Below are 230,686 nucleotides of genomic sequence, written 5' to 3'. Positions count from 1 at the left end.
AGCTTGCTCGCGATGGCGGTTTATCCGTCGATATAGATGTTGCTTGTGTGGGCCTCATCGCTGGCAAGCCAGCGCCTACAGGGGGGGATAAAGTCGGTGGTGGGGCGGCCGGGATTCGTGCGGCGCAGACGCTGGTGGCGCATGGTGTGCGCCCGGTGCTGCTGGTCGAAACCGCGCGCGGAAGTTCGCCGGTTGCCGCCGATAGATCTGCCATCGCCAATAACACCCAACCGGAACTGGCGCAGAAACTCGCCGCGTTTCTGCTGACCCCCGAGGCGCAAGCCGCTGCGCTTGAAGATGGCGACCAGATCCCGTCCAACCCGAATACCCCGACCACTGAGAAAACCCGTGGCCAGGTCGAGGCGATGAAGCAGTATCTGACAACGGCGATTGCCATCGATTGGAACCAGGTCAACGAACAGCGCCCGGCGTGGAATGCGCGGTGGAATCGGAGTATCGAGCGGTAGTTCGCTGATCGATCAAACGCAACAAAACCTGTGGGAGCGAGCCCGGCTAACTGACAGAGTCCAAACCTCACCTCCAGTACCGCCCGTTTTGCGTCCCGTACCTGTCGACACAACTGGAAGCCAATTTACCGCATTGGTTACACTACGCCGCCGCAGCTCGGGGAGCCTGCCTGAAGATTACGGGGTGACATCAGTGGCCGTTCGACCGCCCAACCGTTCGCGATTCACACCACGCTGGCCCGCGCTGCGCCGTCTCTTCGGCAAGGCATCGACTGCCTCCGCCACTCATTCAGCGCTGGGGCGCGTGGTCCACGACTACTTCCGGCACAAGGCGCACGCACAGGGGTATACCCTCAGCCACAGCCAGCAGCGTGTGATCGACTGCATGGCGAATCACGCCGCAGCACTGCTCGGCACTTCGGCGAAACCGCTGCCGGGCCTGTATCTGTATGGGGCTGTGGGGCGCGGCAAGAGCTGGTTGCTCGACGGTTTTTTCCAGGCACTGCCGATCGCGGAAAAACAGCGCCTGCACTTCCATGAGTTTTTCGCTCGACTGCACCAGGGCATGTTCCGTCATCGCGATCACCCGGATGCGCTGGCGACGACCCTCGACGATTTGCTGAGCGATTGCCGGGTGCTGTGTTTCGACGAGTTTCACGTCCATGACATCGGCGACGCCATGCTGATCACACGGCTGTTCAAGGCCCTGTTCCGCCGAGACATCCTGCTGTTGGTGACCTCCAATTACCCACCCGAAGGCTTGCTGCCGAACCCGCTCTACCACGCACGTTTCAAACCGGTGATCGACTTGATCAACGCGCGCATGCAGGTCATGGAGGTCGGCGGCCCGCATGACTATCGCAGCCAGGCGAGAGCCCACGCCCAGCAGCTATTTACTCAGGGGCACTACGTCTGGCCGGCCACATTGGCGCAACGCCAGGCACTGAAACTGCCCGAGCCCGACGCGCCGGCCATTCCTTTGCCCGTCGGCAGCCGACATCTTCCTGCCCGATATTGCGCAGGACGAACCATCGGTTTCACTTTCGGCGATCTGTGCGACCACCCCACCGCGGTCATGGATTACCTGGAGTTGTGCCGGCGTTTCGACCACTGGATCATCGACAAACTGCCCAACCTCGCCGACTGCTCAATCGCAGCGCAGCAGCGCTTCATCAATCTGGTGGACGTTCTGTACGATCAGGACAAGCACCTGATCCTGCTGGGCCAGTGCTCGTTGCGCGAAAGCCTGGGTGGCGATGCCATCGACCTGGCGCGCACGCGCAGCCGGTTGGGGCAATTGGTGGAGGTCAGGGAGACGGTCTAGCGGGCGCTAAACCGGGTGATAGCAAAGAAGAAATCGCAGCCTGCGACAGAGCCTACAGATACATCCGAAATTCTGCCTAAGCCGCAGGTTGCGATGTTTTTTGAGGGTTAACCCGCCAACCCGACAAACATGTCCTGCACGTCATCGTGGTTGTCGAGGCCTTCCAGGAACGCTTCGACTTCAGCCATCTGTTCGTCGCTCAGGCCGCTGACCGGGTTCTTCGGCTTGTAGCCCAGCTTCGCCGACAACACGGTGAAACCCTGCTCGGGCAAGGCTTTCTGCACCGAATCCAGATCGGACGCTTCGGTGATGAACAGGGTCGCGCCCTCTTCGCCAGGTTCGAAATCCTGTGCGCCCGCTTCGATAGCGGCCATTTCCGGATCGGCATCCGGGCTGTCCGGGGACGCCTCGATCATGCCCACATGGTCAAAGTCCCAGGCGACGGAACCGGAAGCACCGAGCTGGCCCTTGCGGAACGCGACGCGGATTTCTGCGACGGTACGGTTGATATTGTCGGTCACGCATTCAACGATCAGCGGCACCTGGTGCGGCGCGAACCCTTCGTAGGTCACGCGATGGTATTGCACGGTTTCGCCGAGCTGGCCGGAGCCTTTCTTGATCGCACGTTCCAGGGTTTCGCGGGGCATCGAGGCCTTTTTCGCCTGTTCAACCACCAGACGCAAATGTGCGTTGGTGGCAATATCGGCACCGTTGCGCGCAGCAATGGTGATTTCTTTCACCAGTTTGCCGAAGATCTTGCCCTTGGCGTTAGACGCCGCTTCTTTGTGTTTAACCTTCCACTGTGCGCCCATTACTCACTCTCTATCTGTGGCGCCGAGACATCTATTGGCCGACGCTTTGCGCAAGTTTATACGGCCTAAAGTTGGCAATCGACCAAAAAATCCATCCTGTCGAATCGACATCTTCACCGCTGGTTGTAGGGCGATTCTGAAACGTCGGTTTGCGGTGACCACAAAGGGCCATCGTTTCGTACCCTTTGTACCCGTACTCCAAGGCAGAAGCGCGAACGATGCACAACGACAAGGAAAGTCCCTTCACCCTGACACTGCTGGACAGTGATTTGAGTTGGCAGGTGGTTCAGTTCAATGGCCGTGAAGCCCTCAACCAGCCCTACCGATTCGACATCGAAGTGATCGGCCTGTTGCCGGCGATGAACCCGGATCATTTGTTGCAACAACCGGTGTTCCTCAGCCTGACGCAAGGCCTTGGTGTTCATGGCATCGTCCACAGCGCCAGCCACGAACATCGCGGTCCGCACTGGATCGGGTACAGGCTGGTGGTGGTGCCTTGGTTGCAAAACCTCGACCGGCAACGTTGTCGCCGGGTGTTTCATCAACTCAATGTACCGGCAATCCTGCGCCAGTTACTCGCAGAAAACGCCGTCCCCGCAGACAGCTATCGTCTGGAGCTGCCGAACGGGCGCTACCCCGTCAGGCCGTTTTGCATTCAGTTCGACGAGAGCGACCTGACGTTCCTGCAACGCCTCTGCGAAGAGGAAGGCATCCACTATCACTTCGAACATCAACGCAACGGCCATGTGCTGGTGCTGGCGGATGACAGCCTGAGCTTCCCCCAGGAACCGCTGCTGACGCCGTTTCATGGCGACACGCCCAAGCACGCAGACGGGCCCGTCATCAACGAACTGTTCCAGCGACATAACTCGCCCCCGCTCACCACCCGCCCCGCCCCACCACCGCTCGATCGCGAACAACTCAGCCGCCGAATACTCGAGCGGCTGCGCTGCCGGCATCGGCAGATACAGGGTCAAAGCGACCAAAGTGAATTGCGCAGCGGCCGTATCGTGCAAGTGTCGGAACATCCGTTGCCGAACTTCAACGATCAATGGCTGCTGACCGAACTCCGTCACCAGGGCCAGCAGCTGTCGATGCTCGCGGGGACCACCACCGACATGACTCGTCGTTACAGCAATCGGTTCACCGCTATTCCGTGGTCAACAGTGTTCCGCCCCGCGCTGAGCCATGCCAGGCCCGGCATTCCGGGCTTGCAGACGGCGCGGGTGCTCGGCCCTGTCGGCCAGCCTGCGGTGCTGGATGAACACGGCCGGATACAGGTCAGGCTGTGGCCCACCCAAACGTCCGATAACGATGAATCCGTCGGCTTTTGGCTACCCCTGGCCCTCGCCACAGCGGACGGTCGGATCGATCCGGCGAGGCTGCCGGTCGCCGGCACCGAGGTGCTCATCAGTTTTCTCGACAGCGACCCAGACCGCCCGGTGTTATGCGCGACGGCGAGCCATCCGCCAGCGCCTCGAACCACCCGACAACCACGCGGCGATGACCGGCTGCTGCTCGATTGGCTGATCAACCGTCAGGCCTGATCAGCCCTTGTCCGCCTTGCCTGCCGCCGCCGCAAACTTCGCCAGGCGCACATCCAGATGCCGTGGCCGACGCCCGTGGTGGCGACGTTCCTGGAGATGGTTCGCGAGAGTCTGGTGTAGGCCGGTCCGGCCTCATCGCGGGCGAGCCCGCTCCCACAGGATCTATGGCGACCACCTATTTTGTGTACGACGCAAATCCCTGTGGGAGCTGGCTTGCCAGCGATTGCCGCACCTCGGTCTATCGACCTGGCGCCAACCCGAAAAACGCCTGGATCAAGCGCAAATCCCGCCGCCGCTCCATGCATCCGATCATATGCCGATTGACCAGGCCGTCACCCAGAATCGGCACCGCCGCCACCCGTGGGTCATGGCTGACCTCCACCGATGACACCACGCCAACCCCCAACTGCGCCGCGACGGCTTCGGTCACCGCCTCACGACTGTCCAGTTCCAGCAACACTCGCGGGTTCACCTTGGCCTGGACGCAAGCCTCATCGAACGTGCGCCGGGTGATCGAATTCGGTTCGCGCAACACCATGATCATCTGATCCAGTTCCTTCAGCGGCACCCCTTTCGAACGCTGCGCCCAAGGATGCCCCGCCGGCACCAGCGCACAAATCCGCGACTCGCTCAGCGCCTGCAAATGCAAACCCTTGCGCGGCTCGACTTCGGTCAACACCGCCACATCGGCATGTTCCGATAACAGCGCCGCCAGGGTTTCCTGTGCATTGCCCAGGCGCAGGTTCACGGTGATCCCCGGATACCGCGCGCGCAGGCTCGCGAGCATCGGCATGACCATGTGCGGCCCGTCCGCCGCCACTTCCAGACGCCCGGTGAGCAATTGCCGATTGGCTTCCAGCATCACTTGAGCTTCTTCGGCCAGGCCAAACATCGCCCGGGTGATCGCTGCGAGTTTGGTGCCCTCCTCCGTCAGTTCCACCCGTCGCGCGGTGCGCCGCAGCAAGGTGATCTGGTAGTGCTCCTCCAACGCCTTGATGTGCCCGGTGACCGCCGGTTGGCTGATGAACAGTCGCGCGGCGGCCCGGGTGAAGCTGCCCTCGCGGGCCACCGCGTCGAAGGCGCGGAGCTGGAACAGGTTCATGAATAACTCTCACTGATGGCTGGCATAACAACAAACAATTTGATTGATAGCACGGCAAATTGCAATTTAAGCCCCGTAGCTTCATCCCATCGATTGCGAGGACACGCGAATGAGTACTGCCGAACCCATCCTGCTCACCCCTGGCCCGTTGACGACATCGGCCCGCACCCGCCAGGCGATGATGGTCGATTGGGGTTCATGGGATGATCGCTTCAATCAACTGACCGCCAGCCTCTGCGAGCAACTGCTGGCGATCATCAACGGCGGTGCCAGCCACCACTGTGTGCCCCTGCAAGGCAGCGGCACCTTCGCGGTCGAAGCGGCAATCGGCACCCTGGTGCCTCGCGACGGCAAAGTCCTGGTGCTGATCAACGGCGCCTACGGCAAACGCCTGGCGAAAATCTGCGAAGTGCTCGGCCGCTCAGTCAGCACCTTTGAAACCGCCGAAGACGAACCGACCACCGCCGCCGACGTTGACCGTCTGCTGCGGGCCGACGCCCACATTACCCACGTCGCGCTGATTCACTGCGAAACCAGCACCGGCATCCTCAACCCGTTGCCGGAAATCGCTCAAGTCATCGCGCAACACGGCAAACGCCTGATCATTGATGCCATGAGCTCCTTCGGCGCGTTGCCGGTGGATGCGCAGCAGGTGCCGTTCGATGCGCTGATTGCCGCTTCGGGCAAATGCCTGGAAGGTGTGCCGGGGATGGGGTTTGTCTTCGCTCGCAAAGACGCGCTGGCGAATGCCGCCGGCAACTCGCACTCGCTGGCGATGGACCTGTTCGACCAGCACACCTACATGGCCAAGACCGGCCAATGGCGCTTCACCCCACCGACCCACGTGGTCGCGGCGCTGCACGAAGCCCTGCTGCAATACAACGAAGAAGGCGGTTTGCCGGCGCGGCATCAGCGCTACGCCGACAACTGCAAAGTGTTGCTCGATGACATGGCCAAACTCGGCTTGCGCAGCTTCCTGCCCGCCGCGATCCAGGCGCCGATCATCGTCACCTTCCACGCGCCGAAAGACCCGCGCTACCAGTTCAAGGAGTTCTACGAACGCGTCAAGGCCAAGGGTTTCATCCTCTACCCCGGCAAATTGACCCAGGTCGAAACCTTCCGCGTCGGCTGCATCGGCCACGTCAACCAGGCCGAGATGCACGCGGCGGTGGCGGCGATTGCCGAGGTGTTGCGCGAGATGGAAGTGTTAGAGATCTAAACCACACCGCCTTCCCCTGTGGGAGCGGGCTTGCCCGCGATAGCGGTCTGACATTCGCCATAGATGTCGACTGACACGACCTCTTCGCGGGCAAGCCCGCTCCCACAGTAAAAGCTGTCCTCCACTAGCCAGTTTTCTAAAGGAATTTGATCACCATGAACTACACAAACCCAACCAAACTCCAGGCCGCCATCCTCGACTGGGCCGGCACCGTAGTCGACTTCGGCTCCTTCGCGCCGACGCAGATTTTTGTCGAAGCCTTCGCTGAATTTGACGTCCAGGTCTCCATCGAAGAAGCCCGTGGCCCGATGGGCATGGGCAAGTGGGATCACATCCGCACCCTGTGCGATCAGCCGGCCGTCGCCGAACGTTATCGCAAGGCGTTCGGCCGCACGCCGACCGACGATGACGTCACGGCCATCTACCAACGCTTCATGCCGCTGCAGATCGAGAAAATCGCCGAGCACTCGGCACTGATTCCGGGCGCGCTGGACACCATCGCCAACCTGCGTGCGCAAGGGATCAAGATCGGCTCGTGCTCCGGCTACCCGAAACAGGTCATGGACAAAGTCGTCGAACTGGCCGCCACCAGGGGTTACGTCGCCGATCACGTGGTCGCCACCGACGAAGTGCCTAACGGTCGCCCATGGCCGGCGCAGGCCTTGGCCAATGTCATCGCCCTGGGCATCGACGATGTCGCCGCTTGTGTGAAGATCGACGACACCGTGCCCGGCATTCTTGAAGGGCGTCGCGCCGGCATGTGGACCGTGGCGCTGATCTGCTCGGGCAACGCGCTGGGCCTGGACTACGAAGGTTATCGCGCCCTCGACAGCGAGCAACTGGCCAGCGAACGCAAGCGTATCCACGCACTGTTCGAGGGCTCGCGCCCGCACTACATGATCGACACCATCACCGATTTGCCGGCAGTGATCGCCGACATCAACCAGCGTCTGGCCAACGGCGAGATGCCGCAAACCAACTGATTCACCCCCCTCCCCCTGCAGGAGCAAGCTTGCTCACGATGAGGTCCTGTCATTCGGTACAGATGCTGAATGGAAGACCACCATCGCGAGCAAGCTTGCGCCTACAGCGTACGCGGCGCGTAGGGAAGCCAAATAGCCGCAGGCAAACAGACCAAAACAGGCTTACAGTTAAAGCACACCGTCGACCAAGAACGGTGGCCTGACCCGACCTGTGAGGAACGCCGTATGCCCTGGAAGAATTCCGACTCACGCTACAGCACCGTATCGATCACGCTGCATTGGTTGATGCTGGTCTTGCTGATACTGGTTTACGCCTGCATCGAATTTCGCGGGATCTTTCCAAAAGGCAGTGGTGGCCGGGCGCTGATCACCGAAACGCATTTCATGCTCGGTCTGACGGTGTTTGTGCTGGTGTGGTTGCGGCTGTTCGCGCGCAGCCTCGGCCCGGCGCCGCAGATCTTTCCCGCCTCGCCGCACTGGCAGACAGTACTGGCAAAATTGATGCACTGGGCGCTGTACATTTTCATGATCGCCATGCCGATTCTGGGTTGGCTGGTCACCAGCGCCAAGGGGCATCAGGTGATGTTCTATGGCTTTGATCTGCCGCTGCTGGTCTCGGAGGACAAGGCGCTGGCCAGGCAAATCGAAGGCTGGCATGTGCTCGGCGGCACCATCGGTTACTGGCTGATCGGGCTGCACGCCGTGGCGGGGATTTATCACCACTATGTGGTGGGCGACAACACGTTGCTGCGGATGATGCCCAAACGCGGCTGAACGCCTTTTATTGAAACCCGCGGCGGCCCTGCAAGCCGCCGGTGTGGATGAAGATCAGGCGCGTGCCCTCTGCGAATCTGCCGTGTTCAACCTGCTGTTTGAGCGCCAGCAACGCTTTGCCCGTATACAACGGTTCAAGGGGAATGCCGCAGGCCTGTTCGGTTTGCGTAATGAACTCGAGTAACAGTGGATCGACTTTGGCGAAGGCACCACGACTGGCGTCGAACAGTTCGTAGACCGGCTGGTGCAAGCCGGCCTCCTGCACAATCGATGCGACTTGCTGCGCCACGCCATGATCGTCGGGCACCGCCAGCGCGCCATAAACCGGATGATCCCCCGCCTCGGCCAGCACCAGGCCGGCCAGTGTGGTGCCGGTTCCGCAAGCCAGCCACCAGCCGTCGTAGCCGCTCCAGCCCAGACCCTTCAGTTGCTCACTGACCATCACCTTCAACCGCATGCAGCCCTTTGCGCCCGGCAATCCGCCGCCACCTTCGGGCACCGGAAGCAGATCAGGGTATTGCACCCGCCAGGGTTCCCAGAAATTCGCGTCGTGCCGCGCGCGATATCCGCCGTAACCCAGCCAGTGCAACTGCATGCCGAACGCCCGCAAGTCCATCACGGTGGGCGTGTCCTGCGGATGACCGCGCAGTAACCCAACGGTGGTGAAACCGAAGCGTTTGCCGGCAGCAGCCAGTGCATGCAGATGATTGGAATGAGCACCGCCGAGACTGATGACGCCTTCGGCACCGGCGAGGTCAGCGGCTTTGAGGTGTTCGATGAGCTTGAACCATTTGTTGCCGCTGATCAGCGGGTCGATCTGGTCGAGGCGCAGGATGGCGACTTCGATGCCTGATCGGGTTAGCCAATCAAGCTGCAGAAGATCGAGCGGGGCTTGGGGAAGCCAGTCACTGGGAGGGAGACGCATCGATGCCGGCTCTGGGTAAAGAGCCGGCATCTTAGCAGCCTTGAGGACGCCTTCGCGGGCAAGTCGAACCGTCGCACCGCCGCTCCCACTGGGTTAGCGCCGATCCGCAATTGCGTGAACGACGCCGATCAGGTGGGAGCGAGCTTGCTCGCGATAGCCATTGGCACGCTTGGCCTGCTGTTACAACTGCGCAGCCAACCGCGAACCCTGGTTGATCGCCCGCTTCGCATCCAGCTCCGCCGCCACGTCCGCGCCGCCAATCAGATGCACGTTCTGCCCGGCCGCGACCAACCCGTCCTGCAACTCGCGCAACGGATCTTGCCCGGCGCAGATCACGATGTTGTCCACTGGCAGCACTTGCGGCTCACCGGTTTCGCCGATGCGGATGTGCAAACCTTCGTCGTCGATCTTCAGGTATTCAACGCTGTTGAGCATCTGCACCTGCTTGTTCTTCAGACCGGTGCGGTGAATCCAGCCGGTGGTCTTGCCCAGGCCGTCGCCGACCTTGGATTTCTTGCGTTGCAGCAGGAACACTTCACGGGCCGGTGCATGAGGTTCAGCCTTGATGCCGGCGACACCACCGCGCGCTTCAAGGTGCGTGTCGATGCCCCACTCTTTCCAGAACGCGTCACGGTCAAGGCTGGTGGCTACGCCCTGATGCACCAGGAATTCGGACACGTCGAAACCAATCCCGCCCGCACCGATCACGGCGACCCGTTTGCCCACCGGTTTACGCTCGAGGATCACGTCCAGGTAGCTCAATACCTTGGCGTTCTCGACGCCCGGGATCGCCGGTACACGCGGTGCGATACCGGTGGCGAGGATGATCTCGTCGTAACCGCCTTCCACCAGTTTCGCCACGTCGACGCGGGTGTTCAGGCAGACCTCGACATTGGTGGTTTGCAACTTGCGATTGAAGTAACGCAGGGTTTCAAAGAACTCTTCCTTGCCCGGCACACGCTTGGCGATGTTGAACTGACCGCCGATTTCACTGGCCGAATCGAACAGCGTCACTTGATGACCGCGCTCGGCAGCCACGGTCGCAGCGGACAGACCCGCAGGGCCAGCACCGACCACGGCGATTTTCTTGATCTGCTGCACCGGCAGGTAGTTGAGTTCGGTCTCGTGACAGGCGCGCGGGTTGACCAGGCAAGTGGTCAACTTGCCGCCAAAGGTGTGATCCAGGCACGCCTGGTTGCAACCGATACAGGTGTTGATTTCATCCGCACGGCCAGCGGCGGCCTTGTTGACGAAGTCGGCGTCGGCCAGGAACGGCCGCGCCATGGAAACCATGTCGGCATCGCCTTCGGCGAGAATCTGCTCAGCCACTTCCGGGGTGTTGATGCGGTTGGTGGTGATCAGCGGAATGCTCACCGAACCGCGCAGTTTGGCGGTGACTTTGCTGAACGCGCCACGCGGCACTTTGGTGGCGATGGTCGGAATCCGCGCTTCGTGCCAGCCGATACCGGTGTTGATGAGGGTTGCACCGGCCTGCTCGATGGCCTTGGCCAGGGTCACGATTTCTTCCCAGGTGCTGCCGCCTTCCACCAGGTCGAGCATCGACAGGCGGAAAATAATGATGAAGTTCGGACCGACCGCTTCACGTACCCGGCGAACGATTTCCACCGGCAGACGCATGCGATTTTCGTAGCTGCCGCCCCAGCGGTCGGTGCGGTGATTGGTGTGCGCCGCGAGGAACTGGTTAATGAAATAACCTTCGGAGCCCATGATCTCGACGCCGTCGTACTCGGCGGTTTGCGCCAGGGTCGAGCAGGTGACGAAATCGCTGATCTGCTTCTCGATGCCTTCCTCGTCCAGCTCTTTGGGCTTGAACGGGTTGATCGGCGCCTGAATGGCGCTCGGCGCGACTTGCTTCGGGCTGTAGGCATAACGGCCGGCATGCAGAATCTGCATGCAGATCTTGCCGCCCGCCTCATGCACCGCGCGGGTCACGATCTGATGCTTGAGTGCTTCATCGAGGGTGGTCAGCTTGGCCGCGCCGGAATACACGCCGCCTTCATCGTTAGGGCCGATACCGCCAGTCACCATCAGGCCGACGCCGCCACGGGCGCGCTCGGCGAAGAAGGCGGCCATGCGTTCGAAGCCGCCGGGCTTTTCCTCAAGACCGGTGTGCATCGACCCCATCAGGGTGCGGTTGCGCAACGTGGTAAAACCCAGGTCCAACGGAGCCAACAGGTGCGGGTAATGAGCGGCGGTCATCGGTAACTCCACAACGAGCGATCACGGAAAAAGTGTGGGCGCTCTTTGGCGCCCCTCTGCCATGTGTAACAGACTATGAGCAGTCACCCAGCCACTCAATGGCCGTAACTGACAACTTAATGATCAAAATGCGCAGCAGCGCTTGGCAAGCGCCGGCATGGGCCCTACCCTAGTCAGCGAACCCTGCACACGGCCGTCGACTGTTTTCCCATGCGCAAACTTCTGTACCTGTCTTTCTCCCTGGCATTGATTGCCGTCCTGACAACCTACGCCATGTGGGCCGCGGATCGTCCGGCGGGTCATTATCTGTCGGACCTGCGTATCGATCTCGCCATCGATCAGGGCCTGCCTGCCGATCGTGGCAATCTTCTGGGCATCCAGCCCGAACTGTTTCCCACCGACTACCAAAGCCCTGAACGCTTGCACCGCAAACTCGCGGCCTATTTGCAAAAAGCCCAGGAACAGGGCCTGTTGAATGAAAAAACCATCGTCGTGCTGCCTGAACATGTCGGCACCTGGCTGATGGTCAGCGGCGAGAAAGACGAGTTGTATCAGGCCACCACGCTCAAGGAAGCCATGAACTGGCTGGCGGTAAGCAACCCGCTGAAGTTCATCCGCGCGTTGATCAGCGCCAAGGGTGACAACCGCCTCGACGATGCGCACCTGCGCATGAAAGCCAAGAGCATGGCCAAGGACTACCAGGCGCTGTTTGGTGGTCTGGCTAAGGAGTTTCACGTGACGCTGGTGGCGGGCTCCATCGTGCTACCCGCGCCGAGCATCATCGACGGCACTCTGAAAATCGGAAGTGGTGCGCTGTACAACAGCAGCGTGGTGTTCGGCCGCGACGGCCTGCCGATTGGCCAGCCACAGCGGCAGATGCACCCGATCTTCGATGAAAAAGATGTGATCGAAGCCAATGGCGAACACACGCTCAACGTCGTCGACACCCCGGCCGGACGCCTGGGCGTGCTGATCGGCAGCGACAGCTGGTACCCGGACAACTACCGCAAACTCGACAATCAGGGCGCGCAATTGGTTGCGGTGCCGGCGTTTGTCATCGGTCGCGGAACCTGGGACAAGCCATGGCGCGGCTACAAGGGTTTATCGACACCCGGTTCCGTCAGTCTCAAGGCTGGCGAACTGAGCGAAGGTCAAGCCTGGCATCGCCTCACGCTGACCGCTCAACCGCCCAGCAGCCAGGCCATCGCTGGCATGAGCGTGTTCCTGCGCGGGCAATTCTGGGATCAGGGCAGCGCCGGGCAAAGCTTTCTCAGCCGCAACGGGCAGCATTTCGCCGGTGGAAATGTCCGTGGCGCGCGCCTGCTGAATCTTTGGTTGTGACTCATGAAACCGTTGCCGATGCGTCTGGGCGATCTGTCGGTGGGCTTTGTTCATAGCCTGGCCGACGCGGTGCGCAGTCACGGCATCGATCCTCAACCCCTGCTCGACCAGTATGGCCTCGACCCTGCCCGGCTTGGCGAAGCCTGCGCCCGGCTGTCGATCCCGCGCTACATGCGCCTGGGGCATGGTGCCATCCAACTGACCGCTGACCCGGCATTGGGTTTGCGCATGGGCCAGCTCAGCCGTCTGAGCCAGGCCGGCCTCGCCGGGGTTACTGCCGCGCAGGCGCCGACAGTGCGCGAAGCAGCGCGTTGTCTGATTCGCTTCGAAGCCTTGTACGGCTCCAACTATCGTGGCCAATCAAGCTTTCACGAAGACGCCCGGGGCGCCTGGCTGCGGTTCTATTCCATCAGTCCTTACAACGCCTATAACCGCTTCGTGGTGGACTCGATCATCGCCGGCTGGCTGCAACAATTGTCCAGCGTCAGCCCCATTCCCTTGAGCGCTGAGCGCATCGAGATCGAGTTCGAAGAACCGGATTACCGAGAGTCTTATGCGGTGCTGGGCGATTGTCCGATCCAGTTCGGCGCCGAACAGAATCAACTACGTCTGAGCCTGGCCAGCCTCGCCCAGCGCAACCCGCTGCACTGCCCGAGTACGTGGCGACATTTGCTGCAACTGTGCGAACGGGAACTGGAACAGCTGACACGCACCCGCAGCCTGCGTGAACGCATCACTCAGTTGCTGGGGCCGTTGCTCAATGGTGGCCGGGAACCCGACCTGGAAGAAGTGGCGGCACGCCTTAAGCTGCCTACCTGGACCTTGCGCCGCAAACTCGCCGAGGAAGGCACGCAGTTTCGTGCAATTCTCAACGACACTCGTCGCGACCTGGCCATGACCTACATTCGTGACACCGAACTGGCGTTCGGTGAAATCGCCTACCTGCTGGGCTTTGCCTCAGCCGAAGCGTTTCAACGTGCTTTCAAACGCTTGAGCGGTCAGACACCCGGCGAGTTTCGCCGCAGTCACCGCCAATTGGCCTGACGCTTACAACTCGGTAGCGTCTTCGGCCGGTTCCAGCGGGTCGAGTTCAAATGCCTGAAACTCGAGCAGTTCTTCTTGATAATCGTCCATTTTGCATCCCCCGCAGTTCATTGAAAAAGCGCCTGAATAAATGACCAGCTCCTTGAGCATAAAGTGCCTGCGTGAAAGAAAAATGACGCAGGCACGACGCTTCGTCGCTACTGAATAAAACGTAGCAGGTGGTCAGGAATTTATCACAGGATTTTTTCGATACAGGCCGTAGGAATGTGGCCTGGTTGATGCGGGTCAATCTTCAACACTGTTCCGGGATCGATGGGCTGCGAGCCGATCCCGGAACGTCAGTCAGCGATTACTGGCTGGTGACAGGCATGGCGTGAATCGGTTCGCTCGGCGGAGGCAAATTCGACGGCGCCGGTGGCGTGACGTTTTCGGTCGACGGCGCCGATTCGGCATTCTCGGCCGGGGCAACCGGTGCGGGCTCAGGCGGCGGTGCAACCGGTTCCGCAGCGGGTGCCGGTGCAGGCTCGGCTGCCGGTGCTGGAGCTGGTTCCGCGGGCGGTGCCGAAGTTGGCACTAACGGAGCAGGTACAGCCTTGGTTTCAGGTACGCCCAGATCGGTTTTCGGCTTCTCGACGATGTGCGCGGCTTTTTTCGCTTCCGGCGGCAGGAACAACTCCACCAGGGTGAAGAAGCGCTCATAGAACTTCGACGACGAAACGGTTTCGCTGGCGACCTTGACCATCGAGTCGTCGGACGAGCCGATCGGCATCGATACCGAACCCAACACGCCAACACCGAGGCTGGCGGAGTTGTTGGTCTTCTTCAGCGCATAGCGATCCTGCAAAGCGTTGGCGAACATGGTCGCGTGATGGCCTTCGCTGCCATCATCGGCACAAACCACGCTGAAGCTGATCTCCATGTGGGTCTCACCGGTCTGCTGGAAGCTCTTGTGACCACTGATCAGTTTCGGATCGCTGCTGGTGATGATGTAGCCCTGGCTGAGCAACGCGCGACGAGCGGCTTCGCAGCTCTGCGCATCGGTCACTGGGTAATTGCGCGAAAACGTTCCGGAGTCGTCGAAATTCTCATGCTCATAGATCGGGGCTTTTTTCGACGAGCAACCGGCCGCGACGGCCAGCATCAACGCCAGCCCCGCAACCCGCACGGAAAATGATTTAAACATTGAACATCCTGAAGAAAACGGTCCGGGGCGTATTGTGCAACAGATCGATGCTTAGCGTCGCACCGATTAGTGTCTTGAAACAGTTACAAGTGTAATGACTGCCATTGACAGGAAAAAGTCGTTCGAAAAACACCCCAAGCGACGGACAGCGCCTGTAAAACTTTCTCACGCCCACAAAAAACCCCGGCCTTTCAGCCGGGGTCTTTATGTCGCGGGAAACTCAATCAGGCATCAGAAACGCTTGATGTCCGCTTCCGCTTCCAACTGTTTGCGGTAAGCCGCAAAGTCTTGCTGGCCGATGCGCGAGGCGAGGAAGCGACGGTATTGAGCCTTCTCTTCTTCGGTCGGTGCAGCGGCTTCGTTGACGCCGTTCAGGCGCACGATCACCAGGCTACCATCGGCCAGGGTGACACTGCTGAAGGTCGGCTTGTCTTTGGCAACCGGTTTCGGCATGCGGAACAGCGCTTGCAGCACAGTCGGGTCAATCCCTTCCTGAGCACGCGTCGCTGCGGCGGTGACTTTCCAGCTCTGACCGTCAATCGCCTTGTCCAGCGGCGCCTTGCCCTCACGCAGGCTGGCGATCAGCTCATCAGCCTTGGTCTTGGCGGCAGCACTGGCGTGCTCCTTGGCCAATTGCCCACGGATGGCGGCAGACACGCTTTCCAGCGGCAATTGTGCAGGCTTCCGGTGTTCCTTGGCGCGCAACACGATCACGGTTTCCGGATCGAGTTCGATGGCGGTGCTGTTGGCACCCTCATCCAGCACTTCAGGACTGAACGCGGCGGTGATCACCGCACGGTTGGCGGCAACGCCGTCGCCACCTTCCCGGCCGAACGGCTTGGAGGTGTGAACGGTCAGTTTCAGGTCCTGTGCCGGCTGGGCCAGATCGGAAGATTCGAACGACGAGTCTTCCAATTGCTTGGTTGCCTCGACGAAACGCTGCTCGACCTGCTGGGCTTTAAGCTCTTTGGTCAGCTTGTCTTTCAGGCTGGCCAAGGTCGGAACTTCCGGCGCCTCGACACCCAGCAGCTTGATCAGGTGGAAACCGAAGTCAGTGCGAACCGGGGCCGAAACCTGATCCTTGGTCAACGCATACAACGCGGTTTCGAACGCTGGATCGTAGACGCCCGGACCTGCGTAACCGAGGTCGCCGCCGTTGTTCGCCGAACCCGGGTCCTGGGAGAATTCCTTGGCCAGGGCCTCGAACTTCTCGCCTTTGGCCAGGCGGGCCTGAACGTCTTCGATCTTGGCCTTGGCTTGCGCCTCGGTCACCTTGTCGTTCACTTCGATCAGAATGTGCGCCGCCCGACGTTGCTCGGACAGATTGGCGATTTCTTTCTGATACGCCGCTTGCAGGTCTTCGTCTTTCACCGCGACCTGATCAAAGAAGGAAGACTTCTTCAGTTCGAGGTAATCAATGATCACCTGATCCGGCGTCATGAATTCCTTGGCGTGCTCGTCGTAGTAGGCCTTGACCTCATCGTCGGTCAGCTTCACAGCCGCCGGGTCAGCCTTGACGTTCAGGGTAGCGATATCGCGGGTCTGTTTTTCCAGACGGGCGAAGGCCAGCACCTGTGCGTCGGTGACGAAACCGCTGCCTGCCAGGCCCGCGCGCAACTGACCGATCAGCATTTCCTGAGCCAGCATCTGGCGGAATTGCATGCGGCTGTAGCCGAGCTGACGAATTACCTGATCGAAACGCTCGGAGCTGAACTTGCCGTCCACCTGGAATTCAGGGGTTTGCAGGATCACCTGATCCAAAGCCGCTTCGGAAAAAGCGAATTTCGAGTTTTCTGCGCCTTGCAGCAGCAGTTTGCGGTCGATCAAGCCTTTAAGAGCCGATTCGCGCAGCATTTTTTCGTCGAGCAAGGAAGCATCGAAGTCCTTGCCCAGCTGTTGCATGAGTTGACGGCGTTGCATATCGACCGCCTGGCTCAGCTCGTTCTGGCTGATTTCTTCGCCGTTGACCTTGGCCGCATCGTTACGATGGGTGGTGGCTTGAAAAATGGCGTCGAAACCGGTCAAAGCCATCAGTGCAACGATGACCCCAATAATGGTCTTGGCAATCCAGCCTTGTGAATTGTCCCTGATATTCTGCAGCATGCGTCCCCCAGAAACGGTTGAACTTCAAAATTAGGCAACCGTGGAGCGTGGGTAGAATCCGGATAGAAGAAAGGCGCATCCGAGGATGCGCCTTCTCGTAACTGGCGGAGCGGACCAAGGGTTCGAACTTGCGACCCTCAGTGTCTCGGACCGGCAACCTGCCGACTGGACTACCGCTCCGCTGCCAGGTCAGGCATGACCCCGACCCGGATAGGCAAAAACCTGAATCGAACTTAGTTGACAGCTTCTTTCAGTGCTTTACCGGCTTTGAAACCTGGTTTTTTGGCTGCTGCGATTTCCAGCGTCTTACCGGTCTGTGGGTTACGACCAATGCGAGCTGGACGATCAGTCACGGAGAAAGTACCGAAACCAACCAGAACAACAGAGTCGCCAGCCTTGAGAGCGCCAGTGACGGATTCGATTACAGCGTCCAGCGCACGGCCAGCAGCAGCTTTCGGGATATCAGCGGATGCAGCGATAGCATCAATCAGTTCCGACTTGTTCACTCTAAGTCCCCTTATATCTATTTGAGTATGATTCTAAGTTTTTTGGTGAAAGCAAAAACGAGTGCTGAATGGCCTACAGACACTTAAGAGCCGCTTTATAACAAGGGCTCTAAAAAGCTGTCAACAAGCCCCCCAGGCAAATGCGTACTAATGCGTGCTAATTCTTTCCTTAGAGTCAGACTCGCGTTTTTCATCCTTTGCAACTATCTCCGGAGCGACATCGGGCAAGGGCTCCGGCGCGTATTGCAGCGCAATTTGCAGGACCTCGTCAATCCATTTAACCGGTTTAATCTGCAGATCTTGCTTGATATTGTCGGGAATTTCCTTCAGATCGCGTACGTTCTCTTCAGGAATGATCACCGTCTTGATCCCGCCACGGTGGGCAGCAAGCAGTTTTTCTTTCAGGCCGCCAATCGCCAGCACTTGACCGCGCAAGGTGATTTCACCCGTCATGGCCACGTCAGCGCGCACGGGAATCCCGGTCAATGCCGACACCAGCGCCGTGCACATGCCTACACCGGCGCTAGGGCCGTCCTTCGGGGTTGCCCCTTCCGGCATGTGGATGTGCGTGTCGCGCTTCTCGTGGAAGTCCAGGGGAATCCCCAAGCTCTTCGCGCGGCTGCGGACAACGGTCAAGGCAGCAGTGATCGATTCGACCATCACGTCCCCCAGCGAACCGGTCTTGATCAACTGGCCTTTGCCCGGCACGACAGCAGCTTCGATGGTCAGTAATTCGCCGCCCACCTGAGTCCATGCCAGCCCCGTCACCTGACCAATCTGATCCTGCGATTCAGCCAGGCCATAACGGAATTTACGCACGCCCAGGAAGTGCTCCAGCATCTCGGCAGTGACCTTCACCGAGAAGCGTTTTTCCATTGCATGCTCTTTGACCGCCTTGCGGCAAACCTTGGCAATCTGGCGCTCCAGCCCACGTACACCGGCTTCGCGGGTGTAGTAGCGGATGATGTCGCGGATCGCTTCGGCATCGAATTCCAGCTCGCCTTTCTTCAAACCGTTGGCCGTGATCTGCTTCGGCGAAAGATATTTGACGGCAATGTTGATCTTCTCGTCTTCGGTGTAACCCGGCAGACGAATCACTTCCATCCGGTCGAGCAGCGCCGGCGGAATATTCATCGAGTTAGAGGTGCACAGGAACATCACATCGGACAGGTCGTAATCGACTTCCAGATAGTGATCGTTGAAGTTGTGGTTCTGCTCCGGATCGAGCACTTCCAGCAACGCCGATGCTGGATCGCCACGCATGTCGCTGCCCATTTTGTCGATTTCATCGAGCAGGAACAGCGGGTTGCGCACACCCACTTTTGTCATCTTTTGAATCAATCTTCCTGGCATCGAACCGATATAAGTCCGGCGATGTCCACGAATTTCCGCTTCATCACGCACACCACCGAGGGCCATGCGCACGAATTTACGGTTGGTGGCGTGAGCAATCGACTCCGCCAGCGAGGTTTTACCCACACCTGGAGGACCGACCAGGCACAACACCGGACCACGAATCTTCTTCACGCGTTTTTGCACGGCGAGGTATTCGAGAATCCGCTCTTTGACTTCTTCCAGACCGTAGTGGTCGGCGTCGAGGATGTCTTCTGCACGTGCCAGGTCCAGACGCACTTTACTCTGAGCCTTCCACGGCACCTGAACCAGCCAGTCGATGTACGAACGCACCACGGTCGCTTCCGCAGACATTGGCGACATTTGTTTGAGCTTGTTCAGTTCTCCCTGGGCCTTGGCCAAGGCATCTTTCGGCAGGCCAGCGGCATCGATGCGCTTTTTCAGCTCTTCGATTTCGTTGTGGCCTTCGTCGCTGTCGCCGAGCTCTTTCTGAATGGCCTTCATCTGCTCATTCAGGTAGTACTCGCGCTGACTGCGCTCCATTTGTTTTTTAACGCGGCCGCGAATGCGTTTTTCGACCTGCAGCAAATCGATCTCGGCATCCAGCAACGCCAGGACGTGCTCGACCCGGGCCGACAAATCGATGATTTCGAGGATTTCCTGCTTCTGCTCGATCTTCAGGGCCATGTGCGCGGCCATGGTGTCGACCAGGCGGCCTGGCTCGTCGATGCTGTTGAGCGACGACAGAACCTCAGCGGGGACTTTCTTGCCCAACTGCACATATTGTTCGAACTGAGCCAGCAGGCTGCGGACAAACACTTCCGACTCGCGCTCAGGCGCGTCGACTTCGTCGATCAATGAGACTTCGGCACGGCAGTGGCCGTCCACTTCGCTGAAGCGCTCCACGGCGCCCCGCTGCTCACCTTCGACCAAAACCTTGACTGTGCCGTCAGGCAGCTTGAGCAACTGCAGTACGGTAGCAATCGTACCTACGCGATAAAGTGCATCTTCACCGGGATCGTCGTCAGCAGGGTTTCTCTGAGCCAGCAGAAGGATCTGCTTATCGCCCGTCATCGCTGCCTCGAGGGCTTCGATGGATTTCTCGCGCCCCACGAACAGCGGGATAACCATGTGCGGATAAACCACAACATCACGCAATGGCAGGAGAGGCAATTCGATGGTTGTCTTCATGATTTCGCCTCTACGGCGGCCATAAGGCCGTAAACAGATGGAAGTAAGCTTGAAACCAAGATGGGGGCTTGTTTAGAAAAAAACAAGCGCATAAAAGCAGTAAAAGGTCGCAGCCTGAAGAAGCTTGAGAAAATGGTCAGCTGTCAGGCCGCCATCGCTGCGGTGCGGCGATCCGACAGGCCAGCTCCCAAAAGCAAAGGGGCCCGAAGGCCCCTTCTTTATTCCAGCTGCGTGACGCTTAAGCGTCTGGCGCGGCCTTGGCTGCCGGCTCACTGTTTTCGTAGATATACAGTGGCTTGGACTTGCCTTCTATAACGCTTTCATCGATCACTACTTTACTCACCTCGGACTGCGAGGGGATCTCATACATAGTGTCGAGCAATACACCTTCGAGAATCGAGCGCAGTCCACGGGCACCGGTCTTGCGTTCCAGGGCACGTTTGGCGACCGATTTCAGTGCGTCGGCCCGGAATTCCAGGTCCACGCCTTCCATCTCGAACAGTTTGGCGTACTGTTTGGTCAGAGCATTTTTCGGCTCGGTGAGGATCTGCATCAGTGCAGCCTCATCAAGCTCGTCCAGCGTGGCGAGGACCGGCAGACGACCGACGAATTCCGGGATCAGACCGAACTTGACCAGATCGTCAGGCTCGACTTCACGCAGGGATTCACCGACTTTCTTGCCTTCTTCCTTGCTGCGCACTTCTGCGTTGAAACCGATCCCGCCCTTGGTGGAACGGTTTTGAATAACCTTTTCCAGACCGGAGAACGCACCGCCGCAGATGAACAGAATGTTACGGGTGTCGACCTGAAGGAATTCCTGCTGCGGATGCTTGCGACCACCTTGAGGCGGAACGGAAGCAACCGTGCCTTCGATCAACTTGAGCAGGGCCTGCTGCACGCCTTCACCGGAAACGTCCCGGGTGATCGACGGGTTGTCAGACTTGCGCGAGATCTTGTCGATCTCATCGATGTAGACAATGCCCATCTGGGCTTTTTCCACGTCGTAATCGCACTTCTGCAGCAGCTTCTGAATGATGTTCTCGACATCTTCACCCACGTAACCGGCCTCGGTGAGGGTGGTTGCGTCAGCGATGGTGAACGGAACGTTCAGCAAGCGGGCCAGTGTTTCGGCAAGCAGGGTTTTACCCGAGCCTGTCGGGCCGATCAGCAATATGTTGCTCTTGCCGAGTTCGACGTCGTCATTCTTTTTGTCACGCTGGTTCAGGCGTTTGTAGTGGTTATACACCGCTACGGCCAGAACCTTTTTCGCACGTTCCTGACCAATTACGTACTGATCAAGGATGCCGCTGATTTCTTTAGGCGAAGGCAATTTATGCGCGCTGCTTTCGGCCTGGGCTTCCTGCACCTCCTCACGGATGATGTCATTGCACAGGTCGACGCACTCGTCGCAGATAAAGACCGAGGGGCCGGCAATCAACTTGCGTACTTCATGCTGGCTTTTGCCACAGAAGGAGCAATAGAGCAGCTTGCCGTTGTCCTCGCCGTTGCGGGTGTCAGTCATTCGTTCGATCCAAATCCGATAGGCTTGCAACACAAGATGAAGGCTATTGCGGGCTTTTTCAAGCCCGCAAGTGATCGGACCAGCCGACCCACCTTATTTTGAGCTGCTTATTTTAAGCGGGGCGCTGGCTGATCACTTCATCGATCAACCCGTACTCACGCGCGGCTTCTGCACTCATGAAATTATCGCGGTTGGTATCACGCTCGATCTCTTCAAGAGTGTGCCCGCTATGCTTGGCCATCAGAGTGTTGAGACGCTCACGAATGAAGAGGATTTCCTTGGCATGAATTTCGATATCCGATGCCTGCCCCTGGAAACCGCCCAGTGGCTGGTGAATCATCACGCGTGAGTTCGGCAGGCAGAAACGCTTGCCAGGGGCACCGGCTGTCAGCAGGAATGCGCCCATGCTGCACGCCTGACCGATACAGGTGGTCGACACGTTTGGCTTGATGAATTGCATGGTGTCGTAGATCGACATACCCGCCGTCACCGAACCGCCCGGGGAGTTGATATAGAGATGGATGTCCTTGTCCGGGTTTTCCGCTTCAAGGAACAGCAGTTGCGCACAAATCAGGTTGGCCATGTAGTCCTCTACCGGGCCAACCAGAAAGATCACTCGCTCCTTGAGAAGACGCGAGTAAATATCGTAGGCGCGCTCGCCACGAGCGGACTGCTCGACAACCATCGGGACCAGGCCGCCAGCGGCCTGGATATCAGAGTTCTGCTGAATATACGAATTACGGAACATGCTCTGCAGTCACTCCCAAATAGTTATGTCTTGAATACGCATAAGCCAGCACGAAGGCTGGCTTATGGTGTGTGCTTCTTACCGCAAAAAAGATCAGTCGGCTTGTGGAGCTTCTACCGGCTTGACCGCTTCTTCGTAAGAGACCGATTTATCGGTCACGCTAGCTTTCTGCAGAACAGTATCCACAACTTGTTCTTCCAGCACAACCGAACGGACTTCGTTCAGTTGCTGGTCGTTCTTGTAGTACCAAGACACAACCTGCTCTGGCTCTTGGTAAGCCGAAGCCATTTCCTGGATCATTTCGCGAACACGGGCTTCGTCAGGCTTGAGGTCGAACTGCTTGACCACTTCAGCCACGATCAGACCCAGAACAACGCGACGCTTGGCTTGTTCTTCGAACAGCTCGGCCGGCAGTTGATCAGGCTTGATGTTGCCGCCGAACTGCTGAACAGCCTGCACACGCAGACGGTCAACTTCGTTGGACAGTAGAGCCTTTGGCACTTCAATCGGGTTGGTGGCCAGCAGACCGTCCATTACCTGATTCTTGACCTTGGATTTGATCGCCTGACGCAGTTCGCGCTCCATATTCTTGCGAACTTCGGCGCGGAAGCCTTCCAGGCCGGTTTCCTTGATGCCGAATTGAGCGAAGAACTCTTCGTTCAGCTCTGGCAGTTTTGGCTCGGAAACAGTGTTCACAGTCACGGTGAACTCAGCGGTTTTACCCGCCAGGTCAAGATTCTGATAGTCCTCTGGGAAGGTCAGGTTCAGAACGCGTTCTTCACCAGCCTTGGCGCCAACCAGACCGTCTTCGAAACCAGGGATCATGCGGCCGGAACCCAGAACCAGCTGAGTGCCTTTGGCGGAACCACCGGCGAACACTTCACCGTCGACCTTGCCGACGAAATCGATGTTCAGTTGGTCGTCGTTCTGAGCGGCGCGATCGGCCACTTCAAAACGGGTGTTCTGCTTGCGCAGCACGTCCAGCATTTTGTCCAGATCTGCGTCAGCCACGTCAGCGCTCAGGCGCTCAACGGTAATGCCTTCGAAACCGGCAACGGTGAACTCAGGGAACACTTCGAAAATCGCGACGTATTCCAGGTCTTTGCCAGCTTCCAGGGATTTCGGTTCAATCGAAGGAGCGCCAGCCGGGTTCAGCTTTTGCTCAACGACTGCTTCGTAGAAAGAGGACTGGATGACGTCGCCGACAGCTTCCTGACGTGCATCAGCACCAAAACGGCGCTTGATTTCGCTCATCGGCACTTTGCCTGGACGGAAACCAGCGATCTTGGCCTTTTGGGCGGTCTGCTGCAGACGCTTGTTGACCTGAGTCTCGATGCGCTCAGCCGGCACGGTGATGCTCATGCGGCGCTCAAGAGCAGAAGTATTTTCAACAGAAACTTGCATGGATATTCCTCGTTGCACAGACGTTGGCCGGCCGTTTCCGACCCCAGAATCAAGGGCATGCATTCTAGTAGGTCAAACTCAAGAAGTCACCCTACTGAAAACGGGTAACAACGCAGCAGGCAATTTATAGGGGTGAATGCACGAATGCATCTCGCCCCGGTGGCAAATACAGCCAATCATGCCAGGGCTCTGCGCCAACCCTTCTATATATAGAAGCGGTTGCCGGTAATCGCCCTGGCAGCCAATCTTGCGAGCAAGACCGACGGGCAGCACGGCATCATCGAGAAACAAAAATACGACGAAACGCCCTGCGCCTGCGACCCAGAACCTGCAGTCGCGGAACACTCAAACCACTAAAACAAAAAAGGCGCCAGACTGTTAAATCTGGCGCCTTTCGAAATATGGGGTGGACGATGGGGATCGAACCCACGACAACGGGAGTCACAATCCCGTGCTCTACCAACTGAGCTACGCCCACCATATTGCGTAACAAAGAAGCCAAACAACTTCTTTGTTGAGCCCCAACCAAGCCTGCGGCTTGAATGAAGCTTTATTTGGTGCGGATGAAGAGACTCGAACTCTTACGCCTCGCGGCGCTGGAACCTAAATCCAGTGTGTCTACCAATTCCACCACATCCGCGTGTAGCCGTTAAAGCAAAGGCGCCAGACTGTTAATCTGGCGCCTTTCGAAATATGGGGTGGACGATGGGGATCGAACCCACGACAACGGGAGTCACAATCCCGTGCTCTACCAACTGAGCTACGCCCACCATATCGCGTTACTTGTGCCAAAGCTGCCTAATGGCGCACCCGGCAGGACTCGAACCTGCGACCATCCGCTTAGAAGGCGGATGCTCTATCCAGCTGAGCTACGGGCGCCTTGTTAATCTGTACCCTTGAAGGACTACAAACTAAGTGCTTTCCAGTCTTGCAGAATCGTAATTCCACTCGACCTTCCTAACCAGTGCTAGGCTGTGCCCGACAAGTGCGACGAATAGTATAGAGCGCCCCGTAGGGCGTCAAATCCTTTTTAAAAAAAATTCATTTAATTAAAGGGGTTAGAGGAATTTGCAGACCAAGCGCCTTTGCCCTCACCTCATGACATGCGAGAATGCGTTCTCTTTTTTTCCCCTCTCGATGGTTAATCACGCGCAATGACTGCACAACTAATCGACGGCAAATCGATCGCCGCCAGCCTGCGCCAGCAGATCGCCAAACGCGTCACCGAGCGTCGCCAGCAAGGCCTGCGCACTCCCGGTCTCGCGGTGATTCTGGTCGGCAGCGATCCTGCCTCTCAGGTTTATGTCTCGCACAAGCGTAAAGACTGTGAAGAGGTCGGCTTTATTTCCCAAGCCTACGACCTGCCTTCCGAAACCACTCAAGAAGCGCTGACCGACCTGATCGATCGCCTGAACGACGACCCGGCAATCGACGGCGTTCTGCTTCAACTCCCGCTGCCCGAACACCTGGACGCTTCCAAATTGCTGGAACGCATTCGTCCGGACAAAGATGTCGACGGTTTCCATCCTTATAACGTCGGTCGTCTTGCCCAGCGCATTCCGCTGCTACGCCCATGCACTCCCAAAGGAATCATGACCCTGCTGGAAAGCACCGGGGCAGATCTCTACGGAATGGACGCCGTGGTCGTCGGCGCCTCCAACATAGTCGGGCGCCCGATGGCGATGGAGTTGCTGCTGGCCGGTTGCACCGTGACCGTCGCCCACCGTTTCACCAAGGACCTCGCGGGCCACGTCGGCCGTGCCGATCTGGTGGTGGTCGCCGCCGGCAAGCCGGGGCTGGTCAAAGGTGAGTGGATCAAGGAAGGCGCAATCGTGATCGACGTCGGCATCAACCGTCAGGAAGACGGCAAACTGGTTGGCGACGTGATCTACGAAACCGCCCTGCCCCGCGCTGGCTGGATCACTCCAGTGCCAGGTGGCGTCGGCCCGATGACCCGCGCCTGCCTGCTGGAAAACACGCTGTACGCAGCGGAAACCCTGCACAGTTAAGTTCACGCTTGAACATAAGCGACGAACAAAAGAACCCCGCCATTAGCGGGGTTCTTTTTGCCCAGAGAAATAACACTACCACTCGCCGGAAACCCGCTGTTTTGTAGGGGGTTTCAAGGACTTTCACCTGTTGAATGAACAACTATCGACAGTTCTTCAGCCATACTCCTAAAATGCGTCGGTTTTTAAGAAACAGCCCGTTACAAAACGGCTAATCCACACCTTATGAGTCTGCCAGCGTGAAAATCCGTCTTTCCATCCTGAGCCTCTTTTTTGCCTTTATAGGGACGTTCATCACGCCAGCCGCCAACGCCGCCGACACCACTGCGGCACCACGCGACACCACACAACTGAAGATCGCTTCCGGCAGCGCATTGCTGATGGATCTGCAGACCAACAAAGTCATCTATGCCAGCAACCCGGATGTGGTGGTACCGATCGCCTCGGTCAGCAAACTGATGACGGCGCTGGTTGTGGTTGAAGCCCGGCAGAATATGGATGAGTACATTTCCATTAACATCAGCGACACGCCGGAAATGAAAGGTGTGTTTTCCCGGGTCAAACTCAACAGCGAAATGCCGCGCAGGGAAATGCTGCTGATTGCGCTGATGTCCTCGGAAAACCGTGCTGCCGCCAGCCTGGCCCACCACTACCCCGGTGGTTATGTTGCGTTTATTGCCGCCATGAACGCCAAGGCCAAGGCGCTGGGCATGACCAGCACCCACTATGTCGAACCGACCGGTCTGTCGCCGCGTAACGTCTCGACGGCTCGCGACCTGAGCAAATTGCTGGTCGCTGCGCACAAGTACCCGATCCTGACCGAGCTGAGCACCACCAAGGAAAAAACCGTCTCGTTCCGCAAGCCCAACTACAGCCTCGGTTTCCGTAACACCGACCATCTGGTCGGCAAGCCGAACTGGGACATCAAGCTGACCAAAACCGGTTTCACCAATGAAGCCGGTCACTGCCTGGTGCTGGTGACCAGCATGGGTAATCGTCCGGTGGCGCTGGTGATCCTCGATGCGTTTGGCAAGTACACGCACTTCGCCGATGCCAGCCGCATTCGCAATTGGATCGAAACCGGCAAGGGCACCAACGTTCCGTCAGTAGCCCTGCAATACAAATCGGAAAAGAACCTCAAGCACCGTCAGAGCGGTGTGGTTGAAGCCTCGAAGTAACCACGCAGGAAGCAAAAGCCCCGATCAGTCGGGGCTTTTTTTCGTCCAGCGTTAATCATTCGGCAGCGGCATCTGGTCGTCATCCGGAATGCCATCGCCGGCACTAGGATCCCGCCTGCCCTGCGGATGTTCGGTCGGCACCACCGCAGGTCTGGCCAACGGGTCGCGCATCGGACTGTCCGGATCCATCACCGGATCAATGTCATCTTCCGGAGTTGTAGGAACACTGTCCGGACGCTTGTCATCAAAACTCGAATCGGTAGACATACGCACCTCACACTGAACGTCAGGGTTTCAAATCCGCGAGCGGGTCGTAAGGCTTGCCGGGAGCCTTGCCCGCCTCGCCCGGTTTCACATCTTTGGGCGCCTTGGCAGGCCCGATGGGGTCGACCTGAGGGTCGGCAAGGTCCGGCGAGTCCGGATCGAAACCCAACTCATTGCCAGAGGAATGCTCAGATGAGTGTGGGCCGGAGGTTGAAGTGGGATGTGTCATGTGTGCCTCCTTGGGACTGACCCGGAAACATCCGGGCCCTTATCCTTCAGAGGTCATTCGCGCGCGGCAGTGCCGGGCAAATGACGAACGGGAAGCTTACTGCGAGGCCAGCGCCTTCTTCGCACGGGCAGCGGCTTGCTCCTGACCGGCCTGAGCCAGATCGTTCGCCGCTTTCAACCAACGCGACTGATCAACGTTGGCCGGAATCTGCTCCGGTTTCTGGATCAGCACCGCCCAACCACCGGCATCCTTGAGCGACGATTCAAACGAACTGAAGCTCATCAATTCCCGACGATTCATACCCGCACGCAGCAGCACGGTCTGCTTCTTACGGTTGTACCCGGCAAGAATGGCGTAACGCGGTTCAGCCCAGAAGGCCGAGCCTTCAGTGAAACGCACCATCACCGGATAACCGGCTGCAACCTGGGTCAGCAGCGCGGGCAAATTGCTCTCGAGCGGGTAAACGACCATGCCGTACTCGCGGGCGAGGTTCTGCATGTTCTGCTGCAATTGCGCTTCGGCGCCCGGCACATGCAAGGGTTTTTCGAGCAACCCCGGGGTGATCACGATGCCCTGCTGGGCCAACAGACTGGCCAACACCTGAGGCCCGCTTTGAAAGCTTTGCCCACGGTAGAACGTACCGCTGAGCTCCACGCGCTCCGGCAGACGCTTGACCTCCGGCGCCACATTGCCCGCACAACCTGCCAGACCTGCAACACAGCCAACAATCAGTGCTGCCGTTCGAAATCGCGAAATTACCCGCACCATCATCACTCTCTTGTTCAGACGCCAGGTGTCCGTGCTCCCGGCTTGGCCGTTGATCATAGGACGCCGCGCGACAGCGGTATAGCCTTAAGCGGCAGTTGTTTGCTTTCGATAGAGCGAACGGGTTGGTCATCAACGACCTTTGGTCAATAGCCTGCAACATGGCTGCGACTAGACTGTCACTTGCAACGCGTGTGTATGCCCGCAGCAGGGCGAAGAGGAGGCACTGATGAGCCTGACAATGACCATAGTGATGTTGATTGGCGGCTGGCTGGCGGTTGCCGCCGCCATGTTGTGGGGAGTCCTGCGAATTGCCCGCCGACACCATCACCACCCCGTCCAGCTGGCTCGGGTAGTGAAAACCGATAAATCGAGTGCACGTCACGCCACTGCGCACTGACGGACACTTTTTAATACCCCGAACAAAAACGGCCGCCTGAACTCTCGCGAGTGCAGGCGGCCGTTTTCGTTTCAGCCCAGGTTACGCCTCAGCGGCGATGCGCTTCTGCCTGGCTCGTCGCGACATCATGTTCAAGCCTTCAATCGTTGCCGAGAATGCCATGGCTGCGTAGACGTAGCCTTTCGGTACGTGGGCGCCGAAGCCTTCGGCGATCAGCGTCATGCCGATCATGATCAGGAAGCCCAGCGCCAGCATCACCACCGTTGGGTTATCGTTGATGAACTTGGCCAACGGGTCAGCCGCGAGCAACATCACCAGCACCGACACCACCACCGCGATGATCATGATCGGCAAATGCTCGGTCATGCCGACCGCAGTAATGATGCTGTCGATGGAGAACACCATGTCCAGCATCAGGATCTGACCGATCGCGGCAGCGAAGCCCAGGGTCACGGTCGAGGTCGCCGACTTCGGATCTTCCGGTGCCGGGTCCATGCTGTGGTGGATCTCGGTGGTGGCCTTCCACAACAGGAACAGGCCGCCGGCGATCAGAATCATGTCCTTCCAGGAGAACGCGTGGCCGAGAAGCTCGATCACCGGCGCCGTCAACTGGACGATAAACGCGATGGTGCTCAGCAGTGCCAGTCGCAGGATCAGCGCCATGCCGATACCAATGCGCCGCGCCTTCTGCCGATGCTGCTCCGGCAGTTTGTTGGTCAGGATCGAGATGAAGATCAGGTTATCGATGCCGAGCACGATTTCCATCACCACCAGCGTGGCCAGGGCGACCCAGGCGGTGGGGCTTGCAGCAAGTTCTAAAAGGTATTCCATGGGTCAGTCCTGACTCGTTTTAAGACGGTTTAGATTTCCTGGGACGACGATTCGGTTTTCTCTTTGTCGTCGCCCGATGATTCTTTCTTGCTGATCAACCCGCCGGTGGCGTCGCTCATAGCTTGCTCGGCAGCTTTGTGGGTGTCGTCAATCGCCTGCTTGGCGGTTTCGGCAGCCTTGCCCATCAGTTGCTGAGCGCTTTTTTCGGCTTGGTCGCAACCGGCCAATACCAGTAAAGACGCAATCAGCAATGCCGTGGTTTTAAGCTTCATGATGCATTCCTCGATAGAACAGAACGGGCCGAAACGATGGCCCGTTGATAGCGAGGCATTCTAGGGAGGTGAACACTTCAGGAAAATTCGTATTTTCAGCGGTTATACTTCGGTTTTTACGAACTGTAGGTCGCCATGCTCAACTATCGACAACTGCATTACTTCTGGGTCGTGGCCAAGACCGGCAGCATCGTGCGCGCCTGCGAGCAACTGAACCTGACGCCGCAAACCATCAGCGGGCAGATTTCCCTGCTCGAACAAACCTACGGTATCGAGTTGTTTCGCCGGGTCGGCCGACAGCTGGAGCTCACCGAAGCCGGACGCCAGACCCTGCCCTACGCCGAGCAAATGTTTCAGCTCGGCGGCGAACTGGAATTGATGCTAAGGGCGCAACCGAATGAGCAGCAGATTCTGTTTCGGGTCGGCGTGGCCGATGTCGTGCCTAAATCTATCGTCTATCGCCTGATCGCGCCGACCATGGAGTTGAGCGAACCGCTGCGCATTACCTGTCGCGAAGACAAACTCGAACGCTTGCTCGCCGACCTGGCGATTCAGCGCCTCGACTTGGTGATCTCCGATAGCCCGATGCCGTCGCACCTGGACATCAAGGGCTACAGCCAGAAACTCGGAGAATGCGGGATCAGTTTCTTCGCCACCGCTGAACTGGCAGCGCAGTACGGCCAGGACTTTCCGCGCAGCCTGCACGGCGCACCGTTGCTGATTCCGGGGCCGGAAACCGTGGTGCGCAGTCGCTTGCAGCGCTGGTTTGCCGAGCAGCAGATTCAGCCGCACATCGTCGGCGAGTTCGACGACAGCGCGTTGATGCAGGCGTTTGGTCAATCCGGCAGCGGGATTTTCATCGGCCCGAGCGTGATTGCCGATGAAGTGAAACGTCAGTACGGCGTGGAATTGATTGGCCAGACCGACGCCGTGACCGAATCGTTCTACGCCATTTCGGTGGAACGCAAGGTCAAGCACCCCGGCATCGTTGCGATTACCGAAGGTGCCCGACGCGAACTGTTCACCGCGATGTGAAGCGTCAGGCGCAGACTTCGCGGGGTTTGAACGTCATCAGTGCCATGGCCAACAGGATCGAGATCAGAATAAAACCGGCCGCCGCAAAGCCAAGCCCACCCAGGCCAACGCTGTCGATCACCCGGCCGCCGACCATCGCACCCAAACCGATCCCAAGGTTGGCACCGGCAATGTTCAGCGACGCGGCAAACGCCGGTGCTTCAGGTGCAGCCTTCATCAAACGCACATGGCTGACCAGGAACAGCGCCGCTTGCGTCACGCCCCAGATCCCCATCGCCGCCGCCAGGCCCAGCGGCGAATGGATGTTCGGCACCAGCGCCACCATGCCGGCAATCATGAAGGCACAGAACGTCACGGAAGCGATCAGCGGATGACGATCCACCGCGCGACCGCCCAGCGAGTTGCCGATCAAACCGACCGCACCGAAGCCCATCAGGCACCAACCCACCACCGTGCCGTTGAAACCGGCCAGCCGTTCAAGAATGTCCGCCAGATAGGTGTAAGCGGTGAACATGCCGCTGAACACCAGGATCGATAGCAGCACATGCCCAATCATCAGCGGACTGCGCAGGATTTTGAACTGCGAGCGGAAGCTCACTTGGTGCTGATGCAAATTGGTTTTCGGCAAGTAGATAAACAGCAGCAACGCCTTGGCAAACGCAATCACCGCCAGAATGCCGAAGGCGCTGCGCCAGCCGAACGCATCGGAAATCAACGTACCCACCGGAATGCCGAACACCGTGGCGCAGACGATGCCGAAACCGATCTTGGCGATGGCGCGTCCGGCGTAGTCCGGCCCGACGATGTCCACCGCCGTCTCACTGGCCAGGGCCCAGAACACCGGCAGCCCGAGCGCGGGTATCAATCGCGCAACGGCCATCACCCAGATGTTCGGCGCAAACGCCGCGAGGGTGTTGGCCAGACCGAACATGATTAACACCGAGATGAACAGCTTGCGCCGTTCGAACCGGGCGAAGTACGCGGTCAGGAACGGCCCGAACGCCGCGACGGTGAAGGCGAACAAGGTCACCAGCAAACCCGCCTGCGGGATGGTGACTTCGAGATCGCGGGCAATTGCCGGCAACAGGCCGACAATGACAAATTCCGTGGTCAGCACCGTGAAGCCGGCGGCGGACAACAGAAGAATGGGCAACAACATGCAGAACTCCAGAAAACGACAACACCAGCGATAGCCCGAAGGCCCACTGGCAGAGATGAAAATGAGGATGGGCAATCTTAACAGAGTGTTTCCAAACACGGTTGCACGAACCTGCACATCGCGTTTAAGCGGCAGGTGGCCAATCGTCACAGGCCTGAAGGATGAAGCCGACGCTGTGATAAAGTCCGCGCCCTGCGATTCGTACACCCTGTTCATCCGCCCGTTAATGGCCGTGATGTCGCGACACCTCCGCACCTAATAAAATCAGAGATGCCGTTTTATGACTGCTTCATCCCCTTCGCTATTGCAACGTTTGAAACGCTTGAGCCTGGTTACGCAAATCGTCATCGGCCTGCTCGCCGGGATAGCCTTGGCGCTGGTTGCGCCTGAGGTGGCGAAGTCCACCGCGTTTATCGGCAAAGTGTTCGTCTCGGCGCTGAAAGCCGTCGCGCCGATTCTGGTGTTCGTGCTGGTCATGGCGTCGATCGCCAACCACAAGCACGGCCAGGAAACCCACATCCGGCCGATTCTCTTTCTGTACCTGCTGGGCACATTTGCCGCCGCAGTGGTCGCGGTCGTGGCCAGCATGATGTTCCCCTCGAACCTGGTGCTGTCCACCCACGACGTCGCGGTGACAGCGCCGGGCGGTATCAGTGAAGTGCTGCAAAGTCTGATGCTCAGCGTGGTCGATAACCCGGTCAGCGCCCTGATGAATGCCAATTTCATCGGCATTCTGGCGTGGGCCATCGGCATGGGCGTCGCCATTCGCCATGCCGGTGACACCACGCGCGAAGTCCTCGGCGACTTGTCCAACGGCGTGACCCTGATCGTGCGCCTGGTGATCCGTTTTGCGCCGCTGGGGATTTTCGGCCTGGTGGCATCGACCCTCGCCACCTCCGGTTTCGGCGCCTTGATCGGCTACGCGCATCTGCTGGCGGTGTTGCTGGGTTGCATGCTGTTTGTGGCGTTGGTGATGAACCCGGTGATCGTGTACTGGAAGCTGCGTCGCAACCCGTATCCGCTGGTGATCATGTGCTTGCGTGAAAGCGGCATTACGGCGTTTTTCACCCGCAGCTCGGCAGCGAACATTCCGGTCAATCTGGAACTGAGCAAGCGCCTGGGTCTGCACGAAGACACCTACTCGGTTTCGATTCCGCTGGGCGCGACCATCAACATGGCGGGCGCCGCGATCACCATCACCGTGCTGAGCCTGGCAGCCGTGCACACGCTGGGCATCGCCGTGGACATTCCGACCGCCATCCTCCTGAGCCTGGTCGCCGCAATCTGTGCCTGTGGCGCTTCGGGTGTGGCGGGCGGTTCGTTATTGCTGATTCCACTGGCGTGCAGCCTGTTCGGCATTCCGAGCGAAATCGCCATGCAGGTGGTGGCGGTCGGGTTCATTATCGGCGTGCTGCAGGACTCGGCGGAGACTGCGCTGAACTCCTCGACGGACGTGCTGTTCACTGCGGCGGCGTGCCTGGGTGAAGACAACAAAGCCCAACGGTTGGCGTAACGCTGACAATCCGGGGTTCGCGGCTTCAACACCGCACTGTAGGAGCCCGGCTTGCCGGCGATGGCGTCCATAAAATTGCCATCGCCGGCAAGCCGGGCTCCTACAAAGGCAAAAAAAAGCCCGCCAAGGCGTCAACCTTGGCGGGCTTTTTTGTACCCGGGCGGTTTAGAACGCGCCCATGTAATCGCGCTTGCCCACTTCCACGCCGTTGTGACGCAGCAATGCGTAAGCGGTGGTGACGTGGAAGAAGAACTGCGGCAGGCCGTAGCTCAGCAAGTAAGCCTGGCCACTGAAGCGCTTCTCTTTCGGCGTGCCCTGACGGGTGATGATCTCGATACCTTCCTTGCCGTTGATCTGCTCGGGCTTGATCTCGTCGATGTAGGCCAGAACCTTGGCGATCAGCGCTTGCAGCTCGGCGAAGGTGGTTTCGGTGTCGTCATATTTCGGCACTTCGATCTCGGCCAGACGCGAGGAAACGCCTTTGGCGAAATCAACGGCGATCTGCACCTGACGCACCAGCGGGAACATGTCTGGGTACAGACGGGCTTGCAGGAAAGCGTTCGGATCAATGTTCTTGGCGGTGGCGTGGGCTTCGGCCTTGTTCAGAACGTCGCTCAGGGCGTTGAGCATTTGTTTGAAAACCGGGACGGAAGCGTCATACAGGGAAATGGTCATGGCAGTCTCGTGTTGTGACAGGAGGGAAACGTGGGGCCGATTATAGCCATGCGCGACGCTCCTGCGGCTTGTCTTTTATCCAGCAAGGATTAGGCTAGGCGGCTTCGACGGCATGCTTCGACAGCAAAGGGAAAAGCGTGATGAGCACTGAGCAAGAGACCACTTTCGACGAGCCGCGGCTCAACAGCACGGAAATCCGCATTCTGGGCTCGTTGATCGAGAAACAGGCCACCAGCCCCGAAACCTACCCGCTGACCCTCAACGCTCTGGTGATTGCCTGCAACCAGAAAACCAGCCGCGAACCGGTGATGAACCTCACCCAGGGCCAGGTCGGCCAAAGCCTGCGCGCACTCGAAGGTCGCGGTTTTACCAAACTGGTGATGGGCAGTCGGGCCGACCGCTGGGAGCACAAGGTCGACAAGGCACTGGAACTGGTGCCGGCGCAGGTCATTCTGACGGGACTGCTGTTTCTGCGCGGCCCGCAGACGGTCAACGAACTGCTGACCCGCAGCGGCCGCATGCATGAGTTCGAAGATGCCGAACAAGTTGTACATCAACTTGAACGGCTGATTGCTCGCGGTCTGGCGTTGTTGATTCCGCGTCAGGCCGGGCAGCGTGAAGATCGCTACATGCACGCGTTGGGTGATCCGGAGGACATCGAAGCGATTCTGGCGGCCCGGCACAATCCGGTGGAGCGCGGTGCCGGCGGCGGTGTGTCGGTGGAGCGCATCGAAGAGCTTGAGGCGCGGATTGCCGCGCTGGAAGAGCGCTTGGCACGCCTCGAATAACCGCACAACACACATCAAACTGTGGGAGCGCGCAAGTCCGCCCCCACCGTTAGATAGTGATGTCAGTTACTACTCGCCATCCCAATAATCCACACCATCAGCCTGTCTGGCGATGGCTACGAAGCCTGAAGCATTGCCTTGGGCATCGACTTTGAAGTCGTCCATCACCGCGTACTTGCCGGAGTCCGGGTATTCGCATATTTCCGGCGACTGCTGGGTGCTGACCGCCAAATAGCGCAGTTCAGCGTCGCTGTTGTTGATGATCTGGTGTGCCGCTTCCGGACCGCCCGGCGGGCAGGCAATCACGTCACCGGCGCGGATCGGAAAACGCTCGGCGCCGAGACGAATCTGCCCTTCCCCAGCGACGACGTAGAACATCTCCTCGTTGACCCGATGGCTGTGAAACGGGCTACCGCGCATGCCCGGCTCGAGCACGTACAAGCGATAGCCGAGCTTCTGCGCACCCAGTTGCTGACCGACGCGCGCCATCCGCTGTTGATAGCGGCCGGCAGTTTCACCGGTGGGCGCCAGGGCTTCCGGCAGCGGTTCGAGATCGACCTGATTCAGGTTGAGGATGGCGGGATGCATGGAAAACCTCGGGCAGCCAGTAATAGTGAAGGATCAGCTTCGGGCAAACGCCACAGCTTTCTGAAACTGCTCATCCGTCGGCCGCACACCGGTGTACAAGACGAACTGTTCCAGCGCCTGGATGGCGATTACTTCCAGACCGGTGATCACCCGCTTGCCTTCGGCCCGACCACGCACGATCAGCGGCGTTTCCGAGGGGATCGCCACCACATCGAAGACAGTCTCTGCCGCTGTGATGGTTTCAGCAGCGAACGCCAGGTGATCGGCTTCAGGCCCGCCGGTCATGCCGATCGGTGTCACGTTGATCAACATTTGCGGGCGTCGAGCCCCCAGATCGGCCTGCCATTGATACCCCAGCGACTCCGCCAGGGCACGTCCGGCGCGCTCGTTACGGGCGACGATCAGGCCGTTTTTGTAACCGCCATCGCGCAACGCACTGGCCACAGCCTTGGCCATGCCGCCGCTGCCACGCAGGGCAAAGGTCGATTCCTTGGGCACCTGATGGGTTTCCAGCAATTGAGCGATGGCAATGTAATCGGTGTTGTAAGCCTTGAGGTGGCCGTCCGTGTTGACGATGGTGTTGATCGACTGAATCGCGGCAGCCGACGCGTCCAGTTCATCGACCAGCGCAATGCAGGCTTCCTTAAATGGCATCGACACACCGCAGCCGCGTATCCCCAAGGCGCGGATGCCACCGACAGCACCAGTCAGGTCCTGGCTGCGGAACGCCTTGTAGTAGAAGTTCAGGCCAAGTTGTTCGTACAGATGATTGTGAAAGCGCAGGCCAAAGTTCCCGGGGCGCCCCGACAGGGACATGCACAGCTGGGTGTCTTTGTTGGGGTTCATCTGCATGAAAAATCTCCTTCAATTGCACTTTCAGATGGGCGGGATTAGCCATGCCATCGCGTTCTGATCGATCATATCCGCGTGCCAGCTCGCCGCAGCGCACGTGGGTAAGGAAGCCGGTACAGACCTTACACAAAATTTACCCAACGGCTGTGCTGATTTTCCGAAATACGCTGTCTTAGAAATATCCCCGCGACAATCCTTGGGTCTATTGCAGACGCAAGCGCCGGGTCGAAGAACCGAGGAATTATCATGATCCGTAAAATCCCCACATTTGCCTTGCTGATCGGTGCTCTTGCTATCGCAGGGCAGGCAGAAGCGCACGGCGGTGGCGGTTGGCAAGGTCCTGCGGTATTTGGCGCGATCGTTGGCTCGGCCATCGTCGGTTCGGCCATCATCAACAGCAACCGGCCGGTCTATGTGCAGCAACCAGTCTATGCGCAGCCCCAGCCGGTGTATGTGCAGCCCCAGCCGGTGTATGTGCAACAACCGCCACCGGTTTATTACCCGCCGGCACCGGTTTATGTGCAACAACCGGGTTATTACGGCCCTCCGCCGGTCTACTACGGCCCTCCCCGTGGATACTACGGCCCGCCACGCGGCTATTACGGCCCTCCCCACGGTTACGGCCGCTGGTAACAGGCTTACAAAGCCCCGCCTGAAAAGCGGGGCTTTTTATGCCCGCTCGTCGGCGAAAGTCTGGATAAATCGCGTCAAGGTCGCTATCGGGACAGTCCTGGCGGTTTAAGTTGGCAAGATTGACTCAAGCACCCTTCCCCCGCCATGGGGATCACGGTCATATTTTTGTCATGTCAGGTCCGCAAGCTTGGGCCTGTCCGCCAACAACAGGTTGATAACAACAAGGACGACCACATGCCCACGCAAAACCCGCACCGCAACCTCGGTTTGTGTACCTCCAGCAAGGTCTACAACGCCCTGACCGAACTCAAGCACCTGGAAGGCCATCGCAGCGCCAAGTTTCTTTCGCTGCTGGCCGAAAACCTGGTGCGCAAAGGCCTGCTCAACGAGCAGGAAGTGGTCCATATGCTGGACCTGGTGGTCGACTGACCGACAAGCGGTCGTTTGCACGCGTTGCCGTCAATGTCGACTATCGAAAGCGTTGATTGTTCGTTCCAGCGGCGAGCCCGTAAGGTAGCTCCATAGATTGATGGAGGTACTTATGTCCCAGGTTCAGATCATGTCCGTTATCGGCAGCGCCGTTCCCGCCCCGCTTAGAGAGCTAGGATTGCTCGCCTGTTGGTATCTGGTCCAGGACGGAGAACAAATCAGCGGTCCGCTCCCCACGTTGACGGCCGCCAAGGCGCTGTCGCAGTGCTTCGACGCCGGTAGACTCAGCGCTTAAGGCAACTGCACCCGCGGCTTGGTTTCGATGAATATTGCCCAGCTCGACATGAACAGCGCGGCGATCAAGGGTCCGATGACAAAGCCATTGAGTCCGAAAATCGCCAGGCCGCCGAGGGTCGAGATGAGGATCAGATAGTCCGGCATCTTCGTGTCCTTGCCCACCAGGATCGGGCGCAGCACGTTGTCCACCAGACCGATCACGAACACCCCGAACAGCCCCAGCACCACGCCCTGCCAGATCGCCCCGCTGAACAGGAAAAACGCGGCCACCGGCGCCCAGACAATCCCTGCGCCAACCGCTGGCAACAGCGACAGAAACGCCATCAACACAGCCCAGAGCAATGAGCTCGGGATGTCCAGAAACCAGAAAATCAAACCGCCCAATGCACCTTGCGTGATCGCCACCAGCAGGTTGCCCTTCACCGTGGCGCGCACCACGCGGTTGAACTTGAGCTGCAAACGACGTTTCTGGTGCTCTTCCAGCGGCACGGCGGTACGCACTTTTCGCGCCAATTCTGCACCGTCGCGCAAAAAGAAGAACAGCAGGTACAGCATGATGAAAAACCCCACCACGAAATCAAACGTACCCTGACCGAAACTGAAAGCCTTGTTGGCGATGAACTCATTGCCCGTCACCGCACTCTTGATGATTTTTTCCCGCAGCCCATCCAGCTCGCCGATCCCGGCGCGATCGAGCAAATGCTGAAAGTACGGGGGCAGGCTGTGTTTGAAATGCGTGACGTACCCGGCAATGTCCAGCTCGCCGCTTTCGATGCTCTTGTAGAGCGCCGCCCCTTCCTGGACCAGCAGAATACTGAGGATGATCACCGGCAGGATCGCTATGACCAGGCAGATGCTCAATGTCAGCAGTGACGTCAGGTTGCGCTGCCAGCCGAACTTCAGTTGCAGGCGCCGCTGCAGCGGCGCGAAAAGAATGCCGAGAATCACCGCCCAGAACACCGCGCCGTAGAACGGCAGCAAAATCCAGATAAACGCGGCGGTCACCAGCCCCAGCAAAATCACCAGTGATTTGTCTTGTACCGTCTCTTCGTTCATGTCCGATCCATGTCAGTCCACAGGGGCGCAGGCCCTTGAAGCAAGCGCCGTCCAGATGCTTAGTCCGCCACGGTTCGCGCGAGTGCCATCGTTTATTCATCAAGCATAGATCCAGATCAAAGAATGCCGCGGGCAAGCCGATTACCCTCGGTGCTTTTTGCGATCGAACCGCCCATGACCCTTTTCACACCTGAGCTGCTCGCCCCCGCCGGCACCCTGAAAAACATGCGTTATGCCTTTGCCTATGGCGCCGATGCGGTGTACGCCGGTCAACCGCGCTACAGCCTGCGGGTGCGCAATAACGAGTTTGATCATGCCAACCTGGCGCTTGGCATTCTCGAGGCCCAGGCCCAGGGCAAGCGTTTCTACGTGGTGGTAAACATCGCCCCGCACAACGCCAAACTCAAAACCTTCCTCAAGGACCTGGAGCCGGTGATTGCCATGGCGCCGGACGCGCTGATCATGTCCGACCCGGGCCTGATCATGCTGGCGCGTCGGCACTTCCCGCAGATGCCGATTCACCTGTCGGTGCAAGCCAACACAGTCAATTGGGCGAGTGTCGAGTTCTGGCAGCAACAAGGCTTGAGCCGGATCATCCTGTCACGGGAACTGTCGCTGGAAGAAATCGCCGAAATCCACCAGCAAGTGCCCGCCATGGAACTGGAAGTGTTCGTCCACGGCGCGTTGTGCATGGCCTATTCCGGCCGCTGCCTGCTGTCTGGCTACATGAACAAGCGCGATGCCAATCAGGGCAGCTGCACCAATGCCTGTCGCTGGAAATACTCGGCGCAGGAGGCCACGGAAAATCATCTCGGCGAAATCGTGCAGACCTTCCAGCCCGAACCGACGCTGGGAATTGGCGCGCCCACCGACCAGGTGTTCCTGTTGCAGGAAGCCAACCGCCCCGACGAACTGATGCCGGCCTTCGAAGACGAACACGGCACCTACATCATGAATGCCAAGGACCTGCGCGCCGTGCAGCACGTCGAGCGTCTGACGCAGATGGGTGTGCATTCGCTGAAAATCGAAGGGCGGACCAAATCGCACTTTTACTGCGCACGCACCACTCAGGTTTATCGCCGGGCGATCGACGATGCAGTGGCCGGTCGCGAGTTCGACCGCAGCCTGATGACCGATCTGGAATCCCTCGCCCAGCGCGGCTACACCGAAGGCTTTCTGCGTCGGCATGTGCATGACGAATATCAGAACTATCAAAACGGCAGCTCGGTGTCGGAGCGGCAACAGTTTGTCGGTGAGTTGACCGGCGAGCGGCGGGATCGGCTGGCAGAAGTCAACGTGAAGAACCGCTTTGGCCTGGGCGATCACATGGAACTGATGACGCCCAAGGGCAACTTCCACTTCGATTTGCACCAGTTGCAGAACGTCAAAGGCCAGCCCATCGAAGTGGCGCCAGGGGATGGGCACACCGTGTACCTGCCGATTCCGGATGCGGTGGATTTACGCTTCGGGTTGTTGATGCGGGATGTGAGCGGGGTGTAATTTTCGATCTACACCTGTTCTTCTGAAACACCGCCAACCCTGTGGGAGCTGGCTTGCCAGCGATGAGGCCCTTGAGGCTTGCAGGGTTGCCGAAGCCGCCATCGCTGGCAAGCCGGCTCCCACAGAGGGCGCGGTGTTATTGAGTGAACTCTTCGCGCAACATCGCCACAAACGCTTCTCGCGCCGGGTGAACCCCGGCGTTTTCATGCCAGTAAAACAGGTTGTCGATGGCGGTCAGTTCGGCGAACTCATACCCAGCGCAACCGGCGCCTTTGGCGTACTGATCGAACACCCCCTTAGGCACCAGCGCGATCCCCGCACCCGCGCTGACGCACCCGACAATCGCGCCGTAACTCGCCAGGCTGACAATCGGCAGCGCCTGCCCCTGGCGCAACAACCAATGCTCCAGCGCCGCGCGGTAAGGACAACCTTGCGGCCACATGAACACGGTCTTGTCCTGCAAATCGGCGATCTCACGCAACGGCCCCAGCGATGTCGAGGCAATCAGCAGCAGCTCCTCGCGATACATCGGCGTGCGCTTGAGTTGTGAGCGCTCGACATCCACCGCGACAATCGCGCCGTCGAGCCGGTGACTGACAGTGTCATCGAGCAATTGGCCCCAAGTGCCGGTGGTCAGTTCCAGCGCCACCGCCGGATAACGCTTGTGGAATTTGGCGAGCAAACGCGGCAGGCGACCGGTGGCCGACGATTCGATGGCGCCGATGCGCAACGGGCCGGACGGTTCGGCGGCGGGGTCGACCGCCCGCTTGGCTTCCGCCGTCATGGCGAGAATCTTCGAGGCGTAGGCCAGAAAAGTCTGCCCCGACGGACTGATGCGCAATCCTCTGCCTTCGCGGATAAACAACGCGACGCCCAATTCGGCTTCCAGCGATTTGATCCGTGCCGTGATGTTCGACGGCACGCAATGCAACAGCTCGGCCGCACGGGCGATGCTGCCGACGTCGGCCACGGTCTTGAACATGCGAATCTGTGCCAGCTCCATACATCACCCAAAGTGAACGGTTGGCGCAGTATAAGTCAGTTTTGGCGAACGGTCCGGGTTCTGATACTCGAAGCATCTGCCCACAGGTGTCCGACCATGCCAGCGCTCTCAACCGCCACCTCTCCCCTCAAAATCATCCTGGCCATGGCCTTCGTCGTCGCGTGCTGGGGGTATTCCCCGACCGGTATCCACATCGGCTTGCAAGCCTATGACCCCGGACATCTGGCGTTGCTACGGTTTCTGGTCGCGTCATTGTTCATGGCACTGGTCGCGGGGTTCAAAGGCATCAGTCTGCCGAACCTGCGCGATCTGCCAATGTTGTTCGGCCTAGGTTTTTTTGCGGTGAGCCTGCATCACGTGGCGATCAACTTTGGTCAGCAAGGGATCAGCGCCGGAGCGTCCAGCGTGTTGGCGCAATCGACGCCATTGTTCAGCACGCTGCTGGCGCGCTTCGTGTTCAAGGACCGGGTGAGCGCCTGGCGCTGGGGCTGTGTTTTTCTCGGATTGATCGGCGTGGTGATCGTGGTCGCCGGCGATCGCGGGCTGGGCAGCATCGACGCCCATGGCGTGTTGATTCTGCTGGCAGCGTTGTCCTGGAGTTTCTACTTCGCCTTGCAGAAACATCACTCAGGGCGTCACGACGGGCTGACACTGGTCTGCTACACGGTGTGGTCGGGGACCGCGTTGTTGCTGGTTTATCTGCCGGGGTTGGCGGCGCAAGTGGTCAACGCGCCGATGCAGGTGCAACTGGCGGTGCTGGCGCTGGGCGTTTTCCCGAGCGCGCTCGCCTACCTGGCCTGGGCGTTTGTGTTGGCCCGCGTTGACTTGAGCCGGGCGACGATGACGCTGTATCTGGTGCCACCGACGGCCATGGCGATTGCCTCGTTTGCACTGGGGGAGCGGCCGACGGGGATGATCGTTGTCGGGGGGACGGTCGTGTTGGTCAGTGTGTTGGCGTTGAATCTGGAGCGGCGGTTTGTGGCGATTCGGGTAGCGGGTTTTTGATTGGAGTTTTTTGGTGATGGGGCGGACGCCTTCGCCGGCAAGCCAGCTCCTACTGGGTCTCGCTACCCGCGATCCGCCAGAAAGCGGTCACGGCTGTTGGTCAGGTGCAGCCACATAGCCGCCCGCGCCGCATCGGCGTCTTGACGTTTGATCGCGTTGAGAATCGCCTCATGTTCGAGATTGGCCAACTGCCCAAGCTTGCTCAGATCCGCCGCGCCGCGTTCAGCCGCGTTGACTCGGGTTCGGGGAATCATGGCGCTGCCCAGGTGCAGCATGATTTCCGTGAAGCAGACATTACCGGTGGCCTCGGCGATCAGCAGATGGAAGCGCTTGTCGGCTTCGACACAACTGTCGTTGTTGGCCAGCAGGCGTTGATAATCGTCCAACGCTTCGCGCATCTGCGCCAATTGCTGATCCGTGCGCCGAATCGCCGCCAGCGCGGCGGCCTGGGTTTCGAGACCCAGGCGCAACTCCAAAATGCTGCGCACGCCCAGCGCAGTATCGACATTCAGTCGCAGCCCCTGCTCCGGTGCGCGCTCGATAACGAACGTGCCGATGCCATGCCGGGTTTCCACCAGCCCCGACGCCTGCAACTTCGAGATCGCCTCGCGCACCACGGTGCGACTGACCCCGTGCTCCTGAACAATGCTGTTCTCCGACGGCAGCTTGTCCCCCGGCAGCATCTGGCCGAGCAAGATGCTCTGGGTCAGTTTCGCGACCAGGTCATGGGCCAGGTTGTGAGTGCGCTTGCGGGCAGGCGCGTCGAGGTCTTCTTGCATGGTGGTCATCCGAAAGCAGGGCTGAGCGGATCGTAGCACTGCGGCCGAGCGGACTCTCAAGAAAACCGCCCCCAACTTGTATGACAACACTCAACAAATCAGACATTAAAGACAATAACCAAGCGTACAAACGATCCCTAATACCGCAAAAAACAACCTGAATGACCCGATTTTGTTGAGAAACGCCTCTTGCAGAATAAAAAAATGTAGTTGTATGATGTCTATCAACAACGCGACACCTGCAACACCCCGCATAAAAATAATCAGTGGGAGAAAACCAAGTGAATACATCTGTACCCGGGATGCACGACAGCGCCGATTCGCCCCTGAAGTCCCCCATCTCGAAAGTGAAACGCCACGTTCTGCCGCTGTTCGTCATCATGTTCATCGTCAACTACATCGACCGCGTGAACATCGGCTTCGTCCGCGCCCACATGGAACATGACCTGGGCATTGGCGCTGCCGCCTACGGCCTCGGTGCCGGTCTGTTCTTCATCGGTTACGCGCTGTTCGAAGTCCCCTCCAACATCCTCCTGCAAAAAGTCGGCGCGCGAATCTGGCTGACCCGCATCATGCTGACCTGGGGTCTGGTGGCCGCTGGCATGGCGTTCATCCAGAACGAAACCCACTTCTATATCCTGCGATTCCTGTTGGGCGTGGCTGAAGCCGGGTTCTTCCCCGGGGTGATTTATTACTTCACGCGATGGTTGCCTGGTGTAGAACGCGGCAAGGCCATCGCGATTTTTCTCAGCGGCTCGGCCATTGCCTCGTTGATCTCCGGCCCGTTGTCCGGGTTGCTCCTGCAAATCAGCGGTTTCGGCCTGCACGGCTGGCAATGGATGTATTTCATTGAAGGCATGTTCTCGGTCGGACTGTGCGTATTCGTCTGGTTCTGGCTCGACTCCAAACCCCACGACGCCAAATGGCTGAGCCGCGAAGAGCAGGACGCGCTGGTCAAAGCCATCGACGACGAACAACTGGCCCGCGAAGCCGCGACGCCGATCAAACCGTCGCTGGGCACGTTGCTCAAGGATCGCCAGATCATCCTGTTCTGCCTGATCTACTTCTTCATCCAGCTGACCATTTACGCCGCGACCTTCTGGTTGCCGAGCATCATCAAGAAGATGGGCGACCTCAGCGACATTCAGGTCGGGCTGTTCAACTCGATCCCGTGGTTGTTGTCGATTGTCGGCATGTACGCCTTCGCGTCGCTTTCGGCGAAATGGAAACACCAGCAAGCGTGGGTCGCTGCGGCTCTGCTGATCGCTGCAGCGGGGATGTTCATGTCCACCACCGGCGGGCCGATCTTCGCGTTCGTGGCAATCTGCTTCGCGGCACTGGGTTTCAAATCGGCGTCGTCGCTGTTCTGGCCGATCCCTCAGGCATACCTGGATGCACGAATCGCCGCGGGCGTGATTGCGCTGATCAACTCGGTGGGCAACCTCGGCGGCTTCGTCGCGCCCACCACTTTCGGTCTGCTGGAAGAGCGCACCGGCTCGATTCAGGGCGGGCTTTACGGTTTGGCCGCGACCTCTTTCATCGCCGCAATCATTGTCTTCGCCGCTCGTAACACAGCGAAAACCGCACCGGCCGTTGCGCTGGACAAACCAATGCCCAAGCACGCCTGATCGCTGCTATTTAAGGAGCAGAAAATGAACCAGCAAGACACTGCAAAAGCCCCGATCATCACCAGCATGCAAGTGGTTCCGGTGGCCGGTCACGATGGCATGCTGCTCAACTTGAGCGGCGCGCATGGCCCGTTTTTCACCCGCAACATCGTGATTCTCAAGGACAACGCCGGGCACACCGGCGTCGGCGAAGTGCCGGGCGGCGAGCGCATTCGCCAGACGCTGGAAGATGCACGTTCCCTGGTGGTTGGCAGCCCGATCGGCACCTACCAGAGGATTCTCAACCAGGTGCGCCAGACCTTCGCCGACCGCGATGCCGGTGGCCGTGGTTTGCAGACGTTCGACCTGCGCATCACCATTCACGCGGTGACTGGCCTGGAAGCGGCGCTGCTCGATTTGCTCGGCCAGCATCTGGACGTGCCTGTCGCGGCACTGCTCGGTGAAGGCCAGCAACGCGATGAAGTGAAGATGCTCGGTTATCTGTTTTATGTCGGTGATCGTAACGCCACCGATCTGGCTTACCGCAGTGAAGCGGACGCCGACAACGACTGGTTCCGCGTGCGTCACGAGAAAGCCCTGAGCGCCGATGCCGTGGTGCGCCTGGCGGAAGCCGCCCACGCCCGCTACGGGTTCAAGGACTTCAAACTCAAGGGCGGCGTGCTCAGCGGCGACGAAGAAATCGAAGCGGTTACCGCACTGGCCGAACGCTTTCCCGATGCGCGCATCACCCTCGATCCGAATGGCGCCTGGTCGCTGAAAGAAGCGATCCGTCTGTGCCGCGATCAGCATCACGTCCTCGCTTACGCAGAAGACCCGTGCGGTGCGGAAAACGGTTATTCAGGCCGGGAAGTCATGGCCGAATTCCGCCGCGCCACCGGCCTGAAAACCGCGACCAACATGATCGCCACCGACTGGCGGGAAATGGGCCACGCCATTCAGTTGCAATCGGTGGACATCCCGCTGGCCGACCCGCACTTCTGGACGATGCAGGGTTCGGTCCGCGTGGCGCAGATGTGCCACGAATGGGGCCTGACCTGGGGCTCGCATTCCAACAACCACTTCGATATCTCCCTGGCGATGTTCACCCACGTCGCGGCCGCCGCACCGGGCGAAATCACCGCCATCGACACCCACTGGATCTGGCAGGACGGCCAGCGCCTGACCAAAGCGCCGCTGCAAATCGTCGGCGGTTGCGTGCAAGTGCCGAAGAAACCGGGACTCGGGGTTGAGCTGGACATGGATCAACTGGCCAAGGCCCATGAGCTGTACAAAGGCATGGGGCTGGGCGCGCGGGATGACAGCGTGGCGATGCAGTTTCTGATTTCGGGCTGGAAATTCGATAACAAGCGGCCGAGCCTGGTGCGCTAACCATCGGCACACCGCAATCCCTCCTGTGGGAGCGGGCTTGCCCGCGATGGCGGCCTATCAGTCAACATCCGTGTTGAATGTCAGTCCCTCATCGCGGACAAGTCCGCTCCCACAGGGTTTCGTATTAGCCCGAAGCGTGCAACAACCACCCCTTGAACGCCGCCATCGCTGACGTTTCGGGCCGCGACTGCAAGCGGGTCAGCCAGTAGCTGCCGGTGGTGATGCCAATGGCGAACGGTTGCTCGATGACTCCCGCCGCCAGTTGCCGGGCAAACATCAACGGCGGCGCCAGGGCCACGCCCGCGCCTTGCAGTGCTGCCTCCATCATCGCCAGCGAGGAATCGAAGACGATGCTCCGGGGCGGTGCGGCATGGGCCGGCAGGCCGGTGGCCTGAAACCATTCGGGCCACTCGTCGGTACGATAGGAACGCAGCAGCGTTTGCTGCAACAGATCGTCTGGCGTGCGCAGTTGCCGGGCAATGTCGGGCACGCACAACACCGACAATGGCGCCTCGATCAAACGCACCGCTTCAATCCCGTGCCACGCTCCGGCGCCAAACCGAATCGCGTAATCCAGCCCTTCAGCCGCCACGTCCACTCGATTGTTGTGGGTCGACAGGCGCAAATCTATGAACGGATGTTTCGCCTGAAAGTCCGCCATTCGCGGCAACAGCCAACCGACCGCAAACGTCCCCACCGCGCCCACCGTCAACACTTCGCGCAAATGCCCGCCCTCGAAACGCGCCAGGGTTTCGGCGATTCGATCGAAGGACTCGCGCAGCACCGGCAACAAGGTCTCCCCTTCACTGGTCAGCATCAACCCGCGCGGCAGGCGTTTGAACAGGGTGACGTTGAGTTGGGCCTCCAGGCTTTTGACCTGATGACTGACCGCAGCCTGCGTAACGCACAACTCCACCGCCGCCCGTGTAAAACTCAGATGTCGCGCCGAAGCCTCGAAGGCGCGCAGTGCGTTGAGCGGTAATTGCGGGCGGATCATGCCAACTCCCTAGTTTTTCTAATGGCTCAACCAAAATATTGTCGTTTGTCGAAGATCAGCAGACTGAATAGATTTGGCACGCTCAGCGGCGGCCCGATGTATAAACCGCTCGGAGTGTAGCGAGTTTAATCATCAAATCTCATGGACAGCGGCTTAATCATGCATAACTTAAAACTCGGCAAGGTCTTATCCTACAGCGCTTTCGGACTGCTCCTTGGTGCAGGTTACAGCGTCGCTGGGAATCAGACTGACGCGCAGATCGAAGCAGCGGTGAATGCTGCAGTTACCCCGATCATGCAGCAACAAAACATTCCCGGCATGGCCGTCGCGATCACACTGGATGGTAAACAGCATTACTTTAACTACGGCGTGGCCTCGAAGGAAACCGGCACGCCAGTCACCGAAAGCACCCTGTTCGAGATCGGCTCGGTGAGCAAAACCTTCACCGCCACCCTCGCCGCCTACGCTCAAGCCAGCGGCAAACTGTCCCTGTCGGACAAGGCCAGCCAAATTCTGCCGGCATTGCACGGCAGCGCGTTCGATCACGTCAGCGTGCTGCAACTGGGCACGTACACCGCCGGCGGCCTGCCGCTGCAATTCCCCGACAATGCCGATGCAGCGGACAAGATGATCGGTTATTTCAAACAATGGAAACCGACTTACACCGCCGGCAGCCATCGGCTGTATTCGAACCCGAGCCTGGGGCTGTTCGGGTATCTCGCGGCCAACAGCATGGGCCAGCCATTTGATGAGCTAATGGAAAAAACGCTGCTGCCCAAGCTCGGGTTGCAGCACACCTTCCTCAAGGTGCCGCAGGATCAGATGGCGCTTTATGCTCAGGGCTACAACAAGGAAGACAAACCGGTGCGGGTCGGGCCGGGAGCGCTGGACTCAGAAGCGTATGGAGTAAAAACCAGCGCCTCGGACCTGATGCGCTACGTCGAGGCGAACATCAAACCGTCAGGCCTTGAAGCACCGATGCAGCAAGCCATCGCCACGACGCATGCCGGTTACTACACGGTCGGCGACATGACCCAGGGGCTGGGCTGGGAGTTCTATCACTACCCGATCACCCTCGATAAATTGCTCGCCGGCAACTCGTCGCCGATGGCGATGCAGGCGCACAAAGTCCAGTGGATGAACCCGCCGCAACCCCAACCGGAAAACGTTCTGTTCAACAAGACCGGCTCCACGGGTGGCTTCGGTGCATACGTGGCCTACGTACCCTCGAAAAACATCGGCATCGTGATCCTCGCCAACAAAAACTACCCGAACCCGGAGCGAGTCAAAATCGCCCATGCGATTTTGAATTCGTTGTAGGAGCGAGCTTGCTCCTGCAAGGTTCGGCGCCGACAACAAAATGGGCGACCCATTGAGGTCGCCCATTTTCGTTATTGCACCTGCAATCGTCGCCCAATCACATCCATCAGATCACAGCCATCGCGCAGCGGCATCGCCAACACCCGCGCGAAGTCGCGCAGCAGTAACGCATCACAGCTGATGCCCTCTCATGCTGAAAGGCTTTCCAGTAATTGAGTCACGCTGCCGATGCGGTAGGCCGCCTTGTCATGCAACACATCCACCGGCGCGTCTGTATCAATCAGCAGCGACGGGATTTGGCAGTCAATGCCCGTTATCGGCATGTATCGAGCCATGGCTGAACCTCCCCTGCTCAATGTTGAGCCGTTGGTTGAACAGCAGGCGAACCGTCGGGCGGGTCGATATTGTCCAGTGCGCGGTTTACCAGCAGTTCGGCGACCACCGCCAGTTGCTGAATCGACAGCGCGACATTGCGATTGGAGCTTTCCAGATTGCAGGCCAGGTCCGTGACGAGGACATTCAGCGACGCGAGGGTCTCGCAGGCATGACACAGCAGGGTTGGCGTGTCGACGCCGGGGACGATGGCGAAGATATGGCTGACTGGGTCAGAGTGGTTGGGGTTACGCAGGCGAGCGCTGATGGCGGGTTCGGTGATTTCGCAGAGAGGGACGTCATCGAGAGGATCGGATGGGGATTCAGGATGGCTGGGGGTGTTTTTTTTCAACAGTAAAACTCCTTCTAAATTTAAGGAGCTACCCATCTCACTTCCACATGAGGGTGGCAGCTATACGCAGGTGTGGAAGACCAGGCCATCCCACCAAAACCCGGCGCACTCGAAAGTGCCCCCGCGCATAGCCGCCATAACGCGGCAATGTTGACATAAAAAATGTCGACATGCGCCTTTACGGGCATTGGTGAATAACTCTGACCACGGACTTCCACATCCGGCCACTGATTTTGCAGCGGCTGGAGAAGGGTATCGACGCCGCTCATTGAGCACCAGTTCATAGAGTGCGACACGTCTTGCAGGAAACGTCCGACGCAGTTGAGAGCCGTTGCCGCGACTCATTTTTGATGGGCATAAGCTCGCAACTTCTTTTTACGGATGATGGTTGTGATGTGACCGAAACCGTTGTATCTAAACGGCAGCGGATCAATCCGTGACCGGGAATGACATAATGCGCGCCAAAGCCTTCAAACCGACTGACCCTGAAAGGGCGTTGTAATGGAAATCAGCAGTTTCATGCTTAAGGATGTCGGTCGCTTCACCGACTTGCACATTGAATTGGCCCCTACAGCCAACCATCCCTCGAACGTAACAGTGCTGGTTGGGAACAACGGTGCCGGGAAAACCACCCTTTTAAAGTCGCTGGCCACGTCGCTGAGTTGGCTGGTTGCCAGAATTCGCACCGAAAAAGGCAATGGCAGCCACTTGGCAAATGAGACATTAGAAATGGCGCCTCATTCGCCGGCATTACGATTGCCGTAGTAGACCCATCACAGATAAGTTCAGATCTTACTGATACTGCCTCTGAAGACATGTTCATTTGGACCACTGCCCGCGGGAGACAAGGGCGAAAGAGCGTTATCCATAGCCAGTTGCAGGATGCCACCCGCCTGGCGGACCATTACCGCAACCAACTGACAGCAGACGATAAAGCCTCGCTCCCACTAATCGCCTACTACCCGGTAGAGCGCTCAGTCCTCGAAATCCCGCTAAAAATCAAAACCAAACACACCTTCGATCAACTCGACGGCTACGACAACGCGCTAAATCGCGGTGTCGATTTCCGCCGCTTCTTCGAATGGTTTCGCGAACGCGAAGACAGCGAAAACGAAACTGGCGTGTCCGACACTGCCTTGGCCGAGATTTCCAAAAAGTTCGGCAACGACAGTGACATCTGGAAAACCCTTTCCCAGCTGAAAGCCTCATCCCGTGATCGTCAGCTGACGGCCGTTCGCTCAGCCATCGCCGCGTTCATGCCAGGCTTCAGCAACCTGCGAGTACAGCGCAAGCCACGCTTGCACATGGCCATCGACAAAGATGGCGTCACGCTCAACGTGTCCCAGCTCTCGCAGGGCGAAAAGTCGATGATGGCCTTGGTCGGCGACATCGCTCGCCGGTTGGCGATGATGAATCAGTCGTTGGACAATCCATTGGAAGGCGACGGTATCGTACTGATCGACGAAGTAGATTTGCACCTGCACCCGAAATGGCAGCGCAGTTTGATTCGACAGTTGAGCGAAACCTTTCCCAACTGCCAGTTTGTGCTGACAACCCACTCGCCACTGGTTATCAGCGACGCAAAAGACGTGCTGTGTTACGTGCTGGACAACGGAGAACTACAGGAACGCAACGGCCTTTATGGGCTGGATGCCAATCAGGTTTTACTGGAAGTGATGGACACCGACATCCGCAACAGCGATGTGCAGCAGCGCTTGAATCGATTGTTGGAGCGCTTGCAAGACGGTGATCTGGACGAAGCCAAACAGCTTTTTTCCGAGCTTTCACTTGAGCTCCCGGAGGGTCATCTAGAGCTGGCGAAAGCCGCCTTGTTGATTCGCAAGCTGGAGCTGCGGCGTGCGTAAGATCGACAAAGGTATGGAGCCACAATCGCTGACTCGCTTGAAGCGCTCGGACAACACGATAAGTTACCGTGACCTGCCTCCAGAAGAGAGCCGGTCCATTCGCGCCTCGTGTATTTCGGAACAGTACGGTTTATGTGCGTATTGCTGCCAGTCAATCACGATTGACAACGCTCATAACGAGCATGTCGAGGCTCAGGATCGTGCACCGAATCGGGCCTTGGATTTTTCCAACATCGTCGCCAGCTGTCAGCGTGCGCATCAATGCGGTCATGGTCGAGGTACACAACCGTTGCCGCTCACACCATTAATGGCTGAATGCGAAACCGAGCTGAAATTCTACTTGTCCGGTCTTGTCACCGGGCACACCGAACGTGCCCAGGTTTCCATTGAGGCGTTGAATCTGGGTCATACCGAGGAAAGTAATCGAGGCCTTGTCGGTGCACGCAAACAGTTGGTTGATGCACTGATTTACAGTCAGAGCGGGCCACCCGAGGATTTGCGGTTTGAAGACGAAGAGATTCTGGAGTTGCTAATGGATGTTTTGAAAGTACCGGATGCAGAGCAGTGTCTGCAGCCGTTTTCCCCTGTACTGGTCAATGTGATCCATCATCTTCTGACGCTGCCTTGAAATAGCTTCAACGTCCCTATTCGACTGCTTCGTCCGATCGCGGTCCGAGCCAGACGCAAGGTGCGCCGGCTGCTGCCCAAGGTCACTGTTCAATCGTCAGGCATTTCCGGTGGCTTGGCGGGCTTCGCCGGTTTGCCCGGTTTCGTTGCCTTCGTGCCGTTAGCCGGTGCGGCTTCAGTGACGGGCGGCGGAGTCGGCACCGTGGCTTCTTTCTCGGTCGGCGGCAACTGGTCGACAGCACTGAAAATCGCCTTCAGATCAACCGCGTCCGATTGCTCAAGTTTCTTTTCGCCGTCCTTGCCGACCAGTATCACCTTGGTTTTGGCCCCTGCCCCCAATTTGAGCGAACGAATCAAGGCGGCCGTGTCTTGCGGCCCGAGGTCTTTGCCTTCGCGCTGACCCATCAGGTTGAGCACGGTGTACAGGACCATGTTTCGGTCGGTGAATTCTTTGCGATTGGCCGGCTCATCCAGCGACTTTTTCAGGCTGACCCACGCCGGGTCGACCGTGCTTGGCGCGATGACAATCAGCGGCCGGGACCTGCCCTTGTCCATGTCCAGCGGTGAGTCGCCATCGGCGGCGAGCAAGGGACCGGCAAGAGCCAGCAGGGTTGTCAGGGTCAATGACCTGATGAGCATGCGCATCTCCTTTTGATATCCACGCTCTAATGATTGCGCATCGCGGCGTTCGTTCCGGGGGTCGCACCGCAATTGTGTTTCGCCTTGACCCAAGCTTAGGTCAGGGCGGTCATTGCGCAACAGGCTGAGCTAATCTCATGACTCGATACACACTGAACCGCCGTGAGGATTACGCCATGAGCGCTCAGCTGAATCACACCATCGTCTGGTGCCAGGACAAACAGATTTCCGCGACGTTTCTGGTGGAGATTCTCGGTTTGCCCGCCCCTGAACACTTCGGGCCGATGCTGATCGTGAAGCTCGATAACGGCGTGTCGCTGGACTATTACGACAATGACCCGCCGATAGCCTCGCAGCATTATGCGTACCTGGTCGGCGACGACGATTTCGATGCTGCGTTCGCGCGCCTGCAAGCCAGGCAGCAAGCATGGTGGGCTGATCCCGGCAAACAGCGGTCGAAACAGATCAACGATTATGGAGGGGGCAGACGCGTGTACTTCGATGACCCGGACGGACATCTGCTGGAGATATTCACCCGGGAGTGACTCAGGCCTGCGGCAGAAATCAGAACGCCAGTTTGTAGCCGATCAGCACCAGCATCGTCGCCAGGCACGGGCGCAACACTTCATCGGAGATACGGCCCGTGAGGTGACTGCCCAGATAAATCCCCGGCAGCGAACCGATCAGCAAGTAGCCCAGCACATGCCAGTCCATGTTGCCCATGCTCGCGTGGCCAAGACCGGCGACCAGAGTCAGCGGCACGGCGTGGGCGATTTCCGTGCCGACGAGGCGCCGGGTAGGCAACAGCGGATAAAGGATGAACAGCGCCACCGTGCCCAGGGCGCCCGCTCCGATGGAGGTCAGGGCAACCATGGTGCCGAGGATCAGGCCGGTGATCACGGTCAGCCCATTCAAGCGTTTGCCGCTTGGGTTATAGGTGCCGCCGGCGCGTTTGTGGGCGAAGTCGAGCAGGCGTTTCTTGAAGAAGATCGCCAGGGCCGTGGCAAACAGCACGAAGCCCAGCGCCTGTTTGATGATGGCGTTCATCGCGTCGGGGGACGTTTGCAAACTGCTCAGGAACCACAACGTCAGCACCACGGCCGGCACGCTGCCGAGCGTCAGCCAACCGGTAATCGCCCAGTCGATGTTCTTGTTCTTGCGATGAACCAGCACACCACTGGATTTGGTAATCGCCGCGTACAGCAAGTCCGTTCCGACCGCTGTCGCGGGATTGATGCCAAACCAAAGCAGGATCGGCGTCATCAGCGAGCCGCCACCCACACCGGTCATGCCGACAATGAAACCCACCACCAAACCTGCCACAACCAAACCGAAGTTAACGAAATCCATTAACACGCCCACTGAAAACGCATAAAAATCTGGCCCGCAGCATAGCGATTTTTCTTATAACCACTTATATCGATGCGGTCTATCGTTATGCCTTGCAGGAGCCGGCTTGCCGGCGATGGCGGCAGACCTGCAACATTTATTTGACTGACACACTGCTATCGCCAGCAAGCTGGCTCTTACAAAGGGCTAGGGGTTACTGCACGGGCAGGAAATTGAGGAACAGCAAGCTCTGCGCGTAATTGAGGCCTATCCTCCGGTAGCGTTCGTCCAGCATTTGGGTCAGCAGGTCCAGGCGCGCGACGATCTTTCCGAACTCCACGGCGAAACTCAGGTTGCTGCCCTCTTCCGAGATCTCGTTGGAAAACAGCAAGGGTTCACCGTTTTTGTTTTGCCGCTGGCTGAGGATCCAGGTGGCTTTCTCGATGTTGCGCGCCGCGTTGCTGACGAAGACCGGGTTGATCGCATCGGTCATGTAAAACTCCAGCCGATTGCCGTGAGCGGTGACCAGCATGCTGCCGATGGCGTAGATGAAGGCGCCAACGCGGTCGCCGAGGAACTCCGGGCTCATGGCGTAACTCAGCGCCGCCAGATCCTTCTTGCCCCCCAGCGTCGGCAGCGGTTGTTGCTGTTCGATGGCCATGCGCACCTGTTTGCCGGCGGTGTGGGCGTCGAGAAATCCGGACTTTTTCAGCTCCTGCGGGTTGCGCAGGTAGAGCTTGCCCATCAGCAGGTAGAGGCTGTCGAGGTTGTCACGCATCGCCAGGGTGGCCATGCGGTCGACGCTGGTCTGGAGGAATTCCTGGGGCCGGCCTTCGCGAAACTGACTGACGATGTCCCGGCCCTGCTGCTGGCTGCAACCGGTCGTGACGAGCATCGACAACACGGCGAGCAGCAGACAATGGCGGCGAATGTGCTCAGTGGTGAGGGGTAAAACTGGGGCCATGGGCGCTTGAACTTGGCATGGGCCGGCGGGGGGATCGCCGCGGGCTGACCAAGGATAGAGCCATGGATGTCGAAAAAGTGCAGTGCCTGCCGTCCACAAACATGAGCGACCGCTTAATTAGTCATACTTTATTGTGACCGTATTGCAAATATAGTCTATAAATCCTTCCTTATCGATTTACAAATCGATAACTAGTATGACTATTTCACAAAAAACAAAAACAGGAAGGTCAACCATGCTTCTATCCCGATACCCACTTTGCGGGCTCGCAGTGTCCCTGATGATCGCCACCCTCACCTCCCAGGCCGCCGGCCTGGCCAGCGAACACAAAGCGTTCGGCAAAACCAATGACGGTACGCCCGTCGAGCAATATGTGCTGCGCAACAGCCACGGCATGCAAGCCACTGTCATCACCTACGGCGCGACGCTGCAGGCGCTTGAAGTGGCGGATAAAAACGGCAAGTTCGAGGACGTGGTGCTCGGCTTCGACGACGTACAGGGTTATCAGAGCGGCACGGCCTACTTTGGCGCAACCATCGGCCGCTTCGGCAATCGCCTGGCCAACGGCGCGTTCGAACTCGACGGCAAGCGCTTTCAGGTGCCGCTCAATGACGGCTCGAATTCGCTGCACGGCGGCCCGCTGGGTTTTGACAAAAAGGTGTGGAAAGCCGAACCGGCCAAAGGCAAGGACTCGGTTGGCGTGACCCTGACGTACCTGTCGGCGGACGGCGAGATGGGTTTCCCCGGCAACCTGAAAACCGAGGTCACTTACAGCCTCAATGACAAAAACGAGCTGCGCATCGAGTACAAGGCGTCCACCGATAAACCGACGGTCTTGAACCTGACCAACCACAGCTACTTCAACCTGGCCGGCGCGGGCAATGGCGACGTGTTGCAACAGGTCGCGACGCTGCATGCGAGCCATTACACGCCGGTCAACGGCACGTTGATTCCTACCGGCGAAATCGCGCCGGTGGCCGGCACGCCGATGGACTTCACCCAGCCCACTGCCATCGGCAAAAATATCAAGGCTAATCATCCACAGTTGAAATTCGCTGAACCGAAACACGGTGGCTTCGATTTCAACTGGGTGCTGGACGCCAAGGGTGACCAGGGCAAACTTGCCGCCGACGTCAGCGATCCACAGTCCGGGCGCCGTTTGCAGCTCTACACCACTGAGCCTGGTGTGCAGTTCTATACCAGCAACTTTCTCGACGGCTCGGTCAAGGGCAAGGCTGGCAAGACGTATGCGCACTGGAGTGCGTTTACCCTGGAGACCCAGCATTATCCGGATGCGCCGAATCAGCCGAACTTCCCCTCTACGCGGCTGGATCCGGGCAAGACGTATACCCAGAGCACTGTGTTGAAATTTTCTGCTGATTGACGCCGATCAACTGCAGGAGCTGGTTTGCCGGCGATGGCGTCCGTTCAGTCAATACACAGGTCGACTGACCACCGCCATCGCCGGCAAGCCGACTCCTGGAGGGGAAATGCGTCCGTGTCCGAAATGAGTGGGCTGCAGCAGAAGAGCCGGCGGGCCGCCTCACGATGCTTTGGCGGTACCCGCCACCTCGAACGTCTCGGCAATGAACGGAACCCATGGGCTATTCTGCTGCCAACCTAAGTATCCATCGAATACACAGGAGGTTTGCATGCGGACCCTCGAACTGGCCGGCATCCACGTACCGGTCATCGGCCAAGGCACCTGGCGCATGGGTGAAGATCCCGCTCGACACCGCGAAGAAGTCACCGCGTTGCGCCTGGGCATCGAGTTGGGCATGACCCTGATTGACACCGCAGAAATGTACGGCGAAGGGGGCGCCGAAGAAGTGGTGGGCGAAGCCATTGCCGGTCTGCGCGACAAGGTCTTTCTGGTCAGCAAGGTGTACCCGCACAACGCCAGCCGCAAGGGCATCCCCGAGGCCTGCGAGCGCAGTCTGCGGCGGTTGAACACCGATCACATCGATTTGTACCTGCTGCACTGGCGCGGCCAGTATCCCCTTGCCGAAACCGTTGAGGCTTTCGAACGCCTGCGCGAGGAAGGCAAGATCGGTCGTTGGGGCGTGTCCAATTTCGACGTCGATGACCTGCAAGAACTGGCCTCCCCGGCCTGCGCCACCAATCAAGTGCTCTACAACCTGGAGGAGCGTGGAATAGAATTTGATTTGCTGCCGTGGAGCCAACAGCATCGTCAGCCATTGATGGCGTACTGCCCGATCGGCCAGGGCGGACAATTGCTCACTCATCCGATGCTCACACAGGTGGCCGACCGTCACGCGGCGACCCCGGCCCAGGTAGCCTTGGCATGGATTCTGCGGCAGGATGGCGTCATTGCCATCCCCAAAGCGATCCGCCCTGAGCACGTACAATTGAATGCGCACGCCGCGCACTTGAAGCTTGAAGCCGGGGATCTGGAGGCGCTGGACCACGTGTTTCGCGCGCCACAACGCAAACAGCGACTGGCCATGGTCTGAGCCATCGCGGTTCTGTCAGAGGGCTTCTCATGAGAAGCACCGATCAGCTCGACGCCTTTAATCTGCAACGCTTTTTACAGGCGCAAGACCCCGTGTTCGAACGCGTGAAAACCGAACTCGGCGCGGGCCACAAACGCAGTCACTGGATGTGGTTCATCTTTCCGCAATTCATCGGCCTGGGCGGCAGCGCAATGTCGCAACGATATGCCATTCACTCGAGCGAGGAGGCCTCGGCGTACCTCAAGCATGCGCAGCTCGGCCCACGGCTGCGCACCTGCACGCAATGGGTGCTGGATATTCCGGAACGCTCGATCATCGAAATTTTCGGCCATCCGGACAATCTGAAATTCCGCTCATCGATGACCCTGTTCGCGCAGTTCGACCCGGGTGACAGCCTGTTCCACCAAGCACTAACGCGTTACTTCCACGGGATTCCGGATGACTGGACGTTATCGCTGCTGGATTCAAAACAGGCCCAACTGCCCCCCGATCAGGGTTGAGAAATCGTCATCCACGAACGGCAGAATCGCATCCGCCACCGGTTGCAGTTGCCGGGTGACGTAATGGTCGTAATCGATCGGCGCGCTGCGGATCTCCAGCGGTTCCGGCCCGGCGACGCTGATCACGTAGCTGATCCAGCCGCCGTTCTGGTATTGCCGCGGACGGCCCTGTTGATCGTTGTAGGCATCGGCGATCCGCGCCGCGCGAACATGCGGCGGCACGTTGCGTTCATAGTCATCCAGGGTGCGGCGCAGGCGCTTGCGATAGATCAGGCGATCATCGAACTCGCCCGCCAGGGTCTTGCGCACGTACTCGCGGACGTAGTCCTGATAGGGCTGGCGATGGAAGATCCGCGAATACAATTCCTGCTGAAATTGCCGGGCCAGCAGCGACCAGTCGGTGCGCACGGTTTCCAGCCCCTTGTAGACCATCTCGTCGCTGCCGTCGGCGCGCGTCACCAACCCGGCATAACGCTTTTTGCTGCCCTCCTCGGCACCGCGAATGGTCGGCATCAGAAAGCGTTTGTAGTGGGTTTCGAACTGTAATTCCAATGCGCTTTGCAGCCCGTATTCCTCTTGCACATGCGCGCGCCACCACTGGTTGACGTGATCCACCAGCGCGTGGCCGATCTGCGCCGCTTCCTGCTGACCATGGGCGCGGCGCAGCCAGACAAACGTCGAGTCGGTATCGCCGTAGATCACCCTATGCCCCTGGGCTTCGATCAGTTGCCGGGTGCGCAGCATGATTTCGTGGCCGCGCAAGGTGATCGACGAGGCCAGGCGCGTATCGAAGAAGCGGCAGCCACTGGAACCGAGCACACCGTAGAAGGCGTTCATGATGATCTTCAGCGCCTGGGACAACGGCGCGTTGTGTTCGCGCTTGGCGGTTTCGCGGCCCTCGGCGACCCGGGCGACGATGGCGGGCAGGCAATGCCGGGTTCTGGAAAAACGTGCCCCACGGAAACCGGGCACCGACTCGCTGTCGCCGGGATGCTTGAGCCCTTCAATCAGGCCCACCGGGTCGATGAGAAAGGTGCGGATGATCGATGGATAAAGGCTTTTGTAGTCGAGCACCAGCACCGATTCGTAAAGGCCCGGCTGCGAATCCATGACAAATCCGCCGGGGCTGGCCTGCGCCGGTTTGCTGCCGAGGTTGGGCGCAACAAAGCCCTGGCGGTGCATCAACGGCATGTACAGGTGCGTGAAGGCCGCCACCGACCCCCCGCTGCGATCCGCCGGCAACCCGGTAACGCTGGCCCGCTCCAGCAGGAAAGTGAGCAATTGGGTCTTGGCGAAAATCCGCGTGACCAGCTCGCAGTCCTTGAGGTTGTAGGTGGCGAGGGCCGGTTTGTCCTCGGCGAACATGCGGTTGATTTCGTCCATGCGCTGGTACGGCGTGCTGATCGCCTTGCCTTCGCCGAGCAGGGTTTGCGCGACGTTTTCCAGGCTGAACGAAGGAAAACTCCAGGTCGCCGAGCGCAGGGACTCGATGCCATCGATGATCAATCGCCCGGCGGCCGAGGCGAAGTAATGGTTGCGGCTGCCGTGCTCGCGCCACTGCATTTCTTCGCCGCCACGCCCCAGTTTCAGCGGCACCGCCAGGCGTCGGGCGTGTTCGTGCAGCACGCGTAAATCGAACTGTACGACGTTCCAGCCGATGATCGCGTCCGGGTCATGGCGGGCGAACCATTCGTTGAGCTTTTTCAGCAGCAGGGTGCGCGACTCGCAATATTCGAGCTGGAAGTCGACCCCGCAGTCGTCGCCGTTGGGCGGGCCGAGCATGTACACCTGGCGCTCACCGCAGCCCTCCAGCGCGATGGAATACAGATCGCCCTGCGCGGTGGTTTCGATGTCCAGCGACACCAGCCTGAGCGTCGGTCGATAATCGGGGGCGGGTTTCATCTGCGCGTCGAACAGCAGGCCTTCGGCATCGGGTGTACCACCGAAGATCACCGGCGCGGTGATGAAGCGCTCCATCATGTAGCGCTCCGGTGGGCGCACGTCGGCCTCGAACATCTCGACGCCGGCCTTGCGCAGCGCGGTTTCCAGGCGCATCAGTTGACCGTGCTGCTGGCAATACAGGCCGAGCACCGGACGATGTTCGAAATCCAGCAGGGCCAAGGGTTTTAGCTCGACGTTCTTTTCGCCGTGCAACACTTTTTCAGCCTGCTCGCGCTGCTCGGCCGGGATGAACGCCACCGACGGTTGATGCGGCAGACGAATACGCCGGGGCCCGGTGTCGGTCGCCAGCCAGAACTCGACTTCCGTACCGGTCGGGGTATCGCGCCAATGCCGGGTCAGGACGAAGCCCCGCTGTAAATCCACCACTGCAACCTCACCTCTGATTCAGGCCGCAATTCTACGCGTCATCGGACAACATAGGGATGCAAAGGGCTTGAAGCGTTCATTGACATGCCCTGCCACCTGTCATTTCTGACAGGTCACATCGCATTCCAACCTTGATAGCATCCCGTCCACTGTTCATCACCATGACCGACGCAACCAACGCAACCAACGCTGCAACGGAGGCGGAAGATGAGTCTCACCCTACATCGACACACGCCTTCAGTCAGTGCCATTGATGGGCGCGGCCAACGCGCTCGCGAGATTGCCTACCTGCGCAAGACCGCCGGTGCCTCAGTGGAAACGCTCGTTACCCGACAGCACCATGACGTCGCAGGCAGGCTGGTGGAACAATGGGATCCACGTCTATTCGGCTCCGCCCCCAAGCCAAACCTGACAACGGTCCATGCGTTGTCCGGTCAACCGCTCCTGATCGACAGCGTTGATTCCGGGTGGCGTCTGAACCTGTTCGGCATGGGCAGTGAAATCCGTAATCGCTGGGATGAGCGCGGTAACCGAAGTCGATACACCTACGATGCAAAAATGCGGTTGCTAAGGGTCGACGTCAACAATCAAACCAACGTCGAGGTGCTGACTTATGCGCAGGGTGATGCGGATCCTGGAGACAACTTGCGCGGGCAGTTGATCAAGAAAATCGATTCTGCGGGCTCGATGGAATTCAGTCGCTTTGGCTTGTACTACCAGCCTATGGAAGAAACCCGGACGTTGTTCGATGGTCGCACCTACATCACGCGATGGCTCTACGCCGCAGACGGCAAGCCCCTCAGCCAGACAGATGCCGGCAACCACCAGCAGCAGTCACGCTATGACATTTGCGGACAAATCAAGCGCGTGACGCTGCAAATTGACTCCAGCGGTTGCGTTCAGGACATCCTCAAGGACACCCATTACGACGCCAACGGTCAAGTCATTGAACGGCGCTTCGGTAACGGCATTGTCCAAACGTGGACCTACGACCGGGCTGATGGTCGGCTCACCAACATTAAGGCCGGTTTACCGACCCAGGCCTCAAGACAAAATCTGGAATATGAGTATGACAATGCGGGAAATGTGCTGCACATCAACGATCACACCTTCAAACCGGTGTTCTTTGCCAACCAGCGTATCGATGGAATCCGCGAGTTCAGATATGACTCGTTGTATCGATTGACCCACGCCACTGGTCATGACGCCCCCCCTCATTGCGGACTACCAGGCCGACCGTTGCCAAGCGATCCCAACAATCGTCTCAACTACAAACAGACCTACGAGTACGACAAGGGCGGCAACCTGATCAAGCTGGTTCATCGCCGCGCGGTGGGTGGTTACACCCAGGAAATGCGCATTGATCAGAACAGCAACCGTGGTGTGAGCTGGAAAGAGGGTGTGCCCGACTTCTCCAGAATGTTTGATCGCCATGGCAATCTACAGGCCTTGCAAACGGGGCAAACCTTACAATGGAACAACCGTGATGAGCTGACGACTGTCAGTTTGATCGTGCGCGAGACAGGGCTCGACGATAAAGAAACCTATCGCTACAGCAATGGCGAGCGCATCTACAAACATCATGAATGCCATACGCCAACACACACCCACTTTCACCAGGTACGTTACCTTCCCGGACTGGAAATACGCACCCGCGAGACGGGTGAAGAGCTTCATGTGATCCGACTGCCAGACGTAATCGGCAACGTGCGATGCCTGCACTGGACCCGTCGCCAGCCAGACGATATCGACCCCGATCAAGTACGCTACTGCCTCGAAGACAGCCAGAGTTCGGGCATCATGGAACTTGATCAACATGCCCGTCTGATCAGTCATGAAGACTATTACCCCTTCGGCGGCACAGCCTGTCTGACAGCGGATTCGAAACGGGAAGTCAGCTATAAAACCATCCGTTACTCAGGCAAGGAAATGGATGACAGCGGGCTTTATTACTACGGTCGACGGTATTACGCGCCTGGACTTCAGCGCTGGATCAGCGCCGATCCCGCAGGCGATGTGGACGGGTTGAACTTGTATGCAATGGTGGGTAACAACCCGATGAATTTTGTCGACAGGCTTGGGCTTAATGGTGACCTGAATCAAAAGGTAAGTAACCGAACTACCGCTATCATTGCCGCTCCAACCCTTTATCCGACGCCTAAAGTAAGCGGAGCAGCAAAACAAGAAGAAGCTAAAAAAAACAACACTGAAAGGAATCGGGATACGCAGTTTTCAACGAAATACAAAAATACAGTCGTTGTAGCACATGCGGGCGGTACGTTTGCTCAGCCTGACACCGACGCCCCTCTTTCCTTCACCGACTTTTTTAATATCCCTATAGAAAAGGAAGGCCTTACAGAAGAAAGACAGAGAGTGGTGGTAATCAGAGAGGCAGATGAAAGTCTTGGCCGAGACCACATGGCCTTTGGTGGCATCTTGAAAATCACTGATCCTGACAAATTTACCGGGTACATGAGTAACCGTTACATCGAACGGTTTCACGATACAACGCTTCCTGTCAGGATCTACCAAGGAGAGGCTGCTGCACCTATCATGTTGGGTGGCCTCGAATATGAAGTACCGGCTATTCATGAGCAAATACAGAGCCGTATCAAACAGCACATCGCCAGTGTGACCGATGGCCTGACACCTAAACAGTGGGGCCTCCCTGGTGCCCACGCAGAAGTTCAGGCGGCCAATTTTGCACTTTACCTCCAGAAAGAACTAACCGGCACGACCGACCCGGAACTGGTCCAACTGGTGACGCAATTATTGAAAGGAGCGAAACAAGCCATTGCGTTTGAAGCCTGCTTCAACTGTACGGGTATCTTGCTAGCCTCTACTCCAGCCTCAGGCCCTTTTGGAGTCCTGACCGGGAGTACGAACAATACTCCTGCCATGTGGAACGAAGTGGTTGAGCCATACAGACATCTTCAGTAATGAAAAATGGATAGACCTGAAATCGGCCTGTTGGCAACAACAGGCCGATCATTCAGTACCAGGCGAATGATTAAGCGATCTTCAATGCCTCCTGCGTCAACGTCTTCAACAACGTTTTACGTCCCTCTGACAACTGAAGGAGTTCATGTTCATACACCTCCTGCGAGATTTCGCCGGCTGATTGCCGATTGAGTAATTCCCCTGACTTTGCGTTGTACTCATTTGCATTCTGTTCGAACGCTTGAGTGAAACGACTCTTCAGGTACTTGCGCCAAAAACGCTGTTCTATTATCCGGTTCAGCAAACCATCGCCGACCTCCAGCGCCAAAATCGATTCATACGCCTGACCTATCTGCGCGTCACTCACCTCAGACATTTCTCGGAACAACATGCCACGCGATTGCCATGGCAGCTCCAGCCGATCCGCCAGACCGGTCTGAAACGCCAAATAAACTTCTACCTCGTCGATGGTGCCCGTGATATCCCCATCCTCATCAATTGCCATAAACGTTTCACCGGCCTGCAATCGGGTCTGGATTGTGGCTCGGGCGATTTCATTGACCTGGTCCAGACGGGATTTACCCTTCGCCAGCCTGACCAGGCCGGCTTCGATCTGCTCAGAGGTGCCTGCCCGCAATGCCTCATGGACCAGCACCTTGATTCCCATTTCGTTGAAAATCTGTGCGCCGGCGTCCGCGCATGAATCTGGATGGGTCGCCATGCGAAACAGTTCTTCGCGCAATGGCGTGTTCTCGGAAACAGCATCGAGCATTCTCCATACTCTTTGCGTAAGCCCCGTGCGGCTGGTGTCCTCAGCGTAATCGGCTGACTCGGTGAGTTGTTCCAGCACTTCGAAAAAACCTTGAGCATCCGGCTCCCTCTCCAGCTCATCCCAAGTCAATTGCCTGTTTTCTCGCTGTTCACCCGACAGACCTTCAAGCCAGTACACGCTGGTTTCCGTGCCCTTGGGCGGATAACTGCGTGCCGGGTCATAACCTACCGATCTCATGTAGTCATGAAATTGTTCACGACCCTGGTCAGATAACTGATCGCGGCTCAGACGGGTTCGGGCAACTAAACGTGCCTGTTCCGAACCGGCAGTCACCTGCGGAACGTGTTCGATCGGGTTACCTTGCAAATCCAACTCAAAGGTGAGCGGGCGCGGCAGCGTGAAGAGACCGGTGGGCCATTGCGCGATACCCGTGTCATGCAGATCCAACAGACTGAGTTCAGCCATTCGACTGATATCCGGCAGTTGCGACAGTAACGGGTTGCCACTCAATTTCAATGTTTGCAGTCGGGTCAGGCTGCCCAGGTCTGCCACACTTTCAGCGGTCAGTACCAGTTGATTATTGGAAAAGTCCAGGTTCTCAAGTGTCGACGAGTGATCCCGCAAGCGCGGGGGAGCGACCAAGGCGTTGTCACTCAAGTCCAATGCCCTTAATTTGGGAAAGTAATCCAGAAAATCGGAAATATCGGTACGCAGTTCGACATGGCGAAATTGCAGTGAACTGACGTGATCAAATTTTGCGTTCAATGCCGGCAGATACTCAAGAAAATCACTGGGCCAATGAAAGTCCAAATCCAGCGCGTAGCCTTGCGCCCCCGGACCTTCAGCCGCTTGCCAGCATTGCTTGAGTGCCTTGGCGAAGCGACCTTTGTGATAGCGCTGATCCATCGGCAAATGTTCACCTCTCTCAATCGCCACCCAGCTATCAAGTGCCTTGTTCAGCGCGGCGAACTCTTTTTCTCGCTCTCCGATGGCAGCCAGTGCAGTTTTTTCAGAAGTAAAGGACTGGATGAACGCTGCATAGGTCTCCTTCGTCGAACCTGGATAGAGTGTCTTGAAACGCTCCGCCAGGCTGGGCGCGACGTTTTGCTCAGTCTCCATCGCCTCGTATCCTTGCATGCCCCCCCGCAAGCGCATGACCGCAGGGTCATAGGCTGGCTTGCGAATGGGAAACCGCAAAAGCACCTTGCGAAAGTCATTCTGCGCCAGCGGATCCATTTGAAGGGCTTGCTTCAAACGAGCGCTCTGGCCGATCTGGAAGCCTAACTCCTTGCGACTGGAATCAGGCAGCGCCTGCAAGATTGACGTGTAGAAATCGTCGATGCCATGCAAGGAATTACCTTCAGCGTCATACGCTTCGAACCCCCCTTCATCGCTCAATACCAGGACTTTGCGAACAAATGAATCCGCAGGTCCGACGCTGTCGAGCAGCGGTCCATCGAACGTCAAGCCCCGGATCTCTATACGTAGATCCGGCGACCAACCCGGCAACCGCTCCACGCTGTGCAATGCCAATCGTACGGTATCGAGGTTTTCACTCGACTCCAGAAAAAGCCCCTCGTAACTTCGCAGGATACGTAACTCAAGCATCGCGGCACGGCCTGCCTGCCGCAGACGCAATGGTATTTGTCGACCTTCGCGCATTTGCAGCAATTCGGTAGGCGTCGCATTAATTAACAAGTCATCAATAACCGTTCGCGGCAACTGCACAAACTCATTACGCAATAGCTGAACAGCCTCACTGGTATCCGTATCGTCTGCACGTTCCATCAACCGATAGCGTGCGTCGACCGATGTGGACTTTCTATTCTTGGCCAATCCGGCAATCACCGCACGCAACCGGGCAGCCCGAACATCAAGGGCGATTCGACCGATACTCACTTCTTCATCAAGCAGACTTTTGATATTCGGCTCGTCCAGCCCAAGTAGCAGCGTTCTCGCCAAATCGTTGTTATCCGTTTGTGTCGCTCTGATAGGTAATGGCGGATTTGCGGCTGACTCCGGCAAATACTGCCAAAGCACATTCCCGTCACGGTCCAACAACTCGACCGCCCTCGACTCCGGCCATTTTCCATAACGCGTCAGCAGATCAAGTTGAGTTTTCCAATCAGCCTGGCCATACACGTTGGGAGCATCGCTACCTGTTTGCTCGATGAACGTCTGGACATCTTGGTCGGCCTTGAAGCGTCTGATGGTTTCGATCAGCAACGCCGGTGGCCTTTCGTGCTCGACATGCACTTTGCGCAACACATCATCTTCGACCCCACTGACTATTCGAATCCGCTCCAGGGTCTGATCAGTGAATGACTCGACACGGTGTCCCAGACGTCGCATGAGCGTGGCGCCTCGCCATGTCTCAGGGCGTTCGGACTCGTGAGTCCAGGCGCCGACGCCGTTATGGGCAAGCCGCGGGGAATAGGCATCGGCTCGAGTCGGATGTTGAATGCTGTACTTACCCAGCCGAGGTTCTTGCCTGACGACATAGTGCCTGGAATCAAGGGCGAGTACGTCTCGACCTTCATGCCGATATATCCCCTTGCTATCAGGCCGAACGCCATCTCCCAAGGTGATCGGCAGCTCATAGACGTCCAGGTCCGGTCGCCATAACTTTGATTGACCATTGCTCATCTCGACAACTTTCATGCGTTCGACGAATGGCGAGGGCTTGAATGGCAACAGTTCCCCCACTACTTTGCCGCCCACCGCGAAACCAGCGAGCTGGATGACGCTTTCAACCACCCCGACAAGATGCTCGGCCGCCTGGGTCCGCTGACCTTCGGACCATTCGATAATCCCTTCAAAAGTTTCATCCAGCACTTGATAAGCGGTATACGCCAGCATTAGCTCGCCCAACAAAGGCACAAAGGGCGCAGCCACAAAAGCGGCCACTTCAAGTATGCCCAGAGCAGTCTTCTGCAAGCTGTCCCAGCGTGCCCAACGGGACTTGGCATCCTCATCGCCAGTAGGAACCGCCATTGCCCTAGCGTCATTGAGTATTTTGTTGAGTTTCTGATGGAAGTCATAGGTCCAGAAATCCATGTCGATGCGTCCGAACCCCATCCTCAAGTGCGGATTACTAACCGGCTCGGCGCGCCATGCCGGTGCTTGATCAAACGGTATCGGTTGATGCCATTGCACTTTCGATAGCTTGTCATTGAGTTGAAAGAAAAACATTCCTCGCAACCTGTGAGGAACAAATCGACTGAAAAATCGTTGATACTCAGCGGTACGGAGTTGCGTGGCAAGTTCGGCGGCGAAAGCGACGGAAGACGAATATTGTTTGAGTGGGTGTTGCGGGTCGTGGGGCACATAAGCAATGATTTGTTCGGTCGTCCCGCTGCGGTCAGAGCCTGCCGTGATAAGTACGATATCCGACAGACCGATGTCCATCATCGTCAACCCAAAACACTGCATCGGTTTACCACGCAACATCAATGTGCGGTGCCCCTCAACCAACTTGAGAATCATACGGTGAACGTCAAGATCAATGTCTTGTTTCATAAGAGCCATAACGCTGGCAGCACGCATAGCATCTTTATGACTGCTCTGAATTCTATGTTTTAACAGCGCCTGCGCCACCGGATTAGACAGACCTATAAACTCTTTTATATAGGCCTGATATTTAGCGCCAATATCCAATTCCCGACACAATGCGATGAAGCCTTCGACAGACAGCCTGGATTTTATCGGCACGACCTCGAAATGACCGATTTCAGAAGGCTGGGTGATGAAATCGCTGGCCTTGTCAAAATAGCCTGCCCTGGTCTCCTTTAATTCGAAATTTTGCAAGGAGGCTTCAAGCAGCGACAGTGTCCGCACATCAAACCCGACGACAATGCCCTTCGGGCTATAAAGCCGCAGGCAAGTTGATCTGACATTCACATTGATGTTGTACCGGTCTTTCAATGCCGCTATCAAAATCGACTCGGCAAAAAATTCACTCCCCTGAAGTTTTTTCATGGCTTTATCACTCTCGCGGCGTGAAAACCACGCGAGTTCAAAAGCACGTTTCATTTCATCACGAAGTTGCACAGAGGCTTTGTCATACCAAGGCATCGCAGGTCCCGCAGCACTTTTTAAAGAACTGCGCTGTTCGGCGGTACTACTCGTCAGCCAGCCGGGAGCAACGTCGGTAATAAACGTTGCGTGTCGACTCTGATGAACCGCCCCAGGAATTGAATTGGGTGTTAAGTGACTTTCCGTTAGAGCATAAAGCATTATGATTTGTCATCCATGAACTATAAGAGCGCAAGCCTATCTGATCTTCCGACCCTCAACGCCCTGTATATGTTTCAAGGCTTTAGCCCTACTACTAAAATTCCGTAAACAATTAACTTATCCATCAGACTTTATGATTCAACTTCGCAGGTTGCGCGTCGTCCTTTCAACTGCGGCTCGATATCCTGCGTAGCCAGATAGCGCAACGGCTCTGTGCCGTCGTTGGCGACATCGAATATCACCAGCCGGTTGATCCGGATGCTGCAAGACTGGAACCGGCTTGCCCTGGTGTTGGCTTGATTACCGGGCCAGTCGACACATTCCCGCCGGGTAGCCCACGTTCCTCCACTGAATACGTGAGGTTTATCGAAGAAAAACTGCTGAATGACGTTTTTTGCGCGTTATCTGCCGCTTTCTCCCTTGCCCTCAGCGCTTGCGTCTACGATTCTTCAACAACAACGACAACACCCGAGAAGCCACCATGAAAACCGTCGCCCAACTGCTCAAGTTGAAAGATCAGAAAAATCAGGAAGTGCATCAGATCAAACCCGATCACATGGTGCTCGAAGCACTGATGAAGATGGCCGAGAAGAACGTCGGTGCCTTGCTGGTGGTAGAGAATGACGAAGTGCTGGGCATCATCAGTGAACGTGATTACGCACGCAAACTGGTGCTGCATGGCCGCTCTTCGGTGGGCACGCCGGTGCGCGACATCATGGTGTCTCCGGTGATCACCGTAGACACCCATCAAACCGTCGATACTTGCCTGGGCATCATGTCCGACAGGCGTCTGCGTCACCTGCCGGTGGTGGAGAACGGCAAGCTGATCGGCTTGCTGTCGATCGGCGACCTGGTCAAGGAAGCGATTGCAGAGCAGGCGGAACTGATTCGCCAACTGGAGCAGTACATCCGCGGCGAATAATGCGAGCCCTGTAGGAGCCGGCTTGCCGGCGATAGCGGCGCATCTGCAACAGACATGTGACTGACGCACCGCCATCGCCGGCAAGCCGGCTCCTACAAGGATCAATGGTGTTCAGTTTGGCCAATGCCGCGCAAAGACCGGTGCCAGTGCCGGGTGCCGGTCGATTCGCTCAAGCCAGGCAAAAAAACCGGGCCGGGCGCTGCGCAAATGCTCCCGACTGCCCGCCCACCGTGAGATCACCGCCGCCAGTAGATCCAACGCACCGGGTGTCTCGATGCCCAGGTACAACTCGCCCGAGAACTGATCGGCAAACACCTCCCAACTCCAGTGCAACCGTTCGCGAGCGCCGGCCATGAGGTTGTCCCGTGAGGGTTTGTCGGCCACCAGCAACCAGCGCTCGGGATAATCGATGATGCCGATCGCCGCATAACAATTGCTGACGATGTACACCAGCCCCCGAATCGCCTGATCGCGCTCGGCGGCGTCATCCGGCAGCAGTTTCGACTTGGGAAACGTTAGCCCGAGATGAATCAAAATCGCCGCACTTTCGCTGAGAATGCTGCCGTCAGGCAGTTGCAGGGTCGGAATCTGCTTCAGCGGGTTGAGCTTCTCCAGGGCGTCAGCCGCCTCGGTGGATAACTCGACGTCAATGAAACGGTAAGGAATCTCGCACAGCTCCAACGCGGCTTCGATGGCGGCGGCGCCGGAGTTCTGGTGTCCGTATAGCTGATACATATCGCGCTCCTGGCGAGACGAACAGGTAGTCAGTAGACGAGTGGGCACAGGTCACGTTCCCTGCCATTTGGCGGATCGATGCAGGTAAGATGCGCGATCCCGGGGCACTCTTTTAATACCCCCGCAGCCCACGTCAAGGAACGAACATGCGCCAACAGGATGGCCAACGCGCCGCACTTTTTCGGACCTTCGGGTTCATTCTGGCCTGCCTGGCCCTAAGTGCCTGCTCGCCTAGCGACCACTCGTCATCGGCCAGTCTAGCCGGTGAACAAGGGCGTGGCGGGGCCATGCTCGCCTACGAACACGAATTGCAGCTGTTGCTGCCCCAGGCACAGATTGCCCCGCGTTTGCAGGCGACGCGTGAAGCGTGCGAAACCACGCGCTTCGGCGCCTGCAACGTCTTGCGCATCGAACAAGGCGCTGGCCGCGCCGACATCACCTTGCGCATTGCACCTGCCGGTGTCGAGCCGTTGGTGGCGATGGCCGCCGAGGGTGGCGAACTGGGTCAGCGGATCACCAGCGCCGAAGACCTTGCCGATGCGGTGGACGACACCCGCCGACGCCAGGAACGACTCAAGGCTCAGCAACAGCGTCTGGACGAACTGGCGACCCGCAAAGACATCAGCGTCACCGATCTGATCACCCTGAGCAAAGAGCAGGCCGGGATCGAAAACGATCTGCAAGCCCTGGCGCAGATTGCCGCCGGGCACCAGCGGCGTCTGGACACCAATCGGGTCACGCTGTCGTTCCTGCCGACTGGCGCCAGCAGTCGCTCGTCGCACTTGAGCCAGGCGTTCAACAATTTGCTCGACAATCTGGCTGACGGTGCCGCCGACGCGCTGGAAAAAACCAGTTACGCGCTGCCCTTCCTGATCCTCGCGTTCCCGCTGTTCATGCTGTGGGTCTGGTTGTGGCGCAAGTTTGTTCGACGCCGGACCTGAGTCGGGCGTGTGCCACCTGCATTCAATTATTTTTTTTGGCCACTGCATCCAAATCGCTTTCCGCCGGGTAGTCCCTGTAGCAGCCCTTGTTGCTGCACAGCGGATGACTCATTAACGGAGAGAATGTCATGAACGCCAGACACCTGATTTGCCTTGCTGCTTTGTTCGCCGCCGTGCCTGCGGCCTTTGCCCAGACCGGTCTGCCCGACAGCATCAAGGTTCCGGACGGGCACAAGGTCGCCATGGAAACCACCGGCGTCGGCGAGATCACCTACGAATGCCGTGACAAGGCCAACATGGCCGGCCAGACCGAATGGGTATTTGTCGGGCCCAAGGCGGTGCTCAATGATCGCGCTGGCCAGCAAGTCGGCACTTACTTCGGCCCGCCTGCGACCTGGCAAGCGAAGGATGGCTCGAAAGTCACCGGCACCCAACTGGCCGTCGCGCCGTCGAGCCCGGGCAATCTGCCCTATCAACTGGTCAAGGCCAATCCGGCCGAGGGCAAAGGTGCGATGAGCGGCGTCAGTTACATCCAGCGCGTGGCCCTCAAAGGAGGTGTCGCCCCGAGCGCCGAGTGCACGGCGGCCAACAAGGGCAAGCAGGAAGTGGTGAAGTATCAGGCGGACTATATTTTCTGGGCGGCCAGCTAACCCCCCGGCCTGACGCGATCCTCTGTAGGAGCCGGCTTGCCGGCGATAGCGGCGCATCTGCAACAGACATGTGACTGACGCACCACCATCGCCGGCAAGCCGGCTCCTACGCGAAGGGGGATTGTTTGCTAGATTACATTCGGACTGCCCCCATAACGGCTGAGATCTTTGTCCTTGCCTGAACCCATATTCGACTATGAAGCTCACCTCGCCGCCTGCGGCCGGGGCGAGCGTCAGGCCCTGCGGGATTTGTATGTGCAGGAGAGTCCGCGTCTGCTCGGCGTTGCCAGGCGCCTGGTGCGCGACACCGCGCTGGCCGAAGACATCGTCCACGACGCGTTCCTCAAGATCTGGACCGGCGCTGCAGGTTTCGACCCGACGCGGGGGTCGGCAAGGGGCTGGATGTTCAGCGTGACCCGGCATCTGGCGCTCAACTTCATCCGTGACAACCGCCGCGAAATCCAGGGCGATATCGACGTGCAGAACGACGCTGAGACCTTCGATGCCCAGGTGCACTCCTCACGCATTCATCTGTGTCTGGAGCAGTTGGACCCTGCGCGGCGCAGTTGCATCCTGCACGCCTACGTCGACGGTTATTCCCACGCGCAAATTTCACACAAGCTCGGCACCCCGCTGGGCACCGTCAAAGCGTGGATCAAACGGAGCCTGACGGCATTGCGGGAGTGCATGGGATGACAATCAGGCCGGTGGATGAGACCCCGGAACAACTCGACGAACTGGCCAGCGAGTATGTGCTGGGCACGCTCTCGGCCGACCAGCGCAACGCCGTTCAGCAACGCCTGCCCGACGATGCCGAACTACGCACGGCGGTCGACACCTGGGAGCGTCGCTTGTTGGGCCTGACCGACTTTGCCCAACCCGAGACGCCCTCGCCCGCGCTGTGGCAACGTATCGAGCGCAACGTCAACGCCCTGACCCGACGGCCAACGGTCGAACCGTCATCCTGGTGGAATCGCTTACCGCTGTGGCGCGGGCTCGCCGGTGCGGGGCTGGCGGCCACGTTGCTGCTCGGCACGCTGCTGCTCACGCAAACCACGGTCAAACCGACCTATCTGGTGGTGCTGGTCGCGCCACAAGACAAATCGCCTGGCTGGGTGATTTCGGCCAGCAATCCCAGGGAAATCCAGTTGATACCGCTGGGGGTCGCGCAGGTTCCGGAAGACAAGGCGCTGGAGTTCTGGACCAAGGCCGAAGGCTGGCAAGGGCCGGTGTCGCTGGGCTTGGTCAAACCGGGGCAAACGCTGTCGGTACCTGTGGATAGACTGCCGCCGCTGCAACCCGACCAATTATTCGAACTGACCCTGGAAAACCGCACCGGCTCACCGATCGGCAAGCCTACCGGGCCGATTCAATTCATCGGGCGGGCGGTGAAGGTGATTTAAGCGCGATCAGCCCAGCGCCGCGATCCATCATTGCCGTCGATGTTCACCATCACGTCAATGAAGTTCTCTTAAAAACTCCGGGGCGTAACATCGCCTCCATACCAAACAACTACACCCCGGAGCACACCACCATGAAACGCCAACTCTTCCTCAGCATCGCTTTCTCGGTTTTTGCAGTTAACGCTTTTGCCGCTACCTCTGCTCACCCGGTTGTCGCTGAAGGCGGCTCGGATCGTCTGATTGAAAGTCGTGTGGCTGAGGGTGGTTCGGATCGTTTGATCGAAAGCCGCGTTGCCGAAGGTGGTTCCGACCGTCTGATCGAAAGCCGCGTTGCCGAAGGTGGTTCCGACCGTCTGATCGAAAGCCGCGTTGCCGAAGGTGGTTCCGACCGTCTGATCGAAAACCGCGTTGCCGAAGGTGGTTCCGACCGTCTGATCGAAAGCCGCGTTGCCGAAGGTGGTTCCGACCGTCTGATCGAAAGCCGCGTTGCCGAAGGTGGTTCCGACCGTCTGATCGAAAGCCGCGTTGCCGAAGGTGGTTCCGACCGTCTGATCGAAAGCCGCGCGGTATGAATGAATGGCTTTGCAGCAACACTCGACAAAAAACCCGGCCTCACCCGCCGGGTTTTTTTATGCGTGTTTTGCGACCGATCACTTCCCCGCCCGCGCCATGCAGCGCTGATAACGCTCGTCGACCCGTTTGGCAAACCACGCTGTGGTGAGTTTTCGGGTGATTTTCGGGCTCTGCAACACGATCCCCGGCAATACCGCACGCGGCAATGAACGGCCTTCGGCCTGCTCGGCCAATTCGAAAACCCGCTGATACAACGTGCTGTCCTCGAACTCGAGACTTTTGCCCTTCTCCAGTTGATCCCGAATGGTCGGATTACGCAGGTTCAGTTGCTTGCCGAGGGTGCGCACGGCCAGTTCCGTGGTGCCAGGCATGATCGAGTCGTAGCGCACCAGATCCCCGTCCAGCGCCAGGGGAATCCCCGAAGCACGGCTCACCGCGTTCTGAAACGCGGCGTTGCGACTGGCGTACCAACCGGCGTTGAAGTCGGCGAAACGGTACAGCGGCTGTTTGTAACTTACCGGATAACCCAGCAAGTGGGCGATGCCGAAATACAGACCGCCGCGACGGCTGAACACTTCATGCCGAATCGTGCCGTCCACCGGGTACGGATAATCCCGCGCCTGCTGCTCGGCGAAGTCGATGCTGACCTGCATCGGCCCACCGGTGTGCACCGGATTGAAGCCACCGAACAGCGTGCGGCCCATGGGCACCATGCCGATGAAATCATCGAAGATCGCGCTCAATTCCTTTTCACTGCGCGCGGCATTCAGCCGGTCGCTGTAGCTTGTTCCGGTGCTGGAACGCACTTGCAGCGCCGCGCTCACCAGCAGGCCCGGGATGTGGACTTTGGCGGCGCGGCGGTCGATTTCATCCCGGGCGATCTTGCCCAGGCCCGGCACCGGCGGGTCCACCTGAAAGGTCGACTCCTGTTCCGTGACCGCCAACACCGAGCACAGGTTTTGCGTGGACGGGTCAATTTTTTGTGCAGCAAACGCCGCGTAGATGTCCGTGGCCCAGCCTTGGCGATCGACGGTTTTCGCCGGCAGCAGGCGCACGATCTCGGCCCTGACCTCGTCGGGCTGACGGGCCGGGGCTTGCTGGGTGCGCTGAGTCCCGCAACCGGCCAGCACCAACAGCGCCGCGACGCTCGTGATCAATCGATTGGCTTGCATGGCGCTCCATCAGATCCGTTGAACCGGGTTAACCATACGATCAATCGCATGGCGCAGGCTATGACTGTGCCGACGCGGCACTGTTCCCGTGGGAACGAGCTTGCTCGCGGTGGCTGACTCGATTTTAACGGACAGACCGGCTGGCGCAGGCGCCATCGATAGCCTTCACTTAAAGCTCACCGCCTGATCCCACGGCGCCGGCCATTGCGCTGGAGATCCCATGAACCGTAGCGACGTCCTGATCATTGGCGCGGGGCCCACCGGGTTAGTCCTTGCGTTGTGGCTAAGCAAATTGGGGATCCGCGTGCGGATTCTCGACAAGACCTCGGCTCCCGGCACCACTTCACGGGCGTTGGCCGTGCAGGCCCGCACACTGGAACTCTATTGCCAACTCGACCTTGGCGCCGCCGTGATTAAGGGCGGTCATCGCGTGGCGGCGGCCAATTTCTGGGTCAAGGGTGAACCCGTGGCGCGCTTGCCGTTGAGTCGGGTTGGCGAAGGTCTGACGCCGTACGCGTTCCTCGAAATCTTCCCTCAGGACGAGCATGAGCGGCTGCTGATCGAGCGTCTGGACACCTTTGGCATCCAGGTCGAGCGCAACACCGAGCTGGAGAGCTTCGAGGAAACCGGCGACGGCATCACCGCACGGCTGCGCTTGCCCGATGGTCAACAGGAAACCTGTCAGGCCTGTTACCTCGCCGGTTGCGACGGTGCGCGCTCGCTGGTACGCAAAACCCTCGACAGCGGATTTCCCGGCGGCACCTACCAGCAGATTTTTTATGTGGCCGACGTGCGGGCCAGCGGTCCGGCGTTCAATGGCGAGCTGCACCTGGACCTTGATGAAGCAGACTTTCTCGCGGTGTTCCCTCTCGCGGGCGAAGGTCGCGCGCGGCTGATCGGAACGGTTCGTGACGAACGCGCCGAGCACGCCGAAACCCTGAAGTTTGAAGACGTCAGCCACCGCGCCATCGACCACTTGAAGGTGCAGATCGAACAGGTGAACTGGTTCTCGACCTATCGCGTGCATCATCGGGTGGCCGATCACTTTCGCAGCGGTCGCGCGTTTCTCTTGGGCGACGCGGCCCATGTCCACAGCCCGGCTGGCGGCCAGGGCATGAACACCGGGATTGGCGATGCCATCAACCTCGCCTGGAAACTCGCCGCCGTGTTGAGCGGCGCGGCTGCCGCGCATCTGCTCGACACGTATGAAACCGAGCGCATCGCGTTTGCCCGCAAACTGGTCGCCACCACCGACCGGGTATTCAGTTTCGTCACCGCCGAAGGACGCATGGCAGATTTGCTGCGCACGCGCCTGGCGCCGTTTCTGCTGCCGAAAATGGCCTCGTTCGAGACCTCCCGGGAATTCCTGTTTCGCACGGTGTCGCAGATCACCCTCAACTACCGTGGAATGCCGTTGAGCACCGGCGTTGCCGGGCATGTTCACGGTGGTGACCGCTTGCCTTGGGCGCACGACGGTGAAGGGGATAATTTCGGGCCGTTGAAGTGCCCGAGCTGGCAGGTGCATGTGTACGGCGACACCAGCGACGAAATGATTGCCTGGTGCAATGAACATCATCTGCCGTTGCATGTGTTTGACTGGCGGCCGGCGTTTGAAACGGCCGGCCTTGGGCGCAACGGGTTTTATTTGTTGCGGCCGGATACCTACGTGGCGATTGCCGAGACGTGCTCGGATCCGAAGGTGATCGCGCGGTACTTCCGGGATCGCGGGATACGGCCGTTTTTTGATGCTCACTGATTCAACACAGTCCAAATGTGGGAGCGGGCTTGCTCGCGATGGCGGTGTGTCAGTCGACAGTTGAATTGACTGATACACCGCCATCGCGAGCAAGCCCGCTCCCACAGAGGTTTTGTGTATTTTTTAGATCCCGGCCAGGGCCAGGTCCATCGCGAAGTAGGTGAAGATCAAATCCGCCCCCGCCCGCTTGATCGCCCCAAGGCTCTCACGCACAACGCGATCCTCATCGATTGCCCCGGCCTGTGCGCCGAACTTGATCATCGCGTACTCGCCGCTGACCTGATACGCCGACAGCGGCAGGCGCGAAACCTCGCGAATGTCACGGATGATGTCGAGGTACGCGCCGGCCGGTTTGACCATCAGTGCGTCGGCGCCTTCCTGCTCGTCCATCAGCGATTCACGCACCGCTTCGCGGCGGTTCATCGGGTTCATTTGATAGCTTTTGCGGTCGCCCTTGAGCGCGCTGCCGCCGGCTTCACGGAATGGGCCGTAAAGCGCCGAGGCGAATTTGGTCGAATAGGCCATGATCGCGGTCTGGGTGAAACCGGCGTCATCCAGCGCCCGGCGAATCGCCTGCACCTGGCCATCCATGGCCGCCGACGGCGCGATCACATCGGCACCGGCACGGGCCGCCGCGACGGCTTGTTTGCCGAGGTTGATCAGGGTCTGGTCGTTGTCGACTTCGTAGTTGTGCAGCACGCCGCAGTGACCGTGACTGGTGTACTCACAAAAGCAGGTGTCGGACATCACGATCATGTCCGGCACTGCGTCCTTGGCGATGCGCGACATGCGCGAGACCAGGCCATTGTCGCTCCAGGTGTCGCTGCCGCTGCTGTCCAGATGATGGGACACGCCGAAGGTCATTACCGACTTGATCCCAGCACGGGCATAGCGCTCGATCTCGCCGGCCAGTTTCGATTCCGGAATGCGCATCACGCCGGGCATGCTCTTGATCGGCACGAAGTCGTCGATTTCTTCCTCGACGAAAATCGGCAGCACCAGATCGTTCAGGCTAAATTCGGTTTCCTGGAACAGGCTGCGCAGGCTCGCATTGCGGCGCAGACGGCGTGGACGTGCTTCGGGGAACTGGCTGGACATGGGGGTTTCCTGAAAAAACGGGGACGAGACGAACGTCGTAGGGGGCGAAAGCTTATGCCCTGTGTGCTATCAGTGACAAACCTCGGCGGAGGAAAATCCATTACCTGTTGGCAACAATTACCGCATCCACACAAAACACTGTGGGAGCGAGCTTGCTCGCGACAGCGGTGGGTCAGTCAACATAGATGCTGGATGATCCGGCCTCATCGCGGGCAAGCCCGCTCCCACAGGTCATAGCGTCAGGGTTCCGGAGATACAGGTCACGACGGAACCGCCAATCCAGATCTCATCGCCCACCTGCTCGACCTGGATACGTCCCGCGCGACCCATGGTCAGACCCTGACTGACCACGTAGGACGCCGGCGCCAGCCCTTCGCTGAGCAGCCATTGCGCGATGCCGGCATTCAAGCTGCCGGTGGCGGGGTCTTCCGGCATGCCGTCGCCGGAGATGAACGCGCGCACTTCGAACTGTGCGTCATCGCCGTCACGCTCGGGATGCCACGGCGCGATCACGCCAACCGCGAGGCCAAGCATCTGCGTATGGTCTGGTTGCAGATCCAGCACCTGCTGGCGATCCTCGACCATCACCGCCAGCCAGCCCGCACCGTTATCAACCCACTGCGCCCGCACAATGGCGTCCGGTTCCAGCCTGAGCCCGCGCCGCACGCGCGCCATGACATCGGCCTCCACCGGCCCGGTCTTGAGCAGTGGTGGTGCGAGAAAAGCCAGCTCGACGCCTTGTCGACGCACCCGCACCAGGCCGACGCCGCATTCCTGAATGATCTCCTCGCCCTTGGGCACGCCACCGGCTTCGAGCCAGGCATGACAAGTGCCCAGGGTCGGGTGACCGGCGAACGGCAATTCGTTCAGGGTGGTGAAAATCCGCACCCGGTAATCGGCCCGAGGGTCCTGCGGCGCGAGGATGAACGTGGTTTCACTGAGGTTGGTCCACGTGGCGAACGCCGCCATGCGCTCATCGCTGAGCTCGTCGGCGCCGAACACCACGGCCAACGGATTGCCCTTGAGCGCGACGCGGCTGAAGACATCTACTTGCTTGAAATCGAATGCGTGCATGGCCTGCCTTGGTCTTGGTGGAATCGAAAGGTCCTACTTGGGAATTTCCAGCCCGCGCATCACTGCCGGCCGCGCCAGGAAGCGCTCCAGCACCCGCGTCACGTTCGGGAAATCCTTGATGCCTACCAGATCGCCCGCCTCATAGAAGCCGATCAGGTTACGCACCCACGGGAATGTCGCGATGTCGGCGATGGTGTAACGCTCGCCCATGATCCACTCACGTCCCTGCAGACGTCCATCAAGCACTTTTAACAAACGTTTACTTTCCTCGACATAGCGATCCCGAGGACGTTTGTCTTCGTAATCCTTGCCGGCAAATTTATTGAAAAAACCGAGCTGGCCAAACATTGGCCCGATCCCCCCCATCTGAAACATCAGCCACTGGATCGTCTCGTAACGCGCCGCCGACTCCTGGGCCAGCAATTGCCCGCTCTTGTCGGCGAGGTAAATCAGAATCGCCCCGGATTCGAACAACGGTAGCGGCTGGTCGCCCGGGCCGTGGGGGTCGAGGATCGCCGGGATCTTGTTGTTGGGGTTCAGCGACAGAAACTCGGGCGACAGCTGATCATTGGTGTCGAAGCCCACGCGATGCGGCTCGTAGGGCAGGCCGATCTCTTCCAGCATGATCGACACCTTGACGCCGTTGGGGGTCGGCAGTGAGTAGAGCTGAATCCACTCAGGGTATTGGGCTGGCCATTTTTGGGTGATGGGGAACGCAGACAGATCGGTCATCGCAAGGATCCACGAAGAGATTGAGAGACACGATCATAGTGTGAGTGACCGCAGGCTGCGATGTCCGGCGTATCGATATTGATGATTAGCAAGATCAATGGATTGCCGCCGTCCCCAGCGACCGCCCCGTGTACTGTGTCCATAAATCCGCAACATCCTGTCGATAACCTTTGCTCCAACCCGTTCATGGTTATCGGTAGATTGCTGCGCACGCCGCCGGAATCGAACCAAACGGGCCTCAGTGGACTCTGAGTGTTGCCCTTTCGGAAACGGACCGGATCATCGACATGGAAAACACCCGACGCTGGGAGCGCGGGGTGTAAAGGTTTGTCAGCCTTAACCGAATGCGCTGAAGAAACCCTTATTCCATGATGAACCTTATGAAACTGGTCCAACGCTTCAAGCATCGCGCGTATGTCGTGCTGCCCTCCCTGTTGGCAATCAGTGCGCTGTTCTTGTCGTTTGAAGTTCGTGAAAGCCGCGCCCAGCCGGCTGACGGCACCCAGACGCTGGTGTTCCTGCGCCACGCGGAAAAACCCGCCGGCGGCCTCGGCCAGCTCAATTGCCAGGGCCTGAACCGCGCCATCGATCTGGCCACCCTGCTCCCGGAAAAATTCGGCAAGGCCAACTACGTGTTTGCGGCCAACCCGACGCGCAATGTCGAGGAAGGCGAGCTGGATAATTCCTACAGCTACATTCGTCCCCTGATGACCATCAGCCCCAGCGCCATCAAGCTCGGTTTGCCGGTGAACATCAACTTCTCGGCCAACGACACCAGCGACCTGGCCGACGAGCTGCTCCATGACAAGTACCACAACTCGGTGATCTACACCGCGTGGTCACACGGCTACCTGCCCGAGCTGATCAACAAGGTCGCCGGCGAAGCGGTCGGCAAGAAACAGATCATCACCGATGACTGGGAGTCCAGCGACTACGACTCGCTGTATGTACTTACCCTGACCTGGCACAACGGCAAGGCCAGCCTGCAAAGCCACAGCTACAAGCAAGGCCTGGATAACGGTCGGGAAACCTGCCCGACTTGAGGGTTGATGGTTCAGATTTTTTAGCGTCTGTCAGGGCCTCATCGCGGGCAAGTCGAATCGTCGCACCGCCGCTCCCACAGTGATCGGTGGCGGAACGCAGATTTGTGTTCGACACAATCTCCCGTGGGAGCGGGCTTGCCCGCGAAGGGGCCCGCCGATACACCCTCACCCTCGCAGACTGCCCCGCTCGCACAGGTACTCAATAACCGCCCCTCGCTCCCCGGCAAACTCGATCCGTGCCCCCTTCTTCTCACGCTGAAACGCATACATCGGGTCGTAATACTCACCCAGCAACCCTTCAATCCAGCCTCGGTGCAAATCCACCGCCCCGCTGCGCGCCTGCTCCGCCAGCGCATCCTCCATCAGGATCAACATCCGCCGATGACGCTCGCCACCCAGTCGCTTCTGAACGTTGTTCAGGCTCGCCAGCAAGCGCTCGGAAAACAGCCCGAAACCTTCTTCGCTATGCACGTCGTTGAACTCGGCAGACAAGTCCACCACGTAGTCACGCAGGATGCGTTCAACGCGCCCTGCAAGGCTGTCTTCAAGCCAGACCATCGGAAAATGCTGCATGCCCTGATACAACGCCAACGGCAGCGCGCAACTGCCGATCGCACGGCTTTCGTCTTCCAGCACAAACTGCTCGATACCGCGGCTGCGCTTCTTCAGCACGGCCACGGCCAGGCGGTTTTCAAAATCGATGTTGGACGGCTGGCCCGTGGCGCGCTTGCCGAAACTGGAGCCGCGATGGTTGGCGTGGCCTTCAAGGTCCAGGCCGTTACGCAGCTGCGTGAGCACTTCGGTCTTGCCGGTCCCGGTCATGCCGCCCAGCAGGACGAAATCACATTGAGCCATCGTCTGATCGATCGTCTCCAACAGGAAACTACGCATGGCCTTGTAGCCACCGCCGACCCGCGGATAATCGATACCCGCCTCACTCTTCAGCCATTGCTGAACGATCTGCGAGCGCAAGCCACCGCGAAAACAATACAAAAGCCCCTCGGGATGAGCCCGGGCAAAATCGGCCCAGGCCTGAATTCGCGCGGCCTGGATCTCGCCAGACACCAACTGATGCCCCAACGTAATGGCCGCCTGCTGGCCCTGCTGCTTGTAGCAAGTGCCGACCCGCTGCCGCTCGCTGTCGTTCATCAGCGGCAGATTGATCACTCCGGGGAAGGAACCCTTGATGAATTCGACCGGCGCGCGGGTATCCATCATCGGCCGGTCATTGAGGAAAATGTCGCGGTAATCGGTGAAATCGCTGGACATCAAAACACCTCGACCGCGTTCGTCTGTCGCTCGACCAGTTCACCGATCGGCGCAAGGGTCAGGCCCAGTTCGGCAGCGACGCTGAGGAATTGATCGTTGCCCTCGGGCGTGACCGCCACCAGCAGACCACCACTGGTTTGCGGATCGCAGAGCACGAGTTTGTGCATTTCCTGCAGTCGCCCGAGTTTGCTGGCGTAGCTGTCGAAATTGCGCAGCGTCCCGCCCGGCACGCAACCCTGGTCGAGGTAGTACTCGACACCCGGCAGGCGCGGCACGCGGTCGTATTCGACGCGCGCCGTGAGGTTGCTGCCGTCGGCCATTTCCACCAGGTGCCCGAGCAGGCCGAAACCGGTGACATCGGTCATCGCGGTCACGCCGTCGAGCCTGCCGAAACGGCTGCCGGGTTTGTTCAGGGTGCACATCCAGTCGCGCGCCAGGCCGATGTCGGCGTGGCGCAACTTGCCCTTCTTCTCAGCAGTGGTGAGGATACCGATGCCCAGGGGCTTGGTGAGGTAGAGCAGGCAACCGGCGGTGGCCGTGTCGTTGCGCTTCATATGGCGCTTTTCCACCAGGCCGGTAACGGCCAGGCCGAAGATTGGCTCCGGCGCATCGATGGAGTGCCCGCCCGCCAACGGGATGCCGGCTTCATCGCACACCGAACGCCCACCGCGAATCACTTCCCGGGCAATCTCCGGTGCCAGCACATTCACCGGCCAGCCGAGGATCGCGATGGCCATCAGCGGATCGCCGCCCATGGCGTAGATGTCGCTGATGGCATTGGTGGCGGCGATGCGACCGAAATCGAACGGATCGTCGACGATGGGCATAAAGAAATCGGTGGTCGAGACCACGCCGCGCTCTTCATCGATGGCATACACCGCCGCGTCATCGCGCGAGGCATTGCCGACCCAGAGCCGGGGGTCAAGGTTCTGCGCCCCGCTGCCGGCCAGAATCACTTCCAGCACCTGGGGGGAAATCTTGCAGCCACAGCCTGCGCCGTGGCTGTATTGGGTCAAACGGATCGGCTCGCTCATCGGGTGCACCTTGTGAAGTCGGTGCGGACGAGTCTACAGCAAGGTCATTTTCAGGGGCTTTAACGAACGACAAAACCCTGTGGGAGCTGGCTTGCCAGCGATGAGGCGCTTGAGGCTTGCATCGCTGCCGAAGCCGCCATCGCTGGCAAGCCAGCTCCCGCAGGGGTTGAGTTACGGCAACAAAATCACCTTGTCGCCACTGCCCTGATTCACTTCCGCATAACGTTCCAGCCCTTCGGCCAATGGCGATTCGAGCAACCCTTGCGGCAACGGCAACAGGTCCTGATCGAAGAACCGGCCGAACTGATCGAGCATCGCCGCGCACGCTTGTACCCCGTACAGAAGCGAGTTGATCCCCACCACCGAACCGCCCTTGCGGTACAGCGCCAGGGCCGGCAACTGCACCAGGCCGTCCACCGGCGCGGCGATGATTGCGATGCGGCCGAACGTAGCCAACGCGGGGACGGAGGCCGGTAGCCAGAACCCGGTGGTGTCAAAAATCACGTCGGCGCCGCCGGTGTAGACCGCGTTGACCTGTGCTCCCAAGTCCTCGGGTTTATCCAGTTGCAACGTTTGATACCCCTGAGCCTGCAAGTCCTTGACCTGCTCCGGCCGCCGCGCCGCCGCCAACACCTGAGCGCCACGTACTTTGGCCAACGCCAACGCGGCACTGCCAACCGCCCCGCCGCCGATCACCAATAACCGCGTTTGTGCGTTCACCAGGCTGCGCTCCAGCGCATCCCAGGCCGTGGTGTAAGGCACGCCGAGGCTGGCGGCCTGGGCAAAACTCAGGTGCGTCGGTTTGCGCGCCACGCCGTTGGCCGGCAATTTGACGAACTGCGCATGGGAGCCGTCGGCGAAAAAGCCCAATTCACGGCCGGTGCCCCACACTTCCTGGCCGATCAACGCCTGCGGGCCTTCGACGACTACACCCGCAAAATCACGCCCGGGAATCCGCGGCAACGTGGTGTAGGGAAAACGCCCCAGCACATTCTTCACATCGCTGGGATTGAGGCCGGCGGCCTTGATTTGCACCAGCACGTCATCGACGCCGGGCACGGGGGTCGGAACCTCGACATAGCGCAGGGCCGAGAGGTCGCCGGTTTTATCGAACTGCAATGCTTTCATGGGAGTGTCCATCGAACAGGGGAAGGAGAATTCAGGAGATCCAGCCAGTGACCAGTTGCCGCCCCATGGGCCATAACTTTTCACCGGCGAGCATGCCCAAAAGGCCCACCAGCGCGATGGCCGGTGGTGCGGGGGAACGAAAATCCAGCGCGCCGTAAAGCAAACCGACGCCCAGACCGATGACCAGCGAGATGAGGTAGCTCATGACAGACTCCGTGGGCAATTGAGGTATGCCCAAAGTCTAAAGACCGGTATCAGCGAGCATCGGCCAAGTGCTTCTGAATATCGGCCAAAACACTACAGAGTCGTGCAGAACTGCGAAGGCGCAACCCCCAGTTCCCGACGGAACATGTCACTGAAGCTGCTCGGCGAATAGCCCAGCTCCCGGGCAATCGCACTGACCGGCACGCCCTGGATCAACTCCGCGACGGCGGTCGCCAGTTGCACCTGTCGCCGCCACTCGGCGAAGCCCATGCCCAGACTGTCCTTGAACAGCCGCGCCAGGGTGCGCACGCTGGCCCCGGCGTTTTCCGCGTGTTGTTCGAAGGGAACGTCCAGCGAGGGTGCGGCCATGACCGCCTGACACAGGTTCATCAGGCGCCGGTCGGAATCATCCGGCAACGGAATTTTCAGTAGAGAACGCTTGGCTCGCCTGAGCTCCAGCAACGCCAGGCCGACCAGCGCCTCGTAATACTCCGCTGCGCCTTTGTCGCCCTGCTCCACCAGCCCGACGATCAGTTCACGCAGCAAGCCGCCCACTTCGATCACCTGAACCGTGGCATCCAGCGTCGCCGCCAATGTCGGCCGCAGATAAATGTTGCGCATCTGCAGGTCCGAAACCACGCGAATGCCGTGGGGCACGCCCGGTGGCAGCCATACCGCCCGTTGCGGCGGCACCACCAGCGCCTCATGTGGCGTTTCGACCCACATCACCCCGCTCATCGCATATAACAACTGGCCCCAGGCATGCTCATGGGGCTCGATGAACAACCCGCGCGGATAGGTGCGCGCCAGCGGTTGCACGGGCACATCGGTGTCACTCAGGTCGGGGGGTGCGGCGAGGGCCATGGGCAGCAATCATTGGGGTTTTCAGAAAATGCATGGTAACCAGCCGCTCTCCTTGTCGCCACTGGCCGCAGCCGTCTGAAAATCCGACTGAATTTTCCGCCCCCCAAATGATCCTTTTAATACCACAGGGAGGAATACGGGTTTTATGAACAACGCAAAACTTTTCGTCATTGAATACACCCTTCATGGCGACCCCAGGTCTTTCATCATTCGCCTGGACAAAATGGACAATGCGGAGGCTTGGCATTGGGCGAGTTGCGACGCTGGCGTGGGCCGGATCCCGCGTTTTGGACGGGAGAAAGTGCAAAAGACCAGTAAACCGATGGCGGAAAAATTCGGCGTGGAAAACGTAACGTGGCGGCCAGCGAGTTAACGACCCTTCTTTTGTAGGAGCGAGCTTGCTCGCGATGGCCTTGAGAGTGGCGCGTACATTCAAAAAACACGCGTTATCGTTGACGCCTATCGCGAGCAAGCTCGCGCCTACAGTCAGCGCTGGGCGCACTTGCAGCCTTTGCTCGCGCATGCTTCACCGTGTTCATGGTGCTTGGCGCAGGCTTCGCAGCAGTAATGTTTGCCGTGGCGCGCAATCGGATGCTGGCCCAGCTTGCAGTTACATTTCGGGCAGTCGCAGGTACTTTCACTATCGATCATGAGTCTGACTCCTGAGGTGGTGGTCGTCGGGATCTGCCGCTTCGACCCGTCTTACCAGTGTAGGAGTTGCCACAAACGACGCATGACAACTGTAGGAGCAAGCTTGCTCGCGATGAACGATAACGCGGTATTCCTGAAACACCGCGGCGTCTGCATCGCGAGCAAGCTTGCTCCTACAGAAAATCAACAGCGGTCAGACCTGGCGGGAATTGCTGCGATACATCAACACCAACGCCAACCCGAGCAGCACCATCGCCAGAATCCGGCTGCCAGACAGCTCGATCTGCGGATTGCCCAGCCAACCGAAATTATCGATCAGCATCCCCATGCCCAACTGCCCGACGATCACCGCGACCGTCGCCACCGCCGTCCCCACCCGCGGTACCGCTCCCACCATCACCATCATGTACACCACGCCGAACAGCGCGCCGCTGAGTTGCCATTTCGGCACGTCCAGCAGGCTCATGGCCTGGGTCGGCTCGAAAAACAGGATCAGCAACCCGGTGCTCACCGCGCCAACCACGAACGTCAGCAAACTGCTGCGCAGCACACCGACCGTTTCACCCAGGCGCCCGTTAATGGCCGCCTGAACACTCAACACCGCACCGGCGGCCACGACCACCGCCAACAAAATAATCAGATTCATCATCAACCCCGCGCAATCAGAACAAGTGCCGCAACAATCAGCAGCAAGGCCAGCCAACGTTCACCGTTGACCTTTTTACGGGTGGCGCCGAACCAGCCGAAGTGGTCGATCAACACGCTTTTACCGACCTGCCCGGACAGGATCGCGATCATCGTCATCGCAATGCCGATGTACGGCGTGGCCAGGGTCAGTACCACCACGTACATCGGCCCGAGGAAACCACCGAGCAGTTGCCAGCGCGGCAAGTCGCTAAAGGCCGGACCTTTTTTCGGACCACTCAGCAACAGCAGGAAAAACAGGATTGCCGAGCCGACGCCGAAGATACTCAGCGTCGCCCACAAGTGCCCGACCTGGACGCCGAGGGGGCCGAGCAGACCGGCCTCCACGGAAAGCCCCATGCCGGCGAGGATCACCAGAGGCAACAGTAAAAGCCGCAACCCCGGTTTGGTCGCTGGTGTTGCAGCGATGTCGATTGAAGAAGATTGCATAAGGAACACCTGTGTTAATGATCAAAGCGCGGTCCCGTGCAGGAGCCGGATTGCTGGCTCCTACAGGTGATTCGCGTTGCCAGTGGAATAGGCGCGCATTATCGGCTGGCGCTGCTTTGCGATAAACGGGATCATACCGACAACACCTTTGCGTAACTCGCACAGCAGGAATCGTCATGCACGGCCTCAACGAATTGGGATTCAAGGCACTTCGGCTGTTTGTCGCCGTACTCGACCACGGCAGTTTCTCTGAAGTCGCCCGTCGCGAGGGCTTGGCGCCGTCGTCGATTTCGCGACAGATCCAATTGATGGAACAGGCGCTGAGTCAGCAATTGCTCTACCGCCACACCCGCGCCGTCTCGCCGACCGAAGCCGGACGAATGCTCGGCCACCATGCGCGGTTGGTGCTGGTGCAACTGGAGGAAGCCGAACAAGCCTTGCAGGAACAGCAAAGCGAACCCAGCGGGCTGGTGCGGATCAATGCGCCGGTGGTATTCGGCCAGCGCCACCTGACGCCGTGGCTGGGGCAACTGTGCGAGCGTTACCCGAAATTGCAGCTGGATATCCAACAGACCGACAGCTACGTCGCGCCGGTACAGGAAGGTGCCGACCTGCTGTTTCGCATCGGCCCGCTGCACGACTCGGGCATGCAGGCACGGATTCTGGCGCCGCAGCGCTTTCAGGTGGCGGCGAGCCCGACTTACTTGAAACGCCATGGCACACCGTTACATCCCGAAGACCTCGCGGCGCATCAGTGCCTGGCCTACAAAGGCGTGGCCGGCCAGCAGCGTTGGTTCTTTCGGCGTGATCAGCAGGACTGGACGCCCTACTCGGTGAAAGGCCCGATCACCGGCAACCATGCCGACACGCTCACCCAGGCCGCCGAACAGGGGCTGGGCCTGGTGATGTTTCCGTCATGGCTGATTGGTGAAGCGCTGCACAACGGCACGCTGGTGCCGGTGCTGGGGGCGTATCAGGTGTCCAACAGCCTCGAACCGCAACAGATCGCCGTGCTCTGGCCCGGGAGCCGGCGGTTGTCGGTCAAGGTGCGCACGGTGATTGATTTTTTTGTCGAATGCTTCGGCACCGTGCCGTATTGGGACAGGCCGTAGAACCTGCAACAACGCAATACCCTATGGGAGCGGGCTTGCCCGCGATGAGGTCCGCATAGCCAACATTGATATTGAATGTACCGCCGCCATCGCGGGCAAGCCCGCTCCCACAGGTTTTTTTGGGGTGTCAGATGCGGAACTGGCCGACCAGTTTGCCCAGGCGCTGACCCAGGTCAGCCAGGCTGCGGGAGGTCTGGGCGCCGAGTTGGGTTTCGTCGGCCACGTTATCCACGGCCACTGCGATCTGATGCACGCTGCGGTTGATCTCTTCGGCCACGGCGGTTTGCTCTTCGGCAGCGCTGGCGATCTGCGCGTTCATCGAGTTGATGGTGCCGATCAACTGCGCCATGGTGTCGAGCGACGCGCCGGCTTCGTTGGCCTGTGCGGACGTGCCGTCGCCGGCCTCGCTGGAACGGCGCATCGCTTCCACCGCCGACTGAGTGCCGGCCTGCAAGCGGTCGATCATGCCCTGGATTTCCTGGGTGCTGATTTGCGTGCGGCTGGCCAACGCCCGCACTTCGTCGGCCACCACCGCAAAGCCACGACCGGCCTCACCGGCACGGGCCGCTTCAATCGCAGCGTTGAGTGCCAACAGGTTGGTTTGCTCGGCAATCGAACGGATCACCCCGAGCACGCTGACAATCGAAGACACGTCTTTTTGCAGGCTATCGAGCGATACGCCGCTGCTGCGAATGTCGTCGACCAACGCATGAATCTTCACGATGCTGCCAGCCACCACACGCTTGGCCGTCTGGCCTTCTTCGTCAGTCTGCTGCGCCGCCACTGCCGCGTTTTGTGCACTTTTCGCCACTTCCTGCGCGGCCGCCGACATTTCGTTGATCGCCGTGGCCACCTGATCGGTCTCGTGACGCTGACGCTCCATCGCCTGATCCGAGCGCTGGGCCTGATCGGACACCTGATTCACCAGCCCCGTCAGTTGCGAAGTCATTTCGGTGATCTGGCGCACCAGGCCGTGGATCTTGTCGACGAACCGGTTGAACGAGCCAGCGAGTTGGCCGAGTTCATCCTGGCTGGTGATGGTCAGGCGCCGGGTCAGGTCGCCCTCGCCCGCCGCGATGTCATCGAGGTTGGCTTTCATCAGGTTCAGCGGACGCAGGATGGTGTTGGCCAGCAGCATCCCGGCGGCGGCGATCACTAACAGAACAACCACGGCGATGCCGATAATGCTCAGCAACACGCCTGCCATGCGCTCCTGGACCTTGGCTTCGACCACGGCCACCTGCGCTTCGATACCGTCGAGGTTGACCGAAGTACCAAAGGCCATGTCCCACTTCGGCAGGTATTCGGTGTAGCCGAGTTTCGGCACCAGCACCTGAGTGTTGCCAGGCAATGGCGAGCTGTACTGCAGGTAATGAGTGCCGTCCTTGGCGACTTTCACCAGGTCGCGGTTGACGTAGACACCGTTCGGATCGCGGTTGTCCTTGAAGCTCTGGCCCACGCCTTCGGGGCTGTTGGCCTTGAACAGGCGCACAGTGTTGGAGTCATAGCCGAAGAAGTAACCTTCCTTGCCGTAGCTGATGCTCGACAGCAATTTGATCACCTGGGCCCGCGCCGCGTCATCGCCAGGGGCTGCAGCGTCGTAGAGCGGTTTGATCGCGGTCATGGCCACGGCCACGTAACTTTGCAGGGTGGCCTTGGCGTCGCTGAGCAGGCGCTGGCGCGTCTCCTCGACTTCTTTGCGGGCCTGTTCCTGCAGAACGAACAACGTGGTCAGGCTGATGACCAACGCAAAGAGCAACACCGGGAGGACGGCAAGGGACAGGACTTTAGCCTTCAGGCTCATGCGCATGACGGTTCACTCTGTTGATTTTATTGGCGTGGTTAAAGGCTTTAACGGCACGCCAACGCAAAACTGTAGGCGTCCGGCTTGCCGGCGATGGCCTCTTTGAAATTGCCATCGCCGGCAAGCCGGCTCCTACAGATTGCGCGATCAAAGCTGATTCAACCGACACCTCGGACCTGTAGGCGTCCGGCTTGCCGGCGATGGCGTTTTCGCAGCCACCATCGTCGGGCAGGTTGGAATCAGAGGACCATCGCCGCCACCCAGCCAAACGCCAGCAGCGGCAGGTTGTAATGCAGGAAGGTCGGGACCACGGTGTCCCAGATGTGGTGATGCTGACCGTCGATGTTCAGGCCGGACGTCGGGCCCAGCGTCGAGTCAGAAGCAGGCGAACCGGCGTCGCCCAGCGCGCCGGCGGTGCCGACGATGCACACGATCGCGATCGGGCTGAACCCCAGCTGCACGCACAGCGGCACGAAAATCGCCGCCAGAATCGGCACGGTGGAAAACGACGAACCGATGCCCATGGTCACCAGCAGACCCACCAGCAACATCAGCAGCGCACCGACGCCTTTGCTGTGGCCAATCCACGACGCCGAAGCCTCCACCAGCGTCTGTACCTGGCCGGTGGCCTTCATCACTTCGGCAAACCCCGAGGCGGCGATCATGATGAAACCGATCATCGCCATCATCTTCATGCCTTCGGTGAACAAGTCATCGGTGTCGCGCCACTTCACAATGCCCGACACCGAGAAGATCAAAAAGCCGGCCAGGGCACCGATAATCATCGAGTCCAGCAGCAGCTGAATAATGAACGCCGCCGCGATGGCCACACCCGCAACCATCAGGCTCAGCGGGTTGTACTGCACCGCGACCTGTTCGACCTGTTCGATCTTTTCCAGGTCATAGACGCGTTTCTTGCGGTAGCTGATAAACGCTGCCGCCAGCCCCACCACCATGCCCAGCGCCGGAATGCCCATGGCATGGGTGACGTTGATGCCGCTGATATCAACACCGCTGCGGGCCACATTGGCCAGCAGGATTTCATTGAGGAAGATGTTGCCGAAGCCCACTGGCAGAAACATGTACGGCGTGATCAGGCCGAAGGTCATGACGCAGGCAATCAACCGCCGATCCAGTTGCAGCTTGGTCAGCACATACAACAGCGGCGGTACCAGCAACGGAATAAAGGCGATATGTATCGGCAGAATGTTTTGCGAGGCAATGGCCACTACCCACAGCAGGCCGATCAGCAACCATTTGACCGAACCGCCACCGTTGGCGTGCTGGCGGTCGACCATCGCCAGGGCCTTGTCCGCCAGCGCATGGGCCAGGCCGGACTTGGCAATCGCCACCGCAAACGCGCCGAGCAAGGCATACGACAAAGCCACCGTGGCCCCGCCACCGAGGCCGCTGTTGAACGCTTTCAGTGTGGCGTCGATGCCCAGGCCACCGGTCAAACCGCCCACCAGCGCGCCAATAATCAGCGCGATCACCACGTGCACGCGGGACAGGCTGAGGACCAGCATGATGCCGACCGCGGCAATTACAGCATTAATCATCGTTACCTCAAGGCAAGCGAAATGAGCCCGGCCGGCAGTCTGCACAGAGGCGCCAGCGGGATAAGGAATGGGTTTTATTAGAGGGCGCGCACTGTGCCGGACGGTCAGCGCCTTGTCAAAGCCAACGGCCAGAACGCTACGCGCACGCCCCCTGTAGGAGCTGGCTTGCCAGCGATGAGGCCCATGAATTATGCAGCGATCTCAAGCCCGTCATCGCCGGCAAGCCAGCGCCTACAGAGGTTTGCGTAAGGCTGGGATTTCGAACGTGCCTGTTATTCGTTTAACGGCATAAAGAAAGCGGATTTGCGGCCGCTATAGTGCAAAGTCTCAGATATTTATCGAATAAGGACGTCTCCATGTCGCTCAGACAACTTTCCATTCAATGGAAAATCACCCTGCTGGCCGGGCTTTGCCTGGCCGGTATCGTGACCTTGCTGGTAGGTCTTTCCCTGTATCGCATGGAGCACAGCTCCGAGCTGGTGAAAGCCTCGAGCATGGAGATGCTCAATGACGCCGCCCAGGCCCGGATCGAATCCCAGGGCGAAAACCAGGCGTTGAGTATTCGCCAGCAGTTCATGGACGCCTATCAATATGGCCACGGCTTTTCGCGTCAGGTGTTGTTCCTGCGCGACCAGGCCGAGAAGCGCTTCCTCGACGCCTTCGACCTGCGTGAAGACCTGACCCGCCAGGTCAAGTCTGCGCTGCAAGCCAACCCGGAACTGCTCGGCCTGTCGCTGGTGTTCGAACCCAATGCGCTGGACGGCAAGGACGACCTGTTCGCCGGCCAGGCTGAACTGGGCAGTAACGACAAGGGCCGTTTCGCGCTCTACTGGTCACAACCGACACCCGGCAAGGTGACGTCGATGGCGCTGCCCGAAACTGACATGGCCGATACCAGCACCGGCCCCAGCGGCGAGCCCGCCAACGCCTGGTTCACCTGCCCGCGCACCTCGCTCAAGCCCTGTGTGATCGAACCCTACTTCTATGTAATCGACGGCCAGAACGTGCTGATGACCAGCATCGTGTTCCCGCTGATGGTCAATGGCAAAGTCATCGCATCGCTGTCGGTGGACATCAACCTCAACAGCCTGCAAGCGGTCAGTCAGGGCGCGAGCAAGAAACTTTATGACGGCCAGACCAACGTCAGCATCATCAGCCCGGCCGGTTTGCTCGCCGGCTACAGCCCGGACGCCAGCAAACTCAGCCAGCGCCTGGACGCGGTGGATAAAACCAACGGCGCCGAACTGATCCGCCTGCTCGCCAACAGCAGCAAAACCACCAGCCTGCACAGCAACCGGCAATTGAAAGTGCTGTCGCCGTTCCTGCCGATCCCCGGTGGCAAGTCGTGGGGCGTGTTGCTCGACGTGCCGGAAAAAGTCCTGATCGGCCCCGCTGAAGCCCTGAAAAAACAACTCGATGAAAGCAACACCGCCGGCACCTTGGTCGAACTCGGCCTCGGTGTGCTGGCCGCATTGATCGGCCTGTTGCTGGTGTGGCTGATGGCGCGCAGCGTGACCCGACCGATCCTCGGCGTGGCGCACATGCTCGAAGACATCGCCAGTGGTGAGGGTGACCTGACCCGGCGCCTGGCTTACGACAAGAAGGATGAACTGGGCCAGTTGGCCGGCTGGTTCAACCGCTTCCTCGACAAGTTGCAACCGATCATCGCCGAAGTGAAACGCTCAGTGCAGGACGCGCGCAGCACCGCGGACCAGTCTTCTGCCATCGCCACGCAGACCAGCGCCGGGATGGAGCAGCAATACCGTCAGGTCGATCAAGTGGCGACCGCCTCCCACGAAATGAGTGCCACCGCCCAGGACGTTGCCCGCAGCGCCGCGCAAGCGGCACAAGCGGCGCGCGATGCCGATCACGCCACCCGCCGAGGCTTGACCGTGATCGACCAGACCACCACCAGCATCGACAACCTCGCCGCCGACATGAGCGCAGCGATGGTGCAGGTCGAAGGCCTGGCGGCCAACAGCGAGAAAATCGGCTCGGTACTGGAAGTGATCCGCGCCATCGCCGAACAGACCAACCTGCTGGCCCTCAACGCCGCGATCGAAGCGGCCCGAGCCGGTGAGGCCGGGCGCGGTTTTGCCGTGGTCGCCGACGAAGTGCGCAACCTCGCGCGGCGGACTCAGGAGTCTGTGGAGGAAACCCGTCTGGTGATCGAGCAGTTGCAGAACGGCACGCAGGATGTGGTGGGGTCGATGAACAACAGCCACCGTCAGGCTCAGGGCAGCGTCGAGCAAGTGGGCCAGGCCGTGACGGCGTTGCGCCAGATTGGCGACGCCGTGACGGTGATCAGCGACATGAACCTGCAGATTGCCTCGGCGGCGGAAGAGCAAAGCGCGGTGGCGGAAGAGATCAACAACAACGTGGCGACGATCCGGGACGTGACCGAATCGTTGTCGGGACAGGCGAATGAGTCGGCGCGGGTGAGCCAGTCGTTGAATAGCCTGGCGAATCAGCAGCAGAGTCTGATGGATCAGTTCCGCGTCTGATTTAACCGATTCTCGCCGATGACATGGAACCTGTAGGAGCTGGCTTGCCAGCGATGGCGATGTTGAGGACGCCATCGCCGGCAAGCCGGCTCCTGCAGTAAAGCGTTGATTTTGAGATTGGTATCAGCGTTTGGGCAATTCGATGACAACCTTCAACCCGCCCCACTCGCTCTCCTCCAGCCGCAACACCCCGCCCCATGTGTCGACAATGTCGCGCACAATCCCCAGCCCCAACCCATGCCCATCCGTCTGCTCATCCAGCCGCGTGCCCCGGCTGAACACTTGGTCGCGCTGCTCTTCGGGAATCCCCGGCCCATCATCTTCCACACTTAATTCAAACCCTGCGGCCGTCTCGACCACGCTTAAGCGAACCTCGGCATCCGCCCATTTGCAGGCGTTGTCCAGCAGGTTGCCCAGCAGTTCCAGCAAGTCTTCGCGATCCCACGGCAACTGCAAACCGGCCGGCGCGCGATAGCTCAGTTCAAGGTGTTCGCCGTGGATCATGTGCAACGTGGCGAGCAATCCTGGCAGTTGCGCATCGCAATCAAACAGCGCCCCCGGCAGGGCATCGCCGGACAGCCGCGCGCGGTTGAGTTCGCGATTGAGGCGTTGTTGAACCTGTTCCAATTGGTCTTTGAGGAGCTTGCGCAGCTCGGGATGGGCGTCGAGTTTGTCGCTGGACGCCACGCTCAACAACACCGCCAGCGGGGTTTTCAAGGCGTGCCCAAGGTTGCCCAGCGCATTGCGCGAACGCTTGAGGCTGTCTTCGGTGTGGGCGAGCAAATGGTTGATCTGCGCCACCAGCGGCTCAAGTTCCACCGGCACCTGATCATCCAGTTGCGAACGCTGGCCTTGCTGCAACTGAGCAATCTGCTCGCGAGCCTTTTCCAGTGGCCGCAAGGCGCGGCGCACGGTGATCCGCTGCAACAGCAGAATCAGCAGCAGTCCCGCCAACCCCAGGCCCAGGCCAACTTGCTGCATGCGCTTGAAACTGTCGCGCACCGGTGTGTAGTCCTGGGCGACGCTGATGGAGATCGACTGGCCGAGTCGGCGATAGTCCGAACGCAAGACCAACAACTGCTGGCCTTCCGGTCCCAGTTGCAGGTTGCTGTGCAGGCCTGGATGTTCGAGTCGCGGCAATTCCTGATCCCACAACGAACGGGAGCGCCAATGGCTGTCGGCAAAATCGATGCGGAAGTAATGCCCGGAAAACGGCCGCAGATAGGCTGGTGACAGATGTCGCTCATCCAGCTGCAAGCCCTGCGGCCCGCGCACCAGCGCCACCAGCAAGTCTTCGCTGTCATTGCGCAGTCCCGCCTCGAGGTAACGCTGCAAACCCATTTCAAACAGCCAAAGACTGGTTTGCGCCAGCACCAGGCCAACGACCACCATCACGCTGATCAGCCCCAGACTCAAGCGGCGCTGGATCGACCTCACTGCGCTTGCCCGCCGAACAGGTAACCCTGGCCGCGACGGGTTTCGATCACGCTGCGCCCGAGCTTGCGCCGCAGGTGATTGACGTGGACTTCCAGCACGTTGGAGTCGCGTTCGGTTTCACCGTCGTAGAGGTGTTCGGCGAGGTGGCTTTTGGAGAGGATCTGCTCGGGGTGCAGCATGAAGTAGCGCAGCAGGCGAAACTCCGCGGCAGTGAGCTGGATGTCGGCGCCGTCGCGAGTCACGCATTGGCGGCCTTCGTCCAGGTGCAATCCGGCCGACTGCAGCGTCGGTTGATTGACCTGGCCATGGGAACGGCGCAACAACCCCTGAATGCGCAAATGCAGCTCTTCAGGGTGGAAAGGTTTGGTCAGGTAATCGTCGGCACCGGCCTTGAGGCCTTCGATCCGTTCGGCCCAGGAACCGCGCGCGGTGAGGATCAGCACTGGCGTGGCCAGCCCGCCCGCGCGCCATTGCGCCAATACGTCGAGCCCCGGCAAACCGGGCAGACCGAGGTCAAGGATGATCAGGTCATACGGTTCGCTGCTGCCCTGATACACCGCGTCGCGACCGTCGGCCAGCCAGTCCACGGCATAGCCCTGGCGGTTGAGACCGGCCATCAGTTCGTCGGCCAGGGGCACATGGTCTTCCACCAGCAGCAATCGCATCGGTCAATCTTCCTTGTCTTTCAGTAACTGGCCAGTGGTGGCATCGAGGTCCAGTTCACGGACCACCCCTTCGGTGGTCAGCAGCTCGACTTCATAAATGTAGACGTCGTGTTTCTCTTCAAGCTCGGCTTCCAGCAGTTTGGACCCGGGATACAGGCCTAGCGCCTGCTGCAAGAGCTGTTCAAGCGGCAGGATCACGCCCTGCTGGCGCAGGCGCAGGGCTTCGTCCTGGTCGAGGTCGCGAGCCATGACGACCGAGCAAAACGCCAGGAGCACCAGCGCCATACGTGAAAATGCACACACCTTCATTACTTATCCTGATGATCCTTGAGTATTTGCCCGCTTACGGCGTCCAATTCCAGGTCCCACCCAATGCCTTGTGGGTCGCGCAGCTCCACCTGATAGATGTACTTGCCGTACTCTTCTTCCAGCTCGGTTTCGGTAACCGTCGAGCCTGGGTGTTTGGCCAATGCCGTGGCGTTGAGCTTCTCGAAAGACACAATGGTACCAGCGTCGCGCAGCCGCAGGGCTTCGTCGGGGCCCAGGTCGCGGGCATGGGCGAGGCTGGCGGTCATGGCAATGATGGAGGCGGTGAACAGGGCAGTCAGGGTTTTCATGGGGTGTCTCCGTATTTTTTATGTGTTGCGTACGGCGGCCACCTTAGCGATTCGAACTTAATTGAAACTGAATTGCCATCATTGGAATGGCTAACACCAAACCTGTAGGAGCCCGGCTTGCCGGCGATGGCGTCCTTGGAATTGTCATCGCCGGCAAGCCGGCTCCTACGGGTTCGGTGTTTGCAATACGCACAGCTGTTTATAATCCGCCCGCTTGCCAGACATCGAGACCGGTATGACCGCCATCCACATCAAATTCCCCTCCCTGACCCTCAAGGCCGGCCCGCGTGCCTTCGCGCGCATTCGTGAAAACGGTTTGAGCGCCGCCGATGTCGGTACGCTGCCCGGCGCCGCTGGCGGGCCGAAGGCATTGGGGATTCAAGGTCTGGACCTGGCGCTGTTCGGCGAATGGCTGCCCGCCGCGCCGCGTGAACGGTCGCTGATCGGCGCATCGGTCGGCTCCTGGCGCTTCGCCAGTGCGTGCCTGCCGGACGCGGCCGAAGGCATTCGCCGTCTCGGTCACCTGTACACCGAGCAGAATTTCGCCAAAGGCGTGACCATGGCGCAGATCAGCCAGAGCTCGCAACGCATGCTCGACGACCTGCTCGACGGCCGCGATGCGGCGATTTTGAGCAACGCCCATTACCGACTGAACATCATGGTGGTCAAAAGCCACGGCCTGCTCGCGGACGATCATCGCGGTCGTCTCGGGTTGGGCCTGTCGTCGATAATCGCAGACAACCTGCGCGGTCGTGCGCGGCTGTCGCGGCATTTCGAGCGGCTGATCATCCACGACCCGCGCCTGGCCCCACCGGTCAATGCGCTGAACGATTTCCCCTCGCGCTTCGTCGCGTTGAATGCCGGCAACCTGCGCCAGGCGCTGCTCGCCTCGGGCTCGATCCCGATGGTCATGGAAGGCGTGCGCGACCTGCCGGGCGCTGGCGCCGGCACGTTCCGCGACGGCGGCCTGCTCGACTATCACCTCGACTTGCCCTACAGCGGCAGCGACATCGTGCTCTATCCGCACTTCACCGACCGGGTGATTCCCGGCTGGTTCGACAAGACCCTGCCGTGGCGCCGCGCCTGTCCTGCACGGTTGCAGGACGTTTTGTTGCTGGCGCCGTCGAAGGAATACCTGGCGCGCCTGCCCTACGGCAAACTGCCGGACCGCAACGACTTCAAGCGTTTCATGGGCGATGCGCCGAGCCGGCAGAAATACTGGCGCGCGACGATGGAGGAAAGTCGCAGGCTGGGCGATGAGTTTCTCGAACTGGCCGCCAACGGTCGCCTTGGCGAACGCTTGCTGACCCTTTAGTCAGGACAAGCTGTTAAACTCGCCGCCTGCCCAAATCGCCGCGGCGATCGCCACCTGACAGAGCTGAAAACACTGTGGAAATCTTCAAAGAATTTACCTTCGAATCCGCCCACCGCCTGCCCCACGTCCCGGACGGCCACAAGTGTGGCCGCCTGCACGGTCACTCGTTCAAAGTGGCGATTCATCTGAGTGGCGACCTTGATCCGCATACCGGCTGGATTCGTGACTTCTCGGAGATCAAGGCGATCTTCAAGCCGTTGTATGAGCGCCTGGATCACAACTATTTGAATGACATTCCGGGGTTGGAGAATCCGACCAGTGAAGTGTTGGCCAAGTGGATCTGGGTTGAGTTGAAGCCCTTGTTGCCTGAGCTGAGTGCGATCCGTATTCACGAGACGTGCACCAGCGGTTGCATTTATCGCGGCGAATAAACCAGACGAACTCATTCCCTGTGGGAGCGGGCTTGCTCGCGAAAGCGGTGTATCAGTCGACATTTCTGCCGCCTGACAAACCGCTTTCGCGAGCAAGCCCGCTCCCACACGGGGGAATGCGTTTCGTCAGTGATATAAAAAACAGCCTTCATCGGCTGTTTTTTTATGCCTATGCTTTTGGGCTTGTACCCGCCAAGAGGACGTCCCCATGACTGACTGGCCGCTGGCTCAAACCTATCGCTTCAACGGGCACTCCGTCCGTTACGCCGTGCGTGGCGACGGCCCGCCATTGGTGTTTGTGCATGGCACGCCGTTCTCTTCGTATGTGTGGCACCGGATTGCGCCGCACTTCATCACGTCGCACCGGGTGCATTACTTCGACCTGCTGGGTTATGGGCTGTCCGAGAAGGTCGAGGGGGATGTGTCGCTGGGCGTGCAGAACGAACTGTTGACGCAGCTGCTGGAGCATTGGGGCCTGGACTGCCCGGATGTGGTGGCCCACGATTTCGGCGGCGCGACGGTGCTGCGCGCGCATCTGCTGAACGGCAAGGACTACCGCAGCCTGACGCTGATCGACCCCGTCGCGTTGACGCCGTGGGGTTCGCCGTTCGTGCAGCATGTGCGGCAGCATGAAGCGGCGTTCGGCGGCGTGCCTGATTACATTCAACGGGCGATTGTGCCGGCCTATGTGCGCGGGGCAATCAAGCGCGACATACCCGATGATGAGCTCGCGCCGTATGTGCAACCGTGGCTGGGCGATCCGGGGCAAGCAGCGTTTTACCGGCAGATCGCGCAAATGGATCAGCGCTATACCCGTCAGGTCGAGGGGCTATACCCGACGATTCGCTGCCCGGTGCAGATTCTGTGGGGCGAGGATGATCAGTGGATTCCCATCGAGCGTGGCCGCGCGCTGCAGCAGATGATTCCGGGGGCGCAGTTTCACCCGATCCCCAATGCCGGGCATCTGGTCCAGGAAGATGCACCCGAAGCCATCATTGCCGCACTGCTGCGCTTTTTGCCCCAATCCCCCTGAAAAAACACGATTTCTTGTAAGAGCAGGCTTGCTGCGGGCTCCTAAAAAGTACCGAGCTCCTTCAGTAGGTTCCGATCAATGGCGGGTTTTTCTTTCGCTGCCGTGGTCAATATTCACGTCCGGCCGATGCTCGATTGCCACTGCCGCGCTAACGTATGTGATAGACGGGCGTATTCGACACGCAAAGCGCCAACGCACCCTTACAAGATTTCTAAAAAGGATTCGCCTGATGCACATCATCAACGCCCGCCTGCGCAACCAAGAAGGCCTGCATGAGTTGCACCTGGAAAACGGCCTGATCAGCAACATTGCCCGTCAGACCGAAGCGCCGACCCTGGGCCCCGATGATCTGGACGCCGGCGGCAACCTGGTGGTGCCGCCCTTCGTCGAACCGCACATCCACCTCGACGCCACGCTGACTGCCGGCGAGCCGCGCTGGAACATGAGCGGCACGCTGTTCGAAGGCATCGAATGCTGGGGCGAGCGCAAGGTGACGATCACCGAGGAAGACACCAAGACCCGCGCCAGGAAAACCATCCAGACCCTCGCCGCCCACGGCATCCAGCATGTGCGCACCCACGTCGATGTCACCGACCCGCAGCTGACGGCGCTGAAGGCGATGCTCGAAGTGCGCGAGGAAAGCCGGCACCTGATCGACCTGCAAATCGTCGCTTTCCCCCAGGAAGGCATCGAGTCGTACCGCAACGGTCGCGAGCTGATGGAAGAAGCGATCCGCATGGGCGCGGACGTGGTCGGCGGGATTCCGCATTTCGAATACACCCGCGATCAGGGCGTGAGTTCAGTGAAGTTCCTGATGGACCTGGCCGAACGCACCGGTTGCCTGGTGGACGTGCATTGCGATGAAACCGACGACCCGCACTCGCGATTTCTCGAAGTGCTCGCCGAAGAAGCCCGCAGCCGCGACATGGGTTCGCGGGTCACGGCCAGCCACACCACGGCCATGGGCTCTTACGACAACGCGTACTGCGCCAAACTGTTTCGCCTGCTCGGGCATTCGGGGATCAGTTTTGTCTCATGCCCCACCGAAAGCATCCACCTGCAAGGGCGCTTCGACAACTTCCCGAAACGTCGCGGCGTCACCCGAGTGAATGAATTGCTCGAAGCGGGGATGAACGTGTGCTTCGGCCAGGATTCGATCGTCGACCCGTGGTATCCGCTGGGTAACGGCAACATCCTGCGGGTGCTCGAAGCGGGTCTGCACATCTGTCACATGCTCGGGTATCGCAACCTGCAAAGTGCGCTGGACCTGGTCACCGACAACAGCGCCAAGGCGATGAACCTTGGGGATCGGTATGGACTTGAGCCCGGGCGGCCGGCGAATCTGCTGATTCTTTCGGCGGACAGCGATTACGAGGTCATTCGCAGTCAGGGCTTGCCGCTGTATTCGGTGCGCGATGGGAAGGTGTTGATGCGGCGGCAGATGCCGGTCGTGGAATTTTTTGGCGATCAGTGCTGAAGGTTGCGTTGACAGGGCAGACGCCATCGCGAGCAAGCTTGTGCCCACAGGGTTTCATGTCGTACACAAATCTTTTGCACGCCACACAAACCTGTGGGAGCGGGCTTGCCCGCGATAGCAATTGTGCTATCAACCCATCAACCGCGCCGTACCAAACAGGTTGACCCGACTTAATTCACCCTGCTCCTCTTCCAACAAAATCGGCGCCGTACCACCGGGCATCACCACCCTCACCTCGCCTGCCGCCACCCAACCCACCCGCCACGCCGCGCACGCTACCGCACTCGCACTGGTGCCGGACGACGCCGTCGGGCCTTCCCCGCGCTCGAACACCCGAGCAGCGATCCGCCCTTCAGATTCACGCATCGCCCATTGCAGATTGACCCCCGCCGGACAGGGTCGACCCGCGCCGGTCGGCATGGCGTAGGCAATGCGCGTCAATCCTTCGGACAATCGCGCTTCGCGCATCTGTTCATTGGCCGGCAATGCCACGGCATCCTCCACAAGCGTCACGCAGTGCGGATTGCCAACCCGCACGAACTGACTGTGGGACCAGGCCGGATCAAGCGCCGCCAGCGGTGCTACGTGGCTGAGCTCGCGACCGTTGAACGCCACTTCGGCAACCCCATGAGCGCTGACCGCCCCCGGCCCGAACGATGGTTGGCCCAGATCCAGCCAGAAGCCCTGCACACCCTCGACCTGCGCGCGGTTCACCGATGTTTCACCGGGCGAAGGCGCATCAGCCTTGTCGTGATGAACCCTGAGCACACACGCCGCGCTGTGCGGAAAAAGCCCTTGGTCGCTGAGCGCCTGGGAGAAAATCGTCAGGCCGTTGCCACTGCGCTCGGCCAATGTGCCGTCGGTGTTGACGATCAACAGATCGAACGGCGGCGACGCTTGAAACGGGCCGACCAGCAGACCATCGCAGCGATGGTCCTTGCTGCCGGGCGGTTGCGTGCCCGGCGTCCAGGCACAGAACGCCTCGATGGCCGACAAAGCCCAAGCCTCGCGGGTTTGCGCCGCAAAACTCGCCTGCTCAGGCAAATCGATCCCTTCGCGACGCACGGCGTCAGGTGCAACCACCGCGTAAATATTGCCTCGAGCATCGTAGAACGACGTCATGGCGCCTCCCGTATAACCATCGCAGGCGTGCAACATATCGCGAAACCGCGACGGGCTGTGCAAGGATGTCACCCTGCCTGACCGCGAAACCGTCCGGACGCTGATCGAACCTCATGGGTGAGTCACTGTCCCTTGGGGGCGCGTCGTTTTTTGCCAAGGATAGATATGACCAACCTCACCACGCCAACCCCTTTCGTGCCCGGACGCCTGGAACAGATGTCCACGCGCATTGCCTTCTTCATCGCCGGTTTCGGGATTGCCGCGTGGGCGCCGCTGGTGCCTTACGCCAAGGCCCGGGCCGGGCTGGATGAAGGCACCCTCGGTTTGCTGTTGTTGTGCCTGGGGGTGGGCTCGATTCTGGCGATGCCGATGGCGGGACTGCTGGCCACGCGTTTCGGCTGTCGGCGTGTGCTGACGGGCGGCACGTTGTTGATCTGTCTGGCGTTGCCGCTACTGGCGACGGTGTCCTCGATCCCGGCGCTGATTGCGGCCTTGTTCATGTTCGGCGCCGGTCTCGGCACGGTGGACTCGACGGTGAACCTGCAAGCGGTGATCGTCGAGCGGGCCAGCGGCAAGACCATGATGTCGGGGTTCCACGGGCTGTTCAGCCTCGGCGGGATTGTCGGGGCGGCGGGTGTCAGTGCCCTGCTCGGCTTCGGGGTTTCGCCGTTGGGGGCGATGCTGGTGGTGATCGTCCTGCTGCTGATCGCACTGTGCAAAGCCGCGCCGCACCTGTTGCCTTACGGCAGCGAAAGTTCCGGACCGGCGTTTGCCGTGCCCCACGGCATCGTGCTGTTCATCGGCGGGATGTGCTTCATCGTGTTCCTCGCCGAGGGCGCAGCGCTGGACTGGAGCGCGGTGTTCCTGGCGCAGGAACGCGGAATCGACATGGCGTACGCAGGGTTGGGTTATGCGGCGTTTGCGCTGACCATGACGGTCGGGCGGTTGACCGGCGACAAAATCGTCCGGCGCCTGGGCGCGACACGGGTGATCGTAGTCGGTGGGCTGACGGCCGCTGCGGGCCTGTTTCTGGCGACGTTCGCCCCGAGCTGGGAGATGGCGCTGGTGGGTTACGCGCTGCTGGGCGCAGGTTGTTCGAACATTGTGCCGGTGCTGTATACCGCGGTGGGCAAGCAGACGGTCATGCCGGAAAGCATTGCCGTGCCGGCGATTACCACGCTGGGTTATGCGGGGATTCTGGCGGGGCCGGCGGTGATCGGGTTCATCGCCCACGGCAGCAGTTTGAGCTTTGCCTTTGGGTTGATGGCGGTGTTGCTGGTGGCTGTGGCCATTGGCGGGAAAGTGTTGAAGGTCTGAAAAGCATCGCCGGCAAGCCCGCTCCTGCAGGTTTCATGTCATTCACACAATTTGTGCACGACGCAAAACCTGTAGGAGCCGGCTTGCCGGCGATGCAGGCGACTCGGTCTATCAGAACCCGACGCTGGCCTGCACAAAGAACGTGCGCGGTGCGCCGACGTACATGCCGGAGTTGTTGTCGCTGGAGCGGGTGAAGTACTGCTTGTCGAAGATGTTTTTCACCCCGGCACCAACTTTCAGGTTCGATAGTTGCGCGCCAAAGTCATAACCCCCGCGCACGTTCCAGGTGACATAACCCGGAATGTCGCCGTACTGACCGTCGGCAGTGCCTTCGGTGACGTACTTGTTGGTGAAGCTGCCATTGGCATTCACGGCAACGCCCGGTGAACGTTGTTTGGACTGGGCAAACGCATCGACGTTGTAGGTCCAGCGGTCGATGTCATAACGCAGGCCGGCAGTCACGACCTGGCGCGAGTAGAACGGCAAGTCACGGCCCTTGAAGCCCGGAATCTCGCCTTCATAAACGGCACGCGTGTAGGTGAAACCGGCGTTGGCGGTCAGGCCATCGAGCCGTGGGTCCAGTGCCGTCATGTCATAGTGCACTGACGTCTCGATGCCCTGGTGCGTGGTCGCGCCGAGGTTGGTCCAGCCCGCATCGTTGCTGATGTACTGCAACTCTTTATCGAAGTCGATGTAGAACAGCGTCACTTCACCGCCCCACACATCATCGTTGTAGCGCGTGCCGATCTCGTAGGTCTTGGCTTTTTCCGGCTCCAGACCGTTGGCGGTGCTGTCACCCGTACCGCCCTGGCCGAGCTGGAAATACTGCAGGCTGCCGAACGAAGTCTCGTAGTTGGCGAACAGTTTCCAGGCATCGGAGAGGTGATACATCACACTCAAGGCCGGCAGCGGCTCGTTGCTTTCGATGCTGCGATTCTTCTCTGAAACACGCTTGCCATCGGCATCACGTCCGGGGCGCTCGTGCCAGTCGGTGCTGATGTGTTCAAAGCGGATACCGGGCGTAACGGTCCAGTTACCAACGTCGATTTTGTTATCGACATACACCGAGTTGGCCTCGGTACCGCCAGTGCGATCCTGATACACATGGCCGTCCGAGGCCTTGGTCACGACGGGCTCGTTGCTCTTGTTCAGCTCCAGACGGCTCGCCTGTTCGTGCATGCCTTCCTTGAGGTAGCGATAACCGACGCTGACTTCCTGGGTGGTCGGGCCCACGTCGAATACATGGGACACCCGCGGCTCGATACCAAAGGTGTAGTAGGTACGCGGAAACGAGCCGAGGGTCTTCTGGTCGCGGGCAGCGATGTTGCTGCCACGGAAACTGTCGGAGTAGTACGTCAGCACTTCCGCCTGCGTACGGTCATCGATTTGCCGCGCCCACTTGAACGAGATGTCCTTGCGGCGTCCGCTGAAGTTGTCGTTGTTGCGGTCGGACTGGAACGGATTGGCGTCGTATTGCGCCTGGGTCAGGCCGCCGGGCATGTCGGCGCTGGCGTCGTAGTAGTGCAGGTTGAGGCTGAAATCGTCGACATCGGTCGGTGCCCAATGGGTCTTGAGCAGCACGTCGTCGATGTCGTTGCCGTTGTTGCGCTCACGGTAACCGTTGCCGTTCACGCCCGAATACAACAGCGCCACGCCGATGCCGTTGTCTGCGGTACCGCCGACGAACGCCGTGTCGATGTGCTTCCAGCCACCGTGCTTGGAGGTTTCCAGGGTGGTGCCGATTTCGGCGGAGGCTTTTTCCGGAATGGCGCGGGTCACGAAGTTGATCACACCGCCGACGTTCTGCGGCCCGTAGCGCACGGAACCGGCACCGCGCACGACGTCGATGCTGTCGAGGTTGCCGGAGGAAATCGGTGCCATCGACAACTGTGGCTGACCGTAGGGCGCGAACGCGGCCGGCACACCGTCGATCAGCACCGTGGAGCGTGGCGACAGGCGCGAAGTCAGGCCACGCACGCCGACGTTCAGGGAGATATCGCTGCCGCCAGTGCCGTTAGCTTCCTGCACTTGCACACCGGGTATGCGCTTCAACACGTCGCCGACGTTCATCGCGCCTTGCTCGACCATGGCTTCGCGGCGAATCACCGTGCGGGCGCCGGGGTGGTTTTGCACCACAGCGGCATCGGCGTCACCCAGCCAGTCGCCGACGACCTTGATGTCGGTCACACCCAGTTCCAGAGGGCCATTGGTGGCGGAAGTCGGAACCTGAGTCAGGGTCACCGAACCTTCATCGATCTGATACTCAAGGCCGCTGCCTTGCAGCAACTGGCGCAGGGCCTGTTCCGGCGAAAGGTTGCCATCCACCGCCGGGGCCTGTTTACCGGCGACCAGTTCCGGATTGAAAAAAACCTGCAACGAGGTTTGCTGGCCGAGTTCACTCAGCGCCTGACCCAAGGGTTGCGCCGGGATGTGAATGGCATCGGCAGCAAAGGCCTGGGGCAGCGCAACGTTGACCGCCAGCGCAAGGGCCAGCGGTAACCTAAGGAATGTGTTGTTTTGGCAGTGGTTTTTTTCACGTCGAACCTAATCCTGTGGAGCGCAAAAGCATGCGTTTGTTAATGCAAACCAGTTGCAGTTAGGCTAGAAGACGTTGAACTCGAAAAAAACCTGAATTTATTGTGAAATTATTTCCTGACTACCGTCAGCGAGGGTGCGCACGGCCACCGGCAGGATGTTCGGCAAGGCCTTGAGCAGTGCGTCGGTGTTGTCGGATTTGAACACGCTGGTCAGGCGCAAATTGCCGACTTTGTCGTTGCCGACGGTGAGGGGTTTCTCCCGATAGCGCGACACTTCCTCGGCCACTTCGGCCAGGCTGGCATTGTTGAACACCAGTTTGCCGCTGCGCCAGGCGGTCAGTTCCGCCGGGTTGACGGCATACGCTGCCGCAACTGCACCTTGGGCGTCGACGCGAGTACCGAGGCCGGCGGTGAGGCTGATGAATTCGTTGTCGGCCGCCTCGCGCCCCTGAACCCTGACCGTGCCCTGCTCAACCACGACCCGGGTTTCGCTCACGCCGCGACGCACATCGAAACGGGTGCCGGTGACCGTGACCTTGCCGCTGCCCGCTTCGACCACGAACGGCCGATCGCTGTCGTGCGCGACGCTGAACATCGCCTCACCTTCCGCCAGTTCGACGTTTCGCTGGCCTTTTTCAAAGCGCACCTGAACGCGGCTGCGGCTGTTCAGATCGATCACCGAACCGTCCGGCAACGCCACCTGGCGACGTTCGCCCAAGGCCGTCGAAAACTCAGCGGTGTAAGGGGTGGGTTGATTCAAGCCGCTGAACACCCCCAGGCCGAGCGCCACGGCCAATACACTGGCGGCCACGGCATAACGCACCAACGGGCGACGTTTGTTGCGGGGCGGCGGGGTTTCGCACAAGGCTTGCAGGCGCTCACGCGGCACCAGGTCTGCGGCGGCCCACAGGCCCTGAAGCAATTGGAATTCGTCGCGATGCTGAGGGTGCTCGCTCAGCCAGAGCTCAAAACGCTGGCGCTCTTCGACGTCAATGGTCGGTTCCTGCAAACGCACAAACCACTGCGCCGCCTCATCGCGAACCGTTGTTTGCCCGCACGCACAATCACGAGTATCCATCATGGAAGTTCCTGTTTGGCCGGGGATGGCACGGCGCGGCCGATCATGATTGCAGTCCGTCGAGGCGCTCGCGCAGATGCCGCAGGGTGCGGATCATATACTTTTCCACCATATTCTTGGACAGTCCCAGGCGTTCGGCGATTTCGGCCTGGGTCAGCCCCTCGATCTTCTGCCACACAAACACTTTGCGACAATTGACCGGCAGCTCGGTGAGCGCCCGTTCAATGGAATCAGCCAACTGGATCGCCTGCATGAAATGCTCCGGGTCGCCGGACGACGACACTCTGTGATCGATCGCCTCCGACTCCATAGCGCCCCGCCGATCCTCACGCCGGTAACCATCCACCGCGATGTTGCGCGCGGTCTGGTGCAAATACGCCCGAGGTTGTTCGACCGCCGCCGAATCGGACTCAAGCACCCGCACGAAGGTGTCGTGGGCCAGATCCTCAGCCTGCTGACGATTTCTCAGGCGACGGGTCCAGGTGCCAACCAACTCTTCGTAATGCTCGAAAAAGCCGTGTCTGCGGGGCAACTTGGGGGTCATTGCGGTGTGCTGTGAAGACGAGGCGTGAATAGTAATGCTTCCTATTAACCGGAAGCAATGGGGCGCTGAAAGGCGCCCGCTTTCTATGCTGAAACCTGGCCCTGCAATCGTCGCCCGACAACATCCAGCAAATCACAGCCGTCGCGCAATGAAGTCACCAACACTCGCGCCAGTTCACTGTGCACACCCTCACCGCACGCAAAACTCTCCAGCAGTTGCGTTGCGGTACGAATGCGGTAGGCCGCCGTTTCGTGCAACACGTCCAGTGGTGCTTCAGTGTCGATCAACAGTGACGGGACGTTGCAGTCGATGCCGGTGACAGGCATGTATCGATCCATGACGAAAAACCTCCAGTGGTAAAAAACACACGATTATTCAGCGGTGGCCGTTGGACGACCTTCAGACGATCCCCGGGGCGGCTCAAGGTTTTCCAGGGCTCGATTGACCAGTAACTCACCAATTGCGGACAGTTGCTGGATGGTCAATATGATTTGGCGACGCGGTCCCTCGAGTTCCCGAGCGAGATCAGTGGCCATCACACTCAGGGAAGCAAGCGTTTCCGAGGCATGACAGAGCATGGCTCCCGTATCGGCATCCGGCACTACGGTGAAGAAATGGCTGGCTGATTCGGGGTATTTGTGAGTGCGCAGGGGCACGCTGACGAGTTGTTCGGTGGGTTTGGAACGTTTGGGTGAAGGGACGGTGGTACTGGCCGAAAGGCCTGGCGGTTCGGTTGCGATTGGGCTGGACTTTTTCACGCCGGAGCTCCTTGCAAGGTTTAGAAAGTGCCTGTCTCTTGCCTTCAACCAGATTTGATTGATGGTGATACATGACTGAACGGTAGATTTATTACCAGAAAATTCCATTTTATTAATCAAATAAATGAACATCTGTGTAATTAAATGATTCCTATCCCGAATAATTCATAGTTACTGTAAGAGAATTCTTTAATCTGAGTAGGTAACGTCTTACATGTAATGACGACACCCGCTCGCACAATGAAAACCCATTCAACCAGTGATGGATTATTCTCAGAATTATCATTTTTGTCCGAGCGACAGATGTGTAGGATGCTGCGCTCAATGAGAGCCACTACGCACGCGCAATCTATTGCAACAACCGGCAAATGGTAGATATTTTAATGCACAAAAAAGACAGAACAGAAAAACTAAAGAACAACATAAAATACCTGATAAAGAGCCGTGGAGAAACACGACTCTCCTTGTGCAACTCCAGCGGTTTGACCCGAACCACCATCTATAACATTTTGGAAGGGCGGGTTATCCATGTACAACAATCTACTATTCGGAAAATATCGGATTTCTTTGGCGTCTCATATAAGGAAATAGAGACGGTAAATTTTGAAGAAAAAGAAATAATAGAGAGTAGCGCCTCTCCGGATGGAAATATGAATCCGGCAGCGGTCCCGATTATTAGAGAGAGCTTGCTGATACAGAGTCTTGACAAAAGGATTGGCGAGTTGGCTATCACGCATCCGCTGACGTATTACTTCGGAACGGCCTGTAATTTGATTGCTGTGTCTCTCGATAATGCAATCAGTGAAATGAACGAGGCGGGGGACCTTCTGATAGTCAGAAGGGGCTTGTCAAATGGCAGCTCAGACAAGCTAGGATACAACAAAGTAACAAATCGATTAATCATAACCGCCGAAAACCACTTTGACTCCGACACCACTTATATTATTGGAGATATTTTAGAGGAAAGGTTTAATGAAAAACAGGAATGAACTCGAAAACAGCAAATACAAACTATTGGGATTTGAAAAAAATAAAAACCTTGTCATCATCATGATTATTTCCACAGGAAAAATCGTAAAAATAAAGTTAGGTGAAATACTAAAAAGCGAAATAATAGACAACTTGAACAAAGTAGAAATCAAGGACATTTATCGAAAACATTATTCTGGCGGCACTGCTTTAACCACCTACGAAATGAATGATCGCCACGAAAGGTCGTGGATGACATATGTGGCCCTCAACCTACTGCTTTTCGCACTTTACATCTTCACAAATGTTGCAGCAACGAAACTTGTATATATAAAACTATTTGACATAGTTATTACTCCCGGCGTTTTTCTATACCCACTGACGTTTTTAGTAGTTGACTTGCTAAATGAATCTTACGGCCTCAAGCTCGCAAGACGAGCCATACTGTTCGCTTTCGCAAGCAACGCTTTTATCATCATTTTACTAAGTGGAACTAGCTATCTTCCCGGTTTAGCCGGTTGGAAACTCGACGAACCCTATAGCGAGGTGATTACGCATGTGTCATCTGTATTAATAGCCTCCTGTATATCTTTCCTTTTCTCTGAATACGTCAACTCCTATCTTTTATGCAGGATAAAAGAACTAACAAATTCTAGGTTTCTATTCCTGCGAGTATTCTTCAGTACTTTTTTTGCAGTAATAATAGATAGCTTTTTGTTTTGTTTTATCGCATTTTATGGAGCCATGCAAAATAGTGAAATACTCCAAATCGTTTACGTTCAAATAGCTATAAAAATGTGCTTCGCAGTATTTAATATACTCCCTGCCTACGGAGCAAGATCACTATTTAAAAAATATATAGCTGTAGGTCAACCTGCATAAAGTCTGGAGGGAGTTAGCACTACCGGCCAACTCCCTCAGCCGTTACTTTATTTTTAGAGCCCTAGTTTTATTTTTAAACTGGTCCTGACCTGCGCTCCGTTTTCCAGAAACTCACTCAACCCTTTCCCACGAAGAGCACACGCATCACAGTCACCGCACCCACTTCCTGCTATACCGTTGTAGCAAGTCAATGTGTTGTAGCGAATCAAATCCAACCGGTTATGGTAATCAGCCAAGGCCCAAACCTCAGCTTTGTTCAGCCGCATAAGCGGAGTTTCGATCCGAAGCTTATAGTCCATCCCCAAGTGGATAGCACTGTTCAAAACCTTGACAAACTCATCACCACAATCGGGATAACCAGAGCTCTCCGTTTCACAGACACCTGTAATGACAGCCTCAGCGCCCACTTGATAGGCATACATTGAAGCCAGAGTTAAGAACAGAATATTCCTGCCAGGTACGAACGTATCAGGTACGCCCCCACCCGTACTCTTTGCAATCGGAATGTTGTCACACGTCAAACTGCTAACGGCCAGTTCATTCAGCAATGAAGTGTCCAATACTTTGTGCACCTTCACTCGCAGCTGTTTTGCAAGCTCTCGCGCCACTTCGATTTCCGCACGATGCCGCTGGCCGTAATCAAACGTAATGCAATGAATTTCATCGTATATCGGCAGCGCATGGATCAAGCAGGTGGTGGAGTCTTGTCCACCGCTGAAAACGATAACGGCCTTTCTCGTCATGGTTGGTTCTTCCTTGGGGTGTCACGGCAGAGTGCCGGGGCCGTTGACCCTACCGGGAAGCTCAATACCTGGCTGTGGGAAGCTTCCGAAAAGACCGTCTCCTTTTTCCGTTCGTGTCGTTTCTTTGCTGGATCACCCGACGAACCAGCGAGAAAAGTTGATTTAGGCACGGAGCCAAAGGATTCTGGCAGGAATCCCAAAGAAGCCAGTCACTGGCTGTAGCAAAGTTCAGTCATGCCCGCTCTCGGCGTTCGTTCAGGAATTCAGACATGTTTACCTCCTTTGCCTCACTGAAAAGAAAACCCCTCGCCCGCCTCGCTCTGGCCATCAGTCTTGGCACGCTCGGCCTGCCTTACTGGGCGGGCAACGCCCAGGCCCACGGCGGCGCCGCCGAAATGGTGCCGCTGCAAGCGGGCCTTGAGGAGTTTGGTGCCACGGTGAAATGGGACGACTACGCCGACCTGTTCGTGATTGCCAAGGACGGCGTTTATCTCAAGGTCAAACCGGGCAGCAAAGTGGCGGTGCTCAACGGCAAACGGATGGAGCTGAGCGTGCCGGTGGTGTTCAAGGGCAAGACCGCCTTCATGTCCAAGGACTTCATCAATCAGGTGTTTCAGTCCGGGCTGGACAAGACCTTTGTCGTCGAAACCCGTCCCAACCCGCTCAACCCGTTGAGCGCGGACGAGATCAACACCGCAGTCGAGATCATCAAGCAATCGGAGCACTACAAACCCGGTTTCCGTTTCACCGAAGTTTCGGTCAACGAGCCGCCGAAGGATCAGGTGTGGAATTTCGTCTACACCGGCCAGAACGTAGCCCAGCCGCGTCAGGCCAACATCGTGGTGCTCGACGGCAAGCATGTGATCGAGGGCCTGGTCGATCTCGACAGCAAGACGCTCAAGTCGTGGAAACCCATCGAAGGCGCCCACGGCATGGTCCTGCTGGATGATTTTGCGACAGTGCAATCGGCCATCGAAGCGAGCCCCGAGTATGCGCAGGCACTGGCCAAGCGCGGTATCAGCGATGTGAAGAAGGTCGTGGCCACGCCGTTGACGGTCGGTTACTTCGACGGCAAGGACGGCCTCGCGCAGGACAAGCGCTTGCTGAAAATCGTCAGCTATTTGAATACCGGGGACGGCAACTACTGGGCGCACCCGATCGAGGGGCTGGTGGCGATTGTCGATCTGGAACAGAAGAAGCTGATCAAGATCGAAGACGACGCGGTCATTCCGGTGCCGATGAAACCAACGCCGTACGACGGACGCGGACGCAAGGGCACGGCGGTCAAGCCGCTGGAAATTACCGAGCCCGAGGGGAAAAACTACACCATCACCGGCAACAGCATTCACTGGCAGAACTGGGACTTCCACGTTCGCCTCGACTCGCGCGTCGGGCCGATCCTGTCCACCGTCACCTATGACGACAAGGGCAAGAAACGCAAAATCATGTACGAAGGCTCGCTCGGCGGCATGATCGTGCCTTACGGCGACCCCGATGGCGGCTGGTATTTCAAGGCTTATCTCGACTCGGGCGATTACGGCATGGGCACGCTGACCTCGCCGATTGCGCGCGGCAAAGATGCCCCGGAAAACGCCGTGTTGCTGGACGCCACGATTGCCGACTACACCGGGGCGCCGACCTCGATTCCCCGCGCCATGGCGGTGTTCGAGCGTTACGCCGGCCCGGAATACAAACACCAGGAAATGGGCCAGCCCAACCTCAGTACCGAACGGCGTGAACTGGTGGTGCGCTGGATCAGCACCGTCGGCAACTACGACTACATTTTCGACTGGGTCTTCCAGCAAAACGGCACCATCGGCATCGACGCCGGTGCCACCGGGATCGAAGCGGTCAAAGGCGTGAAATCGAAAACCATGCACGAAGCCACCGCCAAGGAAGACACGCGCTACGGCACGCTGCTGGACCACAACATCGTTGGCACCACGCACCAGCACATCTACAACTTCCGCCTCGACATGGACGTCGACGGTGAGAACAACTCGCTGGTGGAAGTGAACCCGGTGGTTGCCCCGAACGACCGTGGCGGGCCGCGCACCAGCACGATGCAGACCGACACCAAAGTCGTCGGCACCGAACAGCAAGCCGCGCAAAAATTCGACCCTTCGACCGTTCGCCTGCTGAGCAATACCAGCAAGGAAAACAAAGTCGGCAACCCGGTTTCCTATCAACTGATTCCGTACGCCGGCGGTACGCACCCGGTAGCCAAGGGTGCCAATTTCGGCAAGGACGAATGGCTCTATCACCGCCTGAGCTTCATGGACAAACAGCTGTGGGTGACGCGCTACAACCCGGAAGAAAAGTACCCGGAAGGCAAATACCCGAACCGTTCGGACAAGGATGCGGGGCTTGGACAGTTCACCCACGACAACCAATCCATCGAAAACACCGACGATGTGGTCTGGTTGACCACCGGCACCACGCACATTGCCCGTGCGGAAGAATGGCCGATCATGCCGACCGAGTGGGTGCATGTGCTGTTGAAGCCGTGGAATTTCTTTGATGAGACGCCGACGTTGAACCTCAGCGCCCCGAAGTAATACACACAAAACCCTGTGGGAGCGGGCTTGCTCGCGAAGGCGGAGTGTCAGATAACATTGATGTTGACTGACACTCCGCCTTCGCGAGCAAGCCCGCTCCCACAGGGGTTATGCGTTAATTCCGTTGGATCTCAGACGTGCTTTTTGCGGTACTCACCGGGCGAAATACCGAACCGCGATTTGAACGCAGTGGAAAAGTAGCTCGAATCGGAAAAGCCCCACGAATACCCCAGCACCGACAACTTTTGCTCGGTGCGCGATTGGCGCAGGGACTCGGCGCACAAATCCAGCCGCCGATTCTTGATGTACCGCGCCACCACCAATCCCTTCTTGGCAAACATCCGGTACAAACCACGCGTCGACATCCCGACCTCCCGCGCCAGCCATTCAGGACAGAGGTCTTCCGAGCGTATGTGCTCATCAATGAAGTCCAGGGTCTTGCGGAAAAGACGCTCGTGCACATCCGCGCACGCTTCGCTGTGACTGATGGCCGGGCGCAGCAGGCTGACAATGGCCTCCAGCGTCGCTTCGCTTTCTGCCCGACTCAGGCATTGCTGGTGCGTGGCGTCCAGAATCAAACGGTGCGAGAACATCGCGATGGGGGATGTCGCGGCGATCCGGTGACCGCACTTGACCTGATTGAAGCGCAGGGTTTGCTCGACCAGTTGCGACGGCAGAATCAACGACAGCTGCCGGGAGTTTTCACTGTAGGTGAAGTCGCTGGGGCGCGAGGCGTCGATCAGCGTGATATCCCCGGCCGACAGCAACACTTTGCTGTCGCCCTGAGCCATGCCGGCGCTGCCATCGAGTTGAAACACCGCGAAGTATTTGCCGCCCTCGCCCGCCGCCACTTCGTGAGGCGTGCGGTACAGCCGTGCCTGGTGGGCATCGACAAAACTGAGCTTCAGCGCGCCGTCCTGGTGCTCGCGGATCTGCCCGGCAAACTCATCGCCCAGGGGCTGCGCATTGAAGGCGCCACAGATCTGGTTGATCTGATGAATCCACTGATCGAAGCCATCACGGCGCTGTGCAATTGAAGAAATCATGTCGGGCCTCACGCAGGCTTGTTTTTATTATCTACGCCAATCCACGGGCTCTCCTGAACAGTCACGCTCCCTGAACAGGCACGGGCTACTTCAGCCCGCCAAACCGCCGATAAAAACTTTCCCCCACGTCGGGCAACGGTCCATCGGCGGTTTCCAGTGCATTGTTCAACCACTCTTCGGCCTTGGCGTAGATCAACCGGTAAATGTTACGGCACAACTGGCGGGCGGCGCGTCCTTCCCAATCGCCGGGCAACAACTCGTCCGGCAATTGCGGGTCGCGTAACAGCAACTTGCGGTACTCATGAATAAGCAGGACCCGTGCCAGGAAGCAGTCCGATGGCTGCAGGTTTTCCTGCTCGCGAAGCGCTTGCCAGAGCGGTCGGAACAGTTGGATGAACTCGCTGTAATGGGCCGCCAGTTCCTCGATGTTCCAGCTCTCGCGCACCTGCAAACGCAGGGCCTTGGAGGCGAGCACGTCTTGTGCGGTGGTTTCGAAGACGATGGTTTCTTCCTGGGCGCCAAGGTCGAGCAACGTCGCGTTGACGTCCGCCCGATCACTGCGCGGGCAGGCCAGCACGGCGGGCGAGATCGCACCAAAACCTTGCCATTCCAGTTCTTCGCGCACTTGTTTGCGTTTGTCCTGGGTCAATTGCGTGAGCATCACCAGGCACCACGAACCGTCCCAGGCCGGCACGGTGGAGCTGTAGACGCGCTTGAAGGCCTTGTCGAAACGCCGACGACCGGCGCCGGTCAGGCTGTAATAGCTACGGCGCCCGACTTTTTCGGCGGTCAGCCAGCCTTCCTTGGTCAGGCGAAAAATCGAGGTGCGGATCAACCGTTCGTTGATGCCGATGGGCTCGAGCAGCTGAATCAGGCTGCCCAGCCACACCGTGCCGCCGTGAGGCTCGATGGCATCCCCGTACAACGTGATGATCAAGGAGCTGGCGCGGATCGGCGTCTGCTCCTGGAAACGGGTAATCAGATGGTTCAAAGGTGTCAGGGACGACATGGGCGTACCGAGCTGAAAAAAGAAAAGGAATATACCGAAAGTCCATCGGTTAATCGCAAATCCTGTAGGAGCCCGCAGCAAGCTGACTCCTACAGGGGGATTGCGTTCTCAAAGAGAATTGCCCTTGGGCCGCAAACCACTGTCGCTGATACGCGGGCGGTCGGGCTCCGGCTCGGTCAGCGGCTCGCAGACGCGCATTTGCTCAAGGCAACGCTTGGCCAGTTGCTGATACTCGCGAGTACCGGCCTGCTTCCACGACACTTCTTCATCGCTGAGGCTGCGCTTGACGCCGGCCGGAGCGCCCATCACCAGCGACTGTTCGGCGCACTCGAATCCGGCCTTGACGAACGCGGCGGCCGAGACGAATGAGCGAGCACCGATGCGCGCATTGTCCATCACCACCGCATTCATCCCCACCAGCGCGTCTGCGCCAATCCGGCAGCCGTGCAACACCGCGCCGTGGCCAATATGGCCGTTGCGTTCAACCACGGTGTCGCTGTCCGGAAAACCGTGCATCACGCAGGTGTCCTGAAGGTTGGCGCCCTCCTCCAGCACGATCCGGCCGAAATCCCCGCGCAGGCTTGCCAGCGGCCCGATGTAGCAATGGGGACCGATGATCACGTCGCCGATCAACACGGCGGACGGATGAACATAAGCACTGGGGTCAACCACCGGAGTCAGGCCATCGAGGCTGTAGCAGGTCATGGGGCGTTTCCTTATAGAGCATTCACAAAGCGATGCCGATGCAGGCCTATTTTGTATCACATCATTTTTACATTAACAAAGCACAAAAACCGTATCACTTATAAAGCCCTTGGCCCGCGGCGCTCCTTCAAGGCATAAAACCTCGGTAAAAACCAACAAAACAGGCGTAATTAGCGCTTAACCAATCCCATCAAGAGCGAAGCCATCAAACCACACAACCACCAATAAGACACATTAAATCAATTTTACTATTGCATTTGCGTATCACGTTACAGGTATACTCGGACAAAACCGGCCTACCGCGCCGATCCAATAATGAGCCGGCATCACAGCCGAGCGTGCACCGTGAGGGCATCCGCCATGCCTCTAACCCTTGCTGTCGAATTCCTCGAACCGGGCGTCCGCCTGATTACCCTGCAGCGTCCGCAAGCGTTGAATGCCCTGACCACCGAATTGCTCGGTGAACTGGCGGACGAACTGACAACTGCACAAGCCGATGCCGAGACCCGCGTCGTGGTCCTGACCGGCAGCCGCAAAGCCTTTGCCGCCGGCGCCGACATCAAGGAAATGGCCGAGCGCAATCTGGTCGGCATCCTCGACGATCCACGCCAGGCGTCGTGGCAAACCATCACCCGCTTCAACAAACCGCTGATCGCCGCCGTCAACGGCTTCGCCCTCGGCGGTGGCTGCGAACTGGCGATGCACGCCGACATCATCATCGCCGGTGAAGACGCCCGCTTCGGCCAGCCGGAAATCAACCTCGGGATCATGCCCGGCGCCGGTGGCACCCAACGCCTGCTGCGCGCCGTCGGCAAATCCATGGCCATGCAAATGGTCCTGACCGGCGAGCCGATCGACGCCCGCCAGGCACAGCGCGCTGGCCTGATCAGCGAAGTGACGCAGCCGGAATTCACTGTCGAACGCGCCTTGCAGATCGCCCGCAGCATTGCCACGAAAGCGCCACTGGCCGTGCGCCTGGCCAAAGAAGCGCTACTGAAGGCGATGGACACCGACCTCGCCAGCGGCCTGCGTTTTGAGCGCCACGCCTTCACCGTGCTGGCTGGCACCCGCGACCGCGACGAAGGCATCCGGGCCTTTCAGGAAAAGCGCACGCCGACCTTCACCGGGCAATAACCCGGTTAGCTAACGAATTTGATCGACCTCTCAGAGAGCGCCAAGACCATGAACTTCGAACACATCCTGTTTTCCATCGAGGCCGGCGTCGCCCTGCTCAGCCTCAATCGGCCGGACCAGCTCAACAGCTTCAACACGCAGATGCATGGCGAAGTCAAAGAAGCGCTGAAACAGGTGCGGCAGAATCCGGACGTGCGCGTTTTGTTGCTGACCGGTGAAGGTCGCGGCTTCTGCGCCGGGCAAGACCTCAGCGACCGCAATGTCGCGCCGGGCAGCGCCGTGCCGGATCTGGGCGAGTCGATCGAGAAGTTCTACAACCCGCTGATCCGCCAACTGCGCGATTTGCCGCTGCCGGTAATCTGCGCGGTCAACGGCGTGGCGGCCGGCGCCGGCGCCAACATTCCACTGGCCTGCGACCTGGTATTGGCAGCGCGTTCGGCGAGCTTCATCCAGGCCTTCTGCAAGATCGGCTTGATCCCGGACTCTGGCGGCACCTGGACCTTGCCGCGCCTGGTCGGCATGGCCCGCGCCAAGGCGCTCGCCTTGCTCGGCAATCGCCTGACCGCCGAGCAAGCCGAGCAATGGGGGCTGATCTACCGCGTGGTCGACGATGCCCAATTGCGCGAAGAAGCCCTGACCCTCGCACGTCATCTGGCCACGCAACCGACATATGGCCTGGCGCTGATCAAGCGCAGCCTCAACGCCAGCCTGAGCAACACCTTCGATGAGCAGCTGGAGCTGGAAAAAGACCTGCAACGCCTCGCCGGGCGCAGCGAGGATTACCGTGAGGGCGTCAGCGCCTTCATGGAAAAACGCAGCCCAAGTTTCAAGGGGCGCTGAGTCATGACGGCATTGAACGCTAACGCGCGCATCGCGGTGATCGGCGCCGGCGCCATGGGCGCAGGCATTGCCCAGGTCGCGGCGCAGGCCGGGCATCCGGTGTGGCTGCTTGACAATCGCCCCGGCGCTGCCGCCCAGGCCATTGAAGGCATTGATCGACAACTGGGCAAACGCGTCGAGAACGGCAAACTGTCCGCCGAGTCGCGCAGCGCAACGATTGGGCGCCTGCACGCCGTGGAAGCCATCGAAGCGCTGGCCGAGTGCGAGCTGATCATCGAAGCCATCGTCGAGAATCTTGAAGTCAAACGCGCCCTCTTCCGTCAGCTCGAAGGCATCTGCGGCGAGCACTGCATTCTGGCCAGCAACACCTCGTCGCTGTCGATCACCAGCATCGCCGCGCAACTGAACCATCCGCAACGCTTGCTCGGTTTGCACTTCTTCAACCCGGCGCCGGTCATGGCGCTGGTGGAAATCGTTTCGGGGCTGGCCAGCGATCCGCAGTTGGCCGAGTGCCTGTACGACACCGCCAAAGCCTGGGGCAAAAAACCCGTCCACACGCGCTCGACGCCGGGCTTTATCGTCAACCGTGTCGCTCGCCCGTTCTACGCCGAAAGCCTGCGACTGTTGCAGGAAGGCGCGGCGGATTGCCCGACGCTGGATGCGCTGATGCGTGAGGCCGGTGGTTTTGCGATGGGCGCCTTCGAGCTGACCGATCTGATCGGCCATGACGTCAACTATGCCGTGACCTGTTCGGTGTTTGATGCTTATTACGGTGACATGCGTTTCCTGCCGTCGTTGATTCAGAAGGAATTGGTCGACGCCGGGCGCCTGGGACGTAAAACCGGTCAGGGTTTCTATCGCTATGCCGAAGGCGCCGAGCGTCCGCAGCCAACCTCTATCAGCAGCGAACAAACCGTTGCAACCTGCGTTGTCGAAGGCGACCTCGGGATGGCCAACGGTTTGATCTCGCGCCTTCGTGAACACAACGTCGAGGTCATTGAGCGTGACGGCCAAGGTCTGCTGCGAGTTGGCGATGCGGTGCTGGCCTTGAGCGACGGGCGCATGGCGTGTCAACGCGGGAAAGAAGACGGCTTGCGCAATCTGATCCTGCTGGACCTCGCCTTCGACTACGGCACCGCCAGCCGAATCGCGATCAGCTACGCGGCCGACATCGAGCCATCCGCCCTGGAACAAGGCATTGCCCTGCTGCAACAGGCCGGATTCAGCGTCAGCCCACTCAGCGACAGCCCGGCGCTCGCGGTATTGCGCACCGTCGCGATGCTCGCCAACGAAGCCGCCGACGCCGTACTGCAAGGCGTGGCGTCGGCCGCCGACATCGATCTGGCGATGCGCGCCGGGGTCAATTACCCCCAAGGCCCGCTGGCCTGGGCCGACGCCATCGGCCTCGCGCACATCCTCAAGGTGCTGGAAAACCTGCAAGCAAGCTATGGCGAACAACGCTATCGACCGTCGCTGCTGTTGCGCCGCCGTGTTGCCGAAGGGAGGACGTTCCATGACTAACCACGAAGCGATGAACCTCGCCAGCGACTGCGCGCAGACACTGTTCAAGCGCGACGCCGCCAGCCAGGCCATGGGCATGCGCCTGCTCTCGGCGGCACCGGGCTGCGCCCGCGTCGGCATGAGCGTGCGCACCGACATGATTCAGGGCCACGGCACTTGCCACGGCGGTTACCTGTTCGCCCTCGCCGACTCGGCATTCGCTTTCGCCTGCAACAGCTACAACGACGCCACGGTGGCCATCGGCTGCAGCATCGACTACATCGCCCCGGCACGTCTGGGCGACACCTTGACCGCCGATTGCACCGAGCAAAGCCGCTCCGGTCGCACCGGCAACTATGACGTGCGCATTGAAAACCAACAGGGCCAGCTGATCGCGCTGTTCCATGGCAAATCCTACAAAGTGCGCGGCACTGTGCTCGCGCAGGAGAATCCGAATGAATGACGCCTTGATCATCGACGCCGTGCGGACCCCTATCGGCCGCTACGCCGGCGCCTTGAGCAGCGTGCGCGCCGACGACCTCGGCGCGGTGCCGCTGCGTGAATTATTGCGCCGCCACCCGCAGGTCAACTGGAACGCCGTGGATGACGTGATCTACGGCTGCGCCAACCAGGCTGGCGAAGACAATCGCAACGTTGCGCGCATGTCGGCGCTCCTGGCCGGCCTGCCAGTCAGCGTGCCGGGCACCACGCTCAACCGTTTGTGCGGTTCCGGGCTCGATGCCATCGGCACCGCAGCGCGGGCGATTCGCTGCGGCGAAGCCGGGCTGATGCTGGTCGGCGGCGTCGAATCGATGTCCCGCGCGCCGTTGGTCATGGGCAAGGCCGAACAGGCCTTTTCCCGTGACGCACAGCTCTACGACACCACCATCGGCTGGCGCTTCGTCAATCCGCTGATGAAAAAAACCTACGGCATCGACTCGATGCCGGAGACTGCCGAGAACGTCGCCGAACAGTTCAACATCTCCCGCGCCGACCAGGACGCCTTCGCCCTGCGCAGCCAGCAACGCGCCAGCGCGGCCCAGGCCAGTGGGCGTCTGGCCAGGGAAATCGTCGCGGTCGAAATCCCGCAGCGCAAAGGCCCGGCCAAAGTCGTCGAGCACGATGAGCATCCACGCGGTGACACCACCCTTGAGCAGTTGCAGAAGCTCGGCACGCCGTTTCGCGAAGGCGGCAGCGTCACCGCAGGCAACGCTTCCGGGGTCAATGACGGCGCCTGTGCGCTGTTGCTGGCCAGTCCGGCGGTCGCCAAACGCCACGGCCTCAAGGCACGTGGCCGGGTCGTCGCTATGGCCACGGCCGGTGTCGAGCCGCGCATCATGGGCATCGGCCCGGTGCCGGCCACGCGCAAGGTGCTGGAACTGGCGAACCTGAGCCTCGCCGACATGGACGTGATCGAACTCAACGAAGCCTTCGCCGCGCAAGGCCTGGCGGTGTTGCGTGAATTGGGTCTGAGCGACACCGATCCGCGGGTCAATCCCAATGGTGGCGCCATCGCCCTCGGTCACCCGCTGGGCATGAGCGGCGCACGGCTGGTAACCACCGCCCTGCACGAACTGGAAGAACGTCACGGCCGCTACGCCTTGTGCACCATGTGCATCGGCGTCGGCCAGGGCATCGCGCTGATCATCGAGCGCCTGCCCGACTAAAGAATCGCGATTCCCAAGGAGCCGAGAGGTATCCTTGGGGCATGCACTCAAAGCCCGGCTGCGGCCAGGCTGAAACACAAAAATAATTCGAGTGAAGTTATGAACATGCCAATTGCCAACGCCGTGCTTAATCCCGTGCTGGACCCGCTGGAAACCGCCAGCATCGACGAACTCCGCCAGCATCAGCTGGAGCGTCTGCGCTGGAGCCTCAACCACGCCTACAACAATGTGCCGCTGTACCGTCAGCGCTTCGATGCGCTGGGCGTACACCCGGATGACATCAAATGCCTGGAAGACCTGGCGAAGTTTCCGTTCACCACCAAAACCGACCTGCGCGACAACTACCCTTACGGCATGTTCGCCGTGCCAATGCAGGACGTGGTGCGCCTGCACGCGTCCAGCGGCACCACCGGCAAACCGACGGTCGTCGGCTACACGCAGAACGACATCGACACCTGGGCCAACGTGGTCGCACGCTCCATTCGTGCGGCGGGCGGTCGACGGGGTGACAAAGTGCACATTTCCTATGGCTACGGCCTGTTCACCGGCGGCCTCGGCGCGCACTACGGTGCCGAACGCCTGGGCTGCACGGTAATCCCGATGTCCGGCGGCCAGACCGAAAAACAAGTGCAACTGATCAAGGATTTCCAGCCGGACATCATCATGGTCACGCCGTCGTACATGCTCAACATCGCCGATGAAATCGAGCGCCAGGGCATCGACCCGCACAAACTGGCTTTGCGCCTGGGCATCTTCGGCGCCGAGCCGTGGACCGGCGAACTGCGCAACGCCATCGAGAACCGTTTGGGCATCACCGCACTGGACATCTACGGCCTCTCGGAAATCATGGGGCCGGGCGTCGCCATGGAATGCGCGGAAACCAAGGACGGGCCGACCATCTGGGAAGACCACTTCTACCCGGAAATCATCGACCCGGTCACCGGCGAAGTGCTGCCGGACGGGCAGATGGGCGAACTGGTGTTTACGTCGCTGAGCAAGGAAGCCTTGCCGATGATCCGCTACCGCACCCGCGACCTGACTCGCTTGCTGCCGGGCACTGCACGGCCGATGCGGCGGATCGACAAGATCACCGGGCGCAGCGATGACATGTTGATCATTCGCGGGGTCAACGTGTTTCCAACGCAGATCGAGGAGCAGGTGCTGAAAATCAAACAGCTTTCAGAGTGTTATGAGATTCATCTGTATCGCAATGGGAACCTGGACAGTGTTGATGTGCATGTCGAGTTGAAGGCCGAACACCAGCACTTGAGCGATGAGCAGCAGAAGGCTGTCTGCGGCGAATTGAGTCGGCATATCAAGACATATATCGGGATCAGTTCGCGGATTGTTTTGCAGCCCTTCCATTCGATCAAGCGCTCTGAGGGCAAGGCTTGTCACGTGATGGACAAACGCCCGAAAGCATGACTGCTGCACCCTTTAAGCCCCGCTTTTGCGGGGCTTTTTTTGGGGTGCCCGCGCACGAACTCTGTGGGAGCGAGCCAGCTCGCGAAGGCTTTATAGGCAACCCGATTCTCGCGGATGTACACGGTCCTTGTAGGAGCCGGCTTGCTGGCGAAAAGCGTCCAGACACCGCGCTCATCCAGACAACCCGCGTCATCGTTGACGCCCATCGCTGCGATGCGGCGACCCGACAAGCCAGCTCCTACAGGGTCATGTGAATCACAACGAACGAGTCAGAGATTACGCGAGAGCGCTCTGGTGACGACGCGTCTGGCAGTGGCGCGCCTGTCCAGCATGTAGATGTGGTTATCCAGCTCAGGCACCAGTCGTGCTTTGCGCCTGTCGTCGCGCTTTACCACTGTCATTAAATAGATCAACGGCAGCACGATCCCTCCCCACCACTGGCCGGACAGTAAAAAGATGAAAGGCCATGGGATCAACAGAACCGCCAAAATCCACCCGTTGCCGCGCATAGTCGGGATCAATTCCTGGTAGAGAAAATCACTCGATTCCAAGTCGAAACTGAGGGAAAGATGGTGATTGCGCAGAAGCACGGGGTACATGTCTTCCTTGTGTGAACTTCCGGCGTAGATCACGTAAACCTCATGACCTTTGCGTAAATGGAAATCTTCAAAAGCATATTCCAGACGGAGCTCATCGCCTTCCTTCGTTCTGATCCAGGCCACACGACGGCTCGGCGTGTTGCGGATCACCACTCCGTGCTCGATGTGAAAATGAATCCTGACCTTGCCGAAGGTGAAGTCCTGCATACCCACTCCTTGAAATTCTGTCACCGACGACGAGCCGTTCAGCCGGTAAGCGACGGATGCTACTAAGGCGCCATCAGCCTGTCCAGAAACCGGGCTTGCTCCACACATCAAAAGCGATACAAAAATACATACGACACGATGTTTTATGTTTGATATTAATTTCTGTATCGCTTATAAAGTTCTCCATGCCCTAGCATCAGATTCAAGGCGGGAGACCCCACATGTACGCACAGCTCGTAGAAACCGGCGTAAAGCGCATCAAAGACCTTTCGGAGATGTCCGAACAGGAACGCGCCTTCCAGGAAAAAATCGATTCAGAAATCAAGATCGAAGCCAAAAACTGGATGCCTGACGCCTATCGCCAAACCCTGATCCGGCAAATCTCCCAGCACGCCCACTCGGAAATCGTCGGCATGCTGCCCGAAGGCAACTGGGTCACCCGCGCGCCATCGCTCAAACGCAAACTGCAACTGATGGCCAAGATTCAGGACGAAGCCGGCCACGGTTTGTACCTGTACAGCGCGATGGAAACCCTCGGTGCCGACCGCGATGAAGAAATCGCCAAGCTGCACAGCGGCAAAGCCAAGTATTCGAGCATCTTCAATTACCCGACGCTGAACTGGGCCGACATGGGCGCGGTGGGCTGGTTGGTGGACGGTGCGGCAATCGTCAATCAGGTGGTCCTGCAGCGCACCTCTTATGGCCCCTACTCCCGGGCCATGGTGCGCATCTGCAAGGAAGAAAGTTTCCACCAGCGCCAGGGCTACGAAATCCTTTTGACCATGATGCGCCACGGCACTCAGGCGCAAAAAGACATGGTCCAGGACGCGATCAACCGCCTGTGGTGGCCGTCGCTGATGATGTTCGGCCCAAGCGACGAACACTCGCCAAACAGCGCGCAATCCATGGCCTGGAAAATCAAGCGCCAGAGCAACGACGAACTGCGCCAGCGCTTCATCGACCAGACCATCCCGCAACTCGAATTGCTCGGCTGCACCTGCCCCGACCCGGACCTGAAGTGGAACGCCGAACGCGGTCACTACGACTTCGGCGAAATCCAGTGGAGCGAATTCTACGAAGTGCTCAAGGGCAACGGCCCGTGCAACCAGGAACGCGTCGCCACCCGTCGCAAAGCCATTGAAGACGGTGCCTGGGTTCGCGAAGCCGCGGTCGCCCACGCACGCAAAAAACAGAACAAGAACGCCGCCTGATCGGCCACCTGATGTGGAGTCAATGAAATGTCTGAATGGACCCTCTTCGAAGTCTTCGTGCGCAGCAAGCACGGCCTCAACCACAAGCATGTCGGCAGCGTGCATGCCGCCGACACCACCATGGCCATCGAAAACGCGCGCGAGCTCTATACCCGTCGCAGCGAAGGCGTGAGCCTGTGGGTCGTGCCTTCGGCGCTGATCACCGCCTCCTCGCCGGATGAAAAAGACCCGCTGTTCGACCCGTCGGACGACAAGGTCTACCGCCACGCCAGCTTCTACGAGCTGCCGGCCGAAGTCGGGCACATGTGAGGTCGACCATGAACAACCAGACTGATTTGATCGAATACCTGCTGCGCCTCGGCGACAGCGCCCTGATCCAGGGTCAGCGCCTGTGCCAATGGTGCGGCAAGGCGCCGGCGCTGGAAGAAGAACTGGCGCTGATGAACGTCGGCCTCGACCTCGTCGGCCAGGCACGCAACTGGCTGGAATACGCCGCCGAACTGCTGGACGACGGTCGCGATGCCGATCACCTGGCGTTCCGCCGCGATGAGCGCGCCTATCGCAACCTGCTGCTGGTGGAACAACCCAACGGCGATTATGCGGTGACCATCCTCAAGCAATTTGTCTACGACGCCTGGCACCTGCAAGTGCTCAGCGGCCTGAGCCAGTCCAGCGACGAACGCATCGCCGGGATCGCCGCCAAAGCGGTCAAGGAAGTCACCTATCACCTGCGCCGTTCCGGCGAGTGGGTCGAGCGTCTGGGTGACGGCACCGAGGAAAGCCACAAACGCATGCTCGCGGCGATCCCTGAGGTCTGGCGCTTCACCGTTGAACTGACCAGTGCCGATGACAGCGAACAGCGTTTGCACGCAGCCGGGATCACCCCGAACGCCGCGCAGGTCGCTGCGGCCTGGCAAGCCAAGGTCAACGCGATTTTCGCCAGCGCCACCCTGCCCGTGCCTGCCGCGCCGAGCTATTTCTACCTGAATGCGCGCAAGGGGCTGCACACCGAACACCTCGGCATTCTGTTGGCCGAGATGCAATTCCTGCCACGAGCGTACCCCGATGCGACCTGGTGAGCTGATCGCCAGCGACCTCGGCGCCCGGCCGGCCCAACCGACTGACCTGGCCGCCGCGTGGGCGACCCTGGCGCAGGTCATGGACCCGGAAGTGCCGGTGGTCAGCGTGGTTGACCTGGGCATCGTGCGCGATCTCGACTGGCAGGCCGGGCATCTGCACGTGGTGGTCACGCCGACCTACTCCGGCTGCCCCGCCACCGAAGTGATCGAAAGCGATATTCGCGACGCGCTGGAGCTCGCTGGCTTCAGGGCACCGCAACTGGAACGCAAATTGACCCCGGCGTGGACCACCGACTGGATCACCGACAGCGGCCGCGAACGCCTGCGCGCTTATGGCATCGCACCGCCAGACGGCAGCACCAGCAAGCGCAGCCTGCTCGGCGAAAGCCCGGTGATCCTCTGCCCGCAATGCGGCAGCGCGCACACCGAAGTGCTCAGCGAGTTCGGTTCCACCGCGTGCAAGGCGTTGTACCGCTGCGTCGAGTGCCGCGAGCCGTTCGACTATTTCAAGTGCATCTGAGCGGCGATCGGCCGTCCCAGCTGGAGAACAATAATGAGCAAATTTCACAGCCTGACCATCAAGGACGTGCGCGCCGAGACCCGTGACGCGGTGTCCATCGCCTTCGAGATTCCGCAGCACCTGCAAGACAGTTTTCACTTCACCCAGGGCCAGCACCTGGTGATGCGCACGCAGATGGACGGTGAAGAAGTGCGTCGTTCGTATTCGATCTGCACCGGCGTCAATGACGGTGAACTGCGCGTCGCGATCAAGCGTGTGGCCGGTGGGCGGTTTTCCGCATTCGCCAATGAGCAGTTGAAGGTTGGGCACAACCTGGAAGTGATGCCGCCAGCCGGGCACTTTCATGTCGAGCTCGATCCGGCTCGTCACGGTCAATACCTGGCGGTTGCAGCAGGCAGCGGCATCACGCCGATCCTGTCGATCATCAAGACCACCCTGCAAACCGAACCGCACAGCCGCGTCACGCTGCTGTATGGCAACCGCTCAAGTTCCGGCGCGCTGTTTCGCGAACAGCTGGAAGACCTGAAAAACCGCTACTTGCAGCGCTTGAACCTGATCTTCGTGTTCAGCCGCGAGCAGCAGGATGTCGACCTGTACAACGGCCGGATCAACGCCGAGAAATGCGAGCAACTGTTCTCCCGCTGGCTGGACGTCAAAGCCCTCGACGCGGCGTTCATCTGTGGCCCGCAGGAGATGACCGAAACCGTGCGCGACAGCTTGAAAGCCAAAGGCATGGCGCCTGAGCGAATCCACTTCGAACTGTTCGCCGCCGCCGGCAGCCAGCAAAAACGCGAGGCCCGTGAAGCAGCCCGGCAAGTGGATGCCGCCGTCAGCCAGATCACCGTGATCAGCGATGGTCGTGCCCTGGCCTTCGACCTGCCGCGCAACAGCCAGAGCATCCTCGACGCCGGCAACGCCCAGGGTGCCGAGCTGCCCTATTCGTGCAAGGCCGGCGTGTGCTCGACCTGCAAATGCAAGGTCATCGAAGGCGAAGTGGAAATGGACAGCAACCACGCCCTGGAAGATTACGAAGTGGCTGCCGGTTATGTCCTGTCGTGCCAGGCATTCCCGATCAGCGACAAGGTTGTGCTGGATTTCGACCAGCTCTAAGACACAACGCAAAACCCCTGTGGGAGCGAGCCTGCTCGCGATGAAGGCAGCCCATCCAACATCAATCGCGGCTGGCCCACCGCTATCGCGAGCAGGCTCGCTCCCACAGGGGCCAGTAATCGACCGGGATACACCGTTTCACCCCACAACAAAAACAACAAACAGAGAGCGCGCCATGACACCCACAGACGTAGAACTCATCCGCCAGCACCCGGATTTCATCGAGCTGGTTCGCCGCAAACAGAACCTGTACTGGTCGCTGTCGCTGATCATGCTGGTGATCTATTTCGGCTTCGTGTTGCTGGTGGCGTTCTCCCCCGCCACCCTCGGCCAGTCCTTGAGCGGCGGCGTGACCTCGGTGGGCATGCTGGTCGGCGTGGTAATCGTGGTGCTGGCCTTCGCACTGACCGGTTTTTACGTCTATCGCGCCAATAACGTCATCGACCCTCTCAACGACAAACTGAAACAGGAGTGCGCCCGATGAGCCGCCTTCTCGCGTTGTTCCTGCTGCCTCTGGCCTTCGTCGCTGACTTTGCGGCAGCGGCCGACGGCGCGTCCCGCCCATTGAACTGGAACGCCATCGGCATGTTCCTGGTGTTCGTGCTGTTCACCCTCGGCGTCACGCGTTGGGCCGCGTTGCGCACCCGTTCCGCCAGCGACTTCTACACTGCGGGCGGTGGCATGACCGGTTTCCAGAACGGCCTGGCAATTGCCGGTGACATGATCTCCGCAGCGTCCTTCCTCGGCATCTCGGCGATGATGTTCCTCAATGGCTACGATGGCTTGCTCTACGCGCTGGGCGTGTTGGCGGGCTGGCCGATCATTTTGTTCCTGATCGCCGAACGCCTGCGCAACCTCGGCAAATACACCTTCGCCGATGTGGTCTCCTATCGCCTCGAACAAACCCCGGTGCGCCTGACCTCGGCGTTCGGCACGTTGACCGTCGCGCTGATGTACCTGGTGGCGCAGATGGTCGGCGCCGGCAAACTGATCGAGTTGCTGTTCGGCATCGACTACCTCTACGCGGTGATGCTGGTCGGCGTGTTGATGGTGTTCTACGTGACCTTCGGCGGCATGCTCGCCACCACCTGGGTGCAGATCATCAAAGCGGTAATGCTGCTGTTCGGCACCACGTTCATGGCGTTCATGGTGCTCAAGCATTTCGGTTTCAGCACCGAAGCGATGTTCGCCGGCGCCACCGCCGTGCACGCCAAAGGCAACGCGATCATGGCACCCGGTGGTTTGCTGTCGAACCCGATCGATGCAATCTCGCTGGGGCTGGGCATGATGTTCGGCACGGCCGGCCTGCCGCATATCCTGATGCGTTTCTTCACCGTCAGCGATGCCAAGGAAGCGCGTAAAAGCGTGTTCTACGCCACTGGTTTCATCGGCTACTTCTACCTGCTGCTGATCATTGTCGGCTTCGGCGCCATCGTGATGGTCGGCACCGATCCTGCGTTCCGCGATGCCAACGGCGCGATCATCGGCGGCGGCAACATGATCGCCGTGCACCTGGCGCAAGCCGTGGGCGGCAACCTGTTCCTGGGCTTCATCTCGGCGGTCGCCTTCGCCACCATTCTGGCGGTGGTCGCCGGTTTGGCGTTGTCCGGCGCCTCGGCGGTGTCCCACGATCTGTATGCCTGCGTGATGCGCAAGGGTCAGGCCAGCGAGCAGCAGGAAATCCGCGTGTCGCGCATTGCCACGCTGTGCATCGGCGTACTGGCGATCATTCTCGGCCTGCTGTTCGAATCACAGAACATCGCGTTCCTTTCCGGTCTGGTGCTGGCCATCGCCGCGTCGGTGAATTTCCCGGTGCTGTTCCTTTCGATGTACTGGAAGGGCCTGACCACTCGCGGTGCAGTCACCGGCAGCCTGGCGGGTCTGTTCTCGGCGATTGTCCTGCTGGTGCTGAGCCCGGCGGTGTGGGTCAACGTGCTGCATCACGACAAAGCGCTGTTCCCCTATTCCAACCCGGCGCTGTTTTCCATGAGCCTCGCGTTTTTCAGTGCCTGGCTGTTTTCGGTCACCGACACCTCGCCGCGAGCGGCCCTTGAGCGCGGCCATTACCTGGCGCAGTTCATCCGTTCGATGACGGGCATCGGTGCCTCCGGCGCCAGCAAGCACTAATCACGACCGACTGATGGCAGGGAATAAAAACAATGAAGCCCGCACGTTCTGCACCTTACGAATCACTGTTTTCGCTGGCCGCCGCATTGAGCCTGCCCATGGTCGCCCCCAGCGCCATGGCCGACTTCATCGACGACAGCAAGGCGCGCATTGAAATGCGCAACCACTACATCAATCGCGATTTCCGTCAGGACAACGCGGCGCAATCCAAGGCTGAAGAATGGGCGCAGGGCTTCACCGCGCGCATCGAGTCAGGGTTCACCGATGGCACTTTCGGCTTCGGTCTCGACGCGCTGGGGGAACTGGGACTGAAACTCGACTCCAGCCCGGATCGCCGTGGCACCGGGCTGTTGCCCTTCGGCCGGAACAGCCATGAGCCGGCGGACGAGTTCAGCGAGCTGGGGCTGACCGGCAAGCTGCGGGTGTCGAAAAGCGTGTTGAAGCTCGGCACCCTGCAACCCTTGCTGCCGGTGGCGACCTACAACGACACCCGCCTGCTGGGCTCGACCTTCGAGGGCGGCATGCTGACCAGCCAGGAAATCAGCGGCCTGACAGTCAATACCGGGCGCCTGACCAAGGCCAATCTGCGGGATTCATCCAGCAACGATGACATCGGTTACGGCGCCGCCAGCAGCGCTCACTTCGACTTTGCCGGCGGTAGCTACGCGTTCAGTCCGCAACTGAACCTGAGCTACTACTACGGCAAGCTCGAGCAGATTTATCGCCAGCAGTTCGTCGGGCTGGTGCATACCCAGCCGCTGGGCAACGGTTTTAATCTGCGCAGCGATGTGCGCTATTTCGACAGCCGGGGCGACGGCGCCGAGCGCGCCGGGCGTATCGACAACCGCAACTTCAACAGCATGTTCACCGTGTCCCACGGGGCCCACAAAGTCAGTGCCACGTACCAGCAATTGTCCGGCGACAGTGCCTTTCCGTTTCTCAACGGCGGCGATCCGTACGTGGTCAACCTGGTGACCTACAACACCTACACCCGCGCCGACGAGGACTCCTGGCAGCTGCGTTATGACTATGACTTCGCGGCGCAAGGCATCCCCGGCCTGACCTTCATGACCCGCTACACCGACGGCCGCCACGTCAAGGCCGGCACCGTCGACAACGGCCGTGAATGGGAGCGCGACACCGACATCGCTTATGTCATCCAGAGCGGCCCGTTCAAGGACGTCAGCCTGCGCTGGCGCAACGTGACCTTCCGTTCCGGCAATGGCTTGAGCACCGCCCTCGATGAAAACCGGCTGATCGTCGGTTACACCGTGGCGCTTTGGTAATTCCTGAAAGGCGCGGTCGCGGCCGCGCCAACACCTTTCATAACCTGGAGGAATCGTGATGCCTCACGCCCCTACCCTGCAAAGTTTCATCGCCGGTCGCTGGATCGGCCAACACGGTGCCCAGGTGCTGCGCAGCGCCATCGACGGCCACGAGATTGCGCGCACCCACGAGGAGCGTCCGGACTTTGCCGAAGCCATCGAGCACGGTCGTCGTCAGGGCATCAGCGGGTTGATGGCGCTGGATTTCCAGCAACGCGCCCAGCGTCTCAAGGCATTGGCCTTGTACCTGAGCGAACGCAAGGAACAGCTCTACGCGATCTCCCACCACAGCGGCGCCACCCGTGCCGACAGCTGGATCGATATCGAGGGCGGCAACAGCACGCTGTTCACCTACGCCAGCCTCGGCTCGCGGGAACTGCCATCGGGCAACATCGTCCATGAAGGCCCGGCGATGCAGCTGAGCAAACTGGGGACCTTCGCCGGCACGCACATTCTGGTGCCGCGCGGCGGCCTCGCGGTGCACATCAACGCGTTCAACTTCCCGATCTGGGGCATGTTGGAAAAGTTCGCGCCGAGCTTTCTCGCCGGCATGCCGTGCATCGTCAAGCCGGCCAGCGCCACCAGTTACTTGACCGAAGCCGTGGTGCGGTTGATGGACGAATCCGGTTTGCTGCCGGCGGGCAGTCTGCAATTGATCATCGGCAGCACCGGTGATCTGCTCGACCGCCTGCAAGGCCAGGACGTGTTGACCTTTACTGGTTCGGCCGACACCGCCGCCAAGCTGCGGGTCAATCCGAACCTGATCCGCAACTCGGTGCCATTCAACGCCGAAGCCGACTCGCTGAACTGCGCGATCCTCGCCCCGGACGTCACCCCGGACGATGAAGAATTCGAACTGTTCATCAAGGAAGTCGCCCGGGAAATGACCACCAAGGCCGGGCAGAAATGCACCGCCATCCGCCGCGCCATCGTCCCGGCCAAACACATCGACGCGGTCGCCAGCCGTCTGCGCGATCGACTGAAAAAAGTCGTGGTCGGCGACCCGTCGGTGGAAGGCGTGCGCATGGGCGCACTGGCCTCTCACGATCAGCAAAAAGACGTCGCCGAACGCCTGGAAAGTCTGCTGCAAAGCAGCGATATGCTGTTCGGTGCCCGCGACGGTTTCGAACCGCGTGGCGAAAACGTCAGTCAGGGTGCGTTCTTCGCGCCGACCCTGTTGCAGGCCCGCGATCCGCACGCCGAAGGCGGCGCTCACGACATCGAAGCGTTCGGCCCGGTCAGCACGCTGATGGCTTACGACGATCTGGACGAAGCACTGGTTTTGGCCGCTCGCGGTAAAGGCAGTCTGGTGGCCAGTTTGATCACCAAAGATCCGCAGATCGCGGCCAAGGCGATTCCGGTTGCCGCTGCCTGGCACGGTCGCTTGCTGGTACTGGACCGCGAATCCGCCGCCGAATCCACCGGCCACGGTTCGCCGCTGCCGCAACTCAAACACGGTGGGCCGGGTCGTGCCGGCGGCGGTGAAGAGCTCGGTGGTCTGCGCGCGGTGAAGCACTATTTGCAACGCGCCGCGGTGCAAGGCTCACCGACCATGCTCGCTGCGGTCACTGGCGAATACGTGCGCGGTGCCAAGGTCATCGAAACCGAAGTGCATCCGTTCCGCCGGTTCTTCCAGGACTTGCAGATTGGCGAATCGCTGCTGACCCACCGTCGCACGGTGACCGAGGCCGATCTGGTGAATTTCGGTTGCCTGTCCGGCGATCACTTTTACATGCACTTCGACGACATCGCCGCCAAGGAATCGCAGTTCGGCAAACGCATCGCCCACGGTTATTTCGTGCTGTCGGCAGCGGCCGGTCTGTTCGTCTCCCCGGCGCCAGGCCCGGTGCTGGCCAACTACGGCCTGGATACGTTGCGCTTCATCAACCCGGTGGGCATCGGCGACACCATCCAGGCGCGCCTGACCTGCAAACGCAAAATCGATCAGGGCAAAAAGAGCCCGCAGGGCATTCCGCAGGGCGTGGTGGCGTGGGACGTGGAAGTCACCAATCAGCTGGGTGAACTGGTCGCCAGTTACGACATCCTCACCCTGGTTGTTAAGCGCGAGGATTGACGCAACCCTGTAGCGGGCTTGCCGGCGATGACGGCCTGAGGATCGATGCAAATCCAAAGGCCGCATCGCCGGCAAGCCGGCTCCTACAGCGGTTTTCAGTGAACTCCAGTTTCACGTTGTGCATCGATCAATGCCCGAACGGCTTTTGGTGTGTGCCAACAGCATCGCCAACCCACCGCACACCATCAGGGTTTCACCCAACGCCTGTACCCACGCCACCAGCATCAGCCCGCCACCGATCAACAGGTAATACAACAAACCGAACAGCGCGCCTGCGGTGCCCAGTCGGTCCCCATAACGGGACAGTGCCGAAACTAGAATGTTCGGGATTGCCATGCCGAACGCCATCACCACCAGCAGCATCGGCCATACAAACACGGGGCTCTCTTCCAGCAGCCATACGCCGCTGGCCCCCACGCACACCAGCGCCGCCGCCACCTGAATCAGCTGCGAGCCTCTCACGCCTCGACGCAACAGCCGTTTGTTGAGCCAGGCGCCCAGACCGGAACCCAACGCGAGGATCACCCCGCTGTAACCGAACCACTGCGCGCTCAAGCCCAAGCGCTGGAACACGAAAGGACCGAGGCTGTAGTAGCTGAACAAGGCGCTATTGAACAACGCGACCAGCAACGTCGAGCGCCAGATGTCACGGTCGCCCAACATGCACCACAGCGTCTGGAACAGGGCGGGTGTCGCGACCTGTTGCGGTCGTGTCTCCGGCATGGCACGCAGGCACCACAACCATAGTGCCGCGGATAAAAACAACAGACAGCCCACCACACCTCGATACCCGAAACCTTCCACCAGGCTCGCCCCGGCGAACAAGCCAATCGCCGGACTGGCCGCCAGCGCAATGCCCATCAGCGAAAACACCTGCGCCAGTTCCGCGCCCTTGAAGCGGTCGCGCAGCACGGTTTGCGTCACCACCGAGCCCACCGCCGCACCGAACGCGCCCAGCGCTTGCGCCATCAACAACGCATCGAATGTGCGGACGTTCAGCGCCAGCAGCGATGCACCGGCGTAAACCCCCAGGCCAGCGAGCATCGACGGTCGACGGCCGATGCGGTCGCACATCCGACCCCACACCACCACGCCAAACGCAAAGGCCAGGAAATACACCGAGAGCATTTGCGCCGCTGCCTGCGGCCCAACCGCGAAGGCCCGGCCAATGTCCGCCAATGCCGGGCTGTAAAGGGTTTGGGCGATCTGCGCAAACATCAGCAACGCGATGGCCAACACCAATGATTTTTTGTAATTCATCACGACTTCTCACCCCAGGAAAACTGGCGAGCAGCTTATGAAACCGTGACTGACGTATTATCAAAACCCGGACAACTAATCGATGAAATCGGACAAACCATGGCTTGGCTCGATGCACGTGCGCAATTCGACCCCGACAGCTATCCCGCCAGCGTAATCGGTATCGCCGCCACCCTTGGCGATCACGACTCCGGGGTGCATCAACATCAACGGGGGCAATTGCTGTTTACCCGGCAGGGTTGCACGCGCATTACCCTCGCGCAGCAGCTGTGCCTGCTGCCGCCCTCCCGCGCCGCGTGGATTCCCCCCGGTGTGGCACATCGCGCGGTGATGCAACAGAGCGTCGACTACCGCTCGATTTACCTGACACCTTCGCTGTGCGCCGACCTGCCGCAACACGTCTGTGTGATTGAAGTCAGCCCATTGCTGCGGGCAGTGCTGGAGGCGATCGCCGAAACGGACTTCGACACCGATTGGCAGCACGGCAAATGCGTTCATTTACTGGGCCTGTGCCTCAGCGAAATCCGCGACGCCGCGCAGCAGCCAATGCTGCTGCCGTTACCTTGGGACAAGCGCCTGGCGCCGCTGCTCGCAACGCTCGATCAACTACCGCCCGAACTTCAGGTACTGGAAGCCCGGATCGGTGCCAGTGGCCGCACCATCGGGCGAATCTTCCAGCGTGAAACCGGCATGAGCTATCAGCAATGGCGCCAACAGTGGCGGTTGATGCGGGCCATCGAACTGCTCACGACCGGCAGAAACATCAGTTACACCGCCTTCGCGCTAGGTTTTGCCAGCGACAGTGCGTTTATTGCCTTCTTCAAGGACATGACCGGCAGCACCCCTGGCCACTGGCGTAAATAAGCACCTGACGATCGGCATCAGAAATCAATTGCGAGCAAATATTACATGCGTCATATTACGCACGTAATTAATAGCCGACCCGCACAGGTATCCCCTCCATGACCAGCATGCCCAGCCTTGAACCCGACGTCGCTGTTGCGGTGAGCACGCCCAAGCCTCCCCTGCTAAAGCGCCTGATTCTGCTGACGCTGGCCATCGCTGCCCTGTTATTTGCGGGCCTTTACACCGCTCACTGGTGGACCGCCGGGCGCTTCATCGAAGAAACCGACGACGCTTACATTGGCGGCGACGTGACCGTGATCGGGCCGAAGGTCGCGGGTTACATCGAAGAGGTGCTGGTGACCGACAACCAGAAAGTGAAGGCCGGCGATGTGCTGATCCGCCTCGATTCCCGTGACTACCGCGCCAACCTGGCCAAGGCCGAAGGCGCGGTGGCGGCGCAAGAAGCCTTGCTGGCCAATCTCGACGCCACCGAACAACTGCAGCACGCAGTGATCGGTCAGGCCCGCGCCGGGATCGACGCCACCGGCGCTGAAACGGCCCGTTCGCGGGATGACAATGCACGCTACAAACGCCTGGTCGGCAGCAACGCCGTCTCCGTGGAAAGTGCGCAACGGGCCGACGCGACTTTCAAGACCGCCCAGGCATTGAGTGCACGGGCCCAGGCTGAACTGCTCGCCACGCAACGCCAATTGGACGTGATCGACACCCAGAAACAGCAGGCACGCGCCGCGCTGATGCAAGCCCGGGCCGAACGAGACCTGGCGCAATTGAACGTCGGATACACCGAGTTGCGCGCGCCGATGGATGGCGTGATCGGCAATCGCCGGGCGCGGGCCGGTGCTTATGCGCAGGCCGGTTCGCAACAGTTGTCGGTGGTGCCGGCCCGCGGGCTGTGGGTCGATGCCAACTTCAAGGAAGATCAACTGGCGCACATGACACCGGGCCAACGGGTGATCATTCGCGCCGACGTGCTCTCAGGGCAGGTATTCCACGGTCATCTGGACAGCCTCGCACCGGCCAGCGGTTCGCAATTCAGCGTGTTGCCACCGGAAAATGCCACCGGCAACTTCACTAAAATCGTGCAGCGAGTGCCGGTGCGGATCGTGCTCGATCCCGCCGACGGCGTACTCGGGCATCTGCGTCCAGGTTTGTCGGTGACCGCTGAAGTCGATACGCGCAAGGCGCCTGAAACGCCTGCCTTGGCCAGCTCACCATGAGCCGCGCCCTCGCCGTCCCCGCACAGCCGTTCAACGCCGCGAACATGGCGACGGCGACCAAGGTGTTCGCCTTCGCCAGCATGTGCATCGGCATGTTCATTGCCCTGCTGGATATCCAGATCGTTTCGGCCTCGCTGCGCGATATCGGCGGCGGGCTGTCGGCAGGCACGGACGAAACGGCGTGGGTGCAGACCAGTTACCTGATCGCCGAAATCATCGTGATTCCGTTGTCCGGCTGGCTGTCCCGCGTGTTCTCGACCCGCTGGCTGTTCTGCGCGTCGGCGGTGGGTTTTACCCTGGCCAGCCTGCTCTGCGGCGCGGCCTGGAACATCCAGAGCATGATCGCCTTCCGCGCCCTGCAAGGGTTTCTTGGCGGTTCGATGATCCCGCTGGTGTTCACCACCGCGTTCTTTTTCTTCACCGGCAAACAACGGGTAATCGCCGCTGCGACCATCGGTGCGGTGGCGTCATTGGCGCCGACGTTGGGGCCGGTCATCGGTGGGTTCATCACCGATATTTCCTCTTGGCATTGGCTGTTCTATATCAACCTGGTGCCGGGAATTTTCGTTGCGGTGGCGGTGCCGATGCTGGTGAAGATCGATCAGCCGGAACTGTCGCTGCTCAAGGGCGCCGACTATTTGAGCATGCTGTTCCTCGCCCTGTTTCTCGGCTGCCTGGAATACACCCTCGAAGAAGGCCCGCGCTGGAACTGGTTCAGTGACCGCACGATTCTGACCACCGCATGGATCAGCGGCCTGGCCGGCCTGGCGTTCATTGGTCGAACCTTGCACGTGGCCAACCCGATCGTCGATTTGCGCGCCCTCAAAGACCGCAACTTCGCCCTCGGCTGCTTCTTCTCGTTCGTCACCGGCATCGGCCTGTTCGCCACGATTTACCTGACGCCGTTGTTTCTCGGCCGGGTGCGTGGCTACGGTGCGCTGGACATTGGTCTGGCGGTTTTCTCCACCGGGGTGTTCCAGATCATGGCGATTCCGCTGTACGCCTTTCTGGCCAACCGCATCGATCTGCGCTGGATCATGATGACCGGCCTCGGATTGTTCGCATTGTCGATGTGGGATTTCAGCCCGATCACCCATGACTGGGGAGGCAAGGAGTTGATGCTGCCGCAAGCACTGCGCGGGATTGCCCAGCAATTGGCGGTGCCGCCTGCGGTCACCCTGACCCTCGGCGGTCTGGCGCCAGCGCGCCTCAAACATGCTTCCGGACTGTTCAATCTGATGCGCAACCTTGGCGGCGCCATTGGCATCGCGGCTTGCGCGACCATCCTCAATGACCGGACCAACCTGCACTTCACCCGGTTGGCGGAAAACCTCAACAGCACCAACGAAGCGCTGAATCAGTGGCTGTCCCAGGTCGGCAACAACTTTGCCACGCTCGGCCAAAGCGGTGACGTGGGTGTCACCGCCAGCCTGCACCAGTTATGGCTGCTGACCTACCGCGAAGCGCAAACGCAAACCTACGGCGACGCGTTTCTGATGATCATGGTCTGCTTCATCATCGCCACGGCGATGGTGCCCTTGATGCGCAAGGTGCAACCACCGGCCGCGCCGAGTGCGGATGGTCATTAAGCCGTGTGGGTTACATCTGTCAGGAACGCTTTATCAGGACTCGTCTGCCATCGCAGGCCAGTAGCTGGACAGACTGAGAACATCCGACCCGCTAACATGAACATGCTGGACCTTTGCCGTCGGAGTCACCTCCTGATTATGATCATTTACAATTCGGCTGCGTCCGGGCTCCCTATGCATAACCGTCAACTTACTTCCGGGCACAAAAGGTAACTCCACGTCGAAGGCTTCGGCCGGCACGTCTCCGCGTAGTTCATGAAAATGAATGATTTCTCCCTCAGGCGATTTCAACAGGATCGATATATACACAGAATTGAAATACGCATGAGGGCGAACAGCATGTACAACCAGACGAACTTTCCCCGCCCAGGCATTCATTTCCATGTCAGCTACACTCTGCGTACCAAGGCCCCCAAGGCGCCATGTAAAGCGAGTACCGTAAATTATTTGATTGACCGGCGCAGGGTTGAATTCAAGCGTGCGATAGCGCTCCAGCAGCTGACTTTTAATCGGCTCCGCAAATGTGTTGAACGCTCGACGGAAGTTCTGTTTAAGCGGATGCCCATCGTGCAGAGCAAGATGGGGAAGCCGTTCAAAAATCGCCGAATTCTTATCAATTTCAAGCCTTAAGTTTTCGCTCGCATCGGTACCATAATTGATATTCACCAGCCCTTGATCAGTTATCTTCAATGCATTGTCTTCAATGTTTTCAATCACCGCCGACGCCGAACTATTAGACACGGATATACGACTGGATTCCTTATGAAATAATTCGACAACAAACCCCGCTGCAATCGGAACTTCCTCAGAGAACAATTCGGTGTGCTCGCCCTGCATCTCACGAGAAAAAACCACATTCCCCTGCTCATCCTTTACTATGACTCGGGCATACACATTTTCCTTGAAATAGACGTGTGGACTTGGGTAAACAACATCCATCAAAAGGCATCCAGTCGAAACATTTATGACAATATTACAAAAAACGCCAGCCAAGCCTCCCAAAGATATAGTTTGATCCGCCAAACCACTTGCATAAAATTTTGTGTAGACACAGTTAAATTCACCAGCCGTTTGTGTTACCGCCACATAAGCGCTAACGGACTGATATTCGCCTTCTTCAACAGACGGCAATTGCAAGACATAAAGCCCCACCGGCAACTTTTCTACGAAAACTGTTGCGTTCTCTATTTTTACAACCCTCGCCGCCCCCTGCCCATCCCTCAATAAAAACGACTTACCACTCAGTTTATTATAAACATCAGGATCAAAAACAAATGACATGTCAGCTGTCAACCCGGTAACGCTGAGCTGCTTACAGCTGACCAGGTCCAGAGGACTTCTCAGCCCCAGCTGCGCCTGGACAGGTTTGAGCTGATGTTGCTGAACAAGTCGATAAAGAGGGTAAAAGGGTATGGCGTTACTATATGTATTCTCAATCATCTGTCGCGGAGTCAGTGACACTTTTGCAAATGACATGAACTCGGAAATATTGACATTGGCCACATCGATGGCGACCGCACTCAATAAATCCATCGCAGGGTAATTCTCTGCGTTAAACCCAACGGCGTTACTCAAACGACGATAGCGCTGGTAAAACCCGATAATACCTTGCTCGCCAGTACGATCGAATATCAACAACAAGAAAAATAAAATCGCACTCAAATCCCCGCCAACCGTACCCGAATCAAAGTGATCCCTGAGTAACCCGTAAAGACGTTCCTCACCGCTGGCGTATAACCATCCAACTTTATAGTAATCCTCCCCCAACACCTTTTTCTGATAGTGTGCAGCCAGAACATTATTCCATACTTCCCGGAGATAGACGGTACTATAATTCGCGAACATCCCCTCGTACCCATGACCTATTTCATGAATACTCCCCCAATTGGATCCCTTGATATTCAGCCAAAAATTTGCAACGGAATCCGAGGACTCAGCAGTCCATGCGTGTCCATAATAGGCCGCACCACGCCCTGACTTATCGGCCTTCATAAAAAAACGATTAGGTATGTTTTTGTCGGTAAGCGCGACCGGATTGAATGAGAGACCCGCCAGGTAATTGAAGTACTCGAAAATACCGTCATAGTAATCGACCAGACTTTTCAACCCGGTTGCCTGATGCAATGCTTTCAAGGTGTTTTTATCTTTAGCAGGAATCAGAATCTTCGCATAAGCAGACTCAACCACTGCGTATTCGGCGTCTCGGGAATCCCAATCCTGAAAAAAAAGATCTGCGTCATACGCCACATTGTAAAAAGGAAGGCACGTTAAATCACCGAGCACCTCCACTTCAATATTGACGATTTCACCTGCTTTTTCGGTATAGGGAGTAGAAAAAAACGGGACAGATACGTGACTTACATAAACTTCTGCCCACTCGGTAGTTACCTCGTGATGAGCTTCAGTTTTCGAGTCATCGTTCAATAAATTTAATGTTACGCCACTGGTTGACGCCGGGAATGTTTGCCGAAATCGCATCTTCACCCCTGCCAGAACGATTGTCATCAAGGGGGTTCGATCGTGATAGATACCTTTACTTAAACCTGAGCCAAGCAACCAGTCAGGTCTTTCAAGGCTGCAAATCTCATAGAGACGAGATTTGAAATCTGCGTTGGTCATGATCATTCCTTCGACAGAGCGGTAATGGACGTCGAAGGAATACTAAAGCTGTCAGACAAGCCTAAGTAACTGTCACAAGTAACAGCTGACTAGAGCTTTTCCACATAAGCCGGCCAACTAATTAACCAGAAAAGCAAATTGTAGCGACACCCTGACCACGGCAAGTGGGACCTTGATGCGCAAGGAATAACCACCGGCCGCGGCATATTCAGCTAAAACATCAGGCTTGAGGCGTCTTGCGGAAACCGACAGCCAGGCGATTCCAGCTATTGATGGTGGAAATCGCCACGGTCAGGTCGACCATTTCCTTGGGGCTGAACTGCGCAGCGACCACTTCGTAGTCTTCGTCCGGGGCGTGGGTCAGGCTCAGTTGGGTCAGGGATTCGGTCCAGAGCAACGCCGCGCGCTCGCGGTCGGAGAAGAACGGCGCCTCGCGCCATGCCGTCACGGCGAACAGGCGACGCGGGGTTTCACCGCCCTTGATCGCATCGGCGGTGTGCATGTCGATGCAGAAGGCGCAGCCGTTGATTTGCGAGGCGCGCAGCTTGACCAGTTCGATCAGGGTCTTTTCCAGCGGCAGCTTTGAAACCGCGGTTTCCAGGGCGATCATGGCTTTGAGCGCATCAGGGGACGCGGTGTAGAAATCGGTACGAGGTTTCATTGCAGGCTCCAGGAGCAAGTGGGGGTGGAGCTAAGTTAATCCCGCGCGCCATCCGCTTAAATAGCCAATATTGCCGAAGTCGAGGAGGCCACTGCCCCCCCTTGTAGGAGCCGGCTTGCTGGCGATGCGCGCAACTCGAAGCAAATTGATGAGCGAGGTGACGCTATCGCCTGCAAGCCGGCTCCTACAGAGTGCGAAAAATAGTCTGCCGGGCTGATTGCCAGCGCTCGGTCCGCAGGGTTCGGCAACTTCTCCCAAGTGCTCATGATCCGCGGTTTGCCGCTGGCCTCCGATGACATTTCCTATAACGGCCTGTACGGCGTTTTGCCCCGGCAGATCATCGCTACCGAAGCGCTGGAACGGGTCGAGTTGTTCAAAGGCCCGAATGCTTTTGTGAATGGTGTTACGCCCAGCGGCAGCGGAATTGGCGGTGGCGTCAACCTGTAACCCAAACGCGCCAACGATGTGCCGACCCGCAGCGTTACCCTCGATTACGGCGCCGATGGCCGGGTCGGCGGGCATCTCGACCTGGGTCAGCGCTTTGGCGAAGACAACCGCTTCGGTGCGCGGGTCAATCTGATGCAACGCGAAGGCTCCACCGCCGTCGACGACGATGAAGACCAGCGTTCGTCGCTGATCAGCGTCGGCCTGGACTATCGCGGCGATCGCCTGCGCGTGTCGACGGACCTGGGTTACCAGAAACAGGTGATCAACCAGGGCCGCTCGGTGGTCTACGTGGACTCGGCGTTGCAGAAAGTGCCCAAGGTGCCGGACGCCAACGCCGGTTACGCGCAGAGCTGGAGCTATTCGCAGCTGGAAGACACCTTCGGCATGGCCCGCGCCGAATATGACCTCAGCGACAGCTGGACCGCCTACATCTCCGGCGGCGCCAAACACACCCGGGAAAACGGCGTGTATTCGTCGCTGACCGTCACCGACCTCAACGGCAACGCCCGGGGCGGCATGCTCTACCCGCGCCACGACGAAGACAATCAAAGCCTGATGGCCGGCCTCAATGGTCACTTCAACAGCGGCCCGATCAGCCATCAATTGAACCTGGGCCTGGCGGGTATCCGGGGGCAGCAGCGCTCGGCATTTGAAACCATTGCCACCGCCGGGCGCTACAGCACCAACCTCTATGACGTCACCGATAAACCGCGCCCACGGGCCACTTCTTACGGCAGCGACCTTCATGATCCGCGCATCGTCGGCAAGAACACTCTGCGCAGCGCGGCGGTGTCCGACACCCTGGGGTTCATCGATGATCGCGTCTTGCTCACCCTCGGCGTACGCCGTCAGACCCTGAACGTCGATGGCTGGAACACCACCACCGGCGCGCGCACTTCTAGCTATGAAGAGTCGATCACCACGCCGGTCTACGGCCTGGTGATCAAGCCGTGGGAACACGTTTCGTTGTATGCCAACCGCATCGAAGGCCTGGCCAAGGGGCCGACTCCGCCGACCCGTGCACTCAACCGCGACGAAACCTTCGCCCCGGTGCGCAGCAAACAAATCGAAGCCGGCGTGTGCCTGGACATGGACAGCTACGGTGCGAGCCTCGGTGTGTACCGCATCGAACAGCCGTCGAGCTACACCCAGAACGGCCTCTTTCGGGTCGATGGCCAGCAGCAAAACAAAGGTGTGGAACTCAACGTCTACGGCGAACCGCTCGATGGCCTGCGCCTGCGCCTGCGCCTGCTCAGCGGCGCGACGCTGATGAAGACCGAAATCGAAGGCAGCACCAATGGCGTCAACGACGGCAACCGCGCCGTCGGCGTGCCACGCTTTCAGCTCAACGTCGGTGCTGATTGGGATGTGCCGGCGACTTTGGATGTCTGATCTGAATCTGGCGGTGAGCCTGCAGCCGCCATCGCGGGCAAGCCCGCTCCCACAGTTGATCTTCAGTGAACCGGACATTTGCGTTCGACACCGATCCATTGTGGGAGCGGGTTTGCCAGCGATCCGCGCAGCGGCCATCCAACACGGATCGCTACGCCCGACTGCGCAACCACTGCAAAAACCCTTTCTTCGCCACCACCTTCGGTGCTTCCTCGGTCAACGTCTGCGCCTTGTGCAAACGGAAATCGAGCAATGCCTTCATCGCTTCGCCGATGTCATGCCGCGCATCCAGACACGGTTTGAGGTAGTCCTTCTCGATCCGGTACAGGCTGCAAGCGGTCTTGGCACTGAAGTCCGCCGGCAGCGCGGTGTCCGACAAGATCCCGCCCTCGCCGATCACTTCGCCCGGCCCCATGCGCCCGGATTCGAACTTGACCCCGGCGCGACTCAGCGTCACCGAGACCACGCCGGATTCGATGATGAACAGATGATCGCTGACCTCCCCCGCTGGCAGGATCACCTCGCCGGGGCGGAAGGTTTGCAGGGTCATGTGTTGTGCGAAGGTTTCTTTCTCGTCCTGACGCAACGTCGAGAAAATGGCCGAGCTTTCCAGCAACGCCCGTGGCCGTGACAGGCCCGCCGGTGCATTCGATTCGACGCTGGACAACAGGCTCACGCCGGACGCCTGCAAATGCCGGAAGGCCAGATCGAACAGCAGATTGCGCACCATGCGCTTCTGGTCCATCGAGACCACGAAACCACTGATTTCGTATTCCACACCGGTGGCGCTCGAGCCTTTGAGGGCAACGCACGGCGCCGGTTTGCTCAACAGATATCGGCACCCCTCCATCGCCCGCTCCAGCGCATCGATCACCGTTTGTGGCCGTGCATGCGGGCTGAGTTGCAGGCTGATCGACACACCGAAAATGTCACTCGGCCGGCTGAAGTTGATGATCTTGGCCTTGGCCGCCAGCGAGTTGGGGATCACCGCCATGCTGCCCTGGGACGTTTGCAGGCGCGTGGCGCGCCAATCGATGTCAGTGACCCGACCTTCGGTGCCGTCGATGGAGATCCAGTCATCCAGTTGATAGGGTTTGGTGGTGTTGAGGACGATCCCCGAGAACACGTCGCTGAGGGTGCTTTGCAGCGCCAGGCCGACGATGATCGCCAACGCGCCGGACGTCGCCAGCACGCCTTTAACCGGCAGGTCGAGCACATACGCCAGGGCCGCGATGATCGCGATCAGGAATATCACCGCACCGAGCAAATCCTGGAGCAAACGCCCGGTGTGCCCGACCCGCTGCATCATCACCGCGCCGATCAACACCGTCAGGGTGCGCGCGCCGAACAGCCACCAACCAATCTGCAAACCGGTCGCCGCCAGGTGCAACGGCACGTTGTCCGCCCAAGGCGCGGGCTCCAGCGGGTTCAGGCCTTCGTTGAACAACAGGACGCTGAACAACGAGAAAATCAGCAGCCGCACCACCAGCTTCCAGTTGCTGCCATTGGCACTGATCAAGCGCCACAGCCCCAGATCGATGAGGATCAGGATCAGGGCACAGACCAGCGGATGATTGGTAAGCAGTGACAGCATCGAGCGACTCCAGCCATGTACGGATGGGCACAGTGTAGGAGCAATTGATGCCTTCAGAACAACACAAAACACTGTAGGAGAGCGGCTTGCCGGCGATGGCGGTTTCGAGATCGCCATCGCCGGCAAGCCGGGCTCCTATAGAGAACGTGTGATGTTATTTGCTATTGGTCAGCGTGTTGTAGCTGGTCATCAGGTTGCGGTAGTCCGGGATGTGGTTGGAGAACAGGGTCGCCAGGCCTTCCACGTCGTTGCGCCAGTCGCGGTGCAGCTCACAGGCCAGGCCGAACCAGGTCATCAGTTGTGCGCCGGAGGACGACATGCGGTCCCAGGCCGATTGGCGGGTCAGCTCGTTGAACGTGCCGGAAGCGTCGGTCACCACGAACACTTCAAAACCTTCCGCCAGGGCCGACAGCGCCGGGAATGCCACGCACACCTCGGTCACCACGCCGGCGATGATCAGTTGTTTCTTGCCGGTAGCCTTGATCGCCTTGACGAAATCTTCGTTGTCCCAGGCGTTGATCTGGCCCGGACGGGCAATGTACGGCGCATCCGGAAACAGCGCTTTGAGCTCGGGCATCAGCGGGCCGTTGGGGCCGGTTTCGAAACTGGTAGTGAGGATGGTCGGCAGTTTGAAGTACTTGGCCAGGTCGGCCAGGGCCAGCACGTTGTTTTTGAAACGGTCGGGGTCGATGTCGCGCACCAGAGAAAGCAGGCCCGCCTGGTGATCCACCAACAGAACGGCGGCGTTATCCTTGTCGAGACGTTTGTAAGAAGTAGTCATGGGGTCATCCTCGCTTTTAATCGATGCCGAATCATTCGGCGAACAGGTTTTTTGATTGATCGTTCAGACGCGGCCAGACAAGCGTAGTCAGTCAAGCCTGGCGCGGTGCAACCGTATATCCGTGTATCAACCGCTCATCCGCCCGAACCGGCCCGACTGGAAGTCGGCAAAGGCCTGGTGGATTTCCTGCTCGCTGTTCATCACGAACGGACCGTGGCCGACGATGGGTTCGTCGATCGGCTCGCCGCTGAGCAGCAACACCACAGCGTCGTTATTGGCTTGCAGACTGATCTGGTCGCCATTGCGTTCGAACAACGCCAATTGCCCTTCGCGCACCAGTTCCAGACCGTTGACCTGAACCGTGCCACGCAGCACCACCAGTGCGGTGTTGCGACCTTCATGCAGATCGAGGGTCAGCAACTTGCCGCCGTTGAGGCGCAAATCCCAGACATCGACCGGGGTAAACGTCCGCGCCGGGCCGGTGTGGCCGTCAAATTCGCCAGCGATCAGGCGCAGGCTGCCGGCCTTGTCCTTGAGCGGGATGCGCGGAATGTCGCCATCGAGAATCGTCTGGTAACCGGCATCGGCCATTTTGTCTTTGGCGGGCAGGTTGACCCACAGCTGCACCATTTCCAGGGTGCCGCCGGTTTTGGCGAAGCCTTCGGAATGGAACTCTTCGTGGATAATTCCCGAGGCGGCGGTCATCCATTGCACGTCGCCAGGGCCGATCTTGCCGCCGCTGCCGGTGGAGTCGCGGTGCTCCAGTTCGCCCTTGTAAACGATAGTCACGGTTTCGAAACCACGGTGCGGATGCTGACCAACGCCACGACGCTCGGTGGTCGGGGTGAATTCAGCAGGGCCGGCGTGATCGAGCAACAAAAACGGGCTGATGTGTTTGCCCAGGTTGTCGTAGGAAAACAGCGTGCGAACCGGAAAACCGTCGCCGACCCAATGGGTCCGTGGGCTGGTGTAAATGCCGATGATGTTTTTCATGCTGCCTCCGAAATCTGTGGTTTGACGCGATGAACAAAGCTTAAAACCGCAGCCTTTGGTGCGCTAGACTGCAAAAATCAGCCTTAGCGTTCTATACGGAGAACGATGGTGGAAGACCTCAACACCCTCTACTACTTCACCCAAGTGGTGGAACACGGTGGTTTCGCCCCCGCCGGACGGGCGCTGGACATGCCCAAATCGAAGCTCAGCCGCCGCATCGCCGAGCTCGAAGAACGCCTCGGCGTACGTTTGCTGCACCGCACCAGCCGACACTGTTCGCTGACCGAAATCGGCCAGGCCTACTACCAGCGCTGCCTGGCCATGCGCGTGGAAGCAGAAAGCGCCGCCGAACTGATCGAACGCAATCGCTCCGAACCCCAGGGCCTGGTGCGCATCAGTTGCCCGACCGCGTTGCTCAACTCCTGGGTCGGGCCGATGCTGACCCGCTACATGCTCAAATACCCGTTGGTTGAGCTGTTCATCGAGAGCACCAACCGCCGGGTCGACCTGATCCATGAGGGTTTCGACATCGCCCTGCGCGTGCGCTTTCCGCCGCTGGAAAACACCGACATGGTGATGAAGGTGCTGGGCAACAGCACCCAATGCCTGGTGGGCAGCCCGACGTTTGCCGAGCGGCTGTCGTCGCCCGCGTCCCCGGCCGATCTCAGCGGATTGCCCAGCGTGCACTGGGGCGCGGCACAGCGTGAGTATCAGTGGGAATTGTTCGGTGCCAACGGCGCCAGTGCGCTGATTCGGCACGCGCCGCGCATGGTTACCGATGACTTGCTGGCCTTGCGGCACGCGGTGCTCGCGGGGATTGGCGTCGCGCACCTGCCCAGTGTGGTAGTGCGCGAAGATATTGCCGCCGGACGCCTTGTCGAGCTGGTGCCGGGTTGGGCGCCCAAGTGCGGGATCGTCCATGCGATCTTCCCTTCGCGCCGAGGGTTGCTGCCGTCGGTGCGGACGTTGATCGACTTTCTCGGGGAAGAATTCAGCTACGCCGATATTGCTTGAGCAGGATTTGTGTACACCCCAAATCCCCTGTGGGAGCGAGACCGGCTTGCCGAAGATGAGACCAAACCCTGCCCCCCCGAATCCCCAGACCGCCCCTATTCATGACTCGCGGTAAACATTGCTTTGCCCCACCAGCGGTTTTTCTCAAGGATGCGGGCGCGGATACTCCTGCCCATTCCCACCGCCCCCCCTGGAGTCATTGATGTCTATTCCCGCATTCGGTCTTGGTACGTTTCGCTTGCAAGGCCAGGTGGTCATTGATTCGGTGAGCACTGGCCTGGAACTGGGCTACCGCGCCATCGATACCGCGCAAATCTACGAGAACGAAGCCGAGGTCGGCGAGGCCATCGCGGCCAGCGGCATTGCCCGTGAAGACTTGTTCATCACCAGCAAGATCTGGGTCGCCAACTTCGCCCAGGATCGGTTGATCGACAGCCTCAAAGAGAGCCTGCAAAAACTGCAGACCGACTACCTCGACCTGACGCTGATTCACTGGCCATCGCCGCAAGACCAGGTGCCAGTCGAAGAATTCATGGGTGCGTTGCTCGAAGCCAAAAAACTCGGATTGACCCGGCAAATCGGCGTCTCCAACTTCACCGTCGACTTGATGAAACAGGCCATCGCCGCCGTCGGTGCCGAACACATCGCCACCAACCAGATTGAACTGCATCCGTACCTGCAAAACCGCAAAGTCGTCGAGTTCGCGCAACGCCAGGGCATCCGGATCACCTCCTACATGACCCTGGCGTACGGCGAAGTCCTGAAAGACCCGGTCATCCAGCAAATCGCCAATCGCCTGCAAGCAACCCCTGCGCAAGTCACCCTGGCCTGGGCCATGCAACTGGGTTACGCGGTGATCCCGTCGTCCACCAAACGCGCCAACCTGGAAAACAACCTGAAGACCTGCGCGTTGACCCTGAGCGATGCCGACATGGCGCTGATCGCCGGCCTTGAGCGCGGCCACCGGCTGACCAGCCCCAAAGGCATCGCACCTAACTGGGATTAAGCGTCAGGCCTGCGCCAGGTGTTGGTCCAGGCGCGTCATGGCCTGCAGCAACCGATCGACGGCTTCGTCGATCAGCCCTGTGCGGCCATCGCCGCAGGCACGCTCAAGGTTCTCGCAGCATTCGATCAGACTGACCGCCCGCACCATCAGCGCCCCGCCCTTGATGCGGTGCGCCAGCGTGCACAGGACGTGCTGTTCGCCGCTCGCATGGGCCTTGAGCAACGCCTCCCGATCCGTGCGATTGGTCGCGGCCAGGTCACTCAACAGTTGATTGATCAGCTCGTTGTCCTCGCCGATGTACCGCTCCAGACCGCTCAAGTCGATGTCAGCGGTTGAGGGTGTTTCGAGGGTCGGCACCGCTTCATCGGCAAATCTGGACGCCAACCAGGCGCCCAGATCCGCCAGCCGGATCGGTTTGAACAGGCAGTCGTCCATGCCCGCTTCCAGGCAACGGGTCTTCTCCTCGGGCTGCGCATTGGCGGTAAACCCAAGAATCAGGATCGGTTGCAATCCCTGAGCCCGCTCTTCATCGCGGATGGCCCCGGCCAATTCATACCCGCTGAGCACCGGCATGTTGCAGTCGGTAATCAGCACATCAAATTCATGCTCACGCCATCGCTCAAGACCTTGCTGTCCATCTTCAGCGTCCATCACGCAGTGGCCCAGGTAGCTCAACTGCCGTGAGAGCAGCAATCGATTGGCTGGGTAATCATCGACCACCAGAATCGTCAGCGACCGGGTCTGCGCCTCACGTTCAGGCAACTCGCTGGACGGCAACGGTTGCAACGCGGGCAGATCCAGACTGACCTCAATCCGCGTGCCCCTCCCCAACACGCTGTCGAGCTGCAATTGACCGCCCATCATTTCGCACAGCGTGCGGCTGATCACCAGCCCCAGCCCTGAGCCGTTCCGGCTTGATTGCCGGCTGTTTTCCGCCTGCACAAACGGGCTGAACAGTCGTTGCCGGTCAATCGCGCTGATACCGATGCCCGTGTCTTCAATGCGCACGGCGACCGCCAATTGCCCGGTCACACCGGGCTCGACCCGCAGCGTCAGACGCACTTCACCTTCATGGGTGAATTTGATCGCATTACTCAGCAGATTGGACAGCACCTGCTTGAAGCGTGTGGGGTCGATCAACACGTCGGCATCGCTGTGCTCGCCCAGTTCGACGCGCCACTCCAGGTTCTTCTGCCGGGCCAGGCCTTCAAACACCCGGCACACCGATTCGACCAACGTGCGCAGATTGGCCCGCTCCGGTGCCAGGGACAAATGCCCGGACTCGATGCGGGCGATGTCCAGAATGTCGCCAATCAACGCCAGCAATTGTTGCCCGGCATTGGCCGCTACCTCGATCGCCGGCCGGTCGATGACGCCTTCTTCCGCTCGCTTCAGCGCCAATTCGAGCATGCCCAGCAGCGCATTCATCGGCGTGCGGATCTCATGGCTCATGGTCGCCAGAAATGTGGTCTTGGCGCGGTTCGCCTCATCCGCGGCGTCTTTGGCGTCCTGCAGTTGACTGAGCAATTGCTGACGCAGGCGGATTTGCCGGCGCTGCCAGGCGATCCAGGCCAGCGCCAGCAGCAACAAGGCGCCAGCTACAATAAAGGCCTGGTAAATGTCCTGACGATGCCGCAGCCAAAAACTTTGCTCGACCATCAGGTCATTGCGCCAATAGAGGGTCAACGCATCGATTTCCTCGGGAGCGATACTGAGCAGCGCCTTGTCCAGAATCGAGTGCAGCTCAACGGCCTCGCGACTGGTCGCCAGGGTACTGCGGGCAGGATCGGTGCCGACGGTGCTGGTCACTTGCAGCCGGTCGTGGTACTGCCGGGAAATCATAATGCGGGCACCGATCAAAGAGTTGATAGCGCCATCCGCCTTGCCAGCGGCGACCATTTCCATCCCGTCCGCTGTCAGCGGTGCATTGACCAGTTTGACCTGTGGGAAATGCTGGCGAATGAATTCGCCGGCACTGTTGCCTTGGGTGAGTGCCAGGGTCTTGCCGGCCATTTCATCAAGGGTCCTGGGGCTGTCCGGCGCAATGCGAGTCACCAACACATTCGGGCTGGTCAAAAAGGGACGGGTGAAACGCAATTCTGTTTCGCGCTCGATGCTGGGGCTGATCCCGGCGACCACGTCAACCTGACCACTCCTGACCCACTCGAGCAATTCAGCCACTGACCGGGTAGGCTGAATGTCAAATTTCAGGCCTGTACGCAAACTGATTTTCGCAAGCACATCGATGCTGATGCCTCGATAATTGCCCCCACTGTCGACAAAGGAAATCGGCATGAGGTTTTTGTTGATCGCCACTCGCACACGCGGATGGTCATTGAGCCAGCGTTGCTCGGCGACACTGAACTGCAGGGCTTGAGTGCCTGCAATGGAAGCCCCGCTGCCTCCCCAGCGCCGCAGGATATTCATTCGTTCATTGGTCGGGATCGCCGCCAGCGCCCGGTTGACGATGCGTTGCAACTGGAGGTTGGCGAGGCTCATCGCAAACGCGAAACGACCGGACTCCATACGCGAAAAATCAGCCAGCTGAACGTTGTTGAGGTAGTTTTTGCTGATCAGGTGATTGACGCTGATGGCGTCCCCCAAGTACGCGTCCGACTGACCAAACGCAACGGCCCCCACCGCGCCCAGCGTCGAAGGGAACAGTTGGACATTCGCCTTGGGATAAAAAGCTTGTACCTGCTGCTCGGGTAGATAGTGGTACAGCATCGCCAGTCGCCTGTCGGCCAGGTCCGGGTCCAGAGGCGATGAATCGGTACGCGTGACCAGAACCGGTTGATCATCGGCATAGGCTCTGGACATCCGCAACTGCGGGTCCTCGACCTCATAGCGGTTGGCCGTTCCCAGCAGATCAGCCGCGCCGTCCTTGATCGCCCGCACCGCCTCGCCCCGCGATGCGTAACGGTGAACATCGATCTCCACGTGTAACAGCTGTTTGAGCAGCCCGGCATAGTCAGCCGTCAACCCTTCGTAGTCGGTGCCGGTGGTGGTGATGTCGAAGGGCGGATAATCCGGTGCCGAGACGGCCAGCACCAGCCGGCCCTTCTGGCGCAGCAGGCGCGAATCGGCATCCGACAGTTTGACGTCATAACCATCCACGCTGGAGCGCCCCAGCAGCGTGAGTGTTTGTGGCTGCGGCTGCGGCTGCGGCTGCGGCTGCGGCTGCGCGCAGACGCTGGAGATCCAGAGCCCCCCCAGCAATACCAGGTGGACCAGAGGGCGAAATCGTTGGAGAACACTCATTCAGATCAGATCATTGCGCTTGGCAAAATCCCTCAGGTGAACCTTGGATTCCACATTGAGTTTTTCAGTCAAACGGGTTTTGTAGGTGCTGACGGTTTTGTGGCTCAGGTTGGTGATTACCGCGATATCCATGTTTTTCATACCCTGGGCCACGTAGCGCAAGATGGTCAGTTCACGGTTGGAGAGTTTCTCGATCATCTCCTTTTCGCTGCGCTGCAACGAGTTCAGCGATACCGAACTCGTCGGCAACTCGACAAAATAAAGATAACCGGCCATTACCGCTTGCACGGCCTTGTGCAAATGTTGCAGGTCGTTGGTTTTGGAGACATACGCGGCAGCGCCGGCACGCATGCAACGGTCCTGATAAAACCGCGGTTCTTGTGAAGTGAAGACCAAGATCCGGCAGCGCACACCACTGGACTTGATCCGGTTCAGTACATCCAGCCCGTCGAGGCCCGGCAAGCCCAGATCCAGCACCACCAGATCCGGTTGATGCTCACGAATCATCGACAACACTTCGTTGCCGCTGGCCACCTTGTAAATCTGTTCAAACCCTTCCTGTTTGAGCAGGAGGGTGACGGCAGCGCAAACCACCGGATGGTCGTCCGCTATCAGCGCCGACTTCATGGCAACTCCCTGTGCAAATACACGACAATCGGACACTGAATATCCGTGGGCCGAACCCCGGTTAGACGCAGCAGCTGCGCGAATACTCTTGCATGGAAACACGCGCCCGCCTACCTGACAGAAATGACAGTGCCGACGAACGGTAGCTGAGGATCAACCTTCGCCATCTGTCGTTGAATGCACGGTAGATCGGGCAACGCCGCATCGCTCACCTGAACCTTCTGCTGCTCGCCGGCCAGGATCGGCGGCCATTCGGCCGGTTGCCAGTCATAGATCAAGGCATGGTGAACCTGCGGTTGATCAAGGAGAAAATCGCGCAGGTTCAATGTGCCGTCCGCCAGCGACGCATTGATGACCACCAGGTCGAAAGGCACGCCGCCGTAGTCGAACAGGGTCAGCAGTTCCGCAAGGTTTTGCACGGGGGCCACGCGGTAATAATCGAGCCGGTTGAATAGGCGCTCGATTCTCATCCGCTGAAAATGCTGCTCGTCGGCAATCAGGATACGTAACGCTTTGTTCGACAACCGGGGCCCCCAGGAGGGTTTCAGATTTGAGGCTGCAAGGCTACGGAAGACCCGCCGAGCTTTCTGTAGGACTATTCCTAAAAACCGGGGTGCACATCGGGCGCAGAGGGGAAAGCAAAGGCAAAAGCTCGCAGCAGGCGCGTACTTCGCAGGCTGCGATCCTTGATTCTCGACACCGATTATTCTGTGGTGCTCGGGCTCCAGAACGCCTGCACCACCCATGTCGATGCCGATATCCGGGTCACCAGCGCGTTCAGTTCGTCGCCGTCCACGGACGTCGTCGCGAGGGTCGCCTCCACTTCGATTTCATCCGCGCCGAATGCGTACACGTCCACATCGCTCGCCGGGTAATTGCTGCGCTCAATCCGCGTGAATGTCAGATCGCTATCGCGAGCAAGCTCGCTCCTGCACCCGGCAGCATTACTGCCAGCCGAACCGGCGGATGTAGAACCCCTTCACCGCCTGGGTCAGCGCCATGTACGCCAGCAGAATCACCGGCAAAAACACGAAGTACAGCGACGGCAGTGCCTGCAATTTGAAGTAGTGCGCCAAAGGCCCCATCGGCAGGAAAATGCCCACGGCCATGATGATCCCGGTCATCACCAGCAGCGGCATGGCTGCGCGGCTTTGCAGGAACGGGATCTTCGGCGTGCGGATCATGTGCACGATCAGCGTCTGTGTCAGCAACCCGACCACGAACCAGCCGGACTGGAACAGGGTCTGGTGGTCCGGGGTATTGGCGTCGAAGACGTACCACATCAAGGCAAACGTACTGATGTCGAAGATCGAACTGATCGGGCCGAAAAACAGCATGAAGCGCCCGACATCCGCCGGTTGCCAGCGCTGCGGTTGCTTGAGCATTTCCTCATCGACGTTATCGAACGGGATGGCGATCTGCGAAATGTCGTAGAGCAGGTTCTGCACCAGCAGGTGCATCGGCAGCATCGGCAGGAACGGGATGAACGCGCTGGCCACCAGCACCGAGAACACGTTGCCGAAGTTCGAGCTCGCGGTCATTTTGATGTACTTGAGCATGTTGGCGAAGGTCCGCCGCCCTTCAAGCACGCCCTCCTCCAGCACCATCAGGCTTTTCTCCAGCAGGATGATGTCCGCCGCTTCCTTGGCGATGTCCACGGCACTGTCCACCGAAATACCGATGTCGGCAGTGCGCAGCGCCGGCGCGTCATTGATGCCATCGCCCATGAACCCGACCACATGGCCGTTGCCCTTGAGCAGACGGACGATGCGTTCCTTGTGCGACGGCGTCAGTTTGGCGAAGACGTTGGTGGTCTCCACCGCCACGGCCAGCTCAGCGTCCGTCATGCGCTCGATGTCGTTGCCCATCAACAGGCCTTGCTGCTCCAGACCGACTTCGCGGCAGATCTTCGCGGTCACCAGTTCGTTGTCGCCGGTCAGCACTTTCACTGCCACGCCATGCGCGGCCAACGCGCGCAAGGCCGGTGCGGTGCTTTCCTTTGGCGGATCGAGAAACGCCACGTAACCGATCAGCGTCAGTGCCTGTTCATCCGCCAGGCTGTAAGTGTCGCGCCCCTCAATCATTGGCCGCGCCGCGACCGCCACCACCCGCAGCCCCTCGGCGTTGAACGAAGCGGTGACCTGACGAATCCGCACCAGCAGTTCATCGCTCAGTGCGTCATCGCGTTCGCCGTGACGCACCCGTGTGCACACCGCCAGCACCTCCTCCACCGCACCTTTGCAGATCAACAGATGCGGTTGACCACGCTCGGCGACCACCACCGACATGCGCCGCCGGGTGAAGTCGAACGGGATCTCATCGACCTTGCGAAACGCCGTGCCGACTTTCAGTTCACGGTGGACCTCGACGTGTTCAAGCACCGCCACGTCCAGCAGGTTTTTCAGGCCGGTCTGGTAGTAGCTGTTGAGGTAGGCCATTTCCAGCACGTCGTCGGCGTCGTTGCCCCAGACGTCGACGTTACGCGCCAGAAAGATTTTGTCCTGGGTCAGGGTGCCGGTTTTGTCGGTGCAGAGCACGTCCATGGCGCCGAAGTTCTGGATCGCGTCGAGGCGTTTGACGATGACTTTTTTGCGCGACAGGAACACCGCACCTTTGGCCAGGGTCGAGGTAACGATCATCGGCAGCATTTCCGGGGTCAGGCCCACGGCAATCGACAGCGCGAACAGCAGCGCTTCGGTCCAGTCGCCTTTGGTGAAACCGTTGATAAACAGCACCAGCGGCGCCATGACAAACATGAAGCGGATCAGCAGCCAGCTGACTTTGTTGACCCCGGTCTGGAACGACGTCGGCGCGCGGTCGGTGGCGCCGACCCGCTGGGCCAGCGCACCGAAATAGGTGCTGTTGCCGGTGGTCAGAATCACCGCAATCGCCGTGCCGGACACCACGTTGGTGCCCATGAACAGGAGGTTGTCGAGGTCCAGCGGATTGCGGGTGTCGCTGTCCTGCTGATGGCGGAATTTTTCCACCGGCATCGATTCGCCGGTCATCGCCGCCTGGCTGACGAACAAATCCTTGGCACTGAGCACCCGGCAATCGGCGGGAATCATGTCGCCGGCCGAGAGCACGACCAGGTCACCCGGCACCAGCTGTTTGATCGGCACTTCGCTGCGCAGGGCATCGCGACGCATGACCGTGGCGGTGTTGCTGACCATTGCCTGGAGCGCGTCGGCGGCCTGGTTGGATTTGGTTTCCTGCCAGAAGCGCAACAAGGTCGAGAGCACCACCATCGAGAAAATCACGATGGCGGCTTTCATGTCTTCGGTCAGCCAGGAGATGACCGCGAGCAATGTCAGCAGCAGGTTGAACGGGTTTTTGTAGCAGTGCCACAGGTGAATCCACCACGGCAGCGGTTGTTCGTGCTCGACTTCGTTGAGGCCGAATTGCACGCGCAGTGCATCGGCCTCGTCTTCGCTCAGGCCGTCGGTGTGGCTATTGAGGTTGTTCAGCAATTGGCCGGTGTCGCTGTTGGCGGCGCTCACCAGAGTTTGAGCCAGGGTCGGCGGCACCTCACGGCTGACCGTGGTGTCGGTGAAGGTTTCCAGCAGCGCCAGGCGGCGGAAGTGTCGGGCGATGTGGCGGGTGCGCAGGAATCCGGCGAAGAATTCCTTGAGCAGGTTCAGGTTCATGGCAGTTCCCCCAGGGTCAGCCGGGAAACCTTCCAGCAGGCGTGTCGGTGCGCCGCGATGACGACAACAAGTCGAACATCACGCACGGTTCAGCGTCGATGAGAGGACGTCGGGACACGGACCAGGACTGGCCGCAATCGGGATGCCGCTGCTCGCTTTTTCGGCGAGACAACGGCACAAAAAATGTGCGCGTTATCTTGCCGAGGATGTGCCGGTTATTGGAACCGGCCGACTACTGTCACTCGAACAAGTACCCACTGTGGGTCTCCGCTATTGATGAAAACGCGCGAAGCTTACGCCCCGATTTCTGGAGAGTAAACGAAGCAAAGGTGTGTTGCGGGGGAATTGCGGGGTTCTTCAGGAAGGGTTCAGCTTTGAAAATTTTCGGTGTTATTTCGGGCCCCATCGCGGGCAAGCCCGCTCCCACAGGGATCGTCAGTGAACACAGATTTTGTGTAAGACGGAGATCACTGTGGGAGCGGGCTTGCCCGCGATGACGGCCTCAAAGTTGCCGAGAATCTTAACTGGCTGTCGCTAGCAGCAGGTCCACCACCGAACGACCATGCCCACGGTGTTTGCCATGCTCATACAACGACCCGGCAATCTCATCCGCGCGAATCGGCAGGATCGACAACAGCGTGTCGCTCAACCCGTGGCTCGCCTGGCAGAAGCCCTGCATGTAGATGCCGGCCTTGCAGCGTTCATCGGTGATCAGTTTGTAATTGCGGTCCACCTCGAAATCACCCAGGTATTGCTCCAGCGGCGCCAGCAGTTTGCGGTGCATCTGGCGCTCGTAACCGGTGGCCAATACCACAGCGTCGTAATGCCGAACCGTGACTTCGCCGGTGGCGTTGTTGCGCACGGCCAGTTCGATGCCGCGTTCGGTGGCGGTGGCTTTTTCGATAGTGGTCAGGGTGCGGAAGGCATGACGGGCGATGCCCGAGACTTTCTGGCGATAGAAGATGCCGTAGATGCGTTCGATCAGGTCGATGTCCACCACCGAATAGTTGGTGTTGTGGTACTCGTTGACCAGGCGCTCGCGCTCGCTGCTCGCCTGCTGGAACACCAGGTCGGTGAACTCCGGCGAGAACACTTCGTTGACGAACGGGCTGTCATCCGCCGGTTTCAGCGCCGAGCCGCGCAGGATCATGTCGACCTGCACCGACGGGAAGCTGTCGTTCAAATCGATGAAGGCTTCCGCCGCGCTCTGCCCGCCGCCGATGATCGCGATGCTCATCGGTTGATTGTTCACGCACGGCTGCTTGGCCATTTGTGCCAGGTACTGCGAGTGATGGAACACGCGCCCGTCATCCTTCAACGCCTTGAACGCTTCGGGTATGCGCGGTGTTCCGCCAGCACTGACGACCACCGAACGAGCGGTACGCACGTGTTGTTGGCCCTGGGTATCGCGGGAGATCACGCGCAACGCTTCGACCTGCTGGTTGTGCAGCACCGGTTCGATGGTCAGCACTTCTTCGCCGTAGCGGCTCTGTTCGGCAAATTGCCCGGCGACCCAGCACAGGTAGTCGTTGTATTCCATGCGGCATGGATAGAACGTGCCGAGGTTGATGAAATCCACCAGACGACCGTGGTGCTTGAGGTAGTTGACGAAGGAATACGGGCTGGTCGGGTTGCGCAGGGTCACCAGGTCCTTGAGGAAGGAAATCTGCAATTCGCTCTGGGTCACCAGGGTGTTGCCGTGCCAGCGATAATCCGCCTGCTTGTCGAGAAACAGTACATCCAGCTCGCCCTGGCTCGGCCCGCGCTCTTGCAGTGCGATGGCCAACGCCAGGTTCGAAGGGCCGAAGCCGACGCCGATCAGGTCGTGAACGATGGGCGATGCAATTGCCTGTGTCATTTCCAGTGTCCTCTGGATGAACCCCTCAACAGTGGGGAGTAAGCCTAAGTGACCTGACCAGCCTTGAGCAGGACAGCAGGTCGTCTGTTGATAGGGAACGAGGACAATGAAAAAAAATTTAATGTTGTTACCTTCCGAAGAAGATCAGTGGGCATCCCACTGGCGCATCCGCACGCGGCAATGCTTCATCGCATTGACGATGTGCTTCTCCACCAGCGCCCGTGAAATTCCCAGGCGTTCGGCGATTTCCGGGTGCGACAGGCCATCGATCTTGCGCAGCAGGAAACTCTCGCGGCACAGCCGTGGCAATTCCGCCAGGGCACGCTGAAGCATCTCCAGGCGTTGGCCGTGGTCGAGGCTGCTGTGGGGCGAAGGGGTGAAGTAGCGCTCTTCGCTATCGAGCACTTCCAGCGACTCGACCTGACGCAAGGCATTGCGCCGATGGTCGTCGATCACCAGATTGAGCGCAGTGCGATAAAGGAATGCCCGGGGCTGCTCGATCGGCGTGTCGCTGGAACGTTCCAGAACCCGCACATAAGCGTCATGCACCACATCTTCAGCCACCTGACGGTTGCCCAGCTTGGCGTTGAGGAAACACACCAGCTCGCGATAGTAGTTTTCCAACCATGACTCCCGGCCGCAGGGATGCGGTTTCTATCCTTGAGCCACGTCGACGACCGCCGAAAATGGGCAGTGGCACGATAGTGGCAGTTCGAGCTGCGTAATTTATAGTAATTCTCATATAGATTTAAAGTATTGCTTCACCTTGCCCGGTAAATAGTCTTGAACTACAGGTGTAACCCTATATGTCCGCGCCTAAATTCCCCGCCGCGTTCCTCGTATAAAGGACAGCTCCCCGTCTCTGTCGGCTTCCCGACAGCGTTCAACTGTTGCCGGATTTCGTGCGCAGGCTGAACGGCGGGCCGATTTCCATTGGCCGGAACCCTGCATGAAACGTCCCCGACAGACCCGACGCGCCCTGCTTGTAGCCCTTTGTCTGATCCCCGTTATCGCCGTGGCTGCCTGGCAGGTCATCCCGCCCGGCCGAGACAAATTCGCCACTGTGCAAGTCAGCCGTGGCGACATCGAAAGCAGCGTCACCGCCCTCGGCACCTTGCAACCTCGACGCTACGTCGACGTCGGTGCACAGGCGTCCGGGCAGATCCAGAACATCCACGTGGAAGTCGGTGACGTGATCAAGGAAGGCCAGTTGCTGGTGGAAATCGACCCGTCCACGCAACAGGCCAAACTCGACGCCGGACGCTTCTCCATCGAAAACCTCAAGGCGCAACTCGAGGAACAAAGGGCACAGCACGCACTGGCCCGGCAAAAGTACCAGCGCCAGCAGAACCTCAAGGCCGGCGGCGCCACCCGCGAAGAAGACGTGCAAACCGCCCAGGCCGAGCTGCGCGCCACCCAGGCGCGTATCGACATGTTCCAGGCGCAGATCCGCCAGGCCCAGGCCAACCTGCGCAGCGATCAGGCCGAGCTCGGCTACACGCGAATCTACGCGCCGATGTCCGGCACCGTGGTCGCACTGGATGCCCGGGTCGGCCAGACCCTGAATGCGCAACAGCAAACGCCGCTGATTCTACGCATCGCCAAGTTGTCGCCGATGACGGTCTGGGCCGAAGTCTCGGAAGCCGACATCGGCCACGTCAAACCCGGCATGACGGCGTGGTTCACCACCCTCAGCGGCGGCAAGCGGCGCTGGAGCAGCACCGTGCGGCAGATTCTGCCGGTGCCGCCCAAGCCCTTGGATCAGACCAGTCAGGGCAGCGGCAGCCCCGCCAGTTCGAGCAAAAGCGGCAGCGCCCGCGTGGTGCTGTACACCGTGCTGCTCGACGTCGACAACGCCGATAACGCACTGATGGCGGAAATGACCACCCAGGTGTTCTTCGTGTCCGCTCAGGCGAAAGACGTGCTCACCGCCCCCATCGCCGCGCTGCAAGGCGGTACGCAACCGAACATTCAGAGCGCCCAGGTCGTCGCCAAAAACGGTCGTATCGAGCAACGTGAGGTGCGCACCGGCATCAGCGATCGCCTGCGGGTGCAGATCCTCGACGGCTTGCAAGAAGGCGATCACCTGTTGATCGGCCCGGTCGACGGGAGTGGCGGCTAAATGCTGACGCCCCTGATCGACCTGCAGGACATTCGCAAATCCTACGGCGGCGGTGATTCACCGCAGGTTCACGTGTTGCGGGGCATCGACCTGTCGATCCATGCCGGGGAATTTGTGGCGATTGTCGGCGCGTCCGGTTCCGGCAAGTCGACGCTGATGAACATCCTCGGCTGCCTCGACCGCCCGACCTCGGGCGAATACCGCTTCGCCGGGGAAAACGTCGCCGGGCTCGACAGTGATGAACTGGCCTGGCTGCGTCGCGAAGCCTTTGGTTTTGTGTTCCAGGGCTATCACTTGATTCCGTCCGGCTCGGCCCAGGAAAACGTCGAGATGCCGGCGATCTACGCAGGCACCCCGGCTGCCGAACGCCACGCCCGCGCCGCCGCCCTGCTCGACCGCCTCGGCCTGGCCTCGCGCACCGGCAACCGCCCGCACCAACTCTCCGGCGGCCAGCAACAACGGGTGTCCATCGCTCGCGCCTTGATGAACGGCGGCCACATCATTCTCGCCGACGAACCCACCGGCGCCCTCGACAGCCACAGTGGCGCCGAGGTCATGACGCTGCTGGATGAACTGGCGAGCCAGGGCCATGTGGTGATTCTCATCACCCACGACCGCGAAGTCGCGGCCAGGGCCAAACGCATCATCGAAATCCGCGACGGGCTGATCATCAGCGACAGCGCCCACAACAACCCCGACGTACAAAGCTCGGCCAACCCCGGCGCGCTGCAAGCCGTCGACTTGCGCAAGCGCCTGAGCGAAGGCGCTGAAGCCACCGGCGCCTGGAAAGGCGAACTGGTGGACGCGGTGCACGCCGCGTGGCGGGTGATGTGGATCAACAGGTTTCGCACCGCCCTGACGCTGCTCGGGATCATCATCGGCGTCGCATCGGTGGTGGTGATGCTGGCCGTCGGTGAAGGCAGCAAGCGTCAGGTCATGGCGCAGATGGGCGCGTTCGGCTCGAACATCATTTACCTCAGCGGCTCGGCCCCGAACCCGCGAACGCCGCTGGGCATCATCACCCTCGATGACGTCGCAGCCGTCGGCAGCTTGCCGCAGGTGACGCGCATCATGCCGGTCAACGGCCAGGAAGCCGGGGTGCGTTTCGGCAACCTCGATCACTTGAGCTACGTTGGCGGCAACGACACAAACTTCCCGGCAATCTTCAATTGGCCAGTGGTCGAAGGCAGCTATTTCACCCAGGAAGATGAGCGCAACGCGGCGGCCGTCGCGGTGATCGGCCACAAGGTGCGGACCAAATTGCTCAAGGACGTGGCCAACCCGATCGGCCAGTACATCCTGATCGAAAATGTGCCGTTCCAGGTGGTCGGCGTGCTCGCGGAAAAAGGCGCCAGCTCCGGCGATACCGACAGCGACGACCGCATCGCCATCCCGTATTCCGCCGCGAGTGTGCGGCTGTTCGGCACCCACAACCCCGAATACGTGGCCATCGCGGCGGCTGATGCGCGCAAGGTCAAAGAGACGGAAACCGCCATCGAGCAGTTGATGTTGCGCCTGCACGACGGCAAAAAGGATTTCGAACTGACCAACAACGCGGCGATGATTCAGGCCGAAGCGCGCACGCAAAACACCCTGTCGCTGATGCTCGGTTCGATCGCCGCGATTTCGCTATTGGTGGGCGGGATTGGCGTGATGAACATCATGCTCATGACCGTGCGCGAACGCACCCGCGAGATCGGCATCCGCATGGCCACCGGCGCCCGCCAGCGCGACATCCTCCGGCAGTTTCTCACCGAAGCGGTGATGCTCTCGGTGGTCGGCGGCCTCGCCGGCATTGCCCTGGCGCTGATCGTCGGCGGCGTGCTGATTCTCAGCGAAGTGGCCGTGGCGTTCTCTTTGATAGCGGTACTCGGCGCCTTCGGCTGCGCCCTGGTCACCGGTGTTGTCTTCGGCTTCATGCCGGCTCGCAAAGCTGCCCGGCTCGACCCGGTCACGGCCCTTACCAGTGAATGATCGATCTATGAAAGCGCCACTCAGCCTGTTGACCCTCTGCGTGTTGCTCAGCGCGTGCGCCAGCCCGGACCCGCGTCCGGACAGTGGCCTGCAGCCGCCGCCCACCTGGCATTCGGCGCACAGTGAAACCGCCGTGTTGCGCAACGCCCAGTGGTGGACGCACTTTGGCAGCCCACAGCTCGATCAATTGATTGAACAGGCCCGTGTCGGCAGTTATGACCTCGCGGCCGCACTGGCGCGCGTTCGTCAGGCCCAGGCGTCGACCGTGATTGCTGGTGGTTCGCTGTTGCCGGAAGTGAAGTCAGCGGTGAACGCCAATCGCCAGAAGCTGATGCGCGGCAACGGCTACAGCCAACTGGACGCCGACGACAGCAACAAGGCGGTGGACTACTTCGACGCCAGCCTCAGCGCCAGTTATGAAATCGATTTCTGGGGTGGCCTGCGCGCCTCCCGCGACAGCGCGCAATGGGGCTTGCGGGCCAGTGAGTTCGATCGCAACACGGTCGAGTTGACGCTGCTCAGCGCAGTAGCCAGCACCTATGCGCAAGCGTTGTCATTGCAGGAACAACAGCGCATCGCGCAGCTCAATCTGGCGAACGCGCAAAAGGTTTTGAACCTGGTACAAACCCGCTTCGACGCAGGCTCGGCCACCGCCCTGGAATTGGCGCAGCAAAAGAGCCTGGTGGCCGCGCAACAACGGCAACTGCCGCTGGTGCAGCAACAAGCCGACGAAGCGCGGATCACCCTCGCCGCCCTCCTCGGCCGCCCCGTTCAAGCATTCAAGCTCGACGATCAGCGCTTCGATGAGCTCAGTTGGCCGGTCATCGGCGTGGGCGTGCCCAGCGACTTGCTCAACCGCCGCCCGGACATCGCTCGCGCTGAAGCGCAGTTGGCGGCGGCACGCGCCGACGTGACCGTGGCCCGGGCGAAAATGCTGCCCACCGTGACATTGAGCGCCCAGCTCGGTTCTGGCGCCGACACCTTCAGCGATGTGCTGCGCAGCCCGTTCTACAACCTCACCGCCGGATTGGTCGCGCCGATATTCAACAACGGACGCCTGAGCGCCGAACGCGACAAAGCCACGGCGCGCCAGCAAGAGCTGCTGGAAACCTACCGTGGCGCGATCATCAACGGCTTTGCCGACGTGGAAAAAGCCCTGACCGGTATTCGCGGACTGGACGCCCAGCGCCAATGGCAGACTGAAGAATTGACTCAGGCGCAAACGGCTTTCGATATTGCGCAAAGCCGCTATCAGGCTGGGGCCGAGGATTTGCTGACGGTGCTGGAAACGCAGCGCACGCTGTACGCCGCGCAAGATCTGAATGTGCAGCTGCGGTTGTCGAGGTTGCAGGCGAGCATTGCGTTGTACAAGGCGCTTGGGGGTGGGTGGCAGGTGCTGTGATTTGCAGCGTTTCTGAGTCCGTCATCGCGGGCAAGCCCGCTCCCACAGGATTTAGGTGTGCCGCAGGATCGGGACACGACAGGTAACCTGTGGGAGTGGGCTTGCCCGCGATTGAACGATAACGCGGTATCTCTGGCTTAACGGGTCATCGGCTTGGCCTTCAGATTCCGCGCATACCACGGCCGTTGCGGCACCTTTCTAAACAGATCTGCCAATTTCTTCTCGTCTTCGCCAAAGGTAATCCGCAGCGCCAGCTTCATGGTTTCCGGGTCCATTTCCACCGATTTGCCCGCCTGCAACCCCGGCGTGGTGTTGCAGCCATGGGTGCTCGGGCCCAGCCACGGATCGTCGATCTCGACCCAGCGCCCGGGCGCAAACCAAGGCACGTCATTGACCTCCAGCCGACTGACTTCCCCCGGATGAAAGCGCTCGTGCGCACGGAACCAGTCTTCGAGCCGGTCGTCGATCCAGCCGTGGAAATGCCAGAACACCGGGTTCACATGGGATGAAAACGGGTCGCCAAGAAAGTCGTTTTCCGCCGCGAACCAACGGGCGGAAAAGTCTGCGGTGTCGCGGGCGAACGGCACGGGCTGACCGTTGGATGGATCGCGGGGCACCGATGCCCAGCGCATGTGCAGCCAGTCATGCAGGCCCAGTTCGACCTCGAAACCGAACTGCCCCAGGGTCAGTTTCGACAAGTAGCGCGGGTCACGGTAGCGCGATTCCCAGACCTGAAAATTACTGTGGTAAGTCTCGGCCGTCTTGAGATCGGCCACCCACTGCGAATATTCGTCATCGTCATCGGCGCGCCAGGCCGGCGGCAGCGCGGTACCGTCGTGGTTGTCGAAGTAACGGGCAAAGCCCTGGCGATCACGCACCAGCTCCGGTTGCGGCAGCGGAAATTGCTGCCAGGACGGCAAGTCTTGCAGGGAGCGCGCGATGCCGAGCATGTGCCGGTGCATAAAGAAAAAGTCGATGCCCGAGCCATTGCGGTCCTTGCGCGGCCCGCGCGCATCGCGCTCCTTGTCCCGCCGCCCCGGCTGCCAGCCGATACCACGCAAGGCGTTGCGCTTGTCTTCGGACAAGGTGTGCCATTTGTCTCGCGAAGCGTGCCAGAGCTGATGGAACAAGCGGTGCTCGGGCGAAATCAGCCACGCCAGCAACGCTGGGCCCAGGCCCGCACGCTCGCGCGCTTCAGGGAACACTTGTTTGACCGCGACGAAACGGTGGTCCTGAGCGGTCAAGGCCAACGGACGATCCAGACGCAGCACGCGCCCACTCAAGGTGCCGCTGCCAGCATTGCCGAATGCGGCCCAGACCTCGTCCAGCGTGAAGGTGAACTCGTAATCCGGCGTCCCGGTCGGGGAGCGGCAATCGATCAAGCGCCAGCTCAGCTCGGTGGTGTCGTTGCCGGCCAGATCACCGAGCACCCGATAGCGCGGCGGCGGCCCGCCACGCAGCGCCTCGAAGGTATCGAGAAAACCGTTGAGCCCACGGCCCTTGTGACCGATATCGAGCAGCAGTTGCAGCCCCTCGCGAGGCAAGCCGTCGAGCCCGGCGTCACGACCCTCGAAGCGAATGTCCCAGACGCCCTGCAAGGTGTTGGCCAACCGCTGCCCGGCCGCATCCGCGACGTCAAATGACGCTTCGCCTGGGGTAATGCTCGGGTCCGCTTTTGTCAGTTGGCGATGCCCGTAATACGCCGCAGGCAGGGCCGCGCCGGTCAGTGCCAGACCCGCCAGGAACCATCGTCGAGAAATCGTCATTGCCCTACCTGGGTCAGCCATGGAGCAGGCTTTATCCAAGCTAGAACGTTTATTACGACGACAAATTTAAAAGCTTCGCGAGCAAGCCCGCACACACCGATTGAGTGAACGCTGAAGATCACCTGTGGGAGCGGGCTTGCTCGCGAAAAGGCCATCAACCTCACTAAATTTCCTGACCAGCCACTCGTTCTTCCCAGATAGCAAAGGCCCCCGCGCCTGCACCCTCGACGGCGAACCTGACTGAGATGGCAATGACAAAACCTCGTTCGAAAAAGGCTCTTTTCATTGGCCTGCCCCTGGCGCTGGCCATCGCCGGCGCGGCCGGGTTTGCGGCTTGGGAGTATTGGCTCAACGACAACCCCGGCTACCCGGTCGCGGTGATGAAACAGGCCGATGAACTGCAAGAGCGCCTCCTCTCGTTCGACAGCCACATCACCGTCCCGATGGATTTCGGCACCGCCGAAAACGAGGCCGACAAGGACGGCAGCGGCCAGTTCGACCTGGTCAAGGCGGCACGCGGTCGCCTGTCCGGCGCGGCGCTGACCATTTTCGGCTGGCCGGAAATCTGGAACGGCGACAACGCCCCGCACCGCCCGACCGCCGGGTTCATCGACGAAGCCCGTCACGAACAGGAAACCCGCTACAAAATCATCAGCACCCTGGTGCGCGACTTCCCCAATCAGGTCGCCATTGCCTACACCCCGGACGATTTCCGGCGCCTGCATGGCGAGGGCAAGTTCGCTGTGTTCATCAGCATGCTCAACGCCTACCCGCTGGGCAACGACGTCAACGCCCTGGACAAGTGGGCCGCGCGCGGAATGCGCATGTTTGGCTTCAGTTACGTGGGCAACAACGCCTGGGCCGACTCGTCCCGGCCGCTGCCGTTTTTCAATGATTCCCGCGATGCATTGGATGGCCTGTCGGAGCTGGGCAAGCAAGCGGTGCATCGCCTGAACGACCTCGGCGTGATCATCGACGTGTCGCAAATGTCGAGCAAAGCGCTGGAGCAAGTCAGTCAATTGAGCCGCGCGCCGATGGTCGCCTCGCACTCGGCGCCCCGCGCGCTGGTGGACATCCCGCGCAACCTCAGCGACAGCGAAATGCAGTTGATCAAGAACAGCGGCGGCGTGGTGCAGATCGTCGGTTTCCCGACCTACATCAAGCCGTTGAGCCAGGCCACCCAGGACAAACTCAACGCCCTGCGTGCGCGTTTCGACCTGCAACCGCTGCAAGGCCTGGAGATGGCGCTGATGCCGGGCGACCCGGTGATCACCGTGTGGTCGGAACAGCGCTTCGGCGAATACGCCAGTCAGCTCTACGGCATCGTCGATGAAGAACCCAAGGCCACCCTCAAGGATTACGGCGACGCCATCGATTATGCGGTGAAAAAAATCGGCATCGATCACGTCGGCATCAGCTCCGACTTCAACGACGGTGGCGGCCTCAACGGCTGGAAAGACGTGAGCGAGGCGCGCAACGTGACCGCCGAACTGATCAGTCGCGGCTACAGCGAAGCCGACATTGCCAAGCTCTGGGGCGGCAACTTCCTGCGGGTCTGGGATCAGGTGCAGAAGTCCTCCAGACCCGTCGCCAAACACTGACATTCACCTTTGCCAAGCGAACCGCATTCATGACCAACCGTCGTACATTCCTCAAGCAGGCCGGTATTGTTGCGGCCGGCATCCCCCTGAGTTCTGCGGTCAACCTGCCCGCGCTCGCCGCCACGCCGGCGCCGCTGCCCAAAGACAAATGGGCGCAGTTTCGCCAGTTGTTCAATCAGGACCCCGACTACCTGCATTTCGCCAATTTTCTGGTGACCTCGCACCCACGGCCGGTGCGCGAGGCGATCGAGATGCACCGCGCCAACCTCGACCGCAACCCCGGTCTGGCGATGGACTGGCATCGTGGCGAAACCGAACGCCGCGAAGAAGAAGTCCGCGTGTGGGCCGGCCGTTACCTGAACGCCAAACCGTCGCAAATCGCCCTGACCGGCAGCACCACCGAGGGCCTGGCAATGATTTATGCCGGTATCCATGTGCGTCCAGATCAGGAAATCCTCACCAGCGAGCATGAACACTACGCGGCCAACAGCGTGTTCGAATTCCGCACGCAAAAGGACGGCACCCAGGTTCGCAAAATCAAATTGTTCGAAGACCCGTACAAGGTTTCGACCGACGAAATACTGGCTTCGATTGCCCGCAACATCCGCCCCGAGACCCGCGTGCTGGGCATGACCTGGGTGCATTCCGGCAGCGGTGTGAAGCTGCCCATCGGCGAGATCGGCAAACTGGTCGCCGAGAAAAACCGCGACCGCGAGGAAAAGGATCGCATCCTGTATGTGGTCGATGGCGTCCACGGTTTCGGCGTGGAAAACCTCGATTTCCCGGACATGCATTGCGACTACTTCATCGCCGGCACCCACAAATGGATGTTCGGCCCACGGGGCACCGGGATCATTTGCGCGCGCTCCGAGGAGATGAAAAACATCACGCCGACCATCCCGACGTTCTCCGAAGCGACCACGTTTTCAACCGTCATGACCTACGGCGGCTATCACTCGTTTGAACACCGCTGGGCGCTGACCGAAGCGTTCAAGTTGCATCTGGAACTGGGCAAGGCCGAGGTGCAGGCGCGCATTCACGAGATCAACAGTTACCTGAAAAAAAAATTGCAGGCGCATCCGTCGGTGGAGCTCGTCACGCCGCTGTCGCCCGAATATTCCGCCGGTTTCACCTTCTTCCGCATCAAGAACCGGGACTGCGAGGAAGTGGCCAATTTCCTGATGGACCAGCGCGTGGTCTGTGATGCCGTCGACCGCGATGTCGGGCCGATCATTCGCCTGTCCCCGGGCCTGCTCAACACCGAGGCGCACATCGACCGCGTCATGGCGCTGTTGGCCAGCAAGCTCTGAAACACTGATTTCCTTTAGCGAGAATGCTCATGAAAAACATCCTGCACAGACTCGGATCGTCGCGCCCACAATGGCGGGCGCTGACCCTGCTGGCGTTGCTCGGCGCCGCGTTGCCCGGCGCCGCCCAGGCCTCCACTGCGCCGCTGCCAGGCAAGGTGTTCAAGGATTGCCGCCACTGCCCGGAAATGGTGGTGCTGCCCGCCGGCACCTTCACCATGGGCACGCCGGAAGGTGAAGTCGGTCGCGAACCCGATGAAGGCCCGATGCACGAAGTGACGTTCGCCAAGCCATTCGCCATGAGCCGGTACCAGATCACCTCCGATGAATGGGACCACTACCTGAAAGAAACCGGGATCACCCTTCCCGATGGCGACACCCGCCCCGGCCGCGAGTGCATCAACAGCAAACCGCGTTATCCACAGGGCCCGCGCCAGCCGGCGGTGTGCATGAACTTTGCCGAGGTCAGCGCGTATGTCGCGTGGCTGTCGCTCAAGACCGGCCAGCACTACCACATCGTCAGCGAGGCTCAGCGCGAATACGCCGCCCGTGCCGGATCAACCGGACCGTTCCCGTTCCCGTTCGATGAGGGCACCGAGTACAGCATCGCCACCCATGCCAATACGTACGGGCCAACCGACGGCTATAGCTACACCTCCCCGGCCGGCAGCTACCCGCCGAACGCCTTCGGTATGTACGACATGCACGGCAACGTCTACGAGTGGATCGCCGACTGCGAACACAGCGATTACATCGGCGCCCCCACCGACGGCAGCGCCTGGGTCGAAGCCAACTGCGAAGCCCTGCAGATTCGCGGCAATGACTGGGGCGAAGCGCCGGTGTTCTCGCGCTCCGGCAACCGCAACAACATCTACCCGCAAACCCGTGGCGACTGGATCGGTTTCCGTGTCGTGCGCGAGCTGCCGTCCAAAGGCTGAGCCCCCTCCCCCTGCGGCCGCCGCCAGTCGGCGGCCGTCTAAATTAAACGCCTGACCACACGTTCTACTGGGTATGCCTCACGACCCAAGGGACCGTCCTCATATGCATCTCCTCAAGACCCACCCCACGCGCGGTGCAATTCATGAATTGTTCACCCTCCTGAAACCGTTCCGGCTGGTGGTCAGCCTGTCAATCATTCTGGGCATGGTGGGCGGTCTGAGCGTGACGGTGCTGCTGGCCACGATCAACAATGCGCTGCATTCGCAAAGTGGCCTGACCCAAGGTGTGGTCGCATTGTTCGGCGGCCTCTGCCTGTTGGCGCTGGCGAGTTCGATCTGCTCGGACATCGGCACCAACTACGTTGGCCAGCACATCATTGCCAAGCTGCGCAAAGAGCTGGGAGAAAAGGTGCTGTCAGCGCCCATCGAACAGATTGAACGCTATCGCAGCCACCGCTTGATCCCGGTGCTGACCCATGACGTCGACACCATCAGCGACTTCGCGTTTGCCTTCGCGCCGCTGGCCATTTCCCTGACCGTGACCCTCGGCTGCATGGGCTACCTGGCGCTGCTGTCGTGGCCGATGTTCCTGATGATGGTGTTGGCGATTGCCATCGGCACCGGCATCCAGTTCTACGCCCAGGGCAAAGGCATCAAAGGCTTCATGGCCGCCCGTGACGCCGAAGACGAACTGCAAAAACACTACAACGCCATCGCCGGCGGCGCCAAGGAACTGCGCATTCACCGGCCGCGTCGCCAGCGCATGTTCACCTCGGGCATTGAGGGCACGGCCGACTTCATCTGCAACACCCAGGTGCGTTCGATCAATACCTTCGTGATCGCCAAGACGCTGGGGTCGATGCTGTTCTTCGTGGTCATCGGCCTCGCGCTGGCCCTGCAATCGTTCTGGCCCAGCGCCGACAAGTCGGTGATGAGCGGCTTCGTCCTGGTGTTGCTGTACATGAAAGGCCCCATCGAGCACTTGGTCGGCACCTTGCCGGTGGTCAGCCGGGCGCGGATTGCCTTCCGCCGCATCGCCGAACTGTCGAGCCAGTTCTCCTCGCCCGAGCCGCACCTGCTGCTCAACGACACCGGCAAAAAACCGGCCGTGGTCAACAGCCTGCAACTGGACAACGTCAGCTATGCCTTCCCCGCCGCACCGGGCAGCGAAGCCTTCTGCCTGGGGCCGGTGAACCTGACCATCGAACAGGGCGACATCATTTTCATCGTCGGCGAAAACGGCTGTGGCAAGACCACGCTGATCAAATTGTTGCTGGGACTTTATGCGCCGCAACAAGGCGAAATCCTGCTCAACGGCGAAGGCATCGATGCGCAGAACCGTGACGACTACCGCCAATTGTTCACCACGATTTTTGCCGACTACTACCTGTTCGATGACGTGGTGCAGGGCGATCAGCACATTCCCGAAGACGCCAACACATACCTGCAACGCCTGGAAATCGCCCACAAGGTCAGCGTCAAGGACGGCAGTTTCACCACCACCGACCTCTCCACCGGCCAGCGTAAACGCCTGGCACTGGTCAATGCCTGGCTGGAAGAACGCCCGGTGCTGGTGTTTGACGAATGGGCGGCCGACCAGGACCCGACCTTCCGCCGGATCTTCTACACCGAGCTGCTTCCGGACCTTAAGCGTCTGGGCAAAACCATCATCGTCATCTCCCATGACGATCGCTATTTCGACACGGCCGATCAGCTGGTGCGCATGGAATCGGGCAGGGTGGTGACGGAGCGAGCGACCGCCTGAGCACCCTTGAATTCAACGACCTCGACGATTTTCGGAGTTTGTTTTCCGGTTTCGCCGGGGTGATGCGTCTAATAATAATTATCATTAACTAAAAAACTGCACACCTTAGGAGCGATTTGAGCAATGCAAAGCCCTACCCTGTCCCGCGCGCCGTTGGCACTGGCAATCGCGCCGCAAAAAAAATTCCGAACAGTCGTGCCGGGTGCGCTGCTGACCCTGTTGCTGCTGGGCACGTCTGAAGTCCAGGCAGCGCCGGTTAACGTCAACGTTCCTGCGCAATCGCTGGCCAGCGCGCTGCAGCAACTGGGTCAACAGACCGATCTGCAGATTCTGTACAGCCAAGACATGGTCAACGGCCTCAAATCGACGGCGGTCTCCGGCAATCTGGAGCCGGAACAGGCACTGAACACGTTGCTGCTGGGGAGCGGCATTACGTTTCAACTGACTGGCAACACCGTGTCGCTGATTCCGGTGGCGGGCAACTCCAGTGCGCTGCAACTGGGCGCGACCGCGATTTCCGGCGTGGCACCGGGGCCGACCACCGAAGGCACACATTCCTACACCTCCGATGAAGTCAGCATCGGCAAGGGCAACATCAAGCTCAAGGACATTCCGCAGTCAGTGTCCGTCGTCACGCGCCAGCGCATGGACGACCAGAACATGAACAGCCTGCAAGACGCGATGCGTCAGGTCACCGGCGTCACCATCAAGACGTACAACTCCGGTTCCAGCCTGAACGACGTCTACATGCGCGGCTTCCTCGTCGATCAGGTACAAGTTGACGGCGTGTCGCAACCGACCGGCCAGGGCGACTTGGGCACCAGCTTCGACCTTGCGATGTACGACCGCGTCGAAGTGTTGCGCGGCCCGTCGGGCCTGTATCAAGGCGCTGGCGAACCCGGCGGCACCATCAACGTGGTGCGCAAACGCGCGCTGAACAAATTCGCCCTCGGCGGCGAACTGGGCGCAGGCTCCTATGACCACTACCGTTCGATGGTTGACGTCACCGGCCCGTTGAACGATCAGGGCACCGTGCGCGGGCGCTTCATCACCGCTTACGAGAACAACAAGTCCTTCGTCGACTCCGCCCAGAACGAACGCCCGATGGTCTACGGTCGCCTGGAATTCGACCTCGACCCATCCACCACCCTGTCGGTCGGTGGCGCCTATCAGCAGAACCACTCCACCCCGGCGTTCGGTTTGCCGGCCTTTGCCGATGGCAAGTTGCTGGACGTGCCGCGCTCGACCTCCGTCGATGCCAAGTGGAACACCCTGAACGAGAAAGTCTGGGAGTCCTTCGCCGAGGTCGATCACGCGCTGGACAATGGGGGTCAGTTCAAGACCACCGTCACCTACCGCGACGCTGAAACGCCGCAGCGAAACTTCACCTGGGCGGACGGTACGGTCGATCCGGCTACGGGTGACAGCTCGGCCGTGGCGTACGACTACTACACCCACATCAAGACCATCGGCGTCGACAGCTTCGTGACCACGCCGTTCGAATTCGCCAATCGCAATCACGAGTTCACCGTAGGCGCCGAGTACCAGCACCTGGACAAGGACTTTGAATACGGTGGCGGCGAGTACTTCCCGATCAACGTCTACAACCCGGGCAGTATCGATATTCCCAAGAATGACTATGAGCGGGTCAACGGTAACTGGTCCAAATCCGACCAATACGGCCTCTACACCCGCGCCAAGTTCAACGTCACCGACTGGCTCGACGTGATCGGTGGCAGCCGGGTGAGCTGGTACGAAAGCGACGCGAAGAACTCCAACGCCTTCTTCAATAGCTTCGGCGAAGCCCACACCAGCATCAACCGCAAGGTCGTGCCGTACGGCGCCATCATCGCCAAGCTGACCCCGGAACTGTCGGCCTACGCCAGCTACACCGGTGTGTTCAAGCCACAAAGCGAGCTCGGCAGTGACCAAACGCCCATTGGTCCGCGCAAAGGCAAGCAATATGAAATCGGCCTCAAGCGCGAATTCTACGACGGCCGCCTGAACGCCAGCGTTGCGATGTTCCGCATCTACGATGAAAACCGTGCGGAGTTCAACGCCGATACGGGTGGAAACGAGGCACAAGGCAAGGCACGCAGCCAGGGCTGGGAAACCGAGTTGAGTGGCAACCTGACCGACAACTGGAGCATCGTCACCGGCTACGCCTTCACCAGCACCAAGTTGGTGAAATCTGACGACGCGACCGAAGGCAATACCTTCAGCACCATCACACCGAAACACAACTTCAACCTGTGGACCAAATACGAATTCGCCGACGGCCCGCTCAAAGACTTCAGCGTCGGCGGCGGTGTGCGCGTAGTCAGCAAGACCTGGTATCAGCGTGATGTGCGCTTCGAACAAAGCGGTTACGGCATTGCCACGGCACAGGTGGGTTACAAGTTCAACGAGAACCTGTCGACCACCCTCACCGGCAACAACCTGTTCGACCGCAAGTACTACGATCGAGTGGATGGGTCATGGGGTACCAACTTCTATGGCGATCCGCGTAACTTGACCCTGACGTTGCGGGCTAACTATTGATGGTTAAGCGAGTTGATTGCTGAACACCACCGGGCCGCTTGCGGCCCGGTTTGGTTTTTGGGGATTGGACTAGAAGCCGACTTGATTCCAACACAGCGCCAGGGGCGCTGCTGGCCAGAATGTTGCCTGCTATCCTCGAACATCTTCCGGAAAATACTGTGGAAGCTTGCAATCCGGCTCACCCGCAATACAGAGCGCACTGCCGGAATCCATATAGTCCTTGTGAGACCCCTGCCCAATGAAGGCGGAACCATCGCCACGGCAATTTGCGCCATCGGCCCCTTCATCCGCACAGTAAGCCGGCTGACCTTCCCACTGGAAAATAACGACCTGTTCAGGGCTCGGATTACCCGCGACGGTGCGGCTCTCGATTTGGCGAGCCTGCGGCGCATCTGCCTGAGTGTTTACTGCCTGAGTTGAGTGTTGGGCATTGGCCTGCGCAGAGCGGTCCCGTTCACCGGCACGTTCGTCCTCTTCGATTCTGGCGACATGCGCATCGAACCGTTGCACCATCCGATCGACGGACTCGACGCCGCCCTTTCCAGAGGGTTCGAACAACGTCCACAGATAGAGTTCATCAGACACGCCATTGATGATCCCCAGTGAATGCTTGCCATCGGTAATCTGGAAAGCAACGATACCTGCAACACCAGCAACACTTTTCAAAAAGCGCTTCGGCACGACGCCGAAAACGATCTTCAGTTGCTTGCCACCAGCGATATCTGCGGTTGCCGCCACGAGTTTGAGACCACTGGACAACTCGACCTGCCGCGCTTCATCGGTGTCCACGTAATCGATATCGACATTGGACAAACGATCATTGTCGTCCAAGGCATCCTCAAGCTCCATGGACGTATCGATGCCCATCCTTTTCAGCATGTTCTCCCGTTGTTCCGGGTCTTGGCCCTTCATCCCGGTCAACGGGATCAGGTCAATGGGAGTCAGCTCTTCGACAGCGTCGATGGCGTTGTTGGAGAACACATAGAACGGAAGATAGAGGGTCAGCGAAACGATCGTCGCGCCGAGCCAAAGCTTAAACAGAGTTCGCATAGAGCGTCCTTGCTTCTTGAGGTTGAAAAGTGTGCCGCCGCCGGAAATCAGCGTCGGCCGGGTAAAACTGGCTTCGCAGTTTGCGAGGTACTGGCTACCTGAGCCATCACTCGAAACAACATCATAATGCCATTACTCAAAATTGTCCGTTCCCCCGAAGTTTTGAGGGGAGCCTTCGCAGGAAGTAGAGTCCATAGGCTGCCTGGATCAGCGCCGAGGCCACCGGCATGAAAGACCTGTCACCTTCATCCATCCCCGACTGCCGGGCTGCAGAGTCAACAATCAACGTGTCGACGACAACCCATCAAGAGCACAACCGTTGGCCTTCTGCGATGGCTTGGCCTGAAGAACCCGGGCGCCGGAGTCCAGATCGAAGATGCTGAGTTGGCAGCCGCCGATTTCATCGGGGCCGTCGGCGATGCCGCCCTTGACAACGTAGCGAGCGCCGGGAGCGAACGCGGTGACGAAATCGACTGTGCAACGTCGATTGCCACTGGCCCAACCCTGCAAAACCAGGTGCAGCGGTTTGCCCGCTTCGACGGCACGAAAACCTTCAGGGCGGGTTGCCTTGTTATCGACCGAGAACAATTGTCCCCCTGGTGTCACCGCCACCGACCTCCCGAACTTACAATCCATAACCGGTGCTTGCGAAAGACTCGCGCCGTTACGACGGTTGTTGGTCACGTCCATTTCACTGCGGATCTGCGCTTGAGGGACGTTGGCGGGAACCACATATTGCGGGGTCTGCACGCAACCGGCGACCAGCAATAAAAAGGAGCTCGCGAAAAGCGGTTTCATGATCGTCTTTGTCCGTTTCAGGGTGAGGTGGGCACTCAACGGGACGATAGACGCAATAAGCGATCCTGCTCAGGGGTGATCGTCCTTGATGATTGCCCGGGCGCAATTGTAGCTGGAACCACGCTTGATATCTGCGGCCCCATCGGATGCCGCGGTGCGGTGTTCGCCCCACTCAAATTCTGCGAGTGGATGTGTCAGACGCGGAGCTGGTTGAATAGCTTTTGCAGAAATACATCGCCCGCCACTGAGTCTGAAAACAAGTAATGCCCAGACCAATTGTCCCAGCCGGCTGCGAGGCTGAACTCAGCACATTGGAAATTTTGGTGAATTTTTTCATCAACGCCTATGACAGGTGAACCCAATCGTTTGAACCCTCGGAGTTTGACCAGGTTTTCAGCTAGCGATAGCCAACAAGAGTCTGACAACTCGTTAAAGCTGAGTGCCAGATGTCCATTAGCTGCCGTGTCGAGAGTTGGATTCATCTACTGCCGTTTAAGGTTTGACGCGAAGGGAATGCCCATACGTGGCTGCGGGCGCGTATTTTAAGTGCCTGATCAAGCTTGAGAACACTTTATTGCGTTAGCAAGCTGTTCGGCTTTGTTGCGCAATTCAACGAGTTTTTCGTTTAGCTCGACATAACCTGGCTTCCAGGAAAGGACGCCATCGTTATAGCTTTGACCAAGAATGAGATCATTTAATGAGCCCATTCCGCCGTAGGCTGACAGTAGATACTCAATCCCAGAGTAATCAGAACCCAGCAATAGTGCCCTTGCCTTACTCATCCAAAAGCGCCAGTGGGTATCTCCATCGCTTTCAAGCAAGGTTGCAAGCTGATCAAGAATGCGGATCAGCTCTTCAGTTTTCGGTCCCATTTCTAGACATCGTCCAAAGTGAAGCGCGGCATGAGCGGGATGATCCGAAACAGTCGTCGTTTTGGCGAACATATACTGAGTAAGCTCCACACCCGATTGAACGCGTTTGTAATGGCGAACACATCGCTGCCATTCTCAAGCACTGCTGTTGTACGTTGCTTTCTCTGCCTCGAAATCATGGAGAGGCCGACCATACGGCTAGCTCATAGCCATCTGGGTCGATGAAGTGGAAACGGCGCCCACCTGGGAACGAGAAAACTTCACGGCTAATCGTAGCGCCTGCTGCCTTGAGCCTGAGCTCGGTACGGTCCAGATCTTCCGCGTAGAGGATGACCAATGGCCCGCCCGTTCGCACAGGTTCTCCTGTAGTGAATCCACCAGTCATACGACCGTCGCTGAACTCACAATAAGTCGGGCCGTAGTCGACGAAACTCCAGTCGAATACGCTCCCGTAAAAGGCCTTGCTTCGAGCTATGTCGACGACATTGAACTCGATGTTGTCGATCTGACGGTCTTTTCCTCGAATGCCCATTGACGCTTCCTTGTCTGATTGGGAGGAAGCGAGTTTAGGGTATTCGGCCATATATGTGTTCATGCACGAGGCTATCACCACCTCTGTGAACTGCTGGAGTTGATGAATGACAGCTTTTGGCCGCTTTGCTCCGATCATCACTGCGGCGACACTTCCCACACCGTTCTCTGGGAACCCCTTTGTAAGTGCTTCAATGGTCGCCGCTAGGGCGTGCTAGTTGTGTAGAAGTAGTGTGAGAGCGTCCGCTGCTGAACTTGCCGCTGACTGGAGCCATTTCTCCAGCCCTCCCCTAAATCCAGGGGAACTACATTGAGTGGACCGCCCATTTGCAGTGGATTTGACCCACCACCTTGTCAACGATTACCGGCAGTGAACGGCAGATGTATCCCTTCTGTTAGCGTCTAGACACTGCTTCTCATTTTTCGTACGTCCTCACCGCAGCGATGAGCATCTGCCGGATATGATCCCTCATGGCAATGGGCTCCAATACCTCTATATCCGCAGCGTTCGCCATAAGAAAGAGTCGCAGCCCTTGAGAGTCGCGAGTGTTGCATGTCAGCAACCACTTGTTCCCGCATGGCTCCAGCTTCTGGTCTTTTTCGAGCGGGTTTTCAGCAAGCCGGTTGTACAGGTTGTTACTTAGACGAAGGCGCGTTAGTTGCGGGGGGGTGTAAACGCTCACAAGGTCTTTCTGTGCTTCGTCTGAAAGAACATCGTAGCCTTCCGGGTCATTGATATTCCGCTTGCCAGGCTCGACCTTTGTGATTCGATGAAGCATGAGCGCGCAAAGTTTATTGGCCCATTGCTGCTGTATTTACCACGCGGCGATTCAGGATCAGGCTCTTTACCTAGCCACTTCTCTTCGACGACATAGGCGGAGAGATAAATGTTGGAGTCTTGGTGGGACAACCCCAGCGGCTTGAGTTGGTAGATGCACTCAACGCCGTCGGCATCGCGAGGAAGGTACCCAACCTCCAAGGGAGTGTCCTTCATGATTGCTGTCTGCAAACGTTTGAGATGTTCGGGGTTGTGCTTACCTGGCTGCAGTACCGTAAATCGGGTTCCGGAGGTAATACGCTTAGTGAAATCCAGCTTTCGTTCGCAGCCGTCCTGCATGGCCAGTTCAGCGTAGTCCCGCAGGCCCTTGAGCTCCTCAGTCGCTGACTGCAGGCCAAAACGTTCGGCGTGCTGGAAGATCGCAGTGAGTGACATTGCGTCTGAAGGTGACAGGACTAGCGAGTGGCTTCGGCCAACCGCTTTCCAGAACAACTCCCTCTTGTCATATTCCCCCTCTTCGGATTCGACGTAGCGAAGTTCTTTCAGCACCTTCAAGTCCCTGCGGGTGGTTCTTTCGTGATGAACATCACTGCCATCACCATTGCGCGAAACCCAGCCGACCAGTCGCTCGTGAAGGTAGGCGGTACTGACCGATTTGCCGGCTGCAAGAAGGATTTGCCGCAAGTAATCACGGCGGTGAGCACGATTTATCATTTTTTTTCGATAGGGACAGGAAGTGACCCTATTTGATTTCATGATGCTCCTCGTTGGCAAGGCAATCACATTGATCACGTCTAACCCCTCACGCGGGGCAGGCGGATGAAGGAGGCATCAATGAGCGACATCGAGATGTTAAAAACGCTGGTGTTTCAGGCCGCGACCGGGGGGATCAACGCAGTTGAACTGCGTCGGCGGGTAATGCAGGAGAAGGTCCACCCAAGCGAGGCTGAATTCCAGTCGATCATTCTGGGGTTACAGGAAGAAGAACGCCTGTGTGGCCAAGAGGTCGACGGTCAGTGGATTTACACCGCCATCGACAAGAACGATCCTGGCTTTACCCCTCTGGAGTACAGCCCACAATTTGCCGAACGGATCATCGCGGCGTCGTGTGGAGAATTCAAAGAGATTGATGTGGATGAGTTGATCAGCGAGCTTGACGACATGATCGCGAAGGCGCGATCACGCAAAAACAATAACGAGTAACCGCCTGCGACTGGGCAAATGTAAGCCAACCTCAGCACTCGCTACCCACTGAAAGGAAGTAGATTCCATGGTTACAGATGTGACGTCTGCCATTAACAACGCCAAACCAGGCATCAAGAAATACTTGGCGCTGATGGATCAAGTGGGGAAGGTGAATGTCTCGACTGACGCAGAGTTTCAGCGAGCCTATAACGGGTTCTATCGAGTACAGCGTCGGCAGGCAACCTGGTATTCCACCTATTACAACCTCATGGAGGAGTTGAAAGGTTCGAAGCCCACCTTTGGTGACGTTCTAGACCGTGTGTACGAAGTAACTGGACGCTACGAACCGTCTTTTTCCAGCAAACTGGTCGCGACGTTATGTGATGACAAGCCTGTATGGGACCAGCACGTCCTTAAAAATATCGGCCAGAAGGCTCCATCCTACGCTTCTCTCACCAAGATTCGTGACGCGAAACTCCGCTACGCGGATATCGAAAACTGGTACAAGATTTTTTTGACGTCCGACAAGGGTATCAATTGGATCAACCAATTTAACGACCTGATACCCGAGCACGGCAAGCTTACCGATCTCAAGAAAGTGGATTTAATACTCTGGCAGATGCGCGACTAGCGTTTTGATTCGATCAGCGCTCGCCTCTCAGCCATTACCCATTCGTGCGAGACGTTCAAACGTGGATCATTGAGCGAAGCTTGCACCTTGGCACGGAGCCAGCGGTCATAGCTGACGGCTTGATCTTCGTTTTCGAACGCTGAAACGATGGGGGAAAATTCGGCGTTCATGGCCTGCTCCCGTGAGATGAAAGCTCCCCCGATCTGCGGCCAGGGGAGCCACCACGCTACACACTGAACTTCCGACCGCTAAGCCTAAAAACACGTCGGAAATTTCCCCAATATTGACTCGATTTGAGCTCGCGCGTAGCAACCGCACAGCCGCTTACTAAAGCGGTTTTGCGTAGCTTGTTTAAGCGGCCTACAAGTTACTTCATGAAAGCTACATCACCTTGCGTCGTTGCCTACAGGTACGCCAGAATCCGCCGGCTTGTGCGTCTTGAGCACGGTCTCTATCGTTTCCCTGCCACTGCAAATCAGTGGTCGGGTTTGGTAGCCCGCTTCGTTTAGGCGCATTGAGTCACCTATACAGCCGCTTTCTCAGGGCTCTGATTTATGGTGGCCATGCGCAGGGCTCCTTCGGGAGCGCCGGGGTCCTAATGCGACCGGTCTACCAACCCGCGTATGGCCGCCACCCTTCGTTTGGTAGCGAGGGTGATGGCTCCTTTACTTTTCGCGTTAGGAGTTCCATCTATGCCCAAGGTCACACCCAACCCGCCGGAAACCGAACCGGCATCCCCCAACGAAAATATCGATTCCCCCACCGACCCCACCCCGGAATTCCAACCGCACTCAGCCGCTGACATCATGGCGACGCCTCGCACCTTGAGTACGATGTTCATCGTCAACCCGGACCTCGATATCGAAACCCTGCTCGGTTATGCCTGTGAGTCGCTGGCCTCCGCCGATGTGATGACAAACGATCTGGCTGATCATATGACGGGATCGTCGCGCAATTCGCTGCTGGGTATTTCGCAGGTGATCATGCTCGCGGAGTTGGCAGTGAATCGGGCGTTGGACCATCTGTATCCGATAGAGGGCGTGCATTAGTCCGGCAATGTGATCGTTCCCATGCGTGGGAACGATCACCACGAATGTATCAACTCAGGCTTTCAGTGATCTGCCCCGCCAGTTGCTCCAGCATCCCCGGCACTTCCTGCACCATCTCCCCCATCCGCGCGAAGTCGTGGGTCATGCCTGCCTTCACATCCAGCACCACAGGTTGCCCCGCTGCCCGCAATTTTTCCGCCCAGGCCAGGCCTTCGTCCAGCAGTGGGTCGTATTCGGCCAGCCACAGTATGGTCGGCGTCAGCCCTTGCAAGGTTTCGGCAAACAACGGGGAAAAGCGCCAGTCGCGACGATCATCAACGCTGTGTTGGTACTGTTGGTAGAACCATTCCAGCGTGGTCGCTTCCAGCAGATAGCCTTCAGCGAAACGCGCAAGCGACGGGCGTTTTTCCACGGCGTCGATCACCGGGTACAACAACACCTGCACCCGTGGCGTGAGCCGCCAGGCCTGCGGGTCCTGGGCAATAGCAATCGTCAAGGACGCCACCAGGCTGCCGCCGACGCTGTCTCCGGCCAATGCGATACGTGCCGGGTCCAGCCCGAGGGCACCGGCGCCGGTGGTCGCCAGCCAGCGCGTCACATCTTCGGCATCCTCGTAAGCGGTAGGAAAACGGTGCTCCGGGGCCAGTCGATAATCCGCCGACAGCACCGCAAAACCACCCGCCAATGCCAGTCGCCGGCACAGGGTGTCATGGGAATCGAGGCTGCCGACCACGTAGCCGCCGCCATGGAAATACAGCAGCACCGCGCGCTCCTGCGTGCCCAGCGACGGGCGAGCGTAGAGGCGCGCGTTGAGCAGATGGCCGTCGCGGGCCGGAATGCTGACCGCGGTCACGGTCAGCGCGCCCATCGGTGCCGCATCGAGCAACTGCGAGGTTTGTTCGAATTGCTGGCGCGCTTCGGTCGGGCTCAGCTCGTGCATGGGCAGGCTTTTGCCGGTGAGGCGGCCGAACTCGGCCAGCTCTAGAAAACCTTCGATGTCCGGGTGCAGTGCCATGGGCGGTGGTCTACAAAAAATAAAAAGCTCGCCCTATAAACGAACCGTGAGGACCGTTCATTAGGGCGAGCTTGTTTTGACGCGGTAAACGCTTAGTCCTGCGCCACCACCTCCCGACCGAGTGCCGTCACCACGGCGCTCAGGCATTCATCCCGTTGCAGGATATCGAAGTGGCTGGCGCTGACGGTCTGCACCTTGCGCAGTCGCGGTTGCTGACGCTCCAGCGTCGCCCGTTCGGCCGTCGGGTTGCCATCGGCCCACCAGCAGCACAGTTCGGCATGCGGCAGCGGCAAGGTCTCGACCTGCCGCGACAACGCCTTCAAGCGTGTGCTGACCATGAACGTCTGCGCCAACTCATCGGCACCGAGCAGCGCGTAGCCGCTGGCCTGCTCGCCTTCGGTGTCGATCACCGTGCGAATGATCCGCGCGATGGCGTCCTCATCACCCGAAGTCTCGACACTCAATGCCTGGGCAACGACATCGCTGTCCATGCTCAACGTTGCGCCGAGGAACTCGCGCAGGTCCGCGCGCCACTCATTGACACTGGCGGCGGCATTGGTTTGGGTCGGCACAAAACTGTCCACCAGGCCGACGAACGCCACACGCTGCCCCTGCTGTTCAAGCAGTTCGCCGACCATCAACGCCAGCGCTCCGCCCAACGACCAGCCCAGCAAGTGATACGGGCCTTGCGGTTGTTTGCGACGGATCGCCTCGACGTAGTCGGCGGCCATTTGTTGCAGCGACGTGTCGTGCCACTGGCGGTCCAGCAGCATGCGGCATTGCACGCCATACACCGTGCGCAGACCTTCCAGTCGGCGGGCCAACGGTTCGTAGTCGAACACCGTGCCGAACCCGGCGTGCAGGCAGAACAGCGCCGGTTGATCGTCCACGGGCTGGTTCAACAGCAGCAGCGGTTCAGGGCTCTGTTTGGGCGGTTGCTCATCGACACCGGACAACCCGGCGATGGTCGGCTTGGCCATCATGTCGCGCAGTTTCAGCTGGAAGTCCGGCTGATTCAGCGCCCGCACCTTCGAGATCACTTTGAGGGTGCGCAACGAATCGCCGCCCAACTCGAAGAAATTGTCGGTGATGCCGACTTTGTCGACGCCCAATACTTGCTGCCAGATCTCGGCCAGCGCCCATTCCAGCGGTGTGCGCGGGGCCACGTAATCGCGGCCCTCGAAGGTCGGGTCGGGCAAGGCCTTGCGGTCGAGCTTGCCGTTCGGTGTCAGCGGGAAGCGCGGCAACACCACGATCTGCGTCGGCACCATGTAATCCGGCAGGCTTTCACGCAAGGCTGCCTGGCAACGCAGGCCCAGACCGTTGTCTTCGGCCGCGACCACATAGCCCACCAGTTGCGGGCCCTGGCCGCTGTCACGGACCACCACCAGCGCATCGTTGACCCCGACTTGCTCGCGCAGACGGGCTTCGATTTCACCCAGTTCGATGCGGAAGCCGCGTACTTTGACCTGATGGTCGATGCGCCCCACATAATCGAACACGCCATCCTCGCGACGACGCACCAGATCACCGGTGCGGTACAGACGACCGCCGTCGCGGCTGAACGGGTCGGCGACGAAACGCTCGGCGGTTTGCCACGGGTGACGGTGGTAACCACGCGCCACGCCACGACCGCCGATGTACAACTCACCGACCATGCCCACCGGCAAAGGATTGAGGTCCATGTCCAGCACGTGCAGGCTGCGGGTGCCGACGCGGCGACCAATCGGCGCGTACATCGCCTCGCAGTGGCCGTCGGCAGCGATTTTCCACAGCAACGGCGTGACCACGGTTTCCGTCGGGCCGTAGCCGTTGACCAGGTATTGCGGTTTGAGCGTGTGCTTGACCCGCTCGAACGTGGCGTCCGGCACCGCATCGCCACCGAAGCAGTAGATGCGCACCGGCGGCGGATCACCGCCCTGCAATTCGGCGTGTTCGGCCAGTTGCAGCAGGTACGCTGGCGGGAAGCAGGCGACGCTGATGCGCTGACGGTGCAACACCGCCAGCGTCTGCTCAGCGGTCCACAAGGTGTTGTCGCGCACCACCAGGGTCGAGCCACTGATCAGCGCGGTGATCCAGCGTTCATGGGCACCGTCGAAGGCGAACGACATGAAATGCAGTTCGCGATTGCCCGGGTCCATTTCGTACAGCTCGGCAATCGCCTGCACGTGCATGCTCAACGGCCCGTGGGCCACGGCGACGCTTTTCGGTTTGCCGGTCGAGCCCGAGGTGTAAATCAGATAGGCCAGTTGCTCGGCGTGTACGTTGCTTTGCGGTGCCGGCACCTCAACGTCGAGGTTCAAGCGATCCACGGCGACCATCGGCGTGCCCGGATTGAGTTGCGCGGTGTCACGCAGACGCTCCTGGGTCAGCAGCAAACGCATGTCGCTGTCGGCCATCATGTAGCGCAGGCGTTCCTGCGGGTATTGCGGGTCCAGCGGCACATAGGCGGCGCCGCACTTCATCACCGCCAGCAGCGACACCACCAGTTCCAGCGAACGCTCCATGAACACGCCGATCACGTCTTCGGCCTGCACACCCTGCTCCAGCAGGTGCACCGCAAGCGCGTTGGAACGAAGATCCAGTTCGGCATAACTCAAGTGTTCGGCGTCGCGGTCGGCGTAACTCAGCACCAACGCGGTGTGCTCCGGTTGCAGGCGCGCCCGCTCGCGGATCAGCTCATGCACCGGCCGTTCATGGTCGTCGGCCAGCGTCGGCAACTCGCCGTCGAGGTGCCGGCCTTGGTCCAGGGTCAGCAAGCCCAACTCGCCCACCGCGCGCCCGGCGTTGTCGCACAGGCGCTGCATCAGGCTTTCCATGTGGCTGCGCAGCACTTCGACGGTGGCCAGGTCGAACTGATCGCGCTGATGCATGTACTCGATGCGCAGCCCCTCATCGAGGCTGACCATCAAGTCCATGGCGAAGCTGGTCAGGCCGAAGTCGGAGACGTCTTCGAAGCGCAGCGAATCGCCGTTCCACTCGCGCAACGTGCGGTCCACCGGCTGGTTTTCGAAGACGATGATGCTGTCGAACAGCGACTGCCCGCCCTGCCCGGCCCAGCGTTGAATATCGCTGAGCGGGGTTTGCTGGAAGTCGCGAATGTCGAGGTTGTAGGCCTGAATCTCGCGCAGCCAGTCACCGACGCTTGCTTCGGTCGGCACGCTGTTGACCACCGGCAAAGTGTTGATGAACAGCCCCAACATGTTCTCCGAACCGTTGAGGGTTTCCGGGCGGCCCGACACCGTGGCGCCGAATGTCACCGTGCGCTGACCGGTGTAGCGCTGCAACAGCAGCAGCCACGCGGCTTGCACCAGAGTGTTGAGCGTCACTTGCTGTTGCTGGGCAAACGCCTGCAAACGCGCGGTCTGCTGCGCATTCAGGTGCGTGTAGATCGCGTGATAACCCGCTTGCGGCGCCCTCACCGGCAACGCGCGGGCCAGGTGAGTGGCGCCTTCGAGGGCGTTGAGTTTGCTTTTCCAGAACGCCTCGCTGGCCTCGGCCACCTGTTGGCCGAGCCAGTCGATGTAGTCGCGATACGCGGCCACCGGTTCCTGCGCGTCGCCGCTGTAATGCCGCAGTACTTCACCGATCAGGCGCGATACGCTCCAGCCGTCCATGAGGATGTGGTGGTAAGTCCAGATCAGGCGATAGCGGTCGTCGTCCAGACGCACCAGCAGCAGGCGCAACAACGGCGCGCGGTTCAGCGAGAAGCCACGTTCACGTTCGTCGGCGGCCAGTTGGCGCACGCGCTCGGGCTGGTTATCCAGACCGCGCCAGTCCAGCTCGGTCAGCAGCGTCGGCGCTTGGCGCAGCACTACTTGCAGCGGCTCCTTGTCGCCCTCCCACAGGAACGCGGTACGCAGGATCGCGTGACGCTGCGCGGCGTCGGCCCAGACCTCGTGGAAACGCGGACCGTCAACGCCACGCACGCCCACTTCGATCTGGTTGACGTACAGCCCCGAGTCACCGTCCTGTACCGCGTGGAACAGCATGCCCTGCTGCATCGGCGACAGGGGATAAACGTCGTCCACCTCATCCGCCGTCAATGCCAGCGCCTGATATTGCGCATCGCTCAATTCGATCTTCAGCGCCGGGGAAGCCATCACCGGCGCCGCTTCCACGACGTCCACAGCCTGGGCGACAGTCGCCAGTTCAGCGATGGTCGGGTGACTGAAGACGTGTTTCGGCGAGATGCTCAGGCCGGCCTTTCGCGCCCGGCTGACCGCCTGGATCGACACGATGGAGTCGCCGCCCAGTTCGAAGAAGTTGTCCTGAATGCCGACCGGCACTTCGAACAACGCCTGCCACACGGCTTGCAGCGTCGTCTCCACGGCATTGCGCGGCGCGACATATTCGCGCACCTGCTGATCGGGTTGCGGCAAGGCGCGGCGATCTAGCTTGCCGTTCGGCGTCACCGGCAGTTGCTCAAGCATCAGCAGATGACTCGGCTGCATGTGCTCGGGCAAAGCGTTGCGCAGGTGCTGTTTGAGCGCGTCGAGCACCAACGACTGGCCGACCACGTAAGCCACCAATTGCTTGGATTTACCGACATCCAGCGCGATCACCACCGCCTCCCGTACCTGCGGATGTTCCAGCAGGCAGGCTTCGATTTCGCCCAGCTCGATACGCAAGCCACGGACTTTCACTTGATGATCGATGCGGCCGACGTATTCGATCACGCCGTCCTCGCGGTAACGCGCCAGGTCGCCGGTGCGGTACAGGCGCTCGCCCTGTACGCCGAACGGGCTGGCGACGAAACGCTCGGCCGTCAGGTCCGGACGACGGTGGTAACCCCGCGCCAGACCGATACCGCCCAAGTACAGTTCACCGACGCAGCCCGGCACTTGCGGTTGCAGGCTGTCGTCGAGGATGTAGGTCACCAGGTTGGCAATCGGGTAACCGATCGGCACGCTGATCGAACCGTCATCGACGCAGGTCCAGTGGGTCACGTCGATGGCAGCCTCGGTCGGCCCGTACAGGTTGTACAAACCAACGCCGGGCAGCACGCGGAACAAGCTGTTCTGCAAATCCGCCGACAGTGCTTCACCGCTGCACAGGATCTGCCGCAGGCTGGCGCAACGTTCAAAGCCTTCGCCCTGAACAAACGCCTGCAACATCGACGGCACGAAATGCAGGGTGCTGACCTGATACTGTTCGATCAAACGCACCAGTTGCGCCGGGTCGCGATGCGCGCCCGGTTCGGCCACCGCAAGACGCGCACCGACCATCAGCGGCCAGAAGAACTCCCACACCGAGACGTCAAAACTGAACGGCGTTTTCTGTAGCACGGTGTCGCGTCCGTCCAGCGGGTACGCGCCCTGCATCCACTCAATGCGGTTGTACAACGCATCGTGACGGTTGGCCGCGCCCTTGGGTTTGCCGGTGGAGCCTGAGGTGTAAATCATGTAGGCCAGCGATTGCAGCTCGACCACGCACGGCAGGTTTTCCTCGTTCAAACCTTCGACGAGTTGCGCGCTGTCATCCAGGCAAATCGCCGTAGTGCCGGGCGGAATCGGCAACTGCGCCAGCAGATGACGCTGGGTCAACAGCACCTGCACGCCGCTGTCCTCGAACATGTGCTCCAGGCGCTCGCGCGGGTAATCCGGGTCCAGCGGCACATACGCACCACCAGCCTTCATGATCGCGAGCAAACCGATCACCAGTTCCAGCGAACGCTCGGCGGCAATGCCCACCAGCACTTCGGCGCCAACACCGTGGGCGCGCAGGAAGTGCGCCAGGCGGTTGGCCTGCTGGTTGAGTTGACGATACGTCAGGCTCTGACCGGCAAACACCAACGCCGCAGCGTCCGGGGTTTTCAGCACTTGGGCTTCGAAACACAGGTGGACCGGGCGCACGTCGGGCCAGGTCACGGCGGTGTCGTTGAAGCCTTGTACTTGCTGCTCAGTCTGCGCGGCGTCGAGCAGGCTCAGACGGCCCAGGGCTTGTTGCGGCTCACGGACCATGGCATCGAGCAACGCCACCAGACGCTTGCTCAGGCCGTCGATGGCCTCGGCGGTAAACAGTGTGGTGTCGTAATTGAAGCGCAGGTCCAGGCACTCGCCCAGCTCGGCGGCGATGGCCAGCGGGAAACTGGTCTGATCGTGATTGCTGACAGCGGAGAACTTCAGCGCGCTCGGATTCCCACTCTCCAGCGCCTCGGCGACCGGGTAGTTTTCAAACACCAGCAGCGTGTCGAACAGCGCCTCGCCGGAACGCCCGGCCCAGCGCTGCACCTGCGCCAGCGGCGTGTATTCGACATCGCGCAATTTGAGGTTGAGTGTCTGCACCTCGTCCACCCATTGGCTGACCGTACGCTCGGGGTGCGGCGTGACGATCACCGGCAAGGTGTTGATGAACAGACCGACTTGCTGCTCGATGCCTTGCAACTCGCTCGGACGTCCCGACACCGTGGCGCCGAACGCGACGGTGCGCTGGCCGGTGTAGCGCTGCAACAGCAACAGCCACGCCGCTTGCAGCAAGGTGTTTGGCGTGACGCGGGCCTGACGGGCAAACCCGCTGAGGCGCTCGGTGGCCGCCCGGTCCAGGCTCAGGTGAACGGTGCGATGACCCTCGCCCTGCCCCGCGACGGGCCCCGGCATTGCGCCGGCCAAACGAGTCGGCTCGTTGAACGCCTGCAACTGCTCCAGCCAGAACGCTTCGCACGCAGCACGATCACGCCCGGCCAGCCACGTCATGTAATCGCGATAACGACCGCCGCTCGCCACCGGCATCACACCGGAGTAGCGCTGCAACACTTCGCCGAACAGCTGCGAGGTGCTCCAGCCGTCCAGCAGAATGTGGTGGTTGGTGAAAATCAGGTGATGGGTGTCGTGCGCGGTCTGCACCAGGGTCAGGCGCAGCAACGGTGCGGCGGTCAGGTTGAAACCGCGCAGGCGCTCGTTTTCGGCGAGACGTTCCAGAGCCAGTGCCTGATCTGCTTCGTTGCGCCAGTCGAGCACGGTCAACGGCAGCGTGGCATTGGCCAGAATCACTTGCAGCGGTCGCGAGCCATTGCTCTCGCTGAAGAACGCGGCGCGCAGCACTTCATGGTTTTCCAGGGTCTGCTGCCAGGCGCTGCGGAACGCTTCGACCTCGATGCCCTGCACGTCCACGCGCATTTGCGGGATGTAAGCGCCGGCATCCGGGGCGAACAGGCTGTGGAACAACATGCCTTCCTGCATCGGCGACAGCGGGAAGATGCTTTCAATATCACGCGCCGCCAGCGGCAGTGCATCGAGCTGCGCCTGATCGACGTTGACCAGCGGCACGTCACTCGCCGTCAGGCCACCGGCACCGCTGAGGCAGTGTGCGATCAGCCGTTGCAGTTCGGCGGCATATTCGTCGGCCAGACGCTGCACGGTGTGCTCGGCAAACATGTCGCGACTGAAGGTCCAGCTCAGGCGCAGTTGCCCGGCGTAGACCTGACCGTTAATGCTCAAACCACGGTCCAGCGACGCCGAAGCCCCTTGCTCGGCGCCACCGCTTTCCCGGGCGGGACGCCAAGGTGCCTGCTCGTCGAAGCTGGCATCGAACTGGCCCATGTAGTTGAAGGTGATTTGCGGCGGCGGCAAATCCTCAAGACCGGCGTGCGCCAGATACCGCAGGATGCCGAAACCGATGCCTTTGTCCGGCACCGCACGCAGCTGTTCCTTGACCGCCTTGATGCTGCCCGCCAGATCGTTGGCCGGGGTCAGCTTGACCGGGAAGATCGAGGTAAACCAACCCACGGTACGGGTCAGGTCGATGTCGTCGAACAGGTCTTCGCGGCCGTGACCCTCCAGTTTGACCAGGGTCGATGGCTGGCCGGTCCAGTCGCCCAGCACCCGCGCCAACGCCGTCAGCAACAGGTCGTTGACCTGCGTACGGTAAGCCGCCGGAGCCTCTTGCAGCAGTTGGCGGGTGAAGGTGCTGTCGAGCACGGTTGCCACGCTCACGGCATGTTGGCTGGCCAGACTGCCTTGCGGATTGTCGGCGGGCAGGTCCACCACCACGTCGTGGTATTGGCGCTGCCAGTAAGCCGCTTGGCTCGCCAGTTCGGGACTTTGCGCATGCAGCTGTAAACGCGCCGCCCACGCTTGATAGGCGCTGGATTTGGCCGGCAGGCACACAGGTTGAGTCTGACGCGCCTGGTCGTAGGCGGTTTGCAAATCTTCGAGCAGCAGACGCCAGGACACACCGTCCACCGCCAAGTGATGCACCACCAGCAGCAAACGCTGACCGGCCGCGCCCATGTCCACCAGCAAGGCGCGCACCAGCGGGCCGTCGTGCAAATTCAGGCTGGCCTGTGCGGCGTTGCAGTGCTCCAGCAATTCGTCAGCATTCGCCGCCTGCCGCTGCCACAACAGTTCGGTGCTGTTCCAGTGCTCGGCCTGAGCCTGCTGCCACACGCCATCCACCTGATGCAAACGCAGGCGCAACGCGTCGTGATGCTCCAGCAGCGCGGCCAATGCCTGTTGCAGGCACGCACTGTCGAGCGGTTCGCGAAGTTCCAGCAGCACCGACTGGTTCCAGTGGTCCCGGGCCTCGACGGCCTGCTCGAAAAACCAGTGCTGGATCGGTGTCAGCAGCACCTCGCCGCGCACCGGGCCCTGGTCGATGACCAGACCGGCGCTGCGCTGGGCGACCTTGGCCAGACTCTGCACGGTCTGGTGTTGAAACAGATCACGCGGAGTGATGCCGATCCCGGCCTGACGCGCACGGCTGACCACCTGAATCGAGATGATCGAGTCGCCGCCCAGTTCGAAGAAGTTGTCGTCGATGCCCACGCGCTCAAGCTTGAGCACGTCTTGCCAGATCGCCACCAACGCGGCTTGCAGGTCGTCCGCCGGCGCCGTGTAAACCTGCTGCGCCAGCGCTGCATCAGGCTTGGGCAACGCGTTGCGATCGAGCTTGCCGTTGCTGGTCAGCGGCCACTGTTCGAGCTTGAGCAAATGCGCCGGCACCATGTAATCCGGCAGACCCGCTTGCAGGTGTTCACGCAACGACTGGCGCAAATCGGCGACGTCCTGGGTGACGGTGAACCAGGCGACCAATTGCTGGCTGCCATTGATCTCGGGCGCCAATACCAGCGCTTGTTCAATGGCCGGGTGGCTTTGCAGGCGGTCCTGGATTTCTCCCAACTCGATGCGAAAGCCACGAATTTTCACTTGATGGTCGATGCGCCCGGCGTACTCGATGCTGCCGTCGGCGCAATAGCGCGCCAGGTCGCCGGTGCGATACAGGCGTGCGCCCGCCTCACTGGCGAACAGGTCCGGGACGAACCGGGTGGCGGTCAGGTCGGAGCGCTGGTGATAACCCCGCGCCAGGCCTGCGCCGCCGACGTACAGCTCACCGACGCAGCCCTTGGCCACCGGGTTCAGACGCGGATCGAGCACGTACCAGCGCAGGTCGGCAATCGGCTCGCCCAGCGGCGAACTGTTGGCGCCGTCGAGGTCAGCGCGGGACAACGGACGATACGTGACGTGCACGGTGGTTTCGGTGATGCCGTACATGTTGATCAGCAACGGCTGCTGGTCGTCGAAGGCGTCGTACCACGGACGCAGGCTCGCGACGTCCAGCGCCTCGCCACCAAACACCACGTAACGCAGGGCCATGCCCTGGGCATTGGCGCAGGCAAACGGCATCAGCTGACGGAACGCCGACGGCGTCTGGTTGAGCACCGTGACCTGTTCTTCGCACAGCAGGCGAGCGAAATCTTCCGGGGAACGGCTGATGGCGTGCGGCACCACCACCAGCTTGCCGCCGTAGAACAGCGCGCCAAAGATTTCCCACACGGAGAAGTCGAAGGCATAGGAATGGAACAGGCTCCAGACATCGTCCGCGTTGAAACCGAACCCGTGTTCGGTGGCGCTGAACAGGCGGGTCAGGTTGCTGTGCGGCAACAACGTGCCTTTGGGTTTGCCGGTGGAACCGGAGGTGTAAATGACGTACGCAAGGTTGTCCGGGTGGGTCAGGTTCGGCAGGTTTTCGGCAGATGCTTCGTTGAGCCAGTCACTGGCGTGGTCGAGGCAAATTACCTCGATGCCTTCGGACAACGGCAGTCGCGGCAGCAGCGCGGAGTCGGTCAGCAACAGGCGCGTGCCGCTGTCGGCCAGCATGTAGGCCAGACGGTCCTGCGGGTATTCCGGGTCCAGCGGCACATAGGCGCCGCCGGCCTTGAGGATCGCCAGCACGCTGACGATCATCTCCAGCGAGCGCTCCAGCGCGATCCCCACCAACACATCCGGGCCGACGCCGCGTTCACGCAAGCGATGGGCGATGCGGTTGGCCTGTTGGTTCAATTGCGTGTAGCTGAGGGTCACGCCGTCGCAGGTCACCGCGATGTTGTGCGGGTGCGCGGCGGCCTGGGCTTCGATCAGTTGATGCGCGCACAGCGTGTTTGTGGCCGGCGACGCGGCACTGCGGTTCCACTCCAGCAACGTAGCCTGCTGCTCGGTTGCAGCGAGCATGCTCAGGTCGGCCAAGGCGACCGAGCCGTCGGCGCAAATCGCCTGCAACAGGTTCAGCCAATGCTGGCCGAGGCGCTCGATGGTCGAGGCGTCGAACAATTCGGTGGCATAGACGAATGAGGCGTGGAGGCCCTCGTCGCTCTCCACGGTGTCGAGCATCAGCTCGAACTTAGTGGTCTTTTCGTCCCAGATCAGCGGTTCGACGCTCAGGCCCGGCAAGTCCCAGCGCTGCTGGCCGCCGGCATCGCGCTGGTGGTTGAACATCACCTGGAACAAGGGCGTGTGGCTCAGGCTGCGTTCGACATCCAGCCCATCGACCAACTGCTCAAAAGGCAAATCCTGATGCGCCTGCGCGCCCAGTGCTGCGGTTTTGACCTCGGCCAACAACTGCAGAAATGGCTGATCGGCATGAGGCTGGGTACGCAGCACTTGAGTGTTGACGAAAAAGCCCAGCAGGTTTTCCACGTCCTGACGGGTACGGTTGGCAATCGGCACGCCGACGCGAATGTCCTGTTCGCCGCTGTAGCGATGCAACAGGGTTTGCAACGAGGCCATCAGCACCATGAACAGCGTGCAGCCTTCGCGACGGGCGAGATCCTTCAGGTTGATCGCCAGATTGGCCGGCACTTTCAACTCGACGGCGGCGCCCTGCTGGCTCGGGATAGCCGGGCGACGGCGGTCCGCCGGCAGGTTCAGCGGCGGATGCTCGCGACCCAGTTGTTCACGCCAGTACGCCAGTTGACGCTCGGCTTCGCCGGCCTCCAGCCACAGGCGCTGCCAGCGGGAGAAATCGGCGTACTGAATGCCCAGCTCCGGCAATTGCGGCGCTTGCCCGGCACTCAGTTGCGCATAGAGCTGGGTGAATTCCTGCAACAGGATCGGCAGCGAACCGCCGTCGGTGACGATGTGGTGGAACGTCAGCACCAGCACATGCTGCTGCGCGTCGAGGCGGATCAATCGGCAGCGCATCAACGGGCCGTGCTGCAAGTCGAACGGCTGCTCAGCGTTGAGACCGACCTGACGTTGCAGTTCGCTTTCGTCAGCGGCGTCGACCTCGACCAGCGGTGCGTCCATCTGTGGATGGATTTTTTGCAGCACTTGCTGCTCGTCGAAGACGAAGGTGGTGCGCAGCACTTCATGACGCTGCACCAGCGCCGCGAGGGTTTGCGTCAGCGCTGCACGGTTCAGCTCACCGCTGAGGCGAAAGGCACCGGTCAGGTTGTACGCGGTCGCCTGCGGCTGCATCTGCCACAGAAACCACAAACGCTGCTGCGCGTAGGACGCCGGCAACGTGTCCACCGCCGGGTCCCTTGGCGGGATCGGCAGCAGTTCCAGGGTCAGGCCCTGCGCGCGCATCTTTTCTTGCAAGGCACGCCGCGCCGCCAGGCTCAAGCCGCAGAAACGCTGGGCCAGGGTCATCATTCTGTCCGGTGCAGCACTCATCGCGTGTGTTCCTCATCCACTTCGTCGAACAACGCTTCCAGCGCGTCTACATCGTTTTCTTTGTGTTCACTGTGCTGACGGAACTGCTCGATTTCCGCCGCCAGGCGCTCCAGCGTGTCGCCTTCGAAGAACAGCTTCAGCGGGATCGCCAGGTTCAGTTCTTCCTGAATCCGCGCACGAATCCGCGTCGCCAGCAGCGAGTGACCGCCGAGTTCGAAGAAGCTGTCGTGCACGCCGACCCGCTCCACGTGCAGCGCTTCGGCCCAGATCGCCGCGAGGACTTTTTCCAGGTCGGTGCGCGGGTCGACGAAGGCACTGCGGCGCACGTCGAGGTCGAGCAAGGCCTGGCGGTTGAGTTTGCCGTTGGGCATCAGCGGGAAGCGTTCCAGCACCTGCAAGCGCGCAGGTTGCATGTGTTCCGGTAGCGCTTCGCTGAGATGACTGCGCAATTCGTTGAGGCGGATGTCGGCGGTGTCGGCCGGCGAAATCACGAAGCCCAGCAGTTGCGGGCCGGTTGGCGTTTCACGGGCGATGACGGCCGCGTCTTCGATGCCGGGTGCGCTGCGCATGGCGGCTTCGATCTCGCCCAGTTCAATACGGAAACCACGGATTTTCACTTGATGATCGACCCGGCCCAGGTACTCCAACACCCCGTCGGCGCGATAGCGTGCGAGGTCGCCGGTGCGGTACAGGCGCTGGCCGGCCGGCTTCGCAAACAGGTCGGGGATGAAGCGTTCGGCAGTCAGCGTGGCGCGCTTGAGGTAGCCGCGAGCGATGCCGGCGCCGCCGACGTACAGTTCACCTTCGACGCCCACGGCCACCGGCATCAGGTCCGGGCCAAGCACATGAATGCGCATGCCCGGAATCGGTTGGCCAATCGGGATGGTGTCGTCATCCTGACCGAGCGGCAGTTCCCACGCCGAACACCAGACCGTACCTTCAGTCGGGCCGTATTCGTTGACCAGCACCACCTGCGGCAAGGCCTCGCGATGTCGCGCAACCAAGGCGTTGCTGCAGGCTTCGCCGGCGACGATCACGCAGGCCAGGGCATGGTCGCCGAGGTGTTCGAGAATCTGCGCGTGGTAGGACGGCAAGGTCAGGTAGTGGGAAACCTCTTCCCGCTGGATCAGCGCCGCCAGCAGCGCCGGGTCCTTGTAGCTGTCTTCGTCCGGCAGGCACAGGGTCGCGCCCTGCCCCAACGCCCAGAAAACCCCGGCCACGGAGCTGTCGAAGGAGAACGACGAGAGCATCAGGAAGGCGCGCAACGGCTGGCGATAGAACGCGCTGCGGGCGAGGGTCGAGGCCACCGCGTTGGCGTGGCTGATCATCACGCCCTTGGGTTTGCCGGTGGAGCCGGAGGTGTAAATGACGTAGGCCAGATGGGCGCTGTCGCCCAGCGCGGCCGGCTGCTCCGGTGAAGCGGTCCAGACCTCGGCATCGGCCATCAGCGAAATCACCCGCTCGCCGTGCAACGCTTCCGGCAGCGGCTGGCAGGCCAGCACCTGACGCGCGGCGGCGTCCTGCAACATGAACGTCAGACGATCAATCGGGTAGTTCGGATCGAGCGGCAGGTAAGCCGCGCCTGCCTTCAGCGTGCCGAGCAGTGCGATGACGATTTCCAGCGAGCGCTGACCGTAAACCGCAACGATCTCATCCGGCGCCACGCCTTGGGCGCGCAAGGTGTTGGCCACCTGGTTGGAGCGTGCATCCAGCTCGGCGTAACTCAGGCGTTGGCCGTTGACGCTCACGGCGATGCGTTGCGGATGCAGGCGTGCCTGTTCGCTGAACAGGTCTTGCAGGTAGCGATGCGGCAGTGCCTGCTCGGCGGCCAGCGGGTTGAAGTCTTCGATCAAGCGGGTCAGTTGCACCGCGTTGACCTGAGTGGCCTGGCCCAGGGTCAGCTCGGGCGAGGTCAGCAACTGGCGGCTGAATTCGACAAACTGCTCCAGCCAGGCGGCGAGCATCGACTCAGGCACCGCGCCGGCCAGGCACGACAGCTGCAAGTGTTCGCCCTGAACCCGCAGGCGCAGGACTTCCGGGTTGGCGTCGTCCACTTCGATATTCGCCTCGGCAGCGGCCTGATACACCAGGCCATAACGCAGCGGCGTTGCGACTTCGGCACTCAGTTCGAACTCGTTGAGGCAGTCGAGCCAGGACAGCGCTTGCTCGACGTTGCCAGCAAACGAGGCCAGCGCTTGCGCCAGGGTCTCGTGGCTGCGGTTGTCGAACGCCACCGGCAAACGCCGGGCGAAACGCCCGAGGGTCGCGTCGGTCTGCTCGTTGCGCCCCGCCACTTCCCAGCCCATCAGCAACTTTTCCTGGCTGCCGATGCGTGCCACGAACGCACTCCACAGCAACAACGCCACGCGCTGCGCTTCGACACCCTGAGCGGCGGCCACTCGCTGCACGTCGGCCAGCCATGGCGCGTCGTCGAGCGTGGCCTGATGGCGGGCGAGGGTCACTGCAACAGCCTTTTCGAAGGGCAAATGATGCGCCAGCGCGAACTGCTGTTGCAGGTTGCGCCAGAACGCGGCGCCTTGATGGCCGATGTCTTCCTCGCGCAGTTCTTCCTGCCACGCGGTGTAATCCAGGTACTGCAAATCGTCCTGATTGTCGGCCAGTGTTTCGCCGCGCAACAGGCTCGTCAGTTCCGCCGACAGCACCCGCAGCGATGCTTCATCGAGGCTGCTGGCGGGCGCCAGCAACGTGACGAAAAACTGCCCGTCTGCGGTGTCCACTTGCGCCACCACCAGCACTCGATCCGGTGCCTCAGCCATAGTTTCGCGGCTGCGACGCAGCGCTTCGTCCAACGAAGACACGCGCCCGAGCAGTGATACCGGCAATTCATCGCAAAGACTCTGTACCGGCCATTTCATCCCCGGCAAGCGACGATAAACCGTGCGCAGGGTTTCATGGCGCTGGCCCAGTTCATCCAGTGCTGCGCGCAATGCCTGCGTGTCGACAGCCTGGGCGACCGGCACGGTCAGGGCGGCGAACAGCGGCTGTCCGCCCAGCTCCTGAGCACGCAAATAAAAGGCCTGCTGAGCCGAAGTCTGAAAAACGTCTACCGAAGGTTCGAGGGCGGTGGTGTTCATGTCGAGTGTCCTTATTCCTGATCCAGGTCGGCGCTTTTCTGCGCGATGGCCATGGCCGTGAGGATTTTTCTGTAGCCAGTGAATTCGTTGCGCGCATGCACGCTGAGGATGTTGTCCAGCAGGACGACGTCGCCCTTCTCCCAGGCGAACTCGACCATCACGTCGCGATAGATGCCTTGCAGGTGGCGGATGACGTCGTCGGGAATGGCCGTGCCGTCACCGAAGAAGGTGTTCTGCGGAAGGTCCAGCGGGCCGAATTCACGCAGCAGGTTGTCGCGGATGCTCTCCGGCAGGGTCAGTGCGTTGAAGAAGGTGCCGTGGTTGAACCAGATGCGTTCGCCGGTGAGCGGATGGCGCACGATGGCCGGGCCGTTTTGCCGGGTGCGCAGGCGATTGCCCGACTTCCACTCCGCTTGTATGCCGATCTTGGCGCAGTAGGCTTCGACTTCGCCGCGATCTTCGCTCTGGAACACGGTCTGCCATGGCAGCCCCATGCCGTCGCCGTAGTTGCGCACGTACATGATGCGTTTGCGCTGAAACTCCTCGCGCACGGCCGGGTCGATTCGCGCGAGGATTTCGCGGGTGTCGCCAAACGGGGTTTCGCCGCCGGTGGTCGACGGCGTGTCGCAGTAGAAGTACAGGTGGCGCGGGAACACCGGCGAATAGGAGTGCTCGTTGTGCGGGAAGATTTTCTCCGCCGCCGGGTAATCGGTGGAGCTGTAGATCTTGAACTGACCGGTGATCTGGGTCCGTGGCGAAGCGCGGAACAGGTACTCCAGGGCACCGTCGGAAATTGCCGCCACGCAACGGTTGAACTCGGCGATATCAGCCACCTGGAAGCCACGGAACAAAATCACCGCGTGGGCCAGCAGCTTGCTTTCGATCAGGGCGCGATTCTCCGTCGCCCACTCCACCAGGCTCACGCCAGGCACCGCCGGGCGGCACACCAGCGGCATGCTGGCACCGTCGAACATCGGCGCAAAACTCACCAGCCGGGTCGGGTCGGTGGACAGGCTCTTGCGTGCACCGCGACCGATTTTGGGAATGGACTTGGTGGTTGAAACAGTCATAAACCCCTCCAGAAAATGATGACGACGGCGCCCGGTGGGCGCCGCTGCAATGAATCAGTCCGCCGTGCTGTGCGTTGCCGGCGTGCCGCGACGGCGCTTGATCGCCATGCGCCCGCCCAGCAATGCCTTGCGTTGTTCGTTCAGGCGCGCATCGGCGCGGCGCTGCACCTCGGTGGCCAGGTCCAGCAATTGGCTGACCGTCAGCTCGTCGGCGCGCAACAACGCTTGCAGCACCGCCTCGATTTGTTCGAACAGGCTTTCCAGCGTGCTCGGCAAGTACTGCCCGGCGGGTGTTTCGAAACTCAGGTGAATGTGTTCGGCCTCGTTGTAGAACGCAGCGACCATGCCGATCTCGGCGGCTTGCCGGCCCGACGGGAAATCCTCGACCAGCAAGCCATCCATGGACGGCAAACGACCGACGCCTTCCTGGTAGATCAACTTGATGTCGAACAACGGCGAACGCCCGGCCCGACGCGGCAGACGCAACGCTTCCACCAATCGCTCGAACGGCAGGTCCTGATGCTCCGAAGCCTCCAGAACCGCACGGCGACAGGCGTGCAACAGTTGCCCGACAGCCTCGTCAGCATTCACATCCACTTGCAGCACTAATTGGTTAACGAAGAAGCCGACCATTTGTTCAAGCTCAACTTGATTTCGGTTGGCGATATCGGTGCCGATACGCAAGCGACTGACCTCGGTGCGCTGGCGCAACACCAGGGTGAAGCCGGCCAATAGCACCATGAACAGCGACAATCCACGCTGTTGGGCGAAGTCGCGCAACTGCTGACTCAGGGTCGGATTCAAGGTGAAATGTTGGCTGGCGCCTTCCTGCGCCTGACGCTGATCGCCGTCGCCCGGCAGCTCCAATACCGTTTGCGGTTGGCCAAGGCGCGCGACCCAGTAATCGAGCTGACGTTGCAGCTCGCTGCCCTGCTCCAGCCACTGGCGCTGCCATCTGGCGAAGTCGGCGTACTGCACGGACTGTTCCGGCAACTGCGCGACGCCACCCTGGTTGAGGGTCGGATACAACGTCACGAACTCATTGATCAGAATTCGGAACGACCAGTCATCCGCAGCGATGTGGTGCACCGTCAGCAGCAACACGTGCTCGTGATCAGCGACCTGCAACACCCGTACCCGCAGCAACGGCCCATTACGCAGATCGAATGGCCGGGCAACTTCCTCACGAGCCAGTTGCGCGGCTTCGACGTCCGATGCCGGTAAATGCCTTAGATCGCTGATGGCGAAATCCAACGGCAGTTCGGCGTGTACCCGCTGCCAGGCCTGGCCGTCTTGCTCATGGAACGTGGTGCGCAACACGGCGTGGCGTTGCACCAGGGTTTCAAAGGTTTGCCGCAGCGCCGACAGGTTCAACGCGCCGCGCAACCGCAAGGCGCCGGGCATGTTGTACATCGAGCTGTCCGGTTCCAGATTCCACAGGAACCACAACCGCTGCTGGGCAAAGGACAACGGCTGGCGTTCGCCGGAGTGGTCCGCCACCAGTGCCGGGCGTTCGCAGACATTGGCGGCATGCCGCAGAGCGTGCACCTGAGCGGCGAAATCCTGCAGTCGCGGATGTTCGAACAGACTGCGCAAACTCACCGACAGGCCCAGACGCTGACGAATCTGCGAAACGATCTGCGTGGCCAGCAACGAATGCCCACCCAACTCGAAGAAGCTGTTTTCGCGATCGACACGGGCGACGTGCAACACCTGCTGCCAGATCTGCGCCAGTTCAATCTCCAGCTCACCTTGCGGCGCGGTGCCGGCCACAGCCTTCCAGACCTCTGGCGCCGGCAGCGCGGCGCGGTCGAGTTTGCCGTTGCGGTTGAGCGGCAACGCGCTCATCACCACCAGTTGCGCCGGCAGCATGTACTCCGGCAGACGCTCACCCAGGGCCTGGCGCACGACATCGGTGAGTTGACGCGAATCGGCATTCGGTAACACCGGCACGACATAGCCGATCAGTTGCTTGCCGCCGACGCCTTCGTGCACCAGCACCGCGGCTTCGCTGATCATCGGCAAGCCTTGCAGGTGCGCTTCCAGCTCACCGAGCTCGACGCGGAAGCCGCGAATTTTCACCTGGTGATCGATGCGCCCCAGGTACTCCAGCGCGCCGTCTTCGCGATAGCGCGCCAGGTCGCCGCTGCGGTACAAGCGAGCACCCGGCGTGGTGGAAAACGGATCGGCGATGAAGCGTTCGGCGCTCAGCCCCGGACGCTGGTGATAGTGCTGGGCAATGCCGGCGTCACCGCCGATGCACAACTCGCCCACGCAGCCGGTTGGCAGCAGATGGCCCTCAGTGTCCAACACGTACAGCGCACGACCGGGCAAGGCGCGGCCAATCGGCACTCCGAGCAGGTTTTGCGTGTCGGCCAAGGTGCACAGGTGAGTGCTGGAGACCACCGTGGCCTCGGTCGGCCCGTAGGTGTTGAGCAAGCGTACGTCGCCGAGACCGGCGGCATGCCAGAGCTTCAGGCCTTCCAGCGACATGGCTTCACCACCGACGTGGACCTGGCGCAGTCGACCTTTGTCACGCTGAGGTTGAGCGGCCCATTCCTGGGCCAGCAAGTACCAATAGGCTGCCGGCAAATCCGCCAGGGTCACGCCCTGTTCGATGATCTGCCGGTACAAGGTGTCGGTGTCCCACAGTTCATCACCGCGCAACACCAGCGCCGCACCCACGCACAGCGGCGGGTAGCACTGCTCGACAAAGCCGTCGAAGCTGAACGTGGCGAATTGCAGCACGCGGTCGTCGGCGCTGAGTTGCGAATAGTCCGCCGCCATCACGCAAAACTCGCGCAGCGCAGCGTGGGCCAGGCACACGCCTTTCGGCCGGCCAGTGGAGCCGGAGGTGTAAATCAGGTACGCGAGGTCTTCGGCACAGGCGAGGTTGACCGGATTGGCCGTGGAATAGCCGGCCAGCGATGCGCGGGTCAGCGCCAGGCGCGGCAAACCTGCGGGCAACGCGACATCGGTCAGCAGTTCCGGTTGCGCCAGCAGCAGGTCCATCCCGCTGTCTTCGATCATGTAGGCCAGGCGTTCGGCCGGGTAGTCCGGGTCCAGCGGCACATAACCGGCACCGGACTTGAGGATCGCCATGAGGCTGACGATCATCTGCGCATTGCGCCGCACCGACAGGCCGACTCGTTGTCCCGGCGCCACACCGTGCTCGCGCAGGCAATGGGCGAGCTGGTTGGCCTGGGCGTTGAGCTGGGCATAAGTCAGGCGTTCGTCGCCGGCGATCACGGCCAATGCCTCGGGCGTACGGGCCGCTTGCTGCTCGAAGCGTTGATGCGCCAGCAGCGGACTGTCCAGCAGCGGCGCGGCGGGACGCGAGCCGCGCAACACGTGTGCCTGTTGCTCGGCATCCAACAGGCTGACGGAGCCCAAAACCTTTTGCGGTTGCGCAACGAACTGCTCCAGCACATGCAACAGGTTGGCACTCAAACGCTCGATCTGCGCGGCGCTGAACAAGGCCTGATCGAAACTGAACTCCAGACGCAGGCTGGCGCCGACTTCAATACCGAGAGTCAGCGGGTAGCTGGTGATTTCGTGATTGCGCAATGCGCCGAAGGTCAGGCCCGCCGGTGCACCTTGCTTCAGCGCTTCGGCCACCGGGAAGTTTTCAAACACCAGCAGACTGTCGAACAGCGCGTTGCCCTGCTGCCCGGCCCAACCCTGAATGTCGTAGAGCGGCACATGCTCGAACTCGCGCAGGCTCAGGTTCAGGGCTTGCAGTTCGTTGAGCCATTGGCTGACCGGCTGCGTGGACGACGGCGCAGTAATGATCGGCAGGGTGTTGATGAACAGACCCAACTGCTGCTCGATACCCGGCAACGGTGCGGAGCGCCCGGCAATCGTCGCGCCGAACGCCACGCACGCTTGACCGGTGTAGCGCTGCAACAGCAGACCCCACGCGCCCTGCAACAAGGTGTTGAGGGTGATTTTCTGCTGCCGGGCAAACTCGGCCAGGCACTGCATGGCGGCGCTTTCCAGCGTCAGCTGATGCTCGCCCATGCCTCGCCCGTCGACCGGTGCCGGCACGGCGTGCGCCAGCAGCGTCGGGGTTTCGAGGTCGGCCAGCGCCTGTTTCCAGAACTGTTCACCCGCCGCCAGGGGTTGCTGCTGAATCCAGCCCAGGTAGTCGCGGTATTGCCCCAAGGGGTTGGCCAGTGTCTGCCCGGCGTAATGCTGAATCACCTCGCCGAGCAACTGCGCATTACTCCAACCGTCCATGAGGATGTGATGACTGGTGTAGATCAGGTGCCAGGCGTCGTTGCCTTTGCGCACCAGCATCAGGCGCAACAGCGGCGCGGCGCTGAGTTCGAAACCACGGCTGCGCTCTTCGGCGGCCAGCGCATCGAGGTCGATATCGGCGGCCTCGATCACCTGCAATTGCAGGTCGATCTGGCGATGAATCACCTGATGCGCAGATTCCAGACCCAACCAATGGAAGCTGCTGCGCAAAATGTCGTGACGGTTGATCGCTGCTTGCCACGCTCGACCGAAGGCCACCAGTTCCAGCCCCTGAACATCCAGGCGCAACTGGTTGATGTAGGCCTCGGCCTGCGGCTCATACAGGGTGTGAAACAGCATGCCCTGCTGCATCGGCGTCAGCGGATACATGTCTTCGATGGCCGCTGCCGCGACAGGCAAGGCGTCAAGCTGCGCCTGGTTGATCCGCGCCAGCGGGAAGTCCGAGGGCGTGACCTGCCCCGCCGGTGTGGCGCAGCAGTGTTCGATCAGCGCGGTGAGTTCTTCGGTGTAGGCAGCGGCCAGTTCCTGAACGGTGCTGTCGGCGAACATGTCGCGACTAAACCCCCATTGCAGCAAGAGTTGACCGCCATAGACCTGGCTTTCCAGCGTCAGCCAGTTGGCCAGCGGCGCGTCGGCATCCTGGGCCTGGCCGCCGCTTTCCAGCGCCGGTACAAACAGCGCGTCCTCATCGAATTGGCGGTCGAACTGGCCGAGGTAATTGAAGGTGATCCGTGGTGCCGGCAATGCTTGCAAGGCCTCACGCTGGGCCGACTCACCGAGGTAACGCAGCAGCCCATATCCCAGGCCTTTGTCGGGGATGGCGCGCAGTTGCTCCTTGATCGTCTTGATCGTATTCGCCGTGTCCGCGTGAGGTTGCAGGCGCACCGGGAACAGGCTGGTGAACCAACCCACGGTGCGCGTCAGATCAAGGTCGTCGAACAGGTCTTCACGGCCATGGCCTTCGAGCTGGATCAGCGTCGAGTGATGCCCGGTCCAACTGCAAATCACCCGCGCCAGCGCGGTCAGCAGCAGGTCGTTGACCTGAGTGCGATAGGCCGTCGGAGCCGTTTGCAGCAGCTGGCGCGTCAACCCGGCGTCGAGCTTCGATTCGATCTTGTGGCCGTGGCGATGCTGCAAGCTACCCAACGGATTTTCACAGGGCAGGTCGTGGGCATCGGCGAGTTGCGCCTGCCAGTAAGGTAGTTGCTCATTCAGCGTGCTGGCATGTTCTTGCAGGTGTTTGGCCCAGTGTTGATAGGCGCTGGTTTTGTCGGGCAACGTTGCGGCGCTGCCAACCGCCAGTTGCGCATAGGCCTGCTGCAGGTCTTCGAGCAGCACCCGCCAGGACACGCCGTCCACCGCCAAATGGTGGACCGCCAGCAACAGCCGTTGCGTGCCATCGTCAAGACTGAACAGCAATGCGCGCAGCAACGGCCCGTCGGCCAGATCGAGACTGCGTTGGGCTTCATCGCACAGGGCCGACAACGCCTCGGTTGACGCCGCGTGCCGCTGCCACATTCCCGCGGTCTCAACTGGCGATCCGTGGCGCTGCTGCCAGCCATCGACACTCGCGGTAAACCGCAGGCGCAAGGCATCGTGATGGTTGATCACCGCAACCAACGCGGCTTCCAGTGCTTGAGGGTTCAGCGCCTCGCGCGGCGTCAGCAGCAACGACTGGTTCCAGTGTTGCGGCTGCGCGATGGCTTGTTCGAAAAAGTAGTGTTGCGTCGGGGTCAGCACCACTTCACCGCTGACCGGGCCTTGGTCGATGGCATTGCGGTTGTCGAACGCCGCCACCAGCGCCAGGCTGCGCACAGTCTGGTACTGAAACAGGTCGCGGGGGCTGAGGCGGATGCCGGCCTGACGGGCGCGGCTGACCACTTGAATGGAGATGATCGAGTCACCGCCCAGCTCGAAGAAGTTGTCTTCAAGGCCCACGCGCTCCAGACCCAGGACGTCCTGCCAGATCTGCGCCAACGCGGTCTGCATGGCATCTTGCGGCGCGACGAAGGCTTGCTGCGGCGCCGCGTCCGGTAGCGGCAGGGCCTTGCGGTCCAGTTTGCCATTGGCGGTCACCGGCAAGGCATCGAGCGGCATCAGGTAGGTCGGCACCATGTATTCCGGCAAGCTGCTCAGCAGCCAGGCCTTGAGTGTTTCTGGCCACTGCGCCTCGGCGTTTTCCAGCACCAGGTAAGCCACCAGATGCTTGCCGCCCTGCACCAGCACCACGGCCTCGCGCACCAGCGAATGCTGCATCAGGCGGGTTTCGATTTCCCCCAGTTCGATACGCAGGCCGCGCAGTTTCACTTGATGGTCGAGGCGACCGAGGTATTCGATCACCCCGTCGGCACGCTGACGTACCCGGTCGCCAGTGCGGTACAGGCGCTCGCCGTCATGGAACGGGCACGGCACAAAGCGCTCGGCCGTCAGCCCCGGTCGGCGGTGATAACTGCGCGCCAGACCGGCGCCGCCCAGGTACAACTCGCCCGCCACGCCCGCCGGCACCGGCAGCAACTGTGCGTCCAGCACGTGGGTGCGCAGGTTGGCAATCGGCCGGCCGATGGGCACGCTGTCGGCGCCTTCGTCAACACAGGTCCAATGGGTCACGTCGATGGCCGCTTCGGTCGGCCCGTACAAGTTGTACAACCCGGCGCCCGGCAACTTGGCGAACACCTGAAGCTGGGCATCCAGCGGCAAGGCTTCACCGCTGCACGCGATGCGTTTGAGGCGGGTGCAGGCTTCAACGCCCGGCTCGTGGATAAACGCCTGAAGCATCGACGGCACAAAGTGCAAGGTGCTGATGCCGAACTCGCCGATGAGGCTGATCAACCGCGCCGGCTCGCGATGCGCGCCCGGCGGCGCCACCACCAGACGGGCGCCGGTCATCAGCGGCCAGAAGAACTCCCAGACCGACACGTCGAAACTGAACGGGGTTTTCTGCAACACCGAGTCGCTGCCATCCAGCCCATACGCCTGTTGCATCCAGCACAAGCGATTGACCAGCGCCGCATGACTGTTGCCAGCGCCCTTGGGTTTGCCGGTGGAGCCGGAGGTGTAAATCACGTAGGCCAGGTTCAGCGGATTCACCGAAGCCTGCGGGCAGGTTTCGCTGTAACCGTCCAGCCAGTCGCCGTCCTGATCCAGTGCGATGACCTGGATGCCCTCGGTCGGCAGCGTGCCAACCAGGGCGCTTTGGGTCAGCAACACGCCCATCGCACTGTCTTCGATCATGTAGGCCAGGCGCTCCGCCGGATAGTCCGGGTCGAGTGGCACATAAGCGCCGCCGGCCTTGAGAATCGCCAACAGGCCGATGACCATTTCCAGCGAACGCTCGACGGCGATCCCGACCAGCACATCGGCGCCGACACCGTGCTCGCGCAGGTAATGCGCCAATTGATTGGTGCGCGCCTCAAGCTGTGCATAAGTCAGCTGACGGTCGCCAAACACCAGCGCCGGCGCCTCGGGTGTGCGCAGGGCCTGGGCGTGAATCAGCTGATGAACGCATTGCTCGACGGGATACATTTCGGCGGTGCGGTTCCAGTCATGTACCAGTACTTGCTGTTCATCCGCCGCCAGCATCGGCAGCTCGCCGACCCGCTGATTCGAATCGACCACCATCGCCTGCAACAGGCGCGTCCAGTGCTGCGCCATGCGCGCGATGGTCGGCGCATCGAACAGGTCGCTGGCATAAGTCAGCGCGGCGTGCAGCTTGCCGCCCTTTTCATAGGTGTCGAGGGTCAAGTCGAACTGCGTGGTGCGCCCTTCCCACTCGATCGCGCCCAACACCAGGCCGGAGGCGGTGCTGATGCTGGACATGTCCGCGACCTGCGGCTGATGGTTGTACATCACCTGGAACAGCGGCGTGTGGCTGAGGCTGCGTTCCAGTTTCAGCGCTTCGACCAGACGCTCGAACGGCAAGTCCTGATGGGCCTGGGCGCCGAGGGCCGTTTCCTTGATGGCGCGCAGCAAATCGTCGACGCGGGTGTGGCCATCGAGCTGGGTGCGCAGCACCTGGGTGTTGACAAAGAAGCCGATCAGGCCTTCGATTTCCGCACGGTTGCGGTTGGCAATCGGCACGCCGACACGGATGTCGGTCTGCCCGGTGTAGCGATGCAGCAGCGCGTTGAACGCACCGAGCAACAGCATGAACAAGGTGATGTTGTGTTTCTGCGCAGTGGTTCGCAGCTGCTCGGCCAGTTGCGGGTCGACGGCGAACTCGTAGCGGGTTCCGCGATAGCTTGGCGTCGCCGGGCGCGAGTGGTCGGTGGGCAACTCCAGCACCGGGTGTTCGTCGCCGAGCTGCACTTGCCAGTAATCCAGTTGGCGCGCCTGCTCTCCCGCCTCCAGCCAGCGGCGTTGCCACAACGCGTAGTCGCTGTACTGAATCGGCAACGGCGCGAGTGGCGGTTGTGCACCGGCCTCGAAGGCGTCGTAGCAGCGGATGAATTCGTCGATCAGCACGTTCATCGACCAGCCGTCGGAAACGATGTGGTGCAGGGTCAGCAGCAGGACGTGTTCCTGCTCGACGAGCTTGAGCAAGGTCACGCGCAGCAGCGGGCCGACGGACAGATCGAAGGGCAACACTGATTGCTGTTCGGCCGCTTCGGCGACGGCGCGTTCGCGCTGCGAATCCGGCAAGGCACAGAAATCCATGTGCTTGATGACCAGCGGTGCGCTGGCCGGCACTTGTCGCAACGTGTCGTCGGCCTGGCGCTGGAACACCGTGCGCAGGGTTTCGTGACGTTCCACGAGGCTGGCGAAGGCCTGCTCCAGCGCTGGCAGGTTCAACCGCCCGGTCAGACGCACCGCGCCCGGCAGGTTGTAGGCGCCACTGTGCGCGTCCAGTTGCCAGAGAAACCACATGCGTTGCTGGGCGTACGACAACGCGTGACGATCCTCGGCCTCGACGCCGGCAGGAATCGGAAACCGGGCAAAATCAATGCCTTCCTTTTGCAAGGCCGCAAGGAACATCTGGCGCTTTTCCAGGGGCAACCCGATAAACCGGCGAGCAAGTTTCAAGGAGTCTTCAGCATTCATTTCTAAGCATCCGGATCAGTGGCGGGAAGCACAAAGGCACGTCGTCCCTGTAAAACGAATGCAGACCGGAAAAATTAGCGAATGAGAACAAGTGTCAGGAGGGAGGCGAACCGCAGGATGTAAGGTCGCTGCAAATAAAATGTGGGAGCGGGCTTGCTCGCGAAAGCGGTGGGTCAGCCAACATCAATGTTGAATGATTAACCGCTTTCGCGAGCAAGCCCGCTCCCACATTTGAAATAGGTGATCTTGAGAGTGTATTAGGCAGTGGCGGCCATGGCGTGCCGGCGATGGTGAACCTCGAGCTGGTCCTTGATCACCCGCAACACCTTGGCTTCGTGCTCATGGATGAAGAAGTGACCACCGGCCAGCATATCCACAGAGAAACTGCCGTGGGTTTCCCTGCTCCAGCCAATCAGTTGCTCGGTGGTGGCGCGATCAGCCTTGCCGCCGAGCACGTGCACCGGGCATTTCAGCAGTGGACGCCGGATCGGCTCGAAACGGCCGCACAGCAGGAAGTCTGCGCGCAGGATCGGCAGCGTCAGGCTCATCAGTTCTTCGTTGGCCAGCACTTCTTCGCGGGTGCCATTGAGGGTGCGCAGTTGCTCGATCAGTTCGGCATCGGTTTTCGGATCGGCGAAACCCTGGTCGTAATCAGCCCGCATCGTCGGTGCAGCGGTGCCCGAAGCGAACAGCGCCACCGGCTCCGGGCAACCCAGCGAACGCAAGGCATGGGCCATTTCGCAGGCCAGCAATGCGCCGAGACTGTGGCCAAACAACGCGTACGGCGCCTTGAGCGTGGCTTTCTGTTCCTGGGCGAGTTGCAGCGCAAGGCGCCGCATGTCGGTGTGCAACGGTTCGCCGAACCGCGCGCCACGCCCCGGCAGTTCCACCGGCTGCAGCTTGAGCCACCCCGGCAGTTTGCGCCGCCAGCGGCTGTAAACCATGGCGCTCGCGCCTGAATAGGGCAGGCACAGCAATGTCAGCTGGGTCACCGGGCTTACCTCGAAAAGTTGTCTGATAAGAGAACGGATGAGCGCCGGTTTGAATTAGTCGAAGATCCAATGTAGGAGCAGGCTTGCTCGCGAATGCGGTATATCAGTCGACATTAACGTTGACTGACCCACCGCTTTCGCGAGCAAGCCCGCTCCCACATTGGATCTCTATTTCAAATGGCGAAAGCTTTGGACCGCGGAACCGAGCACCACCGCCCCCGCCGCAATCGCCACCCAGAACCCGCTGCGCGCCCCGAACGCATCCACCAGCCAACCCGAACTGGCCGCGCCAATCGCCACGCCGACGCTCATCCCCGTCACCAGCCAGGTCAGGCCTTCGGTGAGTTTGGCCGGCGGCACGATGCGCTCCACCAACGCCATGGCGACAATCAGCGTCGGCGCAAAAGACAGACCCGCGACGAACACTGCCAGCGCCAACCCGGCAATATTTGTCGCCAGCAGCAACGGCAACGTGGTTACCGCCGTCGCCACTCCGCCGTACAGGAACAGTCGCGGCAACGGCACTTTCAAGCGCAACGCGCCGAACGCCAATCCGGCCAGGCATGAACCGATGGCATACACCGACAGCACAATACTCGCCGCCGCCGGTTGGCCCTGCTGCTGCGCGAACGCCACGCTGACCACATCGACCACGCCGACGATGGTGCCCATGGCGACCATCAACAGCATCAGCAACTGAATCTCGCTAGAACGAATGATCGAGCCCTGATGGTGGTCTTCATGGGGATGAATCGCCGGTTCCGTGTCCCGTTGCAGGACGAACGCGGTGACGCCAATCGCCAGCATCAACAGTGCCGCCAACGGCCCCGCTTCGGGGAACGCCACCACGCACAAGCCTACCGACAGCGGCGGTCCGACAATAAAACAGACTTCATCGAGCACCGACTCCAGAGCGTACGCGGTTTGCAGTTGCGGCTCGCCGCGATAAACCTCGGTCCAGCGTGCCCGCACCATCGCCGACATACTCGGCATGCAGCCGGCCAGCGCGGCGAACACAAACAGCGTCCATTGCGGCGCCTGCAAACGCGTGCACAGCAACACCAGCAACAGCGCCCCGCCACCGATCAGTGCCGACACCGGCAAAATCCGGCGTTGCCCGAACCGGTCCACCAAGCGTGAAACCTGCGGCGCGCAAAACGCCGTGGCCAAGGCAAACGTCGCCGCCACCGCACCGGCCAGTCCGTAGCCACCTTGCAGCTGCGAAAGCATGGTGATCAGGCCGATGCCGGTCATGGAAATAGGCATGCGCGCGATCAGACCGGCCAGCACAAAGGCTCGGCTGCCCGGGGCTTTGAACAGTTCGCGGTAGGGGTTGGCCATGGTTCGGGGTCTCGACAAGGGCCTGCAAGTTGCCATATGGCCGTTCAAGGTGGAAGGGGCGAAATGTTGGTTGAATGTGAAGGCCCCATCGCCAGCAAGCTGGCGCCTACAGTTGATCACGTTTCTTCTGCTGCAGGCGCCGGCTTGCTGGCGATGGGGCCCACACGGCCACCCCTTTCCCTCCGCCAAGTGAACTCTCCAGCGCCCAAGCCAGTCAGCTGATTAAGCCCTCACCTCAAGGCGTCAACCTTCATGCTGATTTCCCTCGACCTCGGCGGCCCCCTGATCATCGACCTTGGCATTAGCCTCTATCCGGAGTTTCGCGGCAATGGCTGATCATCATCCCGAACGACAAAGCGCCATCGACGCCCACGGCATCATCGGCGACATGCGCAGTGCAGCGCTGGTCAACGACAAGGGCAGCGTGGACTTTTTCTGCTGGCCGGAATTCGACAGCCCGTCGATCTTCTGTTCGCTGCTGGATACCCCCGAGGCCGGTATTTTCCAACTGGCGCCGGACCTGCCCGACGCCCGCCGCGAGCAGATCTACCTGCCGGACACCAACGTGCTGCAAACCCGCTGGCTCAGCGAACGTGCGGTGGTCGAAGTCACCGACCTGCTGCCGATCGGCGACAGTGAAAACGACTTTCCGATACTGATGCGTCGGGTGCGGGTCGTCAGTGGCCAAGCCACCTTCCGGATGCGTTGCGCCGTGCGTCATGACTATGCACGCGCCAAGACCCGTGCGCGCATGGATGAAAAAGACGTGGCCTTCGAGGCGGCCGACCAGCCGCCCATGCGCCTGTCTTCAGATCAGGCATTGCGTATTGATGGCGATGCAGCGGTCGCCGAGTTCACCTTGAAACAGGATCAGAGCGCCCGGTTTCTGCTCGGTGCCCTCCACGATCCGCGTTTCAAGGAAGGTGCCGCCGAGCTGTGCCTGGAGCGGACGTTGAAGTTCTGGCGCGACTGGATCGGCCAATCCAACTACCGGGGACGCTGGCGGGAAATGGTCAATCGCTCGGCCCTCGCGCTGAAGTTGCTGACCTCGCGCAAACACGGCGCAATCCTCGCCGCCGCAACTTTTGGTTTGCCCGAAACGCCCGGCGGCACACGCAACTGGGATTATCGCTACACCTGGATCCGCGATGCCTCGTTCACCGTCTATGCGTTCATGCGCCTGGGTTTTGTCGACGAAGCCAACGACTACATGCGCTGGCTGCGCGGACGCGTCAGCGATTGCCACGGCAAGTCGATGAAACTCAACATTCTCTACGCCATCGACGGCCGCCAGGAATTGCCGGAAACCGAGCTTTCGCACCTGTCCGGGCATGGCGGCGCGACACCGGTGCGCATCGGCAATCAGGCATACGATCAGGTGCAGCTCGACATCTATGGCGAGCTGATGGATGCGGTGTATCTGGTCAACAAATACGGCGACGCCATTTCCCACGAAGGCTGGAAGCACACCGCGCAAGTGGTGGATCAGGTCTGTGAAACCTGGCAGCAAAAGGACGTCGGCATCTGGGAAATGCGCGGCGAGCAGCACCACTTTCTGCACTCGCGATTGATGTGCTGGGTCGCGCTGGACCGCGCGATTCGCCTCGCCTCCAAACGCTCCCTGCCCGCCCCGTTTGCTCGTTGGGACCAGACGCGCCAAGCGATTTACGCCGACATTTGGGAAAACTTCTGGAACGAAGAGCACGGTCATTTCGTCCAGCACATCGGTGGCACAGCGCTCGACGGTTCGATGTTGCTGATGCCACTGGTGCGCTTCGTCAGCGCCAAAGACCCGCGTTGGCTCTCAACCTTGCAAGCCATCGAAAAAACCCTGGTGCGCGACGGCATGGTTTACCGCTACCGCAACGAAGACACGCGGATCGATGGCCTCGACGGCACGGAGGGCGCATTCGCCGCGTGTTCGTTCTGGTACGTCGAATGCCTGGCCCGGGCCGGTCAGGTGGAGAAGGCTCATCTGGAGTTTGAGCAGCTGCTGCGGTATGCAAACCCGCTGGGGTTATACGCCGAAGAACTCGACAGCCATGCGCGGCATCTGGGGAACACGCCGCAAGCGCTGACGCACCTGGCGCTGATCAGTGCGGCGAGTTTCCTGGACCGAAAATTGAGTGGGGAGAAAGGTTACTGGCAGCCTTGAGACCTCGTCGTCATTGCTTGCCAGCAAGCCGGCACCTACAGATGTGCGCTATGTAGGAGCCGGCTTGCTGGCGATCAACGTTAACTCGGCCCGCCGGCTTAAACACTCGGTTCCTGTAGGCCACACACCTACAAACACTCAACAACCCCGCACGCCCACCCGGAAAATCGTTTGTTGCCACCCATTACATCCCCACCTAACATCCCTCCTCAACGGGTACAGCGGAGCTGTCCAACAAAACCCGAATTCAAGGAACCCGAATGACCCAACGCATCCACCGCAGCATTGACACCCCTCTCCGCACAGGCCTGAACCGCGATGAACTGTGGGAAGGCCCCGACAAAGGCCTGATCAAATGCTGGGAAATCGGCCGCCAACGGGCCGCGCGTTTTCCCGAAATGGCCCAACAATGCCAGGCCGGTGAACTGCCGGTGCTGGGCTGGAAAGGTGGCGTCAGCCGCAGCCTGAAGAAACTCGAAAAGTATGGATCCCTCAAGTACCTCGCGCAGTGGCAGGGGTTGCGCGGGGAAGACCTGGAGGTTGATCTGGCTGAAGAACGCGCATTGACGTGCTCGCGAACCGGGATGGTGGTGACGTTTACGCCGGATCGGGCGAAGTACTTTAATCAGGTCATGGAAACGGACACTTGATCGGCCTCGGCGCTCACCGAAAACCGTTCGCGATAGGCTTGCGGCGTAACCCCCATGGCACGCAGGAAACTGCGCCGTAGCGTCTCTTCGCTACCAAACCCACACTGCACCGCGACCCGCTTGATCGGCACGCCGGTATCGCTGAGTAGCCGCCGCGCCGTCTCGACCCGAATCAGCTCGATGGCCCGCGCCGGCGTCTGGCCGGTGTCGGCGCGGTAGTGGCGGACGAAGCTGCGTTCGCTCATGCCCGCCTGCAGGGCGAGGGTTGGCACACCCAGGTCCACGGTGAGATGTTCGCTGATCCAGGCGTGAAGATCGTCGAAACGGTTACCTTGTTTTTGCAACGACAGGGTCACGCTGAATTGTGATTGACCGCCCGGACGCTTCAGAAACACCACCAACTGCTGCGCCACTTCCAGCGCCATAGTGCGCCCGAGGTCCTCTTCGACCATGGCCAGCGCAAGGTCGATACCCGCAGTGACGCCGGCCGAGGTCCAGACCGGGCCGTCATTGATGAAGATCGGATTGGGTTCGACATGCAAGCGCGGGTGTTTTTGCGCCAACTGCTCGCAACGGGTCCAATGAGTGACCACCCGCCGGCCATCGAGCCAGCCGCTGGCCGCCAGCAAAAACGCCCCGGTGCACACCGATGACACCCGTCGACACCCCGTCGCATGTTCACGCACCCAAGCCACCAGCGCCTCATCCTCCGCCGCCGCGTAAACGCCCCAGCCACCGGCAATGATCAGCGTGTCGCTGCTTTGCTCAGGCAACGGCTCGGCCAACAGCGCCAAGCCCGCCGACGACATCACCGCCCCGCCGCCGCTGGCAATCACTGTCGGTGCATAAGGCGGCAGCAAACCTTTCTGGCGGGCAATGTCGTTGGCCGAGGCGAACACCTGCAGCGGCCCGGTGACGTCGAGCAGTTGCACATTGCTGAAGGCGAGCACATGAATGGTCTTGGGCATGTTTGGCGTAATTCGTGGGGTAATTGGCGTATACGCCAAATCCTACGAGCCTACAGTGAAGCCGTCCACCCACTTCATGAGAAAAAACACCATGACGTTGCAGATCGGTTTTCTGTTGTTTCCACAGGTTCAACAACTGGACCTGACCGGCCCTTACGACGTGCTGGCCTCGCTGCCGGACGTGAAGGTGCATCTGATCTGGAAAGACCTGATGCCCGTCACCGCGAGCACCGGCCTGGTGTTGAAGCCCACCACCACCTTCGACGATTGCCCGGCGCTGGATGTGATCTGCATTCCCGGCGGTAGCGGTGTCGGGCCGTTGATGGAGGATGACGAAACGTTGGCGTTCATCAAGGCTCAGGCGGCCCAGGCGCGGTATGTCACTTCGGTGTGCACGGGAGCGTTGGTGCTGGGCGCTGCAGGCCTGCTCAAGGGTAAACGCGCGACCACTCACTGGGCGTATCACGAATTGCTCGCGCCATTGGGTGCGATCCCGGTGAAGGATCGGGTGGTGCGCGATGGCAATCTGTTGACCGGTGGCGGGATCACCGCAGGCATCGATTTTGCGCTGACATTAGCCGCTGAATTGTTCGATAAGGACACGGCGCAGCTGGTGCAGTTGCAGCTGGAATATGCGCCGGCGCCGCCGTTTGCTTCGGGCTGCCCTGAGACCGCGCCGGTCAGCGTGCTGGAGGATGCGCGGAAACGGGCTGCCGGGTCGTTGAAATTGCGCTCGGAAATCACCGAGCGTGTGGCGGCGAAGCTCGATCAGGTTTCAGTACGCTGATCCATTCCTCGGTGCAGACAATGCCCGGCTTCACCGAGGAATTCCCATCGCCCACAAAAAAACCCGCCTTAGCGGGTTTCTCAAGACCATTTTGACATCCTGTCAGCAGCCATCCAGGCCTATGGTCGATCATCCGTGATCCTGAGTGCATCCTGCGACTCAGTTGATGGACCCAGATTAACTACATTGTTGATGCGTAAACAGACGACATACCCGCCCTCTGGTGTAAGCCATTGACCATTTCATGAAGACTCATCCCAGAGCCTTTTCGACAGACGAAAAAAAACCCGCCAGAGGCGGGTTTTTCCCAAGACCATTGTCGACTTCCTGTCGGTAGCGAATCCTTGCTGATGGTCGATCATCCGTGATCCTGAAGCGCTTCCTGTGCTTCAGTTGATGTAGCCAGAATACGCATCGGATCCAATCTGCAACAGGCGACATCGTTACCACTGCGTGTAAGACATTCGCTATACCAGCCCTTCCGAAAACCCTTAGACACCTCAGGTGTCTAGCCTGCAAGCTACGAATTCAGGGGCCCTCAGGCCATTATTCTTGCTGATGCTCGCGAGCCTTGGTGTTGATCTTCAGAAATTCTTCGATGTTGTTCATCTGCTCATCCCAACCACGGCTGTCCATGCGGAACGCCTTGAGCCGCCGCGTCTGGGGAATGTGATCGAAGCCGGACTCGGTGACCTTGAGCAAGGTGCCGTTATCCATGTCTTCAAGTTCGAAGAGCACCAGCGTGGTGGGCTCCTGGGAGTAGTCGACTTCCGGCTCGACGGCATACGGGTGCCAGCGAAACGAAAACACGCGTTCCGGCTCGACTCGCTCCACCAGGACATTCCACAGCAAGTGTTCATAACCGGGGTAAGTAATCTGCCCCTGAGTCCACTCGCCGGCGACAAAACGCTTGCCTTCCAGTGCCACGCCAAACCACTGCCCGAACGCTTCGGCGTTGGCCAGCACACGCCAGACCTGCGAGCGCGGCGCTTTAAGCAGGATCTTCCTTTCGATGCGATCTGATGCTGGGTTCATAAGTCACCTCCTGTACTGAACAGTAGGCCTGTAAGACCACAAGACCAACCTTAAAGTTGTATCAATCGGGTTTCTCAATCAACCCTGCCTGAAATATTCGGCCGCACATCCGTGGCAAAGTTCGGGGTTGAGAACGAGAGAAGTTGTACAGGTGCGAGGACATCCAAGCGTTCGCAGATCACTTGCAAAGGGCTTGCAGCGCCACCGCAAGCCTATGAGGCTTCGCTACACTGCACCTCACTTTTCCAGTCACAGCGAGAATCCCCATGTACCCACGCGTGCTCCTGGCGCTGACGCCGTTGCTGTTCACCACCGTTGCTCATGCCGTCGATTGCGACAACGCCGCCGACCAGGCCACGATGAATCAATGCGCGGTGCAGCAAAACAAGGCGGCGGACAAGGAGTTGAATGTGCTTTACCAGCAAATCACCGAGCGCTTGAAAGGCAGTCCCGACAGCAAGAAGCTGTTGGTCGGCGCGCAGCGAGCGTGGATCGGGTTTCGGGATGCCGAGTGCAAGTTTTCGGCGTCCGGGGTAGAGGGCGGGAGTGTTTATCCGTTGATCTACAGCAATTGCGTCACGGACCTGACCAAGGCGCGGGTGGAGGCGTTGAAAACTTACTTGAAGTGTCAGGAGGGAGATTTGAGTTGCCCGGTGCCCGGGCAGTAAGTTCCCGTTGTTGCTGAAGGCCCCATCGCCAGCAAGCCGGCTCCTACGGATTCGGCGTGATCCCTTGTAGGAGCCGGCTTGCTGGCGATGGCGGCCGATCAGACGCCGCAATTACCGGACAAATATCTGCGCCGTGGTAATCGCCATATCCCCACCCGGCAATTTGATGCTGCCGATCTGCTTCATGCTCTCGGGATCGAAAATCGCCACGTCATTAAACGTACCGGCGAGATAGATCTTGCTGCCGTCCTTGTTGAAGGAAATGCAGTAGTAGGAATGATCCAGCGTCGCCGCCTGCAGCATTTTCTTTTCCTTGATGTCGTACTTTGCCAGGCGATTGAGCACGCCGAACATCAAGTTCGGATCCTTCGGCGAGCGCATGCCGCTGAAGTAGATTTCCGTCAAAGGGCCGAAGTCGGTGGTTTCGGTCTTGCCGGTTTTCAGGTCGATACTGAACAACCCGTACAGGTACTCGGCGGTCAACGGATCCTGTTTCTTGTCCTTGAATTTCGCCGCGGTGTAGAGCAGCGAGAAGTCATGGCGATAGGTCTGCTGGTTCCACACGTAGAGCACGTCCGGTGCGCTGTAGTTGGCCCGTTTCCAGTGACGGCTGGGGATCAGTACATCGAACTTGCCGGTTTTCACATCAACCTTGTAGACATCCGCCCCGGCCACATACAGCGTGCCGTCGTCGCCACTCTGCATGATGGTCAGCTGCCGTGGCGCCGGGAAACTGCGCAACGGTTTGGCGTCCATGCCGGCGTCGGTGGCGTAGACATCCAGGCGCGGCTGCTGCACTTCGTAGCGGTCGTTGAGCATCAACGTCGGGTTGGCAATGGCGAACAGTTCCTTGCCGTCATGACTGAGGGTAAAGGCGAACATCGACCGCGCTTTCTCCCCCGGCTTCTGGGTGATGCTGGCGTGGAACACCTGCTTGCAGCTGTCCAGTTCGACGCCGTAGACATCGGCGTAGTGATTGTTCAACACGTAAGCGGTCTTGCGGTCCGGCGACAACTGAACGGTGCCAGGACCGAAGGCATCCGGCATCTTGCAGGTCTTGAACAAGGTGTCCGTGGCCAGGTCGAGCACGTGCAGGTTGTTCGGGTAATTGGTGGTCACCATGTACTCGTGACCGTCTTGCAGGGCCGTGTTTTCATCGGCCAGAACACTGAGCGAACAGCTGCTCAGGAGGGCGAAAGCGGCCAGGCCGCAGGCTTTGATGCTGTGCATGCTGGAATCCTTCTTCTTATCTGATCACTTGTCTTTGGGGAAGACAGTGCCAAGGTTGCGCCAGTTTTCGTTGGACGCCTGGGCATCCTTGTTCCAGTCCGGGTAGGTGCTCATCATGTCGGGCACCTGGGCCGGCCACCAGCAAGGGTCAGAGCAGCCATAAAGGTCGGCTTCCATCGGCTGGCACAGCGACGACACACCGCCAAACGCATCGATCTCCCAACCCGGGTCGGTGGTCGAGGCGCAGCCCGCGACGGAGCTCATCGCCACCACTTCTTCGATACGGTTTTCGGCCGCGGCCTCATCGAGTTTCAACGCTTTGTTATTGATTGCCTTGAGATGTTTCATATCAGTGAGCCTTGCGCGGAGTGATGTAGCTGCTGATAAACGCAGGGTTGTTAGCCATGATCCGGGTGTAGACCTCGATGCCGAAGTCGACCCAGTCACGCATCAGTTCGCAGTAGTGATAGGTCGGGTGGGTCGGGTCGCCGTAGCGGGCGTAGCTCTCGTGGTAGCAACCGCCGGAGCACAGATTGCGGATCTGGCAGTCCTCGCAACCCGTGTTGGTACGGTCAAGGCGCTGGGACAGGAAGTCGTTCAACTCCACTTGTTTCACACCGCTGTGCACATTGCCGAAGGTCGGCAGCGAAGAGCCGGTAAAGCGGTGACACAGGTTCAGTTCGCCCTTGTGATCCACCGCCAGCATCTTCAGGCCCGCGCCGCATGGCAGGGCTTTTTTGTGGCCTTCGTGGATGTCGGTGATCAACTGGTGCAGGTTGGAGAACCCAATGTTGCGATGCTCCAGCGCCGCTTCCAGATAACGCCGGCCAAGCCTCTTCATGCTGGCGAAGACTTCAATCAACTCGTCGCTGCTCAGGTTGAAGGTGCTGATGTCGCCGGAGGTCACCGGGGCAAACCCGACTTCGGCAAACCCCAGTTCATTGAACAGGTGATCCCAGATGGTTTCGACGTCGGTGACGCCGGTGGTCAGGGTCACCCGCGCACCGACAGGACGGCTGTTGTAGCGCGACAGCAGCATCTCGGCCTTGCGCCGCACCACGTCGTACGTGCCCTGCCCGCCCACGGTGATGCGATTGCGGTCGTGCACGGTTTTCGGCCCGTCGATACTCACCGAAAGCCCAAAGCGATGGGCGTTGAGGTAGTCCACGGTCTCTTCGGTGAGCAGCGTGGCGTTGGTGGTCATGACGAACTCGACGAACTTGCCGGCCTCGCGGAAACGCTTCTCGCAATAGTCGACCATGTACTCGATCAGCTTGCGATTGCTCAGCGGTTCGCCACCGAAGAACACCACGGTGAAACGCTCTTCGTCCGGGGATTCGCGCAGCAGCATTTCCACGGACGCAACAGCCGTTTCGACGTCCATTTTCTTGCCCGCCGACGGCTTGTCGAGGTCTTCCTTGTAGCAGTAGGTGCAGCTCAAGTTGCAGCCGGTGTTGACGTTTAGCACCACGGTATTGATCGCGGTGCGCTCGACCCGTTTGGTGCCGATGTCCGGGGTCAGTGGCGAGCCGTCGCTGACCAGTTCCAGGGCCATCAGCTCGCGCAGGGTCTCGGTGATTTCTTCACCGTTGAAGCGCGCGGCCAAACGCTCGATCAGGTCGTCCGACGAACAGCCGGGACCGCGCAAGGTGTCGATGATGGTGCCGGTCAGCTCATCGCTGGCGAACAGCGAACTGCTGGGGATATGGAACAGCATGCGGTCGGCATCGACATGCACTTCGTGCAGGTTCCGTTCGACCAGATTCAAAATAGCGCCCATTGCAACCTCCTGTGCAAACCCCGTTTTACGGGGCCTGCGGTCATTCCAAAAAGTGTCTGATTCGGTTAACGGTCAGCCAACTCATGGAATGGGTGGATTGTTCCAGCGTTGCACGGTGACGATCATGTGGCCTTCGCCGGTCAGGGATTTCCCTGCGTCGTCGACAGCGGCAATCACCTTGAGGTTGCCGGCATTGTTGGTGGACATTTTGCGTTGCGGGTTCGGCCCCGCATCGCCTGGGGTGAACACGCCGCTGTCGGCTTGCATGGTGCCGGCGAACTTGACGTCTTCGTCTTCCTTGGCACGGTCGTCGAAGGCTTCGACTTTCCATTGCGCCGGGAACACACCGATGCGATACGGCTTGCCGTCAGCGCCCTTGCCCCAGGCTTCAGCGTCGAAACGGCCCTGGACTTTCGGTGTCGAACCACCGCCCTCGCCGATCCGCGCCACCGAGAACTCGGGCACGACTTTGACTTCGGCGATTTTGCTGTAGACCGACAGGGTCGGGCCTTTCAGTGTGCCGACGGTGACATTGCGCAGCCCCGGTTGGGCGTTGCTGGCGGCCTTGAGCTTGACGCGCATGCGTTCCGGACTTTGCTCCAGCACTTCGACCACTTCCACGCCTTTGCCGAAGTTCGGTTTGCCGGTGAGGCCGCTGCCGATCAGGGTGACTTCGGTCTCGGCGCCAGCCTTCAGATAACCCGGTTGAACGGCCAGCAAGCGACTGCTGCCCTGCTTGGCCGCGACGAAGTCCAGACCGCGCTCGTCATGCTCGGCCTCGAACATCCGGCCTTGCATCGCATGGCCTTGAGCGGCGAACACCTGACGCATGGTCACGCCGTCGATGGTCACGTTGCCGCGCCATTCGTAGCCGCTGTAGAGAATTGCACTGCCGTCGCCATTGAACGCCGTGCCGTCGGCGTATTGGCCTTTGACGCTGACCTTGAAGGTGTCGTCGCCAGCGGCGCTGACGCTCATCACGCCGGCCAGTTCACCTTTGCCCGGCAGGTGGCCGCTGAAGCTCCAGTCGCCGACAAACGCTTCGGCTTTGGGGGCTGCGCTCAGCCATTTTTTCCAGGCCGGGTTGTCCAGCGGATAACGCTTGGCCAACAGCGGCACCATTTCTTTTCGAGCCAGATCGAACCAGTCACGGTCGCGAGACAGGGCCTGATATTCCAGCGACGGCCATTGACCAAGGTGAAAGTTCACCAGACGCTCCCATTCCTGGGCCGGACGCCGTTGCAGGGCGACCCGTGCCCCGGAGTGGCAACGGCCGCACATCTGGCTGGTCTGGTCGTCGAATTTCTCAACGGTATTGAGTCGGCGCTCCAACGCGTAACGCACGCCATCGGTTTCGCTCGGCGCCAGGCCTTGGGTGTCGGCCAGGTATTTGACCAGGGTGCGGCGGTCGTCATCGCTGATATGCAAACCGTGCATGGTCTGCATCCGGGCGATGCTCATCAGCCAGCCTTCCGGGGTTTTGCGCTGGTGACTGATGCGGCTCAGGGCGTTTTCGGCTTCAGGGGTGTGACAGCCCTGACAGGTTTCCTTGAGGATGGTCTGGGCGTCGCGGGCTGCCAGGCTGTAAGGCGAATGCAGCGCCACACACGCGGCTACGGCCAGCAGACTGGCGCTCAGGCCTGATCGGAGTTTTCTCTTCATCAACGTCGAACCTCGCACGGTGCTTTCTTATTTTTGTGGCTTATCGTTTTTATGGTTTCTGCCGCCGGCGGCGCACCGCAGACGGAGGCAAGAGAAACGTCTGCAATGAGCAATACACGGAGCGTGCCAGCTTGTTGGTTACCTTATTTATCAATAAGTTACGTAAAGTTGAGTGCTGTTGGCCCTGCCTGATCGAGTTTGCCTGCGTCTAATATCGCGACAGGTGTTGCAGTCTGAGACAAGCATAGTTGCCCCAGCCAAACGTGACTCACCGAGTCTGCCGAACCGCGCCAGCGCTCAAGTTTTCCCCCGGCCCGTCGATAACCTGCGTACACCAAACGTTAAGGGAATGACGACATGGCAATTTCTTTAAATTCTGCCTTGATCCAGCCATCGGCCGCTCAACTCAGCCAGTCCAGCCAACCGCTGACAGCGAAAACGCTGACTGAAGACCAGCAGAAAACCACGGTAAACATCAATCCGGCGGCGATTTACCATCCAAGTGATGAAGCACCTGCAACCAGCCTGCCCCTGGAGTCGATCGAGACCTGGATCGGCCGCTCCCAGTCACCCGATTTCCCGCAGGTTGCCGAGCGACACAAAAACGCCCATCAATCACTGAAATTTTCTTTCGAAGAGTTCCAGTCCGCGCTGACCCACGCCTATCCGGACCTCGCCGAGAAAAAATTCGGCTTCACCATTCAAGCGGATGGAAGCCTCAAGGCCCTCAACAGTTCAGGCGCGCTCAGTTCTTCCGACATGAATCGGCTGAACAATTTGCTGAATGCCTCCAGTTCGCTCAAATCGGCAGCGAGCAGTTACCGCGACGCCTCCATCGACCTGGTGGCCGCCGACTCCGTATGGGGGGGCGCCTACGTGGGCGGGTACAACCTGAACAAGGAGAACTTCGCCAGCACCATCGATCTGGGCGCGCTGTTCTTGAAAAAAGGCTCGGCGCCAAACGCTGAAACCCTGAACGGCTTCTTCTCTTCTCAGTTGTGGAGCAAAGGCGAACGGATGACGCAGGCGTCGGAAGTGCAGATGCTGAGCGAACGCAATAAGGTCGACGTGACGGCCTGATTTCGACAACAGGCGCGGATTGCCCGAATCAGCTCAGGCCTCACCCTCGGCCTGGGCTGAAAAACCCGTCTCTTGAATCTCAGGCGCAGTCGCGATTTGCGACAAAGCCTCGGTTGCTGTCGACCACGGATCCCACCCAGCGCCCGCCGCCAAAGGGCGATTCGGCCCTTCCGGACAGTTGGCACAGCCATTGCGAAAGCCTCGTTCTCACGAACAACAAGAGGCCTCGCCATGACGCTCCCTTACCTGCTTCCCGCCACCTCGGCATTCATCCAGCGCGCCCCGCGCATGCTTATCGGCGGCGACTGGGTCGAGGCTGCCGACGGCCAGACCATGCCCCTGCACAACCCGGCCACCGGCGAAGTGCTGTGCGTGGTGCCGCGGGCCACGCCCGAAGACGTTGACCGTGCGGTGCTCGCGGCGCGTCAGGCGTTCGATGATTCCGCCTGGACCCGCACCCGCCCCCGAGAGCGGCAGAACCTGTTGTGGAAACTCGCCGACCTGATGGCGCGCGACGCCGAACTGCTGGCGCAGCTGGAATGCCTGAACAACGGCAAAAGCGCGGCGGTGGCCCAAGTGATGGACGTGCAACTGTCCATCGACTTCCTGCGCTACATGGCCGGTTGGGCAACCAAAATCGAAGGCTCCAGCGTTGAAGTGTCGCTGCCGCTGATGCCGAACGATCAGTTCCACAGTTTCATTCGTCGCGAAGCGGTGGGCGTGGTCGGCGCCATCGTCGCCTGGAACTTCCCGCTGCTGCTGGCCTGCTGGAAACTCGGCCCGGCCCTGGCCACCGGTTGCACCGTGGTGCTCAAGCCTGCCGATGAAACCCCGCTGACTGCCTTGAAACTCGCCGAACTGGTGCTGGAAGCCGGTTACCCCGAAGGCGTGTTCAACGCGGTCACCGGCACCGGCATCACCGCCGGTTCGGCGCTGACCCACAACCCGCTGGTGGACAAGCTGACCTTCACCGGCTCCACCGCCGTCGGCAAGCAGATCGGCAAGATCGCCATGGACTCCATGACCCGCGTCACCCTGGAGCTGGGCGGCAAATCGCCGACCATCGTCATGGCCGACGCCGACCTGAAGACCGCCGCCGCAGGCGCTGCCAGCGCGATTTTCTTCAATCAGGGTCAGGTCTGTTGTGCCGGCTCGCGGCTGTACGTGCAGCGCAAGCATTTTGACAATGTGGTGGCGGACATCGCCGACATTGCCAACGCCATGAAGCTCGGTAGCGGGCTGGACCCGAGCGTGGAGATGGGGCCACTGATCTCGGCGCGTCAGCAGGAGCGCGTCTACGGGTACATCGAAAAGGGCCGGGAAAGTGGCGCGACGATTGCCTGCGGCGGTGAGCAATTCGGGCCGGGATTCTTCGTCAAACCGACGGTGATCGTCGATGTCGATCAGAAGCACTCGCTGGTGCAGGAAGAGATTTTCGGGCCGGTGCTGGTGGCGATTCCGTTCGATGATGAAGCCGATGCGTTGCGCATGGCCAATGACAGTCCGTACGGGCTTGGCGCTAGCATCTGGTCGAATGATCTGGCGGCGGTGCACCGGATGATTCCGCGGATCAAGTCGGGTTCGGTGTGGGTCAATTGTCACAGTGCGCTTGATCCGGCGTTGCCGTTTGGCGGGTACAAGATGTCGGGGGTCGGGCGCGAGATGGGGTATGCGGCGATCGAGCATTACACCGAGTTGAAGTCGGTGTTGATCAAGTTGTAACAGCGGCGCCCTACAGGCCGCCATCGCGGGCAAGCCCGCTCCCACAGTGATTTAAATCCCCTGTAGGAGCCGGCTTGCTGGCGATGAGGGCCGCCCAACCACCACAAAAATCAGGGTTTAAAACCCTGCCCCAACAACCAACTGCGAACCAGCCTGCCCTGCTCCGCCGTCAACCCCGCCAACGCCTGCCCGGCCGGTTCGGTCCGCAACCTGCGCAGCAACGGCGCCAGTTCAACCCCCTGCACATGCCAGATCCCCAACGGCTGATCTGCCGTAATCACCACCTCGGCCTCATCGACAAAACCATCTTTCAACACCGGCGCCCGCTCAATCCGCAGCGCTGCAAAATCCGCCTCGGCATGCGCCTCTTCAGCATCCGGCCACTGCCGCCGCGCCTGCCAGAACGGCTGATTCAGCCAACGCTGCTCATCGGCATAAAAATCCCGCCCGATTCGCGCAAAACGCAAAAACAACTGCTCGACCCGCTGCTGATGAAAGCGCTGCGCCAACGCCGCTCGCTCAGGTTTTCGCAACAAGGTGTTGATCACCGCAGGCGCTTGCAACGCCGAGGATAAGGACTGAAAAATCCCGTTGCCGGACAGCGGGTCCACCGCCATCGCCGCATCGCCGACCCGAATCCAGTTTTCGCCACACACCTGCGGGTTCAGAATCGCGGTGCTGCTGCGCGCATGCAGTTGCAGGTCGATTTCAGGTTCGCTCGCAAAAAACGCCCGTGCCAAGGTCGAGTCCTGGCGCCGCTGGCGACAGTAATCCAGCAATTGCGCCTTGCCCGGCAGCGCAGCGCTGGCGACGTCCACCGTCCACTGCCAATAACACTGACCGTCCGCCCGTCGCGCCATCCACGCCCAGCCGTCCGCAAGGCTTTCCACGGCACTGGCGGTGTCACCCGGCGCACCTTGCCAGCGATTGAGCAGGCTGACCGTCTCTGGCCCGCGCAGCCCCTTGCCGAGCGCCGGCGCCTGGCGTCCGCGCGCCTCTACGAGGAAGTCCGCAAGCAACGCTTCATGTCCCTCAATCTCGACCCGATGCCCCGTCGCCGAGGTCTGTACCGTCAGCACCCGGCCTTCAATCAACTCGACGCCCGCCAGGCGCAGGTCCTCCCGCAGACCGCGATCAAAGCTCGGCCGGTCGAGTAGAAATTCGATGTTTTGTGCATGTTGCTGACCGTTCCACGACACCTGCCGCTGCGACGGTAAGGCCGCATCCGCCAGCGCCTTATGCAAACCGGCACCGCGCAAGGCCTCCAGCACCCGCACCGACACGCCTTCCAGCGCGGCAAAGCGGCGCCACTCACTGACCAGCGTCACGGGGTAACCGAGCCGCCGCAAACCCAAGGCCACCGCCGCTCCCGCCGGCCCTGCGCCGATAATCAGGATCATGCGCCGAAGCGCCGTTCAGGGCCGCGATAACGGGCATTCTCCCGCAGCCACTCAATGACCTCTTCGTTGTTCGCCTCAGGCTGTGCAACGAGGAAACCGGCAATGTGCCCGCTCAACGCCGCACAGCCAAGGCTAGCGCCGGACTGCCCCGGATAGGTGCCATGCACACACGCGGCGAAATCTGCCTGAGCACTGTTGAGCCATGACCATTCCTGTTCGGCGCAACGGGCATCGCCGGTCACCCGCAGCACCTGTGGATAATTCGCCGGGAACACGCCCTCGCCCTGCGCCGGGCTCGACGCACATAGCAGGATGCCGTGCGCTACCGCTGCTGCGCAGGCTTCGCGCAATAGACTGCGGTCCTGGCGCAAACCGAGGCTCAGATTGATCAGCCGCACGTCCTGCGCCACCAGCCAGTCAATCGCCGTGGCGATCTGCAAGGCGCTGGTGACGCCACGCTGATCGAACACCTGAGCCACGCAGAACACCGCCGAAGGCGCCCGATGACTGATGGCTTCGATCACCGCGCTGCCGTGGCCCAGAGGGTCGTCGCGCAAGTCACTTTCGGCCAGGCCGTCTGCCAGCAACGAAAACCGCCGTCCGGCAATCACCTGCACCCGTTGCGCCGCCGAATGGCCGCTGTCGACCACACCGATTCGCAGTTCAGACTTCATGCAGCACCGTTTTCGATGTCAGCACGCCGTCGAGCAATTCAAAGCGCAGATCGGCATCCGCCAGGGTGGAGGGGCGATGGCTGATGAGGATGCGCGTGCGTCCGACAAACAGTCGGTCGATGGCCTGGATCACTTCGCGTTCGGTGGCTTCATCCACCGCCGAAGTGGCTTCGTCGAGCACCAGAATCAGCGGGTCCTGCAACAGCGCCCGGGCGATGGCGATGCGCTGTTTCTGCCCGCCGGACAACTGCTGCCCGCGTTCGCCCAACGGACTGTCGAGGCCTTCGGGCAATGAGGCGATCAGGCTGTCGAGTTGTGCCAGCCGCGCCACCTCGGCAATCGATTCACGGCTGGCGTCGGGCACGGCGTAAGCCAGGTTGTCGGCCAGGCTGCCGCGAAACAGCACGATGTCCTGACTGACCACGGCAATCCGCCGGCGCAACTGGAACAGGTCCAGTTCCCGCAGGTCCACGTCGCCGAGCAGTACCCGCCCGGACTGTGGGTCGTGATGCCGTTGCAGCAAATCGATCAGCGTCGATTTGCCGACCCCGGAGCCGCCGCTCAGAGCAACTTTCAAACCGTAGGGAATCCGCGCGTCGATGCCGCGCAAGGTGCTCGGGCGACCGGGATGGCTGAAGTGCACGTCGTCGAAACGCAGTTCGCCGCAGGTCGGCATGGGCTTGGGTTCAACGGGGGTCAGCACCGTCGGTTCTTCACCGCGCAATTCCATCACGCGCCCGAGACTGACGGTCATCCGCTGAATCGCAACATAGAGCCCAAGCAGACTTTGAACCGGCCCGACCGCCATCCCCAGATAGGTGGAAAACGCGATCAGCGCGCCCAGTTGCCAGGTCCCTTGCACCACCCAATAACCGCCAATCAAAAATGCACTGGCACGGGACAGAGACGTCAGCGTCCCCGGCACCGCCTGAGTGAAGAACTCGGTGACTTGCAGGCGCAGCAACTGACTCATGTAACCTTGCCCCAACGCCTCCAGCCGCTTTGATTCACGCTGCTGCTGACCGGCGGACTGGATGAATTTCATCACCGGCAGGGTCTCGACCATGAACGACGACATGTCCGCCGAACGCTCGCGCAACTGCCGTACATCGCGCTCGACCTTGCGGCGCATCCAGCGCAGCCAGAGCACATCGAGGGGAATCAGTACCAGCGCCAGCAGCGACAACTGCCACGACAACGTCAGCAACATCGCCACCGCGACCACCAGGCCGACCACGCTCGACACCGCCGAGAACAGCGAGTCCACCGCGAAGCGCTGGATCTCCGCGACGTCGCCATCGAGGCGCGACATCAGGTCACCGATGCGCCGTTGCCCGTAGAAACTCGGCGACAGGGTTTGCAAATGCCGATAGAGGTCGTCGCGCAGCGAGAACAGAATCCGCCCGGACAACCGCGTGTGCAGGTAACGATTGATCCCTGAAAGTGCCGTGCCGAGCAACCCGGCGACGATCATTAGCCCGGCGACCAGCACCAGCATGGGGAAGTTGCGTGCCAGCAAGCCATCGTCGATCAGCAGCTTGGTCAACCACGGCTGCACCAGCACCAGCGACGAGGCGCAGACTGACAAACCGAGCAGCCCGGCAATCGCCAGACGATGCGGGCGCACAAAGCTGTAGAGCCAGCGCAACGCCGCTTGCAGGGCTTCGGGATTCTGGCTGTCGATCAGCCGAACGATCAGGCGCTGCATCATGTACGCAACTGTTTGAGCTTGCGATACAGAGTTGCGCGGCTGATGCCCAAGGCATCGGCGGCGGCCGAAACGTTGCCCTGATGGCTGTCCAGGGACTGGCGAATCAACTCCAGTTCGTTTTCGCGAATGCTGCCCGACGGGCGGCGTTCGCTGGCGTTCAGTTCGTCGAGCATGCTGTCAGGCAAGTGGTCGAGGCTGAGCACCGTGTCCCCCGGCTCGCGCATGGCCAGCGCAGTGCGCAAGACCATTTCCAGTTGCCGAATGTTGCCCGGCCAGTGATAACCCGCGAGCAGGCGATTCAGATCGTCATGCAGGACCATGCCCGGTGCGTCGAGCCTGGCCAGCAGACGACCGACCAAAGCGCTGAAATCGTCGCGTTCGCGCAGGGCCGGCAGCATTACGCTGATGCCGTTGACCCGGTAGTACAGGTCTTCACGGAAGTGTTTTTATTCGACCAGGCGTTTGAGGTCGCGGTGGGTGGCGCAGATCAGGGCAACGTCAATGTCCTGTTCTTCACCGGCACCCAAAGGTGCGACTTTACGGTCCTGCAAGACGCGCAGCAGACGCGCTTGCAAGGCCAGCGGCATGTCGCCGATTTCGTCGAGAAACAGCGTGCCGCCGTGGGCCTGTTGCAGACGCCCGACCATGCCGCCGCGCCGCGAACCGGTGAACGCACCTTCGCGGTAGCCGAACAGCTCGGACTCGATCAAGCCCTCGGGGATCGCCGCGCAGTTCACCGCGACGAAAGGCTTGTCGCAGCGGCTGCCGGCCATGTGCAAGGCGCGCGCGATCACTTCCTTGCCGGTGCCGGTTTCGCCCAGCAGCAACACTGGCAATTCGTTGGCGAGCCCTTGACGGGCCATGCGCAGAGCGCGGGCATAACGGACATTGCTGCCGGCCAGGGCGTCGAGATCCGGTGGCGGTTTAGTGGTTTTGGCGGTGCTGCGCGGTGGTGTGCTGACGTTGATCGACCGCTGCGGCGCACGTAGGGTTTTGTAGAAGAACTCACCTTTGGCGGTCTGCAAACTGCCGACGCCGCCCTGCTGCAGACGCGACAACAGTTGCAGGCCGTCGACGCCGAGAAACTCTTCGCAACGACGACCGACCAGTGCCGAGCGTTCGGCGTGGAGCAACTGACACGCCTGGGCGCTGACCGCAAGAATCTGCCCGCCAAGGCTCACCGCCAACAGGCCCTGCCAAGGGGATTCGAGGTACTGCCGACGACTGTGGAACGCCAACACGATCTGCTCTGGAAAACTGGCGTTGAACACCCGGCTTTCAATCTGACTGACCGCCATGGCCAACAGTGCGGTGCTGTCGTGCACGCGGCCGAGCGGGCCTTCGCGGGTCAGGTCGAGGACGCCGAGGATGTCACCTTGCGGGCAATAAATCGGCACCGAGGTGCAGGAGAAATCGGTCAGGCGATCGAGGTAGTGCTCGCCGCAATCGATCATCGTCGGCCGGGCTTCCACCAGTGCGGTGCCTAGCGCGTTGGTGCCGCGAGCGGCTTCGCTCCAGCAGGCGCCAAGGGTGATGTCCTGCAGGCCGCTGCCCTTGAGGCGATCGGCGCGGCCTTCGACGGCGAGGATGGTCGCGTCGGAATTGGCGAGGATGATCAGGCCTTCCTTGCCCTGACGCTCGGCCAGGTAATCGATCGCCGGCAATGCTGCGTCGATCAGCAGGCGATTGCTCGCCAGCAGCACGTCGAGGCTCGCGCTCGATTCCAGCGCCAGTTCATGTTGGCTGTTGAAATGCACGCCATGGCTGAGGCTACGGCGCCACGATGCATCGATTTCCGCCCGTAACACGCCATCGGGGACTTCGCCCTCGAGATGGAGTTTTTCCCGGGCCAGCCTGGCTTCACGGTGCAGCTTGGGGGAAGTTGTTTTTATTAGCGTCATCAAGCGCTCCGGATCGGTCCGCCCTGCGCTTTTTTAAGTTCAGCGCCCTGCCGCAATCTTTACGTTAACGTCAGGGCGATGGCAAGTGCCTTATGGCGCTTGGGTTTTACGTTCTCACTTAAACGTGAGGATCGCCAGGCGGTTTACTCGGCGTGGCGTACTGCGGTTTCAAGTGACCGTCCTGATCGAGTAACCAGGCGTCCATGATTTGTCGCACCACAGGCCCGGCGACGCGACCGCCAGCCTCACCGTTTTCGATCATCACCGAGATCACAATCTTCGGGTGCTCGGCCGGCGCGAAGCCGACAAACAAGGCGTTGTCGCGGTTACGCTCAAGGGTTTTCGCCCGGTTGTAGCGCTCACCCTGTTTGATCGCGACCACTTGCGCGGTACCGCTTTTCCCGGCAATGCGGTACTAAGCGCCCTGCGCCGCCGCTCGGGCGATCCCGCGAGCGTCGTGCATGACCATTTGCATGCCGTGGTTGACCTGCTCCCAGTCACGCGGGTCTTTCAACAGGATGTTTGGCATCGGATGCTCATCCACTGGCGCCACACCGTCCACGGTTTTGGCCAGGTGCGGGCGGTTCCACACACCTTTGTTGGCGATCAGCGCAGTGGCTTGAGCCAGCTGCAACGGCGTGACCTGCATGTACCCCTGGCCGATGCCGAGGATCACTGTCTCACCGGGGAACCACGCCTGACGGCGAGTGGCGCGCTTCCACGCCTGGGACGGCATCAAACCGGCAGACTCCTCGAACATATCCAGCGAGACCTTCTCGCCGAGACCGAACATCGCCATGTAGTCGTGCAGTCGATCGATGCCCAGCTTGTGCGCCAGGTCGTAGAAGTAGGTGTCATTGGAGCGCATGATCGCCGCGTCCATGTCCACCCAACCGTCACCGCTGTGGTTCCAGTTACGGTACTTGTGATCGAAGTCCGGGAGTTGGTAATAACCAGGGTCGAAGACGCGGGTCTGCGGGGTCACGACACCCGCATCCAGTCCGGCAATCGCCACTTCAGGCTTGATGGTCGAACCGGGCGCATAGAGACCGCGCAGCACGCGGTTGAACAGCGGCCGGTCGATGGAGTCGTGCAGTGCCGCGTACTCCTTGAAGCTGATCCCGGTCACGAACAGGTTCGGGTCAAAGCTTGGCTTGCTGACCATGGCCAACACTTCACCGGTCGATGGATCGAGCGCGACCACTGAACCTCGACGATCACCCAAGGCTTCTTCGGCGGCTTCCTGAAGTTTGACGTCGAGGCTCAGGACGATGTTTTTACCGGGTACTGGATCGGTGTGTTTGAGCACTCGCAGCACGCGACCTTGAGCGTTGGTTTCGACTTCTTCGTAACCGACGTGGCCGTGCAATTCTGATTCATAAAACTTTTCAATCCCGGTTTTGCCAATGGATTGGGTGCCCCGGTATTCGACAGTATCCAGGGCCTTGGATTCTTTCTCGTTGATACGACCGACGTAGCCAATGGAATGGGCGAAGTGCGCGCCCATCGGGTAGTGGCGAACAAACTGCGGCTCAACGTCGATTCCTGGCAGGCGGAATTCGTTGACGGCGAGTACGGCGATTTGCTCTTCACTGAGTTCGTAGAACAGCGTGACGGGCACGAATGGATGGCGCGCCTGCTTCATCGCCTTGTCGAACAGCGTCCGGTCCTCTGCGGGCAGGTGCAGGAGGTTGACCACCTCATCCAGCTCTTCTTTGACGTCAGCGGCGCGCTCCCGGGTGATGGTCAGGTTGAAGCTGGGGCGATTGTCGGCGAGGACCACGCCGTTGCGGTCGTAGATCAAGCCGCGCGTGGGGGTGATGGGCAATACGTGGACGCGATTGTTTTCGGAGATGGTCGAGTGATAGTCAAACTCGACCACTTGCAGCACGTACAGGCGCACCACCAGCGCGCAGGTGATTGCGACGACGAACAAGGCGCAAGCCATCAGTCTTTTGTTGACCAGGCGCGTCTCTTTTTCGTGGTCCTTGATCGGTATCGGTTGGGGCATTTCTGCAGCTGCTCTTTAACTAAAAAGGGTCGCCGATCCGTAGGCTTGAAATCAGTCCGTTAAAAAACGAGCTGCACCATACCAAAAACCATACGGTCACTTTAGTGCGATTTCCTCTAACGGTTGTCCCTTGAGGGCCAAAACGATGGTTGGTTTTTTGTGGCTCGTGCGATTTGTTCAAAACTGATGTTCCGATTCATGCATTTTTCTTGCAGAGGGGCCTGTGGATACTGGGTGCATGTCATTCCCTTTGTTGGAGTCTTTTCATGCATCCACGATTTACACGATTACTCGGTTTGAGCGGTTTTTCCATTGGGCTGGAGTTGCCACTGGATAACGATTGGTCCAGCGACGGCCAGCGACGACGAATTGCCGAGGATCGCCCTTTCGGTGTTCCGGACCTGAAGCAACATGCGGCAATGGCGCGGCTGGCAGACAAGGCTGGGTTCCGCGCTCTATGGGTGCGCGATGTACCGGTTTACGACCCGAATTTCGGCGATGCGGCGCAGGTGTTCGAAACCTTTTCCTACCTTGGATACCTCGCAGGAATCACCGACAACATCATGTTGGGTACGGCGGCGGTGGTACTGCCATTGCGTCAGCCCTGGCTCACGTTAAAGTCAGCAAACAGTGTTGATGAGTTGAGTGATGGACGTTTATTGCTCGGCGTGGCCAGTGGCGACCGGCCGATGGAATATCCGTTGTTTGGAGTGGATTACGCTCAGCGGGGAGAGATTTTTCGCGACACGGTGGAGTTGCTGCGCGACCAGGGTGAAGGCCGTCTGCCTGAAGGTGCGGTCCTGCTTCCGCAGCGAGGTGAGCCTGTTCCATTGTTGGTGGCAGGTCTTGGTCAGCAATCACCCGCATGGATTGGTGAGCACATGGATGGCTGGCTCGCCTACCCGGGTACACCAGATGAACATCGGCGTCGGGTTGGGTTGTGGCGCGAGGTGGGTGGGGATAAGCCTTACATCAGCTTCGTCCACCTGGATTTGGCAGCCAATCCTCACACACCGATGCGACGTGTACGTTTCGGCGGCATTTGCGGGCGGTTGGCGTTGATTGATGAGCTTCAGGCATTGCGTGAGGCTGGGGTACAGCATGTTGGCCTGCATGTGCGTCGCAGTGAACGACCGGTTGCCGAGATTATTGAAGAGATCGCTGAACACGTTCTGCCGAAGTTTCACTGACAACGCAGTGGCTTCAAGGGCAGCCAATGAGGCTGCCCTTATTTCGCCACTTTCCT

Annotated in this window: 180 protein-coding genes, 4 tRNA genes and 10 pseudogenes; 88 read left to right on the top strand and 106 right to left on the bottom strand. The window is 59.9% G+C overall.

Annotation, left to right across the window (positions count from 1 at the left end; all coding sequences use genetic code 11):
• Positions 1-206 precede the first annotated feature (206 nt).
• Together ACI77H_RS07430 and zapE are read left to right on the top strand one after the other, a co-directional pair.
• Positions 207-467: pseudogene (locus ACI77H_RS07430) on the top strand (ABC transporter substrate-binding protein); the annotation flags it as partial.
• Between the two features lie 193 nt (positions 468-660).
• Complete coding sequence (gene zapE / locus ACI77H_RS07425) at positions 661-1,791, top strand: cell division protein ZapE (protein ID WP_407011252.1); 1,131 nt, start codon at positions 661-663, stop codon at positions 1,789-1,791.
• A 107-nt stretch (positions 1,792-1,898) separates the two neighbouring features.
• Here the strand turns inward: zapE and ACI77H_RS07420 are convergent, their stop codons facing one another.
• On the bottom strand, positions 1,899-2,603 hold the full coding sequence (locus tag ACI77H_RS07420; RefSeq protein ID WP_407011250.1) for a YebC/PmpR family DNA-binding transcriptional regulator: 705 nt from the start codon (positions 2,601-2,603) through the stop codon (positions 1,899-1,901).
• Between the two features lie 218 nt (positions 2,604-2,821).
• Between ACI77H_RS07420 and ACI77H_RS07415 the strand changes: the two genes are divergently transcribed.
• Positions 2,822-4,150 (top strand): type VI secretion system Vgr family protein, encoded by a 1,329-nt coding sequence (locus ACI77H_RS07415; protein WP_407011249.1) that lies wholly within the window; start codon positions 2,822-2,824, stop codon positions 4,148-4,150.
• A gap of 238 nt (positions 4,151-4,388) precedes the next feature.
• On the opposite strand, the gene ACI77H_RS07410 is transcribed toward ACI77H_RS07415, so the two are convergent.
• Positions 4,389-5,252, bottom strand: coding sequence for a LysR substrate-binding domain-containing protein (locus ACI77H_RS07410; RefSeq protein ID WP_407011248.1), 864 nt, complete (start codon positions 5,250-5,252; stop codon positions 4,389-4,391).
• Positions 5,253-5,361: 109 nt separating this feature from the next.
• Between ACI77H_RS07410 and ACI77H_RS07405 the strand changes: the two genes are divergently transcribed.
• From ACI77H_RS07405 to ACI77H_RS07395, 3 genes are all read left to right on the top strand, one after another.
• Positions 5,362-6,471, top strand: coding sequence for a 2-aminoethylphosphonate--pyruvate transaminase (locus ACI77H_RS07405; protein ID WP_407011246.1), 1,110 nt, complete (start codon positions 5,362-5,364; stop codon positions 6,469-6,471).
• Between the two features lie 155 nt (positions 6,472-6,626).
• Positions 6,627-7,454, top strand: a complete 828-nt coding sequence (phnX, locus tag ACI77H_RS07400; protein ID WP_407011245.1) for a phosphonoacetaldehyde hydrolase — start codon at positions 6,627-6,629, stop codon at positions 7,452-7,454.
• Positions 7,455-7,679: 225 nt separating this feature from the next.
• Positions 7,680-8,228, top strand: a complete 549-nt coding sequence (locus ACI77H_RS07395; protein ID WP_407011243.1) for a cytochrome b — start codon at positions 7,680-7,682, stop codon at positions 8,226-8,228.
• 7 nt (positions 8,229-8,235) lie between these two features.
• On the opposite strand, the gene ACI77H_RS07390 is transcribed toward ACI77H_RS07395, so the two are convergent.
• On the bottom strand, positions 8,236-9,153 hold the full coding sequence (locus ACI77H_RS07390) for a 1-aminocyclopropane-1-carboxylate deaminase/D-cysteine desulfhydrase (RefSeq protein WP_407011242.1): 918 nt from the start codon (positions 9,151-9,153) through the stop codon (positions 8,236-8,238).
• Between the two features lie 180 nt (positions 9,154-9,333).
• Entirely contained in the window at positions 9,334-11,373 is a 2,040-nt protein-coding gene (locus tag ACI77H_RS07385) for an FAD-dependent oxidoreductase (RefSeq protein WP_407011240.1), read from the bottom strand.
• 210 nt (positions 11,374-11,583) lie between these two features.
• Between ACI77H_RS07385 and ACI77H_RS07380 the strand changes: the two genes are divergently transcribed.
• The gene (locus ACI77H_RS07380; RefSeq protein WP_407011238.1) at positions 11,584-12,714 is read left to right on the top strand and encodes a carbon-nitrogen hydrolase family protein; all 1,131 of its coding nucleotides are present in this window, start codon (positions 11,584-11,586) and stop codon (positions 12,712-12,714) included.
• Positions 12,715-12,717: 3 nt separating this feature from the next.
• Positions 12,718-13,758, top strand: a complete 1,041-nt coding sequence (locus tag ACI77H_RS07375) for an AraC family transcriptional regulator (RefSeq protein ID WP_407011236.1) — start codon at positions 12,718-12,720, stop codon at positions 13,756-13,758.
• A gap of 3 nt (positions 13,759-13,761) precedes the next feature.
• Here ACI77H_RS07375 and ACI77H_RS07370 read toward each other — a convergent pair whose 3' ends face one another.
• From ACI77H_RS07370 to ACI77H_RS07315, 12 genes are all read right to left on the bottom strand, one after another.
• Positions 13,762-13,908: a hypothetical protein gene (locus ACI77H_RS07370; RefSeq protein ID WP_407011235.1), complete on the bottom strand. Its 147-nt coding sequence runs from the start codon at positions 13,906-13,908 to the stop codon at positions 13,762-13,764.
• Between the two features lie 199 nt (positions 13,909-14,107).
• Entirely contained in the window at positions 14,108-14,941 is an 834-nt protein-coding gene (locus ACI77H_RS07365; protein ID WP_407011234.1) for a DUF2242 domain-containing protein, read from the bottom strand.
• Positions 14,942-15,172: 231 nt separating this feature from the next.
• Complete coding sequence (locus ACI77H_RS07360) at positions 15,173-17,044, bottom strand: SurA N-terminal domain-containing protein (RefSeq protein ID WP_407011233.1); 1,872 nt, start codon at positions 17,042-17,044, stop codon at positions 15,173-15,175.
• A 233-nt stretch (positions 17,045-17,277) separates the two neighbouring features.
• The gene (locus ACI77H_RS07355) at positions 17,278-17,550 is read right to left on the bottom strand and encodes an HU family DNA-binding protein (RefSeq protein WP_002552737.1); all 273 of its coding nucleotides are present in this window, start codon (positions 17,548-17,550) and stop codon (positions 17,278-17,280) included.
• Positions 17,551-17,697: 147 nt separating this feature from the next.
• On the bottom strand, positions 17,698-20,094 hold the full coding sequence (gene lon / locus ACI77H_RS07350) for an endopeptidase La (protein WP_027926069.1): 2,397 nt from the start codon (positions 20,092-20,094) through the stop codon (positions 17,698-17,700).
• Between the two features lie 238 nt (positions 20,095-20,332).
• Positions 20,333-21,616: an ATP-dependent Clp protease ATP-binding subunit ClpX gene (gene clpX / locus ACI77H_RS07345; protein ID WP_007946893.1), complete on the bottom strand. Its 1,284-nt coding sequence runs from the start codon at positions 21,614-21,616 to the stop codon at positions 20,333-20,335.
• 112 nt (positions 21,617-21,728) lie between these two features.
• Entirely contained in the window at positions 21,729-22,364 is a 636-nt protein-coding gene (gene clpP, locus ACI77H_RS07340) for an ATP-dependent Clp endopeptidase proteolytic subunit ClpP (RefSeq protein WP_054053844.1), read from the bottom strand.
• A 93-nt stretch (positions 22,365-22,457) separates the two neighbouring features.
• Positions 22,458-23,768 (bottom strand): trigger factor, encoded by a 1,311-nt coding sequence (gene tig, locus ACI77H_RS07335; RefSeq protein ID WP_214377369.1) that lies wholly within the window; start codon positions 23,766-23,768, stop codon positions 22,458-22,460.
• A gap of 402 nt (positions 23,769-24,170) precedes the next feature.
• Positions 24,171-24,246 (bottom strand) — tRNA-His (locus ACI77H_RS07330).
• Positions 24,247-24,323: 77 nt separating this feature from the next.
• A tRNA-Leu gene (locus ACI77H_RS07325) sits at positions 24,324-24,408 on the bottom strand.
• A gap of 54 nt (positions 24,409-24,462) precedes the next feature.
• A tRNA-His gene (locus ACI77H_RS07320) sits at positions 24,463-24,538 on the bottom strand.
• A 32-nt stretch (positions 24,539-24,570) separates the two neighbouring features.
• Positions 24,571-24,647: transfer RNA gene (locus tag ACI77H_RS07315), tRNA-Arg, on the bottom strand.
• Between the two features lie 275 nt (positions 24,648-24,922).
• Here ACI77H_RS07315 and folD point away from each other — a divergent pair.
• Together folD and pbpG are read left to right on the top strand one after the other, a co-directional pair.
• On the top strand, positions 24,923-25,777 hold the full coding sequence (folD, locus tag ACI77H_RS07310) for a bifunctional methylenetetrahydrofolate dehydrogenase/methenyltetrahydrofolate cyclohydrolase FolD (protein WP_150632549.1): 855 nt from the start codon (positions 24,923-24,925) through the stop codon (positions 25,775-25,777).
• Positions 25,778-26,016: 239 nt separating this feature from the next.
• Complete coding sequence (gene pbpG, locus ACI77H_RS07305) at positions 26,017-26,955, top strand: D-alanyl-D-alanine endopeptidase (RefSeq protein WP_407011231.1); 939 nt, start codon at positions 26,017-26,019, stop codon at positions 26,953-26,955.
• 51 nt (positions 26,956-27,006) lie between these two features.
• Here pbpG and ACI77H_RS07300 read toward each other — a convergent pair whose 3' ends face one another.
• The 3 genes from ACI77H_RS07300 to ACI77H_RS07290 form a co-directional block, all read right to left on the bottom strand.
• Positions 27,007-27,222: a hypothetical protein gene (locus tag ACI77H_RS07300; RefSeq protein ID WP_407011229.1), complete on the bottom strand. Its 216-nt coding sequence runs from the start codon at positions 27,220-27,222 to the stop codon at positions 27,007-27,009.
• 19 nt (positions 27,223-27,241) lie between these two features.
• Positions 27,242-27,448: a DUF6021 family protein gene (locus tag ACI77H_RS07295; protein WP_407011228.1), complete on the bottom strand. Its 207-nt coding sequence runs from the start codon at positions 27,446-27,448 to the stop codon at positions 27,242-27,244.
• A gap of 96 nt (positions 27,449-27,544) precedes the next feature.
• Positions 27,545-28,273, bottom strand: a complete 729-nt coding sequence (locus ACI77H_RS07290; RefSeq protein ID WP_407011226.1) for a peptidase C39 family protein — start codon at positions 28,271-28,273, stop codon at positions 27,545-27,547.
• A gap of 169 nt (positions 28,274-28,442) precedes the next feature.
• Here ACI77H_RS07290 and ACI77H_RS07285 point away from each other — a divergent pair, with 169 nt between their 5' ends.
• Positions 28,443-28,613 carry a hypothetical protein gene (locus tag ACI77H_RS07285; protein WP_407011225.1) on the top strand — a complete coding sequence of 57 codons (171 nt, stop codon included), beginning with the start codon at positions 28,443-28,445 and terminating at the stop codon, positions 28,611-28,613.
• An 81-nt stretch (positions 28,614-28,694) separates the two neighbouring features.
• Here the strand turns inward: ACI77H_RS07285 and ACI77H_RS07280 are convergent, their stop codons facing one another.
• Together ACI77H_RS07280 and ACI77H_RS07275 are read right to left on the bottom strand one after the other, a co-directional pair.
• Positions 28,695-29,444, bottom strand: coding sequence for a TerC family protein (locus ACI77H_RS07280; RefSeq protein WP_150632545.1), 750 nt, complete (start codon positions 29,442-29,444; stop codon positions 28,695-28,697).
• Between the two features lie 29 nt (positions 29,445-29,473).
• Positions 29,474-29,716 carry a hypothetical protein gene (locus ACI77H_RS07275; RefSeq protein ID WP_407011224.1) on the bottom strand — a complete coding sequence of 81 codons (243 nt, stop codon included), beginning with the start codon at positions 29,714-29,716 and terminating at the stop codon, positions 29,474-29,476.
• Positions 29,717-29,851: 135 nt separating this feature from the next.
• On the opposite strand from ACI77H_RS07275, the gene nhaR reads away from it, so the two are divergent.
• Positions 29,852-30,751 (top strand): transcriptional activator NhaR, encoded by a 900-nt coding sequence (gene nhaR / locus ACI77H_RS07270; protein ID WP_407011223.1) that lies wholly within the window; start codon positions 29,852-29,854, stop codon positions 30,749-30,751.
• Positions 30,752-30,755: 4 nt separating this feature from the next.
• Here nhaR and ACI77H_RS07265 read toward each other — a convergent pair whose 3' ends face one another.
• The gene (locus ACI77H_RS07265; RefSeq protein WP_150640088.1) at positions 30,756-31,910 is read right to left on the bottom strand and encodes an MFS transporter; all 1,155 of its coding nucleotides are present in this window, start codon (positions 31,908-31,910) and stop codon (positions 30,756-30,758) included.
• A gap of 280 nt (positions 31,911-32,190) precedes the next feature.
• Here ACI77H_RS07265 and sstT point away from each other — a divergent pair, with 280 nt between their 5' ends.
• The gene (gene sstT, locus ACI77H_RS07260; protein WP_407011221.1) at positions 32,191-33,423 is read left to right on the top strand and encodes a serine/threonine transporter SstT; all 1,233 of its coding nucleotides are present in this window, start codon (positions 32,191-32,193) and stop codon (positions 33,421-33,423) included.
• 165 nt (positions 33,424-33,588) lie between these two features.
• On the opposite strand, the gene ACI77H_RS07255 is transcribed toward sstT, so the two are convergent.
• Complete coding sequence (locus ACI77H_RS07255) at positions 33,589-34,098, bottom strand: DUF1993 family protein (protein ID WP_407011220.1); 510 nt, start codon at positions 34,096-34,098, stop codon at positions 33,589-33,591.
• Between the two features lie 140 nt (positions 34,099-34,238).
• Here ACI77H_RS07255 and ACI77H_RS07250 point away from each other — a divergent pair, with 140 nt between their 5' ends.
• Positions 34,239-34,886 carry a YceH family protein gene (locus tag ACI77H_RS07250; protein WP_407011219.1) on the top strand — a complete coding sequence of 216 codons (648 nt, stop codon included), beginning with the start codon at positions 34,239-34,241 and terminating at the stop codon, positions 34,884-34,886.
• A 69-nt stretch (positions 34,887-34,955) separates the two neighbouring features.
• On the opposite strand, the gene ACI77H_RS07245 is transcribed toward ACI77H_RS07250, so the two are convergent.
• Both ACI77H_RS07245 and ACI77H_RS07240 read right to left on the bottom strand, forming a co-directional pair.
• Positions 34,956-35,474, bottom strand: a complete 519-nt coding sequence (locus ACI77H_RS07245) for a cupin domain-containing protein (protein WP_407011218.1) — start codon at positions 35,472-35,474, stop codon at positions 34,956-34,958.
• A gap of 33 nt (positions 35,475-35,507) precedes the next feature.
• On the bottom strand, positions 35,508-36,326 hold the full coding sequence (locus tag ACI77H_RS07240) for a shikimate 5-dehydrogenase (protein ID WP_407011217.1): 819 nt from the start codon (positions 36,324-36,326) through the stop codon (positions 35,508-35,510).
• A gap of 246 nt (positions 36,327-36,572) precedes the next feature.
• Between ACI77H_RS07240 and ACI77H_RS07235 the strand changes: the two genes are divergently transcribed.
• The 3 genes from ACI77H_RS07235 (at position 36,573) to ACI77H_RS07225 (ending at position 37,683) form a co-directional block, all read left to right on the top strand.
• On the top strand, positions 36,573-36,959 hold the full coding sequence (locus tag ACI77H_RS07235; RefSeq protein WP_407011216.1) for a hypothetical protein: 387 nt from the start codon (positions 36,573-36,575) through the stop codon (positions 36,957-36,959).
• Positions 36,960-37,193: 234 nt separating this feature from the next.
• Positions 37,194-37,388, top strand: coding sequence for a hypothetical protein (locus tag ACI77H_RS07230; protein WP_008033677.1), 195 nt, complete (start codon positions 37,194-37,196; stop codon positions 37,386-37,388).
• Between the two features lie 112 nt (positions 37,389-37,500).
• The gene (locus ACI77H_RS07225) at positions 37,501-37,683 is read left to right on the top strand and encodes a hypothetical protein (RefSeq protein ID WP_407011215.1); all 183 of its coding nucleotides are present in this window, start codon (positions 37,501-37,503) and stop codon (positions 37,681-37,683) included.
• On the opposite strand, the gene ACI77H_RS07220 is transcribed toward ACI77H_RS07225, so the two are convergent.
• Entirely contained in the window at positions 37,680-38,741 is a 1,062-nt protein-coding gene (locus ACI77H_RS07220; RefSeq protein WP_407011214.1) for an AI-2E family transporter, read from the bottom strand. The genes ACI77H_RS07225 and ACI77H_RS07220 overlap by 4 nt on opposite strands.
• 174 nt (positions 38,742-38,915) lie before the next feature.
• Here ACI77H_RS07220 and yegQ point away from each other — a divergent pair, with 174 nt between their 5' ends.
• A complete protein-coding gene (yegQ, locus tag ACI77H_RS07215; RefSeq protein ID WP_407011213.1) occupies positions 38,916-40,241 on the top strand; it encodes a tRNA 5-hydroxyuridine modification protein YegQ in 1,326 nt (441 codons plus the stop codon).
• 136 nt (positions 40,242-40,377) lie between these two features.
• Here the strand turns inward: yegQ and ACI77H_RS07210 are convergent, their stop codons facing one another.
• Positions 40,378-41,244 carry a LysR family transcriptional regulator gene (locus ACI77H_RS07210; RefSeq protein WP_407011212.1) on the bottom strand — a complete coding sequence of 289 codons (867 nt, stop codon included), beginning with the start codon at positions 41,242-41,244 and terminating at the stop codon, positions 40,378-40,380.
• Between the two features lie 96 nt (positions 41,245-41,340).
• Here ACI77H_RS07210 and ACI77H_RS07205 point away from each other — a divergent pair, with 96 nt between their 5' ends.
• Positions 41,341-42,249 carry a DMT family transporter gene (locus tag ACI77H_RS07205; protein ID WP_407011211.1) on the top strand — a complete coding sequence of 303 codons (909 nt, stop codon included), beginning with the start codon at positions 41,341-41,343 and terminating at the stop codon, positions 42,247-42,249.
• A 62-nt stretch (positions 42,250-42,311) separates the two neighbouring features.
• On the opposite strand, the gene ACI77H_RS07200 is transcribed toward ACI77H_RS07205, so the two are convergent.
• On the bottom strand, positions 42,312-43,028 hold the full coding sequence (locus tag ACI77H_RS07200) for a FadR/GntR family transcriptional regulator (protein ID WP_407011210.1): 717 nt from the start codon (positions 43,026-43,028) through the stop codon (positions 42,312-42,314).
• Positions 43,029-43,309: 281 nt separating this feature from the next.
• Between ACI77H_RS07200 and ACI77H_RS07195 the strand changes: the two genes are divergently transcribed.
• Positions 43,310-44,656, top strand: a complete 1,347-nt coding sequence (locus ACI77H_RS07195) for an MFS transporter (protein WP_407011209.1) — start codon at positions 43,310-43,312, stop codon at positions 44,654-44,656.
• 24 nt (positions 44,657-44,680) lie between these two features.
• Complete coding sequence (gene gudD / locus ACI77H_RS07190; protein WP_407011207.1) at positions 44,681-46,024, top strand: glucarate dehydratase; 1,344 nt, start codon at positions 44,681-44,683, stop codon at positions 46,022-46,024.
• A gap of 124 nt (positions 46,025-46,148) precedes the next feature.
• Here gudD and ACI77H_RS07185 read toward each other — a convergent pair whose 3' ends face one another.
• Positions 46,149-47,021: a LysR family transcriptional regulator gene (locus ACI77H_RS07185; RefSeq protein WP_407011206.1), complete on the bottom strand. Its 873-nt coding sequence runs from the start codon at positions 47,019-47,021 to the stop codon at positions 46,149-46,151.
• A 159-nt stretch (positions 47,022-47,180) separates the two neighbouring features.
• On the opposite strand from ACI77H_RS07185, the gene ampC reads away from it, so the two are divergent.
• On the top strand, positions 47,181-48,341 hold the full coding sequence (gene ampC, locus ACI77H_RS07180) for a class C beta-lactamase (protein ID WP_407011205.1): 1,161 nt from the start codon (positions 47,181-47,183) through the stop codon (positions 48,339-48,341).
• A gap of 71 nt (positions 48,342-48,412) precedes the next feature.
• Here ampC and ACI77H_RS07175 read toward each other — a convergent pair.
• Positions 48,413-48,676, bottom strand: a pseudogene (locus tag ACI77H_RS07175) (hypothetical protein).
• A 17-nt stretch (positions 48,677-48,693) separates the two neighbouring features.
• Complete coding sequence (locus ACI77H_RS07170) at positions 48,694-49,065, bottom strand: DUF6124 family protein (RefSeq protein ID WP_407011204.1); 372 nt, start codon at positions 49,063-49,065, stop codon at positions 48,694-48,696.
• Positions 49,066-49,566: 501 nt separating this feature from the next.
• Between ACI77H_RS07170 and ACI77H_RS07165 the strand changes: the two are divergent.
• Together ACI77H_RS07165 and ACI77H_RS07160 are read left to right on the top strand one after the other, a co-directional pair.
• Positions 49,567-50,930: pseudogene (locus ACI77H_RS07165) on the top strand (AAA family ATPase).
• A complete protein-coding gene (locus tag ACI77H_RS07160) occupies positions 50,923-51,558 on the top strand; it encodes a retron system putative HNH endonuclease (RefSeq protein ID WP_407011203.1) in 636 nt (211 codons plus the stop codon). The pseudogene ACI77H_RS07165 and the gene ACI77H_RS07160 overlap by 8 nt, the downstream one beginning before the upstream one ends.
• 89 nt (positions 51,559-51,647) lie before the next feature.
• Here ACI77H_RS07160 and ACI77H_RS07155 read toward each other — a convergent pair whose 3' ends face one another.
• Positions 51,648-52,196 carry a DUF4174 domain-containing protein gene (locus ACI77H_RS07155; protein ID WP_407011202.1) on the bottom strand — a complete coding sequence of 183 codons (549 nt, stop codon included), beginning with the start codon at positions 52,194-52,196 and terminating at the stop codon, positions 51,648-51,650.
• Between the two features lie 176 nt (positions 52,197-52,372).
• Between ACI77H_RS07155 and ACI77H_RS07150 the strand changes: the two genes are divergently transcribed.
• A complete protein-coding gene (locus tag ACI77H_RS07150) occupies positions 52,373-52,741 on the top strand; it encodes a VOC family protein (protein WP_407011201.1) in 369 nt (122 codons plus the stop codon).
• Positions 52,742-52,760: 19 nt separating this feature from the next.
• On the opposite strand, the gene ACI77H_RS07145 is transcribed toward ACI77H_RS07150, so the two are convergent.
• Both ACI77H_RS07145 and ACI77H_RS07140 read right to left on the bottom strand, forming a co-directional pair.
• A complete protein-coding gene (locus tag ACI77H_RS07145) occupies positions 52,761-53,546 on the bottom strand; it encodes a sulfite exporter TauE/SafE family protein (RefSeq protein ID WP_407011199.1) in 786 nt (261 codons plus the stop codon).
• Between the two features lie 193 nt (positions 53,547-53,739).
• Positions 53,740-54,489, bottom strand: a complete 750-nt coding sequence (locus ACI77H_RS07140) for a hypothetical protein (RefSeq protein WP_407011198.1) — start codon at positions 54,487-54,489, stop codon at positions 53,740-53,742.
• Positions 54,490-54,724: 235 nt separating this feature from the next.
• On the opposite strand from ACI77H_RS07140, the gene ACI77H_RS07135 reads away from it, so the two are divergent.
• The 3 genes from ACI77H_RS07135 to ACI77H_RS07125 all read left to right on the top strand — a co-directional run bounded on the left by ACI77H_RS07135 (position 54,725) and on the right by ACI77H_RS07125 (position 57,463).
• The gene (locus ACI77H_RS07135; RefSeq protein ID WP_407011196.1) at positions 54,725-55,873 is read left to right on the top strand and encodes an aldose epimerase family protein; all 1,149 of its coding nucleotides are present in this window, start codon (positions 54,725-54,727) and stop codon (positions 55,871-55,873) included.
• Positions 55,874-56,141: 268 nt separating this feature from the next.
• Positions 56,142-56,963: an aldo/keto reductase gene (locus ACI77H_RS07130; protein ID WP_407011195.1), complete on the top strand. Its 822-nt coding sequence runs from the start codon at positions 56,142-56,144 to the stop codon at positions 56,961-56,963.
• Positions 56,964-56,992: 29 nt separating this feature from the next.
• Positions 56,993-57,463, top strand: coding sequence for a DUF1810 domain-containing protein (locus ACI77H_RS07125; RefSeq protein ID WP_407011193.1), 471 nt, complete (start codon positions 56,993-56,995; stop codon positions 57,461-57,463).
• Here the strand turns inward: ACI77H_RS07125 and ACI77H_RS07120 are convergent.
• A complete protein-coding gene (locus ACI77H_RS07120) occupies positions 57,428-59,788 on the bottom strand; it encodes a DNA polymerase II (protein ID WP_407011554.1) in 2,361 nt (786 codons plus the stop codon). The genes ACI77H_RS07125 and ACI77H_RS07120 overlap by 36 nt on opposite strands.
• 210 nt (positions 59,789-59,998) lie before the next feature.
• Between ACI77H_RS07120 and ACI77H_RS07115 the strand changes: the two genes are divergently transcribed.
• Positions 59,999-62,731 carry an RHS repeat-associated core domain-containing protein gene (locus ACI77H_RS07115; protein WP_407011191.1) on the top strand — a complete coding sequence of 911 codons (2,733 nt, stop codon included), beginning with the start codon at positions 59,999-60,001 and terminating at the stop codon, positions 62,729-62,731.
• A 70-nt stretch (positions 62,732-62,801) separates the two neighbouring features.
• Here the strand turns inward: ACI77H_RS07115 and ACI77H_RS07110 are convergent, their stop codons facing one another.
• On the bottom strand, positions 62,802-67,739 hold the full coding sequence (locus tag ACI77H_RS07110) for an NEL-type E3 ubiquitin ligase domain-containing protein (protein WP_407011189.1): 4,938 nt from the start codon (positions 67,737-67,739) through the stop codon (positions 62,802-62,804).
• Between the two features lie 481 nt (positions 67,740-68,220).
• Here ACI77H_RS07110 and ACI77H_RS07105 point away from each other — a divergent pair, with 481 nt between their 5' ends.
• The gene (locus tag ACI77H_RS07105; RefSeq protein ID WP_007944798.1) at positions 68,221-68,661 is read left to right on the top strand and encodes a CBS domain-containing protein; all 441 of its coding nucleotides are present in this window, start codon (positions 68,221-68,223) and stop codon (positions 68,659-68,661) included.
• A gap of 111 nt (positions 68,662-68,772) precedes the next feature.
• On the opposite strand, the gene ACI77H_RS07100 is transcribed toward ACI77H_RS07105, so the two are convergent.
• The gene (locus ACI77H_RS07100; protein ID WP_407011188.1) at positions 68,773-69,396 is read right to left on the bottom strand and encodes a glutathione S-transferase; all 624 of its coding nucleotides are present in this window, start codon (positions 69,394-69,396) and stop codon (positions 68,773-68,775) included.
• A 146-nt stretch (positions 69,397-69,542) separates the two neighbouring features.
• Between ACI77H_RS07100 and ACI77H_RS07095 the strand changes: the two genes are divergently transcribed.
• The 5 genes from ACI77H_RS07095 (at position 69,543) to ACI77H_RS07075 (ending at position 72,962) form a co-directional block, all read left to right on the top strand.
• Positions 69,543-70,337 carry a DUF4349 domain-containing protein gene (locus tag ACI77H_RS07095; RefSeq protein WP_407011187.1) on the top strand — a complete coding sequence of 265 codons (795 nt, stop codon included), beginning with the start codon at positions 69,543-69,545 and terminating at the stop codon, positions 70,335-70,337.
• Between the two features lie 128 nt (positions 70,338-70,465).
• On the top strand, positions 70,466-70,987 hold the full coding sequence (locus tag ACI77H_RS07090) for a DUF3455 domain-containing protein (RefSeq protein WP_407011186.1): 522 nt from the start codon (positions 70,466-70,468) through the stop codon (positions 70,985-70,987).
• Positions 70,988-71,161: 174 nt separating this feature from the next.
• Complete coding sequence (locus tag ACI77H_RS07085) at positions 71,162-71,683, top strand: sigma-70 family RNA polymerase sigma factor (protein ID WP_407011185.1); 522 nt, start codon at positions 71,162-71,164, stop codon at positions 71,681-71,683.
• The gene (locus tag ACI77H_RS07080) at positions 71,680-72,390 is read left to right on the top strand and encodes an anti-sigma factor domain-containing protein (RefSeq protein WP_407011184.1); all 711 of its coding nucleotides are present in this window, start codon (positions 71,680-71,682) and stop codon (positions 72,388-72,390) included. The genes ACI77H_RS07085 and ACI77H_RS07080 overlap by 4 nt, the downstream gene beginning before the upstream one ends.
• A 131-nt stretch (positions 72,391-72,521) precedes the next feature.
• Positions 72,522-72,962, top strand: a complete 441-nt coding sequence (locus tag ACI77H_RS07075; protein WP_407011182.1) for a phage infection protein — start codon at positions 72,522-72,524, stop codon at positions 72,960-72,962.
• 78 nt (positions 72,963-73,040) lie between these two features.
• On the opposite strand, the gene ACI77H_RS07070 is transcribed toward ACI77H_RS07075, so the two are convergent.
• Positions 73,041-74,135 (bottom strand): DUF1615 domain-containing protein, encoded by a 1,095-nt coding sequence (locus ACI77H_RS07070; protein WP_407011181.1) that lies wholly within the window; start codon positions 74,133-74,135, stop codon positions 73,041-73,043.
• A 220-nt stretch (positions 74,136-74,355) separates the two neighbouring features.
• Between ACI77H_RS07070 and ACI77H_RS07065 the strand changes: the two genes are divergently transcribed.
• Positions 74,356-75,891, top strand: coding sequence for an FAD-dependent oxidoreductase (locus ACI77H_RS07065; protein ID WP_407011180.1), 1,536 nt, complete (start codon positions 74,356-74,358; stop codon positions 75,889-75,891).
• Between the two features lie 123 nt (positions 75,892-76,014).
• On the opposite strand, the gene hemB is transcribed toward ACI77H_RS07065, so the two are convergent.
• The 3 genes from hemB to ACI77H_RS07050 all read right to left on the bottom strand — a co-directional run bounded on the left by hemB (position 76,015) and on the right by ACI77H_RS07050 (position 78,795).
• Positions 76,015-76,989 carry a porphobilinogen synthase gene (gene hemB, locus ACI77H_RS07060; protein ID WP_407011178.1) on the bottom strand — a complete coding sequence of 325 codons (975 nt, stop codon included), beginning with the start codon at positions 76,987-76,989 and terminating at the stop codon, positions 76,015-76,017.
• Positions 76,990-77,220: 231 nt separating this feature from the next.
• Positions 77,221-78,063, bottom strand: coding sequence for a PhzF family phenazine biosynthesis protein (locus ACI77H_RS07055; RefSeq protein WP_407011177.1), 843 nt, complete (start codon positions 78,061-78,063; stop codon positions 77,221-77,223).
• A 33-nt stretch (positions 78,064-78,096) separates the two neighbouring features.
• Positions 78,097-78,795 carry a glutathione binding-like protein gene (locus tag ACI77H_RS07050; RefSeq protein ID WP_407011175.1) on the bottom strand — a complete coding sequence of 233 codons (699 nt, stop codon included), beginning with the start codon at positions 78,793-78,795 and terminating at the stop codon, positions 78,097-78,099.
• A gap of 368 nt (positions 78,796-79,163) precedes the next feature.
• On the opposite strand from ACI77H_RS07050, the gene ACI77H_RS07045 reads away from it, so the two are divergent.
• Entirely contained in the window at positions 79,164-79,838 is a 675-nt protein-coding gene (locus tag ACI77H_RS07045; protein ID WP_407011174.1) for a histidine phosphatase family protein, read from the top strand.
• A 165-nt stretch (positions 79,839-80,003) separates the two neighbouring features.
• Here ACI77H_RS07045 and mnmH read toward each other — a convergent pair whose 3' ends face one another.
• The 5 genes from mnmH to ACI77H_RS07020 all read right to left on the bottom strand — a co-directional run bounded on the left by mnmH (position 80,004) and on the right by ACI77H_RS07020 (position 84,337).
• A complete protein-coding gene (gene mnmH / locus ACI77H_RS07040) occupies positions 80,004-81,107 on the bottom strand; it encodes a tRNA 2-selenouridine(34) synthase MnmH (protein WP_407011173.1) in 1,104 nt (367 codons plus the stop codon).
• Positions 81,107-82,141 carry a selenide, water dikinase SelD gene (gene selD, locus ACI77H_RS07035; protein WP_407011172.1) on the bottom strand — a complete coding sequence of 345 codons (1,035 nt, stop codon included), beginning with the start codon at positions 82,139-82,141 and terminating at the stop codon, positions 81,107-81,109. Before selD ends, mnmH begins: the two co-directional genes overlap by 1 nt.
• Positions 82,142-82,312: 171 nt before the next feature.
• Entirely contained in the window at positions 82,313-83,269 is a 957-nt protein-coding gene (locus tag ACI77H_RS07030; protein ID WP_407011170.1) for a zinc-binding alcohol dehydrogenase family protein, read from the bottom strand.
• A gap of 31 nt (positions 83,270-83,300) precedes the next feature.
• The gene (locus tag ACI77H_RS07025; RefSeq protein ID WP_008035179.1) at positions 83,301-83,474 is read right to left on the bottom strand and encodes a DUF1427 family protein; all 174 of its coding nucleotides are present in this window, start codon (positions 83,472-83,474) and stop codon (positions 83,301-83,303) included.
• Between the two features lie 92 nt (positions 83,475-83,566).
• The gene (locus ACI77H_RS07020; RefSeq protein ID WP_407011169.1) at positions 83,567-84,337 is read right to left on the bottom strand and encodes an AraC family transcriptional regulator; all 771 of its coding nucleotides are present in this window, start codon (positions 84,335-84,337) and stop codon (positions 83,567-83,569) included.
• A 145-nt stretch (positions 84,338-84,482) separates the two neighbouring features.
• Between ACI77H_RS07020 and ACI77H_RS07015 the strand changes: the two genes are divergently transcribed.
• A complete protein-coding gene (locus ACI77H_RS07015; RefSeq protein WP_407011168.1) occupies positions 84,483-84,710 on the top strand; it encodes a DUF6555 family protein in 228 nt (75 codons plus the stop codon).
• 113 nt (positions 84,711-84,823) lie between these two features.
• Here the strand turns inward: ACI77H_RS07015 and ACI77H_RS07010 are convergent, their stop codons facing one another.
• From ACI77H_RS07010 to ACI77H_RS07000, 3 genes are all read right to left on the bottom strand, one after another.
• The gene (locus tag ACI77H_RS07010; RefSeq protein ID WP_407011167.1) at positions 84,824-84,988 is read right to left on the bottom strand and encodes a metallothionein; all 165 of its coding nucleotides are present in this window, start codon (positions 84,986-84,988) and stop codon (positions 84,824-84,826) included.
• 193 nt (positions 84,989-85,181) lie between these two features.
• Positions 85,182-85,637, bottom strand: a complete 456-nt coding sequence (locus ACI77H_RS07005; protein ID WP_407011165.1) for a DMT family transporter — start codon at positions 85,635-85,637, stop codon at positions 85,182-85,184.
• Complete coding sequence (locus ACI77H_RS07000) at positions 85,637-86,122, bottom strand: DMT family transporter (protein ID WP_407011164.1); 486 nt, start codon at positions 86,120-86,122, stop codon at positions 85,637-85,639. Before ACI77H_RS07000 ends, ACI77H_RS07005 begins: the two co-directional genes overlap by 1 nt.
• Positions 86,123-86,298: 176 nt before the next feature.
• Here ACI77H_RS07000 and ACI77H_RS06995 point away from each other — a divergent pair, with 176 nt between their 5' ends.
• Positions 86,299-87,234, top strand: a complete 936-nt coding sequence (locus tag ACI77H_RS06995; protein WP_407011162.1) for a LysR family transcriptional regulator — start codon at positions 86,299-86,301, stop codon at positions 87,232-87,234.
• 127 nt (positions 87,235-87,361) lie between these two features.
• Here the strand turns inward: ACI77H_RS06995 and ACI77H_RS06990 are convergent.
• The 3 genes and pseudogenes from ACI77H_RS06990 to ACI77H_RS06980 all read right to left on the bottom strand — a co-directional run.
• Positions 87,362-87,952: pseudogene (locus ACI77H_RS06990) on the bottom strand (methyl-accepting chemotaxis protein); the annotation flags it as partial.
• A gap of 315 nt (positions 87,953-88,267) precedes the next feature.
• Positions 88,268-89,038, bottom strand: a pseudogene (locus ACI77H_RS06985) (cache domain-containing protein); the annotation flags it as partial.
• 239 nt (positions 89,039-89,277) lie between these two features.
• On the bottom strand, positions 89,278-90,594 hold the full coding sequence (locus tag ACI77H_RS06980) for a Na+/H+ antiporter family protein (protein WP_407011553.1): 1,317 nt from the start codon (positions 90,592-90,594) through the stop codon (positions 89,278-89,280).
• Between the two features lie 359 nt (positions 90,595-90,953).
• Between ACI77H_RS06980 and ACI77H_RS06975 the strand changes: the two are divergent.
• Both ACI77H_RS06975 and ACI77H_RS06970 read left to right on the top strand, forming a co-directional pair.
• A pseudogene (locus tag ACI77H_RS06975) lies at positions 90,954-92,243 on the top strand (HAMP domain-containing protein); the annotation flags it as partial.
• Between the two features lie 102 nt (positions 92,244-92,345).
• The gene (locus tag ACI77H_RS06970; RefSeq protein ID WP_407011552.1) at positions 92,346-93,101 is read left to right on the top strand and encodes a methyl-accepting chemotaxis protein; all 756 of its coding nucleotides are present in this window, start codon (positions 92,346-92,348) and stop codon (positions 93,099-93,101) included.
• A gap of 123 nt (positions 93,102-93,224) precedes the next feature.
• Here ACI77H_RS06970 and ACI77H_RS06965 read toward each other — a convergent pair whose 3' ends face one another.
• Genes ACI77H_RS06965 through ACI77H_RS06950 form a run of 4 tightly spaced genes read right to left on the bottom strand, consistent with a single transcriptional unit; the run spans position 93,225 to position 95,820 of the window.
• Positions 93,225-94,538: a sensor histidine kinase gene (locus ACI77H_RS06965; RefSeq protein ID WP_407011160.1), complete on the bottom strand. Its 1,314-nt coding sequence runs from the start codon at positions 94,536-94,538 to the stop codon at positions 93,225-93,227.
• A complete protein-coding gene (locus ACI77H_RS06960) occupies positions 94,535-95,203 on the bottom strand; it encodes a response regulator transcription factor (protein ID WP_407011159.1) in 669 nt (222 codons plus the stop codon). The genes ACI77H_RS06965 and ACI77H_RS06960 overlap by 4 nt, the downstream gene beginning before the upstream one ends.
• A 3-nt stretch (positions 95,204-95,206) precedes the next feature.
• Positions 95,207-95,512: a PepSY domain-containing protein gene (locus ACI77H_RS06955; RefSeq protein ID WP_407011157.1), complete on the bottom strand. Its 306-nt coding sequence runs from the start codon at positions 95,510-95,512 to the stop codon at positions 95,207-95,209.
• Positions 95,512-95,820 carry a PepSY domain-containing protein gene (locus ACI77H_RS06950; RefSeq protein ID WP_407011155.1) on the bottom strand — a complete coding sequence of 103 codons (309 nt, stop codon included), beginning with the start codon at positions 95,818-95,820 and terminating at the stop codon, positions 95,512-95,514. The genes ACI77H_RS06955 and ACI77H_RS06950 overlap by 1 nt, the downstream gene beginning before the upstream one ends.
• Before the next feature lie 235 nt (positions 95,821-96,055).
• Here ACI77H_RS06950 and ACI77H_RS06945 point away from each other — a divergent pair, with 235 nt between their 5' ends.
• The 4 genes from ACI77H_RS06945 (at position 96,056) to codA (ending at position 100,076) form a co-directional block, all read left to right on the top strand.
• Entirely contained in the window at positions 96,056-97,135 is a 1,080-nt protein-coding gene (locus ACI77H_RS06945; protein ID WP_407011154.1) for a patatin-like phospholipase family protein, read from the top strand.
• 74 nt (positions 97,136-97,209) lie between these two features.
• Positions 97,210-97,566, top strand: a complete 357-nt coding sequence (gene queD, locus ACI77H_RS06940; RefSeq protein ID WP_065884039.1) for a 6-carboxytetrahydropterin synthase QueD — start codon at positions 97,210-97,212, stop codon at positions 97,564-97,566.
• Positions 97,567-97,774: 208 nt separating this feature from the next.
• Entirely contained in the window at positions 97,775-98,599 is an 825-nt protein-coding gene (locus ACI77H_RS06935) for an alpha/beta fold hydrolase (RefSeq protein WP_407011153.1), read from the top strand.
• Between the two features lie 229 nt (positions 98,600-98,828).
• Entirely contained in the window at positions 98,829-100,076 is a 1,248-nt protein-coding gene (gene codA / locus ACI77H_RS06930; protein ID WP_407011152.1) for a cytosine deaminase, read from the top strand.
• Positions 100,077-100,205: 129 nt separating this feature from the next.
• On the opposite strand, the gene ACI77H_RS06925 is transcribed toward codA, so the two are convergent.
• Entirely contained in the window at positions 100,206-101,198 is a 993-nt protein-coding gene (locus ACI77H_RS06925; RefSeq protein WP_407011151.1) for a diaminopimelate epimerase, read from the bottom strand.
• Positions 101,199-101,363: 165 nt separating this feature from the next.
• Between ACI77H_RS06925 and ACI77H_RS06920 the strand changes: the two genes are divergently transcribed.
• Positions 101,364-102,515: an MFS transporter gene (locus ACI77H_RS06920; RefSeq protein ID WP_407011150.1), complete on the top strand. Its 1,152-nt coding sequence runs from the start codon at positions 101,364-101,366 to the stop codon at positions 102,513-102,515.
• A gap of 111 nt (positions 102,516-102,626) precedes the next feature.
• Here ACI77H_RS06920 and ACI77H_RS06915 read toward each other — a convergent pair whose 3' ends face one another.
• The 5 genes from ACI77H_RS06915 to ACI77H_RS06895 all read right to left on the bottom strand — a co-directional run bounded on the left by ACI77H_RS06915 (position 102,627) and on the right by ACI77H_RS06895 (position 107,432).
• The gene (locus ACI77H_RS06915; RefSeq protein ID WP_407011551.1) at positions 102,627-105,008 is read right to left on the bottom strand and encodes a TonB-dependent siderophore receptor; all 2,382 of its coding nucleotides are present in this window, start codon (positions 105,006-105,008) and stop codon (positions 102,627-102,629) included.
• A 141-nt stretch (positions 105,009-105,149) separates the two neighbouring features.
• Positions 105,150-106,133: a FecR family protein gene (locus ACI77H_RS06910; protein WP_407011149.1), complete on the bottom strand. Its 984-nt coding sequence runs from the start codon at positions 106,131-106,133 to the stop codon at positions 105,150-105,152.
• A 40-nt stretch (positions 106,134-106,173) separates the two neighbouring features.
• On the bottom strand, positions 106,174-106,674 hold the full coding sequence (locus tag ACI77H_RS06905) for a sigma-70 family RNA polymerase sigma factor (protein WP_407011148.1): 501 nt from the start codon (positions 106,672-106,674) through the stop codon (positions 106,174-106,176).
• Positions 106,675-106,757: 83 nt separating this feature from the next.
• The gene (locus ACI77H_RS06900) at positions 106,758-107,012 is read right to left on the bottom strand and encodes a hypothetical protein (RefSeq protein ID WP_407011147.1); all 255 of its coding nucleotides are present in this window, start codon (positions 107,010-107,012) and stop codon (positions 106,758-106,760) included.
• A gap of 33 nt (positions 107,013-107,045) precedes the next feature.
• Positions 107,046-107,432 carry a DUF6124 family protein gene (locus tag ACI77H_RS06895; protein WP_407011146.1) on the bottom strand — a complete coding sequence of 129 codons (387 nt, stop codon included), beginning with the start codon at positions 107,430-107,432 and terminating at the stop codon, positions 107,046-107,048.
• Between the two features lie 383 nt (positions 107,433-107,815).
• On the opposite strand from ACI77H_RS06895, the gene ACI77H_RS06890 reads away from it, so the two are divergent.
• Both ACI77H_RS06890 and ACI77H_RS06885 read left to right on the top strand, forming a co-directional pair.
• Positions 107,816-108,421, top strand: a complete 606-nt coding sequence (locus ACI77H_RS06890; protein WP_407011144.1) for a transcriptional regulator — start codon at positions 107,816-107,818, stop codon at positions 108,419-108,421.
• Entirely contained in the window at positions 108,405-109,283 is an 879-nt protein-coding gene (locus ACI77H_RS06885) for a queuosine precursor transporter (RefSeq protein WP_407011143.1), read from the top strand. The genes ACI77H_RS06890 and ACI77H_RS06885 overlap by 17 nt, the downstream gene beginning before the upstream one ends.
• A 53-nt stretch (positions 109,284-109,336) precedes the next feature.
• On the opposite strand, the gene queC is transcribed toward ACI77H_RS06885, so the two are convergent.
• Entirely contained in the window at positions 109,337-110,026 is a 690-nt protein-coding gene (gene queC / locus ACI77H_RS06880) for a 7-cyano-7-deazaguanine synthase QueC (RefSeq protein ID WP_407011141.1), read from the bottom strand.
• 269 nt (positions 110,027-110,295) lie between these two features.
• Between queC and tynA the strand changes: the two genes are divergently transcribed.
• Positions 110,296-112,584: a primary-amine oxidase gene (gene tynA, locus ACI77H_RS06875; RefSeq protein WP_407011140.1), complete on the top strand. Its 2,289-nt coding sequence runs from the start codon at positions 110,296-110,298 to the stop codon at positions 112,582-112,584.
• Between the two features lie 131 nt (positions 112,585-112,715).
• Here the strand turns inward: tynA and feaR are convergent, their stop codons facing one another.
• The 3 genes from feaR to paaY all read right to left on the bottom strand — a co-directional run bounded on the left by feaR (position 112,716) and on the right by paaY (position 115,344).
• Entirely contained in the window at positions 112,716-113,630 is a 915-nt protein-coding gene (gene feaR, locus ACI77H_RS06870) for a transcriptional regulator FeaR (RefSeq protein ID WP_407011138.1), read from the bottom strand.
• A gap of 85 nt (positions 113,631-113,715) precedes the next feature.
• Positions 113,716-114,639: a phenylacetic acid degradation operon negative regulatory protein PaaX gene (gene paaX, locus ACI77H_RS06865; RefSeq protein WP_407011136.1), complete on the bottom strand. Its 924-nt coding sequence runs from the start codon at positions 114,637-114,639 to the stop codon at positions 113,716-113,718.
• A gap of 108 nt (positions 114,640-114,747) precedes the next feature.
• Entirely contained in the window at positions 114,748-115,344 is a 597-nt protein-coding gene (paaY, locus tag ACI77H_RS06860) for a phenylacetic acid degradation protein PaaY (protein WP_407011135.1), read from the bottom strand.
• A gap of 360 nt (positions 115,345-115,704) precedes the next feature.
• Between paaY and paaF the strand changes: the two genes are divergently transcribed.
• From paaF to paaK, 6 genes are all read left to right on the top strand, one after another.
• Positions 115,705-116,478, top strand: a complete 774-nt coding sequence (gene paaF, locus ACI77H_RS06855; RefSeq protein WP_407011133.1) for a 2,3-dehydroadipyl-CoA hydratase PaaF — start codon at positions 115,705-115,707, stop codon at positions 116,476-116,478.
• A gap of 48 nt (positions 116,479-116,526) precedes the next feature.
• Entirely contained in the window at positions 116,527-117,318 is a 792-nt protein-coding gene (gene paaG / locus ACI77H_RS06850) for a 2-(1,2-epoxy-1,2-dihydrophenyl)acetyl-CoA isomerase PaaG (protein WP_407011132.1), read from the top strand.
• 3 nt (positions 117,319-117,321) lie between these two features.
• Positions 117,322-118,839, top strand: a complete 1,518-nt coding sequence (gene paaH, locus ACI77H_RS06845) for a 3-hydroxyacyl-CoA dehydrogenase PaaH (RefSeq protein WP_407011131.1) — start codon at positions 117,322-117,324, stop codon at positions 118,837-118,839.
• On the top strand, positions 118,832-119,281 hold the full coding sequence (paaI, locus tag ACI77H_RS06840; RefSeq protein ID WP_407011130.1) for a hydroxyphenylacetyl-CoA thioesterase PaaI: 450 nt from the start codon (positions 118,832-118,834) through the stop codon (positions 119,279-119,281). The genes paaH and paaI overlap by 8 nt, the downstream gene beginning before the upstream one ends.
• Positions 119,274-120,485 (top strand): 3-oxoadipyl-CoA thiolase, encoded by a 1,212-nt coding sequence (pcaF, locus tag ACI77H_RS06835; protein ID WP_407011128.1) that lies wholly within the window; start codon positions 119,274-119,276, stop codon positions 120,483-120,485. The genes paaI and pcaF overlap by 8 nt, the downstream gene beginning before the upstream one ends.
• 99 nt (positions 120,486-120,584) lie before the next feature.
• Positions 120,585-121,910, top strand: coding sequence for a phenylacetate--CoA ligase PaaK (gene paaK, locus ACI77H_RS06830; protein ID WP_407011127.1), 1,326 nt, complete (start codon positions 120,585-120,587; stop codon positions 121,908-121,910).
• Positions 121,911-122,179: 269 nt separating this feature from the next.
• Here paaK and ACI77H_RS06825 read toward each other — a convergent pair whose 3' ends face one another.
• Entirely contained in the window at positions 122,180-122,716 is a 537-nt protein-coding gene (locus ACI77H_RS06825) for a hypothetical protein (RefSeq protein ID WP_407011126.1), read from the bottom strand.
• A gap of 221 nt (positions 122,717-122,937) precedes the next feature.
• On the opposite strand from ACI77H_RS06825, the gene paaA reads away from it, so the two are divergent.
• The 9 genes from paaA to paaZ all read left to right on the top strand — a co-directional run bounded on the left by paaA (position 122,938) and on the right by paaZ (position 132,162).
• On the top strand, positions 122,938-123,927 hold the full coding sequence (gene paaA, locus ACI77H_RS06820; RefSeq protein WP_150703178.1) for a 1,2-phenylacetyl-CoA epoxidase subunit PaaA: 990 nt from the start codon (positions 122,938-122,940) through the stop codon (positions 123,925-123,927).
• A 27-nt stretch (positions 123,928-123,954) separates the two neighbouring features.
• Positions 123,955-124,236, top strand: coding sequence for a 1,2-phenylacetyl-CoA epoxidase subunit PaaB (gene paaB / locus ACI77H_RS06815; protein ID WP_007943393.1), 282 nt, complete (start codon positions 123,955-123,957; stop codon positions 124,234-124,236).
• A gap of 8 nt (positions 124,237-124,244) precedes the next feature.
• Positions 124,245-125,006, top strand: coding sequence for a 1,2-phenylacetyl-CoA epoxidase subunit PaaC (gene paaC, locus ACI77H_RS06810; RefSeq protein WP_407011124.1), 762 nt, complete (start codon positions 124,245-124,247; stop codon positions 125,004-125,006).
• Positions 124,993-125,526: a 1,2-phenylacetyl-CoA epoxidase subunit PaaD gene (paaD, locus tag ACI77H_RS06805; protein ID WP_407011122.1), complete on the top strand. Its 534-nt coding sequence runs from the start codon at positions 124,993-124,995 to the stop codon at positions 125,524-125,526. The genes paaC and paaD overlap by 14 nt, the downstream gene beginning before the upstream one ends.
• A gap of 33 nt (positions 125,527-125,559) precedes the next feature.
• A complete protein-coding gene (paaE, locus tag ACI77H_RS06800; protein WP_407011121.1) occupies positions 125,560-126,636 on the top strand; it encodes a 1,2-phenylacetyl-CoA epoxidase subunit PaaE in 1,077 nt (358 codons plus the stop codon).
• 175 nt (positions 126,637-126,811) lie between these two features.
• Positions 126,812-127,120, top strand: a complete 309-nt coding sequence (locus ACI77H_RS06795; protein WP_407011120.1) for a DUF485 domain-containing protein — start codon at positions 126,812-126,814, stop codon at positions 127,118-127,120.
• Positions 127,117-128,763, top strand: coding sequence for a cation acetate symporter (locus tag ACI77H_RS06790; protein WP_407011119.1), 1,647 nt, complete (start codon positions 127,117-127,119; stop codon positions 128,761-128,763). The genes ACI77H_RS06795 and ACI77H_RS06790 overlap by 4 nt, the downstream gene beginning before the upstream one ends.
• 32 nt (positions 128,764-128,795) lie before the next feature.
• On the top strand, positions 128,796-130,049 hold the full coding sequence (locus tag ACI77H_RS06785; protein ID WP_407011118.1) for an OprD family porin: 1,254 nt from the start codon (positions 128,796-128,798) through the stop codon (positions 130,047-130,049).
• A gap of 58 nt (positions 130,050-130,107) precedes the next feature.
• Complete coding sequence (paaZ, locus tag ACI77H_RS06780) at positions 130,108-132,162, top strand: phenylacetic acid degradation bifunctional protein PaaZ (protein ID WP_407011117.1); 2,055 nt, start codon at positions 130,108-130,110, stop codon at positions 132,160-132,162.
• A gap of 111 nt (positions 132,163-132,273) precedes the next feature.
• Here paaZ and ACI77H_RS06775 read toward each other — a convergent pair whose 3' ends face one another.
• On the bottom strand, positions 132,274-133,422 hold the full coding sequence (locus ACI77H_RS06775) for a multidrug effflux MFS transporter (RefSeq protein ID WP_407011115.1): 1,149 nt from the start codon (positions 133,420-133,422) through the stop codon (positions 132,274-132,276).
• A 99-nt stretch (positions 133,423-133,521) separates the two neighbouring features.
• Here ACI77H_RS06775 and ACI77H_RS06770 point away from each other — a divergent pair, with 99 nt between their 5' ends.
• From ACI77H_RS06770 to ACI77H_RS06760, 3 genes are all read left to right on the top strand, one after another.
• On the top strand, positions 133,522-134,286 hold the full coding sequence (locus tag ACI77H_RS06770; protein WP_407011114.1) for an AraC family transcriptional regulator: 765 nt from the start codon (positions 133,522-133,524) through the stop codon (positions 134,284-134,286).
• A 98-nt stretch (positions 134,287-134,384) separates the two neighbouring features.
• Positions 134,385-135,506: an HlyD family secretion protein gene (locus tag ACI77H_RS06765; protein ID WP_407011113.1), complete on the top strand. Its 1,122-nt coding sequence runs from the start codon at positions 134,385-134,387 to the stop codon at positions 135,504-135,506.
• A complete protein-coding gene (locus tag ACI77H_RS06760; protein WP_407011112.1) occupies positions 135,503-137,095 on the top strand; it encodes a DHA2 family efflux MFS transporter permease subunit in 1,593 nt (530 codons plus the stop codon). The genes ACI77H_RS06765 and ACI77H_RS06760 overlap by 4 nt, the downstream gene beginning before the upstream one ends.
• A 33-nt stretch (positions 137,096-137,128) precedes the next feature.
• Here the strand turns inward: ACI77H_RS06760 and ACI77H_RS06755 are convergent, their stop codons facing one another.
• Together ACI77H_RS06755 and ACI77H_RS06750 are read right to left on the bottom strand one after the other, a co-directional pair.
• A complete protein-coding gene (locus tag ACI77H_RS06755; protein ID WP_407011111.1) occupies positions 137,129-139,714 on the bottom strand; it encodes a putative mucin/carbohydrate-binding domain-containing protein in 2,586 nt (861 codons plus the stop codon).
• A gap of 220 nt (positions 139,715-139,934) precedes the next feature.
• Complete coding sequence (locus tag ACI77H_RS06750) at positions 139,935-140,375, bottom strand: carboxymuconolactone decarboxylase family protein (RefSeq protein WP_407011110.1); 441 nt, start codon at positions 140,373-140,375, stop codon at positions 139,935-139,937.
• Between the two features lie 228 nt (positions 140,376-140,603).
• Between ACI77H_RS06750 and ACI77H_RS06745 the strand changes: the two are divergent.
• Positions 140,604-142,196: pseudogene (locus ACI77H_RS06745) on the top strand (TonB-dependent receptor); the annotation flags it as partial.
• A 169-nt stretch (positions 142,197-142,365) separates the two neighbouring features.
• Here the strand turns inward: ACI77H_RS06745 and ACI77H_RS06740 are convergent.
• The 3 genes from ACI77H_RS06740 to ACI77H_RS06730 all read right to left on the bottom strand — a co-directional run bounded on the left by ACI77H_RS06740 (position 142,366) and on the right by ACI77H_RS06730 (position 145,582).
• Positions 142,366-143,808, bottom strand: coding sequence for a mechanosensitive ion channel domain-containing protein (locus tag ACI77H_RS06740; RefSeq protein WP_407011108.1), 1,443 nt, complete (start codon positions 143,806-143,808; stop codon positions 142,366-142,368).
• A 154-nt stretch (positions 143,809-143,962) separates the two neighbouring features.
• Positions 143,963-144,589: an isochorismate family cysteine hydrolase YcaC gene (ycaC, locus tag ACI77H_RS06735; protein ID WP_123357471.1), complete on the bottom strand. Its 627-nt coding sequence runs from the start codon at positions 144,587-144,589 to the stop codon at positions 143,963-143,965.
• 126 nt (positions 144,590-144,715) lie between these two features.
• Positions 144,716-145,582 (bottom strand): pirin family protein, encoded by an 867-nt coding sequence (locus tag ACI77H_RS06730; RefSeq protein WP_407011106.1) that lies wholly within the window; start codon positions 145,580-145,582, stop codon positions 144,716-144,718.
• Positions 145,583-145,687: 105 nt separating this feature from the next.
• On the opposite strand from ACI77H_RS06730, the gene ACI77H_RS06725 reads away from it, so the two are divergent.
• Together ACI77H_RS06725 and dkgB are read left to right on the top strand one after the other, a co-directional pair.
• Entirely contained in the window at positions 145,688-146,596 is a 909-nt protein-coding gene (locus ACI77H_RS06725; protein WP_407011104.1) for a LysR substrate-binding domain-containing protein, read from the top strand.
• 202 nt (positions 146,597-146,798) lie between these two features.
• Entirely contained in the window at positions 146,799-147,602 is an 804-nt protein-coding gene (dkgB, locus tag ACI77H_RS06720; protein WP_407011103.1) for a 2,5-didehydrogluconate reductase DkgB, read from the top strand.
• A 3-nt stretch (positions 147,603-147,605) separates the two neighbouring features.
• Here dkgB and ACI77H_RS06715 read toward each other — a convergent pair whose 3' ends face one another.
• From ACI77H_RS06715 to ACI77H_RS06685, 7 genes and pseudogenes are all read right to left on the bottom strand, one after another.
• Positions 147,606-150,863 carry a transporter substrate-binding domain-containing protein gene (locus ACI77H_RS06715; RefSeq protein WP_407011101.1) on the bottom strand — a complete coding sequence of 1,086 codons (3,258 nt, stop codon included), beginning with the start codon at positions 150,861-150,863 and terminating at the stop codon, positions 147,606-147,608.
• On the bottom strand, positions 150,864-151,490 hold the full coding sequence (locus ACI77H_RS06710; RefSeq protein WP_407011100.1) for a response regulator: 627 nt from the start codon (positions 151,488-151,490) through the stop codon (positions 150,864-150,866). It abuts the gene before it with no gap.
• Between the two features lie 110 nt (positions 151,491-151,600).
• The gene (locus tag ACI77H_RS06705) at positions 151,601-152,014 is read right to left on the bottom strand and encodes a response regulator (protein ID WP_407011099.1); all 414 of its coding nucleotides are present in this window, start codon (positions 152,012-152,014) and stop codon (positions 151,601-151,603) included.
• Positions 152,015-152,193: 179 nt separating this feature from the next.
• A pseudogene (locus ACI77H_RS06700) lies at positions 152,194-152,379 on the bottom strand (MgtC/SapB family protein); the annotation flags it as partial.
• Positions 152,380-152,434: 55 nt separating this feature from the next.
• A complete protein-coding gene (gene mgtA / locus ACI77H_RS06695) occupies positions 152,435-155,137 on the bottom strand; it encodes a magnesium-translocating P-type ATPase (RefSeq protein ID WP_407011097.1) in 2,703 nt (900 codons plus the stop codon).
• Positions 155,138-155,657: 520 nt separating this feature from the next.
• Complete coding sequence (locus ACI77H_RS06690; protein ID WP_008032337.1) at positions 155,658-156,995, bottom strand: lysine N(6)-hydroxylase/L-ornithine N(5)-oxygenase family protein; 1,338 nt, start codon at positions 156,993-156,995, stop codon at positions 155,658-155,660.
• Positions 156,996-157,139: 144 nt separating this feature from the next.
• Positions 157,140-157,619, bottom strand: coding sequence for a sigma-70 family RNA polymerase sigma factor (locus ACI77H_RS06685; RefSeq protein WP_407011096.1), 480 nt, complete (start codon positions 157,617-157,619; stop codon positions 157,140-157,142).
• Between the two features lie 325 nt (positions 157,620-157,944).
• On the opposite strand from ACI77H_RS06685, the gene ACI77H_RS06680 reads away from it, so the two are divergent.
• From ACI77H_RS06680 to ACI77H_RS06670, 3 genes are read left to right on the top strand one after another with little or no spacing between them, the layout of a single operon-like run.
• On the top strand, positions 157,945-159,117 hold the full coding sequence (locus tag ACI77H_RS06680) for an efflux RND transporter periplasmic adaptor subunit (protein WP_407011095.1): 1,173 nt from the start codon (positions 157,945-157,947) through the stop codon (positions 159,115-159,117).
• Positions 159,118-161,091, top strand: coding sequence for a MacB family efflux pump subunit (locus ACI77H_RS06675; RefSeq protein WP_407011094.1), 1,974 nt, complete (start codon positions 159,118-159,120; stop codon positions 161,089-161,091).
• A gap of 7 nt (positions 161,092-161,098) precedes the next feature.
• Positions 161,099-162,493, top strand: a complete 1,395-nt coding sequence (locus ACI77H_RS06670) for an efflux transporter outer membrane subunit (RefSeq protein WP_407011093.1) — start codon at positions 161,099-161,101, stop codon at positions 162,491-162,493.
• A 137-nt stretch (positions 162,494-162,630) separates the two neighbouring features.
• On the opposite strand, the gene ACI77H_RS06665 is transcribed toward ACI77H_RS06670, so the two are convergent.
• Positions 162,631-164,259, bottom strand: coding sequence for a PvdJ/PvdD/PvdP-like protein (locus ACI77H_RS06665; protein ID WP_407011092.1), 1,629 nt, complete (start codon positions 164,257-164,259; stop codon positions 162,631-162,633).
• 251 nt (positions 164,260-164,510) lie between these two features.
• Here ACI77H_RS06665 and pvdM point away from each other — a divergent pair, with 251 nt between their 5' ends.
• The 5 genes from pvdM to ACI77H_RS06640 all read left to right on the top strand — a co-directional run bounded on the left by pvdM (position 164,511) and on the right by ACI77H_RS06640 (position 172,411).
• Positions 164,511-165,860 (top strand): pyoverdine-tailoring dipeptidase-like protein PvdM, encoded by a 1,350-nt coding sequence (gene pvdM, locus ACI77H_RS06660; RefSeq protein WP_407011091.1) that lies wholly within the window; start codon positions 164,511-164,513, stop codon positions 165,858-165,860.
• A 29-nt stretch (positions 165,861-165,889) separates the two neighbouring features.
• Positions 165,890-167,170: an aminotransferase class V-fold PLP-dependent enzyme gene (locus tag ACI77H_RS06655; protein WP_407011089.1), complete on the top strand. Its 1,281-nt coding sequence runs from the start codon at positions 165,890-165,892 to the stop codon at positions 167,168-167,170.
• A 29-nt stretch (positions 167,171-167,199) separates the two neighbouring features.
• Positions 167,200-168,105, top strand: coding sequence for a formylglycine-generating enzyme family protein (locus ACI77H_RS06650; protein WP_407011088.1), 906 nt, complete (start codon positions 167,200-167,202; stop codon positions 168,103-168,105).
• A 103-nt stretch (positions 168,106-168,208) separates the two neighbouring features.
• Positions 168,209-169,870, top strand: coding sequence for a cyclic peptide export ABC transporter (locus ACI77H_RS06645; protein WP_407011087.1), 1,662 nt, complete (start codon positions 168,209-168,211; stop codon positions 169,868-169,870).
• Positions 169,871-169,993: 123 nt separating this feature from the next.
• Complete coding sequence (locus ACI77H_RS06640; RefSeq protein ID WP_407011086.1) at positions 169,994-172,411, top strand: TonB-dependent siderophore receptor; 2,418 nt, start codon at positions 169,994-169,996, stop codon at positions 172,409-172,411.
• Positions 172,412-172,540: 129 nt separating this feature from the next.
• Here ACI77H_RS06640 and ACI77H_RS06635 read toward each other — a convergent pair whose 3' ends face one another.
• The 6 genes from ACI77H_RS06635 to ACI77H_RS06610 form a co-directional block, all read right to left on the bottom strand.
• On the bottom strand, positions 172,541-173,461 hold the full coding sequence (locus ACI77H_RS06635; protein WP_407011085.1) for a hypothetical protein: 921 nt from the start codon (positions 173,459-173,461) through the stop codon (positions 172,541-172,543).
• Between the two features lie 282 nt (positions 173,462-173,743).
• Positions 173,744-174,259 (bottom strand): hypothetical protein, encoded by a 516-nt coding sequence (locus ACI77H_RS06630; RefSeq protein WP_407011084.1) that lies wholly within the window; start codon positions 174,257-174,259, stop codon positions 173,744-173,746.
• A 554-nt stretch (positions 174,260-174,813) separates the two neighbouring features.
• Entirely contained in the window at positions 174,814-175,203 is a 390-nt protein-coding gene (locus tag ACI77H_RS06625; protein ID WP_407011083.1) for a DUF6966 domain-containing protein, read from the bottom strand.
• Positions 175,204-175,306: 103 nt separating this feature from the next.
• The gene (locus tag ACI77H_RS06620; RefSeq protein ID WP_407011550.1) at positions 175,307-175,663 is read right to left on the bottom strand and encodes a VOC family protein; all 357 of its coding nucleotides are present in this window, start codon (positions 175,661-175,663) and stop codon (positions 175,307-175,309) included.
• A gap of 415 nt (positions 175,664-176,078) precedes the next feature.
• Entirely contained in the window at positions 176,079-176,441 is a 363-nt protein-coding gene (locus ACI77H_RS06615) for a WYL domain-containing protein (protein ID WP_407011082.1), read from the bottom strand.
• Complete coding sequence (locus ACI77H_RS06610) at positions 176,342-177,232, bottom strand: helix-turn-helix transcriptional regulator (RefSeq protein ID WP_407011080.1); 891 nt, start codon at positions 177,230-177,232, stop codon at positions 176,342-176,344. The genes ACI77H_RS06615 and ACI77H_RS06610 overlap by 100 nt, the downstream gene beginning before the upstream one ends.
• 42 nt (positions 177,233-177,274) lie before the next feature.
• Between ACI77H_RS06610 and ACI77H_RS06605 the strand changes: the two genes are divergently transcribed.
• On the top strand, positions 177,275-177,643 hold the full coding sequence (locus tag ACI77H_RS06605; protein WP_407011078.1) for a hypothetical protein: 369 nt from the start codon (positions 177,275-177,277) through the stop codon (positions 177,641-177,643).
• A gap of 67 nt (positions 177,644-177,710) precedes the next feature.
• The gene (locus ACI77H_RS06600; protein WP_150633791.1) at positions 177,711-178,256 is read left to right on the top strand and encodes a hypothetical protein; all 546 of its coding nucleotides are present in this window, start codon (positions 177,711-177,713) and stop codon (positions 178,254-178,256) included.
• Here the strand turns inward: ACI77H_RS06600 and ACI77H_RS06595 are convergent.
• Entirely contained in the window at positions 178,253-178,426 is a 174-nt protein-coding gene (locus tag ACI77H_RS06595) for an antitoxin (protein WP_407011076.1), read from the bottom strand. The two genes, ACI77H_RS06600 and ACI77H_RS06595, sit on opposite strands and share 4 nt — an antisense overlap.
• 522 nt (positions 178,427-178,948) lie before the next feature.
• Between ACI77H_RS06595 and ACI77H_RS06590 the strand changes: the two genes are divergently transcribed.
• Positions 178,949-179,305, top strand: a complete 357-nt coding sequence (locus ACI77H_RS06590) for a DUF6124 family protein (RefSeq protein WP_407011075.1) — start codon at positions 178,949-178,951, stop codon at positions 179,303-179,305.
• A gap of 49 nt (positions 179,306-179,354) precedes the next feature.
• Here ACI77H_RS06590 and ACI77H_RS06585 read toward each other — a convergent pair whose 3' ends face one another.
• The 7 genes from ACI77H_RS06585 to ACI77H_RS06555 all read right to left on the bottom strand — a co-directional run bounded on the left by ACI77H_RS06585 (position 179,355) and on the right by ACI77H_RS06555 (position 208,006).
• Positions 179,355-180,320: an alpha/beta hydrolase gene (locus tag ACI77H_RS06585; RefSeq protein ID WP_407011074.1), complete on the bottom strand. Its 966-nt coding sequence runs from the start codon at positions 180,318-180,320 to the stop codon at positions 179,355-179,357.
• 92 nt (positions 180,321-180,412) lie between these two features.
• Entirely contained in the window at positions 180,413-192,211 is an 11,799-nt protein-coding gene (locus ACI77H_RS06580) for an amino acid adenylation domain-containing protein (RefSeq protein WP_407011073.1), read from the bottom strand.
• On the bottom strand, positions 192,208-195,306 hold the full coding sequence (locus ACI77H_RS06575; RefSeq protein ID WP_407011072.1) for a non-ribosomal peptide synthetase: 3,099 nt from the start codon (positions 195,304-195,306) through the stop codon (positions 192,208-192,210). Before ACI77H_RS06575 ends, ACI77H_RS06580 begins: the two co-directional genes overlap by 4 nt.
• 11 nt (positions 195,307-195,317) lie before the next feature.
• Positions 195,318-196,376, bottom strand: a complete 1,059-nt coding sequence (locus tag ACI77H_RS06570; protein ID WP_407011071.1) for a TauD/TfdA family dioxygenase — start codon at positions 196,374-196,376, stop codon at positions 195,318-195,320.
• Positions 196,377-196,430: 54 nt separating this feature from the next.
• The gene (locus ACI77H_RS06565; protein ID WP_407011070.1) at positions 196,431-205,673 is read right to left on the bottom strand and encodes an amino acid adenylation domain-containing protein; all 9,243 of its coding nucleotides are present in this window, start codon (positions 205,671-205,673) and stop codon (positions 196,431-196,433) included.
• Positions 205,674-205,930: 257 nt separating this feature from the next.
• Positions 205,931-206,665, bottom strand: a complete 735-nt coding sequence (locus ACI77H_RS06560) for a thioesterase II family protein (protein WP_407011069.1) — start codon at positions 206,663-206,665, stop codon at positions 205,931-205,933.
• A 168-nt stretch (positions 206,666-206,833) separates the two neighbouring features.
• Positions 206,834-208,006, bottom strand: coding sequence for an MFS transporter (locus ACI77H_RS06555; RefSeq protein ID WP_407011068.1), 1,173 nt, complete (start codon positions 208,004-208,006; stop codon positions 206,834-206,836).
• A gap of 328 nt (positions 208,007-208,334) precedes the next feature.
• Between ACI77H_RS06555 and ACI77H_RS06550 the strand changes: the two genes are divergently transcribed.
• Together ACI77H_RS06550 and ACI77H_RS06545 are read left to right on the top strand one after the other, a co-directional pair.
• Complete coding sequence (locus tag ACI77H_RS06550) at positions 208,335-210,161, top strand: glycoside hydrolase family 15 protein (protein WP_407011066.1); 1,827 nt, start codon at positions 208,335-208,337, stop codon at positions 210,159-210,161.
• Positions 210,162-210,421: 260 nt separating this feature from the next.
• Positions 210,422-210,811 (top strand): hypothetical protein, encoded by a 390-nt coding sequence (locus ACI77H_RS06545; RefSeq protein ID WP_407011065.1) that lies wholly within the window; start codon positions 210,422-210,424, stop codon positions 210,809-210,811.
• Here the strand turns inward: ACI77H_RS06545 and ACI77H_RS06540 are convergent.
• Complete coding sequence (locus ACI77H_RS06540; RefSeq protein ID WP_407011064.1) at positions 210,787-211,779, bottom strand: GlxA family transcriptional regulator; 993 nt, start codon at positions 211,777-211,779, stop codon at positions 210,787-210,789. The genes ACI77H_RS06545 and ACI77H_RS06540 overlap by 25 nt on opposite strands.
• Positions 211,780-211,870: 91 nt before the next feature.
• Here ACI77H_RS06540 and inhA point away from each other — a divergent pair, with 91 nt between their 5' ends.
• Positions 211,871-212,566 carry an isonitrile hydratase gene (gene inhA / locus ACI77H_RS06535; RefSeq protein WP_407011063.1) on the top strand — a complete coding sequence of 232 codons (696 nt, stop codon included), beginning with the start codon at positions 211,871-211,873 and terminating at the stop codon, positions 212,564-212,566.
• Between the two features lie 546 nt (positions 212,567-213,112).
• Here the strand turns inward: inhA and ACI77H_RS06530 are convergent.
• A complete protein-coding gene (locus ACI77H_RS06530; protein ID WP_407011062.1) occupies positions 213,113-213,601 on the bottom strand; it encodes an SRPBCC family protein in 489 nt (162 codons plus the stop codon).
• 266 nt (positions 213,602-213,867) lie between these two features.
• On the opposite strand from ACI77H_RS06530, the gene ACI77H_RS06525 reads away from it, so the two are divergent.
• The gene (locus ACI77H_RS06525; protein WP_407011060.1) at positions 213,868-214,269 is read left to right on the top strand and encodes a lysozyme inhibitor LprI family protein; all 402 of its coding nucleotides are present in this window, start codon (positions 213,868-213,870) and stop codon (positions 214,267-214,269) included.
• A gap of 111 nt (positions 214,270-214,380) precedes the next feature.
• On the opposite strand, the gene peaD is transcribed toward ACI77H_RS06525, so the two are convergent.
• The 4 genes from peaD to peaA all read right to left on the bottom strand — a co-directional run bounded on the left by peaD (position 214,381) and on the right by peaA (position 218,941).
• Positions 214,381-215,499: a quinohemoprotein amine dehydrogenase subunit beta gene (gene peaD / locus ACI77H_RS06520; RefSeq protein ID WP_407011059.1), complete on the bottom strand. Its 1,119-nt coding sequence runs from the start codon at positions 215,497-215,499 to the stop codon at positions 214,381-214,383.
• Positions 215,500-215,523: 24 nt separating this feature from the next.
• Positions 215,524-215,847: a quinohemoprotein amine dehydrogenase subunit gamma gene (gene qhpC, locus ACI77H_RS06515; RefSeq protein ID WP_008145336.1), complete on the bottom strand. Its 324-nt coding sequence runs from the start codon at positions 215,845-215,847 to the stop codon at positions 215,524-215,526.
• Position 215,848: 1 nt separating this feature from the next.
• Positions 215,849-217,279, bottom strand: coding sequence for a quinohemoprotein amine dehydrogenase maturation protein (peaB, locus tag ACI77H_RS06510; RefSeq protein WP_407011058.1), 1,431 nt, complete (start codon positions 217,277-217,279; stop codon positions 215,849-215,851).
• An 81-nt stretch (positions 217,280-217,360) separates the two neighbouring features.
• Positions 217,361-218,941 carry a quinohemoprotein amine dehydrogenase subunit alpha gene (gene peaA, locus ACI77H_RS06505; RefSeq protein WP_407011056.1) on the bottom strand — a complete coding sequence of 527 codons (1,581 nt, stop codon included), beginning with the start codon at positions 218,939-218,941 and terminating at the stop codon, positions 217,361-217,363.
• 357 nt (positions 218,942-219,298) lie between these two features.
• Here peaA and ACI77H_RS06500 point away from each other — a divergent pair, with 357 nt between their 5' ends.
• Positions 219,299-220,021: a hypothetical protein gene (locus tag ACI77H_RS06500; RefSeq protein ID WP_407011055.1), complete on the top strand. Its 723-nt coding sequence runs from the start codon at positions 219,299-219,301 to the stop codon at positions 220,019-220,021.
• A 231-nt stretch (positions 220,022-220,252) separates the two neighbouring features.
• Entirely contained in the window at positions 220,253-221,743 is a 1,491-nt protein-coding gene (locus tag ACI77H_RS06495) for an aldehyde dehydrogenase family protein (RefSeq protein WP_407011054.1), read from the top strand.
• A 110-nt stretch (positions 221,744-221,853) separates the two neighbouring features.
• On the opposite strand, the gene ACI77H_RS06490 is transcribed toward ACI77H_RS06495, so the two are convergent.
• The 5 genes and pseudogenes from ACI77H_RS06490 to mrdA all read right to left on the bottom strand — a co-directional run bounded on the left by ACI77H_RS06490 (position 221,854) and on the right by mrdA (position 229,440).
• Positions 221,854-223,143, bottom strand: coding sequence for an NAD(P)/FAD-dependent oxidoreductase (locus ACI77H_RS06490; RefSeq protein ID WP_407011053.1), 1,290 nt, complete (start codon positions 223,141-223,143; stop codon positions 221,854-221,856).
• Entirely contained in the window at positions 223,140-223,817 is a 678-nt protein-coding gene (locus ACI77H_RS06485) for a S8 family serine peptidase (protein ID WP_407011052.1), read from the bottom strand. Before ACI77H_RS06485 ends, ACI77H_RS06490 begins: the two co-directional genes overlap by 4 nt.
• Entirely contained in the window at positions 223,807-225,525 is a 1,719-nt protein-coding gene (locus ACI77H_RS06480; RefSeq protein ID WP_407011549.1) for an ABC transporter ATP-binding protein, read from the bottom strand. Before ACI77H_RS06480 ends, ACI77H_RS06485 begins: the two co-directional genes overlap by 11 nt.
• Positions 225,525-227,429 (bottom strand): annotated as a pseudogene (locus tag ACI77H_RS06475) (sigma-54-dependent Fis family transcriptional regulator). The gene ACI77H_RS06480 and the pseudogene ACI77H_RS06475 overlap by 1 nt, the downstream one beginning before the upstream one ends.
• Positions 227,430-227,547: 118 nt before the next feature.
• Positions 227,548-229,440: pseudogene (gene mrdA, locus ACI77H_RS06470) on the bottom strand (penicillin-binding protein 2).
• Positions 229,441-229,706: 266 nt separating this feature from the next.
• On the opposite strand from mrdA, the gene ACI77H_RS06465 reads away from it, so the two are divergent.
• A complete protein-coding gene (locus tag ACI77H_RS06465) occupies positions 229,707-230,630 on the top strand; it encodes a TIGR03571 family LLM class oxidoreductase (RefSeq protein ID WP_407011050.1) in 924 nt (307 codons plus the stop codon).
• The last annotated feature ends 56 nt before the right edge of the window (positions 230,631-230,686 follow it).

This window comes from Pseudomonas sp. O230 (genome assembly GCF_045447035.1).
In the GTDB taxonomy this organism is placed as follows: Bacteria; Pseudomonadota; Gammaproteobacteria; order Pseudomonadales; family Pseudomonadaceae; genus Aquipseudomonas.
This window is presented reverse-complemented; position numbering and strand designations above follow the sequence as displayed.

What these genes read in the sequence shown, in the direction of transcription:
- ACI77H_RS07420 (WP_407011250.1), bottom strand. Translation starts at nt 2,603, where the DNA reads ATGGGCGCACAGTGGAAGGTTAAACACAAAGAAGCGGCGTCTAACGCC.
- ACI77H_RS07415 (WP_407011249.1), top strand. Translation starts at nt 2,822, where the DNA reads ATGCACAACGACAAGGAAAGTCCCTTCACCCTGACACTGCTGGACAGT.
- ACI77H_RS07410 (WP_407011248.1), bottom strand. Translation starts at nt 5,252, where the DNA reads ATGAACCTGTTCCAGCTCCGCGCCTTCGACGCGGTGGCCCGCGAGGGC.
- ACI77H_RS07405 (WP_407011246.1), top strand. Translation starts at nt 5,362, where the DNA reads ATGAGTACTGCCGAACCCATCCTGCTCACCCCTGGCCCGTTGACGACA.
- phnX (WP_407011245.1), top strand. Translation starts at nt 6,627, where the DNA reads ATGAACTACACAAACCCAACCAAACTCCAGGCCGCCATCCTCGACTGG.
- ACI77H_RS07395 (WP_407011243.1), top strand. Translation starts at nt 7,680, where the DNA reads ATGCCCTGGAAGAATTCCGACTCACGCTACAGCACCGTATCGATCACG.
- ACI77H_RS07390 (WP_407011242.1), bottom strand. Translation starts at nt 9,153, where the DNA reads ATGCGTCTCCCTCCCAGTGACTGGCTTCCCCAAGCCCCGCTCGATCTT.
- ACI77H_RS07385 (WP_407011240.1), bottom strand. Translation starts at nt 11,373, where the DNA reads ATGACCGCCGCTCATTACCCGCACCTGTTGGCTCCGTTGGACCTGGGT.
- ACI77H_RS07380 (WP_407011238.1), top strand. Translation starts at nt 11,584, where the DNA reads ATGCGCAAACTTCTGTACCTGTCTTTCTCCCTGGCATTGATTGCCGTC.
- ACI77H_RS07375 (WP_407011236.1), top strand. Translation starts at nt 12,718, where the DNA reads ATGAAACCGTTGCCGATGCGTCTGGGCGATCTGTCGGTGGGCTTTGTT.
- ACI77H_RS07370 (WP_407011235.1), bottom strand. Translation starts at nt 13,908, where the DNA reads ATGCTCAAGGAGCTGGTCATTTATTCAGGCGCTTTTTCAATGAACTGC.
- ACI77H_RS07365 (WP_407011234.1), bottom strand. Translation starts at nt 14,941, where the DNA reads ATGTTTAAATCATTTTCCGTGCGGGTTGCGGGGCTGGCGTTGATGCTG.
- ACI77H_RS07360 (WP_407011233.1), bottom strand. Translation starts at nt 17,044, where the DNA reads ATGCTGCAGAATATCAGGGACAATTCACAAGGCTGGATTGCCAAGACC.
- lon (WP_027926069.1), bottom strand. Translation starts at nt 20,094, where the DNA reads ATGAAGACAACCATCGAATTGCCTCTCCTGCCATTGCGTGATGTTGTG.
- clpX (WP_007946893.1), bottom strand. Translation starts at nt 21,616, where the DNA reads ATGACTGACACCCGCAACGGCGAGGACAACGGCAAGCTGCTCTATTGC.
- clpP (WP_054053844.1), bottom strand. Translation starts at nt 22,364, where the DNA reads ATGTTCCGTAATTCGTATATTCAGCAGAACTCTGATATCCAGGCCGCT.
- tig (WP_214377369.1), bottom strand. Translation starts at nt 23,768, where the DNA reads ATGCAAGTTTCTGTTGAAAATACTTCTGCTCTTGAGCGCCGCATGAGC.
- folD (WP_150632549.1), top strand. Translation starts at nt 24,923, where the DNA reads ATGACTGCACAACTAATCGACGGCAAATCGATCGCCGCCAGCCTGCGC.
- ACI77H_RS07300 (WP_407011229.1), bottom strand. Translation starts at nt 27,222, where the DNA reads ATGTCTACCGATTCGAGTTTTGATGACAAGCGTCCGGACAGTGTTCCT.
- ACI77H_RS07295 (WP_407011228.1), bottom strand. Translation starts at nt 27,448, where the DNA reads ATGACACATCCCACTTCAACCTCCGGCCCACACTCATCTGAGCATTCC.
- ACI77H_RS07290 (WP_407011226.1), bottom strand. Translation starts at nt 28,273, where the DNA reads ATGATCAACGGCCAAGCCGGGAGCACGGACACCTGGCGTCTGAACAAG.
- ACI77H_RS07285 (WP_407011225.1), top strand. Translation starts at nt 28,443, where the DNA reads ATGAGCCTGACAATGACCATAGTGATGTTGATTGGCGGCTGGCTGGCG.
- ACI77H_RS07280 (WP_150632545.1), bottom strand. Translation starts at nt 29,444, where the DNA reads ATGGAATACCTTTTAGAACTTGCTGCAAGCCCCACCGCCTGGGTCGCC.
- ACI77H_RS07275 (WP_407011224.1), bottom strand. Translation starts at nt 29,716, where the DNA reads ATGAAGCTTAAAACCACGGCATTGCTGATTGCGTCTTTACTGGTATTG.
- nhaR (WP_407011223.1), top strand. Translation starts at nt 29,852, where the DNA reads ATGCTCAACTATCGACAACTGCATTACTTCTGGGTCGTGGCCAAGACC.
- ACI77H_RS07265 (WP_150640088.1), bottom strand. Translation starts at nt 31,910, where the DNA reads ATGTTGTTGCCCATTCTTCTGTTGTCCGCCGCCGGCTTCACGGTGCTG.
- sstT (WP_407011221.1), top strand. Translation starts at nt 32,191, where the DNA reads ATGACTGCTTCATCCCCTTCGCTATTGCAACGTTTGAAACGCTTGAGC.
- ACI77H_RS07255 (WP_407011220.1), bottom strand. Translation starts at nt 34,098, where the DNA reads ATGACCATTTCCCTGTATGACGCTTCCGTCCCGGTTTTCAAACAAATG.
- ACI77H_RS07250 (WP_407011219.1), top strand. Translation starts at nt 34,239, where the DNA reads ATGAGCACTGAGCAAGAGACCACTTTCGACGAGCCGCGGCTCAACAGC.
- ACI77H_RS07245 (WP_407011218.1), bottom strand. Translation starts at nt 35,474, where the DNA reads ATGCATCCCGCCATCCTCAACCTGAATCAGGTCGATCTCGAACCGCTG.
- ACI77H_RS07240 (WP_407011217.1), bottom strand. Translation starts at nt 36,326, where the DNA reads ATGCAGATGAACCCCAACAAAGACACCCAGCTGTGCATGTCCCTGTCG.
- ACI77H_RS07235 (WP_407011216.1), top strand. Translation starts at nt 36,573, where the DNA reads ATGATCCGTAAAATCCCCACATTTGCCTTGCTGATCGGTGCTCTTGCT.
- ACI77H_RS07230 (WP_008033677.1), top strand. Translation starts at nt 37,194, where the DNA reads ATGCCCACGCAAAACCCGCACCGCAACCTCGGTTTGTGTACCTCCAGC.
- ACI77H_RS07225 (WP_407011215.1), top strand. Translation starts at nt 37,501, where the DNA reads ATGTCCCAGGTTCAGATCATGTCCGTTATCGGCAGCGCCGTTCCCGCC.
- ACI77H_RS07220 (WP_407011214.1), bottom strand. Translation starts at nt 38,741, where the DNA reads ATGAACGAAGAGACGGTACAAGACAAATCACTGGTGATTTTGCTGGGG.
- yegQ (WP_407011213.1), top strand. Translation starts at nt 38,916, where the DNA reads ATGACCCTTTTCACACCTGAGCTGCTCGCCCCCGCCGGCACCCTGAAA.
- ACI77H_RS07210 (WP_407011212.1), bottom strand. Translation starts at nt 41,244, where the DNA reads ATGGAGCTGGCACAGATTCGCATGTTCAAGACCGTGGCCGACGTCGGC.
- ACI77H_RS07205 (WP_407011211.1), top strand. Translation starts at nt 41,341, where the DNA reads ATGCCAGCGCTCTCAACCGCCACCTCTCCCCTCAAAATCATCCTGGCC.
- ACI77H_RS07200 (WP_407011210.1), bottom strand. Translation starts at nt 43,028, where the DNA reads ATGCAAGAAGACCTCGACGCGCCTGCCCGCAAGCGCACTCACAACCTG.
- gudD (WP_407011207.1), top strand. Translation starts at nt 44,681, where the DNA reads ATGAACCAGCAAGACACTGCAAAAGCCCCGATCATCACCAGCATGCAA.
- ACI77H_RS07185 (WP_407011206.1), bottom strand. Translation starts at nt 47,021, where the DNA reads ATGATCCGCCCGCAATTACCGCTCAACGCACTGCGCGCCTTCGAGGCT.
- ampC (WP_407011205.1), top strand. Translation starts at nt 47,181, where the DNA reads ATGCATAACTTAAAACTCGGCAAGGTCTTATCCTACAGCGCTTTCGGA.
- ACI77H_RS07155 (WP_407011202.1), bottom strand. Translation starts at nt 52,196, where the DNA reads ATGCTCATCAGGTCATTGACCCTGACAACCCTGCTGGCTCTTGCCGGT.
- ACI77H_RS07150 (WP_407011201.1), top strand. Translation starts at nt 52,373, where the DNA reads ATGAGCGCTCAGCTGAATCACACCATCGTCTGGTGCCAGGACAAACAG.
- ACI77H_RS07145 (WP_407011199.1), bottom strand. Translation starts at nt 53,546, where the DNA reads ATGGATTTCGTTAACTTCGGTTTGGTTGTGGCAGGTTTGGTGGTGGGT.
- ACI77H_RS07140 (WP_407011198.1), bottom strand. Translation starts at nt 54,489, where the DNA reads ATGGCCCCAGTTTTACCCCTCACCACTGAGCACATTCGCCGCCATTGT.
- ACI77H_RS07135 (WP_407011196.1), top strand. Translation starts at nt 54,725, where the DNA reads ATGCTTCTATCCCGATACCCACTTTGCGGGCTCGCAGTGTCCCTGATG.
- ACI77H_RS07130 (WP_407011195.1), top strand. Translation starts at nt 56,142, where the DNA reads ATGCGGACCCTCGAACTGGCCGGCATCCACGTACCGGTCATCGGCCAA.
- ACI77H_RS07125 (WP_407011193.1), top strand. Translation starts at nt 56,993, where the DNA reads ATGAGAAGCACCGATCAGCTCGACGCCTTTAATCTGCAACGCTTTTTA.
- ACI77H_RS07115 (WP_407011191.1), top strand. Translation starts at nt 59,999, where the DNA reads ATGAGTCTCACCCTACATCGACACACGCCTTCAGTCAGTGCCATTGAT.
- ACI77H_RS07110 (WP_407011189.1), bottom strand. Translation starts at nt 67,739, where the DNA reads ATGCTTTATGCTCTAACGGAAAGTCACTTAACACCCAATTCAATTCCT.
- ACI77H_RS07105 (WP_007944798.1), top strand. Translation starts at nt 68,221, where the DNA reads ATGAAAACCGTCGCCCAACTGCTCAAGTTGAAAGATCAGAAAAATCAG.
- ACI77H_RS07100 (WP_407011188.1), bottom strand. Translation starts at nt 69,396, where the DNA reads ATGTATCAGCTATACGGACACCAGAACTCCGGCGCCGCCGCCATCGAA.
- ACI77H_RS07095 (WP_407011187.1), top strand. Translation starts at nt 69,543, where the DNA reads ATGCGCCAACAGGATGGCCAACGCGCCGCACTTTTTCGGACCTTCGGG.
- ACI77H_RS07090 (WP_407011186.1), top strand. Translation starts at nt 70,466, where the DNA reads ATGAACGCCAGACACCTGATTTGCCTTGCTGCTTTGTTCGCCGCCGTG.
- ACI77H_RS07080 (WP_407011184.1), top strand. Translation starts at nt 71,680, where the DNA reads ATGACAATCAGGCCGGTGGATGAGACCCCGGAACAACTCGACGAACTG.
- ACI77H_RS07075 (WP_407011182.1), top strand. Translation starts at nt 72,522, where the DNA reads ATGAAACGCCAACTCTTCCTCAGCATCGCTTTCTCGGTTTTTGCAGTT.
- ACI77H_RS07070 (WP_407011181.1), bottom strand. Translation starts at nt 74,135, where the DNA reads ATGCAAGCCAATCGATTGATCACGAGCGTCGCGGCGCTGTTGGTGCTG.
- ACI77H_RS07065 (WP_407011180.1), top strand. Translation starts at nt 74,356, where the DNA reads ATGAACCGTAGCGACGTCCTGATCATTGGCGCGGGGCCCACCGGGTTA.
- hemB (WP_407011178.1), bottom strand. Translation starts at nt 76,989, where the DNA reads ATGTCCAGCCAGTTCCCCGAAGCACGTCCACGCCGTCTGCGCCGCAAT.
- ACI77H_RS07055 (WP_407011177.1), bottom strand. Translation starts at nt 78,063, where the DNA reads ATGCACGCATTCGATTTCAAGCAAGTAGATGTCTTCAGCCGCGTCGCG.
- ACI77H_RS07050 (WP_407011175.1), bottom strand. Translation starts at nt 78,795, where the DNA reads ATGACCGATCTGTCTGCGTTCCCCATCACCCAAAAATGGCCAGCCCAA.
- ACI77H_RS07045 (WP_407011174.1), top strand. Translation starts at nt 79,164, where the DNA reads ATGATGAACCTTATGAAACTGGTCCAACGCTTCAAGCATCGCGCGTAT.
- mnmH (WP_407011173.1), bottom strand. Translation starts at nt 81,107, where the DNA reads ATGTCCAGCGATTTCACCGATTACCGCGACATTTTCCTCAATGACCGG.
- selD (WP_407011172.1), bottom strand. Translation starts at nt 82,141, where the DNA reads ATGAGCGAGCCGATCCGTTTGACCCAATACAGCCACGGCGCAGGCTGT.
- ACI77H_RS07030 (WP_407011170.1), bottom strand. Translation starts at nt 83,269, where the DNA reads ATGAAAGCATTGCAGTTCGATAAAACCGGCGACCTCTCGGCCCTGCGC.
- ACI77H_RS07025 (WP_008035179.1), bottom strand. Translation starts at nt 83,474, where the DNA reads ATGAGCTACCTCATCTCGCTGGTCATCGGTCTGGGCGTCGGTTTGCTT.
- ACI77H_RS07020 (WP_407011169.1), bottom strand. Translation starts at nt 84,337, where the DNA reads ATGGCCCTCGCCGCACCCCCCGACCTGAGTGACACCGATGTGCCCGTG.
- ACI77H_RS07015 (WP_407011168.1), top strand. Translation starts at nt 84,483, where the DNA reads ATGAACAACGCAAAACTTTTCGTCATTGAATACACCCTTCATGGCGAC.
- ACI77H_RS07010 (WP_407011167.1), bottom strand. Translation starts at nt 84,988, where the DNA reads ATGATCGATAGTGAAAGTACCTGCGACTGCCCGAAATGTAACTGCAAG.
- ACI77H_RS07005 (WP_407011165.1), bottom strand. Translation starts at nt 85,637, where the DNA reads ATGATGAATCTGATTATTTTGTTGGCGGTGGTCGTGGCCGCCGGTGCG.
- ACI77H_RS07000 (WP_407011164.1), bottom strand. Translation starts at nt 86,122, where the DNA reads ATGCAATCTTCTTCAATCGACATCGCTGCAACACCAGCGACCAAACCG.
- ACI77H_RS06995 (WP_407011162.1), top strand. Translation starts at nt 86,299, where the DNA reads ATGCACGGCCTCAACGAATTGGGATTCAAGGCACTTCGGCTGTTTGTC.
- ACI77H_RS06970 (WP_407011552.1), top strand. Translation starts at nt 92,346, where the DNA reads ATGGAGCAGCAATACCGTCAGGTCGATCAAGTGGCGACCGCCTCCCAC.
- ACI77H_RS06960 (WP_407011159.1), bottom strand. Translation starts at nt 95,203, where the DNA reads ATGCGATTGCTGCTGGTGGAAGACCATGTGCCCCTGGCCGACGAACTG.
- ACI77H_RS06955 (WP_407011157.1), bottom strand. Translation starts at nt 95,512, where the DNA reads ATGAAGGTGTGTGCATTTTCACGTATGGCGCTGGTGCTCCTGGCGTTT.
- ACI77H_RS06950 (WP_407011155.1), bottom strand. Translation starts at nt 95,820, where the DNA reads ATGAAAACCCTGACTGCCCTGTTCACCGCCTCCATCATTGCCATGACC.
- ACI77H_RS06945 (WP_407011154.1), top strand. Translation starts at nt 96,056, where the DNA reads ATGACCGCCATCCACATCAAATTCCCCTCCCTGACCCTCAAGGCCGGC.
- ACI77H_RS06935 (WP_407011153.1), top strand. Translation starts at nt 97,775, where the DNA reads ATGACTGACTGGCCGCTGGCTCAAACCTATCGCTTCAACGGGCACTCC.
- codA (WP_407011152.1), top strand. Translation starts at nt 98,829, where the DNA reads ATGCACATCATCAACGCCCGCCTGCGCAACCAAGAAGGCCTGCATGAG.
- ACI77H_RS06925 (WP_407011151.1), bottom strand. Translation starts at nt 101,198, where the DNA reads ATGACGTCGTTCTACGATGCTCGAGGCAATATTTACGCGGTGGTTGCA.
- ACI77H_RS06920 (WP_407011150.1), top strand. Translation starts at nt 101,364, where the DNA reads ATGACCAACCTCACCACGCCAACCCCTTTCGTGCCCGGACGCCTGGAA.
- ACI77H_RS06910 (WP_407011149.1), bottom strand. Translation starts at nt 106,133, where the DNA reads ATGATGGATACTCGTGATTGTGCGTGCGGGCAAACAACGGTTCGCGAT.
- ACI77H_RS06905 (WP_407011148.1), bottom strand. Translation starts at nt 106,674, where the DNA reads ATGACCCCCAAGTTGCCCCGCAGACACGGCTTTTTCGAGCATTACGAA.
- ACI77H_RS06900 (WP_407011147.1), bottom strand. Translation starts at nt 107,012, where the DNA reads ATGGATCGATACATGCCTGTCACCGGCATCGACTGCAACGTCCCGTCA.
- ACI77H_RS06890 (WP_407011144.1), top strand. Translation starts at nt 107,816, where the DNA reads ATGCACAAAAAAGACAGAACAGAAAAACTAAAGAACAACATAAAATAC.
- ACI77H_RS06885 (WP_407011143.1), top strand. Translation starts at nt 108,405, where the DNA reads ATGAAAAACAGGAATGAACTCGAAAACAGCAAATACAAACTATTGGGA.
- queC (WP_407011141.1), bottom strand. Translation starts at nt 110,026, where the DNA reads ATGACGAGAAAGGCCGTTATCGTTTTCAGCGGTGGACAAGACTCCACC.
- tynA (WP_407011140.1), top strand. Translation starts at nt 110,296, where the DNA reads ATGTTTACCTCCTTTGCCTCACTGAAAAGAAAACCCCTCGCCCGCCTC.
- feaR (WP_407011138.1), bottom strand. Translation starts at nt 113,630, where the DNA reads ATGATTTCTTCAATTGCACAGCGCCGTGATGGCTTCGATCAGTGGATT.
- paaX (WP_407011136.1), bottom strand. Translation starts at nt 114,639, where the DNA reads ATGTCGTCCCTGACACCTTTGAACCATCTGATTACCCGTTTCCAGGAG.
- paaY (WP_407011135.1), bottom strand. Translation starts at nt 115,344, where the DNA reads ATGACCTGCTACAGCCTCGATGGCCTGACTCCGGTGGTTGACCCCAGT.
- paaF (WP_407011133.1), top strand. Translation starts at nt 115,705, where the DNA reads ATGCCTCTAACCCTTGCTGTCGAATTCCTCGAACCGGGCGTCCGCCTG.
- paaG (WP_407011132.1), top strand. Translation starts at nt 116,527, where the DNA reads ATGAACTTCGAACACATCCTGTTTTCCATCGAGGCCGGCGTCGCCCTG.
- paaH (WP_407011131.1), top strand. Translation starts at nt 117,322, where the DNA reads ATGACGGCATTGAACGCTAACGCGCGCATCGCGGTGATCGGCGCCGGC.
- paaI (WP_407011130.1), top strand. Translation starts at nt 118,832, where the DNA reads ATGACTAACCACGAAGCGATGAACCTCGCCAGCGACTGCGCGCAGACA.
- pcaF (WP_407011128.1), top strand. Translation starts at nt 119,274, where the DNA reads ATGAATGACGCCTTGATCATCGACGCCGTGCGGACCCCTATCGGCCGC.
- paaK (WP_407011127.1), top strand. Translation starts at nt 120,585, where the DNA reads ATGAACATGCCAATTGCCAACGCCGTGCTTAATCCCGTGCTGGACCCG.
- ACI77H_RS06825 (WP_407011126.1), bottom strand. Translation starts at nt 122,716, where the DNA reads ATGCAGGACTTCACCTTCGGCAAGGTCAGGATTCATTTTCACATCGAG.
- paaA (WP_150703178.1), top strand. Translation starts at nt 122,938, where the DNA reads ATGTACGCACAGCTCGTAGAAACCGGCGTAAAGCGCATCAAAGACCTT.
- paaB (WP_007943393.1), top strand. Translation starts at nt 123,955, where the DNA reads ATGTCTGAATGGACCCTCTTCGAAGTCTTCGTGCGCAGCAAGCACGGC.
- paaC (WP_407011124.1), top strand. Translation starts at nt 124,245, where the DNA reads ATGAACAACCAGACTGATTTGATCGAATACCTGCTGCGCCTCGGCGAC.
- paaD (WP_407011122.1), top strand. Translation starts at nt 124,993, where the DNA reads ATGCGACCTGGTGAGCTGATCGCCAGCGACCTCGGCGCCCGGCCGGCC.
- paaE (WP_407011121.1), top strand. Translation starts at nt 125,560, where the DNA reads ATGAGCAAATTTCACAGCCTGACCATCAAGGACGTGCGCGCCGAGACC.
- ACI77H_RS06795 (WP_407011120.1), top strand. Translation starts at nt 126,812, where the DNA reads ATGACACCCACAGACGTAGAACTCATCCGCCAGCACCCGGATTTCATC.
- ACI77H_RS06790 (WP_407011119.1), top strand. Translation starts at nt 127,117, where the DNA reads ATGAGCCGCCTTCTCGCGTTGTTCCTGCTGCCTCTGGCCTTCGTCGCT.
- ACI77H_RS06785 (WP_407011118.1), top strand. Translation starts at nt 128,796, where the DNA reads ATGAAGCCCGCACGTTCTGCACCTTACGAATCACTGTTTTCGCTGGCC.
- paaZ (WP_407011117.1), top strand. Translation starts at nt 130,108, where the DNA reads ATGCCTCACGCCCCTACCCTGCAAAGTTTCATCGCCGGTCGCTGGATC.
- ACI77H_RS06775 (WP_407011115.1), bottom strand. Translation starts at nt 133,422, where the DNA reads ATGAATTACAAAAAATCATTGGTGTTGGCCATCGCGTTGCTGATGTTT.
- ACI77H_RS06770 (WP_407011114.1), top strand. Translation starts at nt 133,522, where the DNA reads ATGGCTTGGCTCGATGCACGTGCGCAATTCGACCCCGACAGCTATCCC.
- ACI77H_RS06765 (WP_407011113.1), top strand. Translation starts at nt 134,385, where the DNA reads ATGACCAGCATGCCCAGCCTTGAACCCGACGTCGCTGTTGCGGTGAGC.
- ACI77H_RS06760 (WP_407011112.1), top strand. Translation starts at nt 135,503, where the DNA reads ATGAGCCGCGCCCTCGCCGTCCCCGCACAGCCGTTCAACGCCGCGAAC.
- ACI77H_RS06755 (WP_407011111.1), bottom strand. Translation starts at nt 139,714, where the DNA reads ATGACCAACGCAGATTTCAAATCTCGTCTCTATGAGATTTGCAGCCTT.
- ACI77H_RS06750 (WP_407011110.1), bottom strand. Translation starts at nt 140,375, where the DNA reads ATGAAACCTCGTACCGATTTCTACACCGCGTCCCCTGATGCGCTCAAA.
- ACI77H_RS06740 (WP_407011108.1), bottom strand. Translation starts at nt 143,808, where the DNA reads ATGCTGTCACTGCTTACCAATCATCCGCTGGTCTGTGCCCTGATCCTG.
- ycaC (WP_123357471.1), bottom strand. Translation starts at nt 144,589, where the DNA reads ATGACTACTTCTTACAAACGTCTCGACAAGGATAACGCCGCCGTTCTG.
- ACI77H_RS06730 (WP_407011106.1), bottom strand. Translation starts at nt 145,582, where the DNA reads ATGAAAAACATCATCGGCATTTACACCAGCCCACGGACCCATTGGGTC.
- ACI77H_RS06725 (WP_407011104.1), top strand. Translation starts at nt 145,688, where the DNA reads ATGGTGGAAGACCTCAACACCCTCTACTACTTCACCCAAGTGGTGGAA.
- dkgB (WP_407011103.1), top strand. Translation starts at nt 146,799, where the DNA reads ATGTCTATTCCCGCATTCGGTCTTGGTACGTTTCGCTTGCAAGGCCAG.
- ACI77H_RS06715 (WP_407011101.1), bottom strand. Translation starts at nt 150,863, where the DNA reads ATGAGTGTTCTCCAACGATTTCGCCCTCTGGTCCACCTGGTATTGCTG.
- ACI77H_RS06710 (WP_407011100.1), bottom strand. Translation starts at nt 151,490, where the DNA reads ATGAAGTCGGCGCTGATAGCGGACGACCATCCGGTGGTTTGCGCTGCC.
- mgtA (WP_407011097.1), bottom strand. Translation starts at nt 155,137, where the DNA reads ATGAACCTGAACCTGCTCAAGGAATTCTTCGCCGGATTCCTGCGCACC.
- ACI77H_RS06690 (WP_008032337.1), bottom strand. Translation starts at nt 156,995, where the DNA reads ATGACACAGGCAATTGCATCGCCCATCGTTCACGACCTGATCGGCGTC.
- ACI77H_RS06680 (WP_407011095.1), top strand. Translation starts at nt 157,945, where the DNA reads ATGAAACGTCCCCGACAGACCCGACGCGCCCTGCTTGTAGCCCTTTGT.
- ACI77H_RS06675 (WP_407011094.1), top strand. Translation starts at nt 159,118, where the DNA reads ATGCTGACGCCCCTGATCGACCTGCAGGACATTCGCAAATCCTACGGC.
- ACI77H_RS06670 (WP_407011093.1), top strand. Translation starts at nt 161,099, where the DNA reads ATGAAAGCGCCACTCAGCCTGTTGACCCTCTGCGTGTTGCTCAGCGCG.
- ACI77H_RS06665 (WP_407011092.1), bottom strand. Translation starts at nt 164,259, where the DNA reads ATGACGATTTCTCGACGATGGTTCCTGGCGGGTCTGGCACTGACCGGC.
- pvdM (WP_407011091.1), top strand. Translation starts at nt 164,511, where the DNA reads ATGACAAAACCTCGTTCGAAAAAGGCTCTTTTCATTGGCCTGCCCCTG.
- ACI77H_RS06655 (WP_407011089.1), top strand. Translation starts at nt 165,890, where the DNA reads ATGACCAACCGTCGTACATTCCTCAAGCAGGCCGGTATTGTTGCGGCC.
- ACI77H_RS06650 (WP_407011088.1), top strand. Translation starts at nt 167,200, where the DNA reads ATGAAAAACATCCTGCACAGACTCGGATCGTCGCGCCCACAATGGCGG.
- ACI77H_RS06645 (WP_407011087.1), top strand. Translation starts at nt 168,209, where the DNA reads ATGCATCTCCTCAAGACCCACCCCACGCGCGGTGCAATTCATGAATTG.
- ACI77H_RS06640 (WP_407011086.1), top strand. Translation starts at nt 169,994, where the DNA reads ATGCAAAGCCCTACCCTGTCCCGCGCGCCGTTGGCACTGGCAATCGCG.
- ACI77H_RS06635 (WP_407011085.1), bottom strand. Translation starts at nt 173,461, where the DNA reads ATGCGAACTCTGTTTAAGCTTTGGCTCGGCGCGACGATCGTTTCGCTG.
- ACI77H_RS06630 (WP_407011084.1), bottom strand. Translation starts at nt 174,259, where the DNA reads ATGAAACCGCTTTTCGCGAGCTCCTTTTTATTGCTGGTCGCCGGTTGC.
- ACI77H_RS06625 (WP_407011083.1), bottom strand. Translation starts at nt 175,203, where the DNA reads ATGTTCGCCAAAACGACGACTGTTTCGGATCATCCCGCTCATGCCGCG.
- ACI77H_RS06620 (WP_407011550.1), bottom strand. Translation starts at nt 175,663, where the DNA reads ATGGGCATTCGAGGAAAAGACCGTCAGATCGACAACATCGAGTTCAAT.
- ACI77H_RS06615 (WP_407011082.1), bottom strand. Translation starts at nt 176,441, where the DNA reads ATGCTTCATCGAATCACAAAGGTCGAGCCTGGCAAGCGGAATATCAAT.
- ACI77H_RS06605 (WP_407011078.1), top strand. Translation starts at nt 177,275, where the DNA reads ATGAGCGACATCGAGATGTTAAAAACGCTGGTGTTTCAGGCCGCGACC.
- ACI77H_RS06600 (WP_150633791.1), top strand. Translation starts at nt 177,711, where the DNA reads ATGGTTACAGATGTGACGTCTGCCATTAACAACGCCAAACCAGGCATC.
- ACI77H_RS06595 (WP_407011076.1), bottom strand. Translation starts at nt 178,426, where the DNA reads ATGAACGCCGAATTTTCCCCCATCGTTTCAGCGTTCGAAAACGAAGAT.
- ACI77H_RS06590 (WP_407011075.1), top strand. Translation starts at nt 178,949, where the DNA reads ATGCCCAAGGTCACACCCAACCCGCCGGAAACCGAACCGGCATCCCCC.
- ACI77H_RS06585 (WP_407011074.1), bottom strand. Translation starts at nt 180,320, where the DNA reads ATGGCACTGCACCCGGACATCGAAGGTTTTCTAGAGCTGGCCGAGTTC.
- ACI77H_RS06580 (WP_407011073.1), bottom strand. Translation starts at nt 192,211, where the DNA reads ATGAGTGCTGCACCGGACAGAATGATGACCCTGGCCCAGCGTTTCTGC.
- ACI77H_RS06575 (WP_407011072.1), bottom strand. Translation starts at nt 195,306, where the DNA reads ATGAACACCACCGCCCTCGAACCTTCGGTAGACGTTTTTCAGACTTCG.
- ACI77H_RS06570 (WP_407011071.1), bottom strand. Translation starts at nt 196,376, where the DNA reads ATGACTGTTTCAACCACCAAGTCCATTCCCAAAATCGGTCGCGGTGCA.
- ACI77H_RS06565 (WP_407011070.1), bottom strand. Translation starts at nt 205,673, where the DNA reads ATGAATGCTGAAGACTCCTTGAAACTTGCTCGCCGGTTTATCGGGTTG.
- ACI77H_RS06555 (WP_407011068.1), bottom strand. Translation starts at nt 208,006, where the DNA reads ATGGCCAACCCCTACCGCGAACTGTTCAAAGCCCCGGGCAGCCGAGCC.
- ACI77H_RS06550 (WP_407011066.1), top strand. Translation starts at nt 208,335, where the DNA reads ATGGCTGATCATCATCCCGAACGACAAAGCGCCATCGACGCCCACGGC.
- ACI77H_RS06545 (WP_407011065.1), top strand. Translation starts at nt 210,422, where the DNA reads ATGACCCAACGCATCCACCGCAGCATTGACACCCCTCTCCGCACAGGC.
- ACI77H_RS06540 (WP_407011064.1), bottom strand. Translation starts at nt 211,779, where the DNA reads ATGCCCAAGACCATTCATGTGCTCGCCTTCAGCAATGTGCAACTGCTC.
- inhA (WP_407011063.1), top strand. Translation starts at nt 211,871, where the DNA reads ATGACGTTGCAGATCGGTTTTCTGTTGTTTCCACAGGTTCAACAACTG.
- ACI77H_RS06530 (WP_407011062.1), bottom strand. Translation starts at nt 213,601, where the DNA reads ATGAACCCAGCATCAGATCGCATCGAAAGGAAGATCCTGCTTAAAGCG.
- ACI77H_RS06525 (WP_407011060.1), top strand. Translation starts at nt 213,868, where the DNA reads ATGTACCCACGCGTGCTCCTGGCGCTGACGCCGTTGCTGTTCACCACC.
- peaD (WP_407011059.1), bottom strand. Translation starts at nt 215,499, where the DNA reads ATGCACAGCATCAAAGCCTGCGGCCTGGCCGCTTTCGCCCTCCTGAGC.
- qhpC (WP_008145336.1), bottom strand. Translation starts at nt 215,847, where the DNA reads ATGAAACATCTCAAGGCAATCAATAACAAAGCGTTGAAACTCGATGAG.
- peaB (WP_407011058.1), bottom strand. Translation starts at nt 217,279, where the DNA reads ATGGGCGCTATTTTGAATCTGGTCGAACGGAACCTGCACGAAGTGCAT.
- peaA (WP_407011056.1), bottom strand. Translation starts at nt 218,941, where the DNA reads ATGAAGAGAAAACTCCGATCAGGCCTGAGCGCCAGTCTGCTGGCCGTA.
- ACI77H_RS06500 (WP_407011055.1), top strand. Translation starts at nt 219,299, where the DNA reads ATGGCAATTTCTTTAAATTCTGCCTTGATCCAGCCATCGGCCGCTCAA.
- ACI77H_RS06495 (WP_407011054.1), top strand. Translation starts at nt 220,253, where the DNA reads ATGACGCTCCCTTACCTGCTTCCCGCCACCTCGGCATTCATCCAGCGC.
- ACI77H_RS06490 (WP_407011053.1), bottom strand. Translation starts at nt 223,143, where the DNA reads ATGATCCTGATTATCGGCGCAGGGCCGGCGGGAGCGGCGGTGGCCTTG.
- ACI77H_RS06485 (WP_407011052.1), bottom strand. Translation starts at nt 223,817, where the DNA reads ATGAAGTCTGAACTGCGAATCGGTGTGGTCGACAGCGGCCATTCGGCG.
- ACI77H_RS06480 (WP_407011549.1), bottom strand. Translation starts at nt 225,525, where the DNA reads ATGCAGCGCCTGATCGTTCGGCTGATCGACAGCCAGAATCCCGAAGCC.
- ACI77H_RS06465 (WP_407011050.1), top strand. Translation starts at nt 229,707, where the DNA reads ATGCATCCACGATTTACACGATTACTCGGTTTGAGCGGTTTTTCCATT.